The sequence below is a fragment of the Pseudovibrio sp. Ad13 genome, assembly GCF_001623225.1.
In the GTDB taxonomy this organism is placed as follows: Bacteria; Pseudomonadota; Alphaproteobacteria; order Rhizobiales; family Stappiaceae; genus Pseudovibrio.
Genome location: NZ_LMCC01000005.1, coordinates 230,687 through 460,163, shown reverse-complemented (window position 1 = coordinate 460,163; position 229,477 = coordinate 230,687). Strand labels below are relative to the sequence as shown.

Annotated in this window: 211 protein-coding genes and 2 riboswitches (2 of these 213 cut by a window edge); of the genes, 102 read left to right on the top strand and 109 right to left on the bottom strand. The window is 52.0% G+C overall.

Annotation, left to right across the window (positions count from 1 at the left end):
- From pstB to PsAD13_RS08880, 5 genes are all read right to left on the bottom strand, one after another.
- Positions 1–723 carry the 5' portion of a phosphate ABC transporter ATP-binding protein PstB gene (gene pstB, locus PsAD13_RS08900; protein WP_063295624.1) on the bottom strand. Its footprint begins 81 nt before the window's first position, so the window shows 723 of its 804 coding nt (coding positions 1–723); the start codon lies at positions 721–723; its stop codon lies off the left edge, out of view.
- Positions 724–775: 52 nt separating this feature from the next.
- Complete coding sequence (gene pstA / locus PsAD13_RS08895; protein WP_063306599.1) at positions 776–2,623, bottom strand: phosphate ABC transporter permease PstA; 1,848 nt, start codon at positions 2,621–2,623, stop codon at positions 776–778.
- Complete coding sequence (pstC, locus tag PsAD13_RS08890) at positions 2,616–4,004, bottom strand: phosphate ABC transporter permease subunit PstC (RefSeq protein ID WP_063317904.1); 1,389 nt, start codon at positions 4,002–4,004, stop codon at positions 2,616–2,618. Before pstC ends, pstA begins: the two co-directional genes overlap by 8 nt.
- A gap of 89 nt (positions 4,005–4,093) precedes the next feature.
- Positions 4,094–5,113 carry a PstS family phosphate ABC transporter substrate-binding protein gene (locus PsAD13_RS08885; protein ID WP_057464914.1) on the bottom strand — a complete coding sequence of 340 codons (1,020 nt, stop codon included), beginning with the start codon at positions 5,111–5,113 and terminating at the stop codon, positions 4,094–4,096.
- Positions 5,114–5,278: 165 nt separating this feature from the next.
- The gene (locus tag PsAD13_RS08880) at positions 5,279–6,646 is read right to left on the bottom strand and encodes an ATP-binding protein (RefSeq protein WP_063317903.1); all 1,368 of its coding nucleotides are present in this window, start codon (positions 6,644–6,646) and stop codon (positions 5,279–5,281) included.
- Positions 6,647–7,133: 487 nt separating this feature from the next.
- Between PsAD13_RS08880 and PsAD13_RS08875 the strand changes: the two genes are divergently transcribed.
- Positions 7,134–7,715, top strand: coding sequence for a tetratricopeptide repeat protein (locus PsAD13_RS08875; RefSeq protein ID WP_057464912.1), 582 nt, complete (start codon positions 7,134–7,136; stop codon positions 7,713–7,715).
- Positions 7,716–7,739: 24 nt separating this feature from the next.
- Here PsAD13_RS08875 and PsAD13_RS08870 read toward each other — a convergent pair whose 3' ends face one another.
- The 10 genes from PsAD13_RS08870 to PsAD13_RS08820 all read right to left on the bottom strand — a co-directional run bounded on the left by PsAD13_RS08870 (position 7,740) and on the right by PsAD13_RS08820 (position 17,812).
- A complete protein-coding gene (locus PsAD13_RS08870; protein ID WP_063317902.1) occupies positions 7,740–8,456 on the bottom strand; it encodes a hypothetical protein in 717 nt (238 codons plus the stop codon).
- Positions 8,457–8,516: 60 nt separating this feature from the next.
- A complete protein-coding gene (locus tag PsAD13_RS08865) occupies positions 8,517–9,005 on the bottom strand; it encodes an SRPBCC family protein (RefSeq protein ID WP_063317901.1) in 489 nt (162 codons plus the stop codon).
- Between the two features lie 18 nt (positions 9,006–9,023).
- Complete coding sequence (locus tag PsAD13_RS08860) at positions 9,024–9,863, bottom strand: ABC transporter permease (protein ID WP_063287293.1); 840 nt, start codon at positions 9,861–9,863, stop codon at positions 9,024–9,026.
- Positions 9,860–11,146, bottom strand: coding sequence for an ABC transporter permease subunit (locus tag PsAD13_RS28295; protein WP_063317900.1), 1,287 nt, complete (start codon positions 11,144–11,146; stop codon positions 9,860–9,862). Before PsAD13_RS28295 ends, PsAD13_RS08860 begins: the two co-directional genes overlap by 4 nt.
- A complete protein-coding gene (locus PsAD13_RS08850) occupies positions 11,139–12,224 on the bottom strand; it encodes an ABC transporter ATP-binding protein (RefSeq protein WP_057464909.1) in 1,086 nt (361 codons plus the stop codon). Before PsAD13_RS08850 ends, PsAD13_RS28295 begins: the two co-directional genes overlap by 8 nt.
- A gap of 177 nt (positions 12,225–12,401) precedes the next feature.
- Positions 12,402–13,529, bottom strand: a complete 1,128-nt coding sequence (locus PsAD13_RS08840) for an extracellular solute-binding protein (RefSeq protein WP_063317898.1) — start codon at positions 13,527–13,529, stop codon at positions 12,402–12,404.
- A gap of 302 nt (positions 13,530–13,831) precedes the next feature.
- Positions 13,832–14,773 (bottom strand): metal ABC transporter permease, encoded by a 942-nt coding sequence (locus tag PsAD13_RS08835; protein WP_063317897.1) that lies wholly within the window; start codon positions 14,771–14,773, stop codon positions 13,832–13,834.
- Positions 14,773–16,008 (bottom strand): metal ABC transporter permease, encoded by a 1,236-nt coding sequence (locus PsAD13_RS08830; protein ID WP_063295582.1) that lies wholly within the window; start codon positions 16,006–16,008, stop codon positions 14,773–14,775. Before PsAD13_RS08830 ends, PsAD13_RS08835 begins: the two co-directional genes overlap by 1 nt.
- A gap of 9 nt (positions 16,009–16,017) precedes the next feature.
- Positions 16,018–16,842: a metal ABC transporter ATP-binding protein gene (locus tag PsAD13_RS08825; RefSeq protein ID WP_063317896.1), complete on the bottom strand. Its 825-nt coding sequence runs from the start codon at positions 16,840–16,842 to the stop codon at positions 16,018–16,020.
- Between the two features lies 1 nt (position 16,843).
- Complete coding sequence (locus tag PsAD13_RS08820) at positions 16,844–17,812, bottom strand: zinc ABC transporter substrate-binding protein (RefSeq protein WP_057464903.1); 969 nt, start codon at positions 17,810–17,812, stop codon at positions 16,844–16,846.
- Positions 17,813–18,152: 340 nt separating this feature from the next.
- On the opposite strand from PsAD13_RS08820, the gene PsAD13_RS08815 reads away from it, so the two are divergent.
- Together PsAD13_RS08815 and PsAD13_RS08810 are read left to right on the top strand one after the other, a co-directional pair.
- Positions 18,153–19,070 (top strand): MBL fold metallo-hydrolase, encoded by a 918-nt coding sequence (locus tag PsAD13_RS08815; RefSeq protein ID WP_063317895.1) that lies wholly within the window; start codon positions 18,153–18,155, stop codon positions 19,068–19,070.
- A gap of 62 nt (positions 19,071–19,132) precedes the next feature.
- On the top strand, positions 19,133–20,326 hold the full coding sequence (locus PsAD13_RS08810; RefSeq protein ID WP_063317894.1) for a MalY/PatB family protein: 1,194 nt from the start codon (positions 19,133–19,135) through the stop codon (positions 20,324–20,326).
- A 308-nt stretch (positions 20,327–20,634) separates the two neighbouring features.
- Here PsAD13_RS08810 and PsAD13_RS08805 read toward each other — a convergent pair whose 3' ends face one another.
- Complete coding sequence (locus PsAD13_RS08805; RefSeq protein ID WP_063317893.1) at positions 20,635–21,570, bottom strand: DUF1499 domain-containing protein; 936 nt, start codon at positions 21,568–21,570, stop codon at positions 20,635–20,637.
- Between the two features lie 192 nt (positions 21,571–21,762).
- Positions 21,763–22,488: an HAD family hydrolase gene (locus tag PsAD13_RS08800; protein ID WP_208981735.1), complete on the bottom strand. Its 726-nt coding sequence runs from the start codon at positions 22,486–22,488 to the stop codon at positions 21,763–21,765.
- Positions 22,489–23,056: 568 nt separating this feature from the next.
- On the opposite strand from PsAD13_RS08800, the gene PsAD13_RS27775 reads away from it, so the two are divergent.
- Positions 23,057–23,227 (top strand): hypothetical protein, encoded by a 171-nt coding sequence (locus PsAD13_RS27775; protein ID WP_167550269.1) that lies wholly within the window; start codon positions 23,057–23,059, stop codon positions 23,225–23,227.
- Between the two features lie 368 nt (positions 23,228–23,595).
- On the opposite strand, the gene pdxH is transcribed toward PsAD13_RS27775, so the two are convergent.
- Positions 23,596–24,213, bottom strand: a complete 618-nt coding sequence (gene pdxH, locus PsAD13_RS08795; RefSeq protein WP_193757733.1) for a pyridoxamine 5'-phosphate oxidase — start codon at positions 24,211–24,213, stop codon at positions 23,596–23,598.
- A gap of 108 nt (positions 24,214–24,321) precedes the next feature.
- Between pdxH and PsAD13_RS08790 the strand changes: the two genes are divergently transcribed.
- Positions 24,322–24,810, top strand: coding sequence for an RT0821/Lpp0805 family surface protein (locus PsAD13_RS08790; protein WP_063317892.1), 489 nt, complete (start codon positions 24,322–24,324; stop codon positions 24,808–24,810).
- A 170-nt stretch (positions 24,811–24,980) separates the two neighbouring features.
- On the top strand, positions 24,981–25,970 hold the full coding sequence (locus tag PsAD13_RS08785; protein ID WP_063302392.1) for a J domain-containing protein: 990 nt from the start codon (positions 24,981–24,983) through the stop codon (positions 25,968–25,970).
- Between the two features lie 88 nt (positions 25,971–26,058).
- Here the strand turns inward: PsAD13_RS08785 and PsAD13_RS08780 are convergent, their stop codons facing one another.
- The 3 genes from PsAD13_RS08780 to PsAD13_RS08770 form a co-directional block, all read right to left on the bottom strand.
- Positions 26,059–26,925: an NAD(P)-dependent oxidoreductase gene (locus PsAD13_RS08780; protein ID WP_057464897.1), complete on the bottom strand. Its 867-nt coding sequence runs from the start codon at positions 26,923–26,925 to the stop codon at positions 26,059–26,061.
- A gap of 55 nt (positions 26,926–26,980) precedes the next feature.
- Positions 26,981–27,718 carry a crotonase/enoyl-CoA hydratase family protein gene (locus tag PsAD13_RS08775; protein ID WP_057464896.1) on the bottom strand — a complete coding sequence of 246 codons (738 nt, stop codon included), beginning with the start codon at positions 27,716–27,718 and terminating at the stop codon, positions 26,981–26,983.
- A gap of 71 nt (positions 27,719–27,789) precedes the next feature.
- Positions 27,790–29,568, bottom strand: coding sequence for an acyl-CoA dehydrogenase (locus tag PsAD13_RS08770; RefSeq protein ID WP_063317891.1), 1,779 nt, complete (start codon positions 29,566–29,568; stop codon positions 27,790–27,792).
- 321 nt (positions 29,569–29,889) lie between these two features.
- Between PsAD13_RS08770 and PsAD13_RS08765 the strand changes: the two genes are divergently transcribed.
- From PsAD13_RS08765 to PsAD13_RS08725, 10 genes are all read left to right on the top strand, one after another.
- The gene (locus PsAD13_RS08765) at positions 29,890–30,879 is read left to right on the top strand and encodes an L-threonylcarbamoyladenylate synthase (RefSeq protein WP_063317890.1); all 990 of its coding nucleotides are present in this window, start codon (positions 29,890–29,892) and stop codon (positions 30,877–30,879) included.
- Positions 30,880–31,522: 643 nt separating this feature from the next.
- Positions 31,523–32,443: a histone deacetylase family protein gene (locus tag PsAD13_RS08760; protein ID WP_057465023.1), complete on the top strand. Its 921-nt coding sequence runs from the start codon at positions 31,523–31,525 to the stop codon at positions 32,441–32,443.
- 40 nt (positions 32,444–32,483) lie between these two features.
- A complete protein-coding gene (locus PsAD13_RS08755; protein WP_057465022.1) occupies positions 32,484–32,735 on the top strand; it encodes an exodeoxyribonuclease VII small subunit in 252 nt (83 codons plus the stop codon).
- Between the two features lie 779 nt (positions 32,736–33,514).
- On the top strand, positions 33,515–35,416 hold the full coding sequence (dxs, locus tag PsAD13_RS08750; RefSeq protein WP_063317889.1) for a 1-deoxy-D-xylulose-5-phosphate synthase: 1,902 nt from the start codon (positions 33,515–33,517) through the stop codon (positions 35,414–35,416).
- Positions 35,417–35,544: 128 nt separating this feature from the next.
- Complete coding sequence (locus PsAD13_RS08745) at positions 35,545–36,930, top strand: MFS transporter (protein WP_057465021.1); 1,386 nt, start codon at positions 35,545–35,547, stop codon at positions 36,928–36,930.
- A gap of 38 nt (positions 36,931–36,968) precedes the next feature.
- Positions 36,969–37,382: a hypothetical protein gene (locus PsAD13_RS08740; RefSeq protein ID WP_063302377.1), complete on the top strand. Its 414-nt coding sequence runs from the start codon at positions 36,969–36,971 to the stop codon at positions 37,380–37,382.
- A gap of 85 nt (positions 37,383–37,467) precedes the next feature.
- Positions 37,468–37,941 (top strand): copper chaperone PCu(A)C, encoded by a 474-nt coding sequence (locus tag PsAD13_RS08735; RefSeq protein ID WP_208980483.1) that lies wholly within the window; start codon positions 37,468–37,470, stop codon positions 37,939–37,941.
- A 29-nt stretch (positions 37,942–37,970) separates the two neighbouring features.
- Entirely contained in the window at positions 37,971–38,576 is a 606-nt protein-coding gene (locus tag PsAD13_RS08730) for an SCO family protein (protein ID WP_063302379.1), read from the top strand.
- A 47-nt stretch (positions 38,577–38,623) separates the two neighbouring features.
- Entirely contained in the window at positions 38,624–38,770 is a 147-nt protein-coding gene (locus PsAD13_RS27770; RefSeq protein ID WP_164845264.1) for a hypothetical protein, read from the top strand.
- A 33-nt stretch (positions 38,771–38,803) separates the two neighbouring features.
- On the top strand, positions 38,804–39,538 hold the full coding sequence (locus tag PsAD13_RS08725; protein WP_063317888.1) for a TlyA family RNA methyltransferase: 735 nt from the start codon (positions 38,804–38,806) through the stop codon (positions 39,536–39,538).
- 60 nt (positions 39,539–39,598) lie between these two features.
- On the opposite strand, the gene PsAD13_RS08720 is transcribed toward PsAD13_RS08725, so the two are convergent.
- Positions 39,599–41,665, bottom strand: a complete 2,067-nt coding sequence (locus PsAD13_RS08720; protein ID WP_063317887.1) for a methyl-accepting chemotaxis protein — start codon at positions 41,663–41,665, stop codon at positions 39,599–39,601.
- Positions 41,666–42,021: 356 nt separating this feature from the next.
- Between PsAD13_RS08720 and PsAD13_RS08715 the strand changes: the two genes are divergently transcribed.
- The 3 genes from PsAD13_RS08715 (at position 42,022) to PsAD13_RS08705 (ending at position 44,107) form a co-directional block, all read left to right on the top strand.
- Complete coding sequence (locus tag PsAD13_RS08715; protein ID WP_063317886.1) at positions 42,022–43,287, top strand: class I SAM-dependent RNA methyltransferase; 1,266 nt, start codon at positions 42,022–42,024, stop codon at positions 43,285–43,287.
- 140 nt (positions 43,288–43,427) lie between these two features.
- Positions 43,428–43,763 carry a hypothetical protein gene (locus tag PsAD13_RS08710; RefSeq protein ID WP_208860097.1) on the top strand — a complete coding sequence of 112 codons (336 nt, stop codon included), beginning with the start codon at positions 43,428–43,430 and terminating at the stop codon, positions 43,761–43,763.
- 53 nt (positions 43,764–43,816) lie between these two features.
- On the top strand, positions 43,817–44,107 hold the full coding sequence (locus tag PsAD13_RS08705) for a DUF1330 domain-containing protein (RefSeq protein ID WP_063299128.1): 291 nt from the start codon (positions 43,817–43,819) through the stop codon (positions 44,105–44,107).
- A gap of 21 nt (positions 44,108–44,128) precedes the next feature.
- On the opposite strand, the gene PsAD13_RS08700 is transcribed toward PsAD13_RS08705, so the two are convergent.
- The 8 genes from PsAD13_RS08700 to fabI form a co-directional block, all read right to left on the bottom strand.
- On the bottom strand, positions 44,129–44,866 hold the full coding sequence (locus tag PsAD13_RS08700) for a class I SAM-dependent methyltransferase (protein WP_057464889.1): 738 nt from the start codon (positions 44,864–44,866) through the stop codon (positions 44,129–44,131).
- Positions 44,867–45,021: 155 nt separating this feature from the next.
- Positions 45,022–45,570, bottom strand: a complete 549-nt coding sequence (locus PsAD13_RS08695) for a hypothetical protein (RefSeq protein ID WP_208986500.1) — start codon at positions 45,568–45,570, stop codon at positions 45,022–45,024.
- Positions 45,571–45,609: 39 nt separating this feature from the next.
- Positions 45,610–46,929: a 3,4-dihydroxy-2-butanone-4-phosphate synthase gene (ribB, locus tag PsAD13_RS08690; RefSeq protein ID WP_057464887.1), complete on the bottom strand. Its 1,320-nt coding sequence runs from the start codon at positions 46,927–46,929 to the stop codon at positions 45,610–45,612.
- A gap of 949 nt (positions 46,930–47,878) precedes the next feature.
- Positions 47,879–48,586 carry an HAD family phosphatase gene (locus tag PsAD13_RS08685; protein WP_208986499.1) on the bottom strand — a complete coding sequence of 236 codons (708 nt, stop codon included), beginning with the start codon at positions 48,584–48,586 and terminating at the stop codon, positions 47,879–47,881.
- 611 nt (positions 48,587–49,197) lie between these two features.
- Positions 49,198–50,289, bottom strand: coding sequence for a chorismate synthase (gene aroC, locus PsAD13_RS08675; protein ID WP_057464885.1), 1,092 nt, complete (start codon positions 50,287–50,289; stop codon positions 49,198–49,200).
- 355 nt (positions 50,290–50,644) lie between these two features.
- Positions 50,645–51,964, bottom strand: coding sequence for a hypothetical protein (locus tag PsAD13_RS08670; RefSeq protein WP_063317885.1), 1,320 nt, complete (start codon positions 51,962–51,964; stop codon positions 50,645–50,647).
- A gap of 352 nt (positions 51,965–52,316) precedes the next feature.
- Entirely contained in the window at positions 52,317–52,943 is a 627-nt protein-coding gene (locus PsAD13_RS08665; protein ID WP_057464883.1) for a histidine phosphatase family protein, read from the bottom strand.
- A gap of 197 nt (positions 52,944–53,140) precedes the next feature.
- Positions 53,141–53,953, bottom strand: coding sequence for an enoyl-ACP reductase FabI (gene fabI, locus PsAD13_RS08660; protein ID WP_063293787.1), 813 nt, complete (start codon positions 53,951–53,953; stop codon positions 53,141–53,143).
- A 174-nt stretch (positions 53,954–54,127) separates the two neighbouring features.
- Between fabI and PsAD13_RS08655 the strand changes: the two genes are divergently transcribed.
- Positions 54,128–55,540, top strand: a complete 1,413-nt coding sequence (locus PsAD13_RS08655) for an FAD-binding oxidoreductase (protein ID WP_063317884.1) — start codon at positions 54,128–54,130, stop codon at positions 55,538–55,540.
- 3 nt (positions 55,541–55,543) lie between these two features.
- Here PsAD13_RS08655 and fabG read toward each other — a convergent pair whose 3' ends face one another.
- On the bottom strand, positions 55,544–56,317 hold the full coding sequence (gene fabG / locus PsAD13_RS08650) for a 3-oxoacyl-ACP reductase FabG (protein WP_063317883.1): 774 nt from the start codon (positions 56,315–56,317) through the stop codon (positions 55,544–55,546).
- A 51-nt stretch (positions 56,318–56,368) separates the two neighbouring features.
- Entirely contained in the window at positions 56,369–57,136 is a 768-nt protein-coding gene (locus PsAD13_RS08645) for an SOS response-associated peptidase (RefSeq protein ID WP_063293784.1), read from the bottom strand.
- Positions 57,137–57,222: 86 nt separating this feature from the next.
- On the opposite strand from PsAD13_RS08645, the gene PsAD13_RS08640 reads away from it, so the two are divergent.
- The 4 genes from PsAD13_RS08640 (at position 57,223) to PsAD13_RS08625 (ending at position 59,393) form a co-directional block, all read left to right on the top strand.
- Positions 57,223–57,732, top strand: coding sequence for a hypothetical protein (locus PsAD13_RS08640; RefSeq protein WP_057464878.1), 510 nt, complete (start codon positions 57,223–57,225; stop codon positions 57,730–57,732).
- On the top strand, positions 57,729–58,142 hold the full coding sequence (locus tag PsAD13_RS08635; protein WP_063317882.1) for an NUDIX domain-containing protein: 414 nt from the start codon (positions 57,729–57,731) through the stop codon (positions 58,140–58,142). The genes PsAD13_RS08640 and PsAD13_RS08635 overlap by 4 nt, the downstream gene beginning before the upstream one ends.
- Before the next feature lie 232 nt (positions 58,143–58,374).
- Positions 58,375–58,854, top strand: coding sequence for a TIGR02301 family protein (locus PsAD13_RS08630; protein ID WP_057464876.1), 480 nt, complete (start codon positions 58,375–58,377; stop codon positions 58,852–58,854).
- 263 nt (positions 58,855–59,117) lie between these two features.
- The gene (locus PsAD13_RS08625; protein ID WP_014284380.1) at positions 59,118–59,393 is read left to right on the top strand and encodes a hypothetical protein; all 276 of its coding nucleotides are present in this window, start codon (positions 59,118–59,120) and stop codon (positions 59,391–59,393) included.
- Positions 59,394–59,509: 116 nt separating this feature from the next.
- Here the strand turns inward: PsAD13_RS08625 and PsAD13_RS08620 are convergent, their stop codons facing one another.
- Complete coding sequence (locus PsAD13_RS08620; RefSeq protein ID WP_208980490.1) at positions 59,510–60,142, bottom strand: LysE family transporter; 633 nt, start codon at positions 60,140–60,142, stop codon at positions 59,510–59,512.
- 170 nt (positions 60,143–60,312) lie between these two features.
- Between PsAD13_RS08620 and PsAD13_RS08615 the strand changes: the two genes are divergently transcribed.
- Positions 60,313–60,978, top strand: a complete 666-nt coding sequence (locus PsAD13_RS08615) for a hypothetical protein (protein ID WP_208981731.1) — start codon at positions 60,313–60,315, stop codon at positions 60,976–60,978.
- A 64-nt stretch (positions 60,979–61,042) separates the two neighbouring features.
- Here the strand turns inward: PsAD13_RS08615 and PsAD13_RS08610 are convergent, their stop codons facing one another.
- Complete coding sequence (locus tag PsAD13_RS08610) at positions 61,043–61,783, bottom strand: class I SAM-dependent methyltransferase (RefSeq protein ID WP_057464874.1); 741 nt, start codon at positions 61,781–61,783, stop codon at positions 61,043–61,045.
- Positions 61,784–61,811: 28 nt separating this feature from the next.
- Positions 61,812–63,074, bottom strand: a complete 1,263-nt coding sequence (locus tag PsAD13_RS08605; protein ID WP_063317881.1) for a DUF3419 family protein — start codon at positions 63,072–63,074, stop codon at positions 61,812–61,814.
- 322 nt (positions 63,075–63,396) lie between these two features.
- Here PsAD13_RS08605 and PsAD13_RS08600 point away from each other — a divergent pair, with 322 nt between their 5' ends.
- From PsAD13_RS08600 to PsAD13_RS08580, 5 genes are all read left to right on the top strand, one after another.
- On the top strand, positions 63,397–64,239 hold the full coding sequence (locus tag PsAD13_RS08600; RefSeq protein WP_063317880.1) for a folate-binding protein YgfZ: 843 nt from the start codon (positions 63,397–63,399) through the stop codon (positions 64,237–64,239).
- A gap of 150 nt (positions 64,240–64,389) precedes the next feature.
- Positions 64,390–65,031 (top strand): HD family hydrolase, encoded by a 642-nt coding sequence (locus tag PsAD13_RS08595; protein WP_063317879.1) that lies wholly within the window; start codon positions 64,390–64,392, stop codon positions 65,029–65,031.
- Positions 65,031–65,555 (top strand): hypothetical protein, encoded by a 525-nt coding sequence (locus PsAD13_RS08590; protein ID WP_063317878.1) that lies wholly within the window; start codon positions 65,031–65,033, stop codon positions 65,553–65,555. The genes PsAD13_RS08595 and PsAD13_RS08590 overlap by 1 nt, the downstream gene beginning before the upstream one ends.
- Before the next feature lie 20 nt (positions 65,556–65,575).
- Entirely contained in the window at positions 65,576–66,601 is a 1,026-nt protein-coding gene (locus PsAD13_RS08585; RefSeq protein WP_084403603.1) for an NAD regulator, read from the top strand.
- 508 nt (positions 66,602–67,109) lie between these two features.
- Positions 67,110–68,267: a cell wall hydrolase gene (locus PsAD13_RS08580; RefSeq protein WP_063317877.1), complete on the top strand. Its 1,158-nt coding sequence runs from the start codon at positions 67,110–67,112 to the stop codon at positions 68,265–68,267.
- A gap of 114 nt (positions 68,268–68,381) precedes the next feature.
- Here the strand turns inward: PsAD13_RS08580 and PsAD13_RS08575 are convergent, their stop codons facing one another.
- Together PsAD13_RS08575 and PsAD13_RS08570 are read right to left on the bottom strand one after the other, a co-directional pair.
- Positions 68,382–69,401, bottom strand: a complete 1,020-nt coding sequence (locus tag PsAD13_RS08575; RefSeq protein ID WP_063317876.1) for an MDR family oxidoreductase — start codon at positions 69,399–69,401, stop codon at positions 68,382–68,384.
- Between the two features lie 107 nt (positions 69,402–69,508).
- The gene (locus tag PsAD13_RS08570; protein ID WP_063317875.1) at positions 69,509–70,771 is read right to left on the bottom strand and encodes an MFS transporter; all 1,263 of its coding nucleotides are present in this window, start codon (positions 70,769–70,771) and stop codon (positions 69,509–69,511) included.
- A gap of 318 nt (positions 70,772–71,089) precedes the next feature.
- Between PsAD13_RS08570 and PsAD13_RS08565 the strand changes: the two genes are divergently transcribed.
- The 4 genes from PsAD13_RS08565 (at position 71,090) to nadC (ending at position 75,822) form a co-directional block, all read left to right on the top strand.
- Positions 71,090–71,782: a hypothetical protein gene (locus PsAD13_RS08565; RefSeq protein ID WP_063317874.1), complete on the top strand. Its 693-nt coding sequence runs from the start codon at positions 71,090–71,092 to the stop codon at positions 71,780–71,782.
- 313 nt (positions 71,783–72,095) lie between these two features.
- A complete protein-coding gene (gene nadA, locus PsAD13_RS08560; RefSeq protein WP_063317873.1) occupies positions 72,096–73,217 on the top strand; it encodes a quinolinate synthase NadA in 1,122 nt (373 codons plus the stop codon).
- Between the two features lie 107 nt (positions 73,218–73,324).
- The gene (locus PsAD13_RS08555; RefSeq protein ID WP_063317872.1) at positions 73,325–74,959 is read left to right on the top strand and encodes an L-aspartate oxidase; all 1,635 of its coding nucleotides are present in this window, start codon (positions 73,325–73,327) and stop codon (positions 74,957–74,959) included.
- Entirely contained in the window at positions 74,956–75,822 is an 867-nt protein-coding gene (gene nadC, locus PsAD13_RS08550) for a carboxylating nicotinate-nucleotide diphosphorylase (protein WP_063306576.1), read from the top strand. Before PsAD13_RS08555 ends, nadC begins: the two co-directional genes overlap by 4 nt.
- A 504-nt stretch (positions 75,823–76,326) precedes the next feature.
- On the opposite strand, the gene PsAD13_RS08540 is transcribed toward nadC, so the two are convergent.
- The gene (locus PsAD13_RS08540; RefSeq protein ID WP_063317871.1) at positions 76,327–78,006 is read right to left on the bottom strand and encodes an electron transfer flavoprotein-ubiquinone oxidoreductase; all 1,680 of its coding nucleotides are present in this window, start codon (positions 78,004–78,006) and stop codon (positions 76,327–76,329) included.
- Positions 78,007–78,396: 390 nt separating this feature from the next.
- Between PsAD13_RS08540 and PsAD13_RS08535 the strand changes: the two genes are divergently transcribed.
- The 3 genes from PsAD13_RS08535 (at position 78,397) to PsAD13_RS08525 (ending at position 80,727) form a co-directional block, all read left to right on the top strand.
- Entirely contained in the window at positions 78,397–79,398 is a 1,002-nt protein-coding gene (locus PsAD13_RS08535) for a uracil-DNA glycosylase (RefSeq protein WP_208986497.1), read from the top strand.
- A 195-nt stretch (positions 79,399–79,593) separates the two neighbouring features.
- Complete coding sequence (locus PsAD13_RS08530; protein ID WP_063293850.1) at positions 79,594–80,454, top strand: S49 family peptidase; 861 nt, start codon at positions 79,594–79,596, stop codon at positions 80,452–80,454.
- A 72-nt stretch (positions 80,455–80,526) separates the two neighbouring features.
- Positions 80,527–80,727 carry a hypothetical protein gene (locus tag PsAD13_RS08525; RefSeq protein ID WP_208860103.1) on the top strand — a complete coding sequence of 67 codons (201 nt, stop codon included), beginning with the start codon at positions 80,527–80,529 and terminating at the stop codon, positions 80,725–80,727.
- An 86-nt stretch (positions 80,728–80,813) separates the two neighbouring features.
- Here PsAD13_RS08525 and PsAD13_RS08520 read toward each other — a convergent pair whose 3' ends face one another.
- On the bottom strand, positions 80,814–82,439 hold the full coding sequence (locus PsAD13_RS08520; RefSeq protein ID WP_063317869.1) for an FAD-binding protein: 1,626 nt from the start codon (positions 82,437–82,439) through the stop codon (positions 80,814–80,816).
- A gap of 291 nt (positions 82,440–82,730) precedes the next feature.
- On the opposite strand from PsAD13_RS08520, the gene PsAD13_RS08515 reads away from it, so the two are divergent.
- The 3 genes from PsAD13_RS08515 (at position 82,731) to glyS (ending at position 88,656) form a co-directional block, all read left to right on the top strand.
- Complete coding sequence (locus PsAD13_RS08515; protein ID WP_063317868.1) at positions 82,731–83,687, top strand: glycine--tRNA ligase subunit alpha; 957 nt, start codon at positions 82,731–82,733, stop codon at positions 83,685–83,687.
- Between the two features lie 249 nt (positions 83,688–83,936).
- The gene (locus PsAD13_RS08510) at positions 83,937–86,213 is read left to right on the top strand and encodes a glycoside hydrolase family 3 C-terminal domain-containing protein (protein WP_063317867.1); all 2,277 of its coding nucleotides are present in this window, start codon (positions 83,937–83,939) and stop codon (positions 86,211–86,213) included.
- A gap of 205 nt (positions 86,214–86,418) precedes the next feature.
- The gene (glyS, locus tag PsAD13_RS08505; protein WP_063317866.1) at positions 86,419–88,656 is read left to right on the top strand and encodes a glycine--tRNA ligase subunit beta; all 2,238 of its coding nucleotides are present in this window, start codon (positions 86,419–86,421) and stop codon (positions 88,654–88,656) included.
- A 62-nt stretch (positions 88,657–88,718) separates the two neighbouring features.
- On the opposite strand, the gene PsAD13_RS08500 is transcribed toward glyS, so the two are convergent.
- Positions 88,719–89,630, bottom strand: coding sequence for a LysR substrate-binding domain-containing protein (locus tag PsAD13_RS08500; RefSeq protein WP_063317865.1), 912 nt, complete (start codon positions 89,628–89,630; stop codon positions 88,719–88,721).
- Between the two features lie 108 nt (positions 89,631–89,738).
- Between PsAD13_RS08500 and PsAD13_RS27765 the strand changes: the two genes are divergently transcribed.
- Positions 89,739–89,909, top strand: coding sequence for a hypothetical protein (locus tag PsAD13_RS27765; RefSeq protein ID WP_162531840.1), 171 nt, complete (start codon positions 89,739–89,741; stop codon positions 89,907–89,909).
- Positions 89,910–89,933: 24 nt separating this feature from the next.
- On the opposite strand, the gene PsAD13_RS08495 is transcribed toward PsAD13_RS27765, so the two are convergent.
- The 4 genes from PsAD13_RS08495 to PsAD13_RS08480 all read right to left on the bottom strand — a co-directional run bounded on the left by PsAD13_RS08495 (position 89,934) and on the right by PsAD13_RS08480 (position 94,289).
- Positions 89,934–90,428, bottom strand: a complete 495-nt coding sequence (locus PsAD13_RS08495) for an Mpo1-like protein (protein ID WP_057464857.1) — start codon at positions 90,426–90,428, stop codon at positions 89,934–89,936.
- A 120-nt stretch (positions 90,429–90,548) separates the two neighbouring features.
- Positions 90,549–92,873, bottom strand: coding sequence for an NADP-dependent malic enzyme (locus PsAD13_RS08490; RefSeq protein WP_063302413.1), 2,325 nt, complete (start codon positions 92,871–92,873; stop codon positions 90,549–90,551).
- A gap of 118 nt (positions 92,874–92,991) precedes the next feature.
- Positions 92,992–93,672 (bottom strand): ceramidase domain-containing protein, encoded by a 681-nt coding sequence (locus PsAD13_RS08485; RefSeq protein WP_063317864.1) that lies wholly within the window; start codon positions 93,670–93,672, stop codon positions 92,992–92,994.
- Between the two features lie 23 nt (positions 93,673–93,695).
- Positions 93,696–94,289 carry a glycosyltransferase gene (locus PsAD13_RS08480; protein WP_063317863.1) on the bottom strand — a complete coding sequence of 198 codons (594 nt, stop codon included), beginning with the start codon at positions 94,287–94,289 and terminating at the stop codon, positions 93,696–93,698.
- Between the two features lie 185 nt (positions 94,290–94,474).
- Here PsAD13_RS08480 and PsAD13_RS08475 point away from each other — a divergent pair, with 185 nt between their 5' ends.
- Both PsAD13_RS08475 and PsAD13_RS08470 read left to right on the top strand, forming a co-directional pair.
- Entirely contained in the window at positions 94,475–95,530 is a 1,056-nt protein-coding gene (locus PsAD13_RS08475) for a PA0069 family radical SAM protein (RefSeq protein WP_244275131.1), read from the top strand.
- A gap of 53 nt (positions 95,531–95,583) precedes the next feature.
- Positions 95,584–96,240, top strand: a complete 657-nt coding sequence (locus PsAD13_RS08470) for a ribonuclease HII (RefSeq protein WP_063317861.1) — start codon at positions 95,584–95,586, stop codon at positions 96,238–96,240.
- A 93-nt stretch (positions 96,241–96,333) separates the two neighbouring features.
- On the opposite strand, the gene PsAD13_RS08465 is transcribed toward PsAD13_RS08470, so the two are convergent.
- The gene (locus tag PsAD13_RS08465; protein ID WP_063317860.1) at positions 96,334–96,624 is read right to left on the bottom strand and encodes a GNAT family N-acetyltransferase; all 291 of its coding nucleotides are present in this window, start codon (positions 96,622–96,624) and stop codon (positions 96,334–96,336) included.
- A gap of 510 nt (positions 96,625–97,134) precedes the next feature.
- On the opposite strand from PsAD13_RS08465, the gene PsAD13_RS08460 reads away from it, so the two are divergent.
- Positions 97,135–98,121, top strand: a complete 987-nt coding sequence (locus tag PsAD13_RS08460; RefSeq protein WP_063317859.1) for a hypothetical protein — start codon at positions 97,135–97,137, stop codon at positions 98,119–98,121.
- Positions 98,122–98,221: 100 nt separating this feature from the next.
- On the opposite strand, the gene PsAD13_RS08455 is transcribed toward PsAD13_RS08460, so the two are convergent.
- From PsAD13_RS08455 to PsAD13_RS08425, 7 genes are all read right to left on the bottom strand, one after another.
- Positions 98,222–98,707 (bottom strand): ATP F0F1 synthase subunit B, encoded by a 486-nt coding sequence (locus PsAD13_RS08455; protein WP_057462886.1) that lies wholly within the window; start codon positions 98,705–98,707, stop codon positions 98,222–98,224.
- A gap of 11 nt (positions 98,708–98,718) precedes the next feature.
- On the bottom strand, positions 98,719–99,270 hold the full coding sequence (locus tag PsAD13_RS08450) for a F0F1 ATP synthase subunit B (RefSeq protein ID WP_063302419.1): 552 nt from the start codon (positions 99,268–99,270) through the stop codon (positions 98,719–98,721).
- 100 nt (positions 99,271–99,370) lie between these two features.
- On the bottom strand, positions 99,371–99,598 hold the full coding sequence (locus PsAD13_RS08445) for a F0F1 ATP synthase subunit C (RefSeq protein WP_063295525.1): 228 nt from the start codon (positions 99,596–99,598) through the stop codon (positions 99,371–99,373).
- 74 nt (positions 99,599–99,672) lie between these two features.
- Positions 99,673–100,440: a F0F1 ATP synthase subunit A gene (locus PsAD13_RS08440; RefSeq protein WP_057462888.1), complete on the bottom strand. Its 768-nt coding sequence runs from the start codon at positions 100,438–100,440 to the stop codon at positions 99,673–99,675.
- A gap of 52 nt (positions 100,441–100,492) precedes the next feature.
- Complete coding sequence (locus PsAD13_RS08435; RefSeq protein ID WP_108817844.1) at positions 100,493–100,867, bottom strand: AtpZ/AtpI family protein; 375 nt, start codon at positions 100,865–100,867, stop codon at positions 100,493–100,495.
- Positions 100,868–101,063: 196 nt separating this feature from the next.
- On the bottom strand, positions 101,064–104,522 hold the full coding sequence (gene smc, locus PsAD13_RS08430) for a chromosome segregation protein SMC (RefSeq protein WP_063317858.1): 3,459 nt from the start codon (positions 104,520–104,522) through the stop codon (positions 101,064–101,066).
- A 93-nt stretch (positions 104,523–104,615) separates the two neighbouring features.
- Positions 104,616–105,257, bottom strand: a complete 642-nt coding sequence (locus tag PsAD13_RS08425; RefSeq protein WP_057462890.1) for a DsbA family protein — start codon at positions 105,255–105,257, stop codon at positions 104,616–104,618.
- A 509-nt stretch (positions 105,258–105,766) separates the two neighbouring features.
- On the opposite strand from PsAD13_RS08425, the gene PsAD13_RS08420 reads away from it, so the two are divergent.
- A complete protein-coding gene (locus PsAD13_RS08420; protein WP_152986677.1) occupies positions 105,767–106,258 on the top strand; it encodes a hypothetical protein in 492 nt (163 codons plus the stop codon).
- Positions 106,259–106,293: 35 nt separating this feature from the next.
- Here the strand turns inward: PsAD13_RS08420 and PsAD13_RS08415 are convergent, their stop codons facing one another.
- Positions 106,294–106,830, bottom strand: a complete 537-nt coding sequence (locus tag PsAD13_RS08415) for a DciA family protein (protein WP_082826820.1) — start codon at positions 106,828–106,830, stop codon at positions 106,294–106,296.
- Between the two features lie 137 nt (positions 106,831–106,967).
- On the opposite strand from PsAD13_RS08415, the gene mutY reads away from it, so the two are divergent.
- The gene (mutY, locus tag PsAD13_RS08410; protein WP_063317857.1) at positions 106,968–108,020 is read left to right on the top strand and encodes an A/G-specific adenine glycosylase; all 1,053 of its coding nucleotides are present in this window, start codon (positions 106,968–106,970) and stop codon (positions 108,018–108,020) included.
- A gap of 63 nt (positions 108,021–108,083) precedes the next feature.
- Here the strand turns inward: mutY and PsAD13_RS08405 are convergent, their stop codons facing one another.
- Entirely contained in the window at positions 108,084–109,562 is a 1,479-nt protein-coding gene (locus PsAD13_RS08405; protein WP_063293848.1) for an AMP nucleosidase, read from the bottom strand.
- A 304-nt stretch (positions 109,563–109,866) separates the two neighbouring features.
- On the opposite strand from PsAD13_RS08405, the gene PsAD13_RS08400 reads away from it, so the two are divergent.
- From PsAD13_RS08400 to PsAD13_RS08390, 3 genes are all read left to right on the top strand, one after another.
- On the top strand, positions 109,867–111,087 hold the full coding sequence (locus PsAD13_RS08400) for a glycerophosphodiester phosphodiesterase family protein (RefSeq protein WP_063317856.1): 1,221 nt from the start codon (positions 109,867–109,869) through the stop codon (positions 111,085–111,087).
- 424 nt (positions 111,088–111,511) lie between these two features.
- Positions 111,512–112,609 carry a site-specific DNA-methyltransferase gene (locus PsAD13_RS08395; protein WP_063298826.1) on the top strand — a complete coding sequence of 366 codons (1,098 nt, stop codon included), beginning with the start codon at positions 111,512–111,514 and terminating at the stop codon, positions 112,607–112,609.
- Positions 112,610–112,813: 204 nt separating this feature from the next.
- The gene (locus PsAD13_RS08390; RefSeq protein WP_153040862.1) at positions 112,814–113,584 is read left to right on the top strand and encodes a hypothetical protein; all 771 of its coding nucleotides are present in this window, start codon (positions 112,814–112,816) and stop codon (positions 113,582–113,584) included.
- A gap of 82 nt (positions 113,585–113,666) precedes the next feature.
- Here PsAD13_RS08390 and tyrS read toward each other — a convergent pair whose 3' ends face one another.
- Complete coding sequence (gene tyrS, locus PsAD13_RS08385) at positions 113,667–114,938, bottom strand: tyrosine--tRNA ligase (RefSeq protein WP_063317854.1); 1,272 nt, start codon at positions 114,936–114,938, stop codon at positions 113,667–113,669.
- Positions 114,939–115,171: 233 nt separating this feature from the next.
- Positions 115,172–115,870: an HAD family hydrolase gene (locus tag PsAD13_RS08380; protein WP_063317853.1), complete on the bottom strand. Its 699-nt coding sequence runs from the start codon at positions 115,868–115,870 to the stop codon at positions 115,172–115,174.
- Between the two features lie 211 nt (positions 115,871–116,081).
- On the opposite strand from PsAD13_RS08380, the gene PsAD13_RS08375 reads away from it, so the two are divergent.
- Positions 116,082–117,011, top strand: coding sequence for an alpha-1,2-fucosyltransferase (locus PsAD13_RS08375; protein ID WP_063317852.1), 930 nt, complete (start codon positions 116,082–116,084; stop codon positions 117,009–117,011).
- Positions 117,012–117,033: 22 nt separating this feature from the next.
- Here PsAD13_RS08375 and PsAD13_RS08370 read toward each other — a convergent pair whose 3' ends face one another.
- The 6 genes from PsAD13_RS08370 to PsAD13_RS08345 form a co-directional block, all read right to left on the bottom strand.
- The gene (locus PsAD13_RS08370; protein WP_063317851.1) at positions 117,034–118,218 is read right to left on the bottom strand and encodes a glycosyltransferase family 61 protein; all 1,185 of its coding nucleotides are present in this window, start codon (positions 118,216–118,218) and stop codon (positions 117,034–117,036) included.
- Between the two features lie 188 nt (positions 118,219–118,406).
- Complete coding sequence (gene gcvPB, locus PsAD13_RS08365; RefSeq protein ID WP_063317850.1) at positions 118,407–119,996, bottom strand: aminomethyl-transferring glycine dehydrogenase subunit GcvPB; 1,590 nt, start codon at positions 119,994–119,996, stop codon at positions 118,407–118,409.
- Positions 119,993–121,342: an aminomethyl-transferring glycine dehydrogenase subunit GcvPA gene (gcvPA, locus tag PsAD13_RS08360; protein WP_063317849.1), complete on the bottom strand. Its 1,350-nt coding sequence runs from the start codon at positions 121,340–121,342 to the stop codon at positions 119,993–119,995. The genes gcvPB and gcvPA overlap by 4 nt, the downstream gene beginning before the upstream one ends.
- A 167-nt stretch (positions 121,343–121,509) precedes the next feature.
- Entirely contained in the window at positions 121,510–121,881 is a 372-nt protein-coding gene (gcvH, locus tag PsAD13_RS08355) for a glycine cleavage system protein GcvH (RefSeq protein ID WP_057462902.1), read from the bottom strand.
- Positions 121,882–121,950: 69 nt separating this feature from the next.
- Positions 121,951–123,093 (bottom strand): glycine cleavage system aminomethyltransferase GcvT, encoded by a 1,143-nt coding sequence (gene gcvT, locus PsAD13_RS08350; RefSeq protein ID WP_063317848.1) that lies wholly within the window; start codon positions 123,091–123,093, stop codon positions 121,951–121,953.
- A gap of 199 nt (positions 123,094–123,292) precedes the next feature.
- A riboswitch (glycine riboswitch) is annotated at positions 123,293–123,387 on the bottom strand.
- 120 nt (positions 123,388–123,507) lie between these two features.
- Positions 123,508–124,095, bottom strand: coding sequence for a hypothetical protein (locus tag PsAD13_RS08345; RefSeq protein ID WP_063317966.1), 588 nt, complete (start codon positions 124,093–124,095; stop codon positions 123,508–123,510).
- A 153-nt stretch (positions 124,096–124,248) separates the two neighbouring features.
- Between PsAD13_RS08345 and ispH the strand changes: the two genes are divergently transcribed.
- The 5 genes from ispH to PsAD13_RS27255 all read left to right on the top strand — a co-directional run bounded on the left by ispH (position 124,249) and on the right by PsAD13_RS27255 (position 128,219).
- Complete coding sequence (gene ispH / locus PsAD13_RS08340) at positions 124,249–125,301, top strand: 4-hydroxy-3-methylbut-2-enyl diphosphate reductase (RefSeq protein ID WP_063287217.1); 1,053 nt, start codon at positions 124,249–124,251, stop codon at positions 125,299–125,301.
- Positions 125,302–125,303: 2 nt separating this feature from the next.
- Positions 125,304–126,269, top strand: a complete 966-nt coding sequence (locus PsAD13_RS08335; protein WP_063317847.1) for a homoserine kinase — start codon at positions 125,304–125,306, stop codon at positions 126,267–126,269.
- Complete coding sequence (rnhA, locus tag PsAD13_RS08330) at positions 126,266–126,718, top strand: ribonuclease HI (protein WP_057462906.1); 453 nt, start codon at positions 126,266–126,268, stop codon at positions 126,716–126,718. The genes PsAD13_RS08335 and rnhA overlap by 4 nt, the downstream gene beginning before the upstream one ends.
- A gap of 23 nt (positions 126,719–126,741) precedes the next feature.
- Positions 126,742–127,671 carry a YegS/Rv2252/BmrU family lipid kinase gene (locus PsAD13_RS08325; RefSeq protein ID WP_063287215.1) on the top strand — a complete coding sequence of 310 codons (930 nt, stop codon included), beginning with the start codon at positions 126,742–126,744 and terminating at the stop codon, positions 127,669–127,671.
- A gap of 263 nt (positions 127,672–127,934) precedes the next feature.
- On the top strand, positions 127,935–128,219 hold the full coding sequence (locus PsAD13_RS27255) for a PilZ domain-containing protein (RefSeq protein ID WP_082830975.1): 285 nt from the start codon (positions 127,935–127,937) through the stop codon (positions 128,217–128,219).
- A gap of 23 nt (positions 128,220–128,242) precedes the next feature.
- Here PsAD13_RS27255 and PsAD13_RS08315 read toward each other — a convergent pair whose 3' ends face one another.
- From PsAD13_RS08315 to PsAD13_RS08290, 6 genes are all read right to left on the bottom strand, one after another.
- Positions 128,243–129,301, bottom strand: coding sequence for a D-alanyl-D-alanine carboxypeptidase family protein (locus PsAD13_RS08315; RefSeq protein ID WP_063317845.1), 1,059 nt, complete (start codon positions 129,299–129,301; stop codon positions 128,243–128,245).
- Between the two features lie 199 nt (positions 129,302–129,500).
- Complete coding sequence (locus tag PsAD13_RS08310; RefSeq protein ID WP_063287212.1) at positions 129,501–132,389, bottom strand: EAL domain-containing protein; 2,889 nt, start codon at positions 132,387–132,389, stop codon at positions 129,501–129,503.
- A 102-nt stretch (positions 132,390–132,491) separates the two neighbouring features.
- Entirely contained in the window at positions 132,492–133,139 is a 648-nt protein-coding gene (locus PsAD13_RS08305) for a GNAT family protein (protein ID WP_063287211.1), read from the bottom strand.
- Positions 133,140–133,203: 64 nt separating this feature from the next.
- The gene (locus PsAD13_RS08300) at positions 133,204–134,475 is read right to left on the bottom strand and encodes a pitrilysin family protein (RefSeq protein WP_063293739.1); all 1,272 of its coding nucleotides are present in this window, start codon (positions 134,473–134,475) and stop codon (positions 133,204–133,206) included.
- Positions 134,475–135,881, bottom strand: coding sequence for a threonine synthase (thrC, locus tag PsAD13_RS08295; RefSeq protein ID WP_063317844.1), 1,407 nt, complete (start codon positions 135,879–135,881; stop codon positions 134,475–134,477). The genes PsAD13_RS08300 and thrC overlap by 1 nt, the downstream gene beginning before the upstream one ends.
- Before the next feature lie 190 nt (positions 135,882–136,071).
- Positions 136,072–136,665: a YqgE/AlgH family protein gene (locus tag PsAD13_RS08290; protein ID WP_063293737.1), complete on the bottom strand. Its 594-nt coding sequence runs from the start codon at positions 136,663–136,665 to the stop codon at positions 136,072–136,074.
- 192 nt (positions 136,666–136,857) lie between these two features.
- On the opposite strand from PsAD13_RS08290, the gene PsAD13_RS08285 reads away from it, so the two are divergent.
- Both PsAD13_RS08285 and PsAD13_RS08280 read left to right on the top strand, forming a co-directional pair.
- Positions 136,858–137,715, top strand: coding sequence for a protein-disulfide reductase DsbD domain-containing protein (locus PsAD13_RS08285; RefSeq protein WP_063317843.1), 858 nt, complete (start codon positions 136,858–136,860; stop codon positions 137,713–137,715).
- 140 nt (positions 137,716–137,855) lie between these two features.
- Entirely contained in the window at positions 137,856–138,341 is a 486-nt protein-coding gene (locus tag PsAD13_RS08280) for a peroxiredoxin (protein WP_057462915.1), read from the top strand.
- Between the two features lie 52 nt (positions 138,342–138,393).
- Here the strand turns inward: PsAD13_RS08280 and PsAD13_RS08275 are convergent, their stop codons facing one another.
- The 8 genes from PsAD13_RS08275 to coxB form a co-directional block, all read right to left on the bottom strand.
- Entirely contained in the window at positions 138,394–139,482 is a 1,089-nt protein-coding gene (locus PsAD13_RS08275) for an SURF1 family protein (RefSeq protein ID WP_063317842.1), read from the bottom strand.
- Entirely contained in the window at positions 139,472–139,867 is a 396-nt protein-coding gene (locus tag PsAD13_RS08270) for a DUF983 domain-containing protein (protein ID WP_208986496.1), read from the bottom strand. The genes PsAD13_RS08275 and PsAD13_RS08270 overlap by 11 nt, the downstream gene beginning before the upstream one ends.
- Before the next feature lie 143 nt (positions 139,868–140,010).
- The gene (locus PsAD13_RS08265; RefSeq protein WP_063293734.1) at positions 140,011–140,889 is read right to left on the bottom strand and encodes a cytochrome c oxidase subunit 3; all 879 of its coding nucleotides are present in this window, start codon (positions 140,887–140,889) and stop codon (positions 140,011–140,013) included.
- A 58-nt stretch (positions 140,890–140,947) separates the two neighbouring features.
- Positions 140,948–141,571 carry a cytochrome c oxidase assembly protein gene (locus PsAD13_RS08260; RefSeq protein ID WP_063287205.1) on the bottom strand — a complete coding sequence of 208 codons (624 nt, stop codon included), beginning with the start codon at positions 141,569–141,571 and terminating at the stop codon, positions 140,948–140,950.
- Positions 141,572–141,580: 9 nt separating this feature from the next.
- On the bottom strand, positions 141,581–141,736 hold the full coding sequence (locus PsAD13_RS27760) for a hypothetical protein (RefSeq protein WP_193757736.1): 156 nt from the start codon (positions 141,734–141,736) through the stop codon (positions 141,581–141,583).
- Between the two features lie 23 nt (positions 141,737–141,759).
- Positions 141,760–142,692: a heme o synthase gene (locus PsAD13_RS08255; protein WP_063287204.1), complete on the bottom strand. Its 933-nt coding sequence runs from the start codon at positions 142,690–142,692 to the stop codon at positions 141,760–141,762.
- 141 nt (positions 142,693–142,833) lie between these two features.
- The gene (gene ctaD, locus PsAD13_RS08250; RefSeq protein ID WP_057462276.1) at positions 142,834–144,426 is read right to left on the bottom strand and encodes a cytochrome c oxidase subunit I; all 1,593 of its coding nucleotides are present in this window, start codon (positions 144,424–144,426) and stop codon (positions 142,834–142,836) included.
- 82 nt (positions 144,427–144,508) lie between these two features.
- Positions 144,509–145,441, bottom strand: coding sequence for a cytochrome c oxidase subunit II (gene coxB / locus PsAD13_RS08245; protein ID WP_063302436.1), 933 nt, complete (start codon positions 145,439–145,441; stop codon positions 144,509–144,511).
- A 549-nt stretch (positions 145,442–145,990) separates the two neighbouring features.
- On the opposite strand from coxB, the gene PsAD13_RS08240 reads away from it, so the two are divergent.
- Positions 145,991–146,518, top strand: a complete 528-nt coding sequence (locus PsAD13_RS08240; RefSeq protein ID WP_057462274.1) for an invasion associated locus B family protein — start codon at positions 145,991–145,993, stop codon at positions 146,516–146,518.
- 104 nt (positions 146,519–146,622) lie between these two features.
- On the opposite strand, the gene PsAD13_RS28570 is transcribed toward PsAD13_RS08240, so the two are convergent.
- Both PsAD13_RS28570 and PsAD13_RS28565 read right to left on the bottom strand, forming a co-directional pair.
- Complete coding sequence (locus PsAD13_RS28570) at positions 146,623–146,760, bottom strand: hypothetical protein (protein WP_343228955.1); 138 nt, start codon at positions 146,758–146,760, stop codon at positions 146,623–146,625.
- Between the two features lie 220 nt (positions 146,761–146,980).
- Positions 146,981–147,166 carry a DinB family protein gene (locus PsAD13_RS28565; protein WP_343228954.1) on the bottom strand — a complete coding sequence of 62 codons (186 nt, stop codon included), beginning with the start codon at positions 147,164–147,166 and terminating at the stop codon, positions 146,981–146,983.
- Between the two features lie 202 nt (positions 147,167–147,368).
- Between PsAD13_RS28565 and PsAD13_RS08230 the strand changes: the two genes are divergently transcribed.
- The 3 genes from PsAD13_RS08230 (at position 147,369) to tldD (ending at position 150,128) form a co-directional block, all read left to right on the top strand.
- Entirely contained in the window at positions 147,369–147,986 is a 618-nt protein-coding gene (locus PsAD13_RS08230; protein ID WP_208980500.1) for a LysE family translocator, read from the top strand.
- Positions 147,983–148,588 (top strand): LysE family translocator, encoded by a 606-nt coding sequence (locus tag PsAD13_RS08225; protein WP_208986495.1) that lies wholly within the window; start codon positions 147,983–147,985, stop codon positions 148,586–148,588. Before PsAD13_RS08230 ends, PsAD13_RS08225 begins: the two co-directional genes overlap by 4 nt.
- Positions 148,589–148,703: 115 nt before the next feature.
- Entirely contained in the window at positions 148,704–150,128 is a 1,425-nt protein-coding gene (gene tldD / locus PsAD13_RS08220; RefSeq protein ID WP_063293732.1) for a metalloprotease TldD, read from the top strand.
- 66 nt (positions 150,129–150,194) lie between these two features.
- Here the strand turns inward: tldD and PsAD13_RS08215 are convergent, their stop codons facing one another.
- Positions 150,195–150,944 carry a transglutaminase family protein gene (locus PsAD13_RS08215; RefSeq protein WP_063293731.1) on the bottom strand — a complete coding sequence of 250 codons (750 nt, stop codon included), beginning with the start codon at positions 150,942–150,944 and terminating at the stop codon, positions 150,195–150,197.
- A gap of 217 nt (positions 150,945–151,161) precedes the next feature.
- Between PsAD13_RS08215 and PsAD13_RS08210 the strand changes: the two genes are divergently transcribed.
- From PsAD13_RS08210 to PsAD13_RS08190, 5 genes are all read left to right on the top strand, one after another.
- Positions 151,162–153,066, top strand: coding sequence for a monovalent cation:proton antiporter-2 (CPA2) family protein (locus PsAD13_RS08210; RefSeq protein ID WP_063293845.1), 1,905 nt, complete (start codon positions 151,162–151,164; stop codon positions 153,064–153,066).
- A gap of 114 nt (positions 153,067–153,180) precedes the next feature.
- Positions 153,181–154,959 (top strand): monovalent cation:proton antiporter-2 (CPA2) family protein, encoded by a 1,779-nt coding sequence (locus PsAD13_RS08205; protein WP_063317841.1) that lies wholly within the window; start codon positions 153,181–153,183, stop codon positions 154,957–154,959.
- 146 nt (positions 154,960–155,105) lie between these two features.
- The gene (locus PsAD13_RS08200; protein WP_057462269.1) at positions 155,106–155,528 is read left to right on the top strand and encodes a helix-turn-helix domain-containing protein; all 423 of its coding nucleotides are present in this window, start codon (positions 155,106–155,108) and stop codon (positions 155,526–155,528) included.
- A gap of 6 nt (positions 155,529–155,534) precedes the next feature.
- Positions 155,535–156,899, top strand: coding sequence for an MATE family efflux transporter (locus PsAD13_RS08195; RefSeq protein WP_063317840.1), 1,365 nt, complete (start codon positions 155,535–155,537; stop codon positions 156,897–156,899).
- A 104-nt stretch (positions 156,900–157,003) separates the two neighbouring features.
- Positions 157,004–157,225 (top strand): DUF2093 domain-containing protein, encoded by a 222-nt coding sequence (locus PsAD13_RS08190; RefSeq protein ID WP_093517470.1) that lies wholly within the window; start codon positions 157,004–157,006, stop codon positions 157,223–157,225.
- Here PsAD13_RS08190 and lpxK read toward each other — a convergent pair.
- The 6 genes from lpxK to PsAD13_RS08160 are packed head-to-tail and all read right to left on the bottom strand — an operon-like array spanning position 157,222 to position 162,714.
- On the bottom strand, positions 157,222–158,235 hold the full coding sequence (gene lpxK / locus PsAD13_RS08185) for a tetraacyldisaccharide 4'-kinase (RefSeq protein WP_063309880.1): 1,014 nt from the start codon (positions 158,233–158,235) through the stop codon (positions 157,222–157,224). The genes PsAD13_RS08190 and lpxK overlap by 4 nt on opposite strands.
- A gap of 3 nt (positions 158,236–158,238) precedes the next feature.
- Positions 158,239–159,528 carry a 3-deoxy-D-manno-octulosonic acid transferase gene (locus tag PsAD13_RS08180; RefSeq protein WP_063309879.1) on the bottom strand — a complete coding sequence of 430 codons (1,290 nt, stop codon included), beginning with the start codon at positions 159,526–159,528 and terminating at the stop codon, positions 158,239–158,241.
- A 24-nt stretch (positions 159,529–159,552) separates the two neighbouring features.
- Positions 159,553–160,248, bottom strand: coding sequence for a lysophospholipid acyltransferase family protein (locus PsAD13_RS08175; protein WP_057462264.1), 696 nt, complete (start codon positions 160,246–160,248; stop codon positions 159,553–159,555).
- Between the two features lie 48 nt (positions 160,249–160,296).
- Positions 160,297–160,539 (bottom strand): DUF4170 domain-containing protein, encoded by a 243-nt coding sequence (locus PsAD13_RS08170; RefSeq protein ID WP_057462263.1) that lies wholly within the window; start codon positions 160,537–160,539, stop codon positions 160,297–160,299.
- 50 nt (positions 160,540–160,589) lie between these two features.
- On the bottom strand, positions 160,590–161,384 hold the full coding sequence (locus PsAD13_RS08165) for a 3'(2'),5'-bisphosphate nucleotidase CysQ (RefSeq protein WP_063295492.1): 795 nt from the start codon (positions 161,382–161,384) through the stop codon (positions 160,590–160,592).
- Complete coding sequence (locus PsAD13_RS08160; protein ID WP_063317839.1) at positions 161,371–162,714, bottom strand: TldD/PmbA family protein; 1,344 nt, start codon at positions 162,712–162,714, stop codon at positions 161,371–161,373. The genes PsAD13_RS08165 and PsAD13_RS08160 overlap by 14 nt, the downstream gene beginning before the upstream one ends.
- 317 nt (positions 162,715–163,031) lie before the next feature.
- Here PsAD13_RS08160 and PsAD13_RS08155 point away from each other — a divergent pair, with 317 nt between their 5' ends.
- Complete coding sequence (locus PsAD13_RS08155) at positions 163,032–163,631, top strand: DUF6101 family protein (RefSeq protein WP_057462260.1); 600 nt, start codon at positions 163,032–163,034, stop codon at positions 163,629–163,631.
- Positions 163,632–163,636: 5 nt separating this feature from the next.
- Here PsAD13_RS08155 and ubiA read toward each other — a convergent pair whose 3' ends face one another.
- Both ubiA and PsAD13_RS08145 read right to left on the bottom strand, forming a co-directional pair.
- Entirely contained in the window at positions 163,637–164,581 is a 945-nt protein-coding gene (gene ubiA / locus PsAD13_RS08150) for a 4-hydroxybenzoate octaprenyltransferase (protein ID WP_063317838.1), read from the bottom strand.
- Between the two features lie 71 nt (positions 164,582–164,652).
- Complete coding sequence (locus PsAD13_RS08145; RefSeq protein WP_063317837.1) at positions 164,653–165,141, bottom strand: hypothetical protein; 489 nt, start codon at positions 165,139–165,141, stop codon at positions 164,653–164,655.
- A gap of 120 nt (positions 165,142–165,261) precedes the next feature.
- Between PsAD13_RS08145 and purD the strand changes: the two genes are divergently transcribed.
- On the top strand, positions 165,262–166,542 hold the full coding sequence (purD, locus tag PsAD13_RS08140) for a phosphoribosylamine--glycine ligase (protein ID WP_063317836.1): 1,281 nt from the start codon (positions 165,262–165,264) through the stop codon (positions 166,540–166,542).
- Between the two features lie 322 nt (positions 166,543–166,864).
- On the opposite strand, the gene PsAD13_RS08135 is transcribed toward purD, so the two are convergent.
- The gene (locus PsAD13_RS08135; RefSeq protein WP_208981725.1) at positions 166,865–167,632 is read right to left on the bottom strand and encodes a LuxR family transcriptional regulator; all 768 of its coding nucleotides are present in this window, start codon (positions 167,630–167,632) and stop codon (positions 166,865–166,867) included.
- Positions 167,633–167,847: 215 nt separating this feature from the next.
- Between PsAD13_RS08135 and PsAD13_RS08130 the strand changes: the two genes are divergently transcribed.
- From PsAD13_RS08130 to PsAD13_RS08120, 3 genes are read left to right on the top strand one after another with little or no spacing between them, the layout of a single operon-like run.
- Entirely contained in the window at positions 167,848–168,693 is an 846-nt protein-coding gene (locus PsAD13_RS08130) for a patatin-like phospholipase family protein (RefSeq protein WP_063317835.1), read from the top strand.
- 30 nt (positions 168,694–168,723) lie between these two features.
- The gene (fdhD, locus tag PsAD13_RS08125; RefSeq protein WP_063317964.1) at positions 168,724–169,476 is read left to right on the top strand and encodes a formate dehydrogenase accessory sulfurtransferase FdhD; all 753 of its coding nucleotides are present in this window, start codon (positions 168,724–168,726) and stop codon (positions 169,474–169,476) included.
- A 46-nt stretch (positions 169,477–169,522) separates the two neighbouring features.
- Positions 169,523–171,817 carry an FdhF/YdeP family oxidoreductase gene (locus tag PsAD13_RS08120; protein WP_063317834.1) on the top strand — a complete coding sequence of 765 codons (2,295 nt, stop codon included), beginning with the start codon at positions 169,523–169,525 and terminating at the stop codon, positions 171,815–171,817.
- A gap of 201 nt (positions 171,818–172,018) precedes the next feature.
- On the opposite strand, the gene PsAD13_RS08115 is transcribed toward PsAD13_RS08120, so the two are convergent.
- Complete coding sequence (locus PsAD13_RS08115; RefSeq protein ID WP_063287185.1) at positions 172,019–172,411, bottom strand: DUF2147 domain-containing protein; 393 nt, start codon at positions 172,409–172,411, stop codon at positions 172,019–172,021.
- Between the two features lie 137 nt (positions 172,412–172,548).
- On the bottom strand, positions 172,549–173,988 hold the full coding sequence (locus PsAD13_RS08110; RefSeq protein ID WP_063317833.1) for an aldehyde dehydrogenase family protein: 1,440 nt from the start codon (positions 173,986–173,988) through the stop codon (positions 172,549–172,551).
- Between the two features lie 143 nt (positions 173,989–174,131).
- Here PsAD13_RS08110 and PsAD13_RS08105 point away from each other — a divergent pair, with 143 nt between their 5' ends.
- Together PsAD13_RS08105 and PsAD13_RS08100 are read left to right on the top strand one after the other, a co-directional pair.
- Positions 174,132–174,716 carry a methyltransferase domain-containing protein gene (locus PsAD13_RS08105; protein WP_063287183.1) on the top strand — a complete coding sequence of 195 codons (585 nt, stop codon included), beginning with the start codon at positions 174,132–174,134 and terminating at the stop codon, positions 174,714–174,716.
- A gap of 92 nt (positions 174,717–174,808) precedes the next feature.
- Positions 174,809–175,462: a TetR family transcriptional regulator gene (locus PsAD13_RS08100; protein ID WP_063317832.1), complete on the top strand. Its 654-nt coding sequence runs from the start codon at positions 174,809–174,811 to the stop codon at positions 175,460–175,462.
- 320 nt (positions 175,463–175,782) lie between these two features.
- On the opposite strand, the gene PsAD13_RS08095 is transcribed toward PsAD13_RS08100, so the two are convergent.
- Positions 175,783–176,217: a transcriptional repressor gene (locus PsAD13_RS08095; protein ID WP_084404670.1), complete on the bottom strand. Its 435-nt coding sequence runs from the start codon at positions 176,215–176,217 to the stop codon at positions 175,783–175,785.
- Positions 176,218–176,726: 509 nt separating this feature from the next.
- Here PsAD13_RS08095 and PsAD13_RS08090 point away from each other — a divergent pair.
- Complete coding sequence (locus tag PsAD13_RS08090) at positions 176,727–177,119, top strand: DUF302 domain-containing protein (protein WP_063287180.1); 393 nt, start codon at positions 176,727–176,729, stop codon at positions 177,117–177,119.
- 560 nt (positions 177,120–177,679) lie between these two features.
- Positions 177,680–178,123, top strand: a complete 444-nt coding sequence (locus PsAD13_RS08085) for a VOC family protein (protein WP_063287179.1) — start codon at positions 177,680–177,682, stop codon at positions 178,121–178,123.
- 59 nt (positions 178,124–178,182) lie between these two features.
- Here PsAD13_RS08085 and PsAD13_RS08080 read toward each other — a convergent pair whose 3' ends face one another.
- The 3 genes from PsAD13_RS08080 to PsAD13_RS08070 form a co-directional block, all read right to left on the bottom strand.
- The gene (locus PsAD13_RS08080) at positions 178,183–179,292 is read right to left on the bottom strand and encodes a PLP-dependent cysteine synthase family protein (protein WP_082596673.1); all 1,110 of its coding nucleotides are present in this window, start codon (positions 179,290–179,292) and stop codon (positions 178,183–178,185) included.
- Positions 179,293–179,503: 211 nt separating this feature from the next.
- Positions 179,504–180,133: an NAAT family transporter gene (locus PsAD13_RS08075; protein ID WP_063293716.1), complete on the bottom strand. Its 630-nt coding sequence runs from the start codon at positions 180,131–180,133 to the stop codon at positions 179,504–179,506.
- A 128-nt stretch (positions 180,134–180,261) separates the two neighbouring features.
- The gene (locus PsAD13_RS08070; protein ID WP_063317830.1) at positions 180,262–181,011 is read right to left on the bottom strand and encodes an AraC family transcriptional regulator; all 750 of its coding nucleotides are present in this window, start codon (positions 181,009–181,011) and stop codon (positions 180,262–180,264) included.
- Positions 181,012–181,219: 208 nt separating this feature from the next.
- Here PsAD13_RS08070 and PsAD13_RS08065 point away from each other — a divergent pair, with 208 nt between their 5' ends.
- On the top strand, positions 181,220–182,110 hold the full coding sequence (locus tag PsAD13_RS08065; protein ID WP_063317829.1) for an EamA family transporter: 891 nt from the start codon (positions 181,220–181,222) through the stop codon (positions 182,108–182,110).
- Positions 182,111–182,132: 22 nt separating this feature from the next.
- Here PsAD13_RS08065 and PsAD13_RS08060 read toward each other — a convergent pair whose 3' ends face one another.
- On the bottom strand, positions 182,133–183,554 hold the full coding sequence (locus PsAD13_RS08060) for a tetratricopeptide repeat protein (protein WP_084404669.1): 1,422 nt from the start codon (positions 183,552–183,554) through the stop codon (positions 182,133–182,135).
- Positions 183,555–183,619: 65 nt separating this feature from the next.
- Positions 183,620–184,051 (bottom strand): nucleoside deaminase, encoded by a 432-nt coding sequence (locus PsAD13_RS08055; protein WP_063298790.1) that lies wholly within the window; start codon positions 184,049–184,051, stop codon positions 183,620–183,622.
- A gap of 510 nt (positions 184,052–184,561) precedes the next feature.
- Between PsAD13_RS08055 and PsAD13_RS08050 the strand changes: the two genes are divergently transcribed.
- From PsAD13_RS08050 to PsAD13_RS08040, 3 genes are all read left to right on the top strand, one after another.
- A complete protein-coding gene (locus tag PsAD13_RS08050) occupies positions 184,562–186,748 on the top strand; it encodes a pseudouridine synthase (RefSeq protein ID WP_063317827.1) in 2,187 nt (728 codons plus the stop codon).
- A complete protein-coding gene (gene rsmD, locus PsAD13_RS08045) occupies positions 186,745–187,305 on the top strand; it encodes a 16S rRNA (guanine(966)-N(2))-methyltransferase RsmD (protein ID WP_063293714.1) in 561 nt (186 codons plus the stop codon). Before PsAD13_RS08050 ends, rsmD begins: the two co-directional genes overlap by 4 nt.
- 835 nt (positions 187,306–188,140) lie before the next feature.
- A complete protein-coding gene (locus PsAD13_RS08040; protein WP_063287172.1) occupies positions 188,141–189,442 on the top strand; it encodes a porin in 1,302 nt (433 codons plus the stop codon).
- 99 nt (positions 189,443–189,541) lie between these two features.
- On the opposite strand, the gene mutL is transcribed toward PsAD13_RS08040, so the two are convergent.
- Positions 189,542–191,497, bottom strand: a complete 1,956-nt coding sequence (gene mutL, locus PsAD13_RS08035) for a DNA mismatch repair endonuclease MutL (protein WP_063317826.1) — start codon at positions 191,495–191,497, stop codon at positions 189,542–189,544.
- Between the two features lie 202 nt (positions 191,498–191,699).
- Between mutL and PsAD13_RS08030 the strand changes: the two genes are divergently transcribed.
- On the top strand, positions 191,700–192,554 hold the full coding sequence (locus PsAD13_RS08030) for a TIGR01459 family HAD-type hydrolase (RefSeq protein WP_063317825.1): 855 nt from the start codon (positions 191,700–191,702) through the stop codon (positions 192,552–192,554).
- A 94-nt stretch (positions 192,555–192,648) separates the two neighbouring features.
- Here PsAD13_RS08030 and PsAD13_RS08025 read toward each other — a convergent pair whose 3' ends face one another.
- Positions 192,649–193,323 carry a protein phosphatase CheZ gene (locus PsAD13_RS08025; protein WP_063317824.1) on the bottom strand — a complete coding sequence of 225 codons (675 nt, stop codon included), beginning with the start codon at positions 193,321–193,323 and terminating at the stop codon, positions 192,649–192,651.
- A 174-nt stretch (positions 193,324–193,497) separates the two neighbouring features.
- A complete protein-coding gene (locus tag PsAD13_RS08020) occupies positions 193,498–193,881 on the bottom strand; it encodes a response regulator (RefSeq protein WP_057464072.1) in 384 nt (127 codons plus the stop codon).
- 280 nt (positions 193,882–194,161) lie between these two features.
- On the opposite strand from PsAD13_RS08020, the gene PsAD13_RS08015 reads away from it, so the two are divergent.
- The 9 genes from PsAD13_RS08015 to PsAD13_RS07975 all read left to right on the top strand — a co-directional run bounded on the left by PsAD13_RS08015 (position 194,162) and on the right by PsAD13_RS07975 (position 205,653).
- Positions 194,162–194,608 (top strand): MaoC family dehydratase, encoded by a 447-nt coding sequence (locus PsAD13_RS08015; RefSeq protein WP_057464057.1) that lies wholly within the window; start codon positions 194,162–194,164, stop codon positions 194,606–194,608.
- Between the two features lie 234 nt (positions 194,609–194,842).
- A complete protein-coding gene (locus PsAD13_RS08010) occupies positions 194,843–195,844 on the top strand; it encodes a bifunctional riboflavin kinase/FAD synthetase (RefSeq protein ID WP_063317823.1) in 1,002 nt (333 codons plus the stop codon).
- Positions 195,845–195,869: 25 nt separating this feature from the next.
- Positions 195,870–196,808 carry a DMT family transporter gene (locus PsAD13_RS08005; RefSeq protein ID WP_063317822.1) on the top strand — a complete coding sequence of 313 codons (939 nt, stop codon included), beginning with the start codon at positions 195,870–195,872 and terminating at the stop codon, positions 196,806–196,808.
- 162 nt (positions 196,809–196,970) lie between these two features.
- Entirely contained in the window at positions 196,971–197,945 is a 975-nt protein-coding gene (locus PsAD13_RS08000; protein WP_057464059.1) for a DMT family transporter, read from the top strand.
- Between the two features lie 339 nt (positions 197,946–198,284).
- The gene (gene ileS, locus PsAD13_RS07995; protein ID WP_063317821.1) at positions 198,285–201,218 is read left to right on the top strand and encodes an isoleucine--tRNA ligase; all 2,934 of its coding nucleotides are present in this window, start codon (positions 198,285–198,287) and stop codon (positions 201,216–201,218) included.
- A 27-nt stretch (positions 201,219–201,245) separates the two neighbouring features.
- Positions 201,246–201,752, top strand: a complete 507-nt coding sequence (gene lspA / locus PsAD13_RS07990; RefSeq protein WP_057464062.1) for a signal peptidase II — start codon at positions 201,246–201,248, stop codon at positions 201,750–201,752.
- Positions 201,753–201,950: 198 nt separating this feature from the next.
- The gene (locus PsAD13_RS07985) at positions 201,951–202,688 is read left to right on the top strand and encodes a hypothetical protein (protein WP_208980502.1); all 738 of its coding nucleotides are present in this window, start codon (positions 201,951–201,953) and stop codon (positions 202,686–202,688) included.
- A 186-nt stretch (positions 202,689–202,874) separates the two neighbouring features.
- A complete protein-coding gene (locus PsAD13_RS07980; protein WP_063287163.1) occupies positions 202,875–204,284 on the top strand; it encodes a pitrilysin family protein in 1,410 nt (469 codons plus the stop codon).
- A 13-nt stretch (positions 204,285–204,297) separates the two neighbouring features.
- Complete coding sequence (locus PsAD13_RS07975; protein ID WP_063317820.1) at positions 204,298–205,653, top strand: pitrilysin family protein; 1,356 nt, start codon at positions 204,298–204,300, stop codon at positions 205,651–205,653.
- Between the two features lie 43 nt (positions 205,654–205,696).
- Here the strand turns inward: PsAD13_RS07975 and PsAD13_RS07970 are convergent, their stop codons facing one another.
- Positions 205,697–207,139, bottom strand: coding sequence for an EAL domain-containing protein (locus PsAD13_RS07970; RefSeq protein ID WP_063293708.1), 1,443 nt, complete (start codon positions 207,137–207,139; stop codon positions 205,697–205,699).
- Between the two features lie 395 nt (positions 207,140–207,534).
- Between PsAD13_RS07970 and PsAD13_RS07965 the strand changes: the two genes are divergently transcribed.
- The 6 genes from PsAD13_RS07965 to PsAD13_RS07940 all read left to right on the top strand — a co-directional run bounded on the left by PsAD13_RS07965 (position 207,535) and on the right by PsAD13_RS07940 (position 213,549).
- Entirely contained in the window at positions 207,535–208,986 is a 1,452-nt protein-coding gene (locus PsAD13_RS07965) for a sigma-54 dependent transcriptional regulator (RefSeq protein ID WP_063317819.1), read from the top strand.
- A gap of 174 nt (positions 208,987–209,160) precedes the next feature.
- Positions 209,161–209,736: a hypothetical protein gene (locus PsAD13_RS07960; RefSeq protein ID WP_063317818.1), complete on the top strand. Its 576-nt coding sequence runs from the start codon at positions 209,161–209,163 to the stop codon at positions 209,734–209,736.
- Positions 209,737–210,216: 480 nt separating this feature from the next.
- Positions 210,217–210,504: a co-chaperone GroES gene (groES, locus tag PsAD13_RS07955; RefSeq protein ID WP_057464068.1), complete on the top strand. Its 288-nt coding sequence runs from the start codon at positions 210,217–210,219 to the stop codon at positions 210,502–210,504.
- 64 nt (positions 210,505–210,568) lie between these two features.
- Positions 210,569–212,221: a chaperonin GroEL gene (gene groL / locus PsAD13_RS07950; protein WP_063317817.1), complete on the top strand. Its 1,653-nt coding sequence runs from the start codon at positions 210,569–210,571 to the stop codon at positions 212,219–212,221.
- Positions 212,222–212,315: 94 nt separating this feature from the next.
- The gene (locus tag PsAD13_RS07945) at positions 212,316–212,762 is read left to right on the top strand and encodes a DUF4268 domain-containing protein (RefSeq protein WP_057464070.1); all 447 of its coding nucleotides are present in this window, start codon (positions 212,316–212,318) and stop codon (positions 212,760–212,762) included.
- Positions 212,763–212,886: 124 nt separating this feature from the next.
- Positions 212,887–213,549: an NAD(P)H-binding protein gene (locus tag PsAD13_RS07940; protein ID WP_063317816.1), complete on the top strand. Its 663-nt coding sequence runs from the start codon at positions 212,887–212,889 to the stop codon at positions 213,547–213,549.
- A 519-nt stretch (positions 213,550–214,068) separates the two neighbouring features.
- Here the strand turns inward: PsAD13_RS07940 and PsAD13_RS07935 are convergent.
- On the bottom strand, positions 214,069–215,457 hold the full coding sequence (locus PsAD13_RS07935; protein ID WP_057463844.1) for a sugar porter family MFS transporter: 1,389 nt from the start codon (positions 215,455–215,457) through the stop codon (positions 214,069–214,071).
- Between the two features lie 296 nt (positions 215,458–215,753).
- Here PsAD13_RS07935 and PsAD13_RS07930 point away from each other — a divergent pair, with 296 nt between their 5' ends.
- Both PsAD13_RS07930 and msrA read left to right on the top strand, forming a co-directional pair.
- A complete protein-coding gene (locus PsAD13_RS07930) occupies positions 215,754–216,221 on the top strand; it encodes a GNAT family N-acetyltransferase (RefSeq protein WP_063317815.1) in 468 nt (155 codons plus the stop codon).
- A gap of 118 nt (positions 216,222–216,339) precedes the next feature.
- Complete coding sequence (gene msrA / locus PsAD13_RS07925; protein ID WP_063317814.1) at positions 216,340–216,969, top strand: peptide-methionine (S)-S-oxide reductase MsrA; 630 nt, start codon at positions 216,340–216,342, stop codon at positions 216,967–216,969.
- An 85-nt stretch (positions 216,970–217,054) separates the two neighbouring features.
- Here msrA and PsAD13_RS07920 read toward each other — a convergent pair whose 3' ends face one another.
- Positions 217,055–218,296 carry a PQQ-dependent sugar dehydrogenase gene (locus tag PsAD13_RS07920; RefSeq protein ID WP_063317813.1) on the bottom strand — a complete coding sequence of 414 codons (1,242 nt, stop codon included), beginning with the start codon at positions 218,294–218,296 and terminating at the stop codon, positions 217,055–217,057.
- Between the two features lie 287 nt (positions 218,297–218,583).
- Positions 218,584–218,714: riboswitch (SAM-I-IV-variant riboswitch) on the top strand.
- Between the two features lie 47 nt (positions 218,715–218,761).
- Here PsAD13_RS07920 and PsAD13_RS07915 point away from each other — a divergent pair.
- Entirely contained in the window at positions 218,762–219,142 is a 381-nt protein-coding gene (locus PsAD13_RS07915; RefSeq protein ID WP_208980504.1) for a hypothetical protein, read from the top strand.
- 29 nt (positions 219,143–219,171) lie between these two features.
- On the opposite strand, the gene PsAD13_RS07910 is transcribed toward PsAD13_RS07915, so the two are convergent.
- The 7 genes from PsAD13_RS07910 to PsAD13_RS07880 all read right to left on the bottom strand — a co-directional run bounded on the left by PsAD13_RS07910 (position 219,172) and on the right by PsAD13_RS07880 (position 225,163).
- Positions 219,172–219,621: a group III truncated hemoglobin gene (locus tag PsAD13_RS07910; RefSeq protein ID WP_244275124.1), complete on the bottom strand. Its 450-nt coding sequence runs from the start codon at positions 219,619–219,621 to the stop codon at positions 219,172–219,174.
- A 32-nt stretch (positions 219,622–219,653) separates the two neighbouring features.
- Positions 219,654–220,082 (bottom strand): acyl-CoA thioesterase, encoded by a 429-nt coding sequence (locus tag PsAD13_RS07905; protein ID WP_057463735.1) that lies wholly within the window; start codon positions 220,080–220,082, stop codon positions 219,654–219,656.
- A gap of 59 nt (positions 220,083–220,141) precedes the next feature.
- Entirely contained in the window at positions 220,142–220,555 is a 414-nt protein-coding gene (locus tag PsAD13_RS07900; protein ID WP_063317811.1) for a group III truncated hemoglobin, read from the bottom strand.
- Between the two features lie 80 nt (positions 220,556–220,635).
- Positions 220,636–221,325, bottom strand: a complete 690-nt coding sequence (locus PsAD13_RS07895; protein WP_008552228.1) for a Crp/Fnr family transcriptional regulator — start codon at positions 221,323–221,325, stop codon at positions 220,636–220,638.
- Positions 221,326–221,544: 219 nt separating this feature from the next.
- Positions 221,545–222,342, bottom strand: a complete 798-nt coding sequence (locus PsAD13_RS07890; RefSeq protein WP_208981724.1) for a ChbG/HpnK family deacetylase — start codon at positions 222,340–222,342, stop codon at positions 221,545–221,547.
- An 81-nt stretch (positions 222,343–222,423) separates the two neighbouring features.
- Positions 222,424–223,929, bottom strand: coding sequence for a glycosyltransferase family 39 protein (locus PsAD13_RS07885; RefSeq protein ID WP_063317810.1), 1,506 nt, complete (start codon positions 223,927–223,929; stop codon positions 222,424–222,426).
- An 85-nt stretch (positions 223,930–224,014) separates the two neighbouring features.
- Complete coding sequence (locus PsAD13_RS07880; RefSeq protein ID WP_063287149.1) at positions 224,015–225,163, bottom strand: glycosyltransferase family 2 protein; 1,149 nt, start codon at positions 225,161–225,163, stop codon at positions 224,015–224,017.
- Between the two features lie 260 nt (positions 225,164–225,423).
- Between PsAD13_RS07880 and hisS the strand changes: the two genes are divergently transcribed.
- The 4 genes from hisS to PsAD13_RS07860 form a co-directional block, all read left to right on the top strand.
- Positions 225,424–226,944, top strand: a complete 1,521-nt coding sequence (gene hisS, locus PsAD13_RS07875) for a histidine--tRNA ligase (protein WP_063317809.1) — start codon at positions 225,424–225,426, stop codon at positions 226,942–226,944.
- A 1-nt stretch (position 226,945) separates the two neighbouring features.
- Positions 226,946–228,067, top strand: a complete 1,122-nt coding sequence (locus PsAD13_RS07870) for an ATP phosphoribosyltransferase regulatory subunit (RefSeq protein WP_084404668.1) — start codon at positions 226,946–226,948, stop codon at positions 228,065–228,067.
- Positions 228,067–229,032, top strand: a complete 966-nt coding sequence (gene hisG, locus PsAD13_RS07865; protein WP_063317808.1) for an ATP phosphoribosyltransferase — start codon at positions 228,067–228,069, stop codon at positions 229,030–229,032. The genes PsAD13_RS07870 and hisG overlap by 1 nt, the downstream gene beginning before the upstream one ends.
- Before the next feature lie 257 nt (positions 229,033–229,289).
- Positions 229,290–229,477: the beginning of a calcium-binding protein gene (locus PsAD13_RS07860; RefSeq protein ID WP_063317807.1), read on the top strand. Its footprint extends 4,357 nt past the window's final position; the window shows 188 of its 4,545 coding nt (coding positions 1–188); its start codon is at positions 229,290–229,292; the stop codon falls past the right edge of the window.

The window sequence follows — 229,477 nt, the reverse complement described above, 5'->3', positions numbered from 1 at the left end:
CACCAGATTGCCCAGATGGAAGAACGCGGTGCGCTGGGATACACGTGCGGCCTGCTGCATGGAGTGGGTTACGATAACGATGGTGTAGTTCTGGCGTAGTTCGTCCATCAGCTCTTCCACTTTCGCGGTGGCAATCGGATCGAGTGCAGAACACGGCTCATCCATCAGGATCACTTCCGGAGACACAGCGATTGCGCGCGCGATGCACAAACGCTGCTGCTGACCACCGGAAAGGCCTGTGCCCGGCTCGTCCAGACGGTCTTTCACTTCTTCAAACAAACCTGCACGCTGCAGGGAACTTGCGACGATATCTTCCAGATCCGACTTGCCTTGTGCCAGACCGTGGATGCGTGGGCCGTAAGCCACGTTCTCAAAGATTGATTTCGGGAACGGGTTTGGCTTCTGGAACACCATGCCAACACGTGCCCGCAGTTCCACCACATCAATGCGCGGGTCGTAGACATCGTCGTTGTCCAGGAGAATGTCGCCTTGCACGCGGCAGATATCGATGGTGTCGTTCATGCGGTTCAGGCAGCGCAGGAAGGTGGATTTTCCGCAACCGGACGGGCCGATCAGCGCGGTCACCTGATTTTTGCGGACATCCAGATCGACACCATGAAGGGCCTGTTTGTTGCCGTAAAACACTTTTACATCGCGGCCACGCATCTTGAGTGTTTCGCCTTCAGCTGAAATGGCTGGAGGGGCGCTCATCATTGTATTCATTGCACTCTCGGTGTCTGTGGTCATTTCCAATGCCATGATCTTGCCTTTCAAATCACCAGCGGCGCTCAAAACGTTTACGAAGGACGATTGCGATTGCATTCATCGAGATCAGGAAGCCGAGCAGCACCATGATCGCGGCAGAGGTTTTCTGCTGGAAGGCAGGTTCCGGGAAGTCTGCCCACATGAAGATCTGCACTGGCAGCACGGTAGAGGGATCAACCGGGCTTGCCGGGATGTCTACAATGAAGGCCACCATACCGATCATGAGAAGTGGTGCGGTCTCACCCAGGGCCTGCGCCATGCCGATGATGGTTCCGGTCAGGATGCCCGGCATTGCCAGTGGCAGCACATGATGGAACACAGCCTGCAAGCGGGACGCCCCGACGCCGAGTGCGGCTTCGCGGATGCTTGGTGGCACGGCCTGAAGCGCTGCACGGGAGGCGATGATGATGGTTGGCAGGGTCATGAGCGCCAGCACCATACCGCCGACGACCGGCGCCGATCTCGGCAGACCGAAGACGTTGAGGAACACCGCCAGACCAAGCAAACCAAACACAATGGACGGCACGGCAGCCAAGTTGTTGATGTTCACCTCAATCAGATGTGTCCAGCGGTTCTTTGGTGCGAACTCTTCCAGATAGATTGCAGCGGACACACCAATTGGGAACGAGAGGGACAGTGTGACGAGCATGGTCCAGAAGGAACCAACGGCTGCGCCCCAAATGCCTGCCATCTCCGGTTCACGGCTTGCGCCGGACTTGAAGAAGATAGAGTTCCACTCGTTTGCAACTGTGCCTTTGGAGACCAGATAGTCGGTGTAGGCGATCTCTTTATCTGAGAATTTGCGGAAAGATTCTGGCGTTTCCAGCTCTTCAATGCCCCACTGGCCAGCAGGCACGGCAGCATCCGTAGACAGCGGAATAAAGGCTGTTCCGGTGACGCTGGTCGGTGTTACCTTTTCTGCTTTAATGGTTCCGCCGTTCACCTCTACGAAGAAGCTTGGCATGTTGGCGTTGAGTGTGCCGCCCGTGCCAATGTTGGCAAGATGGCCATGCAGAGTAACCAGCTCAGCTTTTTGTTTCTCCAGAGCGCTCATGATCTTGACCAGAGCAGCTTTGTTACCTTCAACCTCAGAGGTCAGGCGCTGTGCAACAAGAGGATCTTTCTCGTTGGCCAAGCGGGTCTCCAAGCCTGCGATCTTGGTTTTCACGCTGATTTCTGATCGGCCACGCGCTTCGATCTTGCCTGTCAGCAGTTCGATTTCACGATCATAATAGGTCTTCAACGCCGCAAGGATCTGCTCAAACTCAGGCTTCTGCGCACTGATGGTCACCTGACCGTCCGTGCCGGAAACTGTTGCTGCGCTTGAGGTGGCGATCTCGGTTTTCTTTGTGATCAGGCCCTTGACATAAAGATCGGCAAAATCAGAGAGCGGGATCGCAACCGGGCCAGTCTCACCCAGCATGGATGGATCGGCTATTGCTTGCTTTTGCAGCGTGACATTGGCACCGGAGGACACCAGAGAATAGAGCACACGGCGGTTTTTCCGGTCAGAAGCGAATGGCAATTCAGCCTTCAGTCCGTCGCGAATGATCTTGTTGTAGCTTGCGCCCGCCGGATTGGCAGGATCGACCTTTTCTGCGCTCAGATTGAGCGGTACACTTACGTAGTTGTAAGTGAAGGCAGGCAAGCCTGAGCCGACAATTGTGAAGAGCAACAGAACCAGAAATGTTGCGGCCAGTGCGATGGCACCCATGCCGTAAGCCTTGAAGCGCGCTTCCATGCTGTAGCGCTTTTTCAGGCGCTTGCGAGCTTCGTCTGTCGTATGGACGCCGGAAGGAATGCCTTTGACACGCCCGCCAATGGCAGAACCGGCAATGTCCTGAGCGATATCAATCATACTGTTCCCTATATTTCTTCACGACGCGCAGAGCGAAGATGTTCAGAGCAAGTGTGATGCAGAAGAGGAGAAGACCAAGTGCAAATGCAGCGAGTGTTTTCGCGCTGTCGAATTCCTGGTCACCGACCAGCAAGGTGACGATTTGCACGGTCACGGTTGTTACAGCCTCCAGCGGGTTTGCCGTTATGTTTGCGGCAAGCCCTGCAGCCATCACCACGATCATGGTTTCACCAATGGCGCGGGAGATGGCGAGGATCAGAGCGGACACGATGCCCGGAAGAGCGGCTGGCAGAACAACCCGGCGGATTGTTTCCGACTTGGTGGCACCAAGACCGGCAGAGCCATCGCGCAGTGACTGCGGCACCGCGTTGATCACGTCATCAGAAAGGGAGGAGACGAACGGAATGATCATAATGCCCATGACAAGCCCAGCGGCCAGTGCAGATTCTGAACTGACTGACAGGCCGATGCTTTCGCCCCAGCCACGGATAAAGGGTGCCACAGTCAACGCCGCGAAGAAGCCGTAGACCACGGTTGGAATACCAGCCAGAATTTCCAGAACCGGCTTTGCAATGGCGCGCACTGGCGTGCTTGCATAATCGGAGAGGTAAATTGCGGAGAGCAGACCAACAGGTGCGGCCACGAAAATAGCAATTGCCGTGATCAGCATGGTGCCAACCAGAAGCGGGATTGCACCGAAGATTTCAGTATTGGCTTCGCCGTGCTCAGCCCCTGCCCCTTCAAAGGCGCTTTGCGGGCTCCAGTGAGTTCCGAAGACGAAGTCCAGAATTGGGATCTGGCGGAAGAACATCAAGCTTTCGAAGATAAGCGAGAGAACGATGCCGATGGTGGTGAAGATCGCAACAGCGGAGCACAAGATCAGCAACCCCATGACGGTGCGCTCTACAAAATGACGGGCTCGCATCGCCGGTGCGATGGTGCGATTGCCGTACCACAGACCACCAGCAACCAAGGCGATGATCAGTGCTGTTTTCAGAAAAAGGGAAGTTTGCGCGAGCGAGCTGAACACTTCTGCCGCCTGCTCTTTGCCAGCATCTGAGAAGGCCACAATGCCGCCGAATGCGATGGCGCGCGCGTCCCGCAGAAATGCCTGAAGTTCTGCTTTGGACAGCCCTTCGACAATCTCGGCCTTTGCACTGATAACCATTGTATCAAGCAAGCGCGGCTCAACGACTGCCCATGCAATCAAAAGGACAAATGCTGGAAGAGCGGCCAGAATGGCCAAGTATCCACCATGGTAGCTTGGACGGGAATGCAGTGCAGAGAGCTGATGACCAGCAACCTGCATCGCCCGGAAACGCCCGTAGACATTCGCGGTTACGAAGACCAGTAGAAGAAGGGCAGCGTAAGTCCAGAACATTTGTTGTTTCGCCTTATCTGGCTTTAATTTTTGGAGGATGCAGGAAAGCGGTCAGCTGGACATGCTGACCGCTTTCTTAGCGTTTGCAATTAGAATGCAAGTGGTGTCAGCGCTGATGCAGATTTAGAAACTGCTGCACGGTCAGCTGCTGGCATCGGGATCAGACCTTTGTCAGCCAGGTAACCTTCGTCACCCCAAGTGTCTTCATTGGTGAACTCACCAAGGTATTCAGCGATACCTGGGATTACGCCAACGTGCTCTTTCTTGATGTAGAAGTACAAGGAGCGGGACACTGGGTAGTCGCCTGCAGCAATTGCATCAAATGTTGGAGCAACGCCTGCAATGTTTGCGCCCTGGATCTTGTCAGCGTTCTGATCAAGGAAGGAGAAACCGAAGATGCCGAGTGCATTCGGGTTCGCATCCAGTTTCTGAACGATCAAGTTGTCGTTTTCACCAGCTTCGATGTACGCGCCGTCTTCACGGACTTCGTGACACGCTTTTTTCTTCAGACCGAGGTCAGCAGCACCTGGCACCATTTTACAACCGCCCTGCATTGCCAGCTCAGCAAATGCGTCACGGGTACCGGATGTTGGTGGAGGGCCAAGCACTTCGATCTTCGAGTTAGGAAGGGAAGGATCGATGTCTGCCCAGGTCTGGTATGGGTTTGCAACCAGTTTGCCGTCCACTGGAACTTCTTTCGCAAGCGCGAGGAAGATCTGAGCCAGTGTCAGGTCCAGCTGAGTGCCAGCCTTGGAGTTCGCAAGAACGATGCCGTCGAAACCGACAGTAACTTCTACTGGGGTTACGCCAGCTTCATTACACTTCACCAGCTCCTTGCCTTTCATGCGGCGGGAAGCATTGGTGATGTCAGGAGTGTTTTCGCCAACGCCTTCACAGAAGAGCTTGATGCCGCCACCTGAACCAGTGGATTCAACAACTGGTGTTTTGAAGTTTGTCTTCTGACCAAACTGCTCAGCTACAGCTGTTGCAAATGGGAAAACAGTGGAAGAACCAACGATCTGAATCTGATCACGAGCCTGTGCGGAACCAGCAGCAATGGTACCTGCGAGAGCGAGCGCTGCAACGCTTGCGAATGCCTTGATTTTCACCTGAAGTCTCCTGGGAGTCTTGGTTTTAAAAAACTGTTTAACTACGTTCACCTCACAGCACCCCGGCTGCGAGCTGGCTGTAACCTAGCGTTTGGCTGTGATGGTTATATGAACGTTGCGTATCAGTTTTATGACATTGCAAGTATTTGAATTTATTATATTATTTTAATCGATATCATTTTCATCATAAATAACAGCACCGGGTATGAACACGCGGAAGCAGGCGCCTTCATCTAGTTTGCTCTCAATTTCCAGGCGAGCCCTGTGCCTTGTCAGAATGTGTTTTACGATGGCCAGACCGAGACCTGTCCCCTTCATCTGACGGGAGGTGACAACGTCAACCCGATAGAAACGCTCGGTTAACCGCGGCAGGTGCTCAGGATCAATACCCGGACCGAAGTCGCGGACCTCTGCAATCCAATGTGGTGTCTCAGTAGAATCAGGGTCCAGACGGCATGTGACATCGACTCGCCCCCCGCTGGAACCGTATTTCAATGCGTTTTCGATGAGATTGCTGAAGACCTGAACGAGTTCGTCCTTCTCACCGCGAATCTCGGCAGGTTCCTCAGGTACATTCACATTCACCTCAACTCCCGATTCTTTCGCGACCGGGAGCAAAGTTTCTACAGAATGACGCATGATCAGGCTGAGATCCACGAGGGTTTCCGGCTGAACGTGCACCTTCATCTCAATGCGGGACAGGGACAGCAGGTCGTCAATGAGGCGGCGCATGCGCTCTGCCTGATCCAGCATAATGCCGAGGAACTGGTCCTGTGCCTTCGGGTCGCCCTTGGCTGGGCCCTGCAAGGTCTCAATGAAGCCTGTCAGAGACGCCAGCGGGGTGCGCAGCTCGTGGGAGGCGTTGGCGACAAAGTCGGCCCGCATACGCTCCAGGCGGCGGGCTTCGGTCAGATCGCGAATGACAACGAGAATGAGACCCGGGCGTCCGCGGGGGACGGCGAGGTTTCCGCTGGAGACGGACCAGAGCGGCGCGATGTGCGCTTCCAGCCAGAGTTCCATCGGCACCTTCTCGGTCCAGTCGATGACTTCTGTAGAGCCGCCATTGGAGACACGGTCCAGCGCTTCCAGCAGCGATGGCGCGCGGATGCGGAAGGATAGAGGATCGCCAACTGCAATGGTGCCGAAGCGGCGCTGTGCAGCGAGGTTCACGTATTGGGTGGTGCCGCGATAATCGACGACAAAGCACGGGTCTGGCAGGGCGTTGACGGCGGACTTCATGCCGCGGTCGACGATCTCGCTGGCTTCCTTGCGGCTGACACCGCTTGGTGCTTTGACCTTGGTGCGGCTTTTCATACCGCCGCCGATGACCAGAACAAAAATGAGGGCGTATGCGAAGAACGAGGCCCAGACGGGTACGTCGAAGGCTATGGAGAAGAGAGCAAAAATGCCGGCAGATGCCAGAAGGATCCAGCGCACATCAACGGGTTTGCGATAAACCGCACGCCGGTTGAGACCTAATCTCAACGGCTCCTGATTGGCCTGCTTTTCTTCCTTGTCGGTATCCAGGGACATACGTGCCACTCTCTAAACGCCGCTGTGCGTTTACGTTGTTTTTCTTTCAAGACTGGCCGAGAATTTAACAGGGCCAGCATGACATTCTCGCGACGGCGGCACCTCATTTCTTCAGTTTTCCCAACTGGAGATTGTCAAAGACGTAGCGAAACCAAGGATCTTAGAGGGCCTGCGCCCAAGGGCAAACGATGTTTATCCGCTGAGATCGTATCGACGAGTTGCTGCGGTTATATATTTAGCAGGTTTAACAAATCAAGCAGAAGAGAAGCTGAGGAATAATAATTAATCGGCAAACCTTCATTTGCGGCAGTGCAGACGTCATGCAACCATCATGTTTAGCGTTTAGTGCTCAATTGAAGTGCAGTGTCCTCCCTCTCTTACCTTTGGTAATTGTATTTAAATGGCCTGCGTCTTTAAATAGGTCTTGCGAGCGGTGTTCGGCATCTATGATTGGACCGCTTTTGTAGGGTGTAACGAAGGGCGAACGATGGAAGAGATTCTCGAAAAGCTGGAAGCTGCGATTGCACGGAAGGATTGGGCGATAGCGGAAAAGTACATTCTTCTCATGCTGGAGGAGGATGAGACCAACCCGAGCCTTTGGTACAACCTTGGCCTTGTACGCCGCCGTGCGGGCAACAATGTGCAGGCTCTTGAGAATTTCGAGAAGACACTGGACCTCAACCCACAACACAAAGGCGCGATGTTTGAACGGGCTGCGGCTTGTCTGGACATGGAGGATTTCACCGCAGCGCTCAATGACTTTGCCGAGTTCACCGCCGCCTACCCTGATGATAGCGATGGATTGCTGAACCTTGCCCGCATCGCGCTGCACATGGAGGTTCCGGACCTGGCCCTGCAAGCCTTCCAAAAGCGGGCTGAGTTGGAAAACGATGCTGAGAACGTTCTTGGCGCGGCAGAAGCCATGCAGATGCAGGGCAATAATGAGGGCATCGACATGTTGCGCCGGTTGTTTGCCAACAATCCGCCTGTTCGGCCTGAATTGCTGAAAATTATGAGCCAAGGATCATTCGGGCGCGTGCCGTTGAACTCTAAGGCAATACTTCCTTAGAGTAGCCTTTCCCTCACCTGCCTTCTAAGCCTCAACGGAGCGCTTGGCACGGACAGATTTGCGGTAGTGACCCGGTTCTGCCTGCAGTTTACCTTGTGTGTCCAGATGGGTTTCGAACTCAGCTTCATCCATCGGAGCACAATCTAACTCCAACGCCTCACGCTTAAATGGGAAGGCCTGCGCTATCGGCGTGCCTGCTTTTAGCGTGCCTTCGAACTTTGGGTCTTTCCAAAGCGCTGGAAAATGAACAAAGCCACCTTTGAAGCGGTCACAATCCACCACTCCGGCCAGTGTCCTGAACGGCAGTTCTTCGCGGTTAAGCGGATGAGTGAAGAGCAGCGAGATGCCTTCAGGGGCTTCGATACTCCAGAAGTTGTTGAGCTTGATGATGAAATCGCCCGGGTTCGTGCCCAGCGGTGCACCGGTTGCCTGTTCTGGCACATGCAGGCCGATGGGTGATCGGGTTTGTTGTGCTTTTGGTGAGACGGGCTTCGGCCAGTGCCATGAGAACTCGCCGTCTTTCATCGTCACATCACAGGGCAACTTGAATAGGATACCCGTTGAAAAGCCATCAATGATCGGCGGGCAGTGCTTAAGCGTGCGTACCTGTTCGCTGCCCAGCAACTCGCTTTCGACCGTTGACGGGATGTCTTTCAACCAGTCGGGCAAAGCTGCCTTTGCTTCTACAGGCTCTGGGATATGTCCATGTAGTTCTGGCAGGCAACGAAACTTGAGCTTCATGAAGGCTCCTAAATGCGTCTCTTAATCTGAAATCCAGCGCCCACTTCTCAGTGATACGCCTTAGATTTTCACGATGGCAGTTTTCAGCTTGTTCAGGCAGTAGGCCCACCCGGCGCTGGAGTTCATGGCACGCAGGTATTCCCGCCAGCCGTCTCCGTAGCGCTCGAAATGACTATGCACCAGTTTGAGCTGCGTTCCACCCTCAACATCTGAAAACTGAATTGTGACGATACCAGCTTTTTGCGGGTCTTCAATCAGCAGACGTTTGGGCGAGATCTGCCAGGCAAGGACAATCTTGCTGCCCTCCTCCAGCTCCTGAATGGTGCCCCAATGCAGGCGCCTGCCGTCTTCCACATCTTCAAAACACGAACCGCCCACCAGTGGCTCGATGCCGAGTACACCCTCAGGTGCAAACCTGTACTCTGCGGGCCACCAGGCGTCGATTTTCTCCAGAAAGCACGCATAGGCGCTTTGAGTTGATGCAGGCAGAATCACCTCTGCCTTGCATAGTGAAAATTGCTCCAAGACGCCCGTTTCGCCTGATGTCATCGCATCCCCCAATTACACTCAACCGCGTCCCTTCCTACGGCGAGCCATCACGTAGACTGTAGCAGCAATTATCGTAATTGCTACAAAGAGAACACCGATGACATTGATGACAGGGGATATGCCAAACCGCATGCGCGCCCCAATCTCCGTGACCAGTGTCCAGCTTGGGCCAATGGCAAAGAAGGTGGTGTTGTAGTTCTCAATAGACTGCAGGAACGAGATTGCAGCAGCTGTGAGAATGGTCGGCATGAGGAATGGCAGTGTGATCTTGCGGAACACAAAGAACGAGGAGGCTCCCAGATCCAACGCCGCTTCTTCCTGCACGATATCCTGCCGTTGCAGGCGTGCCATGAACATGAGCATGCAGTAGGAGGCGATGAAGCTGGACTGCGCAATAGTTGCGGTCAGCAGGCCACCTTCCACCCCGAAGGCATCCCGCCAGAAGATGAGCGTGGTTGCCCCCAGCACGATGCCCGGTGTGAGCATAGGCGACACCAGCACGGTGTAGAGGAATGTGGTGGCTTGGGATTGCAGGCGTGTGAGCAATAAAGCCCCAGCCAATCCAAGTGGGATTGAGATGACGATGACGCCCAGCGCGATAATCAGCGAATGCCATAACCCGTCTATGAAACGCTGATCCTCTGGCAGTGCACGAAACCAGTCCAGCGTGAAGCCTTGCCAGTCGATGACAGAGGGGGTTGGTGATGCGTTAAAGGCTGCAATCACCATGAAGATCATGGGCAGGAACATGTAGGCGAAGAAGATCACCAGATAGCCATTGAGGATGGTGGCGGCCCAATCAATAGGAGATTTCACCTGTTCTTTCATGGCGCCGCTTTCAAGTGTTGTTGTTGTCATTTCGCGATGTCCCGAATGCCGACGCGGAAGACCCACATGTTGAACAGAATGAAGACGATACAGGCCACTAGCAATGCCAGCGAATAGGCGGCGCCCTGATTCCAGCTGTCTGCCTCAAAGAAACGGCGATAAATCACCTGAGAGAACCAGTCGGGGTGCAGGCCACGGCCCACAGCACTTGGAACGGCGATGGAACCCGCAGAGAGCATGAAGGTCATGATCGCGCCAACGGCAATACCGGGTTTGGCATGCGGGAGAACCACCCGCCAGTGAATACGCCATGTGGACGCGCCCAGATCCTTTGCCGCTTCGATCTGGTTTTTGTCGAGCGTATCAACCGTGTTGTAAATTGGGAAAACCATGAAGAGCACGTAGGCGTAGACCATTACGGTGAACACGGCGCCATTGGAGGCAACAAAGCGGAAGCCTTCGCCAGCTTCCATGTTGATGATGCCCAGCAGGTCCAGCAGACCGTTGAGCACGCCTTGCTTTTCCAGGATCATGATCCACGAGAAGATGCGCAGCAGCTCGTTGATTGCGTAGGGGATCAGCAGGCCAAGCATCAGGATTGCGAGCTTGTTGCGGTTCGTGGTCATCGCAACGGCGTAGGCCACTGGATAGCACAGTGCAAACGCCAGAATGGTCACACAGAGCGCATAGATGATGGTGGCAAGGAAGATTTGGAAATGCACAGAACTCATCATGGTGAAGTTCTTGAGCGAATAAGAGGTGTCCAAGCCGACAGCGTCTGTCGTGGATTTCTCAGTTATTTCCAGCGCAGCAATCTGGGTTTCTAGTTCACCCTTTTGCGCTAGTAACGGTGCTTCTTCGGCCTCAATTTCAGCAAGACTGCGGCTTACCGCGCTTGTGTTGCCTGCTGATGGTGCGCCAAACGGGTTCAGGCCTGATGTATCGTTTGCTTCTGGTACTGACGGCGTTCCGAATGGATTGAGGCCGGAGGTATCATCAGAGGGTGACGGTGTACCAAACGGATTGAGTGCGGAGGCACTGTCTTGCTGGGGAACAGTGGACGTGCCAGCGATCAGGTCTTCTTTTTCGGCCTGAAGCTCTACCAGTCTGGTGTTGATCTGGAACACGTCTTCATAGGCGCGGTCAATTTCCAGCGCCAGCGTTGCTGCCGCTCCGCCCCTGTCTTCATAGGTGAAGGCGCGGTCGATCATGGACATTTGTGGCAGCACAATCAGCACCACAATCCAGATCGCAGCCAGACCTATAAAGAGTGTGGTCAGGCCTTTGCCGTAACTCTTGATCAGACTATTCACTGGCCAGCTCTCCCGGACGCATCACAACGGCATCTTGCGCAGCAAACCAGAGTTTCTGGTCTGCACCCAGAGGCTGATGGGTCTGCTCAACATTGGTCACATGGATTGCAACAGGCTGGTCCCCTGCCCGCATATGGAGGTTCACAAAAGGGCCTTCCATGTCGCGGCGCTCCAGAATTGCGGAGAGGCCGTTTTGCTGGCCCTGCTTTTCTTCTAGGGTCATTCGCTCAGGACGCACGAAGAGGATGGCCTCCTCTCCTTCATTCAAGCCGTGTGCGTTCTGGCCAAAGAGCTTGCCTTGCGATGTTTCCAGAATTGCGAAGTCACCTTCTTTGCCAATGACTTTGCCTTTGAAGATGTTCTGCTCACCCACAAAGCTTGCCACAAATGGCGTTTTGGGGTGCGCGTAAATCTCGTCAGAGGTGGCGACCTGTTCCACCACGCCTTTGTTCATGACCGCAACACGGTCTGACATGGTCAGTGCTTCACCCTGATCGTGCGTGATGTAGATGAAGGTTACACCCGTTTTGCGCTGCAGGTCTTTCAGTTCAGCGCGCATGTGCTGGCGAAGTTTAAGATCAAGTGCGGAGAGCGGCTCATCGAGCAGGAGCACAGAGGGCTCAACTGCAAGGGCGCGGGCGATGGCAACGCGCTGGCGCTGTCCGCCTGATAATGCTGTTGGCAGTTTGTCGCCCTGACCATCCAGCGCGACCAGAGACAAAAGCTCCTGCGCCTTTTCCAGCCGGGTCTTTTTTGCGATGCCGCGTGCTTCAAGACCGAAGGCAATGTTGTCTCGCACGCTCATGAGCGGAAATAACGCAAGGTTCTGAAAGATCAGAGCGGTTGGTCTGGCATTTGCACGGATGCCGGACATGTCTTTTTCGCCGATCACGACACGGCCTTGTGAGGGAGTAAGAAAGCCGGAGATCATGCGCAAAATGGTTGTTTTGCCACAACCAGACGGGCCGAGGATGGAGAAAAACTCACCAGCGTTGATCTTAAGGTCAGTGGGCTGGACGGCGACGAAATCGCCAAATTTCATGGAGAGGTTTTCAAGAATTACATCATTGCCGTGCATGAAGTGCCTATTGCTTCGCTTCAATCTCTTAAAGATTGGAAATTCAGAGGTTTTCTGCGTGCCTGACATTTTGACCAGTGCACAGTCCGTGCTCGCAAGGTGCGCAGTTTTGCTGCTGCATTTCTTAGGAGCGGATGTGCAAAGCGCGGCTGATGCCGCGCTTTGCTTTCAACGCCCTTAAGCGTTGGTGATCTTGTCAACATATTCCTGACGCAGCGGAGCGAACCACGGCGTATCTGCCGGGTACCACCACAGGTTCGCCAGCGTGTCGTTGTTGTAGATTTCCAGGAACTGCTTCTTGTAGGTTTCGCCTGCATGGTTTGCAGCGCCAACAACAGCGGAGTTGTAACCGGTGTTTGAGCTGAACATGCCTGCCATTTCCGGATCAAGCATCGCATTGATGAAGGCGTAGGCTTGTTCTGTGTTGGCTGCACCGCTTGGAATGCCCATGGAATCCATCCAGGTCATGCCACCCTCTTTTGGCATGCGGTACTTCCATTTTGCATCTTCACGGCTGAGCAGCAGACCGGTTGTGTCCCATGTCTGACCGATAGACGCGCCAGCCTGTTTGAAGGCGTTTGTTGCTTCGGTTGCGTTGTTCCAGAACGCAGCAATATTTTCTTTGCGCTCAATGATGAACTTGGCCACTTCATCCCAAACGCGGCGGGCGTCTTCCTCGGTCTTGTAAACATCGAGCATACGATCAGATTTCACTTTGCCGATTGCATCGAGGTATAGGCCAGTGCCGATCAGAGCGGACTTCTGACGGAAGGCAGCCTTGCCTTTTGCTTCCGGTGCCCAGAGGGAGCCGAAGGAAACTTCGTCGTTTGACAACGGGAATACGGAGCTGTCGAAGGTGATTGCCTCTGTGCCCCAGTCGAATGGCAGCAGCATACGCTTGCCACGGTAGGTGCCGCCCAGCTTCACGCTGTCGCGCAGCATGGAAGGCACAACAGCATCAACCTTGAGCTTGCTCTCATCAAGAGGTGCCAGCAGGTCATCCGGGTAGTAATTAGCACCGTTGGTGATGGACGGGAAGATCACGTCAAAGCCCTTGCCGCCAGCTGCTTTCAGCTTCTGCTCAGCTTCATCGTTGGAACCAAAGGTGGACAGGTTGATCTTGATGCCTGTGTCACCTTCAAACTTCTTGATCATGTTGTCCTGAACGTAATCGCCCCATGCGAACACATTCACCTGACCAGAAGATGCCAGCGCATCAGAGGCCTTCAAAATTGCAGGAGCGGCAATCGCAGCAGCGGAGGCTGCGGCAGTGCCTTTTATAACCGAACGACGAGAGATAGACATTTACGGACCCTCAAGAGACAAAGAATTCTTAATAGCAACCGAGGCGCGATACTTAGATTCGGCGCCCCTCCGGTTCCATCACCTAGGCAGCTAACTGCAACCTGTGACAGACCCATGACAATTTACGTATATTAACTTATGGAGCGTAGCTCATTATTAGCGGGCTAGGCAATATTGTATTTATATTTCTATAGGTTGACCTGAAAACTCTAGGTAATTTCAATCTGTTATTTATTTGGCAAACTAAAAAGGGAGCACCTTTTCAGGTACTCCCTTTCAATTGTCGCAGCCTACAGGCTCTATCAGACGCTTGCGTGCGCTCTTTGCCGGCGACGCCGCATAACGACGCCATACTGCGGAGCAAACAACATGGCAAGCACCTGCTGCAGACCAGCGACAACCGCAATCATACCGGCTGCGGACACGGAGAATTCATAGCCAAGCAAGCCCGGACCGAACGCTGCCAGCAAGTAGCCAAACAGGCCAGCGGACAGGGATGCGATGCCAGAGATGAAGAGCTGAACTTTCAGGTTATCTGTCAGCATGCGAGCCGTTGCTGCCGGGCAGATAAACATAGCAATCACAAGGATTGACCCCACAGCTGTAAATGCAGCAACAGCAGCGATTGCCACCATGACAATGAGTGAAAGGCCAAGCCATTTAGGCGAAAAGCCCAGGCTTGCAGAGAGCAACGGGTCAAAGCTGGAGATCTTCAACTCTTTGAAGAACAGCACGATAAACACGATCACCAGCATGTTAACAACAAACAGCTGCTTGATGCTTTCCGGCAAGGTCATGAGCACCTGCCAGTTCCACAGGTCTGAGAGGGAATAGGCATCCAGCCAGATTGCACTTTCCAGATTGCCGTAGAGCGCGTGTTCCACATCCAGATGGACGCCAGCGGTTCCGGTTTGCTCCAGAATGACTACACCTGCTGCGAACATGGTGGTGAACACCACGCCCATGGCTGCCCCCGGCTCCACATTGCCGATACGCCGGATAAGTTCAATCAAGAGGACTGCGAAGATTGCTGCTCCCCCTGCTCCGAGCATCATGGCCCAGGAGCTGGTCTCATGGGTGAACAGGAAACCGATCACGATACCTGGCAGAACCACGTGGGAGATTGCATCGCCCATGAGTGCTTGCTTGCGCAGAACGAGGAAGTTGCCGAGAAGACCGCAGGCGAGTGCTGCCAGAGATCCGAGCAGGATGCTTGGGAGGTCAAATTGCAGGAAAATATCCATTAGACTGCTCCTCCTCTGCTTGTTTCACCACCACGCACAACATGCGGGCTTAGTTCCTGTTCCAACACTCTGACTGTATCAGCCGGCAAAACTTCTCCGATTGGCTTCAGAGACCAGTCTGCCAGTGCATGGGATTCTTCTGGGTGCATTTCGCGGTAGAGGTTCCAGAGCTTCTGGTCCCGCTCAATGAGGCGAGCTTCAGACTGGCCTTTGACCGTTGGTTGACCGTCACCGCCCATGAAACCACCACGACGGAGGATGGAGCGGGTGAGAGGTTCCAGCACTGGTTCATCGTGTGCGATGGCAAGCAAACCCTGACGCAAGTGCACGATGCGTTGGAAACGATAGTGCTTGAGCGCTGCTGCCAGAATGCCTCTGACAGGCGAGATAAGCAGGGAAACTACAAAGAAACTGAAGAGCACCAGCACGATCAAACCGCCTGTTGGCATGTTTGGTGCACTGGCTGAGAGAGCAGCTCCAATGTAGCTTCCCGAGGCGCCAATACCTGCGGCAATGGCAACCAACACCGGCACGCGGTCTGTCCAGAAACGGGCAGCCACAGGTGGGATGATTGCCAAAGCAATAATGAGAACGAGGCCGACTGTTTTAAGGCCGATCACCACAATGCCCAGCAAAAGCAGAAGCAGTGTGCGGTCCAGCCAACGCACGTTGTAGCCACAGGCTGCTGCAAAGCTTTCATCAAAGCACAGCAGTGAGAATTCTTTCATGCGCAGCACAACGGCAAGGCCAACGAGAGCTGCTGCCACTGAGATGGTCAGCGCTTCAGACTTGAGCATGCCGGAGGTTGCACCAAGCAGGAAGCCTTCCAGACCCGCCTGCCCTGCAATGGACATGGACTGGATGATCGTTAGCAGTACCATACCCACGGCGAAGAAGGTGGAGAGTACGGTGCCGATGGCGGCATCTTCTGTGAGGCGGGTGTGGGTTTTGATCCAATCCACAGCCAGAACGCCGATACCAGCAGACAAGGCCGCGCCAAACAGGAGCACTGGCAGGGAGCGACCAGAGTCAAAGTAAACCTGTGCGATGATGAAGGCGAGCGCGACGCCGGGAAGTGTTGCGTGACTGACGGCGTCCGAGATCAGTGTCCGCTTTCTGAGCAAAACAAAGACACCGATGGCACCACTGGCCGCCCCCAGAAGGGCTGCGCCAATGCAAACCAGCGCTGTGTTGTAGCCTGCAGACAAAGTAAGGGCGGCAAAGAACTGTTCCATGACGTTGCCTTACGCGTTTGAGGCTTCAGAGAGACCATCCAGCTGGGTGCTGGCAAGGCGTCCGCCATACGCTTTTTGCAGGTTCTCGGCGGTGAAGGTTGTTTCCACCGGGCCGTCTGCCACGTGCTGCCCATTGAGCAGCAGGATGTGGGAGTAGTAATCACGCACGGTTTCAAGATCGTGGTGCACCACAAGAACGGTCTTGCCATCTGCTACCAGTTGGCGGAGCACGGCCACGATTGCTTTTTCTGTCGCAGCATCCACACCGGCGAACGGTTCGTCCATGAGATAGACTTCAGAATCCTGCGCCAAAGCTCTTGCAAGGAACACACGCTGTTGCTGGCCACCGGAGAGCTGACCGATCTGTCTGTTTGCAAAATCCTGCATGCCAACAGACTTCAGGCAGTCCATCGCCTTTTGGCGGTGTTTACGGGATGGCCAGCGGAACCAACCGATTTGGCCGTAAAGGCCCATCAACACAACATCGATGGCGGTTGCCGGAAAATCCCAATCTACGGCAGAACGCTGCGGAACGTAGGCGATGCGCTTCAGTGACTTTTCGATTGGCGCACCAAACACTTTGGTGTCGCCGGAGAGTTTCGGGATCAGGCCAAGAGCTGCTTTCAGGAATGTGGACTTGCCAGCGCCATTGGGGCCGATGATGGCTGTCAGGCATCCCTTTGGAGCTGAGTACGACACGCCCCAAAGCACAGGTTTGTGGTGGTAAGCGACCGTCATGCCCTGCACGGTGAACGGCAGGTCCTGCGGGTTCACAGTTTTTGAGCTGTCGGTGTCATGCAACAAGTGCAGACCGGAGGAACTTCTATCATGCATCTTAGTGACCTGCTCCAAGTTTACCCTGCATACCCTGAGCAGGTGCTTCTCCACCCAGAGCGCGTGTAATCGAGGTCATGTTGTGGTCGATCATACCGATATACGTTCCTTCATAGGTATTGGACTGGCCCATCGCATCTGAGAAGAGCTCGCCGCCGACCTCGACCTTGTGGCCTTTGGCTGCGGCACCTTCGACCAGCGCACGTATGTTTCGCTCTGATACTGACGATTCAACAAACACTGCTGTGACTTTGCGGTCGACGAGAAGGTCAACCAATGTCTCAATCCGCTGCAAACCAGCTTCTGAGTTAGTGGAGATGCCCTGAATGCCAACCACTTCCAGATTGAAGTCGCGGCCAAGGTAGGTGAACGCATCATGCGCGGTTACAAGAACACGGCGCTCCTGAGGTACCGTCTGGAGGATCTTATCGCCATAATTTGCGAGCTCTTGCACCTGCGCCAGATAGGCTGCTGCGTTGTCGCGATAGTCCTGCTCATTTTCAGGGTCCATGGAGACGAAGGCTTCGGTCACACCATTGATCGCGCCTTGCCAAAGGGTCGGGCTCATCCAGACGTGAGGGTCATAGCGACCAGCGTATGCGGTTGAACCTTCCAGCTTGGCAGAGTCGATGGTTTCACCGATGAAAAAGACAGGCTTACGTTTTTGAAGCTTCAGCAGCAGATCTTCCATCTGCGCTTCCAGAAACAAACCGTTTGCGAAAATCGCATCTGCGCGGCCCATCTTCACCACGTCAGAGCGGGTCTGGCGGTAGGAGTGTGGATCAATACCTGTTCCCATCAGCGCTTCCACAGTGACGTTGTCACCGCCAACGGCACGCACAGCGTCAGCAACCATGCCCACTGTGGCAACCGCATTGATCGGAGCCTTTGCAAGTGCCGCTGACAGGCTGGAAAAGCCTGCGAGAACCATCACTGTCACTGCAAACACAGCAGCTTTGAAGTAGCGCATAAAATCCAACTTTCTAAAACGACTAGAGCAAACTTTCCGGCTCTTCATCTTTCGCAGTTCTCCGACCCAGCCACTTTGTTCCTGGCCAATATCTTCGCCCTGAGCTCTTTAAATAAAGATACCATCAGAATTTCTGCGGGCATCCTGTTTCTTCCTGCAGTCTAGTTGCAACTCATTCTTAATTGCAATATAAAAATGAAAGTTTCTGAAAATTGGTATCTTGCCCCCTCTTTGATGAACTGTGGGACGTGAGCAGAAAGTCGACCATCAATCAGGCCTAGTTGCCATTGCCTCTTATTTGCCAAAGGCTTATTTATAAGAGCAATGGGAGAGACCTGACATGAGCAAGATGGACTTCAATCGCGAATTTGATGCACGACACGGTGAGCTTGTTGCGATCACCAATGAGCTGTCGCGCGTAACCTGCAATAACCCGAGTGCCCTAACGTTTGCAGGAACTAACACTTTCCTTGTTGGTAAAAACGAGGTTGTTATCATCGATCCGGGCCCGATGGATCTGGAGCATCTGGATGCTTTGATGAAGGCCATTGATGGCCGACCCGTGAAGGCCATTCTCGTCAGCCATACCCATGTGGATCACTCTCCACTTGCCGGCCCTTTGAAGGAAAAAACGGGTGCTCCTGTGATGGGGTGCGGGCCTCACAAACGAGCAGTTTCATTTGCTGATATGGCCGAAACGCCCATGGATGCGAGCTCTCAGAAGGACTTTGCGCCCGACGACGAGCTGGAAGATGGCGCCAAAATCTCTGTTGATGGTGTGACAATTGAAGTGGTTGCGACGCCGGGACACACAGAGAATCACCTGTCTTTCGCCCTTCCTGAGCAAGGTGTGATGCTGCCCGGTGATCACGTGATGGCCTGGTCTACAACCATTGTGGCACCACCAGACGGGTCCATGAACGCTTATATGAAGTCGCTGGACAAGCTCATGGCGCGCAGTGAAACCCGCTATTTCCCGTCCCATGGCGGCGAGGTAAACAACCCGAAGGTCTTTCTCCCCCAGCTGAAGCAGCATCGTCAGATGCGCTCCGATGCTATTCTTGAGCGTTTGCGTGCGGGGGATGATGAGGTCATGACCATGGTGAAAGCCATTTACACAGACGTGGACCCAAAGCTGCATGGGGCAGCGGCGCTCAATGTTCTTGCACAACTGGATGATCTCATCGCTCAAGGGGTTGTCATGTGCGATGCGAAGGTTACACTCTCCGCAAAATTCACGTTGCGTGAGCTGACATAGCTCAGCTTACACACTGTCAGGACACCCCAGAGAAACCGATCTCTCCAACACTTAGAGACGTAATGACCAGTATTTTTGACCAGAAGATCGATCGCAGAAACACTCATTCTCTTAAATGGGATGAGATGGAAAGTCGCTATGGCATCAGTCCTGATGACGGTTTGCCGATGTGGGTTGCAGATATGGATTTCCGCCCCCCACAAGCCGTGAACGACATGGTTGCCCGTGCTGCAGAGCACGGCATTAACGGCTATTACGGCAATGATGCGCCTTACAAAGAGGCTGTCATTTCCTGGATGAAGCGTCGTCATCAGTTCGATGTCTCTCCAGACTGGATCACAACAGTGCCGGGTGTTGTGGCTGGTTACTCCATGGCTATTCAGGCGTTTTCTGAGGAAGGTGATGGCGTCCTGGTGTTCTCACCAGTTTACCACGCGTTTGGCCGTGCCGTTCGCGACAACAACCGCCGCCTTGTAGAAAGCCAGCTGATTGAGCGCGATGGCGCTTATTACATGGACTTCGACAATCTGGCTGATCAGGTTGATGAACGCACCAAGATCCTGTTGCTGTGCAGCCCTCACAACCCGGGTGGCCGTGTTTGGACTGCAGAGGAACTGACCCGCATTTGCGAGTTCTGCCTTGAGCACAACATCTTGATCATCTCTGATGAGATCCACCACGATCTCATTCTGGATGGCTCCAAGCATGTGGTCACCTCGACCTTGTCTGAGGCGATTGCAGAGCGGACGATTACATTTACATCTGCCTCCAAGACCTTCAATCTGGCCGGTTTTGCGACAGCTGCGTGCATCATCAGCAACAAAGAGCTGCGTGATCAAATCCGCAAGGTCTTTACTGCTTGTGGAGTTCACGCCACCCCGCTCGGTTCACAAGCCACAACTGAGGCTTACAACCATGGTGATGAGTGGCTCACTGAGGCTTGCGATTACATTGCGGCTAATCAAGAGCTGCTGATTGAGGGGCTGGAAGCTGCTATCCCCGGCGCTAAAGTGATGCGCATGGCGAGCACCTACTTGCAGTGGGTCGATTTTAAAAATGTTGACCTGCCGTTTGATGAGATCGTTGCTCGAATCCAGAAGCAGGCGAAGGTCGCCGTCAACATCGGCAGCACGTTTGGAAAAGGTGGAGAAACGTTCCTGCGGTTCAATCTGGCCTGTCCAAAATCGACTGTCGAAGAGGCTATCAAACGTTTGGAAGGTGTTTTTACAGATCTTCGCATCCAAACAAATGCTTGATTTCAAAGATATATTTTGAGTTATCAAAGATACGCCCATTTCTGGGCGTATTTTTTTGTGAGGTCGTGACAATTATCACACACATATGCTATTAAATGAGTCATATTGAATTTATAGAGTTCAACGGCTTCCCCGGCTTCAGAACTCTCAGAGTTTCGCGATAGCCTTAAAGCGGTACTCGTTGTTCACGCAAGCTTTCATAACCAGTGCTTCCCCGGCGCTGGTTATGTCGTTTCTGGGCCTGCTTTTATCTCCGGATCATACTCCACACCAAACTGGTAGCAGCTCCTTTGACAGGTGCAGGCAGTTTACTGTGCAGGCTTTTGTGAGGGAATTGGCGCGGTCCCACGCTCTTTCAACATGGATGCAATTGAAGGTGGCAGTTCTAGCGGAGCTTCCAGCAGTGGCACGCTCTCTGAGATTTTTATCCGAGGCGGCTCTTCGGCCTCGTCCTGCAGGACCAGCTCTTGCTCTTCAACCCGGGCTGTGATGCCGTAGTTTTGCAAGAGCACCTTATCCAGACTTGCCAGAAACCCTCTTATACGGCGGGCATTAGTGCCAAAATCATGGCTGCCGAAACGGGACGCAGAGCGGATATCCAAAAGTGTACCTACTCTATCGGGCTGGATGCGAATAGCGACATCATCCTTCAAAGAGAAGTATGGCATGCGTGCTTCCATGAGCAGGTAGGTGGGCTCATCCGGGAAACCCGCGGGCAACTCGTAAATCACTTTCCACCCCATGCTGGAGGCGACGCTGGAAACAGCGTTGTGCAGCTCAGGAGGAGGCAGGCGGAACCGGCGTGGGACGATGTCTGGATAGCTGGCCTTTTGCATGAGCTGCTTGTCCTGCCCGATTTCATCATCAATACGATCTCCTGCAATCAGCGCAGGCGGCTCATCCATATCTGTTGAGACATCATTGAGTGGCGGGGACAGGTAGAGTCCCAGTGTGGCGATGAAAAGCGGGGCGAGGACGATGGCACCATAAAACGTGCCCAGAAAGCTGTTGCCAAACCCTTTGCCGCCGTTGTTCCACAGATCAACCACGGCCATGGCGGCCAGCACAATGGCAGCAGCCCCCATGAAAAAGCCGATCACGAAGAGAACGAGCAGCACCTCTGTGTTGAACAACTCGAAGTAATGGCCAGCAACGGAGAGAATAAGAAACGGAATCGCAATTGCGCCGATACGACGACTGCGCAAGGCAGTGCGGGAATGTCTTGAGGGCAATTGCAGGGTCATTCTATCCCACTCTCTTCAATCTGCAGCTCAGAGTTCAACGTAACCATTCGGCATGAAGGTTACAGCTCTTTACTTTACGATACCAGATACTAGCAGTTCAGAATTACCGAGGGTTGAATACTGCTATTATTTTCGCGCAGATTTTGAGAGAGGGAGTTGCGGCGGATGAACCGCCGCATTCGGGAGGCAATATTAAGCAGCAGCGCCCTCAGCTGCTGTCTTCAGACCAACCAGATCGATAAGATCGGTCAGGCTGTCGAGCAGGTGATCACAGTGGTCCTTCAGCTCTTCAGCGGTCAAAGCGCCGGTTGTTACGGCGACCCGCACCATGCCTGCGTTTTGGGCTGCATGCATGTCGTGAAGGCTGTCACCCACCATGGCGATGTGCCGAGGCTCGATACCTGTGTGCTCTGCAAATCCAAAAAGCTGGCCCGGTTCTGGTTTTTCACCATGTCCGCTGTCGTAGCCCACAACGAAGGTGAAGTAGTCGAAAATGCCAAGGCGCTTCAGCTGCGCAACGGCGCTTGCTTCTGTGCCATTTGTCGCCAGACCGATCGGCAAACCAGCCGCAGCCAGAGCCTTGATTGATGATGCTGTATCATCAAATGCTGCAACACAGTCTGCAGCATGGTCCAGAATAAGGTCTTCAATACGATCCAGAAACGCGCGGTTGAACTCAACACCAAGATGATTGGCCCATGGCTCGCTGTAACCGCTTGGTGGATTAGTCAGAATTGGGCTACCCGGTTGGCAGGCACAGCTGGCGTAATCAAACTTCACGAGATGGCCTAGCTCAGTGGCCAGTTTCAGATTTCCATCTGCCAGATCCATCAGAACATGTTGGAGCACCGTGCCCCATGTCCTATTGAAATCAATGAGAGTTCCATCGCGATCAAACAGTACGGCGCGCACGTTCATTGTCATTTTCCTTCAGCGCATTTGACGGCTTATATGGGAGACCGTCTTCGGGCGATTACCCGAGCAGAATAGTTCTTATGCAAGCGGCTCAATCTACGCACTTATACAGAGTATTACGAGCACCAATCACTATGAGCGATGCTAATCAATCGGCCACAAGCTTCCTGGCACACTAAATACACAGTTTTTTGTCAGTTTCGCAGTCTGGGAAATCGCGGCCAAATGTCACTCAAAATAGCCTGATACATTAATGGTTTAGTCGCGATAATTTTAACTAGCTCACAACCTGATATCCTATCCTTTTGTATAATAATAATAATTTCCAGAAAGGCCGCTGAGCAATTAGTTAACGTCATGTTTCATGCATTCAAATTGCTGAGTTTATTGGGAAATTCCCCCCTCGAAATTAGATTGGCTTTTTTAGTTTTTTTGGCGCTAACATATTCATGCCCGATTTGAGTATCACTCCTGCATATGAGCTGACGCTTATATCGGGTTATCCGGCTACTCATTCTGGATAAGCATCACGATTTCTGCAACACAACTTGTCCCAAGGGGACGGACTAAAATGGCCTTCGGAACGACTGAGCAACAAAAGAAAAACGCTAAACCTGATCTGGACAAACTTTATCGTCCAGTGGGCATTCAGGCTGTCAATGCTGCGAACTGCTGTAACGGCAAGCAGAAAGAGGCATATCAGCCTAAGGTTCAGGAAGAATATCCTCTTCCGACGGACTGATGCGTCAGGGCTACAAATCAGAGATTCCAGCTTGTTTTTCAAGAACCGAATTGCTTGATTATGTATTCCAATCACATTGATGACTACTTCAATGCGTAAGCCACGCCTTATTAGGGCATGGCTTTACAGAGACTTGATGGCCTAAACGGGCATCTGGTTATCTGAGCAAAAAAGGCGACCCGCAGGATTGCGAGCCGCCTTATTTCTTGCCGAGCCTGTAGAAGCATCAACCGTTATGTCTTCTGCATGACGATCCCACGGCCCTGCCCCATATCTAATTTTGCTTTCAATAGCGGCTCATGTTCTAGCGCTGATAAATGACCAGGCGCACCATGTTTGTGATGCGCTCTGCCTTCATCTGAAATGCATTATGGATACAGGCGTACCTTATCCCACTGGTCTTCTGCACTGTCTCTTTTGAAGACAAATCTGTCATGCAGGCGGAAGGCACGATCGTGCCAGAATTCGATTTCCAATGGTTGCAAAATGCAACCGCTCCAATACCCAGGACGCGGAATATCACCAACAGCATATTTAGCAGCGTATTTGGCAACTTCTTTTTCAAGCGCGAAGCGGCTTTCCAATGGGCGGGATTGTTTGGACGCCCACGCACCAATGCGGCTTTTTCGTGGCCGTGAGTTGTAGTATTCGTCAGCCTGGTCTTCAGTTACGTGGATAACATTGCCACGTACCCGGACTTGCCTTCGCAAGCTTTTCCAGTGAAAACACAAAGCAACCTTAGGGTGAGCAAGAATTTCGCGGCCTTTTGTGCTTTCAAAGTTTGTATAAAACACAAAACCCTGTGGACTGTAACCTTTAAGGAGTAACATCCGTACATTGGGCATGCCATTCTCATCTACAGTCGCAACTGACATGGCATTAGGATCATTGGGCTCGCTCTTTTCTGCAAGCGCAAGCCATTCACCAAATAGTTGAAAAGGAACCTCTACGCTTTCAGAGTAACTATTTGTAAACTTTTCTTCCAGATTTTGGATGTCACCATTCATAGTTAATAGTCCCTTTAGGATCCTCACACTGTGGATGAACCGGAATTCGTTAAAACAACGGATTCAACCTGAGGCTCTAGTAGTAATATGGCAGTTTTGTATAGCAAGAAAACCCATTTACGCCAGTCGTGTTTTGTCTCGGCTGCGCTCTTGCTGACACTTCCTGCCTGCACTCAAATGTCCATATCTGTGAACAACAGTGAGTATCAAGAACCTCTGAACCTGACAGAGGCAGTTGATACCAAGCAAAAGGTCGCGGATAGCGAGATTCATCGCACCGACCGTACGGTTATTACGAATACCATTGAGGAAGCTCTGAACGAGAGCGGGCAAACCAAGCACCGGTTTGCACCTATGGCCTGGACCAATCCTGTCAGCGGCAATAGCGGCACAATCACCTCTCTCATGTCTGTTGATAAAACAGAAAGCATTGCGGGTTGTACCGATTTTGTGACCAGCGCGAACACTGTTGGCGGCATCAGAGCCTATCAGGGGCGCAGCTGCCCGGATACCAATCGTAAAATGAAGATTGTCCAGCTTGCTCCGTTCCAAACCGATGCAACAGTCACTGAATAACTCTTCCTCGCTTCAGTTTCGCAAATGCGACGTGGCCTACTAGATTAAAACCACAGAAATACTCACGTCTGATTAGCTAAGTTCGGCTACGGCTGCTTGCGCCCCATCGAACTCAAGGTTATGTAATGGGTGAGTTATAAACTGCCCTTATTTCAATTTGATGGATGACGATGAGAGATCCCTATTCTGTTCTTGGTGTTAGCAAAAATGCCAGTGAGGCAGAGATCAAGAAAGCGTTTCGCAAACTGGCCAAACAGTTCCACCCAGACCAGAATGCAGACAATCCAAAGGCTAAGGAGCGCTTCTCTGAAGCGAACCAAGCCTATGAAATTTTGGGCGACAAAGATAAGCGCGGACAGTTTGATCGCGGTGAGATAGACGCGGATGGCAAACCCAAGTTTTATGGCGGCCCGGGTGGCGGCGGTGGCTTCGAAGGTTTCCGGAATTCAGGGCGTCGTGGTGGTTTCCGGTTTGAGCAGGGCTTTGGCGAAGGCCACGGCGGTGCCGGCGGCCCTCAGGATGCTGGCGGTTTTGACGATATCCTCAATGATATTCTTGGTGGCTTTGGCGGCGGCAAACGCCGCAGCGCAGGCGGTGGAGAATCTCATTTCCATGCTGGCCCTACCAAGGGAGCTGATGCCAACCTCATTGCGCGGGTGACACTTGAAGACCTTGCCCACCATGGCAAGGTTCAGGTGAAACTGCCAAGCGGCAAGACTGTGAATGTAAAAATTCCGGCTGGCACGCAGAGCGGCGACAAGATCCGCCTGAAAGGGCAAGGTTTTGCTTCTGCCAAGAGTGGTCAGGCTGGGGATGCGCTGGTGGAAGTTCGCATTTCTACACACAAGCTCTTCAAAGTGGATGGAGAGGATGTTCGTGTTGATGTCCCCCTCACCCTTTATGAAGCCGTTCTTGGTGGCAAAGTACGCATTCCAACTCTCAGCGGTGCGGTTAACCTGACAATTCCTGCCAACACCAGCAGCGGAAAGACCATGCGCCTGAAAGGCAAGGGTCTGCCGAAGAAAGAAGGTGGCCATGGCGATCTTCTTGTTGGGCTTGAGATTGTCCTGCCAGAACAGACAGATGAAGAACTTGAAAATCTGATGCGCGTCTGGAAAGAAGTTAAGCCGTATTCGGCACGCGGCCCAGAGTTCGACTGATCATTGCCAATGAGAAAGGCGGGTTACCCCGCCTTTTATTTTGCTACGCTTTGAATTTCTCAGAAGCAGAGTGCCACAACAATCAGAGCTAAGCTTCGATTGCAGCCAGACTGACTGGCGCTACGCTGTCATCTGGAACAAAGAAATCTGGTTGCAGATTCACTTTCGGATTCACGCGGTACTTGTCAAAATCGGTCATACCGTTTTCCGCCAGCAATGTATCATCAATGAAGAAGTTGCCAGTGGTGTCTGCTGCCGGTTTTGTGAAGATCAGATGCGCCGCATCTGCCAGAATGTCTGGCGTCCGGCTTGCCTGAACCATCATATCGCCGCCAAGCAGATTCTGAACAGCAGCCGTGGCAATGGTCGTGCGCGGCCAAAGAGCGTTTACAGCAATCTTCTTAGAGCGCAGTTCTCCGGCAAGTCCCAGTACAACAAGGCTCATGCCGTACTTGGCAATGGAGTACGGTGTATGGTTCTTAAACCACTTCTCCTGCATATCCAGCGGCGGAGAAAGCATCATGATATGCGGGTTTTCTGCTTCTTTCAGATACGGGATTGCCAGCTTAGAGCAGAGTAAGGTGCCACGCGTGTTGATCTGATGCATGAGGTCAAAGCGCTTCATGTCGATTTTCTGAACCGGTGTCAGGTTGATCGCACTGGCATTGTTGACCACAATATCGATGCCACCGAACTTTTCAGCAGCCGCCTTCATTGCATTCTCAACGCTCTCTTCGCTTCGCACATCAACCACGAGCGGGAGCGCCTGACCTCCGGCATCCTCAATCTCTTTGGCTGCTGTGTAGATCGTTCCTTCCAGCTTAGGATGCGGTTCTGCCGTTTTTGCAGCGATCACAATGTTCGCACCATCTTGTGCTGCCCGCTTACCAATCGCGAGGCCAATTCCACGAGATGCACCGGTAATGAACAGTGTTTTACCCTTCAGACTTCCCATGTTTCCCCCAAATTCCTGAATTGAGATGCGGTGCTGAACACCGCATCTGAACGAGTTAAGCTTTGCTCATGAACTTCATGAAGGCTTCGCGGGCCTCATCAGACTTGAGCAGTTCAGCAAAGAGGCCGATTTCTTCAAAAATGCGCTTTTCAAGCGGCTCACGCTTGCCACGCAGCAGCTCTCTGGAAATGCGCAGGGCGTTTTGAGGCTTGGATGCAACCTTCTGCGCGATCGCAAGCACACGGTCTTCCAGCTCATCAGGAGAGACCACGTGATTGACGAAGCCTGCTTCCTTTGCCATTTCGGCCGTGAAGCTCTCACCCAGAGCCAGCAGTTCGAACGCCTTGTGGTAGCCCATTGTCTCTGGGCCGATCAGCGTTGAGCCCGCTTCAGGAATGATGCCAAGATCGGTGAACGGCGTTTTGAAGAGCGCGTTTTCTGTCGCAAACACCATGTCGAAGTGGAACAACATGGTGGTGCCCACGCCGATCGCAGGACCATCAATGCCTGCGATTACAGGTCTGGATGGCTCATGAAGTGCGCCGAGGAATTTGCCAACTCCGCCAGCTTCCAGGCCTTCGCCTGACATTGCTGCCTTGAGGAAATCTGCGATGTCGTTGCCTGCGGTGAATACGCCTGGGCGGCCAAGCATGACATGGCAGCGGATGCTTTCGTCTTCTGTCTTCAACGCATCTGCCATATCCATGTACATGGCCTGTGTCAGTGCGTTTTTCTTTTCTACGCGGTCCATGCGGATGATCTGGACTGCGCCGTCCCGTTCAATACTGATCATGTGTCCCTCCCAAACTGATTGGTGAGGCCTGTTCAGCCTCACCTTTTAAATACGGTTGACTGCCTCTTGGATCAGGCAAGTTCAGCAGCGTCGAATGCAAGGATTGCTTCAGCTGCGCGTGTTACGTCGTCTTTCAGCGGTGCGCTCTCACCCAGAACAGTTTCCGCAAAGCTGCGCGCCATCAGGTAGCGTGGCTTCTTCAACGTCTCTGGTGCATCCCTGGATGCCAGAGCACCTTTTGCCAGTAAGCCAGCGCCCAGAGTGATGCCTGCCAAACGCAGATATGGTGTCGCACCTGCAAGCGCTTCCGGGATTTTCCCGTCAGCCTGTGCGCTCAACATCCATTCGGTGGCGGTTTCCAGATCAGCAACAGCTGCATCCAGCTTGGCACCAAGATCACCCAGTTCACCGGTGTTGTCTGCGTTTACACTTGCAGCGATCTCTTTGATCTCAGCGATGAGGCTGCGGACCTGATCACCACCAGACATTGGCAGCTTGCGCATCACCAGATCGATGGACTGAATGCCGTTGGTGCCTTCATAGATCGGAGCGATGCGCGCATCACGCAGATGTTGGGCTGCGCCGGTTTCTTCAATGAAGCCCATGCCGCCGTGGATCTGGATACCAAGAGAGGCCACATCGACACCAAAGTCGGTGGAGAGGGCTTTTGCAATTGGTGTGAGCAAGCCAGCACGCTCTGACCAGAACTTCTTCTGATCTGCATCCGGCGCGACTTTCGCCATATCCAGTGCATGTGCGCAGGCGTAACAGATTGCACGGGCAACCTGCGTCTGAGACTTCATGGAGAGAAGTGTACGCTTAATATCCGGATGAACTGCGATCGGATCCATACCATCGGCCTTAGATCCGATACCGCGGCCCTGCTTGCGATCCAGTGAGAACGCCAGAGACTCCTGGAAGGCACGCTCTGCGATGCCGAGACCCTGCACACCCACTGCAAGGCGGGCGTTGTTCATCATGGTGAACATGCAGGCGAGGCCTCTATTTTCTTCGCCAATGAGCCAACCGATTGCACCGCCCTTATCGCCAAAAGACATAGTGCAGGTTGGAGAGCCGTGGATACCGAGCTTGTGCTCCACACCAGCTACGGTCACGTCGTTCTTCTCGCCAAGGCTGCCATCGTCATTGACGAAATACTTTGGCACTGCAAACAGTGAGATGCCACGTGTTCCAGCAGGCGCGTCCGGCAAGCGAGCCAGCACCAGATGGATCACGTTGTCTGTCATGTCATGGTCACCATAAGTGATGAAGATCTTCTGGCCAGAGATTTTGTAGGACCCGTCTCCCACAGGCTCTGCTTTGGCACGCAGAGCGTTCAGGTCTGAGCCAGCCTGTGGCTCAGTCAGGTTCATTGTGCCTGTCCACTCGCCGCTAATGAGTTTTTCGAGGTACTTTGCTTTGAGTTCCGGGGAGCCGTGTTTCTCGATAGCCTCTACAGCGCCTGTGGTGAGTGTTGGGCACAAGGTAAAAGCCATGCTGCCCGCATTCCACATTTCGAACACGGCGACGTGGAGCATGTTTGGAAGGCCCTGCCCTCCATACTCCGGATCACCTGTCAGCGCGCTCCAGCCGCCCTGACGCCAACTGGTGTAAGCCTCTTTCCAGCCCGGTGAGGTTTTGACGCTTCCATCGATCAATTGTGCCGGATTTTCATCTCCAACCCTATTGAGAGGCGCGATCTCTTCCTCGGCAAACTTTGCGGCCTCACCCAGGATAGCTTCGATCAAATCATCCGAAAGCTCTTCCTGTCCCGGCTGCGCCTGAAGCTGTCCTAAACCTGCTACTTCTTTCAGCGTGAATACAATTTCACTCAGTGGTGCACGATACATTTTGTTTTCCTCCCCTTCTAAGGCCGCCTGCCTTCCATATAGGGCCAGCAAACCGTCTTAGAGATGTATTTATGCGTAGTCCGCGCCGACAGCTGGCGGTCACTCCTCGGAAATACGCGTATATTTGCGCATACTCTCATCCGAAAACCAACGCTCACGTCTCGGGAATACGCTATAGCGACTTGACGAATTGGCTTTTGCCCATCAAAAGGCCGCTACAGAATTTTTCCTGTTTGGGACAGTAGTGTGATTAACCTATACGTCAAGCATCCCTTAGAGGCAGGTAGCCCCCTACATTCGTCTTAGTAAGAAAGAAAAGGTATGAAACTCTGGCGCTTACACCCATCTGACACCCAGTTGGAAGACACGCAAATTTTTCAGGATATTTGCGATGCGCTGAGCGATGGGAAACTCGTCGCGATACCTACTGAGACGGTATATGGATTGGCTGCAGATGCAACCAATGGCAAAGCCTGTGCGAGTATATATGAGGCGAAAGGGCGTCCAAGTTTCAACCCCTTAATTTCTCATATAGACAGTCTGGAAGCAGCACAAACCCACGCTTTTTTTGATGACCGTGCTCTCAAACTGGCCGAAGCCTTCTGGCCGGGGCCGTTGACTCTTGTGTTGCCGAAGCGGCCAACCAGCCCGGTCTCTGATCTTGCTGTGGCGGGTCTTGAGACAATCGCACTTCGGGTGCCTCGCTCCGATGTGATGCGGGCATTGTGCAAGCATACCGGGCGCCCGCTGGCGGCACCTTCGGCCAACCTTTCCGGGCGGATCAGCGGCACGACTGCAGAAGATGTTATCAACGATCTTAAAGATCACTTGTCTTACCTCATCGATTCCGGGGCGACCTCTGTAGGTGTTGAATCAACAATCGTCTCGCTTGTGGGGGAACGCCCAACACTTCTGCGACCGGGTGGTCTGGCCCGTGAAGACATTGAAGCTGTGCTTGGTGAAACACTTGTGCGTGCGGGAACAGACGACAGCGCCCCAATGGCACCCGGGATGCTGACATCCCACTACGCTCCCAACTCCCACATTCGCCTGAATGCAGAGGATGTGGCGGAAGGGGAAGCGTTGATTACCTTTGGTGCTAATCTGCCCAAAGGCTCCGATAAAGCTGCCAAGCTGGTTCCTCTCAGCGACTCAGAAGATCTGACCGAGGCTGCTGCACGCTTGTTTACTGCATTGCGTCAGGCCGACCTTGGAGAAAACGGAAAAATTGCAGTCATGCCAATCCCTCATCATGGACTGGGGGAAGCTATTAATGACCGGCTTGCCCGTGCTGCTGCTCCCCGCGATTAAACGCTGTTCAGAACGCCGAAAACAGACCGCGCTTTGCCTTCTTCTTTGCATTTACCCAAGATCTCTCTGCCGCAACCCGTTGAGAGCACAGGATAACTACCCCTGAATACTTTGGGCTTATTGTAGAATTCCTTGTATTTATGCAACACCTAAAGAATAGGTGTTAACCTTTTCTCTTTCCGCTCAGTATGAATTCAAGGAGTGGGGGAATAATCAGCGTGCAAATTTAAATAATTAGCCCAATATTACAGTCATGTATTTCTTAGAGATGCAGCGGACCTCCCCCACGAGCAACACAGATTGCTCGCACCTTTAATCCGGGGTTGCGTGTTATACACGCACTCCGGATTTTTCTTGTCTTACTCACGGGACAGCTGGGCATTCCACGCAGGCATAACCACTGAGATTTATCGGCACCTCATCCCAATTACCGAGATAAACTGGAGGGGTGTACAATTGACAGACTGCTCGGCAATGTGGACTTGTATATGTAATTCGCCCAATTTTTCACAGGATTGGATTTAGGTGCCATCACACTAGAGTAAGTGTGCTCACTTCACGCTCCAACTTCGCTACTGGAACGAGCTCTAAAATTGGCTGTGTACCTGACTTCATTTTTAACGGGTTCAATATCTTGAGTACTTTGCTGCTGCACCATCAGGCTTTTTTAAATCATCTTACTCCGCTTGGTCATCCAGAACGTCCCGACCGTTTGCGGGCTATTGATCGTATGCTTGAGAACGAAAGGTTCTTCATGCTGGATCGCGATATTGCGCCATTCGGAACGTTTCAGGATATTGCCCGGGTTCACAGCTCTGACTACATCAACTCCATCCACAACATGAATCCTGAAGAGGGGCTCATCGATTTTGCGCCAGACACCAATCTGTCTCCGGGCAGCTGGGAGGCGGCGATGCGAGCTGTGGGCGGCTCAACACGCTGTGTGGATGAGGTGATGAGTAAACGCGTTTCCAACGCTTTTGCGGCATGCCGGCCTCCAGGACACCATGCGGAGTCAGCTCTTACCTCTGGTTTTTGCCTGTTTAACAATGCGGCAATTGCAGCCCGCTATGCACAGGACGTTTATGGGCTTGAGCGTGTGGCGATCATGGATTTTGACGTTCACCACGGAAACGGCACTCAGGAAATCTTCTGGAACGACCCAACAGTGATGTACACCTCCACTCACCAAATGCCGCTGTTTCCGGGCACCGGTGCCGTGAATGAAACGGGTGAGCACAACAACATTGTCAACGCCCCACTCACGGCAGGCGATGATGGAACTCAGTTCCGCGAGGCCCTTGATTACGCGATTTTGCCGCGTATCCGTGAATTCTCACCGGATCTGATTATTATCTCCGCGGGCTTTGATGCTCATGAACGTGATCCACTTGGCGGCCTGCGCCTCACAGAGCTGGACTTTGCGTGGGCGACCCGCAAACTCATCGAAATTGCGGATGATTGCTGTCAGGGACGTGTCGTTTCGCTTTTAGAAGGTGGGTATGATCTGGAAGGTCTTGCGCGATCTGCCGCCGCTCATGTAATGACATTGATGGATTACTAATTGGGAGTGCACCTACTCCCGACTGAGCGAGGACAGTTTGGTGACAGAAGAAGCAGCCGGTTCCATTGAAAACCTTTCCTTTGAGCAAGCATTAGCTGAGCTGGAAACCATTGTTCGCAATCTGGAGCAAGGCAACGTGCCTCTGGAAAAGAGCATTGAGCTTTATGCTCGGGGAGAAGCCTTGCGTGAAAAGTGCGATGGCTTGCTCAAAGCTGCTGAAGAGAAGGTAGAAAAAATCCAGATGAACACATCTGGAAACGCAGTTGGCACAGAAGCACTGGACGAGCAATAAATTCAGCCAATATGGAATAGAAATTCTAGTTCTAAACACAATAACTAGAATTCTCTCTCTAGTACACGCGTTCATTTTTTCAACAGACCCCGCCATGAGCGGGGTTTTTGTTTGCGCCTGATTCAACAGGAACACTGTTTTACTTAAATGATAAAAATTTCGTGATAATTTATTATTTAGCCTACTAAATAAAATTGGACAAAAACTATTGAGCACATAACACACCTGTTATTCTAGTGAGCCGATAAGTTTTAATTGGAACAATACTTAACCGGAGATATTTCACAGAATATTATTTCAAGACAGAGAATACAAAGCACTGGATAGATCGTATAACCGACCGGACGGTCTAGTTTAAATCGACAAGTATTCTTCATTTATCGCCGGATATTGGTATAGGCAAAAAAAAGGGGGCTACGAAAACCGTAGCCCCAAGTCGATCACTGTGCACGTGGCCCCATCGACCACACATTCGACATAGGACGTTTCGTCGCAGATTGCATCACCCCATGGGGTGACAAAAGCGCAATTAATACTAGCAAATGAAAAAAAATACGTTCTCATCCCCTATTGACACAGGTTTTGAAGAGGCATCCCTACAAAAGGACCTAGCATAAACGATCAATTATTCATGACAGGCAATTGCACAGAGGGCAGGCTTGCTATAATCGTGGTCAATTACGGAAGACAGTCGTTTCGGCCATAATTTAGAACATATGCCATGGTCGGGTCGTTCTGTGTTAAGCTGCCAAATAGTCAAAAGACTTAAGAAGACCCTGATGTCCCTGCTAGATCAAATTCAAAACCCATCTGATCTCAAAAAGGTCCCCGAGGACCGCCTTCGACAAGTTGCTGAAGAGCTTCGAGAGGAGATGGTTGATGCTGTTTCTGTTACAGGAGGGCATTTAGGAGCTGGATTAGGTGTTGTTGAACTCACCGTTGCGCTCCACCATGTCTTCGACACGCCCAAAGATCGGTTGATCTGGGATGTAGGACACCAGTGTTACCCGCACAAAATTCTGACTGACCGCAAAGAGCGTATTCGCACACTGCGTCAGGATGGCGGCCTGAGCGGCTTCACCAAGCGCTCTGAGAGTGATTACGACCCATTTGGTGCCGGACACTCTTCCACTTCTATTTCAGCTGGCCTTGGCATGGCTGTGGCCCGCGACCTTGCCGGTGGCGATAACAATGTGATCGCTGTGATTGGTGATGGCGCGATGTCCGCTGGCATGGCTTATGAAGCCATGAACAATGCGGGCGCGCTGAACTCCCGCCTGATCGTTATTTTGAACGACAATGACATGTCGATCGCTCCACCTGTTGGTGCCCTTTCCGCGAGCCTCGCGCGTCTTGTTTCTGGCAAGACTTATAAGGGCTTCCGCGAGGCAGCTAAGCAAGTCGCAAGTGCATTGCCAAAACCACTGCAGGAAAAAGCAGCGCAGGCAGAAGAGTTTGCCCGCAGCTTCTTTACCGGCGGTACTTTGTTTGAAGAACTTGGCTTCTACTATGTTGGCCCCGTTGATGGGCACAATCTGGATCACCTTTTGCCTGTCCTGAAAAACGTTCGGGACGCTAAAGAAGGTCCAATCCTCGTTCATGTGGTGACCCAAAAGGGTAAAGGCTATCTGCCTGCTGAGAACGCCAGCAACAAGTATCACGCTGTTGCCAAGTTTGATGTTGTGACAGGTGAACAGTCCAAGCCGAAACCGAATGCACCTGCCTACACTCGCGTTTTTGCCAATGCGTTGATTGAAGAAGCAAACAAAGACGAGAAGATCGTTGGCATCACAGCCGCGATGCCGGACGGAACTGGTCTGGATGTGTTTGAAAAAGTTCACCCAACCCGCATGTTCGATGTGGGTATTGCTGAACAGCATGCTGTGACATTCGCCGCTGGTCTTGCCTCTGAGGGCTTCAAGCCGTTCTGTGCAATTTACTCGACCTTCCTTCAGCGTGGCTACGATCAGCTTGTCCACGATGTTGCGATCCAGAAACTGCCTGTACGCTTCCCGATTGATCGCGCTGGTCTCGTTGGCGCGGATGGTGCGACTCACGCAGGTTCATTTGATACTGCGTTCCTCTCTTGCTTGCCGGGCATGGTTGTTATGTCACCGGGTGATGAAGCAGAGCTGGTCCATATGGTTTCCACCGCTGCTGCTTATGATGAAGGTCCAATTGCCTTCCGTTACCCGCGTGGTGAAGGCATTGGCATTGATCTGCCGGAAGTTGGCATGCCTTTGGAGATCGGCAAAGGCCGCATCGTTAAAGAAGGTTCCCGCGTTGCTCTGGTTTCACTGGGTGGCCGCTTGCAGGAAGCCTTGAGGGCTGCTGATACGCTTGATGCGGCCGGTCTTTCAACAACAGTTGCCGACGCACGCTTTGCCAAACCGCTTGATACAGAGATGATCGGGCGCCTTGCCAAAGAACACGATGTGCTGATCACTATCGAAGAAGGCTCTATTGGCGGCTTCGGAAGCCAGGTGCTTCAGTTCCTCTCTGACAACGGCTTGCTTGATGGCTCTCTTAAAGTTCGCAGTATGATCCTGCCGGACGTTTTCCAAGACCATGCAAAGCCAGAGACGATGTACAAAGATGCCGGACTAGACGCATCAGGGATTGTGCGACGTGTCTTTGAAACCCTTGGTAAAGCAGAGGATTTGCCGTTAAGGCTGGTGTAGAACATTGTATTTGTGTTCATAACTCATCAAAAAATTAAATGAGGGGCAGCTTTCGCTGCTCTCCTTATTTTCTTTTTGCATATGATATGTAGTGTGAACTCAGTTTTACATCGTTGGCTGGTGCGCGCATGATACTGCTGCTTGCAACCTTTGCGTCCTTGATGCTGTCCACCGCCCTGATTCTTGCAGGGCATGGACTTTCTTCGACGCTTATCCCCCTCAAAGCTGATTTGGCCGGATTTGGAGACCTCCAGATTGGTCTGATCTCGTCCAGTTTTTACATTGGCTTTGTGATTGGGTGTCTGTTTGGTCCGTTTCTCATTCTACGGGCCGGTCATATCCGTGCATTTGCTGCACTGGTTTCTTTGATGTCTGGCGCCGCGCTGCTCCACCCTATTCTGGTGGACCCTTTGGCGTGGGCACTTTTCCGCATCATTACTGGTGTGTGTTTTGCTGGCATCGTTTTGGTTGTCGAAAGCTGGTTGAATGACCGGGCAACTAATGAGAACCGTGGCACAGTCATGTCGCTTTACATCATCTGCTACCTGGGTGCGACCATGGGTGGCCAGCTGATGATTGTTGGCTTTGACGTAAGTACCTTTGTGCCATTTGCAATTGCGTCCATTTTTGTCAGCGTTGCCGTGGTTCCTGTTGTGCTCACCAAAGCAGTACAGCCAGCTCCTATTACACTGGTGCGCTTCCGCCCAATCAACCTCTATCAGACCTCTGCTGTGGCTCTGATTGGTTGTTTGCTGATTGGTCTTGCCAACAGCTCCATGTGGGCGCTGGCTCCGCTTTATGCCAAGCAGATCGGCTATAGCACCAACGAGGCGGCGTATTTTGCAGCAGCCATCGTTTTGGGTGGTGCGATTACGCAGTGGCCGATTGGTCGTCTGTCTGACCGTGTAGACCGTCGTATCATTATTTTGCTCCTGGGCTTTGCCGCGGCAGCGGCGGCACTAGTGCTCTTTACGCTTGAGAGCGGAAACTTCTGGACCACATTCACCGTATTCCTGATCCTCGGCATGGCCAGTCAGCCAACATACGCGATTGTTGCTGCCCACGCCTTCGATTATGTGGAAGCAGAAGACTACGTCGAGACATCTTCCGGTGTTCTGATGTCGAACGGAATCGGGTCGATGATTGGACCGACCGTTGCAGCAGGCCTGATGTTCAGTATCGGCCCTGAAGGGCTATTCATATGGGTGGCACTTGTTGAAGTAGCTCTTGCCCTTTTCGTTGTCAGCCGCCTGGTTATTCGCCCTGCGGACGAGGATCTGGAGAAGACAGACTTCGAATACGGTGCAACATCCAACATGGGTGCCGTGCTTACACCTGATCCGCTAGATATCGAAGATCCTTACGTTATTCCGCCTGAAGAGTTCCCTGCCTACGAGCAGGATGAGGGCATGGCCTCAGAAGAAGTGGGTGATTTGCCAAATCGCAATGATGAGGATGAGAATCCGCCTACAACTGATGAGACTCAGGATAATTCCAGATTCCCTTCTGGCTGAGTGTAGACACACTCAGCGGAAGCAACTAAGAAAGACTCATGGTCAAGCCGAGTAATACATTACATGTACTCAGAAGCGAGCGGCATCCGCTCGTTTTGCTTGCTGGCGTTGCGATGCTGGCCCGAGTACTGTTGCTTGTCCTGAGTTTTTCCGGTGCAGCTGCTGATCCTTCGGTTGCTGCGCTCATGCAATTGTGCGCCCCTTCAGGCGGTTCGCAGATTGCAAAGATTGAAGGCTCCACGCATACCGAAAATCCGCTGGGAATAGGCTGCGATTGCACGTTCATGTGCCCGCATACGTCCAAACAGGCGACTTATTTTTCGATAGAGCCCGAGAACTGGCAGTGTCCTACCCTCGTGGTTGCTGGTTCTCTCTCCCTTGATAGCGCTCTCGTAATTGACAGAAGCCTCCGTGGTCATAATTTCCTCATCCGGGCTCCTCCAGTCGCCTAGGTTTTCCCTTGATCAACAAAACCTGATTTGACTGATCTCTTCTGCCTGAGTTTACAGGTAGGGAGCTATTCCTTGGATGACTATTATGAAAACACGTGCTCTTCTTGTTGCAGCAGCTCTTGTTGCATTCACCGGTTCTGCTGCTCTTGCGGACAGCATACAACACGGTGAACTGACCATTAAAGATGCCTGGACACGCGCTACTCCACCAAAAGCAAAAGGTGGCGGGGCCTTCGTTTCCATCACCAACAATGGCAGCGAAGATGCGCGCCTGACAGGTGCAGTTTCCGGCTATGCCAAGCGCACTGAAATTCACGAAATGGCTGTGAACGATGGCATCATGAAAATGCGCAAGCTGGACGATGGCGTAGTTATTCCTGCTGGCGAGACACTTGAGTTGAAGCCTGGCAGCTACCACGTCATGTTCATGGGCCTGAACCAAGCATTCAAAATGGGCGAAGAGCTCAAAGTTACGCTGGAATTCGAAAAAGCCGGTCCAGTTGAAGTAACATTCCCAGTTATGAAAATGGGTGCAAAATCCGGCAAAATGCACCACTAACCAATTGAACTGTGCACGGGTGGATTAAGATGAACGTTGCGAAAACAATTCGATATGGAGCGTGGGCTGCAGTCGCATTGCTCGTTGCCGCAGTTTCTGCTGTAACAGTAATGAAGTTTGTGAAAGAGGATGTCCCGCAGGCTGCTACTGTGCAGATCGGTGGCCCGTTTGAGCTGGTTGATGGCAAGGGACAAATCTTTACAGACAAGAACCTTGATGGCAAACCAACTCTGATGTTCTTCGGCTTCACATACTGTCCTGATGTGTGCCCAACAACCCTCTCTGATATGCAGGGATGGATTGATAATCTGGGTCCGAAGGCAGATGATCTGAACTTCGTTTTCGTCAGCGTTGATCCTGAACGCGATACACCAGACGTTATTGCGGATTATGTTGCTGCGTTTGGGTCTCACGTCGTTCCACTGACTGGCTCCGTCGACCAGGTTAAAAAAGTCGTTAAAGACTACCGCGTTTATGCGAGAAAAGTACCATTGGAAGACGGTGATTACACCATGGACCACACCGCAGCGGTTTACATGCTGAATGGTGACTTGGATTTCGTGGGAACCATCAGCTATCAGGAACCTGAAGAAACAGCGCTTCCAAAAATCAGAAAGTTGCTTGGTAGCTCATAAAAGTTTAGGGTGTCTGGGAATTCAGGCACCCTTTTTTGGATGAAGATATGAAAGATCATGCAGCTCTCTATGCTGGCACAGCTGCCGTTGGACTTCTGCTGATCGCAGCCACCGCATTCCTTTGGATGCGCTATGGCAATTTGCTTTTCTCAGACAAACTGTTAAATGCACTGGCTGGTTGCTTCGGCCTTTAGGCTAAGCTTTTAATCATCCCAGTCAGGTGACATATGCGGCTTGATCAATTCCTCGTCGAACATGGCTATTTTGAAACGCGTGCCCGTGCTCGTGATGCAATCTTGCGAAACACGGTCGTTATAGATGGTACGCCTGCAAAGAAGCCTTCGCAGAAGATCTCAGGCAAGCCCGACGTCTCTATCGATGATCCGGCCTCTGACTATGTATCCCGCGCCGCTTTGAAGCTCATCAAAGGCCTGGAGCATTTTGAGCTCGACCCTGCTGGTAAGGTTTGCCTCGATATTGGCGCCTCGACAGGAGGCTTCACGCAGGTTCTGCTGGAGCATGATGCTCAGATCGTTCATGCCATTGATGTTGGGCATGATCAGCTGGCAGATAAGATCTCCAACAACCCACGCGTTGTCCGTAAAGACGGCCTGAATGCCCGTGAGCTGACGCTTGAGCATCTTGAAAGCCAGCACCCGGAGTTTCTAGTTTCCGACGTGAGCTTTATCTCTCTGAAGCTTGCCCTCCCACCAGCTCTTGAGCTGGCTGCTGATGGTGCCTTAGGGGTCTTCCTCGTCAAGCCACAGTTTGAAGCAGGGCGTGAGCGGATTGGGAAAGGTGGTCTTGTTGCACCAGAGATTGCGGAACAGATCTCTGTAGAACTGCAAGAGTGGATGAATGCACAGCCGGGCTGGTCCGTGCTTTGCATCACCTCCTCCCCGATCAAGGGTGGAGATGGAAATGCAGAGTACCTGATGGCCTGCCAAAAGAAGCCATTATAGTTTTCATGAAACCCTTCTCCCGAGGCATAGAGGTCTCGGGAAAAGGTGTTCCTGTGTGCTTTATGCACGCAACTGAGACACGAAGCCTTCCACGCGGTCTTTGAGCTCATCTGCCAGATCCGTGAGATCCACAGACGCCTTTTTCACACTCAAAGCAGAGTTGCTGGTGTCTTCAGCCGCTTTGCCAATGTCATTCACGCTGGCAAAAACTTCCTTGGTCCCATTCGATGCAAGTTCAGCGCTGCGGGCAATTTCACTGGTTGCCACGCCCTGCTCTTCAACTGCAGCAGCAATGTTGGAGGCTACTTCATCAAGTTCGCTGATGGTTTTGGAAATGCCCGCAATCTCATCAACAGCACCTTGCGTTGCTTCCTGAACGCCGCTGATCTGTTCGGCGATGCTTTGGGTTGCCCGCCCTGTTTGATTGGCCAGATCCTTCACTTCATTGGCAACAACGGCAAACCCTTTGCCAGATTCCCCAGCTCGGGCCGCTTCAATGGTGGCATTCAAGGCGAGAAGGTTGGTCTGATCGGCAATCGCATTGATGATGTCAATCACTTCGCCAATTTTCAGCACAGCCTCGGAAAGACCACGCACGGTGATGTTGGTTTGTTCAGACTTAGAGACAGCCACCGCAACCGTTCTTGAGGCCAGGTCGACCTGCATCCCAATTTCGCGAATGGATGCTGTCAGCTCCTCCGCAGCAGAACTCACGGTTTGTACGTTAACAGAGGTCGCCTCAGCTGCATTTGCCCCCGCCTGGGCACGCGACTGTGCTCTTGAGGCAGCTGGCTCCAGTATCTCTGCATGTGACTTCATGCCTGTGGCAGCGGATGAAACAGTTTGAACAACACTGCCTACGCTCTTTTCAAAATCAGAGACAATCTTGGTCCGCGTTGCCTTTTCAGCGGCTATGCGTTTGTTTTCCTGCTCTTTTTTGTCTGCCTCCATCTCCTTGACTTTGATGGCGTTGTCTTTGAACACGCCCACAGCTGTGATCATGTCAGAGATCTCATCTTTCTGGCGGCGCTCCGAGATATCAACCTGCAGATTTCCTGATGCCAACTCACCCATAACCCGGGTCAGAGAAGAAATTGGCTTGCTCAACGAACTGGCAAATATCCATGCGCCCAGAGCTGCAAGGAGCGCGAGTACAACGCCCAAGACAGAGACAAGTGAGAACATCTGATTGGACGCCTCAAGGATTTTACTGCGTGGGATGGTGATGACCAGCAGCCATGGCTCTTCGGTTTTGGCAATACTGATTGGAACGCCCACTTGCAACATTTCAACATTACCGACTTCCGTGTTGGGTAGAATGCGCGTTTTTCCAGAGGTTAACGGCTCAAGAATTGCTTTTGAAAAACCCGCTGTACCAGCAGCTTTGGACACAAGCAGACTGTCTGGATTGGAAACAATTATTCCGGAAGAGCTGATCAGCGTGAGGTAGCCTTCCTCGTAGGGATGCATTCCATTCAGTCGCTCTTGAATGTCAGAAAGAGCAATATCGACACCAGCAACACCGTCTCTGGCGCCAAAGCCATCTACCGGCACAACAAGAGAAGTGATCAGGGTATCGACGCCGCCAACAGAATAGATGTACGGCTCAAGGATGATCTCATCGCCACTTCTTTGAGCAAGCAAGTAGTAGTCACCTGCTCCATCCTTTTCATAATCGACGAGTGCTTCCCGGCCTATCTGTCCACCTGAGCGGAACCAATATGGGATAAACCGTCCGGTCTGATCATGAAACGGCTTGTTGGCCCAGTCCTGATCCTTGCCATCAAACGCATCAGGTTCCCAAGCGGCCCAGCTGCCAATCAGCTGTTCGTTGCTCTGAAGGACACCTTTGAGGATCTCAGCTGAAGCTGCGCGATTGGCGTCTCCGCTTTTTCTGAGTGCGTCCAATGCATTGGCTGTATTGCGCGCAACAGCAAAAGATTGATCCAGTTCAGCTTTAACGACGGCTGCACTTTCCTTGGCAATTTCGTTTGAGAGCCTGATTGCTTGTTCTTCGATAACTCCTGCCCCAATGAACAAGACAGACCCCGATGAGGCAACCATCGACACCAGTGCAATCACGACAACCCAAAATGTCAATTTCCCTTTTAATTTTAAAGACGGCATTGAAAACTCCTACAGAACATCGCCGATTTTTTTGGGAAAGTTGCAGCCATAGAATGTATCACCATACGCATGCAACCCGCATATTCCGTTGGGAAATCGATCAAATAGACAAACAAAAAGTTTATTTCAGAGAACATTTTAAATAGATCGGCAAAATCTATTCAGAAACTCAGTATAAAGTGTCGCACAGCACACCTATACAGTAATTTTCCACATTACCTTTGCGTCACAAACGATGGCTTCCCCTAGATCAAATCGAAGACTAAACATCGCTGCTCAATCACGCTCCAACGGAATGCCAAACTTCGCGACATCAAGCATTGCATGTATCGGACCAGCGCTGTAAACGCAGTGCCATGTCTAAGAAGCCTGAAGCCACTGTAGAAACCCTCCGTATTGCACGCCTTGCCCATAAGGGTGATGGTGTTGCTGAGACCGATGCCGGACACATCTTTGTTCCCTATACACTTGAGGGCGAGCTTGTCAGCGCCCAGGTGCAAGGCGCTCGTGCGGAACTTAACCAGATCATTGAGCCAAGCCCGCATCGCATCGCGTCCGTGTGCAAGCATTTCAGCACATGTGGTGGCTGCTCTTTGCAGCATATGGATGAGGCTTCCTACAAGAACTTCAAGCGGCAACAAGTGATTGACGCGCTGGCCTCCCGTGGCATTGAAACGCCAGTGGAAGATGTTGTGGTTTGCGGCAAGGGCAGTCGTCGCCGTGCTGTGTTTGCAGCTGTAAAAGCAGGCCATAAAGTGCTGTTTGGCTATCACACAGCTAAATCCAACCGTCTTGTCGACATTGAAGAATGCCCTGTGATTGCGCCTGAGCTCATGAAAGCTGTACCGGGACTACGCAAGCTTGCTGGCGAAATTCTGCCGCGTAAGGGCGAATTGAAGTTCACCGTGACGACAACACAGAGCGGCCTTGATGTTGCTATTGGTGGGTTGGGTAAAAACAAAGACAAACATTACCTTGAACTGTCACAGGGTGCTGTTGAGAATGACTTTGCACGCCTGACTGTTGATGGTGAGACAATTATTGAGATCCGTCCTCCTTTACTGGACATGAGCGGCGTCGCTGTTCCAATCCCGTCCGGTGGCTTTATTCAGGCAGCCTTGAGCGCCGAAAAAAACATGGGCGATCTTCTTTCAGAGGGTTTGAGCAGCTGCAAGCGTGTAGCTGATCTGTTCTGCGGTGCGGGCACGCTGACCTTCAATATCGGACAGTTTGCCAATGTGCATGCGGTGGAAGGCGAAGCAACGTCACTGAAAGCGCTTGATCTTGGATTGCGCCGTGCCAAGGGCCTTAAGAAAGTCACTACTGAACGCCGGGATCTGTTCCGCCGACCAATTGTTGCTAAAGAGCTTGATAACTTTGGCAAGGGTTTTGATGGTGTGGTGTTTGATCCGCCGCGTGCTGGTGCTCTTGCCCAAGCGCAGGAGCTTGCAAAATCTCCAGTCAAGAAGATCGTTGCGGTTTCCTGTAGCCCAGCTAGTTTTGCTCGTGACATTCGAGAGTTGCTGGACGGTGGCTATCAGATCAAACGCGTTGTGCCGATTGACCAGTTTCTCTATTCCCCTCATGTTGAAGTGGTTGCTCTGCTGGAACGCGGCGCATAAGCGGTGATTATGCAGGCGGCAAGTTGCGAGTAATTTGCCGCCTTCCCTGAACTTTCGATATTTGCCCTAAGTTTGAAAGCCCGTGTTACGGAAGCTTCACGCCCCTTGTGTATACTTAACCAAGTTTGTGACGCGCACAGGTGGTCGAGCCATTGATCAAGGGCCTTTCAGTTTTTGCCGCTATCATTTGCATCGTGCTGGGCCTGCTCACGGTCTGGACCCCTATTCCAACGGGCGTTCCGCTGTTGGCGCTGGGGACAGTGCTGCTGATTGCCACAAGCCGCAGGTTTGCAAAATTCGTACGGCGGCACAGGAAAAACTTCACCTGGCTCAATCAGGCTCTGCATTGGATTGAAGTACGATCCAGTGGTCGTTTCAAGAAGATCATCCGCCGGACCCGCCCACGTTATTTCAAGCGGCAAAGAGGCAAAGGGCAGCCTTCCCCTAAAGATAACGGCACTAAGTCTGCCGCGTAATTTCCCAAGACAACCAAATCAGGTAGGCTCTTTTCCAATTACAGGAGAAGTATATGCCAGCTTACGTCATTGTTGATACAAAAATTGAAGATCCCATCGCCTATGAGGATTACAAGGCCCAGGCTCGCCCGATTGCTGAGAGCTTCGGCGGCATCTACAGGGCACGTGGCGGTGATATGGATGTGGTTGAGAGTGATTTATGGACACCACACCGTCTCGTCATCGTGGAGTTTCCAAGCATGGAAAAGGCGCAGGCGTTTTTGAACTGTCCGGAGTATGCCCCTGTTGCCAAAATCCGTCATGGTGCTGCTAAGTGTAGCCTGACGATTATTGATGGGGTGTAAGTTCTGGGAGCCTGAGGAGCGTTAAGTGCTCAGGCCACCGCTGACGATAATAAAAGGTGCAGCATCATTCAGGTTGAGTGCTGACCAGTCTCCATAGGAAGCTGTTGCGCGCAGGCCAACGGCTTCCAACAGGTCGCGGATATGATCGCGATGTACGAAGCGGCGCATATTGTTTCTGGAGTAGTGCTGACCGTCGCTGTCGTAGTGGGTTTGCATGGACACGAGACCGTTTTTGTCTGGCCCTGCTGTATCCTGCCACAGCGACACTCTTTGCCCTTCAACTGAGCGTACCAAAAGCGGTTTGCCTTTCTGGCCCCACTTCTCCCATGGCCGTGCCTTCGGATTTTCCATGCCGAATGCGAATTTGCCATTTGGTTTGAGGTGAGCAGCGATGGTTTGCAGGACGAGGATCTGGTCCGTGTTGGTTGCGAAGGCCTGGAAAGCATTGCCGGTTATAATGATGCGGTCGAACTTCTGATTGAGATGCACCGTACGGGCATCTGCCTCCAACCACGTTACCGTCTCTGATCGTTTAACAGCTTGTGCAATTTTCTTCGGATTTCGGTCAACACCAACAGTGTTTATACCTTGTCTGGAAAGTGCGTTGGACAGCGCACCTGTGCCGCATGCAATTTGCAAAACGCTTCCACCCGGTGTGCAAGCGAAGTTGAAAAGATAGTCATCATCTGCCCCCCAATCCTTATCCAGACTGGTAAAGCTGCATGTGTTTCCCTTTGTCTCCGTGCGGTTCAGCTGCATGATAATTGCCTTCCGGGTGCTGTCCTTCCTAATAAAAGTTAGGTTAAGAGTGTTAACGTCTTGTAACAGGATAAGCGGATTTGCGGCCAAACAAAGAATTCTGAGGTATTTAATCTGCCCAATGATTGTTTATAGATCAGTGTTGCAGAGAAACATCATTGCCCCCGCCAGAACTGTCTAGTTCTTTGCAACAGGATCTCAGGGTCACACGCAAGGAGATGTAAATCCACTTCAAGTACTGGTGCGTTCGACTTGGCTTGCTTCAAGCGCCAGTTCTTTCTCATAGCCCGTCGCGGCATAGACTGGGGCTCTCGCTTTGCGAGGCAGTCATCAATCGGGCCTTTGAGTTTGATGTGCAGCTGGTTGAATTCCATGGTGCGGACAGCTGTTTTGTAAAGGGAAAGCTCAGCAATTGCTGACCAACGCAGGACGCCAAGCCTTTCCAGATAGAGCCCGGTCTCATTGGCTGCAATTTGAGGGCGTTTATCGACGAAAGGGTAGTGCCAGTGAACGCTGAGAAAAACGGGTAGTGATGCCAATGCAGGGATCAGTGAACCGCTTACAATGCCCGTACCAAGAAGAGCTGCCCCGAGCAGCAGGCTGCCGTAGACAACGGGCTCGCCCGTCCCTTTTCGATAGCCAAGTGTGAATGGTTCAGCCGAGCTCTGCTCTTCCTGCCATGGATCAAGATCAAACTGAGACATGCCCCCGCCACTTTCCATATTGCGTCGGGGGCCTGTTGATTAGTCCGCCGGAGTTTCTGTTGCTTCAACTTTCAAGCCGAAGCCTTCAAGGCCAACATAGTGGCGCTCACGCGATGCAATAACCCGGATAGAGTTGGCTCCCAGATCTTTCAGGATCTGCGCACCGAGACCAACTTCGCGCCAGTCCTCAGACCGGCCTTGAGCGGAATCGTGCTGCTCATGCTCAGCAGCTTCCAGATTATCACGATGACGGTTGGACTTGCTTGCAACGCCTACCGCACCTTCACGCAGGTAAACAATAATGCCTCGGCCTCGTTCCGCAAAGTCTTCCATGATTGCTTCCAGAGGTTTGGTTTGCCCAAACACATCATCCAGAACGTTTTCCAGATGGAGCCTGACCGGAATATCCTGACCATCACGCACGTCGCCGTAAACCAGCGCCAAGTGGCCAACATTGTCGAACGGAGTAGAATACACGATGGCACGTGCTTTGCCTGCGGTGGTCTCGACATCGAACTCGTCGATACGACTCACAAGGTTTTCATGACGCTGACGCCATGCAATGAGATCCGCGACAGAAACCATTTTCAGGTTATGCTCACGGGCGAAGTCTTCAACCTGCTCACCGCGCTTTACAGTACCATCGTCATTCACCAACTCACTGATGACGCCAACTTCCGGCAGGCCAGTCAGCTTACACAGGTCTACCGCTGCTTCTGTGTGACCGGAGCGCATGAGGACGCCGCCCTCTTTTGCGACCAATGGGAAGATGTGGCCCGGACGGACGAAATCAGCTGCGCCAGCATTTGGATTGGCAAGGCCACGAACTGTTGCACAGCGCTGCTCAGCTGAAATGCCTGTTGTCAGGCCTGGCGCATAGTCAACGGAGACGGTGAACGCAGTTGCCAGTGGAGCGTCGTTGTTGGCGACCATCGGCTCAAGGTGCAGGCGCTTTGCTTCTTTGAGCGTCATCGGAGCACAGACGATCCCAGAGGTGTGGCGAATGATGAATGCCATTTGCTCAGGGGTGATCATGTTGGCTGCTACGATGAGATCGCCTTCGTTTTCGCGATCATCATCATCAGTTACAACAACCATCTCGCCGTTTTCGAAGGCGCGCAGGGCTTCGGCTACTCTTGTTTGAGACACGACGTACTCCTTGTTTTCTTTTAGTCCGAGAAAATCGTTGGGGGTCACCTGATGGCCCGTCGCTTCAGCGATTTTCTGGGCCATTTCTCGAGAAATCCATGCGCTTGGGTCGTTGCACAGAGCCGTTACAGATGCAGGAGACAAACCAGCGCGGCGTGCAAAGGCACTCCTGCTTTCACCAGCGTCTTCTAACCATTCAGTCAAGCGCATAATCCTAGCCCCTTGGCCTTGCAATTTTCAGTGACACTGAAATTGCGCTTTTGAACTCGGAAATCAAGGGGCAAATCGAAAAAAGCTTACCGCTTTCTACCTAGGTCGTATCTGTGGGTGACCTTGAGGTGAATAAACGGTTTGCGGCTTTGTGCGAACACGCTCGATTGCATGCATTGGGCCTGCCCCGAGTTCGCAAACTGATCAAAGAAGCACCAACAGCACCACATGACCTCTCATGCAGTGGTGAGCTAGGGTTCCCGGAAGTCGGGATGAGCAAGGCGGCAGGCAATACCTGCGCTGTTTGTTAAGTTAGTTTCTTCGGCATTGGCTACACGCCTTGCCCAGGCTTTTTATAATGAACAACGTCGCCTCTTTTGCCTATAAGGCACGATAGCCGGTTTCCCGGAAAGACAATGGCTTATCCAGACACGTTTCCATGCCCAAACAGTTCCTCCGTCTTTGATAGATACTGTTGCAAAAGCAGGTTTTACTGCCGGTGCTCTTGTATCTATCACCGCGTGATACCCTATAGTCCTGGGCCCTTCCCCTCAAACCATGCGGTCACGTTTGAAGTTCGGTTCACCGGACCACTGAAAGGTGCGTTACGTCTTCCAACAGCCCAACCCAGCCTACGACAAACTGACGGTCGCTCCGCCAGCAGCCCGTTACGTAGGCATGCGCTTAGTATGGGCATGGTTTTGAACCAGGGGGATAAGTTTTTTGGAATGCATCCAGAGCTTGAAGGCAGGCCAATGTAAAAAAACGCCTCATCCAACAGAAGCGCGCTCCTGTTGGATAAAAATAAAATATCACTCTGAGGACTGGTGCGTTTTGGACACTTCCTCCGGCAAACATGACCTTGCTCATATTAGTTTGTGCAATTACCAGCAAAGCCCCTTTTTTGGGGGGTGATACTTTATTTTCATTCCGCAAACCCGGGGCGGGTTCACAGATGGCAATGCCGCTCAGAGTGTTCGACGCTGGACCGCAATTGCGAAAGCAAGCAATCAAGGTCCTGAACGACAGAAACGCCCAGACATCGGGTTTCCTCCGTTAGCTTCAATAGGTCTGGCACCATGACCGTGACCATGCCTGCGGCGGTAGCCGCGCGGATACCGGTATGGGAATCCTCTAAAGCAAGGCATTGTGAAGGACGGCCACCCACTGCGGCAGCAGCCTTTATGAAAGTCTCAGGATGCGGCTTGCCGAATTCGACATCCGTTCGGGTTACGACAGCATCAACTCGATCAAGGATGCCCGCTTTTTCCAGATGATCCAGAGCCAGCGCCCGAGGAGTGGAGGTGGCTACGGCCCTCGGAATGTTAAACTCCTTCAACCAATCAAGTATTTCGCCCGCCCCCTGACGCAATGGAATACTCGTCGCGCACAAGGCGCGAAACCGATCTCGACATTTTTCATGGTATGTATCAATCGCAAATTCATCACCGAAGTGTGCCTTCAGCTTCGCGTCCCCTACTTCTTTGGGAGTGCCGATCAAGCTGAGATGAAGAATATCATGCATGTTATGACCAAGGTCCTCGCATGCGCCAAAGATAGCCGACCGATAAAGCCTTTCTGTGTCTAGCAACAACCCATCCATATCAAATATTACAGCGTCCAACGGAATAGGAAACATCCACGGCTCCTTCGTCATCTAGGCATTTTCGGTTAGAACTTCATTTCACAGTGGAGCAGTAATCTACCCCCGTGCAATTGCCAGGGGAAGCCGCCATCGAATGTCTCAGGCCATTTTGTTTTCGTCGCTCTCCATGTCTTCCAGAGCTTGAACGTCACGAAGGCACGCTTTGGCGAAGTAAACTACGGCCAGCGTGACTACTACAATCAATGAGTGAGTATTCGATGCTCGTCAAAGCGTTGTGTTTAGGCGGCATAAAGAAGGTCTTCAAACAGGAAAATCTGAGGGCAGCGTATCTCAACTGTTGGATGAGCCACTCTGAGCGCTAGTGCGTTTTGGACACTTCGTCCGGCAACCATGGCCTTGCTCGTGTTAGTCTGCGCGATTACCAGCAAAAGCCTCCCCCTCTTTTTTGGGGGAGGTGATACTTTATTTTCATCCCACAGCTTCCCTTTCAAACAACAAAAAAGGCGCTGGTTTTACCAGCGCCTTTTCAATAAGAATGAAATCAGAGGTTGAGCGGCCTCATAGAGCACGTCGCGTTCATTTACATTCACGCACCGTGCTCTAACACCTTTATTGGAGCGAATTCTTGTCGTTTGATTGCATCCAATCAAACGGAACACGCTCTAGCGTTCCCCGCACTGACCTCTGTCACGCAGGACATGGTCTGCCAGAACACAGGCCATCATGGCTTCTCCAACAGGGACTGCGCGGATGCCAACGCATGGGTCGTGACGACCTTTGGTCATTACATCCACCTCTTCCCCGCTGCGGGTGATGGATTTGCGTGGTGTCAGGATGGAAGAGGTTGGCTTTACAGCAAAGCGCACGACTACCGGCGCACCGGAAGAAATGCCGCCCAGCACGCCGCCTGCCTGATTGGACAGGAAGTCGGGCTTGCCATCTTCGCCCATACGCATTTCGTCGGCGTTTTCTTCACCAGTCAAACATGCAGCTTCAAAACCATTACCGATTTCAACACCTTTCACGGCGTTGATGGACATCATCGCTGATGCGAGGTCCTGATCAAGCTTGCCGTAAAGCGGGGCACCGAGACCCACTGGTACATGTTCTGCGACCACTTCAATCACGGCACCAATTGAAGAGCCTTCCTTGCGGATGCCATCGAGGTATTCTTCGAAGAACTTGGCTGCTTCTGCATCCGGGCAGAAGAACGGGTTGTTGCCCACCTCGTTCCAATCCCAGTTGTCGCGATTGATCTTATGCGGGCCCATCTGGACCAGAGCACCGCGGATCAGGATGTTTGGAATGACTTTGCGCGCCAAACCACCAGCGGCTACACGGGATGCTGTCTCGCGCGCTGATGAGCGACCACCACCGCGATAATCACGAATGCCATACTTGGCATCGTAGGCGTAATCTGCGTGGCCCGGACGGTAGCGTTCTTTGATTTCGGAGTAATCCTTTGAGCGCTGGTCAGTGTTCTCGATCATCAGAGAGATGGGCGTGCCGGTCGTACGTTGTACGCCGTCTTCATCCACCATCACGCCAGAGAGAATTTTGACCTGATCCGGTTCGCGGCGCTGGGTCGTAAACTTGTTTTGCCCCGGCTTGCGCTGGTCCAGATACACCTGAATCTCTTCTGCTGTGATTGGAAGCAGAGGCGGACAACCATCGACAACGCAGCCAAGCGCTGGTCCGTGGCTTTCGCCCCATGTTGTTACGCGAAACAGATGACCAAAGGTGTTGTGGGACATGTTCTAGCAGTTCACTTTTAGAGCATGAGCACGCCCTGTCCGGCTGACTCTCTTCAATCAAACGGAACGCGCTCTGAGAATTCTAGTGGTTTTAGGTGGGTTCACGCGAGAGGTCAATTGAGAGCCTTGCAGCACTTGCGTAATTTTCCCGAATGAACAAACTGGATTTAGGCTTGTTCCCAGATTCAGGACTGTAAATGGGGGATCTCAAGGCGTGAAAAGCGCATTCAGGCACCGCTATTTTAATGTGTAAGCTCAAATTCATACAAAAAGCCCGAGCAACGTGGTGGTCACGTCCCCAGACTTTTCTCATTCATTCAAACTTATCATAGAGAACGTTGGTCTTGGATAAACCTTAGGCGCCGTGTTCCTGAATAAGTCTTTTTGCAACCAGATCATGATCGAGCCACAGAGCCGGGCCTTCTGGCTGGCTGGCTTCGCCAAACATAAGCATGCCAGTTGCTGCAACAACATGCTGGCTGAGCTCATCGCTGACCAGAACGTTGCGCTCTTTATGCAGGTCTACGATTTCCTGCGAGGTGCCAACAGTCTTGTCTACCTGCTCCGCTGAGTTTGGCATTGGCCAAGCTTCGAAGTTGTAGAACGGCTGCATTGCCTCACTGGTCTGGTAGTCGGATACCTTTTGCAGAACCTCTTCCAGAGACGCTTCCGGCTTGAGCATGCCCTCGCACTTTTGCCAGAGTGCATCCACCCATGCGCCGCCGCCTTCTTTCTTGAAGGCTTGCAGCAGTGGCAGGAGAGACAGCTCGATGCCGGCAAACACGTCTGAAGAGTTGGTGCGGATTTCAGGGCAGTTGAACACTGTTGCCTTCACGCCGTCTTTCCACGCGTCTTCAGCAAACTTCTCCAGAGCCATTTTAGCGTAGCCCTGCGTGTAGTTTGTGTAAGTCTGCCAGCGATACTCATCTTCGATCAGAATGCGGGTGCCGTGATAGCCATATGCGGTGTAGCGCACTTCGCCGCCAGCTGCTTCCACGCGGTCGCGGAGCGTCTTACTGGCTTCCAACAGGTAACCAAAGCTGTTTGCGGTGACTTCCTCGAAGTTTTTAAGGATCAGCTTGCCCAGATCACTCTCGATAAGAGACTGAGATGGCATGTAGCGTGCACCGCGGCCTTTGTAGATGCGGTTCGCGATTGCCATAAACACTTTTGCACGCGGAATACCGCCTGCCATTGTGTGGGCGAAGAAGACGTTCTTACCCGCTGGGATCATGGTATCCAGCTGGTCCATGACCTGAGAAAGAGCGCCTTTAAAACGGTTGGAGCCAAGACCGCGGCAGATCTCAACATGATCCCAGTCGAGCTTGTGGTCCTGCCAGTCTTTAATGGTCATTTCGTTGACCAGATCAGTCGGCGTTGCTGTGCCTTCCGGTGCGTCCAGTTCAAAACCCGCACGCAGAGGTACGTTGATGATTTTGCCGCCCAGATTGGCTTCTGCTTCAGTGAGCTCTTCTGGTGTCAGTGCGCGTGGCTTGTTGTTTTCATCGGGACGACCGACGGTAATGCCGATCACAGTCATCCCGGCTGCCTTTGCCTGATCGATCAAGCCAGTCGCATATCCGCGACCAAAAAGTTCGCCAAAGAGTACGAAGACATCGCCCTCTCCAAAAACGGTATTGCTGCTGATTGCCTTGAGTGGTCGAGACGTCTTCATCAAGATCTTCCAAAAAGTTTAAGAGTGTCGAGATTTCATAGGTGAGCGTTCTGCTCTTGTTGCCTAAAAATAACGAGTTACAACTGATTTAGGTAGCCTGTTTAGCTGGTCTTTATGCAGATTGTAGCAAAGCACTCCAAAATGTCGTGGACTGCCTTTGCTGTAGTATTCACTTTATGTGTCACAGTTTATCGCTGACGCAAAAACCTGATCAATTTAACGACCAGGAAATGCGTTGTAAGCCCCCAATCTTAAAGGCTTGGTACAGCGCTGGACGTGAGAGCACGCATTTTGGTGCACCCATTAATCAGAATGAACCTGCGTGTCTGCGAGTTCTTTTAGACAGCGAGCTTTAGATCCACGCCTCAGAACCGTCCCGCCAGAGAAGGAACTGGTCTTGTGGCGTCTCCAGATCCGGGATTTCAGCTGGTGCATATCCGCAGAGCAATCCGCGCAGTACCCGCATGACCACACCGTGTGCAACGATGATCATCGGATCCTTTTGCTCTGACATCCAATCGAAGATGCGATCAGAGACCATTTTGTAGCTCTCCCCTTCGGGATGCACATAGCCCCATTTATCTTCGCGCCGCATGCGAACCACTTCAGGACGTTCAACCATCATTTCAGGAACCGTCATTCCCTCTACATTGCCGAATGTAATTTCACGAAGGCGTTCGTCGACTTTGTAGTCGTATGGGTCGAGCCCCATTTCCTTGCGCAGAATTTCCATGGTTTCCCGCGCGCGGATCATCGGTGAGCTGACAAAGATGAAATCATCTGCGGTCTTGCCAAGGTCTGGGAGGAAGTCCTTCATCACCATACCGTTGCGCCGGGCCTGCTTGCGACCGGTGTCGTTGAGCGGAATATCCTGACCGCCCTGCATACGCCCTTCCAGGTTCCAATCTGTTTGTCCGTGACGGACATACAGAAGCGGAGTTGGTGTGGTTTTCGCAAGGGGCATCAACGAGCCAGTCATTCCATGAGCCTTCTTCGTAAGATTAGTCGGCAACCGTTTTGTAGCGGCTTCTTACGAGGTACATGTGTCATTCCTCGTTAGAAAACAACAGTTATGCACACATTCTTGATTTAAGTCATATGTACCTTTACCAGCCTTTCAAGCGCAAAAAAGGCGCCCAAGAAGCGCCTTTTCTCAAACCTGATTGCTGAAGCAATTTAGACGACGGAGATATCCGGCGCGTCTACTGCCTTCATGCCAACCACATGGTAGCCGCTGTCAACGTGGTGAGTTTCACCGGTGACAGAACGGGACAGGTTGGATGTGAGGTAGAGAGCGGAGTTTCCAACATCATTGATGGTTACGGTTTCACGCAGTGGTGCGTTGTACTCGTTCCATTTGAGGATGTAACGGAAATCGCCGATACCAGCTGCTGCCAATGTTTTGATCGGACCTGCAGAAATCGCGTTCACGCGGATTTTCTTAGGACCAAGATCAACTGCGAGGTACTTGACGCTTGCTTCCAATGCAGCCTTTGCAACGCCCATGACGTTGTAGTTTGGCATGACCTTCTCTGCACCGTAGTAGGTGAGAGTTACAATGGAACCACCTTCAGTCATCAGCTTTTCTGCACGGCGGGCAACGGATGCCAGCGAGTAGCAGGAAATCTGCATTGTCTTTGCAAAGTTGTCTGCGCTGGTATCCAGATAACGGCCAGTCAGTTCTTCTTTGTCAGAGAAAGCGATCGCATGAATGACGAAGTCGATCTTGCCCCATTTTTGCTCCAGAACTTCAAATGCTGCATCAATGCTTGCTTCGTTCGTAACGTCACAATCACCTACAACAAGTGCATCGAGCTTTTCTGCTAATGGTTCAACACGCTTCTTCAGCGCTTCACCCTGATAGGTGAGTGCGATTTCAGCTCCGGCATCGTGTAGTGCTGTTGCAATACCCCAAGCGATGGACCGATTGTTGGCCAGTCCCATGATGAGACCACGTTTGCCGGCCATCAATCCTTGCGCTTCTGCCATGTTTTTCTCCTGAGTGAATATCACTTAATCTAGTGAACAGCCCCAAAATGCTATGGCACACTGTTCATTTGGCTTCAAGCCGTCGAAAAAAGTCCAATCAGACATGGACGTGTTCTTGCGCTCCCATTATCTGATAGTTAGAGCCAGATCAACTTCCAACACTGCGACGGAAACATGACTATTCCAAATTTGGTGAACGCGTTTCAAAAGATCATTGGGGACGCAAATGTGCTTGTCAGCGACCATGACAAGGCCCCATTTCTTGTTGAGTGGAGGGACAAATTTCGAGGCGCCACTCCCATGGTGCTGCGGCCCAGTTCCACATCAGAGGTTGCAGAGTGCGTGAAGCTTGCGGCTCAGCACGGTCTCACTGTGGTTCCACAGGGTGGCAACACGGGTTTGGTTGGGGGGCAAATCCCCAATCCAGACGGTAGCGAAATCGTGCTATCCCTTTCTAGATTAAATAAAATTCGCCACATCGACCCTGAAGGTTATACGATGGTAGCAGATGCAGGCGTCACGTTGCAGGCTGTTCATGATGCGGCTGAAAAGCATGATCGATTGTTCCCTTTGACGCTCGCCTCACAAGGTTCCTGTGAGATTGGTGGCAACATTGCAACCAACGCCGGAGGCACTGCCGTCCTGTCCTATGGGAACACGCGAGATCTTGTTCTCGGGCTCGAAGTTGTGCTCGCAAATGGTGAGGTCTGGGAAGGGCTTCGGACCCTGCGCAAAGACAATACCGGTTACGATTTGAAACAATTATTTATCGGCTCAGAGGGCACTTTGGGGATCATTACAGGTGCCAGCCTCAAATTATACCCAGCTCCGGCGTCAGTAGAGGTAGCTCTGGTCGCGCTAGATTCGCCTGCTAAGGCACTTTCACTGTTTTCATTGGCAAAAAGTCACGCCGGGAACATGCTTACCGGATTTGAGTTGATGCCACAGAGCGGCATGCAGTTCGTTTGTGAGCATATGGAACAGTCACGCTATCCGTTCGAAGAGCAGCATCCATGGTATGTGCTCATCGAGATCTCGGCGGGTACAAAAGACATCGACATTGTCAGCCTGACAGAGACCATCTTTACCGAGGCTTTTGAGGCTGATCTGCTGCGTGACGGATTGCTGGCGCAGAGCAAAGCGCAGGCTGCTGACTTCTGGCGGTTGCGGCATGGGCTTTCTGAGGCACAGAAATATGAGGGCGGATCCATCAAGCACGATGTCTCTGTGCCTGTTGCAAAGGTTCCCGAGTTTCTGGAAGAAGCGATCGCCGCTGTTAAAGAGGCTGTGCCGGGATGTCGTCCGGTTCCGTTTGGCCATATGGGCGACGGCAATATCCATTTTAACATCACCCAGCCTAAGGATGCCGATAAAGCCGAGTATCTTGCGAAATGGGATGATGTGAACCGTGTCGTGCATGGGATTGTTGCCAGTTACAACGGCTCAATCTCTGCAGAGCATGGCATCGGCATTTTGAAGCGTGATTTGCTGGCAGAGGTAAAGAGCGCCACAGAGATGAACATGATGCGCTCTGTTAAAAAGGCTCTCGACCCGACGAACATGTTCAATCCGGGCCGCGTTCTCTAGACATTACTGCTCAGGTGCTTCCAGTCCCTCCGGGAGCACCTGTCCTCCATCAACGACAATCTGCTGTCCGGTGATGTAGCCTGCCTCTTCGCTGGCGAGGAAGAGCACAGCACTTGCCACGTCTTGTGGCGCACCCAATCGGCCAAGCGGAATCGTTTGCCCCATCTTCTTCAGATACTCATCACCGAGATCATCCAGCGCTTCTGTCCTGATATTACCGGGCAGAACCGAGTTCACTGTGATCTTGTGCGGGGCCAACTCCAAGGCAGCTGTTCGCATGAGGCCCAGTTGCCCCGCTTTGGAGGCTGCATAATGAGACCAGCCGGCATCCCCTGTAATCGGACCTGTAATTGACGAGGTAAAGATAATCCGCCCGTGCCCTGCTTGTTTCATATGCGGGAGGGCTGCCTTTACGCAGTAGAAGGAGGAGCGCAAGTTTGTATCAAGCACATGATCCCATTGCTCGGGCTCCGTCTCCTCAATCGTCTGCTTGGGGAAAATGCCTGCGTTGGCGCATATAATATCCAGCCCGTTTTCTTCTGCTGTCTCATCGACCATGGCCTTTACCGCTTGCCATTGGGTGACATCACATTGAAGGAATTGCCCTGCCCCGCCAGCCAGTGCGATTTCCTCTACAGCGTTGGCGCCAGCTTCTTCTCCGCGCGCTGCAATGGTGACAAAGGCTCCAGCACGGGCAAAAGCCAGTGAGATGCCCAAGCCGATCCCCTGGGAACCACCCGTCACAATGACAGATTTACCTTTAAGCGACGCCAACATCGTTGATCCCTCATAGTCTCATGGTGTTGGCCTGAGTATGTTGTGCAGAGGCTAAAACAAGTCTAACTGCCCGTTGTTTCTTGAAGAGCCGCCTGCAACCTTCTTTTGAGGTTTTGGCTTGGCAGGTGTTTTGACTGGCTCAGGAGGAACTGGAATGACCTCCCGTTCCCACAAGGACGGGTCATCATTGGCGACGCTGTTCACCCGCGTTGAAACAGGCGTGGTGATTAACAGTCCCTCATCTGCAGGTTGTAAGAGCTTTATAGCGTCTCGAGCCATGATTGTGCCGTTGCTCAACCAGTCGTCAAAATGCTCCGGCGCGATGATTGCGGGCATCCGGTGGTGAACCGGTTTCACCGTCATATTCGACTCGACGGTGATTACAGCAGCGGTATCAATGTCTCCGCCATCAGGATGGGAATAAGTTTCCCACAGGCCAGCGAAGGCCAGAAGGCGTCCATCCGCTGGAGCAATCCAATAGGGCTGCTTTGCCGCACCTTTGCGTTGCCACTCGTAAAAACCGTTTGCAGGTATCAAGCATCTACGGTGGCGCACCGCTGCACGAAACGAGGGTTTCTCCTCCAAAGTTTCGGCTCTGGCATTGAGCAAAAGCGTGAAACTTGCTGGGTCTTTGACCCATGACGGGACCAGGCCCCATCGAGCTAACCCAAAGTGGCGCCCACCATTTTCGTGTTTTACGAGTGCAATTGGCTGAGTCGGTGCTATGTTGTATCTCGGTGGAAAATTTGGCTGTTCGATATAATCAAACAACGCTTTGACTTCTTCCGGAGACGCTGACAGGCTATATCTACCACACATGCAGATTACTCTGTTCGCATTTTAGTAAAATTGCAACCAATCGAGAGATAGGTTCCGCGCGACAGATAGGAAGCTGGGAGGCTGCAATGGATATGTACTGCGATAAAATCGGCGTAGGAGAACTTTCTCCTGAGCTTTTGACGCATGCAAACATCAATCCATCCACGGGCCTTGCAACTGACTATCTTAATCATTTCAATGAGGTTGTTATGCTTCTTGAAATGCTTCCTGATATTCCCGATTGCGCAGAAGATGTTCTGGCCTGGGAACCAGCTGACTATATCACACATTTCAGTGCCTCTAAATTCTCAGCAAAAGAATTGGCTATCCGTGCATACGGAGCTGTTGATTTGCCGCTGCGGAATGCTCTGGAGAAGTGTATTGGCGAAGTTGATCAGGAAGTTATCTCCTTACAAAAAATGCTAGGCTCCGCTGAAGTAACAGGTGAACTGCTGCAAATCGTTCAGGATAAAGCCGTTACCGTCATCAGGCCCCTGCTTTCGCAAGCCGGGTCAATCATCCATGGACATCTGCCGGATGAGACAATCAGCACTGAGGAAAGCACGCAAGCGGACGTTGACGCCCTGTTCTCATGAGCAAAAAAAATATTCCGGAATACATTGAGGCAACCAGCGTTGCCTGTGTGCAGAACGAAAAAGTTCTGCTCGTAAAACGAGCCCAGTCGCCCTCCAAAGGCCTCTGGAGTTTTCCTGGCGGCAAGGTTCTTCCCAGTGAAAACCTTAAGGATGCCGCACAAAGAGAGTTTAAAGAAGAAACATCTTTGTGCGCCTCAGACCTGAAGGAATGGACGGTGTCCTACCCTTCTGCGGAAGACTGCAAGGAGCAATATCGCATCCATGTCTTTCGCTGTACGCAGGTCAAGGGTGAGGAAGAAGCACGCTCTGATGCTGCTGAACTGGGCTGGTACACTTGGGAAGAGGCTATGAACCTGCCTCTCGCGCCCGGCATGCAACAGCACATTCTAAATCTTCTAAGATGTAGTTAGAGCAGAACCTGTGCATTTACATTGACGCCTCAAGCTCTGACTTCTTAATTTTTACGCGTGTTCTTATCCGAAAACCGGAACTACTTTTTTAGAATACACGCAAGCACCAGTCCTGCAGCCTGCTGTGCAACAAGGGAAAACCGGAAATCCCCAAGGTTCCATAGTGGACAGAGTGCCGGGAGACGGCCATCCTTACAGAATCTGAAGCAACCAGCATGCTGTGGGATGTAGCTTGACTGACATTGCAAGACTTAAAGCTTGGACACGTAATTTTGCGAAACCTGCCTGGCCGACAGGCCGGGGGATTTGCCTTGGTCTGATGCTTTTGAGTGTTGCGGCGGCCCCTGCTGCATTTGCTCAGAGTTCCCCGCAATCTCCGGGTCAACCTGTACAGCCAGAGTTGAAAGAACCTCCCTACGAGCAACAGCTTATTCGCCTCTCAGAAATACTTGGCGCGCTCCATTATTTACGCCCGCTTTGCGGTCATGATGAAGCAGATGAATGGCGTCAGCGCATGTACTCCTTGCTGGGTGCAGAAGTGCAGAACGAGCTGAGACGCCGGCGTCTTGTTGAGCGGTTTAATCAGAGCTATCGGGGGTTCGCATCGGTCTATCAAACCTGCACTCCGGCGGCTGTTGAAGCCTCTCGCAGATTCGCCGATGAAGGTGTAATTATCACCCAAGAAGTAACGGGCAAGTACAGCCGCGATTGATAGAAAAGCCGGTTGCAACCGTTTTCCACAGACAATTATTGCGTGTTTTTTGGATAACTCGGCTTCGCCACAAATATTAACCATAACTTACAGAAGCTCTGGACGAGTTTACCAAAACATCAGTGAGTCGGTTGTTCCTGCCGTTTTGCGTGTTAACTTCCGTTTAACAGATAAGGCATGCGACGCTTCATTTGTTTTCGTTTGCCCGTTACATGTAACGGCAAATAACAAGAAGCAGCACATAGAGGGACATGAGAGCCAGCATGATCAAGGACGACGCTATCGCCGGCGAATTCACAGAAGAGATCGATGCATCTGATGCAGACATCCGCCGACTGGCTCTAAGCTTCATTCAGGAAGCTTGGGAGGATGGTCTTTCCCACGGCATCGACAGTACAGCTCTTGCGCATGCAGCGCTGTTCTCAGCAATGATGGATCTGGTTTCTCTTTATGGAGAAGAAGCTGTTTCCAAATTTGCACAGGAATTGCCACAGCGCGTTGAGCGCGGTGACTACTCTTTGGAACGTCGTCTACACTAATTTCAGCACTGCTGTTTTTCAAAGAGCCCCGATTGATCGGGGCTTTTTTGATTCCGGCCCGGAGTGTTAAAGCGATTTCTTGTCGTTTGTTTGAATCCAACCAAACGGAACTCGCTCTAGAAAATCAAATCACTTGCAACCTTGGCAAGGATGAGCGCTGCAAAGAGCAGTAGGATAATGCCTGCCCCATGGTTGATGGTGGAAAGCCAGTTGTCATTCATGCGATTTCGCAGCTTGGACACAAGCGCTGACAGGCAAGCCCACCATAAAAGTGCGCCACTCAATACGCCCAGCACGAGTGCCAGAGCGCCGACATAGTCCCCCTTCTCGGGCGCATGCTCTCCCAGTGAGCCGAAAATAGCGATAAAGCCAAGAATTGCTCCTGGATTGGTCACGGTCATGGCAAACGAGACAATCATCCCACGCCAAATTGTTGGACCACCATCGCTGCCACCCTTTAAATGAGGGTGAGACCGGAACACGACGATGCCGAAGATGATCAGAAGAAACCCGCCTATCGTCTGGATATAGAACTCATGGCGTTCAACGAACTCCGATATTGCCGTCACACCAAAGGCAGCAGCGGTTGCAAATACGCCATCGGCCAGAACTGCCCCGAAGCCTGCGATGAGGCCCGGAAGGAAGCCGTAGTGCACTGCCCTCCTAATCGCCAACACGTTTACAGGGCCAATCGGAGCAGACGTTACGAGCCCGATAATCATGCCTGTAATGAAGAGTTCAATATTCAACGCTTTAATCCATACTTCCCAACTGCGCAGAAGACCTGTCAGATCTTCCTATAAATTTTCTAAAGGCTCTCTAGCTTGTGCATAGGTTAGGGTCCGTTTCTTCCTTGATTCCCAACAAGCCCTTAAACTAAGGGCAAAGCACGCGCCTCTTATCCGTTTCGGAGCACTTCATGTATTTTCGCCTACTCATCATAGGGTTACTTTGCACTACAGCTCCGGCTATGGCTGCAACACAGGCAATCAAGACCGAAACGATTCGCATCCAACGCCCCAAGGCTGAACAATTTCCTCTGCTTGATGAAGGTTTCAACAGAGATACCAGCAGTGAAGATGCGCTGGACAGTGAGTTTGCAGAGGAACCTCCGCTGCCAAAGCTGGACGTCTTTTATGACGATACAGAATTGCCGGAGGCTGTCAGAGCAACCCGGGCGACGCTGATCAAGATTGCTCGCAGCGGCAATGTTGCTGCGTTGGCGCCTTTGTTTGCCAAGCAGGAGCAACCGCCGGAACTTTCGTTCACACCTGTGCGCGATCCGGTCAGCTTTTTGAAAGACAGCTCTGGTGATGGTGAAGGGCACGAGATCCTTGCGATCCTACTGGATATTGTGACAGCCGGATATTTGCGGCTCAATGAGGGAACGGAAGAAGAGACCTACATCTGGCCTTACTTTGCCCGCTACCCTTTGCATGATCTGACGCCTTCGCAGAAGGTTGAGATGTACCAGATCGTCACTGCAGCCGATTACTTTGAGATGCTGGATTATGGCGCATGGACCTTCTATCGCCTTGGCATTTCCAAGGATGGGGATGTGCGGAGCTTTATTGCCGGAGACTAAGTTGTCTTCAATGACCGATTGATGAAAGCCCATCAGATGCTCTGGTGGGCTTTTCTTTGCTCAGTTACCCCGCCTTGCGGATTTCGCGGTGGCTTTCGTTTTCCGCTTTCAGCAGGTCCATCTGCTCAGGCTTTTCCATGAAGCGGGTGTAAAAGCTGCTGTCGAGTTCCGCGTAGTAGGCATAACCACGGTACAGAGGCAGGAACCGCAGTTTGGCTCTGTTGTCGTCGGCCAGCCCTTTCATGACTTCGTGAAAGTTCTCACGCGGTAAAACATGGAACCTGCCGAGCCACTTTTTGAGCATCAGCTTGAACAGGCCGGGCAGTTTTTCCTGCTGACCAAAATCAACAACAGACAACTGACCGCCTTTTGCCAGAAGCTTTGTGCCGTTGCGCAGAGCGTCTTCCCATGGTGGGATCATTGAGACGCAGTAGGACAGGAAGACACGGTCGAAGGTGTCGATGCCGAATTTCTCGAACGGATCAAAGCTCGTTGCATCGCCCTGAGCCAGATGAATCCGGTGAGACAGGTCCGCTTTGTGAATGTTGGCTTCTGCTGTCTTCAGCATTTCTGCTGAGATATCGACGCCAAAGAACTGGCAGGTTGGGTAAGCCCTTGCTGCCTCAATCAGATTGCGACCAGTGCCGCAGCCGAGCTCCAGCACTGTGCTGCCGCGCGGTGCTGCCAAATGTTTGATCAAATGATCCCGGCCAAGAAGGTAATGCTTTCTGGTCAGATCATAAAAATGCCGTTGGTTCTTATAGATTTTATCCATCAGTGAGGCTGAGGACTTTACATTCGCCATTTCACTTCCCTCACATACTTATTCTTGTTCAGTTATAGATGTAGAGGTGGAAACCACCGTAGATGGAGGAGCGGTCCAGCTTGTTGAGGCGTACACTTTCAGCCGCCTCATAGGTCCACTGCCCCAGTATTTCGTTATTGATCCGCCCCGGCAGAATGCTTGGCTCGCCAGCCGTTCTGAAGATGACGCGCGCTCCTTGTCGTGCCGTTCGGGATATTCCTGCCCATAGATCGTTCAGCTGCCTGTCTGTCATCCAGTCCTGCGCATCCAGCAGGACGTAGGCATCAAGGCTGTTTGCATCCTGATTATCCAGATGCTCTGTGAAAGACCGATTAACAACGCGCACATGAGAGGCTCTTTTCCGAATTTCCGGGAAGTGTTGCGGCTTCAGATAGGGCGGCAAAGGGCCGGAAAGACCGGTTCCACTGTGTGTTTGAGAGGGCGCGTATCCGCGAGTGAAAGCTTGCCAGGCGAAGTAGTTGTCTTCCATTGGAAAGTCGCAGGCCAGCTTTTCCAGGCGCTGTTTGAGAACGCCTGCCATGTTGCCACCGCCTTCTGCGGCGAGGCTTTCATATTGTGCCGGGGGGATGCCGAGGCCGTAGAGCGACATCTTTTTGGAGGTTGCCCAGCGGATCAGGCGTTTATCGAACAGCGGTGCCAGAACCTTGTCGAAATATGATCGCTGTTCGTTCAGGTCGCGTGCATCTGCCATTTTGCGCAGGTCAACGCCGTAGATTTTTGCAAGGAAGTGACCAAGACCGATGAAGTAGCCGAGCATTCCGTGGTGGTAGAGGTCTCGTGAGAACAGGGTGATGCGCTTGCGGCCCCACGCCGTCATGTCGCGCCCTTCCCAGTAGGCCATGGTTTCCGTGTCAATGGCAGGCTTCAGATACTTCTCATAGGCGGCAATATTGGCTTGTTCATCAGCCTCACCGAAGAACCGATAGAACGTCTCATAATCGGGGAACTCTTCCAGCGCGGTCAATTTCAGGCGATTCAAAGCCACATGCGCGCGGTTGAGATCGACCGCCGTAATCTCTTGCGGGTTTGCGGTGAGATAAGACATGACATTGCAGCCACCAGAGGCAATTGTCACCATTTTGGAATCTGGCTTGAGTTGCAGTGCCTGCATATCCACCTCTGGATCCTCCCAGATCTGCGGATAAACCAGCCCTTTAAATGCGAAGGTGAACAGGCGCTCCAGCACGCCTTCCATGGAGATCAGTTTTGAACGATGTACTGCACGATCCAAACGTTTCTTTGACTGCCTGATAGTTGATGTCACGTGCATCTCCAGAATCAAGAACTGAAATCAATCGAGAGAAAGAGTTAGTTCACGCACACGACAGTTTTGCGACGTCGAAACATTGATTGTAATTGCAGAAAGATCTTGAAAACGCGGCAATACTGGAATGTTCTGATAAACAACTCAGTGCACTTACATTTCTATTTACCTGCCTCATATTTTGCGATTTTCCTACCACATGCAGGTGTCAGGCCGCAGGCGAGGAGTTCCCTCGTCACCCACAGAAACTATTCTTTTTCCGTGGTGTGCGCATAGCTGATGGGTTATGAAACACTCTTGTTGTTTTATTCATTGGAAGGACGGACCCATGGCATCACAACGTACCATTCTCACTTCGCGTCGACTCGTGAAGGTTTTTGGCGAAGATGCCAAGGAGTTTCTGCAAAATCTCGTCAGCTGTGACATCAGCGAGATTAGTGCGACATCCAGCGCATTTGGTGCTCTTCTTACGCCTCAAGGAAAGATCCTCTGGGACTTCATTGTGTTTGCAGATGAGAGCACGGGTGGCTTCCTGATTGATGTGAGCGCTGATGAACTTGATGCGTTTGCCAAGCGTCTTGGTTTTTACAAGCTTCGCGCCAAGGTGACTGTGGAACCTGCAGATGAGACCATGCATGTGATCGCAGAACGGGGAGATGATTTGCCAGCGGATAAACCGCGCGATCCTCGCCATGCTGACATGGGTGTTCGTTATGTTTCCTCTGGCGAAGTTGCAGAGACAGCGTCAGAAGCTGACTATCATGCGCATCGCATCAAACTTGGCATTCCGCAGAGTGGGTTGGACTTTCAGCTGGCAGACGTGTTTCCGCATGATACGGACATGGACAGCCTCAATGGAGTGGCTTTCTCCAAAGGCTGTTTTATCGGGCAGGAAGTTGTTTCCCGCATGAAGCACCGCGGAACCGCTCGCAAGCGCATCATCAAAGTTTGCGCTGAAAGTGTGCTGCCTGCCGCTGGCAGTGATGTTCTGGCTGGAGAGAAGAGCGTTGGAACATTGGGGTCTTCGCAGGATACCGATGGGCTCGCCCTGCTGAGACTGGACCGTGTGAAAACTGCGATGGATGCAGGTGTGTCGCTGACATGTGATGGTGTTCCCCTCACCCCTTCCATTCAAGAATGGGCAAGTTTCAACTGGCCTTCATCTGATTAAGAGATACAGCTAAAGCAGTTCGCATTTAAGATGGAACACATGAACTGCTTTAGTCTTTGTTTTGCGTATCTTTATCCGAAAACCAGTTTCCACTTTTCGGAGATACACTGTAGACATCACCCTAACTTTGACGACTGGCTTGATTGACTAATGTGTGCAGAGCTTTCCTCATCTTCCCCCCGTGCCTGGCAGCGGATGCTTTCTGGCAGACGACTTAATCTTCTTGATCCGTCTCCGTTGGATGTGGAGCTCTCTGATATAGCGCACGGCCTTGCGCGTGTTGCACGGTGGAATGGGCAGACAATTGGCGATCATGCTTTCTCTGTTGCCCAGCACTGTGTGGTGGTGGAAGAGATTGCGCTGATGCTCAAGCCTGATCTTGATATTCAATGGCGTATGGCAGTCTTGCTGCATGACGCGCCTGAGTATGTGATCGGAGATATGATCTCCCCTTTCAAGAACGTGATGGGTGGCACCTACAAGGCCGTTGAAGCGCGGCTGCACCATGCCATTCACAGGGCGTTCAACCTGCCCCCCGACTTGCCAGTCAGCATTGCCAAGCTTGCCAAGAAGGCTGACATTATCAGTGCCTATCTGGAAGCAATCCATCTGGCGGGCTTTAGCAAGGACGAAGCAGACAAGATTTTCGGAAAGCCTGCAAAGGTTACTGCGGAGCAACTGGATGCCTTGGCAGCAAGCATTGAGCCGCTGCCAACCAAAGATGCGCAAGAGGTCTTTCTGGCCCGGTTTGCTGAGCTTGATGACGCTCGCAAAAGAGTTGGAGGCCGCTGATGCTGCATGTCTGTCCACTTTCCAAGCTGGAAGACACGTTGACCTCAGCAAGGCCTAGCCATGTGCTTTCTCTCGTTTCTCCGGGAACAGAGGTGATCTTGCCTTCTGAGACAAAGCCTGCTCACCATCTGGTGCTGGAGTTCAACGACATTCCTGAAGCACGTGAAGGTCTGCTTGCTCCCAATGCGATGCATATAGAGCAACTGCTGGATTTTTCCCGTGATGCTGCACGCAACGGCTCTTTACTGGTGCATTGCTGGGCCGGTGTCAGCCGGTCGACAGCTGCTGCCTACATCATTGCCTGTGCGATTATGCCGGATACAGATGAACGTGCGCTGGCCCAACATTTGCGCAAGGTTTCTCCTGTAGCCACACCCAATCCGCTGCTTATCTCTTTGGCAGACACTCTTTTGCAGCGAAATGGGCGCATGATACAATCAATCATCGAGCTTGGTCGTGGTGCAGAGACTTTTGAGGGCAACCTGTTCTCGCTTGATCCTGCCGCACTTGTTGAACTGGCATGACGGATACGGAGCAAACATTGATGAGCAATGCAGTGGAAACAGGAAATGCAGCCCAACGCGGTGCTGACATGGAGCCTGTCCAGCTTGGCATTGGTCTGAGTGCTGTCATTGTTTCCGTAAAAGACAAAGTGCCCTTTGTGCTGACTGTGCCGCAAAAAGTGCCTGACGAGTTGTCTGGCCTGCCCTCCGGCCCGTTTGACCCACGCGTACACCGCACCTTTGAGCTGGGTTTGCGTGCGTTTGTTGAAGAACAGACCGCTCTTCATATTGGCCATGTGGAACAGCTTTACACCTTTGGTGACCGCGACAGATATTCTCTGGCGCGGATTGGTGAGCCGCATATGGTTTCTGTCGGCTATCTGGCATTGACGCGTCAGACACCAGAATCTGAGCGGCTGCTTGCCAGACAAGGTGCTCGCTGGCGTCCCTGGTATGACTTTTTTCCCTGGGAAGACTGGCGTGGCGGTCAGCCGAAGATGCTGGAAGAGATTATTCATCCCAGCATGGAGACCTTCAGCAAGGCCCCGGATGACGATGCCAAGACCTACCATGAGTTGAGCCGGAAAGATCGTTATCAGCTCGCCTTTGGTGTGGGCTCCTTGAAATGGGATGAGGAACGCGTTCTGGACCGTTACGAGTTGCTTTATGGCTCCGGTCTTATGCGTGAGGCCTTGCGCGATAAGCAGCCAACTGCGCTGGAACGCAGCACCTTGCCAGACCTTGGCGAGGGCCTTGCCCATGATCACCGCCGTATACTGGCAACGGCACTTTCCCGGTTGCGGGCAAAACTGAAGTATCGGCCCGTTGTCTTCGAACTGATGCCACCTGAGTTTACCCTGACCGATCTGCAGCAGACGGTAGAGGCGATTTCTGGCCGGCATATTCACAAACAGAACTTCCGCCGTCTGGTGGAAACGGGACAGCTGGTTGAGCAGACGGGCAGAACTTCAACCGCGACGGGCGGGCGTCCTGCAGCCCTTTATCGGTTCAGAAGAGACATTTTGAAAGAGCGCCCGGCCCCGGGATTGCGCGTTAGCTTGCTCTGATTCACATTTTAGCCTTAAGTGACGTAAGGTTATCTACAATTTTTTTGAGTTTTTTCTCGGCAAAAATTCATAGGAAAAACGGAGTTGTGGATTTAGCAGGGAGCCTTATGGTTAATCTTGTTAAGATTTTGATTGTGTTGATATCCTACAGCCACACCAAGATATCACAGGTGTCATTTTCTGCATGAAGCCTTTTGTTTCCTATGATTTTTGGCCAACTGAAAAATCCACCCAGACATGAAATAGCCCTAGTTTTTTGGTGAGTACCGTCCCTGCATATTAACCATATGCTGGCTGTCAGCGGCGTGAACTGTGGCAGAATAACTGGGGTTTTGGCGGGCTTAACTTTATATCAAGGTTAAAAGCGAAAAATGCACTCATCCGGAAAAGTGACGGGCGGGAGTGTTTTATCGGGCTTCTTCATCCTGTCGATCTCAGAGTTTGGGGTTCCCTTTTCAGGGAGTGAGAGACGCTGAGTTTTTGGGCGTTGATTTGGAGTAGATTGCGTATGTCGGGCCATGGGATGAAGAAGAATGCAGGACGCCGTGCTGTCCTCATGTACTTTAAGTACCCTATTCTAGCTGCAGGGCTTGCAGTTGGAACCTTTGCTGCATCTCCAGTAGCGTTGCAGGATATTCCGGCACTGACCGGGAACCTCGACGAGGAAACGCCGCGATGGATGCAATCTGTCTCCGCACGGGATAGCCAGAAATTTGCAAAGTACTTCGTAGCTCCTGAGAAGAAAACTCCACAGCGCCATGCGGTGAACCGCACCGGCAAGAGTGACATGCTCGTCACTACTCTGCCGAGCCGTGTTGTGGCTTTCATTCAAAATGCAGGCAAACCGAAGAGTTCCGACCGATTTGTTTCCCAGCTGCCGCAAATGGCGTTCAATGGCCATTATGGTGGGGATGCACTGGCCGGTCTTGCCGACAACAATGGGCAGGCCGACACGTCTCCACTCGGCAAGTCGGCACGCCGTGCAGCACTGGCAGCTCGCAAGCAAATTGCGCAGAAGACAGTTAAGCCAGCGACCCTTTCCATCGCCAAGCAAAACGAAATTGCTTTGGCAACTGCTTATGCTCCAGCCACACCGCAAACCAACAAAGCACCGTTTGATGCGCTGTTGAGCAAGCCTAAAGTTTCGATTACGCCTTCCGGCAAGCCAACTCTTTCAGACAAAGAGCTGGCCTCTACTTCAGAGACCAATCCGCACTGGTGGTACATGCGCCAGTTGCCGAGCTCTGTGAGAAAATCCAAGAAGGAAATGCGCTGTCTGGCTGAGGCGATCTATTTTGAAGCACGCAGTGAACCGCGTGACGGGCAGATTGCTGTTGCGCAGGTTGTTCTCAACCGTCTGAAGAACCCAGCTTATCCGAACACGGTGTGCGGTGTGGTTTATCAGAACAAAGGCATGAAGAACGCCTGCCAGTTCTCGTTTGCTTGTGATGGCATTCCAGAGCGCGTGACTGAGGCTGGTCCCTGGGCCAAAGCGAAGAAGATCGCGCAGCAGATTGTAAAGGGTGAGGTCAGCATTCCAGCTGTTGATGCCTCCACTCATTACCATGCAACTTATGTTCGCCCGAACTGGGCACCGACCATGCAGCGTAAGAAGCGCATTGGTAAGCACATCTTCTACAAGACCTACCGAGGTGGCTGGAGCTAATCCACGACCTCATATGTGAGAAGAATTTGGTGGCCTGACCGCTCCAATTTTAAACCCCGCACCGGCGACTGCTGATGCGGGGTTTCTTTTTGTCTAAACCTGCTTGTTGTAGCGTTACTCGACTTCCACGATGGTACGACCGCGTACTTGCCCTTTGAGCAGCTTTGCAGCGCGTTCTTCAACATCTGCCAGCTTTATGGTCTCAGACAGAGTGTCCAGCTTGGCAAGATCGAGATCCTGCACCAGTCGGCGGTAAGCCTGCTCACGCAGGGCCATAGGCGCCATAACGGAATCCACGCCGAGCAGAGCTACACCGCGCAGAATGAACGGCATGACAGATGCTGGCAGGTCCATGCCCTGCGCCAGACCACACGCAGCAACAGCACCGCCGTAGTTGGTCTGTGCCAGCAGGTTTGCAAGTGTATGACTGCCCGCGACATCAACCGCCCCAGCCCAGCGTTCCTTGCCGAACGGTTTGCCTTTTTCGACCAGCTCAGCCCGATCAAGCACTTCTGTTGCACCGAGGCTCTTGAGGAAGTCAGCTTCCTCGGTGCGCCCTGTGAAGGCGATAGTCTCGAAGCCGAGTTTGGACAGCAGGCTGATGGCAACGGACCCAACACCACCAGATGCGCCGGAGACTGCGATTGGTCCGTGGGCCGGTGTCAGGCCATATTTTTCCAGCGCCATAACGCAGAGCATGGCTGTGTAACCTGCGGTGCCAATGGCAGCTGCGCGGGCGGCAGAGATTTCTTCCGGGCGATGCAGAAGGCACTCGGACTTCAAGCGGGCGACTTGCGCGTAGGCACCGGTGTGGACTTCACCAACACCATAGCCGTTGAGGAGGACCTGATCGCCCGGTTTGAAGCGGTCGCTTTCGCTGGTGAGCACTTCGCCAACGACGTCGATGCCCGGCACCATCGGGAACTTGCGGGTGATGCCCGGTGCGCCTGCGAGGGCCATCCCATCTTTGTAGTTGATGGTGGTGTGCGTGACTTTGACTGTCACGTCTCCTGCAGAGAGCTGATCAACACTGACTTTGTTCCACTTGGCAGGCAGTGGCTTGCGGCCGCTTTCATCTGCTTCAATCCAGAGGGCATCAAACTCGCTCATAGCCAATCCTTCTCGCCAATTCATGTTGCATGAAAGCTGGCAGAAGGAGGGCCATAAGGCAAGAAAATAACGCTAGGCAATATTCCGGTGTAACACACTGACAAACCTAGCTAGTTCACCCAATAGGCGTCTTACGCAGGCTTGGCGACCAGACGCCCTGCAGTGGCGGACTGTTCGCGGATTGGCCAGTGCACGATGGCTGCGAAAATGCCGAGTGCGATTCCGAGCCACCAGATAGCATCGTAGTTTCCGCTGCGCTCATAGAGCACACCGCCCAGATATACTCCCAGGAAAGATCCGATCTGGTGAGAGAAGAACACGATGCCGAACAGCGTTCCCATATAACGTGGGCCGAACATGACAGCGACAAGCCCTGACGTTGGCGGGACGGTGGAGAGCCACAGGATGCCCATGGTGGCTGCGAAGATCAGTGTCGACATCTCTGAGATTGGTAGTGTGATGTAAAGCGTGATGGCGATGGCACGGGCAATATAGATGAATGACAGCAAGTATTGTTTCGGAACGCGTGACCCCAACACACCGGAGGACATGGAGCCAACAATGTTGAACAGGCCGATCAAAGCCAGCGCCCATGCACCGACGGAAACGTCAAAACCCTGATCCACGATGAAGGTCGGCATGTGCACGGTGATGAACGCCACGTGGAAACCACAGACGAAGAAGCCGAAGACCAGCAGGATGTAATCTCTGGTTTTGAAGGCCAGACTCAATGTTTGAGAAAGGGTCATGCTGTCCTGCGGGTTGGCAGAGTTGCCAGCAGCTGGAGCTGCGGAACGACCGCGCAGGATATAAGCGAACAGGGGTACTATGGCGACGACAGCAGCCATATAGATCAGCGCGCTGGACCAGCCATAGTTTTCGATCAGGCCCAGGCCCAGCGGTGCAAAGAGAAACTGGCCGAAAGAGCTGGCAGCTGTGCCCATACCAAAGGCGATGCCGTGGTATTGGGGCTGAACAGACCGCGCGAAGGCAGCCAAAACAAGCGAGAAGGATGTGAAGGCGACACCCAGACCGATCAAAACACCTGCGGAGACCTGCAGTAAGAGTGGCGTGTCTGACAGGCTCATAAGATAGAGGCCGATAGCGTAGATGATCGCGCCGAGTACCAGAGTTCTCCCTGTGCCGAATTTATCTGCCATCATCCCAGCGAAAGGTTGTGCAGCACCCCAAACGAGGTTTTGAAGTGCCAGCGCAAAGGCAAACACATCCCTGCCCCAGCCAAACTCTGAGGACATAGGCGTCAGGAACAATCCAAGGGTTGCCCGTGGTCCAAACGAGAGAATGCCGATGATACATCCGCTGATGATTATAAGCGGGACGTTGGGGCCGCGCCGGACAGAGGATTGGTTCTCGACCTGGGTCGCTTGAGACATGCAATTTCCTTTCCTGCATCCGGCAGAGAGTTTCGGCCAGACGCTGGACCAATGGTGTCCGTTTTTCGCTGAGCAGCGGGGAATAATCAGGTTTAATCTAATTTTCCGTTCTGCAATAATTGAAATTACTTAGGTCATCCATCAGCAATTGGAATGAGTCTTTATCCCTAAGGCATTTTGCTGGAAAACTTTCTCTGATCAAATGCAGGCATATGTGAGAATACTAATATATTTCAAAATGCTAGCGAAACTGGCGGAGTCGCTTGACTTTGATTTGGGTCCTGACCTAATTCCCCCGTCAACATTTAGGGGCCGACCATGACCTACTCATTTTCTTTCGGAAAAACACTCGCTGCAGGCCTGCTTGCCTTTGCTGTAAGCGCACCTTTGGCAGCTTCTGCGCAGGACGATGTGCAGAGCCAAGCTGAGCTGACTGCACGCATTGAAAAGCATGCACCTGCCAAAGAGCTTTACATCAAGGACCGCCCAATCCTCGGCTGGAAGATTACTGGCGACACACTGGCAGACCTGCCAGAAGCGATCCGTGGCCCGTTGGGTTCTGTAGATTCCACCAGCTACGATGATGCTTACATCGCCAAGAACGTTGGTTCTGTGGTTGCGTTGCAAATGAGCAAGACCGGCCCTGATTTTTACATAATTGGCAAAGAGACGTTCACCTCCAAGTACGAGATGGTTGGTCTGGAAGAAGTCGCTGCCAAAAACACCCGCCTTGTAAAGCGTTTGGATATGGCTCCGGAAGTTCTTGCGCTGTTTAATGCAAAAGACGCAGGCCTGACGGGAGCACTGAAGACCGTTCCCGTTGAGATGGTTCGCATGTCTGCCATCGGTTATGCCCCAGCTGCTGAAGTGATCATTCAATCTCCATGGGGCACACAGACCAAGCCTGCTGATCAGGATGGCTTCCTCGTGTTCGACAGCGGTGAAAACCAATACTACATGGTCAATCAGGGCGCTGATGGTAACCCATCCAGCTATGTCCCGGCCAGGTAAGAGCCCTTTTCTGCTCTCAAGTAATGTGAGCCCGGCGTTTCCTCTGATTAAGCGGAAATGTCGGGCTTTTCTCATTTGTACCCTGCAAATTTAGGAAATTAAGTGATTACTCAGTAAGGCTAAATCGAGCTTAAACGCAGCAATCATATGCATCCGGCAAAAGAATAGGTTGTCGACGCGAGGGAAGAGGTCTATAAAAACTCAAAATGAGCATAAGGGGTGGCACCGGCATTGTGGCCGTGTTTTTTTATAGACCCCTTATACTCACATTGAGTATAATCCGGTTCCAGGCCGGCAGAATAAGGGATAGCGCATGTCCGCCACGACTACATTCGCTGAAGCAGACAGCCTTGCTGTCAATGACATTACTGCCGGCATTGAGAGTGCTGCTGTTCAAGCTGGCGCACCAGCGCCCAAACAGTATGCCCCTTTGGAGCGTCCAGACCTTGCCTACACGCCTGAGATCGCAGAAGCGACAGCTGAGGCCTATGAGAAGGTAAAGGACTTCATTCCTGCGATTGAATGGGCTGCTCTTGCTCCGTTGATTTTTGCGATCAACAAAGTGAAGAAAGAGCGCGACGCCGTTATTCTGGCGCACAATTATATGACCCCGGATATCTTCCACGGCGTGGCTGATATTGTTGGCGACAGCCTGCAGCTGGCGAAAGAAGCTGCAAAGACTGAATCTCAGGTTATCGTTCAGTGCGGTGTGCACTTCATGGCTGAGACCTCCAAAATCCTGTCTCCGGAAAAAACCGTTTTGATCCCCGATATGGATGCAGGTTGCTCCCTTGCAGAATCCATCACAGGTGCAGATGTACGAAAGCTGCGTGAAGCCAATCCGGGCGTTCCGATCATCACATATGTAAACACCTCCGCCGATGTGAAGGCTGAGTGCGATATTTGCTGCACCTCTTCCAACGCAGTTCAGGTTGTTGAAGCCATGGGCACTGACAAGGTGCTGCTGATCCCTGATCAGTACCTTGCAGCCAACGTGAACAACCAGACTGATGTTGATGTGTTGACCTATGCCGGCTCATGCGAAGTGCATGAGCGCTTTACGGCGGAAGAGCTGCGCGACTACCGTGCCATTGACCCTGATGTGAAGATCATTGCGCACCCTGAGTGCCCGCCGGAAGTTGTTGCAGAAGCTGACTTTGCTGGTTCAACATCTCATATGATTGACTGGGTGAAGGACAACAGCCCTGAGAAGGTGATGATGATCACCGAGTGCTCCATGGCGGACAATGTTGCCTCCTCTACACCTGGTGTGAACTACATTCGCCCTTGCAACCTGTGCCCGCACATGAAGCGCATCACCCTCACCAAAATTTTGGACTGTTTGCTCGATATGTCTGGTGAAGTGATTGTTGATGAAAGTGTGGCGGATCGCGCTCGTGCCTCCGTAGAACGCATGATCAACTTGAAGAACTAGAGGCTTTCGTGTAGCTGGCATATTGAAAAGTCTTCAGTGCACCCTGCTGCCTTTAACGGCAGCGGGCCTTTTAGATCAGGTCCCCATAGTCTGGAATAATCTCTGAAATGTCTCAGTTCGGTTCTTCTCTCGCCCCTGCTGTTGCTCTGAACGGCGTGGATGATGTTGTTATCTTAGGTGGTGGCCTTGCTGGCCTGTTTTGCGCGCTCAAGCTTGCGCCGCGGCCAGTGACCATTGTGACCAACGCGCCCATTGGCGGTGGCACCTCTTCTGCATGGGCACAAGGCGGCATTGCTGCTGCTGTGGCCGAGGGTGATCACCACTCCGCCCACACGCAGGATACGCTGACGGCAGGTGACGGCATTTGCGAAGAAGCCATTGTTGAAGGCATGACCCGTGAAGCGTCTGACCGCATTCACGATCTGCTGGGCTATGGCGTACCCTTTGACAAAGACCTTGCTGGCAAGCTCGCTCTTTCCCGCGAAGCTGCCCACTCCAGCCACCGTGTTGTGCGTGTGCGTGGAGACATGGCTGGTGAAGCCATTATGCAGGCGCTTGTTGATGCGGCCTACAAGACGCCATCTATCCGCATCATCGAAGGGTACATTGGCTGTCAGCTGATCGCAGAAGGCCGGTATGTCACCGGTATTACTGCGCGTCGCCGTGGTGGGACGCAGCGCATTACCATTCCTGCAAAAGCTGTTGTGCTGGCCTCCGGTGGTGTTGGCCATCTTTATTCAACAACCACCAATCCAGGTGAAGCAAACGGACATGGCCTTGCGATGGCTGCCCGTGCAGGTGCGCTGGTTTCTGATGCCGAGTTTGTTCAATTCCACCCAACAGCTCTCAATGTTGAGCAGGACCCAGCCCCGCTTGCAAGTGAAGCAATCCGCGGTGATGGTGCGATCCTCATCAACAATGACGGTCACCGCTTTATGGATGGCATCCATCCTGATCTTGAGCTGGCCCCTCGTGATATTGTTGCGCGCGCGATCCATACAGAACTTGCGGCTGGCCGTGGTGCTTTCCTTGATTGCCGAGAAGCCATTGGGGCAAGCTTCCCTGAGCACTTTACCCGCGTTTATGCAGCCTGCGAGAAGGCTGGTATTGATCCGATCAATGGCCTGATCCCTGTTGCTCCGGCAGCGCATTATCACATGGGTGGTGTGCTGACCGATGCTTCTGGCCGGACCTCTGTCGACAACCTTTGGGCAGCTGGTGAAGTTGCGGCGACAGGGGCACATGGTGCCAACCGTCTGGCATCCAACTCTTTGCTTGAAGCTGTTGTGTTTGCAGGTCGCATTGCAGAAGACATTCAGGCCCTCATGCCGCATCACCGCGTGCATCATTGGGCTGAAATCGATGATGTTGATGATCAGGCCTCCACACGCAATCCGCAGGAACGTGCAGTCGTTTCCATGGTTCGTTCTGCCATGTCCCGCCATGTTGGTGTGGTTCGTGATGCAGAAGGGCTGACAAAGACGCTTGCACGGTTGCAGAACGCTGAGACGCTGTGCCGCCGCGACTCCATTCTCAACATGGTGATTGCAGCCAAGCTGATTACAGGGTCTGCTCTGCTTCGCGAAGAAAGCCGTGGCGGTCATTTCCGTTCTGACTTCCCGCAGAAGGCGGAGGCTGCCAAGCGCTCCTTTGTGAAGCTTGCACAAATTGAGAAGCTGGCAAACGAGGCTGCTGCCAGCGATGTTGGCCAGCAGGCTGTTGAAGAGGAAGATATGCTATGAGCCGTCCGTCTTCATTGCCCGAGCTTTCGTTGATCATGGTCGATGATGCCGTCAAAGCTGCTTTGCTTGAGGACTTTGGCCGCGCAGGTGACATAACCTCACAAGCGACTATTCCGGCTGATGCTGTTGCCACGGGTGTGATTGCGGCTCGTAAGGATGGCGTGCTGGCTGGCATTGATCTGGCTCTTTCCGCATTTCGTCAGGTTGATCCTACTCTCGATGTTACCGTGCTGGCGCAGGACGGGGATAAATTGGAGCCGGGTACCATCATCGCCCGCATTCACGGTCCCGCTCGTGCACTGCTGGAAGCGGAGCGTGTGGCCCTGAACTTTTTGAGCCATCTTTCAGGCATTGCGAGCGCTACGAACGCATTTCAACGCAAAATTTCACATACCAACGCAAAAGTGGTTTGCACCCGAAAAACCACTCCGGGACTGCGTAGTTTCGAGAAGTATGCGGTTCGCTGTGGCGGCGGTATGAACCACCGGTTTGGTCTGGATGATGCGATCCTGATTAAGGACAACCACATCGCCGTTGCAGGTGGTGTTGTCCCCGCGATTGAAAGCGCCCGCGCTTTTGCCGGACACCTTGTGCGCATTGAGGTTGAGGTGGATACACTCGATCAGCTGAAGGAAGCCCTCACAGCCAAACCTGATGTGGTGATGCTGGACAATATGGGGCCTGATCTTTTGAGGCAGGCGGTTGAGATCAACAAGGATCAAGCCGTACTGGAAGCCTCTGGCACGATTACGCTTTCGACCATTCAGGCGATTGCGGAAGCTGGCGTTGATATCATCTCCTCCGGCTGGATCACGCACTCAGCTCCTATTCTGGATCTTGGGCTCGATATTGAGATCGACTAGACGTTAGAGCGTTTGGCCTCTACAAAGTCAACTGCTCACTAGAGGCCCAACGTTTGCGATAAAAAACCGACCAAACAAGATTATTGCTGCGCATATTGCGAGATTAACTGCAGCTTTATTGGTGGCAGTATTCTTAATATTCAAATGATAGCAAATCTTATCCGTAAAAAACTGAAGAAAATTATATAACTTATTATCTTCTTCTTTCTTTTTAGAAATATTCTGAATATTCGCACCAAATGAGCACATAAAATAAAAGAATATAGCCATTAAAATGCTCACTACATAGAGAACAATGTAATTCATAATTTCTCTGCTTTGCTCTAGGCATTCTCACATCAGCGACAAAAGAAAAGGCACTTCTTATCAAGAAATATCCATCTTAGTCTCTCTTACGAGCTTAATGCTAATCATCAAGATAGGATTTTCTTCTACCTATTCACCATTAAAAATGGCCCGATCTGATGACCGGGCCTTTTTCTTGTTCTGATCTTATCCAACACCTTACATGTTTGGATAGTTCGGTCCGCCTGTGCCTTCCGGAACGGTCCAGGTTATGTTGCCGTTCGGGTCTTTGATGTCACAGGTCTTACAGTGAACGCAGTTTTGAGCGTTGATCTGGAAGCGGGGTGGTTCGCCGTTTTCTTCTACCCACTCATACACACCAGCGGGACAATAACGGTTCGACGGACCAGCGTAGACATCGTGCTCGGAAAGCTTCTGCAAAGTCTCGTCGCGCAGCTTCAGATGGATCGGCTGGTCTTCCTCGTGGTTGGTGTTGGAGAGGAAGACAGAGGACAGCTTGTCGAAGGAGATCTTCCCGTCTGGTTTCGGGTAATTGATCTTCTTGCATTCCTTCGCCGGCTTCAGGCTCGCAGCATCGGTTTTGCCGTGCTTCATGGTGCCGAAGAAAGAGAAGCCCATCAGCTCATTGGTCCACATGTCGAGGCCACCGAAGACCATGCCCAGCAAGCTGCCGAACTTGGTCTGCAATGGTTTTACATTGCGTACCTTCCAGAGATCCTTGCCGATTTCGGAATTGCGCCATGCGCCGTCGAACTGGTCCAACTCTTCGTGTGCTTCACCACGGCCCAGCGAGTCAACGACCATATCTGCAGCCAGAATGCCGGAGAGAACAGCGTTGTGAGAGCCTTTGATGCGCGGCACGTTGACGAAGCCAGCGGAACACCCGATGAGAAGTCCACCTGGGAAAGACAGCTTCGGTACGGACTGATATCCCCCTTCGGAGATGGCACGTGCACCGTACGAAATGCGTTTACCGCCTTCAAAGACGTCCTTTACACCCGCATGAGTTTTGAAACGCTGGAATTCGTCGAATGGAGAGATATACGGGTTCTGGTAGTTGAGGTTTACAACAAACCCAACCGCAACCTGATTGTCTTCCAGATGGTAGAGGAAAGACCCGCCCTGGGTTTTACCGTCCAGCGGCCAACCCATGGAGTGCTGAACCAGACCCGGTTTATGCTTGGATGGATCTACTTCCCACAACTCTTTGATACCAATACCGAATTTCGGATGGTCACTGTCGCGATCAAGGTCAAACTTGTCTACCAACGTCTTTGCAAGCGAGCCACGGACACCTTCGGCGATCAACGTGTACTTGCCGAGCAGCGCCATACCACGCATGTAGCCGTCTTTGTGAGACCCATCACGCGCAACGCCCATATCACCCGTTGCAACGCCGATCACCTTGCCGGAATCGTCGTAAAGCACTTCAGCTGCTGCGAAGCCTGGATAGATTTCCACGCCGAGCGCTTCTGCTCTTTCTGCGAGCCAGCGACAGACATTGCCCAGAGACACAATGTAATTGCCGTGGTTGCTCATGAGCTTCGGCATCAGGAAGTTTGGCAGACGAAGGGAACCTGCAGGGCCGAGCAGATTGAAATGGTCTGCTGTGACAGGTGTCTTGATCGGAGCACTCTCGTCTTCACGCCAGTTAGGGATCAGGCGATCAATGCCAATTGGATCAATCACGGCACCAGACAGAATATGAGCGCCAACTTCAGAGCCCTTTTCGAGCACGACGACGGAGATTTCCTCTCCCTTCTCCGCAGCCTGCTGCTTAATCCGGATTGCCGCTGATAGACCTGCAGGACCACCGCCTACAATCACAACGTCGAATTCCATGGATTCGCGCTCTGCCAGAGTTTCCCCTTCAGACATATTATTCTCCCTCTACACTTTATCCACTTCATTTCGCGTCAAATGATGTGGCAGCGCATTATTTTCCAGCACCTCAAGTGTCAAAACTTTATTTAGTCTCTGTGTAATTGAGCGGATACTATAGCGCAATGCGTTTTAAGGTGCATTCCGTCAGGTACCCCATCAAAAAATCTATCTACACCTTAAGGAATTATTGTAATTTCCCCAAGTTAACGTGAACCACTTTACACTGTTCCCCATTGAGTTAGCCCATTCTCGTTTTTCTATTGGACAGTTGCGCTTTCATAATGAATATAGGGCGGACTGGGCTGCTGCCCATCCATGGTGCATTGCAAAAGAGTTATTCCCTTTCGCCTGTGCCGACCTGTGTGCCACAACTAGTAAATGGCTATGTCTGAAGTTCCTGTCGCAAATGCCGCCGAGCTGGAGGCTTATCTGGAGTTTTTAAGCGCCGTCGGCGTCGACTGTGCGTTGGAAGATGCTCCAGTGGACCGCTTTGCGCAAACTCAGAGCCAGATGGAAAAGCAGGTGCAGAGCCGCCCTGCTCCGCAGCAGAACATCGCTCCAGTCAGCTCGTTCAGCCCACCAGAGCCAGCGCCATCACAGTCCAAAAACCTCAGTGTTTCACCTGCTGAAATGGCACGTAACCTGCGCGAGAATGGCGTCTCCGCAGATGCCAAGCAGGAAGCGAAGAAGATTCTGGAGCGGCAACGCGCTGCCAAGGAAGCAGCTATTACGACGTCTACACCAACTGCGGTGACAGACGCGAATGCTGTTATTCCGAATGCGGAAACAGTTGGTTCGGCCAGAACTGCCGCAGGTTCGGCGCAGTCACTTGATGAGCTACGGAAAATCCTTGCAGGGTTTGAGGGCTGTAATCTGCGACTGACAGCAAAGAACCTTGTGTTTGGGGATGGAAGTTCCAAAGCACGCATCATGTTTGTTGGGGAAGCTCCAGGACGCGAAGAGGACATTCAGGGCGTGCCATTCGTGGGGCGTTCGGGTCATCTGCTGGACCGGATGTTGAAAGCTGCCGGACTTGACCGGTCAATGGTTTACATTGCCAACGTGGTTCCATGGCGTCCACCGGGAAACCGTACCCCTACTCCGCATGAAACGGAAATTTGCCGTCCGTTCATTCAGCGGCAGATTGAGCTGGTTGATCCGGAGATTGTTGTTTTCCTCGGGGCGGCCTCTGCCAAGACGCTCAGCGGTGCCCGTGACGGTATTCGCAAGCTGCGTGGGAAATGGCTGAGCTATGGCGGCGAGGGTACTCAGCGCAAGGCGATCGCGACTTATCACCCTGCTTATCTTCTGCGCAGTCCTGCTGAGAAAAGATATGCCTGGCGAGACATGCTCCAGATTCGTGCCGAGCTTGAAACAACCGAGTAATCCCCACTGTTTTGATGAGGCTCTCTGAGTTCTCAAGGTGTAGATTTGTTATGAGGATCACACTGTTGCGTTTTATTGCGTAAATTGCCATTTCTTTTGGCAAAAGCTCTTCTCTCCTGATGATTGCTGCCTATATTGGATGAAGTTGGTTACCCCAACGACATACAAGTTATCGACGCAAAGGAGAATTTTGAGTTGTTGAACAAGCTGCGCAGCTACCTTCCGGGCAAATTGGGCAAAGTAAGACCTATCGTACCCGTCGTCCGTTTGCATGGTGCTATTGGTGCTGCATCTCCATTGAAATCAGGTTTGAACCTGAGCAGTGTTGAAGACGCGCTAGAAATAGCTTTCAGCTTTAAAGAAGCTCCGGCTGTTGCCTTGTCCATCAACTCACCTGGCGGTTCGCCGGTTCAATCTCATCTCATCTTCAAACGCATTCGTCAGCTGGCTGATGAAAACAACAAGCAAATTCTTGTTTTTGTAGAAGATGTTGCTGCATCTGGCGGCTACATGATTGCACTGGCTGGTGATGACATCATTGTTGATCCGTCCTCTATTGTTGGATCCATCGGTGTCGTATCTGCCGGGTTTGGCTTTACAGAGCTTCTGGAGAAAACCGGCGTCCAGCGCCGTGTTTATGCCAGCGGAGACAAGAAGGTCACGCTGGACCCGTTCTCACCGGAAGTTAAAGAGGACATTGAGCACCTCAAAACATTGCAGCACGAAATCCATGAGATGTTCATCGACATGGTGAAGAGCCGCCGCGGTGACGTGCTGAGCGATGACGAAAACCTATTTTCCGGCTTGTTTTGGACTGGAGCCAAAGCGCGTGATCTGGGCCTCGTAGATGGTCTGGGCGATCTTCACTCCACGATCCATGAACGGTACGGCAAAGAAACCAAAGTGAAATTTGTTGGCACCAAAAAGCGCTTTCTTAGCCGCTTTATTCCCGGTGCGAACCTTCAGGGAGGTCTGAATGAGGCTGCTGGCACATTGCCTGCTGCTACACTTGCTACCCTGGAAGAAAAAAGCCTTTGGGCAAAGTTTGGTCTTTAAGCAATCTCCATAGGATTGCCTAAATTGCCAGAAATAACAATGCTTCACATAAGTGATGGAAGGAAAATGCAGATGACTGAGGTATTAGGAACTGTTGCTTTGATTGCAGGTGGATATGCTCTTTACAAAGCCGTAAAGAAAGAAATTTCCAATATGGCATTCAAGAAACAGCCTGCCTATGCAACTGCTCGCAAGCGTCCGGTTGACCCAGCATATACGCGTCTGGTTGAAGATCCGGCCACTGGCAAATACCGCCCTGTAAGCAACTACTAAGAGCCCTGCTCTAGTCTTTGACTGACAGGTGCCCGCATGACGTTTGGTCTGCGGGCCTGGTGACGTGGTAATGTTGCACGTATTCCTTATTTAACAGGAATAGACTGCGCGCTAGCAAACCAGTTTTGCGGATTCCAGTTTGATTTTATTGCCCGCAGGTTTCGATCTGCCGGACCTGTATCGTAATTTTCCAGAAAATAGAGATACATGGCATGATCTATGCCGGGTGAGTTCTCCCCATTTACTCCCAAACATGAATCTGGATAGTTGAAATAACAACCGTCAACAATGTCGTCTGGATCGCTTCGTGGATCAGGGAATCCGCCATACTTGGCGTAAACGTCAGTATACATTTCGTTGATCCAGCCAACATGGGCTTTCTCAAGCTGCTTGTTATCCTGTCCAATTGCCGCATCATTGTCCCAATAGGTTTGGTATTGCAGTTTCATGATTGAGCTGCGTTGTGCGATTGGCGTTGTTGTGCTGGAGACCTGATTTATAGCACAGCCGTAACTGTCAATCTGGCACAGGCTCTGGCTCATATCGCTCAATGACACTCCATCCGGGACCTTCTGCAGATGCTCATGAAGCGCGGCGACCATGTCGTCAGTGAAGCCTTTCTTCATGTAAGCTGATTTGTATTTTCCAAACTGATTTGGACCGGAACCATTTGTGTTTTGAACACCTTCCAGAAACGTGAAACGGCGAAGCTGGGCCGTTGCACTCACAGGACTGATAGCCTTTGCAGTGCCGTGCCATGGATGCCCGTTTATGGGGCCCGGCTCGGTTGATAGTCTTGTTATCTCGCCCAGTGTTTTCTTCTGGTCTTTGATCCTGTCATTCAAATAGGCCTCATACTCCTGTCCTTGAACCCCGAGTGATGGGGCATCAAAATAATAGGATGCGAAAACCATTTTCCCAGCAGCAAGATGGTTCGCATGGAATATGCCAAAGCTGGGCCACTTGGATTTGTCGCCGTCCTGCCCTTCCTGTGAGAACTGGGTGAAGTTGTCCAATAGTTGCTTGAGGACAGGTTCTGTGATGAGCAGGTTTCCATTTTCATCCTGCCAATCAAATGAAAACGCGGTGGTGTAAAGATATTGCGGTGCTTTCGGAGTGTCCTGGAAATAGTAGCGGGTGATAATGCCGAAGTTTCCTCCACCACCGCCACAGATCGCCCAGAACAGATCCGGGTGGTTCACAGGAGAAACTTTCTCATAGAGTTCAGGCGTTGGAGCCCCTTGAGGCATGATCACCACGTCCACTGCAGACAGGTAATCAACGGTCAATCCAAATGCGCGGGAAAAGAGACCATACCCTCCGCCAGTGATGTGCCCGCCTAGTCCAACTGAATAGCAGCTGCCCGCTGGCAATGTGGTATCAAACATGTTGTTTAACATGCGATACATATCCCAGTTTCCAAAGCCGACATCGATGTAATACCCGTAGTTTGGATCACTGCCCACACCACATAGCCCGGTCAGATCGATGATGTATTTTGTGCCCGCATTGTAGACGAAGTTCTCATAGCAGTGGCGACCACAGGTAATTTGCAGTTCGCCTGCCTTTGCTCCTGACGCAATCACCTCTCTCCAAGCGGCTGTTACTTCTGCAGCTGAGGCAGGGGCGTAGACGCGTTTCAGACTTGGCGCATACCAGCGGCGGTCAAATCCTTGACGATCACTCAGAACAGGCAGGCGGGACATCACCATCGGTACGCTCTCCAGCTTTTATGCAGACTACAATGACCCTGCCACTAAATAAGCTTTTTCCCGGGCTCAATATCCTTGATATTGTGGGGTATGGGCCTGCGCCGAAACACAGCTGCGTTTCCGGAAATGAGCATGAGAAGAGTAATCCGCCTTACTCCCCGTCTTTTTCACAAAATATCTTTGATTTTTCAGGAATGCTTGACCTTCCCTGTTTGACGTGGCACCTGTGCCTCAACTTGGATTTTGCGCCGTTTCGGTGCAGTACATTTTGGATTTTCAGGAAACACTCCCATGTCTAGTGAAGCCGTTCCGGCACATATGCAGCCAACCAAGTCCTTTCAGGGTCTCCTCATGACTCTCCAGAGATTCTGGGCCGATCAGGGCTGCGTTATTGTGCAGCCATATGACATGGAAGTCGGCGCGGGCACTTCCCATCCATCAACAACACTGCGTTCGCTTGGACCTCGTCCATGGAAAGTGGCGTATGTGCAGCCATCTCGCCGTCCTACCGATGGTCGCTATGGCGAAAATCCAATGCGCTTGCAGCACTACTATCAGTTTCAGGTTATGCTGAAGCCTTCTCCTGCGAACCTTCAGGAGCTATATCTGGCTTCCTTGCGTGCAATCGGCATTGATACAGAAATCCATGACATTCGCTTCGTTGAGGATGACTGGGAGAACCCGACACTTGGCGCATGGGGCCTTGGTTGGGAATGCTGGTGTGACGGCATGGAAGTTTCTCAGTTCACATACTTCCAACAAGTAGCTGGTTTTGAATGTAAGCCAGTTGCTGGTGAGTTGACTTATGGTCTTGAGCGCATTGCCATGTATGTTCAGGGTGTCGACAATGTTTACGACCTGAACTTCAATGGCCTTGAAGGCGACGAGAAGGTTACTTATGGCGATGTGTTCTTGCAGGCCGAGCAGGAATATTCCCGTCATAACTTCGAGCATTCCGACACTGAAATGCTGTTCCGCCACTTTGCGGATCATGAGCGCGAGTGTAAGCGTCTGCTGGCAGCAAGCGCAGAAGCGATGGAGAAAGCTGGCGATAGCCTGCAGAAGGTTGTTATGCCTGCTTATGACCAGGCGCTTAAATGCTCCCACGTGTTCAACCTGCTTGATGCGCGCGGTGTCATTTCCGTAACCGAGCGGCAGAGTTATATTCTGCGTGTGCGTGAACTTTCCAAAGCTTGTGGTGCAGCCTTCCTGCAGACCGAAGCTGGTGGTGTGGGCTACAAAGGCTAGTCACAGCCTACATGATGCTTTTTAAGTGCCGGGGCAGAAATGCCTCGGCATTTTTTGTTGTTACTCGCTCTGCACTTCGACTCCTTGAAAGATGCCTGCTGATAATCAGTAGGTTTTCAGGACTGCAATCAAACGGATATTTTCAGAAGCGATATCCTGTTTGATTTGCAAATCACTCCCCCGTTGCCAGCTGCCTGCGTATCTATGCGCTGATCCAAATTGGGGTGCATTCGCGGAGTTCTCTGTTCCATGACTGTCGAAAGTACCGAAGCGCACGAAGATGGCACTGCAGCAGCCTCTTCCATCCCTCCACCTGAGATGACTGCTCAACCTTCATCCACGCAAAACCTGAGTGATGAGCAGATCGCCAGAGCGATTGTTTCGCGGTTGAGCCGTGATGACAAACTGGCCATGCGAGACGGTGATCAGGCCTTCTGGCCGGGCGTTCGGGACATGATGAAGAGCGGCTCTCAATCCAGTCCGTGGGCAGCGGGGGCGTTACCAGAGCATCACTTGCCAGGTGTTCATTACACAGAAGGCTCACGCGGGATCGTGCTGAAGGGTGCCACAACGTTTCCTACAGTGATTGCAAGAGCGGCAACCTTTGACCCTGAGTTGGAAGAACGGATTGGCGCAATAATTGGATATGAGATGCGCGCCTTTGGTGGCACGTTGTTTGGGGGCGTGCCACTTAACCTGATGCGCCATCCGGCATGGGGACGAGCACAGGAATCCTATGGTGAAGACAGCTTCCTGATCGGTGCAATGGGCTCAGCCCTCGTTCGCGGTGTTCAACAACATGGCATGGCATGCATCAAAAACTTTGCTCTGGCATCCATGGAACACTCCAAGCTTTCCCTCAATGTTACAGTGGGACAGCGAGCACTCTATGAGGTGTATCTTCCTCACTTCAGGAAGGCGGTTGAGGCAGGTGCAGCGGCTGTTATGACGTCCTACAGTTCCATCAATGGCGAGCTTTGCGGACACAACAAAGAGCTTCTCACCCAACTGCTGAAAACAGATTGGGGGTTTAAGGGGTTTGTGCTGAGTGACTTCCTGTTCGGCATACGCAATGCGAGGGAGGCTGCTCTTGCCGGCATGGATCTGGAGATGCCGTTCCAACTGCACTTTCACCAGCACCTGTCGGAACTGATTGATGATGGAGAGATCTCCGAGGCAGCATTGGATGACGCCTGTTACAGGCTTATTTTGCAACAGCTCCGAGTGCTGCGGAAAGGCCATTACGAGAAGACCCGCGTTGGCTGCGCTGAATTTAGATCTGTTGCGCAGGAGGCCGCTGAGAAGTCGACTGTGCTCCTGAAGAACGAAGGTGGATTTCTACCTCTTAAGGACATTCAAAGTATTGGTGTTATTGGGCGTTTGGCGAGTGTGGCTAATACAGGCGACAAAGGAACGAGTGATACACAGCCGACACATATAACCACGCCGCTCGCAGGCCTTCGTTCCTACTACAAACACAAGATCGACATCTGGCAGGACAGAGGCCAGAACATCAATCGCGCCCTCCAGATCGCAAAACGAGCGGATGCCGTTGTGCTGGTGGTCGGGAATGACCACAGCTGTGAAGGTGAATGGGTCTCCGCTGATCTGGCAGCACGCTTTCATGAGGTTCTTCCTCAACCTCGGAACCGCGAAGAAGCGAAGATTGCCTCTCAATTTTTACGCGCATTTGGTGGTGGAGGTTCTGCGGGCAAACCTCAAGAGTCCGGAGGAGTTGAAGACGGTTATGGTTCCGGCGACAGGCAGAGCCTTCGTCTGCCTCCGCACGATGTTGAATTGATTAAGCAGGTCTGTGCGGCAAATTCCAACTGTGTCGTGGTTGTTATGGGTGGCGGCACTATTTTGATGAACGAATGGCAAGATAAACCTGCTGCCATCTTGCTGCATTGGTATCCAGGTATGGAGGGAGGAACTGCACTTGCCCGAATTCTATCCGGCGAAGTCTCCCCCAGTGGCAAGCTGCCGTTTGTCATCCCAAGGCGAGAGAGTGACCTGCCTGACTTTGATCGCAATGCGCGTAAAGTGATCTATGACCTTTGGCATGGATACAGAAAACTGGACAAAGATGATGTCACACCGGCGTATCCTTTCGGGTTTGGTCTGAGCTACTCTCAATTCCATTATTCGGAACTTGTTGTTACACCTCCTGATGAGCTCCTTACTGGTAGCATTGAGGTTCAGTTCTCCATCGCCAATATCGGGCAAGTTGAGGCGGAAGAAGTTTCGCAAGTATATATTGCCCCTAAAGGATCCGCAGTAGAACGCGCTAAACAGGAGCTGAAGGGCTTCCAGCGTCTTCGTATTCCAGCAGGTGAAAGCAGGCAGGTGACTGTCTCCATCCCGATTGAGGAGCTTGCGATATTTGATAGTGAACGCAACCAGATGGTGGTTGAACGCATCGTCTACAATGTGGTCGTGGGCAGCTCCAGTCAGGATCCCAACAGCCTGCGACTGGAGCTCAACCTGTTTGGCGAACTCAATGAAACTACTGAGGAACCTGCGTAGACGGGCTTAGATTATCTCAGCACCACAAAGTCTGATGCAATGCAGCTGTTCACACCCCTGTTGATTGGTTGTGCCCGGCTGATGTTTTTTGCTCAATTACGGTTCCGCGCTGCCTATTGGGGGTGACAATGCCCTTGAGTATTGCTAGGCACTATCCACCTTAGAAATTCGCGATTGATTGACCAGTTAAAGGCGTCGTTCACCAATGCCAGATCTTCTCCTCGAACTCTTTAGCGAGGAAATTCCTGCCCGCATGCAGCGTCGTGCGGCTGAGGATTTGAAATCCCTCCTGACCAATGCTCTTGTTGATGCAGGTGTAACCTATGAAGGCGCGAAGGCTTATGCCACTCCACGCCGCCTGACCCTGCACATTGCTGGATTGCTTGCAGGCTCCAAAGCAACCCGTGAAGAGCGGAAGGGCCCGCGCGTTGGCTCGCCTGAGAAAGCATTGGCCGGATTCCTGCGTGGCGCAGGCCTTTCTTCTATTGACGACGCTGAGATTCAAAATGACCCGAAAAAGGGTGATTTTTACGTCGCTGTTATCGAAAAGCCAGGCCGCAAGACCGAGGATATTGTTGCTGACGTGATGCCAGACATCATTCGCAACTTCCCTTGGCCGAAATCTCAGCGCTGGGGTTCTGGCAGCTTGCGTTGGGTTCGCCCGCTGCATTCAATCGTTTGTACCTTTGGCCCAGAGACTGAAGAGCCAGAAGTTATTCCGTTTGAAGTTGATGGCATCAAATCAGGTCAGACCACTTATGGTCACCGCTTTATGGCACCTCAGGCAATCGAAGTGCGCCGCTTGGAAGACTATATGTCCAAGCTGGAAGCTGCCAAGGTTGTGCTTGATGCGGACCGCCGCAAAGACATCATCGATGTAGATGCGAAAAACGCGGCTATGGCGCTTGGTCTTGAACTGGTTGAAGATGCTGGCCTTCTTGACGAAGTATCCGGCCTCAACGAGTGGCCGACCGTGCTTATCGGTTCCTATGACGAGAGCTTCCTTCAGCTGCCTGACGAAGTCATTCAGCTCACCATTAAGGTGAACCAGAAGAACTTCGTGCTGAGCGATCCAGCCACATCTCGCCTCTCCAACAAGTTTGCATTGACTACGAATATCGTTGCAAAAGATGGTGGTACCAAGATCATTGCTGGTAACGAAAAGGTTGTTTCTGCACGCCTTGCCGACGCAAAATTCTTCTGGGAAACGGACCTGAAAACCAAGCTGGACAGCAACGTCTCCAAGCTGCAGGACATCGTGTTCCACGAGAAGCTGGGCACTGTGGCTGCCCGTGTTGATCGCCTTGAGCGTCTTGCTGCGGAAATCGCTCCACTTGTTGGTGCTGATATCGAGCAGACTAAGCGTGCTGCACGTCTTGCGAAAGCTGACCTCGTTTCTGCAATGGTTTTCGAGTTCCCTGAGCTGCAAGGCCTGATGGGTCGCTACTATGCAGAAGCACAGGGCGAAGATGCTGCTGTTTCTCAGGCGATTGAAGATCACTACAAGCCAGCTGGCGCGTCTGATGATGTACCAGTATCACCTGTTTCCATCGCTGTTGCTTTGGCAGACAAGCTGGACATTCTTGCTGGCTTCTGGGCAATCGACGAGAAACCAACCGGATCCAAAGATCCGTTTGCGCTGCGCCGTGCTGCTTTGGGTGTTATTCGCCTTGTGTTGGAAAACGACCTGCGCCTGCCACTGCGTGATGTTCTGGTTCAGAGCCTGCGCCGCAACCTTGCAGACATTGCAGCTGCACGCGGTGAAAGTGCACTGTCCGATCTTCCATTCATCGGCAAAGGCAAAACCGGCGAAGGCGTTGTTAAAGACATCTTCTCCATGGTTTCCAAAGCGGCTGACGTGGTGCTGGCAAACGTTTCCGACAAGATCCCTGAGACCTCTCTGGAATCAGGTCTGATGGATGATCTGCTCAGCTTCTTTGCAGACCGCATGAAGGTGGTTCTGAAAGACAAAGGCGTGCGTCATGATCTGGTTGACGCGGTTCTGGCTCGTGGTGGTCAGGATGATATCAATCTGATCGTGAAGCAGGCAGAAGCTCTTGCTGGATTGCTGGGCAGCGAAGACGGCGTCAACCTGCTGGCAGGTTACAAGCGTGCCGCGAACATTCTGCGTGCGGAAGAGAAGAAGGACGGCAAGGCCTTTACAGGCAAGCCTGATGCTGCTCTGCTGGAAGAACAGGCAGAAAAAGACTTGGCAGCTGCGCTGGATAGCGTTCTGGTTGAAATCAAGCCGCTGCTTGATGCTGCTGACTTCTCCGCTGCAATGGCTGCTCTTGCCAAACTGCGCGGTCCTGTTGACGGCTTCTTTGACGACATCCACGTGAATGCTGAAAAACCGGAGGTTCGCGAGAACCGTCTGAAGATCCTGTCAGAAATTCGTGCAGCTGTTCATCAGGTCGCTGATTTCTCAAAGATCGCTGGCTAAGCTGACACCATAAGACATTTTAAAGCCCGGAACTCTGCTGAGTTACCGGGCTTTTTATTTGATTAGACTTTGACAGCTTTTTCGTACTCAACCGCCGTTTGTGCGATTTCTTCTTTCAGCCAATCCCGCAGCTTGCGAACACTGGGGCTGCGCAAGGCCCCTTCCCTGCAGATGAACCAGTAGGATCGTCCTGTTGAACAGCGGTGACCGAACGGGATCTTCAACTGACCTTGCTTCACAGCATTGGCGACCAGCGTATCCCAGCCCAAGAACACGCCGTGACCAGCAATTGCAGCGTCCATGCAGAGCGATGCATTGGAGAAGCCATGACCTCTTGGAAGCTGGCTTTCTTTGAGACCAAACGGGGCCAGCCAGTCGCTCCAACGGTAATAGGAGTTATAGTCGCGGATGATCACTTCATTCAGAAGAACCCGTGGCTCTTTGAGGCGCTCTGCGATCTCAGGAGAGCAGACCGGATAGATGAAGTGCTCACACAAGCGCTCTGAGTAAACATCATCAGGCGCTCGTTTATGGACGCGGACACAGGCGTCTACGTCGGAGTGATTGAGGTTTACCAACTGGTCGTTGGCATCCAGCCTGAGATTGATGTCCGGATTGGCTTTCATGAAGCTACTCAAGCGCCAGACCAGCCATTTCTCAGCCAACAGCGGAGCTACAGATAGAAAGAGGCTTTCTTCTCTATCCCGGTCTGCCAATGCGACAGCCTCTGAGATTTGCTTGAGGCCTGATGTGAGCTCGTGACAAATCTCGGCGCCAAGGCTGGTCAGCTTCAATCCGCCTGTCTCTCGAGTGAACAGCGGGCGGCCCAACTGATGCTCGGTTTTGTGCAGTTGCTGGCTAACGGCGCCGGACGTAATGCCCAACTCTTCAGCCGCATTTTTCAGGGAGCCCAAGCGCCCGACGGCTTCAACAACGCGAAGGCCAGCGAGGCTGACTTGATTGAGATTTTTCATCGAGGACAGTTCCGAGCAGTAAATCTAAACCGGGGTTTAGTTATTCCAGATAGCACTTGCAATGCAATTGACGCATTGTCGCTCCATCAAATCACAAAGGAAATGACAATGAAAAATCTTTTTAAAGATCTGTTGCGCGGAAAATCTCCCCGAAAGACCAAAGCAGCTGCAGGCTCAAAGCCTTATTGTGCTGACCCACTTTCACACCCTGCTCTTCAGCGGATGGATACGCGCGAAATTGGTGATGTTTACATCAACCCAGAAAAAACGCTGCCTTAAGAGCAGCGTTTTTTATTTTGTCCCTCAATACGGGATGCCAATCTTTTTAAAAATGAAATGCATGAGCCAGGCAGGTCCAACCAACAGGAACTGCAGATCTTTAAAGAAAGACGGCTTTTTCCCCTCAATATGATGGCCGATAAACTGGCCGACCCAAGCAATCACAAACACTGCCAATGCTGTCTGCCAGAGTGGGATGCCAAGCCCAAACTGCTGATAAGTCATGTTAATCCAGATCATCAATGCTGAGAAAACGGCCATGCCGATTGCCAGCGTGATGGACAATGACAGGTAGTAGATGATCGATAGCCCCAGCCCGATCGTGCACCAGTTCAGCCACGGTGAGATGTTCGACAACCCGATCGGTGTTGGAACAGACCACAGCAGTGCGGTTACCGTCCAGAAAATGACCGGCACACAGATCCAGTGAATGGCTTTGTTTTTGTGATTTTGGTGGCTTTCGCCGTACTCGCCCAGCAGGCGATCAATGCGACGCCCGGTTGCTTCTGAAAAGCTCATACTACCCTCCCCGTAATATCAAGCGGTATCAATGCAATCAGCATGCCGTAAGGGGAAGGTATTTTCAAGCTGACAAAACTTCGGCGGGCATATTAACCAGTGCCCGCCGAAGGAGTTGTTTTAGCTATGTGGTGCCAGGCAAACGCCTGCATTTTGCTTACGACATTGTGCATCAACAGCTGAAAGTGCTGTCATATTTACGATGCCGCGTGAGGTCACGGATGGCGTGATGATGTGAGCGGTTTTCTTCGCACCCAGCAAAATTGGACCAACATGAAGCGCGTCTGTCATTGCTTTGATGAGGTTCAATGCGATGTTGGAGGCATCCAGAGTTGGGAACACCAGCAGGTTCGCAGGACCGGAGATATGCGCATCTGGCATGTAACGTTTCAGGATTTCCGGCTTCAACGCAGCATCACCATGCATTTCACCTTCAGCTTCCAGCTCTGGCAGCTGTTTCCAAACCATCTGCAGGGCTTCCCGCATCTTGTTGGAGGTTTCTGACGGACGGGAGCCGAAGTTGGAGTGGGACAGCAGCGCAACACGCGGTGTGATACCAAAGCGCTTGATCTGCTCAGACGCCAGATGTGTGATCTCTGCGATCTCTTCAGCGGATGGACACTCAGTGACATAAGTATCTGCAAGGAAGTACGCACCGCTGGAGTTGATCAGCAGTGAGAGTGTTGAGAAATCCGTTACACCTTCGGAACAACCAATGATGTTGTTGATGTCACGCAGATGCTTGTCAAAGCGGCCTTCGAGGCCTGTGATCAGCGCATCAGCTTCTTCTCTATGCAACGCCAGAGCACCAATGACAGTGGAGTTTGTACGCACCATCGTTCTGGCAGCTTCCGGCGTTACGCCTTTACGGCCAACCAGTTGTACCAGTGTATCAACATAGGAACGGTAGCGTGGATCGTCTTCCGGGTTCACAAACTCAAAATCTGTGCCCGGACGGATACGCAGGCCGAAGCGCTCACAACGGTTTTCCAGAACCTGCGGACGACCAATGAGGATTGGTGTCGCGAGGCCTTCTTCCAGCACCACCTGAGCGGCTCGCAGCACGCGTTCGTCTTCACCATCAGCATAGATAACGCGCTGCTTATCTGCCTTTGCCTGCGCGATGATTGGCTTCATCACCATACCGGAGCGGAACACGAAGCGGTTCAGCTTATCCATGTAGGCGTCGAAGTCTTCGATCGGGCGGGTTGCAACGCCAGTTTCCATGGCAGCTTTTGCAACAGCAGGGGCAATGCGCAGGATCAGGCGGTTATCGAACGGGGATGGAATGAGGTAGTTCGGGCCGAATGTGTGGGTGACACCGCCGTAGGCTTTGGCCACCACATCGGTTGGTTCTTCCCGTGCCAGAGCGGCAATTGCCTCAACAGCAGCCAGCTTCATTTCCTCGTTGATGGCCGTTGCGCCAACGTCCAGAGCACCGCGGAAGATGTATGGGAAGCAGAGGACGTTATTCACCTGGTTCGGGTAATCCGAACGGCCTGTACACATGACCACATCGTCACGAACAGCCAGTGCATCTTCAGGCATAATTTCCGGGTTCGGGTTGGCAAGGCCCATCACCAGAGGACGTTTTGCCATCTTGGCGACCATCTCTGGCTTCAGCACGCCAGCTGCGGACAGGCCGATGAAGACGTCAGCGCCTTCGATGATATCATCCAGCGTGCGCTTGTCGGTTTTCTGCGCAAATACGGATTTCCATTCATCCATAAGGGCTTCGCGGCCCTCATAAACAACACCCTCGATGTCAGAAACCCAGATGTTCTCGCGCTTTACACCGGAGGACACCAGCAGGTTAAGGCAAGCCAACGCTGCGGCGCCCGCGCCGGAAGCGACGACTTTAATCTCATCCAGCTTTTTGCCGGAGAGCTCCATGCCATTGCGCACCGCAGCTGACACGATGATCGCGGTACCGTGCTGATCATCATGGAAAACCGGGATATTCATTCTTTCACGCAGGCGTTTCTCGATCTGGAAACACTCTGGCGCTTTAATGTCTTCCAGGTTGATGCCGCCGAAGGTTGGCTCCAAAACGCCAACTGCATCAACGAACTTATCAACGTTGGTCTCGTCGACTTCGATGTCGAATACATCAATGCCAGCGAACTTTTTGAAGAGGACAGCCTTACCTTCCATCACCGGCTTGGATGCCAGAGGACCAATCGCGCCTAAACCCAGAACCGCGGTACCATTGGAGATGACACCAACAAGGTTTTGACGTGCGGTATAGTCAGCCGCTTTTGACTCATCCTTATGGATTGCCAAACACGGAGCAGCCACACCCGGAGAATAGGCAAGCGCCAAATCTCGCTGGTTTCCCAATGGCTTAGTTGCCTGAATTTCCAATTTACCCGCGCGCGGATACTCATGGTAAAAGAGCGCTTGTTCATCGAGTTCGCCGGAGGTAGGGCGTTTTTTGTCCGTCATCGTCTATTCTTGCCTGACCGAGTGAATGAGCGGCTCGCCACCGGGAATCACTATGACTTCCGGTTCAGATGTCGCAGTTTTGCAAAACCTAGACCATCGCCTAGGATTTTGCAGTATCTCAATACGTCTTAAAGCGTATAAATGCGCGAATTAGAATAAGCAAAACAATTGCATTCAAAATATGCCACAAGGAATGTGTTCCAACTGGCAAAATCGAGCAAATTGGTTCGTCCAAAATCCGGAAACTCATAGAAAGTGCGAAGACCACGCCTGCGGCCAACAAAGCGTTGGATGTTTGCCTGTTTTTGCTGCGGGTCAGGCCTGCAAAAAGCAGGATTGCGAGGAGTGCTGGGAAGTAGCCAGCGGTGGATCCGAGTATCCCCTCAAACAGCCTTGGGCCAAATGCCATTGCCCCAAAGAACAGCAGCGTTGCACCCAGTGATATCAAGAGGTTGGCACCCATATATCGACGCGTGACAAGGTAGAAGTAAACCAGCATGAAGATCGCAATCGGGATGACATCAGCCAGCATAGACCAGAAGGTTGCGAAGGTGTGGAACAGGAACGACCCGATCCCAATTATGGTCAGCAGAGCGATGAGAACCAAAGCTGCGTTATCTTGTGTGTTGGTTTGCGTTGAATGCGTTTTTTTTTCGCTGCTGTGTGCGTTCAACCAGATTTGAAGGGCAATCAGCGCGGCAATGATAAAAGCAGCGTTGCTCACTGCATTGAGTGGCTCAGACCAGAATGCAGCGGAGGTGCGCTCGCAGTATTGGTTCAGGTGTCGATTCCAATCCATGAGCCCTCCAAGCTGGTACCGCGTTATTTCGTCGTATTTTGAAAGATCACTGTACCGTTCAACCAATGGACCCGACTAGCCCTCAAAACCTTCTGGAACTGAGCCTGCCGGTTCATTCCTGACGCGTTCGCCAGAGCTTGTTGCAGGTGGTCTTTGTGGATCAGCATGGGGAGCTGGTGGCATGATGCTTTCAGCAAGCGATGCCTGAGGGTGATAAGTTTCTGCTTGAGTTGTGCCACAGTGCCGAATTCCTCTGTGCGGCTGGGAAACACAGCAACCAGATTCTGCTCAGTTCCGACCCGCTCCGCGCGCTCTATGAAGGATGCGGCTTCTGCCTGCCAGCCCGCTTGCAGAATAGCGCCGGGTTGGATGAGCAAAACCCAGTTGGAACGGGTGCACCGTTTGAGCCCTTCTGCCATAGCAGAGCCAGATCTCGCAGTGGTGCCAACGAAATCCGCACCGCTGGCATCTGCCACGATCTCTGTCCCATCAGATGAGCCTTCGTCGGTGATAATGACTTCTTTCAGGATGCCTTCTGCAGAAGCCGGGACCAGAGCGGACAGGGTGAGCACCAGCCGGTGCTCGCTGTTATAGGTGGGAATAAGTGCGCTAATCATTCCAACAGCTTACAGTGATTTGCCTTAGCTTTGGAAAGTAAAGGCTTGCAAATCCAGATATTTTGAGCAATGTTCCACTTATGTTCTCATAAGAAGATGAAAGTGCATGCCCCATGTCAACTGCACAAAATCACAGGGCCGAAACTGAGGCCGCTGATCCTTTGGGATCTTCGCTTCCGGTCAACATGACAGGTCGGGGCCGTGCGGCACATTACAACAAGGCTGGCCGGTTTGAGGCGGAAAGCCGGGAACTGATGGATGACGGCTGGGGAACAATTGATGAACTTCCGCCGATCAAGACAGAAGTGCAGATTGAAACTGCACGGCATGTGATCACCAAGAACAGCTCTCCTGACCTGCCTTTTGATCGCTCGATCAATCCGTATCGGGGCTGTGAGCATGGCTGCATCTACTGCTTTGCGCGGCCAACCCATGCGTATATGGGCCTGTCGCCAGGGCTGGATTTTGAAAGCCGCTTGTTTGCCAAGCCCAATGCAGCACAGGTGCTGGAGCGGGAGCTGGGTGCATCCTCTTATCAACCCAAACCCATTGCGATTGGCACCAACACTGATCCCTATCAGCCGATTGAACGCACGCACAAAATCATGCGCGATGTTCTGGAGGTTTTGAACAAGACGGGCCATCCGGTGACCATTGTCACCAAGTCAGCGCTGGTCATGCGGGATATCGATATTCTTAGCGAAATGGCAGAGCGTAATCTAGCAAAGGTGGCAATTTCTGTGACCACGCTGGACCGGAAAATCGCGCGGAGCCTTGAACCGCGCGCGTCTACGCCACCTCGCCGTTTGCAAGCGATCAAGGCACTGTCTGATGCGGGTATTCCAACCGCTGTGCTGGCAGCTCCGATCATTCCCGGACTGACGGATCATGAACTTGAAAGCATTCTTGAGGTTTGTAAGGAGCATGGCGCAACAGAGGCCAGTTACATTTTGCTGCGCCTTCCTCGCGAGGTTTCTGAACTCTTCAAGGAATGGCTTTTGCGGGAGGCTCCGGGCAGTTACCGGCGTGTGCTGAGCCTTTTGCGTTCCATGCGTGATGGAAAAGACTATGACGCTCAGTGGACGCAGCGCTTCAAGGGTAAAGGTCCTTACGCTGACCAGCTGGCAAAGCGCTTTCAGCTGGCGTGTAAGAGCAAGGGTTTATCCTCGCGTTCACTAAAGCTGTCCTGTGACCATTTCATCAAGCCAACTTGCGGCGGTGTGCAGCTTTCATTGCTGTAGACGAGGCGTGTTTTGATGCTTGAAAGCTGCTGGGCTGCATGGCAATGAGGGGCATGTCGTATTTTGCAAACTCCCTCTTTGATATCGCCTTTCCGGATGCGCCTGACCTGCGCTTTGAGCGCTCTGTTGAGCAAGACCTGCAAGGGCGGTTTGCCGGTATTGATGAAGCCGGGCGCGGGCCATGGGCTGGCCCTGTGGTGGTTGCTGCGGCCAGCCTTGACTACGACAACCTGCCAGAGGGATTGAACGATTCCAAGAAGTTGACCGAGGCCAAGCGCGAGGAGCTCTTTGAGCAGATCCTTGAGATGGCTGATGTGAGTGTGTGCGTGCAAAGTGCGCAGACCGTTGACCGGATTAACATTCGCGAAGCAACCTTGCAGGGCATGCGCACCTGCGCCCGCTCGCTCAGCGTTCCGGTGAAACGGTTCTTCATTGATGGCAAGGATGTGCCACATCACCTGCCGCAGGAAGGGCAAGCACTGATCAAGGGTGATGGCCGCTGCCTCGCTATCTCAGCTGCTTCTATCGTTGCCAAGGTGACCCGTGACCGCCTGATGGTGAAAATGGACAAGCATTTCCCGGAGTACGGCTTTGCCAAACACAAAGGCTACGGCACCAAACAGCATCAGGAAGCACTGGCAGCACACGGCGTAACCCCGCTCCACCGCTGTTCCTTCCGACCTATTCGGGAGATGATTGAGGGAAGCTAGTAGAACATCCTCTTAGTCAGCAGCTAAACGGCCAAACAAGTGAACATCGCACCGCTGTTTGCCAAGGACTATCTTCCCTCGCTGAGTGCCTTCCTATGAGAAGCCTGCTTTTTCGAGAACTCTATTTGATGCCGGGTTTCCCGTAACCGTCCAGGCTTCAAGCCGATAAAGGCTCATCTGGTGATGGCTATGTTCGGTTACAGCAATGAGTGCCTTAGTCATAAAACCTTTGTTCCAATGCTGGGAGCCGAGCTCATAGCCAATTTCTGCAATGGGTGCTCGTTTATCTATTGAATTTAAGCGTATGCAGCCAAGAACCTCATCATTCGAGTGATCCCGCATCATCCAGCAAAATCCTTTGCCTTGTTCACCAATGCGTTCCATTCAAGCGACAAAACCCTTTGCTCGCTTTTCAGTTTTAGTTCTAGGAAAGTCTGAGTACTCTGAGGTTTCCGGCGCCATAAAAATCGGCAGGTATGCTTCTAGATCTTTATACTGAACTGGAGATAAATCCAGACGAGAAGTGATCATTTTTTGTGTCATGCCCCCCATACTTAAACAATATTATAATGCTGACATTGCCTCTGATCGTCAAAGAATGAACCAGCGACAGGTAACCTCAACACGATCGTAAATCTGGAAGAAAGACACCATCTTCTTTATAGGGCTGATGCTCAAACCATTCATGACCTACATCTCCCGAAAGTTGTAGCCCTTTGCAAATCTTCCTTCTTTAAACGCTTACTCCCCGACTTTTCCAACGCTCTCGCATTATAACGCAGAGTTGAATGACCTTGCGGCACTTACTCGCCTTTGAGTGCATTTTGGCACAACCCAGAGGCGTAACAACTCACATCATGGCGGCATTGCAACTTTAAATTCAGGAGCATTGAAATGCCAGCTATCACAGGTGCCGTGCGGAACGAGACCCTCCCAGTCCAACCACAGGCGGTTCAAAACACTGCCAAGCCTGCTGATCTGCAAGAGACGTACAAGGAACGTCATCTTGGAGATCTTGGTATCAACGTAAAATACAATCCTGCTATTCCGGAGCGGCAAGTGGATTCCAGTCTTGCTGCGGTCTCTGTGCATCGCATGGTGAATGACAAACTCGGAATGACGACAAACGCGCTTCACAACGTCGTGGAGGGCGGCAAAGATGCAGTGTTGTCTGCTAAAGCCCCGTTCCTAACCAGCGCCTCACCAGCTCAGGAAACAGCTGGTACACACAAGTCAGTTACTGCCTCCCCTGCTGATATCGCGAATTTGCCTGATGGGTCATATCTGCAAACGCAGGGTAGATGGCTAGATGCTTCAACCGTACAGGTTCCTGCACCCGGAAACGTGTTTGGCGCAAGCGGACTGTTTGCCTCCGCTGAGACAAGCCTCGACATTCCTCTTGTGACGCCAATCAGTCCTAATCGGGATGACATAGCGGCGGCCTTTGGGGTCAAAATCTTCGATGAAGGACAGACAGTCCCGCTGAAGTTTGATGGCAATCTGAATGCTGTTGAGTATGAGTTTGGCAAGGCCTATCCGCAGTACCGGCTGGATGTGGCGAATGGTTTCTTTATTGAGACGCACGACTTCCCGCATGTGTTCATGCCAGCTTCTGAACAGAGTGAGATTGTGATCACTGTAGGGACGCAGCTTGAAGAAGATCAGTTTGCTCTCACCAACTTCCTTGTTCCACATGGCAGCGGTATTCTGGTGCCCGGGAACACCATACACGCTGATGCGTTCAGCTCAGGCAGCATCATTGCGTTGTTGACGCACTGCACAGAGGCGGATGTTGTTTTGATGCACCAGCCGGATGACAGCCCATTGCCAATTAAAATCGACATCTCAGAACGGTTGGGACTTGCTGAATGGCATGTCTAGTTTGTTATCAGGACGCTGAAGCCAAGTAATGTTTAGACAAAGAAAAAGGCTCCCGAAATTCGGGAGCCTTTTTTGATATTCTTGTCAGAAATTCTGAGGATCAATTCAGGTTTTCAGAAACCTGTTTGATGCTCTGCTTGAGCACTTTATCCTGAATTTCTTCTTTGGCAGTGCTGGAAGCGACGATGGTTTCAGCTGCCTGAACTGCAACATCTGCAGCACGGGAGCGAACCTGTGCAATCGCATTTGCTTCAGCCTGAGCGATTTTCGCTTCGGCTGCTTTGGTGCGACGTGCAATCATCTCTTCGAGAGCTGCCTTGGCTTCTTCAGCCAGACGATCAGCTTCAACTTTTGCGTCAGCAACGATCTGATCTGCTTCCGCTTCAGCCTCTTTACGCTTGCGCTGGTACTCGGCCATCAGAGCCTGAGCTTCTTCACGCAGCTTACGGGCGCCTTCAAGCTCTTGCTTGATGTTGTCCGCTTGCTGGTCAAGCATTGCACCAACCTTGCCAGGTACTTTCAGGTACCACAGCAGGGCAAAGAAGAGGATGAGACCAACGAGTGCCCAAAGGCTTGCATCGAACATTCTGTCACCCCTTACTTAAGTGCAGCATCAACGGCTTTGGCAACTTCAGCTTTCGCTGGAGCACGGCCACCGATAAGTGCCTTTACAAGCTCGCCTGTTGTCTCGGCGGCGATTTCGCCAACATGAGACAGGCTTTCAGCTGTGATCTTGGAAATGCTCTGTTCAGATTCGGAAAGCTTAGCTGCCAGCTGCTCTTCAGCCGCTGCGCGGGCGCTTTCTGTCTCTGCTTTCACCTTAGAACGTGCATCATGAGCCATGGTAGTGGCTTTTTTGCGCGCTTCAGCTAGAGCACTTTCGTAGGATGCAATGGCTTCATCTGTCTCTTGCTTGAGACGGGATGCTTCTGCCATATCACCTGCGATGCGATCGCGACGATCTTCAAGGATACCGCCGATGCGTGGGAGGACCACTTTCGACATTACCCAGTAGAAAACGCCGAAGGAAAGAACCAACCACAACAGCTGAGACGGGTAAGTCGTGCTGTCGAACGGAGGAAAGCTACCGCCCTCCTCTACAATGCCAACTTCGGCAGTTGTATTCAGGTTGCCTTGAGTATTCGACATCAACTTCTCCGTGAACGCTCTTCGTAACGCTTTATGATTTTAGAGACGGTCCCTACCATGAGGAACCGTCATCATAAAACGCTCTAATCGTTATCGTCGATTATACTGCGAACAGCAGCAGAAGTGCGACGAGAAGGGAGAAGATGCCGAGAGCTTCGGTCACAGCAAAGCCGAGGATGAGGCGGCCAAACTGTCCATCTGCTGCAGATGGGTTGCGCAGTGCGCCGGCAAGGAAGCTGCCGAAGATGTTTCCAAGACCGAGAGCTGCACCACCCATACCAAGGCAGGCGATACCGGCACCAATGTATTTTGCTGCTTCTGCATCCATGACAAGTGCTCCTAAACTAGCAATAGCGTCTATGACTTTGTTTTTGGGTTTGAAACCCGGATTCTACACGTTACTTAGTGGCTCGGATGGAGCGCATCTGCAAGATACATGCAGGTAAGAACGGTAAAGACGTAGGCCTGAAGGAATGCCACGAGGAACTCAAGAGCCGTGATGGCAACTGTGAGTATCAGAGGCAGGATCGCAGATGCGATGCCAACTGCACCGAAGCCGGTGAGCATGACAACAAAACCTGCAAAAACCTTCAGAGTGATGTGACCAGCAAGCATGTTTGCGAACAAACGAACGGACAGGCTAACTGGACGTGAAAGGAAAGAGATAACTTCAATCGTGGACACCAGAGGAATAACCCCAACTGGAACGCCACTTGGGACGAACAGCTTAAGGAAGCCTGCGCCGTGCTTGAAGAAACCGTAGATCGTTACAGTGCCAATCACGAGAATTGCGAGTGCAAATGTCACGATGATCTGACTTGTAACGGTGAAGAAGTATGGGAACATCCCGAGCATGTTTGCAACGAATACGAACATGAACAGGGAGAAGACGAGCGGGAAGAACCGCATTCCGTCATTGCCTGCTGATCCTCGCAATGTGGCAGCAACAAACTCGTAGGACATTTCCGCCATGAGTTGAGCGCGGCTTGGGACCAGACCACGTCTGTTGGTAGACAGAACGAGGAACAAGGTCGCTACAGCGACGGTGACAACCATGAACAAGGAAGCGTTGGTAAAGGAGAAATCAACACCGCCAATCTCCACAGGAAAGATCTTGGAGATATGAAACTGGTGGATCGGATCGATCGCGTTGCCTGAATTTCCAGCCACAGGTAGTACCCCTGAAGTGCCAATTTACGAGCGCAAGAGCGCGATGAATTAGTTAGTCCTGCTTCTTGCCGGAATTCATCCGTCTTTCAGGACCGGCGACTTTGCCCGCCTCCCGAAGGACGTTTAATATTCCCGCAACAAAGCCAAGCATAAGGAGAATTATCATCCCCCACGGCTTGGTCCCGATCCAGCTATCCGCCATCCAGCCGAGTGCCCCCCCGACAAAGATAGCGGCAATAAACTCGGAAGACATCTTCCAAGCCTGTGACAAGCCTGACATCGCGCTGGTCTTGTTCGGTTCCTCTTTAGCAGAGGCTTCGTCCAAGCGTGTATCCAACGTTTTGCCGAGCTTTTCTAGCCGCTCAGACAGGTGACGATCAGTTTCTTTCATGTCTTTTTCACTCTGCTTATTCTCATCGGGAGACATGTTCATTCTTCCTAGATACCGGCAGATAGTTCAAAGACATGGATGCCCCTGAAAGTCGGGGGCACCATAATGCTCGTGATCTGCACTGTCAAGGTTAGAGCTACTTAAGCTAAATAACTGATATCTATAGAGTTTCCAGAGTTTCTAACAGAGAATACGTATAAAGGATACTTTCAAGGCCGTATTGTACCCTATTTTAGGCCGGTTCGGTGAATCGTTCAGCCGTCTCAAGATCTACTGAAACGAGCTGGGAGACCCCTCTTTCAGCCATGGTTACACCGAACAATCTGGACATGCGCGCCATGGTAATCGGGTTGTGCGTGATGACGGTGAAACGCGTTGCCGTGTTCTGCGCCATATCCTCCAGCAAAGCACAATAACGCTCAACATTGGCATCGTCCAACGGAGCGTCAACCTCGTCCAGAACACAGATTGGGGCAGGATTTGTAAGGAAAACTGCGAATATGAGCGCCATGGCGGTGAGAGCCTGCTCTCCCCCTGAAAGCAGTGTCATGGTCTGGGGCTTCTTGCCCGGAGGGCGTGCAAAGATCTCCAAACCAGCATCGAGAGGGTCTTCCGCATCCACCAGTTTCAGCTCTGCCGTTCCACCGCCGAACAAGTGTGTGAATAAACGCTTGAAGTGGTCGTTGACCTGATCAAAAGAGCTCAAGAGACGCTCTCGCGCTTCCTTGTTCAGGTTCATGATTCCTGTGCGCAACTTCCTGATGGCCTCAATCAGGTCGTCTCTTTCGGTGATCAGCGTGTCTCGCTGCTCCGTAATTTCCTGCATTTCCTCATCGGCACGCAGGTTTACGCCTCCCAGACGTTCCCGCTCAGCCTTCAAACGATCAAGCTTGCGTTCGGCACCTTCGGCATCCGGCAAAGGCGCATCTGGTGACAGGCCGGCCATCTCATGCAGACGAGAGACATTGACTTCCAGCACCTCATCCACGCGGCGTTCAATTTCCAGGCGGCGCTCTTTGGCTGCTTCAAGGCGCTCTTCGGCACGGACCTTGCGCTCGCGAGCACCAGATAAGCCTTCCATGGCTTCACGGGCCTTCTGGTCGGCGATCAGCTGGCGCTTTTCACCTTCCGCGAGTTTGTCATCAGCTGCCTTGCGTGCACTCTCTGCAGATGTGAGGCCATTCATCAGGTCCTGACGTTTGAGCTCGATCTCCTCCGGGCTCGCCAACAGGATGAGACGCTCTTCTGCGGCATCATCACGACGCTGGCGCAGGACGGAGATTTGCTTGTCTGCGTTTTGCACGCGCTGAACCCAATTCTGTCTGTCGCGTTCAATGGTTTCAAGGCGCCGCGCACGCAGCTCCCCCTCCCGCTTCAGCGCATCGGTGGCCCCTTTGGCCTCCGCCAGTTTGCTACGACAGGCGGAAACATCTTTGGACGCGCTTTCCAGCTCAGCTGTTACGCCTGCAATATCCGGCAGCTCTTCCAGAGCGCTCTCGGCTTCTTCGAGCGAAATTGCAGTCTCTTCATAATCTTCATTTGCGCGGCGGAGCTGTTCTTCAAGCGTTGTTTTACGCACCGACAATTCTGTTAAGGCGCGCTCAGCAGTCGCGAGCTCTTCCCGCAAGGCGACAATGCGAGATTGCTCCAGGCGCAGTTTTTGACGCATGTCCTGTTCAGCAACTTCTGCCTGACGCCTGTGCTCGGTCGCGGTTTCCAGCGCTTCGTTCTTTTCTTCCACCAGATCCCTCGTCTGTTCGACGAGGTCTTCCAGTTCCGCCAAGCGGTTTCGTTGTGCGAGACGTTGTGCAGCTGGTGTTGGTGCATCTGCTGCGATGATCAAACCATCCCAGCGCCACAGATCCCCTTGCTTGCTGACCAATCGCTGGCCAACTTTCAGCTCTTTGCGCAAAGCTGAGCCGTGTTCAGCCTCAATCAGCCCAACCTGAGCGAGACGGCGGGCCAGCTCATTGGGCGCCTGCACATATTCGGAAAGTGGTGTTGCGCCTGCTGGAAGGGCTGGATCACTGCCCGCCCCCGCATTCAGGCTCCAACGGACCGGCGCATCTTCTTCCATTGCAGCATCAAGGTCTTCGCCCAAGGCGGCACCCAGCGCTGTTTCCAAACCCGGGTTTACGCTCATGCGGTCTACAGCGGGTGTCCAGTCTCCACTTTGGCCAGCAGAAAGGACGGCCTGCAGTGTCTTGGCTTCGGTCTCATATCTGGAAAGAGCTGAATGCGCTTCATTCAATGGAGTGCGACAGTTGTTTTCCGTTTCGCGTGCCGTTGCCAGTGTCTCTTCCGCTTCGACTGCGGTTTCTTCTGCTTCTGCCAGTTCTTCCAGAGCCATTTCCAGCTCTTCGCGCTTATCGCTTGGGCCACTGGCCGCTTTAATATCTGCCTCAACAGCTTCAAGCTGGCCTTTGAAGCGGTCTGCTTCTTCTTTAAAGCGGGCGCTCTTCTGGCGAATGCCTGAGATCTGATTGTCGAGCTGGGTGTGCTTGGCGAGGAGGCTGGCGTGATCCTGTGTGATCCGCGAGTGTTTCATCTCGCTGGCATCGAGATTGTCTTCCGCGATCAACACCAGTTCTTCGGCTTCAGCCGCACGCTCGTCCAAAGTCTCGGCAGCTTCGAGGAGTTCTTGTTTTTCCTCTTCCAGCTCTTCCAGATGACTGGTGTTTTCGCTGGCAAGTTGGGCTTCACGCTCGATATCCTGCTCCATCTGAGCAAGACGCGCCTGAAGGTCCATTAGCTTTTCTCTGATCCGGCGGTCTTCTGACTCAAGATCGTTTTTCGCGATAATCAGATGCTGGAGCGCAGCAGCAGCGCCACCTGCGGCTTCTCTGAGCTTTGGAATTTCATGGGCAGCGAGTGCCTGCTCTTTCGCCGTGGACGCCTGCAGGCCTGCGATGTCTCGCATTCCGATTTCAGCATCCGCATATTGCTTGCGGGCAGCGTCCAGCGCGGATGTTGCTTCCTGCCAGCGCAGATACAGGATCGTCGCTTCGGCCTTGCGAATTTCTGAGGAGAGGTTGCGGTAGCGGGTGGCTTGTCTTGCCTGCCGCTTCAGGCCGTCGAGTTGCCCTTCAATTTGAACAACCACATCCTCCAGTCGCTCCAGATTGGTTTCAGCAGCCCGCAGACGGATTTCTGCTTCTTTCCGGCGGCTGTGCAAACCAGAGATGCCTGCGGCTTCTTCCAGGATCTTTCTACGCGATGTTGGTTTGGACGAAATCAGCTCGCCGATTTGCCCCTGTCGCACCATTGCCGGCGAGCGTGCACCAGTGGAGGCGTCGGCAAACAGCAGCTGTACGTCTCTTGCACGAGCGTCTTTGCCGTTGATCTTATAGACAGAGCCAGCTTCGCGCTCGATACGGCGGGTGACTTCCAGCGTGTCACTGTCGTTATATCCAGTGGGGGCTGTTCGATCTTGGTTGTCGAGAAAGAGCGTTACTTCGGCTGTGTTACGCGCCGGGCGGTTAAGGCTGCCCGAGAAAATTACATCATCCATTCCAGAGGCGCGCATGTTCTTATAGGAGCTCTCTCCCATAACCCAGCGCAGCGCTTCTACAAGATTGGACTTTCCGCAGCCATTGGGCCCGACAACGCCTGTCAGGCCGTCTTCAATGACAAACTCCATAGGCTCAACAAAGGATTTGAACCCAAGGACACGGAGGCGCTGAAACTTCATGGAGCGCCCCCTACTCTTACAACAGGGTGTAAGCGATCATACGCGCATAGATCTGCGAGCAGGAGATTCAGCCCTGAGGGCTGCCCGCTTATCTTACAGATTCTTATCCACGTACTTGCTGAACTCCTCAAGAGAGAGTGCTCCGCTTACTTTTTCACCGTTGATAAAGAAGGTCGGTGTTGAATCTACACCCAGCGTGTCTGAGCCGTAGTCACGAACTTCGGTTACTCCGTCTAGTATTTCCTGATTCGTCAAGCAAGCCTTTACAGCTTCTTCAGTGAAACCGAGTTGCTTGCCCATATTCAACAGGGCGCTGTATGGATCATTGGTGAATGCCCAGCTGCGCTGCTGTTCGAACATCAGAGACATAATGTCGAAGTATTTGTCTTCCGGTGCACAGCGCGCAAGCATAAAGCCAGCTGCGGCGACTGTATCCAGCGGGAATTCACGGAAGATGAAACGCACTTTGCCGGTGTCGATGTATTTCTTCTTCAGCTCTTTATATGTGGTGTTATGGAAGTTGGCGCAGTGACCACATGTCAAAGAGGCATATTCAATGACAGTGACAGGAGCGTCTGCCTGGCCGATAACCTTATCACCCAACGGGCCAACCTTATTCAGGTCTGCCTCGGAATAGGTCTGTGCAGAGGCAACAGTTGGCATAGCGGCAAAGGCAAGAGAAGCGGCTGTAAGAGCACTGGTGCGCTCAAGAAACTTACGGCGAGAGAGTGTCACGTTTTTCTATCCCAAGTTAAAATGTGTTGCCCTGTTGGCTGACCCGGCGCGTTTATCGCCATAAAGACAGCCAGCATCTGGTCTGGAGTATAACCACTCCAACCCAAGAGCCATTGATCACAAACTGGTGAACATCCGCAGAATACAGCCATGCCCACAGCTCGCTTTCCAGCAACAATTGGTTTTCAGGAAACTATGGCAAATACTTGTCGGATGCTACCGAATATCCTGAGTAGTCATATTAAATTTTGGTAAGGCAGCTGGATTGACGCATACGTTAGGCGAGAAAACGATTTTCTTCGTTTAAAACAAAGGGGTTCTGCCATTTCGCGGTAAACGGGCAGAGAGCGTTCCAAGATATTCACTATGATTAAACTTGCACTGCTAATACATACCCACAGAATTTATGCATGGAAAACAACAATAATTTCTCGTGTTGTTTTGTTTTTGCCTCATTAATGAGTTATTAAATATTTATAGAACTCTCTAACAAGATATACGGATACATTATGAAGCGCTTGACTACCTTAATGCTTCTCAGCACACCACTGATTGCCTGCCAAGCCTCTGTATCTGAAGATTTCGTCGAAGCTATACCTACAACTACTCAAGAAACGACGATTGAAACGACTGCTATACCTGCAACATCCAATACAATTTATACAGGCACGGCAGATTTGGGCGCACTTACCTCTACGAACTGGGTCGTCAGCGAGGGCAGCGGAAACAGCTCAGCTCCTTGCCGGGTTCAGTTTAGCAAGACCCCGTCAGGCGCTGCTGTTGTGACACCAGCTGTGACCAGCAGTTTTCCAAACGGGCATGCAGCAACAAGTGGCTGCACCAATGAAGAGCTGAGCAGCGTGACGGCATGGGCGGTGAATGGTGATACCATTGAGCTGCGGAATGCGCAGGAAACAACGACAGCCTATCTTTTGATGGAGCGCCCTGACCTTTTGCTGGGATATACCGCAAAGGGGCATGATCTGGTGGTCAGCCAGTAATCACTCATTCAGAACTGCGGGTCTTTAAGGATGGATCAGGAGTTGCTTGCAGGTGTGCGGGCAATGAGGTTCTTGCCGAGCTTTTCCAGCGCATTCTTCAACCGCTCATCAGAGACTGACGCAACCTTCTGCTCGATGCGGCGGTTCTCAATTTCTGACAGCTCACGAAGTGGTTTTGGTGTGATCTTTTTGGTTCTGAGCGCCGGACGCTGCACAACCTTGATGCGGCCAACCGCATTCCAGCCTAAAAAGGCGTTTATCCGATCTCGCAGTTGTGGAGCTTCATGCGTGAAGAACAAAGCAGTGGAGCCATCCGCATGAACAAGAAGTGTTGCAGGTTCTGCAACCGGCTCTCCTTCAGAGCTTTTGGCTCTTGGCCAAACAAGCCTACCGGGCTGTACTTTTCCGTGATACTTCTTGCCGACAAGTTCTGGCCAGGCGGTGAGAAGGTCGGCACTGGCAAATCCGCGCTTGCGCGCGACAGGGTGCATGGTCTTACCAATCAGCTCGTTTAGCTGATGGCTTGATCTCCTGGAAACCCGATTTTGCGCAGTTGCTTTCATCGTCTTCATCACGCCATTAGATTAAGGCACATATATGACCATTGCTTTATATTAGTCTTAATTCAGTCCCGTTTTCCGCGGTACCATGAATTACCAAGGGAACCCCAATTATTTAGGGATCAAAACCAAGGTTAACCCACAAAACCATGCAAGATAATCTAGTTGTTCTTTACTGGTATGACAGAAATTCTCGCCAACTGCCATGGCGAACAGCTCCTGCTGATATACTTTCCGGTGTAAAACCAGACCCTTACCATGTCTGGCTCTCAGAAATCATGCTTCAGCAGACTACTGTTGCGGCAGTGAAAAACTACTTCAATCTCTTCATAAAGACATGGCCAACACTTGCTGATATGGCCAATGCGGAGGAAGAAGACATCCTAAAAGCGTGGGCTGGGCTTGGTTATTATTCCCGTGCAAGAAATCTGTATAAGTGTGCAAAATTTGTCCAATTGCATCACAATGGGCGTTTTCCTGAGGATGAAGAGCGGCTTTTGAAGCTCCCGGGCATTGGTCCTTACACGGCTGCTGCAATCTCCACGATAGCCTTTGGGCGCCATGCTGCTGTGGTTGATAGCAATGTGGAGAGGGTTCTGTCCCGCCGCCATGCATTGCTGACAGAGCTCCCTGCTCTAAAAGCTGAAGTGAAGCCCTTGATGGCTGAAGTGACGCCGCATGATCGCCCCGGCGATTTTGCGCAGGCCATCATGGACCTTGGCGCCACAATCTGTACACCGAAGTCTCCGGCCTGTGGCATCTGTCCATGGATGGATGTTTGTGAGGGTCGCAAGCAAGGCATTGCTGACACGCTGCCACGCAAAGCCCCCAAGAAGGTGAAACCGACACGACGCGGTATGGCCTTTCTGCTCAGCGATGCACGTGGCCGCATTCTTTTGCGCAAACGCGAAGATAAAGGACTGCTTGCTGGCATGAGTGAGCCCATCACCACGCATTGGGCGGATGATGCAGCGATGGAAGACCTCTCACATGCTCCAATCACTGCGGATTGGGTGCGTACGCCGAAGGACGTGAAGCACACCTTCACGCACTTCCATCTAGAAATGAGCGTCTGGCAGGCACAGGCACCGGCGCATTATGATGAACCTGACGGGTATTGGTGGTCAGCACCAGATGAGCTTGAGGGAGAAGCCCTGCCAACAGTGATGATGAAAGCACTGAAGGCTGGCGGCGTGATCTAAGTGCGCAGCAAAAAGCCGGGTCTGAGCCCGGCTTTTCTTGTTTCTACAAATGCTGATTGGTGCTTATTGGAATGCTGTTTCCATGAAGCTGCGGAGTTTGCGAGAGTGGAGCCGTTCCAACGGCATTTCCCTCAAGACCTCCATGGTCTTCACACCAATTTCCAAATGCTGGTTCACTTGTGTCCGGTAGAAGTCTGTCGCCATGCCGGGCAGCTTCAGCTCACCATGCAGCGGCTTGTCTGATACGCAGAGCAAGGTTCCATAGGGAACGCGGAAGCGGAAACCGTTGGCAGCGATGGTTGCGGATTCCATATCCAGCGCGATCGCACGGGACTGGGAGAAACGCTGCACCGGCTCGCGGTGGTCGCGCAGTTCCCAGTTGCGGTTATCGATGGAGGCTACGGTTCCTGTGCGCATGACCCGCTTCAGATCATAGCCGCTGTAACCAGTGGTCTTTTCAACGGCATCTTCCAGCGCGACCTGTACTTCTGCCAGAGGCGGGATTGGAACCCATGTTGGCAGATCAGCATCCAGCACCTTGTCTTCACGTACGTAACCATGAGCCAGTACATAATCGCCAAGCTGCTGGCTGCTTCTGAGCCCAGCGCAGTGGCCGAGCATCAACCAGGCATGTGGGCGAAGCACTGCAATGTGGTCGGTGATGGTTTTTGCATTGGACGGGCCAACACCGATGTTCACCATGGTGATGCCGGAGTTGTCCTCCCGCAGCAGGTGATAGGCTGGCATTTGTGGCAGGCGCGGCGGGGCCACACCTTCGCGCGGCTCTTTATCACCTGCGTAGGTGATGAGATTGCCCGGCTCGACAAAGGCCACATATCCGCTCTCCGGATCATTGATCAGCTCTTTTGCCATCTGCGCAAAGCCATCAATGTAGAACTGATAGTTTGTGAAGAGCACGAAGTTCTGGAAATAGCGCGGCGCGGTTGCGGTGTAGTGCTGCAAGCGATGCAGAGAATAATCCACGCGCGGAGCCGTAAACGGCGCAAGCGGCTCAAAGCCATCTTTTGAACGGTAGGTGCCATTGGAGATGGCATCATCCATGACGGCAAGATCCGGCACATCAAACACATCACGCAACGGGCGCTCTTCGCTGGATGGCAAAGCGCCTTCCACGTGTGCGCCATCATAAAAGGCAAAGTGCAGCGGGATCGGCTGATCACTTTCAGCGATCACCACTTCAAGACCGTGGTTTTTGATCAGGAGATCAATCTGATGTTCCAGGTAGTTCTTAAAAAGATCTGGCCGGGTGACTGTGGTTTTGTATTTGCCAGGCCTTGCCACAAAGCCATAGGACAGGCGCGTATCAACGCGGATGTGGCTGGAAACTTCAAATCGCAGTTCCGGGTAAAATGCTCTGACCCTGGTTTCCGACATGCTGCCCTGTGCAGCCTCTTTAAAATTCTCACGTAGAAAGTCAGTCGCCCGATCAAACAGATAGATCAGGTGCGCAACAGCTTCACTGGCATCTTTAAAGGATTGTGGGGGAATTGTCTCAGGCGTACGGATGGAACGGCTTTCCATCACAACGTCGCTATCGGATATAGTCGACACGTTCGGTTTCTCCTCTTTCGTGTCACTATATATCTGAGGGATGTTTACGACAGGGTCAAGACAAACTGCGGACAAATATGGTTTATTTTTTAGTGAGTGAGGATATTTTCACGCAGCGTCAGTTTCATCTCTGCACACAGAATTGAGATTCATAGCTACATATTTACCCTTATCTCCTTCAGTTTATTCTGTAAAACTATCCCGAAAATTGCATGGGCGAGTTCTAGAGGCACTTTGCAGGACTACGCTTCAGATGATCGGGAGGGATCTTTTTATGCACTTTGTTCGTACTGCTGCGCTTGGTTTGGTGGCTGGCACCTGCCTTACTGTGAGCGCACAAGCTGCCCAGTTGGGGCCACGGCCTGCTTTTCTCGTTGAGCAGATGCAAGAGAGCCCGTTGAAGGATAAGTTGCGCGCCTGCATCGGCAATCCTGCAAAGGCTTCCAGTTTCACGATCGGGCACCGTGGGGCTCCCCTGCAGTTTCCTGAGCATACGTTAGAGTCTTATCAAGCCGCGGCTGTGATGGGTGCGGGGGTGCAGGAATGCGATGTTACCTTCACCAAAGATAAGGAGCTGGTCTGCCGTCATTCTCAAAATGATCTGGCGACAACAACAAATATCCTCGCGACTGATCTGGCCAGCACGTGTGTTGCTCCGTTTACTGCTGCTGCCAATGGCGAGAAAGCAGCTGCAGAATGCAGAACCTCTGAGATCACATTGGCGGAGTTCCAAGGTCTCACTGGCAAAATGGACGCCTCAAATCCAGCTGCAACAACGGTTGAGGACTTCCTGAAAGGCACAGCTGACTGGCGCACGGACCTTTATGCGGCAGCTGGTGCTGGTGGCACTTTGATGACCCATGCTCAGTCCATTGAGCTCTTCAAAGAACAGGGCGTTAAGTTTACGCCGGAGTTGAAGCGCCCGAGCGTAAAAATGCCGTTTGACGGGTTCACTCAGGAAGATTTCGCTCAGAAGCTAATTGAAGAGTATAAAACAGCAGGTGTTCCGGCATCTGACGTTTATCCGCAGTCCTTCTTTTTGGATGATGTGCTGTACTGGATCAAGAATGAGCCTGAGTTTGGAAAGCAGGCCGTGTTCCTTGATGGTCGGTTCCGTATGCAGGGCTTTGACGCATCTGATCCAACCAGCTTCAAGCCGTCCATGGCTGAGCTGAAAAAGATGGGCGTGAACTATATCTCCCCTCCTCTTTGGATGCTTGTCACTCTGGATGACGGGAAGATCGTGCCATCGGCTTATGCAAAGGCTGCGAATGAGGCTGGCATCAAGATCTTTACCTGGACGCTGGAGCGCTCCGGCCTGCTCTCTCACAACAAAGGCGGCTGGTATTATCGCAGCATCAATGATGCAATCACCAGCGAAGGCAGCGTTTATGAGCTGCTGGATGTGCTGGCACAGGATGTGAAAGTGAGCGGTGTGTTTTCTGACTGGCCAGCGACCGTCACGTTCTACGCCAACTGCATGGGGATTGAGTAAGCCCCTCTCCTGCACTGATTTGCAATTTGGAAGCGCGCCTTACATGGCGCGCTTTTTTTTGCGCTGTCCGCAGCGTAAGCCTTGCCATACTCGTTAACCGATTTACCCGCTGTCCCCGCAGTGCGTTTACCTTGTTCTTTTTAGCCAGCAAAAAAGCTTGACTCTCAAAAAAATATTTAGGGTCTCTATTTTCGCCATTTTAACTCCTCATAAACCTCTACCCCAAGGGAATCCGCGGTCGAATATTAATGGGAGTTAACTTCGAGACGAATATTCGAATCTGTAAATAAAGCGTTGATTCTAAAAGAATAAAAGATATCCACTATTAACCTCTGGTTTACCATAGTGGGTAACCATAGCACTCATGAATTGCGTGAGGTGTTGCGTCGCAATGAGAGTACAGCGTAAAGAAGGGGTGTCCTTGATGGCACCCCACATTTCCACCAAGCCAGACTGGCTTGATACAATTATTAAGGGCGACTGTGTTGAGGCTTTGAACAAGCTTCCTGACAACAGCGTGGATGTGGTTTTCGCCGATCCCCCTTATAACCTACAGCTGGGCGGAGATCTGCACAGGCCTGATCATTCGAAGGTAGATGCCTGCGATGATCACTGGGATCAGTTCTCCAGCTTTAAAGCTTATGATGAGTTCACTCGTGCTTGGCTGCAAGCGGTTCGCCGCGTGTTAAAGCCAAACGGGTCCATCTGGGTTATTGGCTCTTATCACAACATTTTCCGCGTTGGTGCGGTGATGCAGGACCTTGGGTTCTGGATCAACAATGATGTGGTTTGGCTGAAAACAAACCCGATGCCGAACTTCCGTGGCAAACGTTTTACTAATGCTCATGAGACGCTCATCTGGGCCTGCCCTTCACAAGAGAGCAAGCCGACCTTTAACTACGATGCGATGAAGACGTTTAACGACGATCTTCAGATGCGGTCTGACTGGGTGCTACCTATCTGCACTGGTCATGAACGCCTGAAGGACGACAACGGCGACAAAGTGCATCCAACTCAGAAGCCGGAGAGCCTGCTTTACCGCGTGCTGCTCTCCACTTCAAACCAGGGCGATGTGGTCCTTGATCCATTCTTTGGCACAGGCACCACTGGTGCTGTTGCCAAGAAGCTTGGCCGCCACTTTGTGGGATGTGAGCGTGAAGACTCTTACATTAAAGCCGCTTCCGAACGGATTGACCGGGTTACACCTGCCAACGATGATTTTCTGGCGATGACACAAGGCAAACGCTCCCTTCCACGGGTTCCGTTTGGCAATTTGTTGGAGACAGGATTATTGACACCGGGCGCGGAACTGACCGATGCCCGTGGACGCTTCAAGGCTACGGTTCGCGCCGATGGTTCCTTGATCTGCGGCGAGCATTCAGGATCCATCCATAAGGTGGGTGCGCTCGTTCAGGGTCAGCAAGCCTGTAATGGCTGGACCTTCTGGCACATTAAACGTGGCAAGGCTCTTGAGCCGGTTGACGCCCTTCGGGAAGTCGTCCGCTCGCAAATGCCTAAGTAGCGTCTTACACAGTTCGTGTGGCGACCTCGCCCCACGGTTTACAGGGTTTGTCCCTGCTTCATATCCATATGACTTGGCCCCTGCCTTTCTAGGCGGGGGCTTTTTTATGGTTTGGTAAGGATAACGGCGACTTCCATCTCCCAAAAGCTTCACGAAACGTAGGGCACACCAGTCTTGTTTTTTGTAAAACAAGGAGAGAACACTGTGACTCAACCAGTTCCAATAACATTCATCAAGAAAGTCAATATGGTTTTTGGCTCCGTCGATACCACTCAACACTATCGACTTGCAGAAGACCAAATTCCGAGCTGCTATTATATGACCGATGAAGGCTCATTTGCGCGATTTCGTCCGCTTCACATAGGCGGGTTTGCCATAGAACAAAGTCCGACACATGTAGTGGGGATGTATGCTGGTGTTTGGGATGACGCACTCACCTTTGCTCAGAACCAACAGCAAAACAACAACATTAAATTTCATTTATTAGGATCGACGAAACGCGACATACTCGATCAGGTGGACAGGCTACATAGCCCAAATAAGATCTCGACGAACGAGATTCAGCGAAAGAACAACCAAATCCCTGGAATTCTCGACAATCGGCTTTACTATATAAATGATGGACCTCTGCATGGAATATTCTTCCAACAAGTGCAAGCGGGTCATCCATACCAGCCTATGCATGTGGTTGATGCTCCTCTTGAAACAGAACAAGCTCATAGAGGGCATGTTTTTATGAAAAATATATATCTTCGAAAATATTACGAGAGCACCCTACCCGACTTGATTTCGAAGCTTGAACTATGTGGTGTCGCACCACAAACTCTGCCAACTGTTCCGAACTTTGCGCAGATTGATACGGCCCCAAAACAGCCGCTCGTTTCCAATGAAGAATACTTCCCTGAGAACGCATTTGGTAACTCACGTCCCAATCAATCTGCATTCATTCAAGCATGCATCAGAAGGTTCCAATAGGCACACACCCCTCTCACAACTCCAAGTTGAGTAGCTGAGTGTGGCGGAAAGTGGCCAGACCCAAGCTGGCCACTATTTTCGATTACACGAACTCCACCAATGCCTTACGACGCTTGCCAACCGCTAGGGTCAGCCTTTCACCCGGTTTCAGGTCGCCTTCTGAAATCATCCGGGTTTCTTCCAGAACTATGGATGTGTTGAGGCGGACGGCGCCGCCGCGGATGAGGCGGCGGGCTTCGCTGTTGGTGGTGGCGAAGCCGGTTTTTACCAGCAGGTCCAGGAGACCGAGTGGTTTGGCGAGGAGGGAGAGAGGTAGCTCGTGGGTTGGCTGAGAGAGGTCTTCCTGACCGCTGAACAGAGCTTCTCCCTGCTGGAGAGCAGCTTCTGCTGCGGCCAGACCGTGGACGATTCCGGTGACTTGTGTTGCCAGGATCTTCTTGGCCTCATTCAGCTCCTGCCCTTGTAAGGAAGACAGGCGGTCAATTTCGCCCAGTGGCAGATCAGTGAAGAGTTTCAGTAGCCGAGGTACATCAGCATCATCCGCATTGCGCCAGAATTGCCAGAAGCCGAAGCTGGAGAGGCGGGATGGGTTGAGCCACACAGCGCCTTCTGCGGTTTTGCCCATTTTGCTGCCCGAGGCTGTTGTCAGCAGTGGCAATGTGAAGCCGAAGAGCTGGCTGCCTGAACGGCGACCAAGATCTACACCATTGACGATGTTGCCCCATTGATCAGAACCGCCAATCTGCAATGTGCAGTCGAAGCGCTGGTTGAGCTCAACGAAGTCAACGGCTTGCAGCATCATGTAGCAGAACTCGAGCACGGAAAGTGGTTGTTGTGCCTCAAGGCGGGAGCGGACGCTGTCGAAGGTCATCATGCGGTTGACGGTGAAGTGCGTGCCGAAATCTCGCAGGAACTCAAGGAAGCGGAACTCGTCCAACCACTCAGCGTTGTTGACGATTTGGCCCTGCCCTTCAGACAAGTCGAAGAGACGTTCTACGGTTGCGCGAATACCTGCGAGATTGTGGGAAATCTGGGCATCATCCAGCAGCGGACGGCTTTCACTGCGGAAGCTTGGATCACCAACGCGCGTGGTACCGCCGCCCACCAACAGGATTGGTTTGTGTCCGGTTTTCTGCAGCCAACGCATGGCCATTAATGGCAGCAGGTGGCCGACATGCAGGCTGTCAGCGGTTGCATCAAATCCAGCGTATGCTGTGATGGGGCCTGCTTGGAGTTTTTCGTCCAGCGCTTCTAAATCCGTGCATTGATGCAGGAAACCGCGATCGATCAGCAGTTGAAGGGCTTCAGATTTTGGGCGGAAGCAGCGGGTGGTGTCTACAACAGTATGTTTCATAATGCTCTCCTTCGCCGCGCAGGAGAGCTAAAACACGAAAGCCGCCTACGCGGCGGCTTTTGGTTCTGACCTCAATTTTACATGAGTTTATAGGAACGCGGCCGCCGATATGTCGGGCGCATAATAATAAACTGCAGAAATGATGGTCAGGTTCTTGTTCATGCCCAAGTGTATGACCGCAACGGCACTGCCCTGTCAAGAAAGTTTTGGCAGTTTGTGCTGCTCGGCGCTCCTCAAGCTGTACTTTTGAGCATATTCAGCTTTTTGATGAGATTGGCTAACTCTTTCATATCATTAAAGATTGCCATTGGGTTTTGCTGTTCAAGACGGCTGTGTAAATCTGCATTGCCGTGGGAGGCTCCGGTGAAGCCGAGGGCGGTCATGCCTGCTGCCCGGGCGGCTTGCAAGCCGAGGTGACTGTCTTCAACAACCACGCATTTTTCGGGAGCGACGCCCATCTCGCTTGCTGCTTTCAGGAACACATCTGGCGCTGGCTTGCCCTTTTCAACCAGATCAGCCGAGAAATATTTATTCTCAAACCGATCATATAGATTTGTGAGCTTGAGGGTATGTTCCAGACGGTCCATGGAACTGCCAGAGGCGATGCACATTTGCAAATTCGGGAATGAGTTGTCCAACTCATGCAATGCTTCATGGATGCCAGTGATTGGCTTGAGATACTGCTCAAAGGCTGCCTTTAGCGCCTCATCCTGATTTACGAGCGCCTCATGGTGGCGAATGTTGACGCCAATTTCCGCTTCAACCTGGCTGAATACTTCTGCAGATGACACACCGCAGAAGCGGGCAATCATTTCTTCCGTGCTGATCGGGTATCCAGCTTTGGTGAAGCCTTCGGCCTCTACCTGACAGCCAATCCACTCGCTATCAATCAAACAGCCGTCGCAATCCCAAATGAGTAAATCGTAGTTCATAAGCAAATCCAGTTGGTTATATCAGGCGCAGTGTTGTCAGCAAGCATGGCATTTTCATGATACCGCAGGAGCACATTACAACTTATCCTCGCAGACCTAGCACAGTTTCAGCTCGAGCTAGGAGATTTACTCCCAAAAACCTAGTAGTGAGCCTTTGCCAAAGCTCCGGTAGGCTGAGGGGTAAACACGCTGATTTGTGTACGGGGGACGTATGTCAGTTGCTTCTCAGGTGCGAAAGTCTGGTGCTGCGCGACGGCGCAAGCTCAAACCAACATTGATTGTCCGTATCCGCGGCGGCATTGGCAATCAACTTTTTCAGTATGCTTTCGGGCGGAAAATCGCGCTTGAAACGGGGATGAAACTTCGTTTCGACCACAGTGAGTACGCGCAGTATTTCAACCGCTCCTATTGCCTCAACCTTTTCAAAACGCAGGGTTTATCTGCCACTGAATCTGAAATGTCGGCAGTGCTTTGGCCAGCGCAGGCCTTTGGGCAAACCGTCAAGATATGCCGCAAGTTCTATCCCTTCTATCAGCGCCGCTACATGCGCGAGGACGAGTTGCTGCGAGATGGAGATACGCCCGTATTCAAGCAAAGCGCTTATCTGGACGGGTATTGGCAAAAGTGGGAGATGCCATTCTCCATCATGGAGCAATTGCGAGAAGAGATCACGCTCAAGAAACCAATGGTGCTTGAGCGGCTGAAACTGCTGCAACGGATTAACTCCGGGCCCTCCGTTGCCTTGCATGTGCGCTATGGCGATTATAGTCAGGCGCACAATCTACAGAATTTTGGACTGTGCTCTGCTGGCTATTACAAGGGCGCGATGGATTTCCTCTCAGAGCGCATTCCCGGCCTGACCTTCTATGTCTTCTCTGACAGTCCTGAACGAGCGCGTGAGGTGGTTCCGCAGCAAGACAATGTGTTTTTTGCGGATCCGATGCAGGATGGAAAAGACTATGAAGATCTGATGGTTATGTCATCTTGCGATCACATCGTCACCGCCAACAGCACCTTCAGCTGGTGGGCTGCTTTCTTAAACGGGCATGAAGAGAAACACGTGATAGCGCCGCTTAAGTGGTTCAAGAACCCCAATCTGGATGACAGTTTGATTGTTCCGCCGCACTGGCAGCGATTATAGTGTCTGCAATGTCCAAGTCGGTTTAAGCGAGTTCCAAAGCATCAACTTCGTGCAGGATCTGTCCGATTGCGTTTTGAGACAGAGAGAAGTGTTGGTGCGCCCCGCTCTTTTCTCCAATAACCGGCGCGTATCTTAGCCCTCGCACATGCGCGAGCCATGCATAAGCGCTCTGGACGTAATCTGCGGGGAAGATCTCAATCAGCTTGCCGCCTGCTTGTGTGAACAGCAGGTTTGTCAGGCCTGCGCCGTGGGTTCCAACGATGATCCTGGCGTTGTTGAAGAGTTCTACCTGCTCTTTGTGGCTTAGTTTGCCGGGAATGACGCTTTGAAAACCCCGTGCCTCCAACTGCTCTTTGAGTGACTTCTCGTTCACTATTCGGCGTGTTTTTGCATCATCCCGCGCGATATAGAGCCTTGTGGCTGGCGTCTTGTGCATATCAAGCTGGTATGCAGCCAGATAATGCGTTGCGACCATAGATGCTGCCTGCTCGCTGGCTGGGACTCTGTATTCGCAGTTCATTGCCGGCGTGCAGTGAAACAACGTTTTGCAATGGATGCGTTCGTTCGCTTTGCACTCTTCCAGGCTGAGAAGAGGCGTCTCCTGAGCCAAATGCTCGTAAAACTCTTTCTGAAACTCTGGGAGATTTTCCCGAAGCAGTATTTTCAGCGGGAATGTCAGCGGCCCCAGTTGCTCTAGCAGAAACAGAAGCGGGAAGGCCACATCGCACAAGAAGTGGTAGTAGTGGCGATGACCAGCGGCCATGCCCAGCATGTTGATGGCTGCAGTCTGGATCGTCCTGTCCTTTAACCGCGCAAACCGCATGGTGTTGGGCGCTGCAGCTTCTATCTGTCGATGCTGCGCCTTTAAGACAGTTGCTCCGGTGCTGCCGAGGACCAGTGTATCAACGAGCTTAAACATCCTGAGCTGCGTGTGACCGGCGGGGGTGATTGGCAAAGGATAGCGGCTTTGCTCCAATGCGCCGTGTTCTTCAAAAAACGCCTGCACCTCTTGAGGCAGCGCACGAGAGCTGCGCTCATCAACGGTTTGCAAGTGTTCATTTGGTGCGAGCCTTGGGTTTGCATTGTCTGGAAAGAAGTTGTTTCGATCACCGATGGTCGGGAAGGTTCTGGCAAGGGTTGATTGCACCCGGAACCGAAGTTGCCGACTTGTTGGCAGCCAGCTGCGCCATTTAGGTGCCTTACGCATCCCCCACCTCACCCGTTTTATCTGCTAAGCACGAATGACCGTATACCGGGCAGGACAACGCCAGTATCCGCATATTCTGATCAATCAATATCCATGGGCATCGGTATGGGCATGGATTGGGCCGCACAGAAAAAAGCCCGGCGTCTTTTTCAAGAGCCGGGCTATAAGTTTTTACAGAAGGCTCGTTGTTACGCGAGTTCTGGTTCCACCTTGGTTGGTTCTGGAGCCACCCATTTTAGGATTGGTTTACGCGCAGCCGCTGTTTCATCCAGACGACGGCGCGGAGCCAGGAACGGAGCACCTTCGAAGCGGTCTTTTTCGCCTGCTTTTGCACTCATCACCAGATCGCGCATGGTTGCGACGAACAGGTCCAGAGAAGCGCGGCTTTCGCTTTCGGTTGGTTCGATCAACATTGCACCACTTACGACCAGTGGGAAGTACATGGTCATTGGGTGGTAGCCTTCGTCGATCATCGCTTTTGCGAAGTCGAGTGTGGAAACACCAGTGTCATTCAGGAAGCTGTCATCAAACAGAACTTCGTGCATGCATGGCTTTACACCGAATGGCAGGGTCATCAGGTCCTGCAGGCCAACGCGGACGTAGTTGGCGTTCAACACAGCATCTTCAGATGCCTGCTTGAGGCCATCAGAGCCGTGAGACTGCATGTAAGACAGCGCGCGTACATACATGCCCATCTGACCGAAGAATGCGGTCATACGGCCAAATGGCTGTTCACCGTCCTTCAACTGATCGGTTGTCTCAACAATTTCCAGCTCATCGCCATTTTTGCGGATGAATGGAAGCGGTGCGTATGGTGCCAGACGATCAGACAGAACAACCGGACCAGAACCTGGGCCACCACCGCCGTGCGGTGTGGAGAAGGTTTTGTGCAAGTTGATGTGCATGGCGTCGATGCCAAGATCACCCGGTTTTGCCTTACCAACAATCGCGTTGAAGTTTGCGCCATCGCAGTAGAAGTAGCCACCAGCTTCATGGATTGCATTTGCAATCTCAATCACTTCTGGCTCAAACAGACCACAGGTGTTCGGGTTGGTGAGCATAAGCGCTGCCACCTGACCTGCGTGGGCTTCGATCTTTTCGATCACAGCTTCCACGGCCACTGTGCCGTCTTCACGTGCCGGGATGGACACAACCTTGTAGCCAACCAGTGCAGCGGTTGCCGGGTTGGTGCCGTGAGCACTTTCGGGAACCAGAACGATGGAGCGTTCTTCACCTTTGGCTGCAATTGCGTGCTTGATAGACATCATACCGCACTGCTCACCGTGAGCACCAGCTTTCGGGCTCATGGCCACAGCGTTGGTACCGGTAAGTTCCATCAGCCAGTCAGCCAGCTCAGAGATCAGCTCGAAAGCACCCGGAACTGTGGAAATTGGCTGCAGTGGGTGAATGTCAGCAAAGCCCGGCAGACGCGCCATCTTCTCATTAAGACGCGGGTTATGCTTCATGGTGCAGGAACCCAGTGGGTACAGGCCTGAATCAATCGCATAGTTGTTGCGGGACATGCGGACGTAGTGGCGCATGGTTTCTGGCTCGGACAGAGCTGGAAGCTCTGCCGGCTCAGAACGCATGTGGTTGCCGAGGCGTGGAACGAAGTCCATTGGCTCGTCAAGGTCTACACCACAGTTGTCCATGTGGCCGATCTCAAAGATGAGCGGCTCTTCCATGTCCAATGCTTTGTTGCCCGTAAAGGTCTGGTGCGGCATTGGGGGGCCAGCTTCACCAGCACGTGTTGGACGTCCCTGATGGTTCATAGTCATGCCAGCACCTCCTTCAGAGCCTGCGCGTAGGCTGCACGGTCCTCATCGGTGTTCACTTCTGTGCTTGCAACAACGATCAGGTTGTCGATATCACCACCGGATTTGTCCAGACGGCAAACAGGAACACCGCCCAAAACGCCCTTTGCAGCAAGAGCTTCAATCACGTCATGTGCATTCTTTGGCGTGCGAATTGTGAACTCGTTGAAGTACGCGGAGTTCAGCACTTCAACACCCTCAACCGCAGAAAGAGCATTTGCCAGTGCAACTGCGCTCATGTGGTTGATGCGGGCAAGGCGTGCGAGGCCTTTGCCGCCCAACAAGGTCATGTGGATGGTGAACGCCAAGGAACACAGACCGGAGTTGGTGCAGATGTTGGAGGTCGCTTTGTCACGACGGATGTGCTGCTCACGGGTGGAGAGGGTCAACACGAAACCGCGCTTGCCTTCTGCATCCGTTGTTTCACCACAAACACGACCCGGCATATTGCGGATGTACTTCTGGCGGGTTGCAAACAGACCAACGTAAGGGCCACCGAAGGTGAGCGGGTTACCGATGGACTGGCCTTCGCCAACCACGATGTCCGCGCCCTGAGCACCTGGGCTTTCCAGAAGGCCGAGGGAAACAACTTCAGTGAACACTGCGATCAACAGAGCTTTGTGCTTGTGCGCTTTTTCTGCAATCGGCTTCAGATCGATCAGCTGACCGTAGAAGGACGGAGACTGAACCACCACACAGGAGGTTTCGTCGTCGATCTGTGCCAGAATATCTTCTGTACCAGTTGGGTCTGCCGGGAGGGCCGCAACAGATGCACCAGGCAGTTTTGCAGAAACACCTTCGACCACTTCGCGGTACTGCGGATGCAGGCCACCGGAAAGAACCGCTTTTTTCTTGCGGGTTACACGGTGCGCCATCAACACAGCTTCAGCTGTGCCGGTAGATCCATCGTACATGGACGCGTTGGCGACTTCCATTCCGGTCAGGTTTGCCACCTGTGTCTGGAACTCGAAGAGTGCCTGAAGCGTGCCCTGTGTGATTTCTGGCTGATACGGGGTGTAGCTTGTCAGAAATTCAGAACGCTGGATCAGATGATCAACCGTTGCTGGCACGTGGTGTTTGTACGCCCCTGCCCCAACGAAGAACGGTAGAGATCCGGCACTGACATTCTTGTTCGCCATTGCGCTGAGCTGGCGCTCAACTTGCATTTCGGTCTTGCGACGCGGCAAGGTTGTCAGTTCTTCAAGGCGAACGGCCTCTGGGATATCGGCAAACAGCTCATCGATTGAGTCTACGCCGATACGCGCCAGCATGTCGGCGCGGTCGTTGTCTGAAAGCGGAAGATACCGCATGTTCTCTCTCCATCAGATTGTCTGATGCACATTGCAGCAAAAGCGAACAGGGCTTCTGCCATTTCCTGCCATGCGGCTGTCGTGCATGGCAGGTGATGAACGGCTTTTGGCTTATTGCGTATTCTTATTCCGAAAACCGGTCGGGTTTTTCGGGAGTACGCTTTGCCTTAAAGCGTTTCTACAAATGCTTTGTAGTCAGCTTCGCTCATCAGGGCTTCTAGCTGTGCAGCATTCCCGAGCTTCATTTTGAAGAACCATGCAGCGCCTTCTGGGTCTTCATTCACTTTTGCAGGCTCATCAACGAGCAGTTCGTTGCCTTCAACGATCTCACCATCGAGCGGCGCATATACTTCAGATGCAGCTTTCACGGATTCCACAACAGCAACTTCATCGTCCTGATCGACGGTTTTGCCGTTTTCTGGCAGCTCGACGAACACAACATCGCCCAGCTGGCTCTGTGCGAACTCAGTGATACCGACGGTTACTACGTCTCCCTCAACCTTCAGCCACTCGTGGTCTTTTGTGAAATATGTGCTCATTTAAGCGTTCCCTACACTGTCGTTTGTCGATTGAAATGTGATTGGGGCAGCCCGCTGCCCTCACCGGAATTATTTTGGTTTGCGGTAGTAGCGCTGCGCTACAAACGGCATCTCAGCAACCTTGGCAGGAAGCGCGCGGCCACGGACCACAAGCTCTAATTCTGTGCCAATTTCTGCCAGATTGGACGGGACATAGCCCATCGCAACTGGTGCGCCGAGAGTTGGCCCATAACCGCCAGATGTGACGCGGCCAATAATTTCTTCTGTACCCGGGACGCGGATTTCCGCGCCTTCACGTGCTGGTGCACGGCCTTCAAGCAGCAAGCCTATACGGAGATTTTCGGTGCCTTCAGCCAGCTGTTTCAGCACACGTTCACCACCTGGGAAATCACCTGCTTCTTTGCGGCGCTTCTGCATGCAGAAGGTGATATTGCCTTCAACAGGTGTGGTGTTTTCGTCGATGTCGTGACCATAAAGGCAAAGACCTGCTTCAAGACGCAGGCTGTCACGAGCGCCAAGCCCGATGGATTCAACGCGCTCATCTGCGAGCAGCGCTTTTGCAACTGCTTCAGCAGCGCCAGCCGGAATGGAAATCTCATAGCCATCTTCGCCAGTGTACCCTGAGCGGGAGGCGATAACGGAGATGCCGTCAAATTCCAGAGGACGCGCTTCCATGAAGCCCATTTCTGCAGCTTCTGGTGCGTGCAGCGCCATCACTTCAGCAGCTTTTGGACCTTGGATTGCGATCAATGCGCGATCTTCAACGATCTCAAGCTTTACGTTTTCTGGAAGGGCTGCTGCGATAATTTTATAGTCGTTGTCTTTACATGCAGCATTTACGACGAGCATGAGGCGACCATCATCTTCGCTCGCCAGAGGGCGAGAGACCATGAGGTCATCAATGATGCAGCCGTTGTCGTTGAGCAGAACGGTGTAACGCTGTTTGCCCGGCTTCAGTTCCTTCATGTTGGAAGGAACAAGTGTTTCCAGAGCAGCAGCAGTGGTTGCGTGATCTGGGCCTACGAGCCAAGCCTGCCCCATGTGAGACACATCAAAGAGGCCTGCGCTTTCACGTGTGAAGAGATGTTCTTTCATCACGCCAAGCGGGAACTGCACTGGCATATCATAACCAGCGAACGGCACCATTTTAGCGCCAAGCTCTACATGAAGATCGAAAAGCGGTGTTTTTAGCAGGTCTGCAGCTTCAGCCATATGGTCCCCTCAGACAGTGGCGTACACATCAACGACCATTCCAAAGTCGCGGAATGATCGAGTACGCCCCCTCTGTCTCGAGAACCTGAGAGATTTCCCACGCTGGCAGCTACAAAAACCAGAATGGTTACTCCTTCGGTGAGAGCCTTAACATGCGATCCAGCAGGATTGCGTGCTCGGCACTGCTTTCCAGAGTGTTGCTTACTGTGCGGTCCTTTTGCCTGAGAGTTTCCGGGGCGGTTGCTCCTTCGGCGATAACCCAATGGGTGGCTTATTCTCTCCCGCACAGCTCTATCACGCGCCAGCCCTCCTCAGACCGGCGAATGTATTCCCCCTGAATGACTGCAACGTGTCATTCAAGAAGGCTGGCGCGACACTATGACGCCAAGCTGTAATCACTTACTAACCTATTTTTTACTTTTCGTCGAATCCAAAGACAACATTTTGTCCCGGTTCATTCGGAAGGATAATATTTTCTTCCACAAATGCCCATGTTGCAGACGGCGATCCGGCCCCTAAAGTGACAGGAACGCTGAAGAGTTTGGAGTAGATTGTTTTTTCTCCGCCATCCACACCTTGTGTGACTGCTACACGCACAGGAAGCAAAATTTCGCCGCCTTTCCAGGTTGGACCGGGTGTAATGTTGCCAGCGATGCCTAATTTCATCGCGGAATTCTGACCGGACTTTTTACAAGTACGCGCCCAATCCCTGATGATGGCCTGATAGCTCAGATTCTCAGGCGTCTTTTCTTTTCCGCGCGGGTACACCGTCAGGATGGTTGTTCCTGAAAGCTCCTGCAAAGCGGGGCATAAGGCTGGCGCCTGAAGAACGGACAGATCAAAGGTCTTCTCAGTTGCAGGCGGGTTTGCAGAGGATGCTTCCAGCTCGTTGTCCGATGACATAAAGCTACCGCAACCTGCCAGTGAAGCACCAAGTGCTGCCAGAAGAATTGCCCGGCCTGTGTTTTTGAGCAGTGATTTTGCCAATAAATTGCCCACCATACGAATCCCAAATTTACCTGCAGTTTTTGTTTCTATATCAGCCACAAACGCAAATGGCGAGATACATCAGGCACCTGAAACACAGTAGAGGAAGCTGACAGGCTGAATATTGGAGAAAATCAGCCCTTGATGCCCGATTAAAAACTCTTTTTCTTGACAGAGGCAGTCAACATCCTTCAATTGCTCAAAGTCAAAACTCAGGAATACATCATGCAGGTTACGCCGACCACAAAGGCACCGATCAAAATTCTTCTTTGCGCTCCACGTGGCTTTTGTGCCGGTGTTGATCGCGCGATCCAGATCGTCGACCTCGCTCTCGAGAAATACGGTGCCCCTGTTTATGTGCGCCACGAGATCGTTCACAATAAGTATGTGGTTGAATCTCTGCGCAACAAAGGTGCTGTTTTTGTTGAGGAATTAGATGAGATCCCGGTAGACGACCGTCCCGTTATTTTTTCTGCGCACGGTGTGCCGAAATCTGTGCCAGAGGCTGCGCGACTGCGTAATCTGTTCTTCCTTGATGCCACCTGTCCGCTGGTTTCCAAGGTGCACAAAGAAGCTATTTTGCATGACAGGCGTGAGCGCGAAATTCTGCTGATCGGTCATAAAGGCCATCCGGAAGTTGTTGGCACCATGGGTCAGCTGCCGCGTGGACGTGTTTCTCTTATTGAGACAGCAGAGGATGCCCGCCAGTTTAAACCGAAGACCGACCGGCAATTGGCGTGGATTTCTCAGACGACTCTTTCTGTTGATGACACAGAAGAGATTGTCAAAATTCTTGAAGAACGCTTCCCGACCATTGCGAAGCCTCACAAGGATGACATCTGTTACGCAACAACCAATCGCCAGCATGCTGTGAAGGAAATTGCACCTAAGTGCGATGCGATGATTGTTGTTGGTGCACCAAACTCCTCCAACTCCAAGCGCCTACGCGAAGTTGGTGAGAGAGCAGGTTGTGACAAGGCTTTCCTCATTCAGCGAGCCTCCGAGATCTTCTGGGATGATTTTGAAGGTGCGAAAACAATCGGTATCACCGCCGGTGCGTCTGCCCCTGAAATCCTTGTTGAAGAAATTGTTGAATCCTTCCGTGAGCATTATGATGTGACACTGGAAACCGTTACAACTGCTGAAGAAGACATTTCATTCAATCTACCGAAAGAGTTACGGACCGCTGCCGCGCCTAGCGGAACAAGTCCGGCTGAATAGTTATGGCTGTATATACCGATGTTTCCGATGAAGAGCTGGGCGCTTTCATCGACCGTTTCAACATTGGCAATTTGCTCTCTTACAAGGGCATTGCTGAAGGTGTCGAGAACTCCAACTATCTGGTTCATACGGAGACGGGTTATTACATCCTGACGCTCTACGAAAAACGCGTTAATCCTGATGATTTGCCGTTTTTTCTGGGGCTGATGCAGCATCTTGCCAATAATGGCCTGAACTGCCCTACTCCGCTTATTGACCGTGATGGTCAGATGCTTGGCGAGCTTGCGGGACGTCCTGCGGCCATGGTTACATTCCTTGATGGTATGTGGGTTCGTAAGCCTCAACTGGTGCATTGTGCAGAGCTGGGCAAAGGCATGGCGCGGATGCATCTGGCAGGCGCTGACTTTGAGATCAAACGACCAAACTCTCTGAGTGTTGATGGTTGGGCACCTTTACTGGATGCCAGCCGCGAGCGTGCGCATGAAGTGAAGGTTGGCCTTGCAGAAGAGCTGACTGCAGAACTGGATGAGCTACAGGCACTGTGGCCGAAAGAACTGCCAAACGGTGTTATTCATGCTGACCTATTCCCGGACAATGTGTTTTATCTGGGCAAAGAACTTTCCGGTCTGATCGACTTCTACTTTGCTTGTAATGATGCCTTCGCCTATGACGTGGCGATCTGCATCAATGCCTGGTGCTTTGAGCCGGATGGCATGTTCAACGTCACGAAAGCGCGGGCATTGCTGGAAGGTTATCGCAGTGTGCGCCCGTTCAGCGAGCTTGAATTCGACAACCTGCCTTTGTTGTGTCGTGGTGCAGCGCTGCGCTTCCTGCTGACCCGTCTTTACGACTGGCTGTCGGTGCCGGAAGGTGCGCTTGTTGTTCCGAAAGATCCACTTGAATACCTGCACAAACTCAGGTTCCATCGTAGCGTATCCAATGCGAGTGCATACGGGCTGGATAAATGACCGATACCAAACGTGTTGAGACATGGACTGATGGAGCTTGCTCCGGCAACCCGGGACCTGGCGGCTGGGGCGTGCTGCTGCGCTTTGGCGAGCATGAAAAAGAATTATGCGGCGGCGAGCCTGATACGACCAACAATCGCATGGAGTTGATGGCAGCCATTCAGGCTCTTGATTCCCTGAAGCGCTCTTGTGCCGTCGATCTTTATACCGACAGTTCCTATGTGAAAAACGGCATTACGCAGTGGATGCATAACTGGAAGCGCAAGGGCTGGCGGACTGCTTCCAACTCACCCGTTAAGAACGCTGATCTATGGCAACTGCTTGATACGGCAGCACAACGGCACGATGTTGCATGGCACTGGATCAAAGGTCATGCCGGGCACGAAGAAAACGAACGTGCTGATGAGCTTGCCCGCAAGGGTATGAAACCCTTTCAGAAATCCAAGTAAGTCGGGAAGGCAAGGTCAGGTTTATGGAAAACCAGCTTCCCCACTCTCGGCCGGAAGAGGCGAAAAAGAAATCACGCAAAGCCAAGCGTGTGCTTATTCTTGCCAATCCGACTGCGACATCTTTCCGTTTTCAAAACATCACAGAGATTGTGCAGTGCCTTGAAGACGCCGGGATGAAGGTGGAGCTGAAACTCACCAGCCGTGCAAGCGAGATTGCTGAGACTTGCACGGACCCTGACCTAAGCACGGATATTCTGGCTGTTGCTGGTGGGGATGCCTCTGTGAGTGAGGCTGCTTCTGCTTTGTTGGGGCGCGGAATGAAACCGCATCTGGCGATTATTCCGTTGGGCACCGCAAATGTGCTTGCTCATGAGCTGGGTGTACCGAGTACGCCGCAAGAGATTGCCAAGACGATCATCGCAGGCAAGACGAAGAAACTGCACAATGGTTTTGCCAATGGACGCCCGTTCTTCCTATCCACGTCAACCGGCTTTGATGCAGAAGTGGTGCATGTTGTACCACTACGTCTGAAGCGACGTTACGGTCGGTTTGCTTATCTCTTCATTGCCGCCCAACTGGCATTTTCGCGCCGCAAAGGCAGCTTTAAAGTGCGGGCAGACGATGAAGAGCTGCAGTGCGCTATGGCCTTGATCACCAATGGCCGCTACTACGCTGGTAAACACCTCGTGGTGCCTGATGCGTCCATTCTGGAGAAGAAACTGCATCTACTGGTCTTTAAAGAGGACGGGGTGTGGGCGCTCTTCAAATACGCATGCCGCTTACTTACTGGCAGCGTCGCAAAATCCCGTAATGTTGAGTGCAAGGCAATCAGAACTGCCCGCATAGATGCCTATCGCGCAGCGGCAGTGCAAATCGACGGAGAGCCATTTGGCGGCACACCGCTTGAGGTTTCTGTTGGCGACTGTGAATTGACGATTATTTCTGGAAAATAGAACAGCCCTTCCCTTTCACAATCCACTTGATGGTTACAGCCTCAAATTTACGTAGTGCTTCCCGCAGGTTACAGTCAACCTGTACGCTCAACATATTTAGAGCCGAATTTTCTCATTTTCCTTCATGATATGAATAGCTTAGGCTGAGACGATAGGCCGCTCGCACGTTAACATCTGCGCAATATATAATTGATAATGCGTATATCAGTTTTCCAAACTAATGATTCTAGTTATCGTATATTGATGTAAGGGCCGGCGGTCTCATGATACCTCGTCCGAAACTTTTAGAAATAGAAAACCGGGACTACAAACGGCATGCCTGTCATTGGCCCGCTGTTCTGCTTACGGATAATTTCAACCGATCCTGCGTGATTGAAGACATCAGCAACGGTGGTTGTCGGCTGCTGATCAATACCGGAAAGCTCGTGTCCGGTGACACGGTGAAAATTCAGGTGCCAGCCCGCAAACTTTCCTTCAGCGGCAAGGTCGTCTGGCTGCATTGCGAAGAAGCCGGTATCAAATTCACTTCCAAGCCTGCCAAACTCTGACATGTGGCAGGCATCGCTGCCGGTTACTTCGGCTTTGGATAGGGTAGCGGCCCGCCAAAACCCACAGCAGCCTTCCAAGTGCGGATGCTATGGCTTTTGTGCTTCACCGCCGCCTTCAGGTAACTCTTGTTTCTGCCGATCCCCATCGGATAGCGCTTGTTTTGCTGCGCCTCATAGGCTGCACTTTGGCTGCTACACACCCGTTTACGCATATTTTCGGGCTGACGTTGGAGGTCGTTTGCAATTTCATTCAGCTGCAGACCATTGGGGGGCAGTTCACCAGTCATTGCCTCAGTCAGGAGTTTAGCTGCTCTTTCGCTGCGCTCCCGCCCCGTCGTCGCGCCAAGAACGACAGCCATAAAGCGTTGCCCACCACGATCTGTAAGTGCAACGATATTACGGCCAGATGAACAGACAAAACCTGTCTTCATGCCAACTGTGCCCGGCAGTCGTGTCAGCAACTCATTGTAAGATTTGATTTCGGCACCATCAATGAGCACTTTTGATGTGGCGAACACGTCCCGGTATTGAGGGAAGCGCAGATAAACTTCGCTCGCCAAAATGGCCAGATCACGTGCGGATGTTTGCTGAGCGGGTTCGAACAAGCCGTTGGCGTTAACAAAATGGCTTGCGGTCATTCCAAGACGTTGCGCGGTGGCATTCATGCGCTGAGCGAATGCATCTTCACTCCCCGCAACACTTTCAGCCAGTGCCACTGCGACATCATTGGCTGATCCAACGAGCACTGCATAAAGCGCATCCTGCAGTGTCATAATACTTCCAACCTTCAGGCCGGACTTCAATGAGTCCTGCCTCATCGCCCAAGGCGACATCACCACTGACGTTTCAAGGTCGACTTCTCTGTTGGCAAGAGCCTCAAAGGTTACGAGTGCGGTCATCAACTTGGTTGTTGAAGCGGGATACCATGGATTGCCGGCATCCTCAGCGTACAGGACTTTTTGAGTGTCGAGGTTCAACACCAGCGATGGCGTGGCACTTGCCGGTGTTAGGGTACTGGATGTAACCAGAAACAAGCCCAAAGCGACGTGTAATTTTCGACACGCATTACCAAAACAAAACATGCAGCTAATAATCTCAGATAGGGAAAAGAGAGCCCGAACAGATGCTCTTAGAAAATTGCCTCGAGTATGTCACCGCAGGAGTTATTCAGTGGAAACTTAGCGGAGATAGATCAATTTTTCTCCAGCACCGCTGCAAAGGCCACATGGCTACAATTTTCCATTGCATCCATGCAGAGCCTTTCTAACTTACCTGCTCGTATCAGCTTTGGTTGTTGCGGCCCTGCTGGGCGAACTGCTCTTTGAGCATGCGGCCTGCTTCAGCAGCACGCATTGGCTGGCCAAAGTGGAAGCCCTGCACGTATTCGCAGCCAAGCTGGAACAGCTCCAGTGCATCTGACTCAGTCTCAGCGCCTTCCGCAACCACTTCCATACCAAGGTCATGCCCCAGCGCTACGATGGTACGCAGGATGACCGGACGAGCGCTTTGGCCGTTAGGTCGGACGAAGGACTGATCGATCTTGATGGTGTCGAACTGGAAGCGCTGGAGGTAGCTCAGGGATGAATAGCCTGTACCGAAATCATCCAGAGACAGACCAGCCCCCAGACCTTTCAGACGTTCAAGAACCTGCACGGAGAATTCCGGATTCTGCATGACCAGAGATTCAGTCAGCTCCAGTTTCAAAGAGCCCGGTGTCAGCGCTGTGCGTGCCAGAACTGCTTTCACATCGTTAATGAGGTCCGGCTTCAACAGCTGGCGAGAAGAGATGTTGACGGAGACAAACAGCGGTAGTGCATGTTTGAACTCGCGCTGCCATTGTGCAAGCTGACGAGCGCCTTTCTCCATCACACGCAGGCCAAGCTCGTTGATCAGGCCGCTTTGTTCAGCAACCGGAATGAACTCGGATGGTGGGATCAGGCCGCGGCTTGGATGTTCCCAGCGCGCCAATGCTTCGAAGCCCGCTGTCGTCTTGTCAGACAGACGAACGATTGGCTGGAAGAAAACCTTGATCTCGTCTTTTTCAAGGGCAGAACGTAGATCATTGTCCAACGCGAGCGTGTTGCTTGCCACTGGCTTCAGCGTTGGGCGGAAGATCTCAATGCGATCACCGCCGAGGCGTTTGGCGTGGTTGAGTGCAATCTCCGCGTCGCGCATCAGGTCAGTAGCCTTTTCAGGCCCGCCATCAAAGATGGAGGCGCCGATGGATGCTGTCAGGAACACTTCCTGATCACCGAAGGTGACTGGTGTGCGCAGAGATTTGCGTAGCTCATCTGCAAAGGACGCGATGCGTGTTGCGTCCTGCTCGGAGATCATCAGCACTGCGAAGGTATCTGCTGAAATGCGAGACAGAGAGTCCTGCGGTTTGATCAGACGAGAGAGACGGCGTGCAGCGGTGAGCAGCATGGAATCGCCAGCTGTCTGACCTATGCTGTCGTTGACTTGCTTGAAGCGGTCGAGATCAATCAGGATAACAGTCGGGTTGCCATTGCCTTCTGCTCTGGAACGAGCGAGCGCAGCAACAAGGCGGTCCATAAACAGTTCGCGGTTTGGCAGGCCGGTCAGGTTGTCGTGCACGGCATCGTGCATCAAACGCTCTTCAGCGGTTTTCTGAGAGGTGATGTCGAGCAGCGTACCAACGCAGCGGATCACTTCACCATCAGAGCCGAGCACTGGACGGGCACGCATTTTGAACCAGCGATAATGACCATCTTCGCCACGGAGGCGGAACGCCTGATTAACGCGGCCACGGCGGTGGTCAATCACAGCGTCCAATGTGCCACGGAACAGGTCGCGATCTTGCGGGTGCAGAATTTCGAGCCAGAGGCGGGCTGGCCCATCCAGAAGACCTGGCTTGATGCCCAGAGCTTCTTCCAGCCCACCGCTGGTGTGGATTTTGTCGCGGTCGACGTCCCAGTCCCAGATGATGTCGCCGGAGCCTGTCAGAGCCAGAGCCCGGCGTTCGACATCGCTCATCACACTGTGGGAGAGACCAGACCCCGCAAAGGCGTGCTGCATGACGGTAAAACCGAGCAGCAGAACGAAGAGAACAAGACCACCTGCCAGCGCTGGCTGCACCAGATCACTTTGCAACATGCCTGTCGTTGCCATCCACGCAGCGAACAGCCATGCGAGGAACAAGAACCATGTCGGCAGCAGCATAATCGCGCGTTCGAACCCGCGAACGGTGAGCATCAGGATGACACCGAAGCCAGCGATTGCCACACCACCCATCAGAATACGAGAGATGCCTGCAGCAATGGTTGGATCCCAAAGCGCCAAGCCAAACAAGCTGAGCACAGTGATGAACAAGCCGATTGCAAGGTGCGTATAATGGATGTGCCAGCGGCTGAGGCCGAGATAGGCGTAAAGGAAGACCACAAGCGCGGCTGTGAGACTGATTTCCGCCACCGCTCGATAGAGCTGATCATCCCCCAGCGTTCGCCCGAAGACGAGATTCCAAAAGCCGAAGTCGATACATAAATAAACAAGAACAGCCCACGCCAGAGCTGCAGTTGCCGGGAAGAGAACAGTTCCCTTCACCACAAACAAGATAGTGAGGAACAGCGCCAAGAGGCCAGCAATACCAAGTACGATACCGCGGTAAAGCGTGTAAGCGTTGATGTTGTCTTTGTAAGCTTCTGGCTTCCAGAGGCGGAGTTCCGGTAGGCTTGGGGTGTTGACCTCCGCGATGAAGGTCACATTCGCACCCGGATCTAGCGTGATACGGTAAATATCTGCTTCTGTGCTGCGCTCGCGAATTGGTGGGATGCCCTGACTAGGCGTCAGAGATACGATGCGGCGCTGACCAAGGTCCGGCACCAATACACCGCCGCCAGTCATCTTGTAGTAAGGTGCAACAAGCAGGCGGTCGATCTGCTCCTCCCCCGGATTGGAGAGCGCGAACACAGCCCAAGAGCTGGCAGTATCGTCAATGGAACGCACTTCGATGCGTCTGACGATGCCATCTGAGTCTGGAGCGGTGGAAACCTGAATGCTTTTGCTGGTGTTGGGATAGATATCGACAGAGCTGGTCAGATCGAGCGCATCAACGTCCTTGGGGACGACAATCGCCTCCAAAGCCAAGGCTTGTGACGCAACCACAATGAGCAGGAGAGCGCTTAACAGAACAGCCTGAATAACGTTCTGCATGCGCTGACAATAAGTCCCTGACACCGGCTTCTCCACGATAACGAAAAATTAACTGAATTCCTTGCCAAGATCATTACATCGTCAAGGCGCCAGTTTCATGGTTCAAGCATGTGTTACAGGCAATTTATCCCCATCTGCCTCTGATTGTGGCAGGACTTTGGCTGGTATAGGCGCAGAATCCCGGATTTTGCCAAACAAAATATGGTCTTGCCACATTCCGTTTATGAATAAATACGAGGGTGCAAAGCCCAGTTCAGAGAATCCAACCTTCATTAAGAGCGCTCTGGAGACCTCATTTGAAGGCAAGCAGGCTGCTTCGATGCGGTGCAAGTGTAAATCATTGAAGCAGAAACAACAGACGCGCTGAACGGCCTCTTTCATAAAGCCATTGCCGGCAAAGGAAGCTCCCATCCAGTACCCAAGCGAGGTTGCCTGTGCGACACCACGACGGACGTTGGAAAGGTTCAAACCACCTATCAACTCGTCGGTATCCCGGTTGAACAGAAAAAACGGGTAGTGAGAGCCTTCGCGGATGTTGCGATTGTAACGCCGGATGCGTTTTCGGAAGGCAGCTTTTGTCAGATCATCTGCCGGCCACGTGGGTTCCCACGGCTGCAGGAAGGCTCTGCTTTGAGCTCGCAGATCAGACCACTGCGCGAAATCCGCCATGGATGGCGCACGTAAATACAGTCGGCCTGTGGTCAACGTCGCAAGAGATTGGGGAGATGTGCTTGTTTTGAAAAATGACACAGCTTCTCTCCCCTCTTAATCAGAGCTCCATTATGCAAAAAGCATTACCTGAATTGCAATAGGCTTATGCTTTGATCCCTGCCAAACGCTCTTTTAGCTCAGCATAATTTAGCATAGGCGCCTTTGGTCCAACCTTCACATATGTAGGGTTGTCAGAGGCAAACAGCCTTTCTGCCAAGATCTGCACACGGTCAGCGGACACAACATTGAGGCGGCGTTCCAGTTCTTCCAGCGCGACGGGATGACCGTAGATCATCACCTGACGGGCGATCTGGCCTGCACGTGCTGCTGGGCTTTCCAATGCCATCAGCAATCCGGATCGCAGCTGCGCTTTGGCGCGGGACACTTCCTTTTCAGTCACGCCCTTGGCAATTTCTTTCAGCTGTTCCACCAGCACTTCGGTCAGTTCTGCGGCATCTTCCGGTCCGGTTGCGGCATGAACACCAAAGAAGCCGGTATCCGCGAACGCCCAATGGAACGCGTAGACAGAATAGCATAGACCGCGCTTTTCGCGCACTTCCTGGAAGAGGCGCGATGACATGCCGCCGCCGAGGATCGAGGCAAGCACCTGCACAGCATAGTAGTCTTCATGTTCGTATGGCAGGCCTTCGAAACCAAGGATGACCTGCAATTCCTGCAGTTCACGCTCAATGGAGCCTTCACCGCCGACATACTGCGCTACATAGTCTTCATCCGGCGCTGCGTTCGACAGCTTTGAGAAGCTGGCTTCAGCCAATTCTACGAGCGCTTCATGATCGACTGCACCAGCAGCAGCAAGCACCATATCGGATGCTGTGTACTTGCGCGCGACATACTGACGGATGGCATCCGCAGAAAAGCCGGTGACAGTTTCAGGCGTACCAAGAATTGGACGACCGAGTGGCTGGTCCGGCCATGCGGTTTCCAGAAGCACATCAAATACCTGATCATCAGGCATGTCTTGTGCTGCGCCAATTTCTTGAAGGATTACGTGCTTTTCGCGAGCAAGCTCTTCAGGGTCAATGATGGAATCCTGAAGGATGTCGGAGAGAATATCCAAACCCAAAGGTGCATCATCTGCCAAGGTGCGCACATAGTAATTTGTATGCTCAACACTTGTGGAGGCATTCATCTCGCCGCCAACGGCTTCGATTTCCTCTGCAATTTCGCGGGCATTGCGCTTGCTGGTGCCCTTGAATGCCATGTGCTCCAGAAGGTGGGTGATGCCGTTTTCATGCTCGCCTTCAGAGCGAGATCCAGCTTTCACCCATACCCCAAGAGCTGTTGTCTTGAGGTATTCCATTTGATCAGTAACTACAGTCAGGCCATTTTCTAATTTTGTTAGTTTGACCGCCATTAAACGCCTGCTTTCACGGCACGTGCATTGCCTTCAACGAATTTCGCAATTTCCTGCGCATCTGCTGGCAGAACGGAAAACTTCTCTTCACGTTCCATCAGGTCAGCAAGATGAGCTGGCAGGTCAGGATGAATACCTGATGCACTTTCCACTGCCGCTGGGAATTTTGCCGGGTGTGCTGTCGACAGCACGATCATCGGGGTAACACCATCATTGTGCTCTTTGGAAACATGAATTGCGACCGCAGTGTGCGGGTCAAGCAGATAACCACTTTCCTTAAGAGTATCAGTGATGGTCTGAGCTGTTTCTTCTTCGCTTGCGCGGCCTGCTGAGAACTTCTCTTTGATAAAACCTAGGGCTTTTTCCGAGAGAGTGAAGCCACCGGACTGTTTGAGACTGTCCATCTGAGCTTTAACAGTTGCACTGTCTTCGCCATTTGCAGCAAACAGCAGACGCTCGAAGTTGGACGACACCTGAATGTCCATGGACGGTGCGGTGGTCGCCACAACACCGCGCATTTCATAGCGGCCTGTGTCCAGAGTACGGGCCAGAATATCGTTGGTGTTGGTCGCGATCACCAGCTTCTCAATTGGCAGCCCCATCTGAGCTGCCACATAGCCTGCAAACACGTCACCAAAGTTGCCAGTCGGCACTGTGAAGGACACTTTGCGATGTGGAGCACCCAGAGACACTGCAGAGGTGAAGTAATACACCACCTGAGCCACAATGCGTGCCCAGTTGATGGAGTTTACACCAGACAGGCCCACGCGCTCGCGGAAGGAGAAGTCATTGAAGAGGTCTTTCAGGATGCCCTGACAATCATCAAAGTTGCCTTTGACTGCGAGGGCATGAATATTGTCTTCCTTGGAGGTGGTCATCTGGCGCTGTTGAACAGGAGAGACACGCCCTTCAGGGAACAGAATGAAGACATCTGTGCGCTCGCGGCCACGGAATGCTTCAATTGCAGCACCGCCCGTGTCGCCTGAAGTGGCGCCAACGATGGTGGCGCGGGCACCTTTTTGAGTGAGCACATAATCCATCAATCGGCCGAGCAGCTGCATTGCAACATCTTTGAACGCTAGGGTCGGGCCGTGGAAGAGTTCCAGTACGTAGGTGTTGGGAGCAGTTTGGACGAGCGGCGTGACAGCCTTATGCGAGAAACTGGCATAGGCTTCGTCGATCATTTTTTTCAGGTCGTCATGCGGAATGGAGTCGCCAACGAATGGGGCGATGACCTTGAGAGCGACTTCGCTGTAAGGCTTTCCAGCAAATCCTGAAATTTCCTCAGTAGATAATTGCGGGAACTCTTTTGGTAGATACAAACCGCCGTCGCGTGCCAACCCCGTGAGCAGCACCTCAGAAAAGTTGAGTTCTGGTGCATCGCCGCGCGTACTTACATATCTCACCGTTACATCCCTTCTCGCTCAACCTGAATCAGGGCATTTTAGTGCCATACCCCATTGGTATTTCTCAGGTTTTTAGCTGGAATCTGTAATTAGATTCCCAAAACTGTCGCATTTGCGTTTCAAGTGCGCACAGGGAAATAGCAGAAATTGTAGGAAGTTGCACGGCGAAATCTCGTTTAGGCACGTAAGATCATGCGTGGCCAATGTCGCTGGACAACATCCCGGGATCAATACCAAGAATATCAAGCGCGTTGTGCCACTTCTGATCGCCCTCTCCCTCAAAGATCAATGAGGGATCTGTTTGACACGTCAGCCAACCATTTGCCTGTAACTCCGTTTCAAGCTGTCCGGGTGCCCAGCCAGCATAACCCAATGCCAACAATGACTTCTTAGGGCCTTTGCCTGCTGCGATGGCGCGCAAAACTTCGACCGTTGCGGTTAGGACAACGCCGTCTTCAATCTTGAGGCTCGTCTCCTCCAGAAAATAGTCGTCTGAATGAAGGACAAAACCGCGACCGGCATCAACTGGCCCGCCGCGATAGACTTTGCGTTCAGAAATATCGATTGCCAGCGGATCATCATTTTCGTCTTCGACGATATTCAGTTGACCCAAAAGTTGCCCAAATGTGATGTTAGGGGCCGGCTGATTGAGCACAATCCCCATCGCTCCCTCTTCGGAGTGAGCACACACGTAGATGACGGAATGGGCAAAACGGCCATCCTCCATAGTGGGCATGGCAATGAGATATTGTCCGTCAATGTAACCCGGTTTTTCACCAGACATGTTGGGGGCGCTCTCCTCATGCTTCAAACGGATTGCCTCAGTTCAGTGTAGAGGCAATTATATTATAGGTACTCACGGATTTTTCCGGTGATCAATGATCAGTGGAAAAAAGGTGAGATTGTTCACGGATCATTGATTGTCTGAGAGGCAATCTTAATGGGAATTTGAAAAGGGACCGTTTAAATAGACTCTATGATTTCTAGATTCTTCAAATCGACCCTCATCGCTGCTGCGGTGCTCTCCGCCTCTGTTTCAAGCGCCTTGTCATCAAGTGTGTCTGAATGGGTTATTGTTCAAGGCGGTGCAGTTCGCCTTTTACGTGCGAGCGAGCCTAACACCGATGGCCTCTATCGCGGCGGGATTGAATTTCGCCTTGAAGAAGGCTGGCACACATACTGGAGATATCCAGGTGAAGCCGGTATTCCGACAGAAGCTAGCTTTGTTAATTCAGTCAATATAGCTAGCGCGGAGCTGATGTTCCCTGCGCCGAAGGCTTACTCTGACGGATTTTCCACATCTCTGATCTATTCAGACAAGGTGGTGCTGCCTTTGCTAATTAAGCGCATGGATGACGGACGCCCGGCCATTTTGAATGCAAATCTGACCTTTGGCATCTGCAAAGACATTTGTATCCCAGGACAAGCCGAGGTCTCTCTCGTCTTTCCTGCGGCCACGATGAAAGATGATGTTGCTGACAAACTGGTCAATGATGCCTTTGCGCAAGTTCCAATCACGCAAGGCGACATGCCGAGCTTGTTTCCAGAGATAAAAATCACAGGAGAAGGCAAGGACCGCACTGTAAACATCAGCGCGAAAGTCTCCTCCAAGGACAAATCGCCGGAGCTCTTCATTGAAGGGCCTGTAGGTTCTTATCATGGAGTGCCCAAGCTGGCCTCTGTGAAAAAAGGTAGGGCGCACTGGACTATGTCCTATATTGGACTGCCAGAAGATGTGAGCGACATTGAGCTCCGCCTTACACTGGTGACCAAGGATGGTGCTTTTGAGGAAACGCAAAGTGTTTCAGTTCCTCAGGCCAGCGCTTCGAAATAAGCTTGTTTACGGGCTTTAGTTGTATTTGCGAAATAGATAGCTCGCAGCTACAACTGAAGCCCGTTTCTTTTTAGATGCAGACCTCTGATTGAGATGTCTGTTATGTTGTGATCAGCAAAAGCAAATTGGGGGAACTTTCCATGGTCATTCAAGTAGGCGAAAAACTGCCAAGCGTTACATTCAAAACCATGAGTGCAGACGGGCCAGTGGATGCGACCAGTGAAGAGCTGTTTGCCGGCAAAACCGTAGTTCTGTTCGCAGTTCCTGGCGCTTTCACGCCAACCTGCCACCTGAACCACCTGCCGGGTTTCATCGACAATGCAGAAGCTATCAAGGCAAAAGGCGTTGAAACAATTGCTGTTGTTTCCGTGAACGACGCGTTTGTCATGGGGGCCTGGGCCCGTGACACGCGCGCTGATGACAAGATCCTCTTCCTCGCTGATGGCAGCGCTGATTTCACCAAGGCAGTTGGCCTTGAGCTTGACGCAAGCGCCTTTGGAATGGGCATCCGATCCAAGCGCTATTCCATGATCGTGAAAGATGGTGTGCTGGCTTCTCTGAATATTGAAGAAGCTCCGGGAGAAGCAACGATCTCCTCTGCTGAGAACATTCTTTCTCAGCTATAAAGCAAGTTGTCCAAGAACGTTTAAGGGGAGCCATGCTCCCCTTTTTTGTAGTCTATCGCTGAAATTTATTTCGCTTGCGCCGTGCCGCGTCAGATATCATGCGGAAGCGATCAGCCTTCCGTTTTTCCTCTTCCGCATCAAAATCATCGTCGTCTTCATCATCATCATCATCTTCATTCTCAGAAGAGACCTTGCCTCGATCCAGCCATGCCTTGATCAGGAAGGCAAAGTAGACGCCGACCAGAGTGAGCGCCAGACCTGCCCATGTGAAGGCATACTGCAGGTGATTGTTCGAGAACGTCATACGGGTCTCACCTGCTTGCGGCAGATCACCAGCAACGCTCACGGTCTCCTGAAGGTCAATCGTGTAGGGCGCGGTCTGGTCCGGCAGCAATCCCATAGCTTCAGCCATCGCCTTTGGCTCGCGCACATACCACACATTGGTCTTCTGGTTTGGTTCTGCGGAGAACATGCTCGCCACCTCGGCTCTGCGAGCAAGGCCGGTGATGGTTATTTGCCCACGCGGTGGAGCGGAGCCCAAACGTGTGCTGAACTCTTTGCGATCAATTGGAACAAAGCCGCGGTTGACCAAAACGTTCCAGCCGTCATTCGTGATGAAGGGTGCGTAGACAAAATACCCCTGCCCGCCCAGTGGGCCTTTCGGCTTGGTCAGGGTATCAAAGTAGTACAGCTCGCCGATAATAAACTGGCCGGACAGCTCAACAGGCATATAGTCAATTTCATCACTCGACATATCCTCCCAGGTTGCCGGGCCGGGCGCAGCAACAGCAGGTTCAGTCGCCCGCACTTCAGCGCGCGCAATCAACGCCACCTTTTCATCCAGACGATTGAACTGCCACAAGCTCAGATTGGCAAGAATAGCTAGCCCAACTGCAGCACACAGGTGCAAGATCCAGTAGCGCTTGAGAAATGCAACTAACCCAGGCTTTGCGACTGCTTCCTCAGCATCAGTGTCGTCATGTTCCATTTGATCATCTGTCACGGTGTTATCTTTGTTTTTTCTCGTGTTGCGATGAGTGTGTTCAGGAACCGGCTCAGGTTCCTCATGCCAGGCGACATCGTTTTTTCGCGCAGGCTTTGAATCAGATGAAGCATCGCCAATCTCCCTTTCAGCGATCATCAAGCTTTCCTTCCGCTGCATTGTTCTTGTACTGCAATGCAATCAACAGGCCTTTGAGTATGCGCAGAAGTGTCACACTCAACACCACAGTCACGGGTGCCCAGATAATCAAATGCAGCCAGAGTGGAGGTTCGTACGCAAACTCAACGAACAAAACACCACCAACAAGAATAAATCCCAGAATGAGAATGACAAAGACTGCAGGTCCGTCTCCAGAATCTGCAAAGTCATAGGAAAGACCGCATCTGGAACAGGACACACGCAGGTTTAGCAGGCCCTGAAACAATGGCCCTTCCCCGCACTGTGGACATTTTCCGCGAAAACCAGCTGAAAATGGATTGGCAGGAAGGCCAAGATAAGCCTTTGTCTTCTTCCTCTCACTCATGCGAAGCCTCGGATACACAGGTGACTTTGAACGCTGGCAAGGCACCTAGGTCATATACATATAGAAAAGGCGGCTTGCGCCGCCCTTATCTTTTTTCATTTTTCGTCTGAATTCCAGACCCACTCTTGGCTAATGCCGCGAGCTTAGCCGCCCCAGATGTAAACGGATGCAAACAGGAACAGCCAAACCACATCCACAAAGTGCCAGTACCAGGCTGCTGCCTCGAAGCCGAAGTGCTTGGTGGTGGAGAAGTGGCCTGCCAGTGCACGGAACAAACACACAGCGAGGAAGATGGTGCCCACGATCACGTGGAAGCCATGGAACCCTGTCGCCATGAAGAAGGTTGCGCCATAGATGTTCTCGGAGAAGCCGAAGGCTGCATGAGAGTATTCGTAGGCCTGACAGATGGTGAAGATCACACCCAGAACGACAGTCGCGATCAGACCCCATTTCAGGCCATCACGGTCCCCATGAACCAGCGCGTGGTGTGCCCAGGTTACTGTTGTACCAGACAGAAGCAAGATCAATGTGTTCAACAGCGGCAGGTGCCACGGATCGAAGGTTTCGATGCCTTGTGGCGGCCAAACACCACCAGTGTGCTCTACACGGCCAAACTGCGCGGCTTCACCCGCGAACAGGGATGCATCAAAGAAGGCCCAGAACCATGCAACGAAGAACATAACTTCGGACAGGATGAACAGCAGCATGCCGTAGCGCAGGTGCAAGGATACAACGCGTGTATGGTGCCCTTCGCGAGATTCCTTAACCGTGTCACGCCACCACATAAACATGGTGTAAAGAACGATACCAAGACCAATTGCAAACAGGCCCCAACCGTTCAGCGTAAAGCCAACGGTTGTTTCGCCATCAGCGTTGCTCAGAAATGAGAAGCTTACGCCGCCCTCACTCATGCGCATGAATACAATCGCGCCGATTGCCATAACCAGCGCCCCAACTGACCCAACAAATGGCCATGGGCTTGGCTCGATAATGTGATAATCGTGGTTTTTAACACCAGCCATATCTTTCTCCCCATTTCAAAAAAGGTCGCTTCTGCAAAAGGCAGATCCGTCTCGCAACCTAAAGCTTGTCAGTGGCCGCGTCGCTTGGAGAAGCCACTGCAGCTGTTTCTTCCTCGCCGTCTTTCGGCAATTCAAAGAATGTGTAGGACAAGGTGATTTCCTTGATATTCTTCAGGCTCTCGTCCTTGTCCAGTTCCGGATCGATGAAAAACACGACCGGCATATCGATCGATTCTCCTGCTTCAAGCGGTTGCTCGGTAAAGCAGAAGCAATCAATTTTGTTGAAGTAGCCCCCGACTTCGAAAGGCGCCACGTTAAACGTGGAAGTCCCGGTAGAAACCTGCTGCGCGAGGCTTTGGGCCTCGTACATGATCTCGGTCATCTGACCCAGCTTCACACGGACTTTCTTTTGTTTTGGTTTGAAATCCCAATCCAGACCCGGAGCGACGTTGGCGTCAAAGCTCACGATGATCTCACGATCAAGGATCGTATCGGATGCCTCTTCTGCTCGCTGTGTGGTGCCGCCATAGCCCGTCACTTGACAGAAGAGCTGATAAAGCGGGACAGCTGCAAAGGACAAACCAACCATTCCAAAGAACACGCCCCCGCAAATCACAGCGACGGTAGCGTTGCTGCGGTTTACTTTGGCTTGTTCTGCTGTTTTTGGTTTTTGATCAGTCATTTGCGTCTCTTACAGTGGACGATCCATGATGCCCGGACCGAGCTTCACGATGGTGATCACATAAAACATAGCAACAAGAACGCCGAGTGTGACTGCAAGAGCCACTGAACGTCCGCGGCGGGTCTTGACTTGCTCTTCAGAAAGAACTGCTTTTTGCTTGCTCATTTTCTTCTCTTTCCAGTTATGCGTTAGACCAGACCAATCATGTTCTCAGCGAGCAACCCAGCAAAAATCAGCATGAGATAGAACAAAGAGAACTTGAAGAGAGACATTGCTGTTTTCTTGGCTGCATCACCCTCGCGCACTCTCCAGACACGGATTGCATAACCGAGGAACACCAAGCCAAGGATGGCTGAACCAACACCATAAAACACCGAGGCAAAGCCTAGGAAGTACGGTGCCATGCCAACTGGTAGCAACAGCAAAGAATACAAAACGATTTGGTGACGGGTCGCGGTTTCGCCTGCGACGACCGGCAACATTGGGACGCCAGCAGCCTGATAGTCGCCGTTTTTAACCAGCGCCAAGGCCCAGAAGTGTGGAGGTGTCCAGGTGAAGGTGATCATGAACAGTGCGATGCTGACCAGCGTTACGTCACCTGTAACAGCTGCCCAGCCGACCATTGGCGGAAGCGCGCCAGCTGCACCTCCGATAACGATGTTTTGCGGCGTGCTGCGCTTGAGCCACATTGTGTAGATGACCACGTAAAAGAAGATCGTGAACGCCAGCAGACCAGCGGCCATCCAGTTTGCCACCAGACCGAGGGTCAGAACAGAACCGAAGGACAGAACCATGCCAAAAGCAAAGGCTTCCTGACGTGTGATTTTGCCTGCCGGGATCGGGCGCTTTTTAGTGCGGGACATGACAGCATCAATGTCTGCATCCCACCACATGTTCAGCGCACCAGATGCACCACCACCAATGGCGATGCAAAGAATAGAAATGAAGCTGAGGACCGGGTGCTGATTACCCGGAGCCATGACCAGACCAACAGCTGCTGTGAACACAACAAGAGACATTACCCGCGGCTTGAGCAGCGCGATGTAATCAGAAACGCTTCCACGACCACCAAGATCGGTTGCGTCCTCGTGAAGTCCTTGTGTCTGTTCCAGCATTGTCATGCCTGTACCTCTGTCGCGATATTGAAACCTGTGCCGTTTTTCAGCGTTCTAGACTTCATCCCCGGAACATTGGAGCACTTCCGGGCTTGTGCTTTACCTAGAACCGAGGGCGCTGACACGCCCCCGGCAATTTCGGTGCAGTTACTTGATCTTTGGAAGGATCTCGAACTGGTGGAATGGAGGAGGTGAAGACAGGGTCCATTCCAGAGTAGTTGCGCCTTTGCCCCATGGGTTATCGCCAGCCACACGCTTCTTGATGAATGCGTCAAGGACACACCACAAGAAGATGAGCACTGCAAAACCAGTGAGGTAGGAACCGTAGGAGGAAACCATATTCCAGCCAGCGTATGCATCCGGATAGTCGGCATAACGGCGTGGCATACCAGCAAGACCAAGGAAGTGCTGCGGGAAGAACACGAGGTTCACACCGATGAACATAAGCGCAAAGTGCAGGTTGCCGAGGAACTCGGAGTACATGTAACCGGAGATCTTAGGGAACCAGTAGTACCAGGCTGCAAAGATCGCGAACACAGCGCCCAGAGACAGAACGTAGTGGAAGTGAGCCACAACGTAGTAGGTGTCATGTAGCGCGCGGTCGAGACCTGCGTTTGCCAGCTGAACACCGGTTACACCGCCAACGGTGAACAGGAACACAAAGCCAATCGCCCAGATCATTGGCGTGCGGAACTCGATGGAACCGCCCCACATGGTCGCAATCCATGAGAAGATCTTGATGCCGGTTGGCACTGCAATCACCATGGTGGCGAACAGGAAGTACGCCTGCGTGTCTGCGGACAGACCAACGGTGAACATGTGGTGCGCCCAAACGACAAACCCAACAACACCAATCGCAACCATCGCGTAGGCCATGCCGATATAACCGAACACAGGCTTGTGCGAGAAGGTGGAGATGATGTGGGAGATGATGCCGAATGCAGGCAAGATCAGAATGTACACTTCAGGGTGACCGAAGAACCAGAACAAGTGCTGGAACAGAATTGGGTCACCGCCACCGGCAGCTGTGAAGAAGGTGGTGTCGAAGTTACGGTCTGTCAGCAACATGGTGATCGCGCCAGCCAGAACAGGCAGAGAGATCAACAGCAGGAAGACTGTTACCAGCACGGACCATACGAACAGCGGCATCTTGTGCATGGTCATGCCAGGCGCGCGCATATTGAAGATGGTGGTGATGAAGTTGATGGCACCCAGAATGGAAGATGCACCGGCAACGTGTAGCGCCAGAATTGCAAAGTCCATTGCAGGACCAGGAGATGCCGATGTCGACAACGGCGGATAGATAGTCCACCCTCCGCCAACACCATACTCACCTGCCGCTCCAGGAACAAATAGAGACAACAACAGAAGAATGAATGCTGGTGGCAGAAGCCAGAAGGAAATGTTGTTCATACGTGGGAACGCCATATCAGGCGCACCGATCATGATCGGAACAAAGTAGTTCGCGAAACCACCGATAAGCGCTGGCATAACCATGAAGAAGATCATGATCAGCGCGTGCGCAGTAGTGAATACGTTGAACATTCCAGCATTTGGAAAATATTGCATTCCGGGATCTTGAAGTTCCATCCGCATTGCGATGGACAGAAGACCGCCGATGATACCAGCCATGATCGCGAAGATCAGGTAAAGGATACCGATATCCTTGTGGTTGGTGGAGTAGACCCACCGCACCCATCCAGTTGGATGGTCATGTGCATGCGTTTCAGACGCAGACATACTTGTGCTCCCTCGTAAAGTTCTTGCTCGTATGCGCTGCAGCCCTTGACGCGCGCATACTCGGCTCAATCAGTGGCCCCGCTTAACGGGACACAACCTTCACGTCGGTGGCTGCGGTGGCAGCAACCTTCTTCTCATCAGCAATCAGATTTGCGAGGAGTGTGTTTGCTTCGTCGATGTCCGAGCGAGCAGCTTCGGCCCAGGCCTGATACTGTTCTTTGGTCACAACCTGTACGGCGATTGGCATGAATGCATGACGTGTTCCGCACAGCTCCGAACACTGACCGTAGAACATGCCGGTGTTATCAGCACGGAACCAGGTTTCGTTCAGTCGAAAAGGCACTGCATCAATTTTGATACCAAATGCAGGAACTGCAAAGGAGTGTATCACATCCCCAGCGGTCACCTGAACGCGTACTGTTGTGTCGACCGGGACAACAATGTTGTAGTCGGCAGCCAAGAGACGTGGTTCATTTGGTTTAAGAGCTTCGCGAGATTGATTATAGTTATCTTTTGCCAATTCAGAAGCATCTTCAAGCATATAAGCATCGAATGAGACATCTTCCATGCCTTCATCCGCATACTCATAACCCCAATACCACTGGTAACCAGTTGCCTTGATGGTCATTTCGTATTCAGGGATATCAAGCTGTTTGAAGAGCAAACGGAAAGACGGAACTGAGATCATCACCAGAATGAGGATTGGGACAACCGTCCAAACAACCTCGATCATAGTGTTGTGTGAAGTGCGAGATGGCGTTGGGTTCGCCTTCTTGCGGAACCTGATGATCACAACAAGCAGCAGGAGTGCTACGAAAACCGTCACGCCGGCCATAATGATCAGGGTAAAATCGTTAAACCAGCGAATGTCTTCCATCACTGTCGTCGCCGCAGGCTGCATGCCCATCTGCCACGGCGTTGGCTGTGCTGCATTGGCTGCACCTGCCATAAAACCCGTCAATCCGATTGCCATAGTTGCGGCAATGGTTGCCAGGTGATGCTTCAAGAGCTTCATCACGTCTTGCGCTCCCTGTCCCTCTTAAATGCCGCCGAAACGGCAATCCTCTTCTTGTCCACACATGTGGGGTGCCCACTTTGGCCCGTCCGACCAGTCCTCACACCTGCGTGAATATCTGCGACATAATAACCCAATAAGGGTTTCTACGCGATTCCCCTAAGGTTATAGCGACTATAAGTCGCAGTATCATTTGACTTGAATCAATGAGTTGGACAAAAAACATAAGAAATCCGCAGATGCAATTGGATTTTGAACGATCTCCGCTGTTTTCACCTAATTACTTTTCCCTATATCGAAAATCGATCATTTCTATCCATGCGTCCAATTTCACTCACTAAATCGTCACTTTATCGGCAAAAAGGAACGTTACCTCGGCGTGAACAATGTGAGTCGGATCCCTCCTTCCTCGTCAGTTAAGTGGACAGCCAAGAATGCCAGTTTGCGCTTTGACGTCAGGAGCGGTATTCCAATATTTTAGGGAAACACCCCACGCTGGCTGGCTGGGGAGACAGACACTGCACAGCCGGTGAACTGGAGGAAGGTTTTTTGAAGCAGTTTTTACGCACGCTGACTCTATCAGTTGCGGTGACAGTGGCGGGTGCCGCCGGATTTTCCGGAGCTGGTCATGCTCAACAAGCGCTTGGCGAACTCAAAGGCGAGTTTGGTGATTGGCAGCAGCGTTGCGCCAAATCCCCAGGTTCTAACGTCGAGCAGTGTGCTCTTATTCAAAGTGTGACAGATTCTGCACGTGATACTGTAGGCCTGACAGCTATTATTCTTAAGACGGCTGACCAGCAAGCGACCGTTTTGCGCATTCTCGCTCCACTTGGCGTTTTGCTACCGATGCAACTTGGTCTGAATGTAGATGGTAAAGATGTTGGCCGGATGCCATTCATCCGCTGTCTGCCTGCCCCAAGCGGTTGCGTTTCTGAAGCGATGCTGGAAAAGGATCTGATCGACAAGCTCACAACTGGTCAGACTGCAACTTTCATCATCTTTGAGACACCAGAAGAAGGTATCGGTATTCCGATCTCACTGGTTGGTCTGAAAGAAGCAATCGCGGCTCTACCTTAAGTGTAAGTGCTTGCCCTCGAATGTAATCTGAAAGCCGAGATGATGAAAATCGCCTCGGCTTTTGTCTTTTCAGGCGCGAGGAAAGACCCTGCCTAACTATCTGGTCACCCACGATCTGGCCAGATGTCTGTCTCACAGAACCCGAGTGCGGCGAAGTCATCCTTACGGGCCTGCTGCTCCATCTCATTGCTGAGAAAGAACTCATCGAGCTGAGGTGGTGCGACTGAAGTTCCGCTCAACATGGCATGCACTTGCCCGCGATGGTGTGTCTGATGTTGGAAGAGATGCAGAAGAAGCCTGTCTGCTCACTCACTCAGAGGCTTGTCATCTCTCAGCACATGTATTTTGGAGAGGTCAGCGAGGCCCATTGAACCTATGTGCGCAATTAACTTCTGATCTGAGTTTCTTTGAGCCTCGAAGAGAGGTGGCAATTGCTCAAAAGGGTACTCAGGATCAAATGCATTAATCCAGAGCGCTGATATAGAACCAGTCCACTGTGAGGATGTGATTCAGTGTCATCAGGATTGAAGGGAAAAAACTTGTCCGTTTTGCAGCTAGCTCGTCTTCAGAGAGCTTCTTGCAACTGGAAAGTAGCCGATAATTCGCCCAAGCGTTGTTTTTGGCCTGCGCTTGAAAATATTGAAGCACTGTTATTTCCGTCACTTAAAAATTTGAGATCAGTCTCTGCAGTTTTCAAAGAGACCTCTTAGTTTTCCTAAAATGAGGCACGCAAAGCAAAGGGTTTTTGCACTTTAAATCCGGTGTGCTGTTTTCTATGCGAGCACATTCTGTTTGATTGCGGCAGCGTCAGCCTCCTGATGCAAACAGACCGGACCTTTGCAGGTGATCCGTGCCCATAGCAATGCATGTCTATATTGCGTTTGTTGTCACCACATTGATTATCATGTCGGTGCCTGACGCCAGTAAAATGTTGATCCTTTCCAGATCCGCATCCGGAGGAACTTTTGCTGGTCTCTTTACACTCATTGGCGTTAAAGCAGCAGAAGCTATTCAGGTGGTGCTGGTTTCCTTTGGGCTTTCCTGGCTCATTGTCAGTTATCCCTATGTCTTTGAGACTGTGACTGTTTTGGGGGCGGCTTATCTGATTTATCTCGGCCTTCGAAGATGGAGAGCTGCTAGCCGCAGGATTGCAGAGCCCACCAGCCAGGGCTCTGACTTTCTGACAGGTTTCATGATCAGCATTGCCAATCCCAAAACTCTCATTTTTCTCGCAGCTCTTTTCCCTCATTTTCTCAACCACGCTCACCCTGTAGATGCCCAGTTTGTCGTTTTGGGTACAACTTTTCTTTTGATCGCGACCTGCCTGGATCTACCGCTTGTGGTGGGCGGCGGACTGGTTGAGCGGCTGTTTCGATCTCCACGTGTTGAAGGTGTGCTGAAGCGGTTCAACAGTGGTGTTTTGCTCACTGCCGGAGTTTTCCTTATGGGACTGTTGGTTTTCAGATGATGAATTTCAGCCTTTACCTCGGATTTATTGTTGCAACATTCATCTTACTGGCTATCCCCGGGCCTAACGTGATGATGATACTGGCTAAATCCACTCGCGAAGGCACTTCAGCGGGCCTGATTGTCATGGCTGGCATGACAATCGCACAAGCTGTCCAGATCATTGCTGTTGTGCTTGGCCTTTCCTGGGTGGTGCACACCTACCCTGATGCCTTTGAGGTTATTCAGCTTGGAGGAGCGGCCTATTTAATCTACCTGGGCATCTCTAGCTGGTTGCGTGCGGGCCGGCATGACAGGGTAGTGAGCGGAAGCCATATGCATTTGAAAGTTGGCTTCTTTGTTGGCCTTTCAAATCCAAAATCACTGCTGTTCATGGCGGCATTTTTCCCGCAGTTTATTGACAAGGCTTATCCAGCAGATCCGCAGCTGACGGTGATGGGTGTGACTTATCTTGTGATGGCGATTTTAATTGATGGACTGATCGCCGTTCTTGGCGGGTATTCCCGCAACTGGCTGTCTGCTCCTTCCGCAAGATTCAGGCTCGATAGGGTTTCTGGCGCCGTTCTGGTGTGTGCCGGATTGGTGCTCGCTTTCCTGCATTGACCCTCAAATACTTGGGAGCGATGGCCTTCCCGCCTCCTTTATTGAATAGTAAGCCTTGAAAGTGCACGGATTGTTCGCCACAACAGAGCAAATCCTTTATTTCGGAGTTTTACCCATGAGCGATAAACCTATTGATCTTCTCCAGACCTCAGGACTGGACGAGGAGACAGCGCGCCAGATTACTGCGGCAGCGCTGAAAGGCGCTGATGATGGGGAACTTTATCTGGAATACAGCCAGAACGAAGGGCTTGTGTTCGACAATGGACGCCTGAAGTCCTCCACGTTCAGCACCGGTCAGGGATTTGGCCTGCGCGCTGTCGTGGGTGAAGCTTCTGGTTATGCCCATTCCGACGATATTTCCGAGGCTGCTTTGAAACGCGCGGCTGATGCAGTTGCTTCTGTGCAAAGCGGACATTCCGGTACCTATGCAGCACCTCCAGCTCGTACCAATCAGAAGCTCTACACGGATGAAAACCCGATTGGCAGCCCAAGCTTTGCTGAAAAAGTACAGCTGCTGCAGGAAATTGACGCGTATGCCCGTGCGAAAGACCCGCGAGTACAGCAGGTAACTGTTTCGCTGGCAGGCAGCTGGAAGACAGTGGACATCCTGCGAGCTGATGGTCACCGTATTCGTGATGTACGCCCGCTTGTGCGCCTCAACGTTTCGATTGTGGCTGGTGACGGCGACAAGCAGGAGACTGGCTCTTTTGGCTCTGGTGGCCGCGAAGGGTTTGGTGAGTTTGTTGCTGAGACAAGCTGGCAGCATGCTGTTGAAGAAGCTCTGCGTCAGGCTCTGGTCAATCTGGAGGCAATCCCAGCCCCTGCTGGTACGTTTGACGTGGTGCTTGGCAACGGCTGGCCGGGCATTTTGCTGCACGAAGCAGTTGGGCATGGCCTTGAAGGTGACTTCAACCGCAAGAAAACATCGGCGTTTGCAGGCTTGATGGGACAGCAGGTTGCCGCAAAAGGTGTGACCATTGTTGATGACGGTACAATCTCCAAGCGTCGCGGCTCTCTCTCTGTTGATGATGAAGGTACGCCGACTGGCCGAACCACGCTCATTGAGGATGGTGTTCTTGTTGGATACATGCAGGACCGTCAGAACGCACGCCTGATGGGTGTTGAGCCAACTGGTAATGGTCGCCGTGAATCCTTCTCACACCAGCCCCTGCCACGCATGACCAATACCATCATGGAGAATGGCGATCAGGATCCCAAAGAGATCATCGAAAGCCTAGAAGACGGCATTTATGCAGTTTCCTTTGGTGGTGGTCAGGTTGATATCACCTCTGGCAAGTTCGTGTTCTCCTGCACTGAAGCCTACCGTGTCCAGAACGGAAAGATTGGCGCTCCAGTGAAAGGTGCGATGTTGATCGGGAACGGTCCAGATGCGCTCAAACGGGTGTCAATGATTGGCAACGACATGAAGCTGGATCCAGGTATCGGAACTTGCGGCAAAGCCGGTCAAGGCGTGCCAGTGGGTGTTGGACAGCCAACCATGCGCATCAACGAGATGACGATTGGTGGCACTGCGACCTGATTGGTTCAGACAGGTTCTATGAGTTTGAAGGGGCAGAGATGCCCCTTTTTCATTGCGATAACGCTTCTAATCCCGCAAAGGAATTGCAGGCACTTTACCAGCACGAATGCGATTGGTTCTCCAGTTCATCACGTGACGGATGCCGTTTTCATAAAGCACCTTCATCATTGGCGAAAACGCCTGCATGTGTTCAGTGTAGAAATCATCCGGGCTGGTATAGGTTCCGAAGTCATTGTTAATACCGGTTTTCTGGATGTAAGTGTCCTGCCCCCGCCAATTGACCTGAGGCGCGCTGAGGCAGTTGGTGCCAACGCCGTAGCCACAAAGGGATTGTCTGCTTGGGGCAAACTTCTGCTGAAGAGCAGAGAGAAACGCATCGTCCAGAATAAAGCCCTCCAGATTAATCCAGCGGTCCTCAAGATAGATCTCCACCCAGGAATGCAAAATGTTGTCCGGGGCGATCTGGTAGGCCAGTTCGGGCACTACTCCGCGCTGTAGTTCTTTATGGATCGTGAAGCCGTGCAGACGACAGGGAACTCCAACGGCTCTCATCAATGCCATGAGAAGTGTACCTTTGGTGTTGCACTGCCCTATTCCATCAGCCAACACCTGACTTGCCGGAATATTGTCTGCTTTATTGTAACCAAACAGGATTTCATTGCGGACGAAATCGTAGACTGCTCCAGCACGATCAAAGGGAGATAGATCCTTCCATTTCCTTTGATCAACGAGCTGCCGGATTGTTGGCGCACTAAAGTTGAGTAGTGGGGTTTCCTTGAGCAGGATGTTTAAGTGAGTGTTTGGTTTGTCTAGCATTTTGCGCCTCCAATCGAGAATGAGTCGACTGTAAAGGCTCTAGTCACTGTAGGTTCAAGCGTTAATTCGCATCTATTTAAACTACAACCAGAGAGCTCAAACTGGCACTTCGTTAAGGATGCTGAAGATTTACCTCAGCTTGTCTGTATTGCATTCAAACCGAATTTACGCTGGGTCTGTAGCTTCTTTCAAAAATAATAATGAGCCGCCCCCTTTCATGATCACACTCCACCAACTGGATTTTGTGACAGACATCATGCTGTTTCTAAGCATGGCGATTCTGGTGGTGCCGTTTGCCAAGCTGATCCGGGTTGGAACCATCGTCGGCTATTTGATAGCGGGCGTTATTTTAGGACCGTGGGGGATTGGGCAGTATCTTGGCAGTCCCTTTAGCGCTCCTGATGAGCTGCGGCCCATTGGTGAGCTTGGCGTGGTCATGCTGCTGTTTTTGATCGGGCTTGAGCTGAATCCTGGCCGTCTTTGGTCTTTGCGTAAGGAGATTTTTGGCTCAGGGTCAGCTCAAGTAGGGTTTTCCGCGCTTCTTATTGGGCTTGCTATCTATTTTGCGGGACTGACCTGGCAAAAATCTCTCATTATTGGCCTTTCGCTCGCGCTTTCATCAACGGCTCTTTCCTTGCGTATTTTGCAAGACCGCGGTGATCGCACGACGCCGATGGGGCAAACATCTATCGCAATCTTGCTGTTTCAGGACATGATGATTGTTCCCATTCTCGCGCTGATGGCGATTGTGGCGCCTGTTCCTATCGATACGGGCCAACGGCCAGGTTGGGAGACGGCGCTGATTATGGCTTCGACCGTGCTTCTGTTGGTTGCTGTTGGCCGCTATCTGCTCACCCCATTGTTTCGGCTGTTTGCCCGTATTGGTGCTCGCGAGATGATGACAGCCTCTGCATTGCTCACAGTACTTGGCGCAGCAACGCTGATGAAAGCGGTGGGTCTTTCGAGTGCATTGGGCGCGTTTATTGCGGGTGTGATGCTGGCAGAAAGTTCTTTCCGGCATGAGCTTGAGGCTGATCTGGAGCCTTTTCGCGGCTTGTTGCTCGGGTTCTTCTTCATCACGGTCGGCATGTCTATTGACCTCAACTTTGTCTATCAGAACTGGGTGGTGGTGCTTGCCTGCAGTTTTGGTTTGATGGTCGTGAAGTGTCTGAGCATTTTTTCTGTCACCCGCCTGTCTGGCCACACACCAGAAAACAGTTTGCAGATTGGTGGTTTGCTGGCTCAAGCTGGAGAGTTTGGGTTTGTCATCTTCTCAGCATCTGTCGCCGTTGATTTGCTGAACCCGCATCAGAGCAGCCTGCTCTCCGCAATCATCTCTTTCACCATGGCGTTTACTCTGCTGAGCGTTTGGCTCTCGCAATGGTTTGGCGTGAAGCTGAGGCCTGAGCCCGTGAAACCGGATATACCCAATACAGAGGGAGGCCGCACCAATGTGCTGGTGATAGGATTTGGGCGTTTTGGACAACTGGCTTCCCAGATGTTGATTGCGCAGGGCTCAACCGTGACGGTTCTGGATACAGACGCACAGCATATCCGGGAGGCCTCTCGGTTTGGCTACCGGATTTACTACGGAGATGGGCGACGACTGAATGTTTTGCGGGTAGCAGGGGCGGAAAATGCCAGCGTGATTGCGGTTTGTACCGAACGGGCCGAAACAACGAGCCAGATTGTACGCATGACGAAAACACAGTTCCCACTCGCCAAAATTTTTGCCCGCGCCCACGATCGTCGTCACGCTATTCAACTTGTGACAGCGGGCGCAGACTATCAGCTGCGTGAGACCCTGGAGTCGGCTTTACAGTTCGGGCGGGAAATACTGGAGGAGTTGGGCGAGGATGAAGACCGCACCTATGAAATTCTTGCGGATGTGCGGCGCAGAGATGCTGAGCTTTTGGCATTGCAGCAGGTGGGTGGCCTGTATGCGGGTTACAAGCAATTCAAGCTGCCCGATGTGCCAGTGAAACCTTTGATCAAACCGAAATCAGAATCAACTGCCCTGAACGAACCAGCACGCCGCCTTGCGGAGGCCGAAAAGAAGGCAGAGAAGGAACAATCAGAGAATTCTGAAAAAACTTCACCACACAAGCCATCTTCAGACTAGCTTTATACGGAAAACTACATTTTCTCTTAGATAGAATTAAGGTATTCCCCTCAAAATCGACTGAAATCAGAAATGTCTGTTTTAATAGTTTGAATTCCGCTTTTTAGGATGCCAATGGCAGAAGCTCACGTCCCCCCGTTCTTTATCGAAACCATTGTGGTTCTTTCCGCTGCAGTTATCGCTGTGCCCATCACCAAACGGCTTGGCCTTGGTGCTGTGGTCGGTTTCCTCGCAGCAGGGATGGCGATTGGCCCCTATGGCATCGGCTTCTTCAATGAGCCTGAGCGTATACTGGGCTTCGCTGAGCTTGGGGTTGTTCTGCTGTTGTTTGTAATTGGGCTGGAATTGGAGCCTGCCCGATTATGGACCATGCGGCGAGACATATTCGGGCTTGGGACAGCGCAGGTTGTAATCTCGGGTTTGATACTGACTTTAGGCGCTATGGTGTTTGGCCTGTCCTGGCAGGTTGCCCTGATCGCCGGGCTTGGTCTTGCTTTGTCATCCACGGCCTTTGCCTTGCAAATGCTGCAGGAGCGCGGACACCTGAGCACCAAGTATGGCCAACGGGCCTTCGGCATCTTGCTGCTGCAGGACATGGCTATTGTGCCTCTGCTTGCCATGGTCAGCATTCTGGCCCCTGCTGAAGCGGATGTGGAAGAAGCTTCCATTGCCATGCAGGTGATCACGGTTGTCGCAGCTGTTGGCTTTGTGATCTTTGCGGGCCGCTTCCTACTTTCTCCCCTCTTCAAGCTTTTAACGGCTTCAGGCGCTCGTGAGTTGATGATTGCTGCAGCACTGCTGGTTGCTCTGGGCAGTGCAGGTTTGATGAGCCTTGTTGGCCTCTCCATGGCATTGGGGGCTTTTCTCTCTGGTGTGATGCTGGCAGAATCTAGTTACCGACATACGCTGGAAGCGGATATTGAGCCTTTCCGCACAATGCTCATGGGTTTGTTCTTCATGACTGTGGGGATGGCGCTCGAACTTGATCTGGTTGTCGCAAACTGGCAGCGTGTCGTTTCTGCGGTCGTGTTGCTGATGCTCACCAAGGGTGTTCTTCTCTGGGGTCTGTCGCGTTTGTTTGGCTCTTCCAACTCTGATGCTCTGCGCGTGGCAGTCACTCTGCCACAAGGCGGGGAGTTTGCCTTTGTGCTGTTTTCAACGGCGACTGCCGCGGCAATCTTGCCAGAGGAATCTGCGAATATCCTCAGCGCTATTGTTATTTTGACGATGCTGCTCACACCACTTGGTGCGGTAGGTCTGGATTTTGTTGCTGAGCGGATGAAGAAGCATGGCGACACGACCAATAAAATCGAGACCTTTGAGGATGCATGCCCGAGCGTATTGATTGTCGGATTTGGGCGGTTTGGTATGATGGTTGCGCAGATGCTGACTTCTGAAGGAATTTCCGTTACAGCTCTCGACAACAAGCCGGATCGGATCAACTATGCTCGCCAATATGGCTACAGGGTTTATTACGGGGATGCGACGCGGCCCGACGTGCTCAAGGCAGCTGGAGGCGAGAATGCAACCTTGATTGCTCTTTGCATTGAGGATGACCGCGTCATGAAGCAGGCAATTTTGCAGATCAGATCCGCGTTCCCCAATGCAGCCCTTTATTGCCGTGCCACGGACCGGGCTCATGCACTTGATCTCACCCGTCTTGGCGTTGACTATCAAATCCGTGAGACTTTTGAGTCCAGTCTGACCTTTGGTCGGAAAGCGCTTGAGTTTCTTGGTTTGCCGGCAGACCGTATTGACGAAGTCGAAGATGATGTTCGCAAACGAGACGATGAACGCCTGACAATGCAGCTTGCCGGTGGTGATCTTGCTGGCTCTGACAAGTTGCACCAGCGCACGCCACGCGATGAAAGCAAATCAGAAAAACCTGACTGATTAAATCAAGTTATCAGAGCACTGCTCTTGACGCTGGTTGATTTGAAGCACATTTATTGCGTGGGCGTGGTGCGCTCTCATTTCAACATTTCGTGATCTGCGGCACTGCTTTCTCGCAGAGACCACATTAATCCGTATGGTTCGATATGGCTGGTGAATACTCAATCGGTGATCTTGCGAAGAAGGCTGGCGTTAAAGTCCAGACTATTCGTTTTTACGAGCAAAAAAAGCTACTTCCGGAACCTCCGCGCACTGAGGGCGGTCAGCGTCGTTATGGCGAAGACCACCTGAACCGACTTTCTTTCATCCGTCATGGCCGTGATCTCGGTTTCTCTTTGGAAATGATCGAGAGCCTTATGCTGCTTAAGGAACACCCGGAGGATGACTGCGAGGGCGCAGACGAGATTGCACGGGCTCACCTGACTGAGGTGGAAGACAAGATTATTCGTCTCCAAAGCCTACAAACCGAGCTGAAGAAGATGCTGAAACACTGTTCCAGCGGAAAGATACACGATTGCAGGGTCATTGAGGCCCTCTCTTGCGATTGCTATCAGCATCGCCAAAAGTGAGTTTTTATGTCCAGACCAACTTCATCCGGCACACGGGATGCAAAATTCACCTATGGCTCGACCATGCGCCATGTGCTGGTCATGACATCCACCGGCTCAGTCGGATTAATTGCTATTTTTCTCGTTGATTTTGCAAACCTTTTTTACATTGCACAGTTGGGTATTGAAGAACTTGCGGCGGCAATTGGCTATGCCGGAACCATCATGTTTTTCAACTCTGCAATTGGCATTGGACTTTCCATTGCCGCCAGTGCTTCCGTTGCCCGGCGTATCGGGCAAGGTGATGTGAAAGGCGCACACCGCCTTGTGAGCATGTCGCTTATAATATCAACATTGATATCACTCGCTGTCGTGGCTGGTAGTCTGGCGTTTCTGGATGATCTGGCGATGTTGCTCGGGGCGTCTGGGCGTACGCTCGATTTTACGTTGCTCTTCCTTTACATCGTCGTGCCTTCCATGCCGTTCCTTGTTGGTGCGATGGTACTTTCTGCACTGTTGAGATCCGTGGGCGATGCACGTGGCGCGATGTTTGTGACCTTATCCAGCGGCTTTGTGACAGCCATTTTAGATCCGATCCTCATTTTCGGGTTTGATATGGGCATAACTGGTGCTGCAATCGCTTCTGTTGTTTCTCGCCTGGTGATGGTTGGTGTTGGCCTTTATATCCTGATCATCAAGCACAACATGCTCGGCAAGCCTGAGATTTCGAAAACTGTCAGCGATACGGTCGATCTGTTCAAAGTGGCGACGCCAGCCATGTTGACCAACATCGCAACACCAGCAGGTAATGCCTGGATTATTGCGGAAATGGCTCAGTTTGGCGATGGAGCAGTTGCAGGTTTCGCGATTGTTGGCCGGATTATTCCTGTTGCATTCGGTGCGTTGTTCGCTCTTTCCGGTGCAGTTGGTCCCATTATTGGCCAGAATTTTGGAGCCCTGGAATTCGATCGGCTTAGCAAGGTTGTGAAGGATTCTCTTTTGCTGATCGTGGTTTATACGCTGTCAGCCTGGGGTTTGCTGTTTGTGTTGCAGGAGCCATTGGTGCAGTTCTTCAATGCTGAGGGTGACAGCGCATCGCTAGTCTTCTTCTTCTGCACATTTGCGGCAGCTGGTTTCCTATTCAATGCTGCTTTGTTTGTCACCAATGCAGTGTTCAACAATCTGGGTTTCCCAATCTACTCCATGCTGTTCAACTGGGGCAGAGCAACTCTTGGGACTATCCCGTTCACCATTGCCGGTGCGTACTTCTATCAAGCAAACGGTGTTCTGGCAGGACAAGCCATCGGCGGTGTTGTTTTCGCCTTTCTGGCCCAATATGTTTGCTGGCGAACGATTGAGAAAATCCGCAAGGAAAAACTAGCAGCTGCATAAATGCTGCCAGATTTATTTGCATAAGATGCATGTTCTTACCGCTGGCCTTTTTAGGGTTTGAGCGGTAAGAAAGGAAAAACGCAACAACTCTGGATGCTGAAATAATGAACCGTTTTGAACAGCCACGCGTTCCAACAGAAGCACGTATCCAATATCTGGATGGTGATTATCAGGTGAAAGCACCCGGTAACTTTGTGAAGTGTGCGATCACTGGCAAAACGATCATGCTTGAAGAACTCAAGTACTGGAGTGTATCTCGCCAGGAAGCGTACATTGATGCAGATGCTGCCCTTAAAGCCTATGAGAGCAACGGCCTACAAGCCTAAGGCTTTTCGCAGTCCAACACAGGTTTCAGGCGCTCAATGAGGGCGTCTGGATCAGCGATTTTCATCTCCACTTCCAACACACTTGCCACGCTTGCAAGCCGCGCAATAGATTGCTCTTCGCGGCCATCCAAACGCACGTAATCTTTTGTGGTCGTGATTGGCAGCAAGTCCTGCGCTTCAGCTTCACGCAGTATCAGGCGCGCGTCGTCTTTCGTGAAGTAATGATGATCCGGGAAGGACATGGTCTCAACGACCTCAGCTCCCGCCTCCCGCAGGCTGGCATATAGCTTTTCAGGGCGGCCAATTCCCGCGAATGCAAGCACGCGCTCCCCGTCTAAGGCATCTGCGGACACAGGACGGATTGCGGCGTGCATCAAATCGATCCCAGCTTGCTGTGCCGCCATCTGCTGATCGATACTCGCATCGCCCTCACCCACAACCATCAGCAGGCCAACCCGCTGCAGCTGTTTCTTGAACGGCATTCTCAATGGACCCGCCGGAATACATCTAGCATTGCCAATACCGGTCTTCGCATCCAGAAGAACGATGGAGAAGTCCTTATGCAAAGACGGGTTCTGGAATCCATCATCCATAATGATGACAGAAATATCCTGCTCTTCCAAAAGCTTGGCACCAGCTGTGCGATCAGCAGAGATCACTGTTGGGCCACGGCGTGCCAATAGCATCGCTTCATCGCCGACTTCTGCGGCGGCATATTTTGACGGCTCTACGAGCAGCGGTCCTTTAATCGAACCTCCGTAGCCACGCAGAAGAAAGCCGGGTTTGTGGCCAGCCTCTTTCAACAGAGCATTCAACGCCAGCGCAAATGGTGTTTTACCGGTTCCGCCTGCTGTAAAGTTGCCAATGCAAATGACAGGTTGACGGGCTTTGTATCTGGGATTGTACCTGAAACGACGTGTCGCCATGTAGCCGTAGAGCGCACCCAAAGGGCTCAAGAGTTTGGCTTGCCAGGTTCCGTTTTTCGTCCACCAAAAGTCAGGAGCATTCATCGTCTACTCCTTCCCTGCTGCTCGTTGCTTCACTGGCAGATACTGCTGCAGCTCAAGTTGGGTCGCTGCCAGAGCGCCCCGTCCAGATTCAACCAGCGTTTTTGCTGTGTCAGCACGCTTTTGAACATCCGCAGGATTGTGAAGCAGGTTTTCGATCTGATCGGCCAACTCACTGGTGTTGTGTACCAGAAGAACGCCTTCTTCCTTTGAGAAGTGGCGATAGATCCATGCGAAATTCTGAGTGTGCACACCAGATAAGATCGCGCAGCCGATCTGCGCAGGCTCAAGGAGGTTATGTCCACCGATTGGCCTCAGAGAACCACCCATAAACACGATTGGAGCAACACGGTAGAACAAGCCTAGCTCTCCGAGTGTGTCAGCTATATAGATATCGGTCGCATTGGTAATGGCTTCGCCCCGAGAGCGCTGAGTGCACACAAGGCCCATCTGCTCCAGCTCTTCGCGAATTTCCTGTGCCCGGACCGGATGCCTTGGAACGATAATCGTCAGCAAGCGATCAAACTTGTGCTTGAGCTCTTGATGGGCCTTGGCAACTTCAACTTCTTCTTCTGGGTGCGTGCTGGCTGCAAGCCATCGTGGGCGACCTTCGAGCTGATCTTTGAAGTCAGCGAGTTCTACCGGATCACACTCAGGAATATTGCCGTCAAACTTGATATTGCCCGTAGGTCTGACGCGGATTGCTCCCAGTTGCTTGAACCTGGCCGCATCATCATCTGACTGGGCGAGCACGCAATCAACGGTTCCAAAGACTGAATAGGCAAAGGAGGGAACACGGTTCCAATTTGAAAAGGAGCCTTCTGACATGCGTCCATTGACGATGATCAGTGGGATTTGCCGCTTTTCCAACTCATGGAATGTTGCCGGCCAGATTTCTGATTCAACTGTGATTGCCAGACAAGGTGACCAGTGGTTCAGAAATCTCTTGATGTTGCCGCGCGTATCGTAAGGAACAAACTGATGGATCACGCCCTCTGGCGCAGAGGCTTCAACCACCTGCGCAGATGTCAGTGTCGCTGTTGTGAGCAGTACTTTGGAACCACCGTCAACGACTTGCTTTGCAAGCGGCAGGACGGCATTGGCCTCCCCTACACTTGCTGCATGGATCCAGATCAGGTTGCCAGATGGCCGCTCTTTCGAGGCGACACCAAACCGTTCCCCTTTGCGGTTCTGATCTTCTTTGCCCTGGCGGGCGCGCAATTTATACAAGCCAACAAGGAGCGGCGCGGCCAGACGGCCAAGACCTTGATAGACTCTGAAGATCACTGAACTCATGGGACCCAGTTCTGCCAGTGTTTGTTATTTGCCTGATTTGGCGATGGCGTAAGCTTTGTCAGTTATTTCGTTCATGCTGTTTTCCAGACGCTGACGAATTTCCTCGACCTGTTCATCGCTTGCATCAGCCGGCACCGGAATAGGTTTACCAAAGCATAACCCAATATGGCTGAACGGCAAATTGATGGATGCCTTATCCCAAGTATCAAGGTCATAATGGCGGCTGGTTGCCATTGCTACGGGCAGGATTGGCCGACCGGAGTGCTTGGCCAGCTGTACGATGCCTTTGCCTGCCTTACGCGCAGGACCTTTGGGCACGTCCGCTGTCATGGAGACTGTGGCGCCTGCTTTGAGCACGCGCACAGCTTCAATAAAACCGCGCATGCCTCCACGTTTTTTGATTTGACTGGAGCGCTGCGCACCAGCGGCCCGGATTGTACCGAGTCCCAGTTTTGATGCGCAAACCGCTTGCATTTCGCCGTCAGCACTGCGGGAAATCATAACCCTAATGTCCCAGTGCTTTGGACAAGCAAAGGGTAGCATGAAATGCTGACCGTGCCACATGGACGCGATGAATGGTGCACCCTCCTCATGTTCCTCATAAACCTCTGGAGGATCAATGGTGAGTTTACTGCTCTTGTAGACAAAGAGCAGATAATACGCCATGGCAGTGCCCGCTAGCTTCATGACAAGCGGGTGTTTGCCTAGTTTTTTCAACATTTCACAAGCCCATTTGAGTTCGGGCAGAATTCCCGGGAGGCGCAGTACTTACTTGGTTTCTGCGCCCGGATCAAGCAGACGGTGCATGTGTACAATAAAGTAACGCATCAATGCGTTATCAACGGTACCTTGCGCCTTTGCTTTCCACGCGACGTGTGCCTCAGCGTAGTTCGGGTAGATGCCTACAATGTCCAGATCCTTAAGGTCCTTAAAGCGAACATTGCTGATATCTTCTAATTCACCACCAAACACGAGGTGAAGTAGCTGTTGGTTTTCTTCTTGAGCACTCATAGTGTTCGCTCACCTTCTTCACAGAGAGTCCGACCGGAAACCGATAAGGATTAATCCTCTACGGATATTCCCTGAAGCCTTTTAAACAATTTGGCAGAAGATGCCACTAGTCCGGGGTGATTTGTTCTAGTTTTATTGTAGTAGAGGGTCGATCCAGACAAGTCTACTAACTGGCCCCCAGCCTCACTGATGATTAAATCCGCTGCGGCAAGGTCCCAATCGCGGGCTCTTGCACGCGCCAGACCTGCATCCAATTTCCCACAGGCAACCAGTGCAAAACGGTAGGCAAGTGAGCCTAGATAAGGACTGAACCGAATCTGCTCACTCTTTACGCCTTCTTTTTCAAGGAAGCTGACCGGGCCTGCGATGTAGGCGCCGGTGACGGACGGACGGTCTGAAACCGCAATCTTTTCCTGATTGAGATAGCTGCCTCCTCCCTCTACGGAGGTGTAAAGCTCATCACGCACCGGGCAAAAAATCACGCCAGCTGTGGGGCGACCATTTTTGACCACTGCCAGCGACAGGCACCACTCATCACGTCCATTCAAAAACGCACGAGTTCCATCAATCGGGTCGATGATAAACACTGTCTCATAGTCTTTACGGACCAGATCGTCTTCAGTTTCTTCCGAGAGCCAGCCATAGTCGGGGCGTGCTTCGCGCAATTTAGATGCCAGAAACTGATCAACTTCGATGTCAGCGACAGATACAGGCGAGTCGCCTTCTTTGGTCCAGTTTTTTGGTGAGTTCCCAAAATAAGAAAGGGCGATCTTGCCGCCCTCCAGAGCTGCTGAAACCAGCAGCTCTAAATCTTCCTGCACGCTATATTTGTTAGCTTCCGGCAATCGTCAGTCCTTCGATAACCACTGTTGGCGTGGCCACTGCATATCGTTCGTCCAGATCAGATGCCGGTGTCAGGTTCAGGAACATATCCTTGAGGTTGCCTGCGATGGTGATTTCGCTCACTGGATAGGCGATTTCGCCATTTTCGACCCAGTAGCCTGAGGCTCCTCGGGAGTAGTCACCTGTTACACCGTTTGCACCGTGACCAATCAAATCCGTTACCAGCAAACCTTCGCCGATATCTCTTAAGATTTCTTCTGGTGTTTTCTCACCCGCCTGAAGCGTCAGATTGGTTGCGCTTGGAGAGGTGGAGGATCCGGAACGACGTGCACGGCCATTTGAGGTCAGGCCAAGCTCACGCGCTGCGTATCCGTCAAGGAACCAATGGCCCAGAATACCATCTTCAATCATGTTGAGGTATTCAGCACCGGTGCCTTCCGCATCAAACGGAGCTGTGCCACCACCGCGCGCCTTAAACGGGTCATCGGAGATGGTGATGCCTTTCCCGAAGACCTGCTGGCCCATTTTATCTTTCAGGAAGCTGGTGCCGCGGGCGATTGAGGCTCCGTTGATCGCGCCTGCAAAGTGACCAAGCAGGGAGCGCGCTGTGCGTGGTTCATAAACCACTGGCGCCTTGCGAGTTTCCAGCTGACGTGGATTGAGGCGGCACACGGTGCGCTCTGCTGCAAACCGGCCAACTTCTTCCGCAGACATCAGATCATCCCAATAGGTGCGGGAATCGAACTCGTAATCACGCTCCATGCCGGTGCCTTCACCAGCAATGGCAGTCATGGAGAAGCCTGAACGAGAGCGTTGATAGGCACCAACGAAGCCATGGCTTGTGGCAAGTACGATGCCGGAAAGTCCCCAACTTGCGCCAGCACCGCCTGATTTGGAAACACCTTCAACAGCAAGAGCCGCAGCTTCTGCGTCGAGCGCGGTTCTGGTCAGCTCCTCAGCATTCACCTCACGCGGATCTATCAGGTCCAGTTGCGGGATGTCTTTCAGGAGACGCTCAGGTTCAGCAAGCCCAGCGTATGGATCTTCCGGCGTGACCTTTGCCATTTCAACGGCACGGGCTGCAAGCTCAGCAGGGTCGTCACTCGCATTGGATGAAATGCTGGCAACCTGCTTGCCGACAAATACGCGGAGTGTGACGTCGTTGCCTTCTGCGCGGTCGGTGTTTTCAACCTTGCCTTCGCGCACGGAAACAGACAATGACATGCCCGTAACTGCGATTGCGTCTGCTGCATCGGCGCCGGCTGCTTTTGCAGCTTCCACCAAGCTCACTGCCTGCTCTTCAAGCTTAGAATTGGCAATTGCGTCAGACATTCGCATGGACCTCCTGTTTTCTTGCTCTTCGTGTTTAGGGCGTGCCTGTCTCAAGAGCAAGCACACCTGCCAATAATCGCGGGGCTGTACGCAGAAATTGCAGCGGCTTGCTGGGCATGACTTTGCACATAGGTGAGCCCATTTAAAGGTAGTTAGAATTTTAGCAAGTTCGGAAGAGGTTCGCTAAGCCTCTTTAAAATCAGAGTTTTTTAACCATTCGAGTTAAGGACTTACGCAGATTCTACCCTGTAATTTTCCTCTAGTTTGAAAAGAAGATGAATTGAAACCTCTACACCTGTGGAGGGAGGGGCAGTTCCGTGATCAACTACAAATCGCAGTTTTTGGGCCTTGCGAGCAACGACAACCACATTAATCGTGTGAGTGTATCGCTGCCGTTTCGCATGCAGGCGGACCTTCCTGATGATCTTCTTGAAACACCGGGTGTTAACAGATCCGATATTCGCATTGACCCGGACAAGGTGCTTATTCGCCGTGAGATGGGTGGGCTTCCGCTTACCTTAACGGTTCCGCTTGGGTCTTACTCTGGTGTTGGAGCGAGAGCGACAGTCAGCGAGATCAGCGATGAGCTGGAGTATCAGGTCATTTTGCTGCATCGCGATCATGCTTTGAGCATTCCGCTTTATACCAGCACAGATATGGAGCTGACAGCGGATTATTGGGAAGCCTGGTCAGATGTTTTGGCACTGCCGCTTCTCATGATCGACAGCGATGGCACCTCCAAACTGGCACGTCTTGGGCTTAACACATGCTCCAAAGGTGAGGCACTGCCACGCAGAAAGCTTCGAGCGTTGACTGGACGACGTCCGCGTTTTCTTGTTGGCCGCGAAACAGGCAAGCCAACACGGCTGCAGAAGATATTTGCCAGCTCCCGCCGTTTCACATCTTTACGGCGCTGAAACTCTTAAAGGTAATAGGCTGCAAGTCCGTCCAGCACCAATCCAATAAACAAGATCAGTCCGAAGGTAGAATTGGACTTAAAGAGCTGAAGACACTGGTCGCCATCATCAATGTCCAACACGCGGATCTGGTTCAGCAAATGCAATGTACCAAGCGCCAATCCGGCAAATGCAAGCGGGCCACTGCCTGCTGCAATGAAGGCTCCTGCAAACAGAACAACTGTTGCACCATAAAGAATGACCAGAGCCTGACGGGTTTTTTCGCCAAACAATCGCGCTGTTGAGCGCACGCCGACCAAAGCGTCGTCCTCTTTATCCTGATGGGCGTAGATGGTGTCGTAGCCGATTGTCCAGAGGATACCCCCGCAATACAGCAGCACCGGAGCCAATGAAAGACTGCCAAATACTGCGGCCCACCCCATCAATGCCCCCCAAGAGAACGCCAGACCAAGCACGAACTGTGGCCAGTCGGTGATGCGTTTCATGAATGGGTAGGCAGCAACGATTGCCAGAGAGGATATGCCCAGGACGATGGTGAAGGTGTTGAACTGCAGCAGTACGACCAAACCGGCGAGCGCTTGCAGTGCCATAAAGATTTTGGCTTGTTTGCTGGAGACCTGACCTGAGGGGATTGGACGCGAACGTGTACGTTCGACCTTATCGTCAATATCCTTGTCAACGATATCGTTGTAAGTGCAGCCTGCACCACGCATTGCCACTGCGCCGATAAACATCAGCACGGCGTACCAGATGTTTGGGATGGCAGATCCTGCTGCATTGGATGCAAGGGCCAGAGACCACAAACACGGCCACATAAGCAGATACCAGCCGATTGGCCGCTCCCACCTGGCAAGACGAGCAAAGGGGCGAAGGCCTGGCGGCAAGCGCGTATCAACCCAATGACGCTTTACTGCATCTGCAACTGGACCAGTGTCTTTGGTATTGAACATTGCCACCTCACCGTCATGTCTGGAGCTTATCTGCGTTCGTTTCCCTTCACACAGCAAGTTCCAAGTTCGCTTTAAAAGCTGAGAGGAAATTCCTCTTCGTAGTGAATTGTCTTTTCCAACAGATCAACACTTTGCGTCAAGAAGCCAAATTCCTCGAAGAACTGTTTTCTGGTCTTTCGCTCCGGTCTCTTCAGCGAAACTTCCATCTTAACGACCGACTTTTGTGCCAGATCATCCTCCAGTGCCTGCAGTACAGGCGGTAACAGCCGCTCAATCCCTTCCATTGGAGCGAGCGCCACCTGCTCTATGAACCCGACTTTGCCACCGGCCCGGACACTGTATCGGTAGCTTACAAGCACAAACCCGAGGCTTTTTCCAGTGCTCCTGACCAACCATGCCTGCCCTGCACTTGGGTCAACCAGCAACCTGCGGGCGGTTTCTTCCAGTGAACGAACCGGCTCTGAAAGGGTGTCTTGCTCTCCCCATTTTGCCAGCAGCTCGAAGAATTCATTCATAAACAGTGGTGTAACCAGCAACAGTTCGACTGATGGACGGGGCATTTTGGTCTCTCCAGAGCTGTTGTTCGTTTACTGTGAGCCATACTCATGCTACAGGCTGCATCACATCCTAGACGCACAACTGGGGAACCTGTTCCCTTCTTATTTTCAGGGTCTACTTCAATGAATATTCTGCTGATTGGTTCTGGCGGGCGTGAACATGCGCTGGCATGGTCTCTGGCGAAATCTCCGGTGCTAAACGAACTGTTTGTTGCCCCGGGCAATGCAGGCATCGAGCAATTTGCCAAGTGTATTGCACTGGACCCGACTGATCATCGCAGTGTTATCGAGTTCTGCCGCCTCCACGACATCAATTTTGTTGTAATTGGCCCGGAAGCTCCACTGGTTGATGGCCTGTCTGACAGTCTTACTCATGCTGGTTTGCGTGTGTTTGGTCCTTCTTCTGCTGCTGCTCAGCTGGAAGGGTCTAAAGGCTTCACCAAGGACATGTGCTCCCGCGCAAATGTACCAACCGCTGCGTATGGCCGGTTTGATAATGCCGAGGCTGCTAAGTCCTACATTCGTGAGCAAGGCGCTCCGATCGTGGTGAAGGCAGATGGCCTTGCTGCAGGTAAGGGCGTCATCATGGCCATGAACGAGCAGGAAGCACTCGATGCAATCGACAGCTGCTTTGACGGTGCTTTCGGTGCTGCTGGCGCGGAAGTGGTTGTTGAAGAATTCCTTGAAGGCGAAGAAGCCAGCTTCTTTGTTCTCTCAGACGGTAAGAATGCTCTCCCGCTGGCGACAGCACAGGATCACAAACGGGCATTCGATGGTGATGAAGGCCCGAATACTGGCGGTATGGGTGCTTACTCCCCTGCCCCAGTGATGACCGAGGAGATGATGGACCGGGTGATGAGAGAGATCATCCACCCAACCATTGCAGACATGAAAGCGCAGGGTTGCCCGTTCAAAGGCGTGCTTTATGCGGGTCTGATGATCACCAAGGACGGCCCGAAGCTGATTGAGTATAACGTGCGCTTTGGCGATCCGGAATGTCAGGTTCTGATGATGCGCCTGAAGACTGATCTGCTGCCGATTCTGCTTGGTTGCGCTGAAGGGACATTGGATCTGGTGGATGCGGAATGGCATACAGATCCAGCGATCACTGTTGTGATGGCGACCAAGGGCTATCCGGGTTCCTATGAGAAGTTGAGCGAGATTAAAGGCCTGACTGAGGCTGCTGCTGACCCGGATGTGGAGATTTTCCATGCCGGCACTGTTTCTACTGATGACAAACTGCTGTCCAATGGCGGGCGTGTTCTGAACATCACAGCGCGGGCGGCGACTGTGTCTCAAGCGCGTGAAAAAGCATATGCGGCTGTTGAGAAGATCGACTGGCCGGGCGGGTTCTACCGCAAAGATATCGGCTGGCGTGCTGTTGAGCGTGAGCAGCAGGACTGATCCAGTCTTTTGCAGGACTAGACACTTTTACAAAGGGCGGCTTTTCGAGCCGCTCTTTTTTTTGTGCCGAATGAATTTAATTGTCAAAAAAAATCCTCCGAAGCGAACTTCGGAGGAGTTATATTTATCTACACTTTCAGTCGGACAACGACAGCCTGTGCCCAACCAACAGATCAAATTGATAAACTACCACAAACAACTGCACGAGGCGAAAAGTTGCCATGCAGGAGCTAAAGTGCAACCTCTAGCAATTTTGATTATGCATAAATGCACAACTCATAACAATGGGGGATTTTCCCTGATGCCTTAAAGTTGCAAAGGACTAGGGCGAAAGCAACTGAAAGGTCATAGCGCGAGCAACGGCATGCGTCCGGTTCGTCACTCGCAGCTTTTTGCAGGCCCGTTTGATGTGATGTTCTACGGTTTTCTCTGAGAGATTCAGGATGTGGGCGATCTCTTTATTTGCCCTCCCTGCCGTCAACCACAGCAGACATTCATGTTCTCTCGGTGTGAACCCGAAGAACTCACTCAGGGTTTCAGGTTCTTGCGCGTAGGTATGGAAAAGTTGCACCGCACCTTTCAGGATCGGGTACTTTGCCGTCATCTGTGCATCAAAGCCGAGCTGTGTCCGTTCACAAGAAGCAAAGCTGGCACCACCGACCAAATGCTTGTTGGAGCAATCCACCGGAATGGTCACCCCGAACTTCAGGCCTGCTGAGCGGACATCATGGAAGAAGCCTTCATCAATCTTTCCGGTTGGCCTGACGGTGTAATCGGTCCAAAGCTGATCGGCTTTCTTGCCGCTGAGCAGATGATCCATACCAGGGTCTTTGAAGTAGTAATGATGGCTGTTGTAATGATCGACCCAGTCATCTGCGTGATTGGACAGGCAAATCGGTTGCCGGTCTTCTACACGGCCTTCGATTTTGGGCACGATGATGTAGGCACCTTTTTCAAAGCCCAGTCTTTCAGCAAAACTGGTAAGCTCTTCCCAGCGGCTTTGCAGGGACGAACAGTTCCATAGATCTTGAGAAAACTGCAGTAGATTTCGATCAAAGCCTGCCGGATAACCCATGGAATAGTTCATCATTTACACCGCAAGATTGGAGCCTTGCTTCATATCAACCAGCCAAGTTGTGCGCTTAACTGCCACCAAATCAATTGATATGTTTGCCCCAGTGCCCATCTATTGTTTATCTATGTTCGTCATTCATGATTATCACGTTATTTCTCTCGGTTTTCAATTGGAAAGCAAGCGAGAGCACCTATATTTTTAATGAGAGTTATTAAAGGATCAGGCTTTCAATGAGCACTCCCAAGATTGGCCTTGCCCTTGGTGGCGGAGGCGCCCGTGGTCTCTCCCATATCCCGGTTTTGCAAGCTCTTGATGACATGGGCATCACACCTCATGCCATTACTGGCACATCCATCGGCGCTTTGATTGGTGCAGGATATGCAGGTGGCGTGAGTGGAGACGCGCTTGAGGCATATACTCTTGAAACACTTGGCGAGTGGAAGAAGGTGCTCAGCAAGCTGGTTGAGGTGAGCATGCCAAAACGCTTTGCAGACCTGCTTGGTGGTAAGTCCAGCATTGGTCAGTTTGATTCCAAACGTGTGCTGGAAGTCTTTGTGGGGGATGTGCTCAAAAACGACTTCTCCGAGCTTTCCATTCCGTTTCAAGCCATTGCCGCGGATTACTACAAGGCAGAGGAAGTGCGTTTTTCAGAGGGTAATCTGGTGGATGCTGTCTCAGCCAGTATCGCTATTCCGTTTGTCTTCAGGCCTGTGCACCTAAACGATACGGTGCTCATTGATGGCGGCGTTGTTAACCCGCTGCCTTTTGATGTGCTGCCCAGCGATTGTGACATCGTGATTGCAGTGGATGTTGTGGGTACACCCAAACGAGATGAAAAACGCGGGTTTCCCAGTGCAACGGAAAGCGTGTTTGGCGCGACCCAGATCCTAATGCGGACCATTTCTCAGGAAAAATTGAAAATACGGGCACCTGATCTTTCGATCTTCCCAAACATTAAGCAATATCAAGTGCTTGATTTTTTAAAGGCGCGAGAAATATTGGAGGATAGCGCCGGGCTTCGTGATGAGGTAAAGGTTGAGCTTGACCAAAAGATCGAGAACTACCTAATCTCTTGATAAGAAGAATAGAAAGAAGTGGAGTCTGGGTTGTCTATTCTGGACCCTGAGTGGCAAACGCCGATTGCTGAAAGCAGAAAACTTCCTCCAGAAGTCCCCATTGCGGTGACATTGAATGGAGAAGGCTTTGCTGTGTTTATGGCCACGCCCAGAGATCTCGAAGACTTTGCTGTTGGCTTTGCCATCAGCGAGTCGATCGTCTCCTCCATTAATGATGTGCACTCGATCAACCTCAATGAGCATGGCGAGGAAGGCATTAGCGTCAATCTGGATATAGACGATGAGCTGTTCTTCACCGCTTTGAAGCGCAAGCGTCTGCTGACAGGAACGTCTGGCTGTGGCCTGTGCGGGCTTGATAGCATTCGTGCGGCCTTACGTGCCCTCACCCCGCTTGCCCAGCAACCTGCTCCCAAAACCGCGAGCATTGGGGCCATGTTTGAAGCGATGCAATCCAAGCAAACGCTCAATGGCATTTATGGCGGTGGTTTGCATGCAGCTGCGGTGTGTTGTGGTGATAAGATACTGGCTGTGCGCGAAGATATTGGCCGACACAACGCCATGGACAAAGCTCTTGGGGCTGGCGTGCGCAGCGGCAAACCCGTTGATCTGGTCATCACAACGAGCCGGTGCAGCTCTGATCTGGTGCAAAAAGCAGTCAGCGCCCGCGTGGGGACACTTGCAGTCATGGCGACGCCCAGCGATCTGGCTGTCAAGTTAGCACAAGAGAATTGTTTAAATCTATTTAGTTGCAACCGTGGATACAGCTTCACACGCTACAGCTAGCGACTCATCAAGTTCGTGGGCGTTCTAAGAGCCTGAGGAGTCCGGCGTGTCCGACACTATTATTGCAAAGAAATCAACAGCTCCCGCTGGTGGCTGGGGTGCCGTGTGGAGCTGTGGTCAGGCTCTGTTGCAAAACACGTCGCTTACTTCAGGAATCCAGACAGTTTTAAAAACAAACCAGCCTGACGGTTTTATTGGCCCTGGCTGTGCATGGGTTGACCCTGAAAAGACCTCGCCCATCGAATTTTGTGAAAACGGCGTTAAAGCTGTTGCTGCCGAGATGACGGATAAGAGGATCACAGACTCCTTTTTTCAGGAATACACGGTTTCTGAATTGCAGACCTTCTCCGACATTGATCTTGAGGATCAAGGCCGTCTGACAGCTCCGCTGCGCTACAACAGAATAACTGACCGCTATAACGAAATCAGTTGGGCTGAGGCCTTCAAGGAAATTGGTGCAGAACTGCGGGGCATCAAAGACCCCAAAGAAGTCGTGTTTTACACCTCCGGACACGCAAGTAACGAAGCTGCCTTTCTCTATCAGCTGTTCGGGCGTGTTTATGGCTCCACAAACTTCCCGTCCAGCTCCAATATGTGCCATGAAGCCAGTGGTATTGCGCTTGAAGAAGCGATCGGCAGCGGGCTGGCCACGGTTCGTCTGGAAGACTTCTCCAAAGCTGATGCCATCTTTGTTTTTGGCCACAATCCGGGCTCGACTGACCCGCGGATGTTGCCGGTGTTACGTGCAGCCACGCAACGCGGCGCACATGTGGTCTCCTTTAACCCGCTCAAAGAGCGCGGACTGGAACGCTACGCAGACCCCAAGAACCAACTGGAGATGATGCGGTTTGGTTCCGCACCTGTAGCGAGCCATTTCTTCACCCCGAAGCTGGGCGGTGACATGGCGGCTGTGCGCGGCATGGTGAAGACCATTCTGGCATGGGACTATGAGCGGATACTCACCCATAGCCATGTTGACCGGGTGTTTATTGAAGAGAATTGTAACGGGTTTGAGAGCTATGAAAAAGCGCTTGAACTGACGCCTTGGAAAGAGATTGAGGACCAGTCTGGCCTCTCCCGCGACGAGATTGAAAGAGCAGCTGCGATTTATGTGCAGGCAGATCGCCCGATCATTACGTGGGGCACAGGGATCAGCCAGCACAAACACTCTGTTGCAACAATCCGCGAGATGATGAACCTGCTGTTTATTCGCGGAAACGTTGGCAAGCGTGGGGCTGGAGCTTGCCCTATGCCGGGCCATGCGAACACGCAGGGTATTCGCCGTATGGGCATTACCTCTGACCCTTCTGAGGAATTTCTGACCTCTTTGCAGCAAGCCTTTGAGTTTGAACCGCCGATGGATGCCGGTGTTGATGCTGTTGAGTCCATCAAGATGATGGATGAGGGCAAGCTGCGGGTCTTCATGAGCCTTGGAGGCAACTTTACCCGCTCTGCGCCGGACACAAACCTGACAGAGGAAGCGATACGCAAATGCCGCCTGACGGTGAGCATTGCAACCAAACTGAACCGCAGCCACCTGATGACAGGCGCCCTCTCCTATATTCTGCCTAGTTTGGGCCGCACCGAGTATGATGACCAGCGTTCAGGTGAGCAGATGGTCACCGTGGAGGATTCACTCTCCAGAATCCATGGATCTGCTGGAGTAAATCCGCCAGCCTCTGATCTTTTGATGTCAGAACCTGCGATTATTGCCGGACTGGCCAGAGCAACCCTTGGCACCAAGGTGGTCAACTGGACGCATTACATCGAAAACTACGATCGCATTCGGGAAAAGATTGAGGAAGTGCTGCCCGAGTTTGCTGGGTTTAACGGCCAGGTGCGCACCCCGGGCGGTTTTTATCTGAGTAATCCGATTGCCGACCGAAGATGGGCAACAAAATCCGGCAAAGCGGAGTTTTCCGGCTACTCCCTTCCCCTTGCGACTTCGGCACAGCAAACTGCTAGAGCCCCCAAGCTCACGTTTACCTTGCAGAGTCTTCGATCCAACGATCAGTTCAACACCACCGTTTACACACTCAACGACCGTTACCGAGGTATCTCTGGCGGGCGCAAAGTGGTGTTCATGAACCCAATCGACATGCGACGGGCGGGTGTTTCCAAGGGTGAAAAAGTTGATATCGGAACGGTGAGCGAAGATGGACGCAATCGGCGTGTCCTCGATTTTCAGGTGGTGCCCTACGACATGCCACAGGGCTGCATTGCCTCTTACTTCCCGGAGGTGAATGTCCTTGTACCCGTTTACTCCGTAGGCGACCAATCCGGCACCCCAACGAGCAAGGCTATTCCGGTGTCACTGTCTAAATCTCGTCGTCGGGGGTGATTTTTCTGTTTTGACTGTCAGAGTTTGTTGAACTGCCTATCGTAGATGATGGCTTTGACAATCTGCGCATGCGTCTTTGTCATGGCGTTTCGTAGGAGGAATGAGCGCAATGTGCTCTTCACACCATTCCCCCTACAAGCTTGCCATTGCTTGAATAAGTTAGGCAGTCGCAAGTTTTGAGGTGGAGATGCAATCTCCAAACTACTCAGTTCGGTTCCATTTTTGACCTGCGCAAATGAACATCACGCAGCCCGACACTTTTAGCTGGCTCCCAAGCATGTCCATTTTCCCGTTATAGGTCTTGCCATCAAAAACACGCCAGAATTTTCCATCACGATATTTACCGCCTGGCTTGGGGGTCATATCCCAAAGAATTGTCTTGCCGATATTGCCGTCATTTACTGGTGTCCCATCTTCTTCGAAAAGCCGCAAAAGCGTTCCACACATCTTGTCGCCACATTGCTCGATTTTGACATGGCTGTATCGGCCTTCATCCAGCCCGGTTTCCCAAACGCCGATTGCCGGATCTGCTGCTAAAGCTATGCTTGACGACATGGTGAGCGCTATCACACTAGAGAGCATGAGAGTTTTCATGTGTGTATTCCCTTTCAAATTTTAGGTTTTAAAGTGCTGCTGATCGCGAACCTGCGCTTAGGCAAGGGACAACCCGAGTGGCCTGCCCAATCTCCGAGGTAACTATTCTTGGCTTGAAAATTTAAGCTTTGAGAGCTTCAAGAAGTCTCAGTCAGGCCAACTCTGGAGAGAAGCATTTTTCGGGCTCGGCTCCCTGAGAGGGGCGGCAAGAAGTTGGTCGAGAACCGTCTGACTACCCCTTGCTCGAACACACTTTTGGGATTGGAGAAAGCCTTGAAACCAACCTTCCCTCCCTTGTAACGGCCCATGCCACTGTTCCCGACGCCGCCAAAGCCCATGGTGTGCGAACCGGCATGGATAAGGAAGTCATTAACCGTCACACCGCCAGCGCTTGTTTCAGATAAGATCCGATCAATGCTCGCACGGTCATCGCCATGAATGTAGAGGGCCAGAGGTTTCTCTTTGCTATTGATAATCGCAAGGGCATCCCCCAGTGTCCTGTAGCTAAGAACTGGCAAGATAGGGCCGAAGATCTCTTCCTTTGATAGCATCAGATCAGGCTTGGGGTTGGCCACAAGCGTTAGAGGAAATTTTCGACTCTCGAGATCAGGCAGAGCTTCTCCTTCAGGGATAATCTCACGAATACGAACACCGCTTTCCCGCGCCTCTTCAATGTAAGAGTTCAACCGCTTAAAAGATGCCTCTCCGACGACAGCGGTATACTGCGGATTTTCCAGTATTGTCGGATAGATAGAGTGGGCCTCTTCTTCCAACAAGTTCAGAAATGTTTCGAACTGAGCTTCGGGCACCAGTGCATAGTCTCCAGCTATGCAAACTTGCCCACCGTTCATAAGGCGCGTTTTTACTGTTTTGCGCGCGACAGAACGCAAATCAGCATCTTCCATAACCAGCACTGGAGATTTGCCACCAAGTTCCAAAAGGACTGGTGTCAGGTTCTTGGCTGCCGCTGCCATGATGTGACGAGCTGTTGTTGCCCCGCCGGTGAAGACCAGCTTATCCCACGGCAATGATGAGAAGAACTTTGCCAAGTCAACATCACCGGTAACGACAGCAATTTCAGATGGATCAAAGTATTTTGCCATGAGCCTCGTCATCAAAGCTCCGGTTTCAGGCATGACTTCCGGGAAACGCATCATGACCGTGTTGCCAGCAGCAATGGCGTCGATAGCCGGGTCAAAGGCCAGTGTAATTGGTGCATTGAAGGGAGATATGACCCCAACCACGCCCAAAGGCTCATGGAGGATGTAGGAGCGTTGACCCAAGAGGCGCATGAACCCGTCTGATTGGCGTTCCGGTTTCATCCAGGCTTTCAAGTTTTTGCGAACGATTTTGACATTTTCAAGCGGTGAATAGACGTCCCCCATGAACGCCACATCAGGATCACGAGTACCGAAATCGGCCTGCAACGCCTGCACCATTGCCGGATAATTTTCGCGGAACAGAGACTCGATACGCCCCAACCGGTCCATTCGCGTTTCAAATGAAACTGACTTCGATGAGGCATAGTTTCTTTTTTGCAAGTCAAAGACCTGCTGAACCTGCTCAATTTTATTCATCGGTTGCACCTGACCCTCTTTAATTCCGCCGGAAGTCGTTCTTTATTGACTAGTAAAGACTGATAGTCTCTTATATAAAAGACCAACGGTTCTTTTCAAGTCAATTATTTTCTCCTGAAATGCCTAGATTGAGGAATGAAGGTATGTCTCAAACATTCAAACAGAAGTCTGATTGTGTGTTGTTTTCGGAAAACTGGTTGGAAGCTCCCCTGCGCACAGGAGCGGTATTGCCAAGCTCTTCGGAGTTAGCCAGAGCTATGGTCTTTGCCTCTGCCATCAAACCTGGTGCCCGGGTACTTGAAATTGGTCCCGGCACAGGCTGCGTCACGCGTGCGCTGTTGAATGCAGGTGTTGAAGAAAAAGATTTAACGCTGATTGAGTTGTCGAAATCATTTACTGAAGGGTTATCCAGGGACTTCCCAGCAGCTATTTTGTTGCAACAGGATGCTTACCAGACACTCAAAAATCTTTCTCATGGGAAGACGCAATTTGACGCCGTTGTTTCAAGCCTGCCTCAATTTGTTTACCCGAAAGAAAAACGCGAACAGTTTCGTGATCATTGCCTTGAAGTTCTCAAGCCAGGTGGACGATTAGTGCAGTTTACCTATTCAACAATCTCACCTATTCCAAAGCGAAAAGGTGTTCAGGCCATCAGGTCACGACGTGTCTGGAAAAATATCCCTCCTGCAGTCGTATGGGCCTATCAACCCACTTATGCTGCACCCTAAGCTACTTTTTTGAATGATTGATGGGGTAAGAGCTACATCCCATCAAGGCTTGGGTTAGATTTGGCGATAAAGGCGAGCTATTCGGAGAAACCATGGACTTCAAGCGCGCACGCAAGGATGAGCAGAAAGCTGCTCGACGCGAAAACATCCTCAAAATGGCGAAGGAACTATGCTCTCAAAAGGGCGTGATGAATTGGTCGCTCAACGAACTCGGCAAACACGCAGCGGTAAACAAATCTAATCTTTATCGCTATTTTGGGAGCCGCGAAGAAATCCTTATGACCTTGATGCATGAGGAAATGTGCTTGTTTGTAGATAATTTTCAAAACAATGTTTCTCAACGAACCGTCTCGATTGAGGACCTTAGCAAAATTATAACTGATCAATATTGTGAGCAGCCATTTTTGTGCGAACTACTTTGTATTTCCGCATCATTTTTGGAACACAACACTCATTTGGAAGCCATCAAAAAGATCAAGCTGCAAGGCTTGGGGCTTTATGAAAGAGTTGCGACCAAAATTGCAGAGGCAATGAATGGTAGTAGCAAGGAAGACGGCCAGAAAATTGCATTCACATCCGCCCTGCTGGTTTCAGGTCTGTGGCCAATGGCCAGTCCATCAAACCCAATAAGAGAGCTTTCTCAGTTTGAAGGCCTTGAATGGCTCAACCTCTCATTTCGAGATGAGCTATTTGACGCGATCTACACATACATCATCGGACTACAAGCAAAGAAAAGAAGACTGTAGGAAAAACACTCAAAAGCGCGAGAAAGTTGATATCGGAACGGTGAGCGAAGACGACGGCATTCGGCGTGCCCTCGCTTTTCAGATGATGCTCTACGACATGCCACAGGGCTGCATCGCCTCATACTTCCCGGAGGTGAATGTCCTAGTACCCGCTTACTCCGTAGGCAACCAATCCGCGCCCCCAACGAGTAAGGCTATTCCGGTGTCGCTGTCTAAATCACGCAGGCCTCCTGATCTCATTGTTTTGGGGAAGTATGAGATGTGGGATGGTAAACTGATTTCGTTCCGAAAACGCTACCCGCCACTTACGTTTGTCAGCATCAGCTTTTATTTTGGGGTGCCAGATGCACAACAACGTCGATACTCGTCACCTCGTAACCTTCTGGGGGATCAGCAAACTTTGCGAGTGACAACTTCTGATCAGGGCAATCCATAATACGGTTTTCAGCGGGAACATAGAAATGGCGATGATCGCCAATATCGGTGTCATACCACACTTTATCAGTAGAGACTGCAATGCGCCGGATGAGATTGTGCTGCTCAAAATCGCGCAGTGCATTATAGATTGTGGCAAGCGACAGGTGCTTGCCGTCTGCGAGAAGTTCTGCAAACAGCATGGCAGCATCTAGATGCCGATGCCCTCCCGAAAACAAATGCTTGGCAATGAGGCACCTTTGCTTCGTCAAACGCAGACCAGCATTTCGAAATTTAGTAGGTAAGTCGATTGAGGTGTCTAGAGTTGTATTTATCGACATAAGATGCCTTCCCTGATGGTATGCGCAAAGCCGGGCTTATTCTGTCTTCAGCAGTCAAAATCTTCGACCTGAGTTATTACAGATAAATTTATTGCAAATGAGAAGCATTCGCAACTAAAAATCAAAACCCTAAATATACGAGGGGAAACGAGACACGACGGGTCATGACCCATCTTTTGAGTAACTCCACCTGAGATCGAGGCAACTCATTTAAGCGACGCTGCAGCGCGAATAAAGTTTAGTCGGAGGTTGTGAGCCTTACTCCGCAGTTATCATCCGCGAAGACACGATCATGTGAACATATTTTATATGTAGTCAGAATATTTCCATAGTTAAATAATTAAACTCCGGTAGAGGAAAATTCTATTTCTTCAATTTGGAGTTTATATTGGGCTTCTGTTGTATTTAACTTTATGTCCCCCAAATCGAATTAGTTTCACAAGAAGGATAGTGATTTGCGTAGTTTGTTTCTGGCTTCAGCTCTGATACTTGGGAGTTTTTATCCCGCCATGGCTCAAGATATTATCAAGGTCGACACCAATAAAGCAGTGCAAGAGACTATGGATGCGCTGGAGGCTACTGCTAGAAAGGCGGGGGCAACAATCTTTGCTCGTGTTGATCATGCTGCGGGAGCCGAAAAAGTAGGCATGTCCATTCCAGCGAACCAGTTGCTGATTTTCGGTAATCCGGTTCTTGGTACCCCTGCGATGGAGATCGACCCGCGGGCAGGCCTGTACCTGCCACTTAAAGTGCAGGTCTATGAGGATTCCGAGGGGCAGGTCTGGTTGGCTTACGAAGATCCGAAAGAAACAATGAAGGATCTGGATAATGTCGATAAGTCCCCGGTAATCGAAAAAATGCGCGGTGTTTTGGCGAAGCTGACCTCCAGGGCTGCCAAATAGTCGAGTTCGACAACTGATGAAGACATTCAGTCTATTCCAGGGTCTATAAAACGACCCTGGATATGTAAAAATGGCCATCTACGTCGAACCTATAGGTGCTTGTTCACACAGCGACTGCTGATAGCGAACACAATCAGAACCAACTGGTGTTTCTCCAAAGCATACTGGCAAGAACCAGCTCCAGCTTACCCGAACTAAGCCTGCTTGTAGTTTAGGATGTCAGTACCACCTCCCCTAATCATCTTCTTAAAGGATGTTCAGATGACGCTCTCCGCTGTCGCAAATGAGGACGGAGCCTCTCTGATCGCATTCCATCATCTCTTTGACCGATGCCAGAGGTCCATAAAGATTTGCATCTGTTGAGCCGCCGCACTTGCGCAGGATTACACTTTTCAACCATCACGACAATTCCAAGGACCGCACCCCCTCTTCCTTCAAAAGAGGGAACATGCTTGGGACCGTGGCACTATCAAAGTTCTCGGGTCAAAAGAGGTGATGTTGACAATTGCCATTATGTACATAAAGTATAGTTACTATATTTAAGTCATAAAGGGAAAACTATGTCGTTTAATTCGCTGCAGAATACAGTCACGATCATGCGCAGGCTCGCACTGGCCTTTGTTGTCTCTTTGGCATTCACGAGTATTGTCTCGGCAGAACCGTTCCAAGAGGTGACTATTGGTGTCCCGGTGCCTTCTCTGGAAGAAGCAGAGGTGTGGTATGCCAAGTTTCTTGGTCCTGATACCGAAGTGATCAGACCAGTCCCCGGTGTCGTGGAGTTCAAGGTTGCACCGGGTGTTTGGCTTCAGGTCTTCGAGGCAGATGACGCGCAATCAACTGGCGCCATTGTCCGTTTCCTGGTGGACGATATGGCAACTTCGCAGCAAGCACGATCTGAAGTGAACATCGACACTGGTGAAGCAGTCGAAATACCAGAGGTCGTTACATATTCGGAGTTTGCCGATCCTTCTGGCAATGCTTTAGGATTCTATGATCTGCCTTGATGGTGCAGCAAGTACGCTGGTGACGTTGGTACCGGCGTACTTTCCAGAGTTAAACCACTTTAGATTCCGTCGATTTCAGCGAAGTCTATGAGTTTGTGCATGTAGGGTAAGAGGTCCAGATTTTTACTGGCCACCCAGTTGTCGTCGTAAAGAGTGTCCAGATAACGCTCTCCGCTATCGCAGATGAGGGTGACGATGGAGCCTTCCTGATCGTTTTCCATCATCTCCTTGGCCAATGCGAGCGCACCATAAAGGTTTGTGCCTGTTGAGCCGCCGCATTTGCGTAGAATAACCCCTTCCAGCCATCTGATTGTCGCGATACTCGCTGCGTCCGGGATATCGATCATTCTGTCAATTACATCCGGCATGAAGGAAGGTTCTACTCTTGGTCTGCCGATTCCCTCAATCAGTGAGGGTTTGTTCCTGACGATGCTTTTGTCTCTGTTTCTATAGTACTCATGAAACACGGAATTCTCGGGATCTACGACACAAAGCTGTGTTTTGGGGTAATCCTGCGTGTGTAGCCGGATGTATCGGCCAATGGTGGCTGTTGTCCCGCCTGTTCCGGCACTCATGACAATCCATTTGGGTGCGGGGAAGCGTTCCAGCTCCATTTGGGAGAACAGACTCTGGGCTATGTTGTTGTTGCCGCGCCAATCTGTAGCCCGCTCCGCATAGGTAAACTGGTCCACGTAATGGCCGCCCAGTCCTTTTGCCAATCGCGCCGCTTCCTTGTAGATCTGATAGGGCTCCACCAGATGCACCTCACCGCCCAGCGCTTCGATTTCCCTAATCTTTCCCGTCGCCGTGGCTTTGGGAGCGATTGCGACGAAGGGATTTCCGATCAGCCGCGCAAAATACGCTTCTGAGATCGCCGTTGATCCTGAGGAGGATTCTACGATTGGTGTCCCTTCCCTGATCCAGCCATTACAGATGCCGTATAAGAAGAGCGAGCGTGCCAGCCTGTGCTTGAGGCTTCCGCTTGGGTGGGTGCTTTCGTCTTTCAGGTAAAGATCAATCCCTGCCTTGGTGAGTTTGGGAATGTTCAGCTTGATGAGGTGTGTGTCAGCCGAGCGGTTGTAATCCGCCTCAATGTTCTGGATCGCCTGCAGCGCCCATGCTCTGCTAGAGGGGTTTCTGTGGTTGGTATGGCTGTTGAACTCCAGCATGAAAACACCTGACTTGCCGTTGCTTCAGCGCGCCCTGCTCGCAGCGTGCTTCTTTGAGGCAAGTATAGCTGGCGCTTGGATCGCAGCATGCGCGGATCGCTGCTGTACAAAACAGAGAGTAAAGCCGCTGGTGAAAATGAGAGGGTTTTGAACGAGCAAGGCCCACCGTAGCGAGCCTTGCATGCTTTGCTTAGAGAGAAGCGATATTGCCTCAGCTTGCCAGTGCCGGGATCATACCTATAACGCCTTCAGCGAGCATGCCCATGGCGATTGCGGCGAGCACCATGCCCATGAGGCGGGTTACGACACCCATACCCGACTCGCCGAGCTTGTTTGCAATGGGTTTTGAAACTGAGAACAAGAGACCGGTGAACAGCGCAAGCCCAACCGCTGCGATGGATAGATCAATCTTGGCCCAGATTCCAGAATGACGCTCAGCGGCGACAATGGCTGTTGCAATAGCGCCTGGTCCGGCAACGATTGGAATGGCAAGTGGGACGACGGCGATGTGGTTCTGCTCTGCTGCGGAGGCTGCTTCCTGCGGGGTTTGGCGGTGGCTGTTGTCACTGCGCAGCATGGAGAGGGCGATCAGCAGGACAATCACGCCGCCAGCAGCGCGTAGTTCATGGACGGTTATGCCGAAGAACTTGAGAAGAATGCCACCCGTCCAGGTGACAGTGAGGAGCGTCAGGGCGATTGCCCCTGCGCAGGTCCACGCGATGCGCCGTGCGGTGGCGGCATCTCTGTCGGCGGTCATACCCGCGAAAACACCCGTGTTTCCAATGGGGTTCATCATGGAGAAAAGCGCAGCAATGTAGGTGATCAGAGCCGTTTCAGTCATTATATGCTTTCTGTTGTTCGCTTTGCACGTAGGGGGATATTGAACAAAGCATGCAACATACTGATCGCCGTAACAGCATACAACTTAAAGGATTTTAATAGTCGCAGGATCTTGTAATCGAGGGAGTGCTAGCTGTGGCTGGCTTTGGAGGGCCAGTATTGGGCTCTGTATTGTGAGGGTGTCAGGCCGAAGTGCTTTTTGAAGATGTTGGTGAAGGATGAGGCGTTTTCATAGCCAATCTGGAAGGCGATGGTTGCGATGGATTGGTCTGTTGATCTGAGCAGGGTCAGAGCTTTGTCCAGACGCATCTCCAGTTGGAGTTGTTTTGGGGATTTGCCGTAGGAGGCTTTGAGTTTCTTTTGCAGGCTGCTGACTGAATAGCCGCCCTCTTTCGCGATATCCGAGATCTTGGTGTGTGTGGGCAGCTGCTCTTTTACGCTCTGTAGTCGCTGTGTGATTGCGTTTTGATCTATGAAATCTGTGGTTCGGCCTGTTGCCAGTTCAAGGGCTGTGTTCAGGATGGAGGCAGCGCCGTTTGCGTCTACTTCAAACGTATCTGTGAGCGAGGCGACGAAGTTGAGGTACTTTAGTGCGAGTGGTGAGAGTTCCTGATGGCAGTCGTTTGCGTGCCGGAAGAACTGAGAGATGGCTGCTCTGTCGCTGACGTCGATGATCAGGAAGCGGCTGCCGGAAGTTGTTTCGCTGTCATGCAGGGTTTCTGGCGCTATGAGGCCGACGGAACCGACTGTCAGTTGCTTGAAGTGGCCGCCAATTTCAATCTGCATTTCGCCCTGTAACGGAACAACAGCCTGCGCGAATGCGTGGTGATGTCCGAGTTCCAGCCGGTCATATTCACGGATGACAGCTTGATAGGGCATGACTTCGTTCCAGATCTCCACTATTGGTCCAAAAACTTGTTTAAGAGGACTGCTGGCTTAGGGATACCGCGGTCTTTCGAAAATCTCAAAAAGAAAATCTATTTCCTGTTTTGCCTAATTCTAATATGCAGGAAATGAGGCAGGATCTGGTCGGTCTCGTTGGAACCTCCAGCGATGTGATGGCCTCAGTCTTCAAGCGGAATTTTAAATGTTACAGAACCAAACAGCTGGCAAGGTCAGCGCTGCGACTTCCATCGGGAGTATCTCCATTGTTTTATGGGGCACGCTTGCTGTGCTGACCAAACTGACCGGTGATCAGTTTCCGCCGTTCCAGCTGCTGGCCATGACATTTACGGTGGCGACGCTCACACTCTCCGGCAAGCTGTTGACGGGAAAGGCTGATGTGCGTTCTGCCTTCAAGTTGCCTCTGTCCGGCTGGTTGCTTGGTGTTGGCGGATTGTTTGGGTTCCATGCGCTGTACTTTGTTGCTTTGCAGAATGCGCCTGCTGTTGAGGCCGGACTGATTGCCTACATCTGGCCGTTGCTCATCGTGTTGTTCTCTGCCCTGTTGCCGGGAGAAACCATTACAAGATGGCATGTTGGCGGAGCTCTTGTTGCGCTGGCTGGGTATTGGGTTTTGCTTGGCTGGGACAGTTCTGCAGGCAATCTGCAGTGGGAGTACGTTGTTGGCTATGTGGCGGCGGCGGGTTGTGCGTTGATCTGGTCCAGCTATTCCGTTTTGAGCCGACTGATCAAGACCACCTCTTCCGATGCGGTGATCGGCTATTGTGCTTTAACTGCCGTACTTGGCTGGCTCGCTCATTTCCTCTGGGAGACCACAGCTGTCCCTCAGGATCTTACACAAATCATCGCCGTGATTGGTTTGGGTCTGGGGCCCGTGGGCATCGCCTTTTACACGTGGGATTTTGGCGTGAAGCACGGCAACGTGCAGCTGCTCGGCGTCCTCGCTTACGGTGCACCTTTGATCTCGACGCTTCTGCTGATCGCGTTTGGAGAAGGCACCCTTGCCGCTAACATCGTAATCGCAGCACTGGCGATTGCAGGCGGGTCCTTGATCGCGGCGAAGAGAGTGGCTTAGGAGTAACAGTGAGGCAGAAGCCTCACTGATTTTTCATCTTGGCGAGGAACTCTGAAGCTTCTTGCTTCGCTTCGTTACGTTCCTGCAATGAAAGGTGTTGCTCAATTTTGTTCATATTTTGCACAGCCACATCGTCTCCACCAGATGCCGCAATTGAGAGCCAAACGTATGCCCGCTTGAAGTCCTGTCGACCGCCCTCACCTCTAGCGTACATCGTGCCCAGATTATTTTGTGCCTTTTCGTTGCCCCACTTCGCCGCAAGAGACAATAGTATTTTTGCGACTGCCTCACTTTGAGGGACTCCATCTCCTTTTGAAAATAAGCTTCCCAAATTGAATAGTGCTTGGTCGTGACCCTGATTAGCGGCAAGAAGGTACCATCCAACTGCTTTAAAGTGGTCCTTAGGCACACCGTCGCCTGCATCATACAGTAGTCCAAGGTAATACTGTGCATCTACATATCCCTGATCTGCTGAGAGACGAAACAAGTTCATTGCTTCAGAATAGTCTGTTGGTACACCGTCGCCAGATAGATAGTTTAGTCCCAGAACAAACTGAGCATTTGCGTTGCCCTGTGCAACAGCAAGGCGCAACCATTTTAGTGCTTCAGTAAAACTTTGTTGTACCCCCTTGCCTCTGTGGTACATACTACCAAGTAAAAATTGGGCTTCTGGATGTCCGTTATCGGCGGCTCTGCGGTGCCACTTTGCTGCTTCGACAGAACTTTGCGGTACACCTTTCCCCTTGTAGTACATAATGCCTAGCCGTAGTTGAGCATCTGCATTTCCCTGATCTGCAGCTAGATGAAGCCACTTCAGCGCCTTAGCATAGTCCTTCTGCATTGCTCGGCCATCTACATACATCCAGCCAAGCCGTGCTTGAGCGTCTGGATGTCCGTTATCAGCCGCTCGGCGGTACCATTTTGCTGCTTCTACCTTATCTTCACGGACGCCCCTACCGTAATCGAACAGCAATCCAAGATCGTACTGTGCACGGGAATTGCCCTGCTCCGCTGCCTTGAGCCACCACTCTCTTGCAGCCTTCAAATCCTTCAAAGCACCTTGCCCTTGGTAGTACAAAAGTCCCAAGTTGTATTGCGCATAAGAGTTCCCGGAGATCGCTGCTAAACGATACCATTCAATAGCTCTCACGAAATCTTGTGAAACTCCATAGCCATATTCATACATTACCCCTAAACCAAATTGTGCTTCTGCATTTCCCTGTTCTTCTGCCAGACGAAACCATTTCAGCGCCTTAACATAGTCCTTTTGCACTTCGCGCCCATGTACATACATCCCGGCAAGCTCTACTTGGGCACCAACATCCCCCCCCCTTGCCAATGCCAGCGTAGCTTCAAAATCGTGCGCAAAAACGAAAGAAGAATGGAGGCATACAAGGGAAAAGAGCCACGCCTGCATTGTGATTTTCAGGTAACGGAAATGCATAATTCAAATTCTCTAAGCTTCCAGTAATGGTTCAGAACATATCTCAGTTCATGGGTAGTCTTCACTCAATCCCGCTTCCCCTGGAAGAACGTTTTGAGCATGGCGGCTGAATCTGTTTCGGCCAGGCCGGAGTAGACGTCGGGGGTGTGGTGGCAGGTTGGGGAGGAGTAGAAGCGGACGCCGTGGTCTACGCCGCCGCCTTTGGCATCCCCTGCTCCATAATAGAGCCTGCGGATGCGAGCGAAGGAGATGGCCGCAGCACACATTGGGCATGGTTCCAACGTCACGTAGAGATCGCAGCCTTCCAACCGCTGGGAGCTGAGCTGCTTTCCGGCTTCGCGAATGGCCAGCACTTCTGCGTGGGCGGTGGGGTCATTCAGCTCCAATGTGCGGTTGCCCGCAGAGGATAAGACACTTCCATCTTTTACAACAACACAGCCAATGGGGACTTCGCCGCGCATTTCTGCTGCGCGCGCTTCCTCCAATGCCAGATCCATAAAAGTAGAGTTCAATGTGGGCGTCTTCATGGGGGCCAAGCTAGTGCGTATTGCTAAAAAGTGGAAGCAGGTTTTGGATAAAGACACGCAAAAACAAGAGATAAAGCGGTTTAACAAGCGCCAGACCTATGCAAAGCGCAAATGTTCAGATCACTCAAGCTGTCATCATTTATGAAAGTGTCAGGTGAGTCTGAGCCAACAAAATCAGAAAAAAATTCGAGAGTCTGCTTTTGCCCCTTTGCCAACTGGCGCCTCTTAGGTTATGACCGGAGCAGAGCACGCCCGCGTTTTGAATGCATCCACGCGTCGCGCTCCGTTTTCTTTTTATGAGTGAATTCTTATCGTCTGATTCTCTGTAATCAAACGGAACGCGCTCTAACGACATTCGAATATTGTGTGGCATCTGGCAGACTGCTGGGCAGCCAAGGCGGTGACGCCTATGCGAGCTCATCCAGTGTATCTGATCAGAGTGTAGAAAGTTAAAGGCCCCGGTTCGCCGGGCAAGAGCCAATGAAAAACAGCGGTAAAAAACCATCTAGCTCCCCCCGCAAATCTGGCGAGCAGACCAAAAAATCCTCCGGCGACAAAAAACCAAAACAGACAGTCACCGTTGCAGGCGAACGTATTGCCAAGGCAATGGCACGTGCTGGTCTGTGCTCTCGCCGTGATGCAGAAACATGGATTGAAGCTGGCCGTGTCAGCGTCAACGGCACCGTGCTGGAAACACCAGCTTTTACCGTTACCCAAAAAGACAAGGTTGTCGTTGATGGCAAACCTCTGCCAACCCGTGAGCGGACGCGCCTTTGGCTGTTCCACAAACCACGTGGCACGGTAACCACGAATAAAGACCCTGAGGGTCGTAAAACTGTTTTTGACATCCTGCCTGCTGACATGCCACGCGTTGTGACTGTTGGCCGTCTCGACATCAACACCGAAGGTCTGCTGCTGCTGACCAATGACGGTGGCCTTTCCCGCGTGATTGAATTGCCTGCAACTGGCTGGCTGCGCCGCTACCGCGTGCGCGCCTACGGCAAGGTGACTCAAGAGCAGCTGGATGCCCTGAAAGACGGTGTTGCCATTGACGGTGTTCTTTATGGCGCTATTGAAGCGACACTGGACACTGAAAAAGGCGACAACGTTTGGCTGACCATTGGCCTGCGTGAAGGCAAGAACCGCGAAGTTAAGCGGATTCTTGAGCATCTTGACCTTTCCGTGAACCGCCTGATCCGCATTTCCTTTGGTCCGTTCCAGCTGGGCGACCTTGGTGACAGTGAACTGCAGGAAATCCGTGGCCGTGTGCTTCAAGACCAGCTGGGCGAACGCCTTGTTACTGAAGCTGACCTGGACTTTGACGCCCCTATCGTCAACCAGATGGATACCCGGACCAGCAAACAAGCCGAACTGAAGAAGAGAAAGAAATCTTCCGGTGGTGCCGGTGGTGGCTGGATCAGCGCAAAAGATGCTGCTGCTGTTCTTGCTAAGAACAAGAGTAAGCCACTGCGCCATGGCAGCGACCAGAAAGATAGTGGTGGTGAACGCTCTGAGCAGAACCCGTTTGGTGACCGTAAGCGCGTTGGTGTGAAACCAACCTTTGGTGACCGCAAGCCTTCTGAAGACCGTGGTGAGCGTAAATCCTTTGGCGACCGTGATCGCGGTGAACGCAAGTCATTTGGTGATCGTGATCGTGACCGTGGCGACCGCAAGTCATTTGGCGATCGTGACCGTGGCGATCGCAAGCCATTTGGTGATCGTGACCGCGGCGACCGCAAATCATTCGGCGATCGTGACCGTCAGGCTGGACCTTCCCGCTTTGGCAGCAACGAGCGTGGTGGTTACATCAAGCCGCGCCGCGTGTTCAGCGCAGACGGCAGCGTAGATACATACACTCCAAGTTTTGATGAGGATGAAGGCAGAACCGCTGCGAAGCGTAAGCCGGAAGAGCGTCGTTTTGGCACCCGCACCAAGCGTGGTGACTTCGATTTGGCTCATGGCGGCACAAAACGTTCAGCTGAGGCCGACGCTCCAAAACGTGACGGTGGTCGCGGTGGTGACTTTAACCCTGCAGACAATGCGCGTTATTCTGGCGATACCGGTCCAACACCGGGTGAGCGCCGCTTCTCCAACCGTCGCTCCCGCGATGATGCGCCTTCTGATGAAAAGCGTGGTGGTTTCAATAAGGGACCACGTGGCGATAAGCGCGAAGGCGGTCGTGATGGTGGTCGCGACGGCGAAAAGCGTGGCTTTAGCAAAGGCCCTCGCGAAGGTGGCCGTGATGGCGGTAAGCCTGGCTTCAGCAAAGGCCCTCGCGAAGGTGGCCGTGATGGCGAAAAGCGCGGCTTTAGCAAAGGCCCTCGCGAAGGTGGCCGTGATGGCGGTAAGCCTGGCTTCAGCAAAGGTCCTCGCGAAGGTGGCCGTGATGGCGGTAAGCCAAGCTTTAGCAAAGGCCCACGTGAAGGTGGTCGTGATGGCGGTAAGCCTAGCTTCAGCAAAGGTCCTCGTGAAGGTGGCCGTGATGGTGGCAAGCCAAGCTTCAGCAAAGGCCCTCGTGAAGGTGGCCGTGATGGCGGTAAGCCGAGCTTTAGCAAAGGACCACGTGGCGGCGGCAAGAGCTTTGGCGGCGATAAAGCGCGTGGTGGTCGCCCAGGTGGTGATCGCTCTGGCGCGCCTCGTGGAAACAAAGGCGGCAGAAAATCGTGAGAATTGTTGCTGGACGCTTTCGGGGAACTGCTCTCGCTACGCCCAAGACACAAAACACACGGCCTACCAGTGACCGGATGAGAGAGACCATTTTTAATGTGCTCGCTCATTCCTATGACAATCCGGTTCAGGACGCACGCGTTCTGGACCTGTTTGCAGGGACCGGCGCTCTTGGTCTGGAAGCGATGAGCCGTGGCGGCAAGTACTGCGTCTTTGTTGAAGAGGCCGTTGAGCCGCGTGGTCTGATCCGCCGGAATGTGGAGACCACCGGACTGATGGGCGCCACAAAGATCTTGCGACGTGATGCAACATCTTTAGGGGAAGCGGGAACCATTGCTCCGTTCGACCTGGTATTTCTGGATCCACCTTACCGCAACGAGCTCGGCGAGAAGGCTTTGTCCAGTGCCGTAGCTGGTGGCTGGCTCAATAAAGGCTCTCTTTGCATCTGGGAAGAAGATGCAAGCGTTTCTCCAGTGATCCCTGACGGGTTTGAAGGGCTGGATGTGCGCCATGCGGGCGACAGTCAGATCCTCATTCTCAGGTATCTCGGCGTGTAGCCCAGAGCGACCCTATATATAAAGAGTAGAAGAAGGCCTTTCCGATGTGGTTTCGGGAAGGCCTTTTTTGTTGCCCTCCCCCTCTGTGTGCTGGATAGAGGACCGCCGTGATGTGTGAGTGCGCTCAATGATAGCGCAGGTGAGCAAGGACTGTGAGCAGAGGCGAGCTTGGGGTCTTCAGCCAAACTGATTGAAGCGGGTCGTTGCTGCCCGGCGTTCTGAGGTGATGGCACCGTGTTGTGGCGGCGGGGTTGGTCCGGTGTGGGTGGGTTGGAGGATGCATTGGCCCCCTGCCTCCTGAAAAACAGAGATTTTCGGGATTGAGGTTCACAGTTCGCATAGCAGCGCGTCAGTCCTCAAAAGAACGCAAACCTCCCCAAAACAACGCAAAATTCGAATACTTGTAAATACTATCACTATACTTATCATGGAGCATCACAGTTCCCTGATACGGACTTCATTTGTGTCTATGATTCGAATGACGCAGCTTGCATAGGAAAAGGGCTCGCAAATCTGCGTAATTATTTTTTAACTAACAATAACAATAGCTTAATTCGGAGATAAGCTCCCCTGAAATGCGTTTGTTACATCTACCTAGTTTGGGATAAAAGCGTTGCAGGAATGAAACAGCGGTTTCGATTAGCTTGATAACTCTAGGTTATTTTTAGAGTTATTATTGCATCCATAAGCATGTGCTGGCATCAATTGCTGCAGGGAATTCGCGTACACAACAATAAAATTAGTTTTGCTTAGGTAGCATTTGGGCCACCTTAAGTAGTTTCGTCAATTAACCTTGTTTGAGGAGTGGGTTTCTACCCGATTTAGGAGTCGAATTATGCGCCACTTTACAACTAGCGCCGCAGCAGCGCTTATGATGAGTGCCACTCCGGTCCTTGCAGCCGATCTTCCCGTTGCACCGGAGCCCGTAGAATATGTCCAGATTTGTGACGCCTACGGTACTGGATATTTTTATATTCCAGGCACTGATACCTGTTTGAGAATTCGCGGTCGTGTTCGTGCAGAATACCGTTTCAACAACTTTGGGGCGGCCCCAAGCGACTGGTCTGAGCGGACAAGAAATTCAACATCCACTCGTGCACGTGGCTACCTCCGCATGGACGCCCGAACTCAAACAGAATACGGCTTGCTTCGTGCTTACATTGATTTGTTCGGAACAGTCGACACACCTGGCTTTATTCAGGATGACAGCTCTGTTCCTAACGTGAACAACCCAGTCGGCTCTTTTGGGGTTGAACAGGACAACACTGTTATGACGCTTGATTATGCGTTCGTACAGTTTGGCGGTATGACCATCGGTCGTGCACAGTCCTTCTATGACTTCTGGACCGGTTATGCCTACGGTGCGATCACCACCGTTGCGTATTCTGACCAAAACCTCTGGCTTGCTGGTTATACCTTCGATTTGGGTAACGGCTTGTCCACCAGCTGGTCTGTGGAAGACAGAACAGCTCGCCAGCAGAACCTCTTTACTGGTGAATATCTTGACTCAACCGGATTTAACCAAGGCTACGGCGGCATGCGCTTCCCTGACCTTGTTGCTAACATCCGACTTGATCAGGGTTGGGGTTCCGCACAGATCATGGGTGCTCTAACTGAGATCCGTTATCTTGAATCTTATCCTTCTGGCTTACTCGGCTGGGCCGTCGGTGGTGGTTTTGAATTTGACCTACCATTCTTCACTAGCACGCTCTCCGGCTTCCAGGGTGTTGTTCAGGCAACCTTCTCACAGGGTGCGCTTGGTTACGTAAACAGTGACTGGCAGAACGTAGTCTGGGATGCGACCTCACTTACAGATGGTGAAGATGGAATTGCAACCGGTTGGTCCATCGCATGGGGTTTCCAAGCTGACTTCTCTCCTGAGTGGAACGCAGCAATTCAGGCTTCTTTTGCTAACGCTCGCTCCAAGTTCCTTTGGAACCAAAACCAGTGGGATGTTGTCGGTAAGGTTGGCTGGACACCAGTTAGCGGCTTCGAAATCGGTACTGAAGTTGCCTATCGAAACGTAGCGAATGGGAACCTTTACCCCGATAACTCTACCAACGGCGGTAACCCAACTCGCCCACTCGGCCAACAGGATATCATCTCAGTCCTGCTCCGTGTTCAACGGGACTTCTGAGGCCACATGTCAGAACCCATCGATTACCTAGTGTAATCGAGAATACGAACTGGAAGAGGCGGATCATTGATCCGCCTCTTCTGGTTTTAGTCGTATAAATTAGTGGCGACCAAACAGGCGTTCGATATCGGAGAGCTTCAGCTCAATCCATGTTGGTCTGCCGTGATTGCATTGTCCTGACTTTGGCGTTGCTTCCATATCGCGAAGTAGATTGTCCATCTCTTCAGGACGCATTCTTCGCCCTGCTCTGATTGATCCATGACATGCCATTGTTGCAGCCACCAGATCCAGCTTCTCTCTGATGCGGGTTGAGCTGTCGAACTCCGAAAAATCGTCGGCAAGATCCTGCACAAGCGCTTTGATGTTAAGGCGTTTGAGCATGGATGGAGTTTCTCGCACTGCAATTGCCCCAGGGCCGAAGCGCTCCATAACAAGGCCAACTTCTTCAAGCTCTGGCGCACGCTCTTCCAGTCGTGCGACGTCCTCTTCAGGGAGATCGACAATTTCCGGGATGAGGAGCATCTGCCGAGACACATCGCGCTTCGACAAGTCCTCTTTCAGCTGTTCATAGACAAGCCGCTCATGGGCTGCGTGCTGATCTACGATGACCAACCCGTCTTTGGTTTGCGACACGATGTAAGTTTCGTGGATTTGCGCTCTGGCGGCACCAAGCGGGAAGTTTTCTCTGTCTTCCGGTAACTGATGTCCGTGGGCTCGCGAGTCTGCGGATGGCGCGTCGACCAGTTGGTAGGCCTGTGCGCCCTGCTCGTTCGCTGGCAACTGCGACTGATCCATTGGTGCTGAATATGGTGCATTGGCTTCCATCAAACCCAACTGCATTTCGCTGGATCCAACATCCGGGATATCTGCAGCACTCCACACACCTGCCGCACTCTCTTCCGGTCGATAAGAAGATTGTTGCCATGAGTAGTTTTGAGGGGCTTCTCTATTGCCTTGCTGCGTATGCATAGACTCACCAGAATGAACATTGAAGCCTGCGCTTTGTCCCATTGGGCGGATGGCGTTGATTGCAGATTGGGTGTTTGCAGTGGATGCCCTGAAGCCAGACTGAACGAAGGCATTCTTCAGTGCACCGATCATCAATCCACGAACCAGCTGACCATCTCGGAAGCGTACGTCTGCCTTTGCTGGATGTACGTTTACATCCACTTGGTGAGGGTCAAGATCAATGTTGAGCACTACAATCGGGTGGCGATCACGAGATAGCACGTCTGAGTATGCTGCCTTCAGGGAGCCTAAGAGCAACTTATCTCTTACCGGACGGCCATTAACGAAGAAAAACTGATGCTGTGAGTTGGCGCGGTGGAAGGTCGGCAGGCCTGCATATCCGTACAGATGAACCCCTTCCCTCAGCGCCTCAATCTCCATAGCGTTCTTTGTAAACTCTGCGCCCAGTATTTGTCCGATCCGGGCGAGATCCGCATCATCTCCAGTGCAAGCTGGCAGTTCCAGCTGCCGGCGGTCTGATCCAGAGAGGGTGAACCTGACAGTTGGGTTTGCAAGAGCGATGCGCTTGATGATTTCCGTGATCGCGGTTGCTTCAGCACGGTCGGACTTCAGGAACTTCAGACGGGCGGGCACAGAGAAGAAGATATCTTTCACTTCTACGCGTGTTCCGGAGTTCAATGCAGCTGGTTCAATATCATTGTCCTGGCCGCCTTCAACTTCGATTTTCCAGGCGTGAGGTTCCGAGGCATGGCGTGTGGTTATTTCCAGACGTGAGATCGCGCCAATGGATGGCAGCGCTTCTCCGCGAAAACCCATAGTCCGGATGTCCATGAGATCATCTTCAGGCAGTTTGGATGTGCAATGGCGGCGGACGGCGAGCTGAAGGTCTTCCTTCGTCATGCCTGCACCATTGTCTGTGATGCGCAGCAGGCTTTTACCACCGGTCGCGGTGACGATCTCGATGCGCGTAGCACCAGCATCAACTGCGTTTTCAACCAGCTCCTTGACGACACTTGCAGGCCGCTCAATCACTTCACCAGCGGCAATTCTGTTAATTGTCGTATCGCTAAGTTGTCTTACCGCCATAACCGCTCCGTCTCAAAGATTGTTCTGCATATACATGGCGCATCCAAATCATATTTGTGACAGAGATTTGCGCTCAGTATCAATGCAAGATGAGCAGTGATTATATCTACTTGTCGTCGTCACCTGCTCAGGCTATGAGGATTTGGCTCAACTCTACTCTTTTTTCAAGAGCGTATCCAAGTTTCCTCCAAGAGAACATCATATGAAGCAGCAATCCCCCATCACTGGCGTCAGCCAGATTGCAGATCAGTTCAACGGCATTCTATGTGATGTCTGGGGTGTTTTACATAATGGCGTGAGTGCTTTTCCGGCAGCAATTGAAGCTCTTGAGACCTATAAGACGCATTGTGGCAAGCCTGTTGTTTTGATTACCAACGCACCGCGCCCGTCTCATGAGATTGAACAGCATCTTCGCAGTTTGGGTGTTCCGCAAACCTGCTATGACTCAATTGTCTCGTCAGGTGATGTTGTTCAGGCTGATCTGCGAGCCATAGATCACGCAAAAGTCTATCATATTGGCCCCAAAAAGAATCATAGCCTGTTTCATGGTGCAAGTATTGACTTTGTGGAGCCGAATGCTGCGGACATTATCGTCTGTTCAGGTTTGAACGACAGGCGCGTCGAAGAGCCTGAGGATTATCGTTCTCATTTTGAAGAGTTATTGAAGCTGGACCTGCCGCTCATCTGCGCTAATCCAGACATTGTCGCTGAACAAGGCGACAAGTTGGTCTGGTGTGGAGGTGCACTCGCAAAGCTTTATGAGGAGATGGGTGGCCGCGTCATCATTACGGGCAAGCCTTTTCATCCGATCTACGATATGGCGCGGGCAGAGTTGAATGTGTACGCAGGCAGAGCGCTTGAAAAAACTGAAATTCTGGCAATTGGTGACGGTTTACCGACTGATATCAAAGGTGCAAATGCCCAGGGCATCAACGCGTTGTTTTTGACGGAAGGTATTCATGCAATGGATCTGACAGGGGATGCCGAAGCCGTTGAAAACATGCTTAAGGCAGAAGGCCTGCATGCGCACAGTTTTATGGGGCGCCTGAGTTGGTAAAACTAAAGCAGTTTGCACCATTTCAGGTCAACAAACTGCTTTTAGATTTCTTGTTGGTGGGCAGTGCCCACTGACAAATTGATCGCAAGTAAAATCAGGCGAACAGCTTGTCGATATCGTCCTGCTGCACATCACCGAGCATAGCATCAATCTCATCCTGAGAGACGCCTTCACCCTTGTGCTGCGGGCCATGGAGGATCAGCTCACGCTTGCGGCGCTCTTCATCCGTTTCTTCGCCGCCTTGTTCGTTATTAGCTTCTTGTTCAAGGCGTAAACGTTCGACGAAGTTGGAAACACGCTCATCAATCGTATTCAGGGTGCTGACAACTTTAGAAATGCGTTGTCCAGTAATATCCTGAAACGCGCAGGCCTGAAAAATCTCCATAACCTGATTGTTGACGGTGTCCTGATAGGTCTGAGTGTCCTCAGGATCAGCTGCCATGATGGCTTCAGCTGCTTCCATGATTGAATGTGTTGCTTCCTCTGTTGAAGAAACAATAGCATCCAGCTCCCGACCAGCGTCAGGGATATGATTATCTCTCATATCTGCGACACGAAGCTTACTGATTTCGGCTTTCATCCGCGCAATTTCCGCGCCGATTTCTGCCAGTTCCATGGTCACTGCAGGTTGGATGTGTTCAATGATATCCCCCATTGAACCTGTCATAACCTCTGCAAGGTCCATCACATCAGTTAGTGTGACTTCGCTAGATTTCTCACGGCTTTCTTCTAGAAAATCGATGAGTTGCTGAATATCAATTTTGGTCAAAACACTCTTCCCTTTGCCTGTGTAGGGAACGTCTCCTCCAGCAGGCAAAATCGCCTGCCGGGTTAGAGCTCTACCCGACCTTGTAACCGGTCAGTTGGGTGCACAGAAGGGTAGGGGCGCTACCGTTATCGCGTCCTCACCCCAGCCCCTATTCTTCAGTTGTGCGCAAACAATTTACTCAGCGAAAACCGCTTCGATTTTGCCTTTAAGAGTTTGCGCATTAAACGGCTTAACGATGTAGTTGTTAACCCCTGCCTTTTTAGCAGCGATCACATTTTCCGTTTTAGACTCAGCCGTCACCATAATGAATGGCGTCTTACTAAGAGCAGCATCCTGCCTGACCTGCTTGAGCAGTTCATAGCCAGTCATAGGTTCCATGTTCCAATCCGAGATCACCAGGCCGTAACGGCGCTGCTTCATTTTCTCGTAGGCCTCAGTGCCATCAGCCGCATCATCGATGTCCGCAAAGCCAAGTTGCTTCAACAAGTTCCGAATGATTCGAATCATGGTCTTATAATCATCGACAACCAGAATTGGCATCTGAAGATCAAGGGCCATGTACAACTCCATATTCTCAAGAGGCTGTCGTTGCCTCTCTGCTATACTCACGGCGACCACGACATTGTTCGGTCACACTGGACGCAGGTGTCCTTCCAAATAAAAGGGGTCCCCACCAATTCAACTTCGCGAAATTAACCGCCCTACGTTATAGTTAGGTTAATTTCTCCAATACGATTTCAATAATGCTAAAAGCCTAATTGTTTTTTAGAGGTCCGCTTACTAGCGTTTCCGCGCGTTTTACCGGCAATATTGCCTGTGGTTAATTCGAGGAAACACTATGCTCAGCCTTCGTCCACTCGCTTATGAAGACCTTTCAGTCGGCATGACCGAAGTTTTCGTAAAGCACGTCAGCTCTCAAGACATCGTAGGATTCGCAGAGGTTTCCGGTGACAGAAACCCAATCCATTTGTCGGAGCATTTTGCAGCGAAGACCCCTTTCAAAACTCGTATTGCGCACGGTCTTTACACTGCGAGCCTTATCTCAGCCGTACTTGGAACGCGATTACCGGGTCCAGGTGCAATTTATTTGTCTCAATCTTTAAATTTTCGCGCGCCTGTGTATATCGGCGACGATATTGAGGTGCGCGTGAGCGTTGCAGAGCTGATCGACAAAGGCAATCGCGCCCGGTTGGATTGCCAGTGCCTGGTCGAAGGCAAGGTGGTTTTGGAGGGAGAAGCGATGGTCAAAGTCCCTGCCCGCGCTGACATGGATATTCCGCTTTAAGCTGAAATTCCTGCACAGGACTTAAAGTTTCTTGTGTCCGGCCCGGCAAACTCCATCTCAAGAGCTTGACGGGGCGGACTTCTCACGGCACCGTCTCGCAAAATTCCAGATGTTTGGAGTATGCTGCGCTCTACGCATTCGCGCGTCAGACTCTGAAACTCTCTATTCACGCGTATTTTAATCCGAAAACCGGAGCCACTTTTCGGTAATACGCTCAAGCGGGAAGTACAGTTCATGGGTGAGCCGATCAAACAGGCGCATTCTTTTCAGCATATTACCGACCTTGCGCAGTTTCCCGACAAACTGCGCGGCGGCGTTGTTGCTATTGGGAATTTTGATGGTGTTCATCGCGGACATCGGGCTGTCCTTGATTTAGCGCGTGATGAAGCTGCAAAGCGTGGTGTTCCGGCCCTCGCCATGACTTTTGAACCACACCCACGCACCTTTTTCCGGCCTGATCAGCCTGTTTTTCGTTTGACGCCTTCACATGTCAAAGCAGAGATCTTTGAAGCGGAACATCTGGATGGCGTGATCGAACTGCCCTTTACAAAAGAGTTTGGCGGTATGGCCGCTGAAGATTTTGTGAAGGACATTCTGGTTGGGCGCCTTGGCATTTCCCAGAGCATCACTGGCTATGACTTCCACTTTGGGAAGGGGCGTCAAGGAACACCTGAGTTTCTTGAGCAAGCTGGTGAAGCCCATGGATTTGCCGTGACCATCGTTGGCGCAGAAGGTGACGAAGGGGGAGAGATCATCTCTTCCAGCCGTATTCGTGCCGCTCTTGCTGAAGGCGAATTGGCAGTGGCGAACGGCTTGCTTGGATATCGTTATTTTGTTGAAGCGACCGTTCAACACGGCGAGAAGCGTGGCCGCGAGTTGGGATACCCAACTGCGAACCTGAAGCTTGCCGATAATTGCGAGCTGAAAGAAGGCGTTTATGCCGTTCAGATCAAAATTGACGGCATGATGCATGATGGTGTGGCCAGTTTTGGTCGTCGTCCAACATTTGATGATGGCGCACCGCTGCTTGAAGTGCATGTGTTTGACTTCACTGGTGACCTATATGAAAAGCCAGTCACAGTCTGCTTCGTCGGATTTATCCGTGCCGAACTTAAATTTGACGGTATTGAAGCCTTAATTAGCCAGATGGATCAGGATAGCGCTGAGGCACGGGCGATGATTGCCTCCATGCGACCGCTCTCTCATCTGGACCAAATGCTCAATGCCGACGGGTAGTTCACCCCCTTTAGAAAGATAGTTCATGACATCAGCGGCTACGAGAGCTGGCACTGCCAGCTCTGATAATGTGTTGCATGGCGTGCTGCTGATGATGTGCGGGCTGCTCATTCTATCGAGCACCGATGGCGTGGTGAAATACCTCTCAGAGTTTTTCTCTCCTTTGACGGTCGCGTTCTTCCGCTTTGCCGTGCAGCTCGTCATAATTCTGGCGATTGCCACTTTTCAAAAACGGAGCTGGTTCAGTCTTTTGAAAGAGACAACCCTGCCCTTGTTTTGCCGTGGCTTGCTGCTTGCGGTGGGCTCGGTGTTCATTGTGTTTGGGTTGAAGTACTTGCCATTGACAGATGCGACGGCAATTTTCTTTGTGCAGCCGGTTATTCTTGTTGTTTTGTCCTCAGTCTTTCTGAAGGAGAGAGTTGGTCCAAAACGTTGGCTGGCGGTATTGATTGGGTTTGCTGGTGTGCTTGTGATCATGCGCCCCGGCACTGGCGTTTTCCAACCGGCGAGCCTTCTCGTTTTAGCGGCTGCCTTTACATTTGCTTGCTATCTGATGCTGACACGCAAGCTCTCCGGGCAATCCTCTCAGCTCGCCATACAGTTCGCGACTGGCTTTGCTGGCAGTCTCTTTATTTTGCCGATCATCATTTATGCTTGGCTGACTGGTTTTGGTGGAGATCTGGTGATTGTCAATCAGGAGGCCAACTTTACTCTGCCAACAATCCTGTTGTTCTGTCTTGGTGCCACTGGCCTGATCGCGCATGTTTTGCTGGTCAAAGCCTTTGAGAGAGCACCGGCGTCCGTGTTGGCTCCAATCAATTACGTTGAGATTTTCTCCGCAACTACAATCGGTTACCTGGTCTTCAATGAAATCCCAGACGAGTTTGTCTGGGTTGGCGTTGGTATGCTCATCTGCAGCGGACTGATACTTGCAAATGCAGAAAGAAAACCCTCTCCCTCATAATATTGAGGGGCGGAACAGATACTCTTTAGATAACTGCACTGAATAGCCCGCTACCGGCACTTTCTTTTGGTTGCGCAAAGGAATAGCTGGTGCGTCAATATAGGCCCTTACCCTCTGCGCTGGCTTTGATATGTCAGCGTATCCCCATTATCCGAGAGCAACATGACAACAACAACCGCCTCGACAGATAGTCATACCTCCAATGCCGGGCTACATGGCATTCTGTTTATGGTCGCCGGAATGTCTCTGGCCCCCCTGATGGATGGCACAGCCAAGTATCTCAGTGCGTTCATTTCGCCGGTTGAGGTATCGCTTGGCCGCTTCCTGTGTCAGGCGATTATTGTTCTCGTGATTGCGGGTTTCATGGGCCGTTCGTTCGGCTCTTTGATGAAAGAGGTCAACCGTATTCAGCTGGTGCGCGGTGCTTGTCTCGCAATTTGCTCAATCTTCTTCTTCACCTCTCTTAAGTACATGCCTTTGGCGGATGCGATTGCGATTTTCTTTGTGCAGCCGATGATCCTGACTGTACTTTCGGCTGTTGTTTTGAAGGAAAAAGTAGGTGTGCGCCGTTGGGCAGCTGTTGTGGTTGGCATGATCGGGGCTCTGATCATTATCCGTCCAGGGTCGAGCGCGTTGGGTTGGCCATCTCTGTTGCCCCTTGCTGCCGCGACCTCCTTTGCAGTTTATCTTGTTCTGACACGCAAACTGGCAGGGAGTGCCTCTTTGCTTGGCATTCAGTTTGCGACAGGTGTTGCTGGTGTTTTGACGCTGACACCGCTTGTTATCATCGCAAGCCTGCTTGGGTTTGAAGCTGCTGCATGGACGACACCAGACCTCACTCACCTGCCGCTGTTCGTGTTGATGGGCATTATCTCGTTTGCCTCACACGGGTGTATCGTGCTTGCGTTTGACCGAGCCCCTGCCTCCGTTCTTGCACCGCTCAGCTATACAGAGATCATCAGTGCAACGATTGTGGGCTTCGTGCTGTTTGGGGACATTCCGGACATGTTTGTCTGGCTGGGTGTGGCTTTGATCTCAGGTGGCGGGCTTTACATTGCACACCGTGAACGGACAGCTGCGAAGCGTCAGGCGGAGAGCGAAGAGCTTGTCGACAGTTCACCCAAGCGCCATTACTGACTTCAGCGTGGCAGCTCCAGTCTTCAGGAAAAATGTCCTTGGTCTTGAGAATATTGAGCTTTGTTGTTAGAGGCTCTTTATTCCTAGGATAAGCGCTGCTAAAAGCACTCATTATGTTAGCCGAGTTTGAAGATAACAGGACTACTCCTTTGACCTTACTCAAGGTGTGCCAATTTCGAATTATTGGCCCGGCCTTCAGTTGAGACGCCCGCTGGCGCCCTGAAGTACCGGGAGACCTCCAACCGTCACAGAGACGGCGGGATTTTCAAACTTGCGCAAATTCCTGCGCTTTACCAAATGCCTATGGGCAAACAAATGCCCACATAAGCGGACTGCCAAATGACCGATACACCGAGCCGCGATTATTCGGACACGCTCAACCTGCCTAAAACTGATTTCCCAATGCGGGCAGGCCTTCCAAAGAATGAACCTAAGATCCTCGCCAAATGGTTGGACAAGGACCTTTACAAGGTGATGCGCGATCAATCTGCGGGTCGCCCTAAGTTCATCCTGCATGATGGCCCTCCTTATGCGAACGGCAACATCCATATTGGTCATGCGCTGAACAAGACCCTGAAGGACATCATCAATCGCTCCATGCAGATGCAGGGCTTTGATGCGAACTACGTTCCTGGCTGGGATTGTCATGGTCTGCCGATCGAATGGAAGATCGAAGAGCAGTATCGCAAAAAAGGCAAAAACAAAGACGCTGTGCCGATCAACGAATTCCGTAAGGAATGCCGTGAGTTTGCGGACAAGTGGATCGATGTTCAGCGCGAAGAATTCAAGCGCCTTGGTATTGAAGCAGACTGGGACAACCCATATCTGACCATGCGCTACGACAGTGAAGCTGTGATTGCGAAAGAACTGATGAAGTTCGCAACATCCGGCCAGTTGTATCGTGGCTCCAAGCCTGTGATGTGGTCCATCGTTGAGAAGACTGCTCTTGCTGAAGCAGAAGTGGAGTATGAAGACCATATCTCCCACACCATCTGGGTAACCTTCCCGATTGTGTCCGGCAATGAAGCGCTGATCGGCAAGAAAGTGGTTATCTGGACAACCACTCCATGGACCATCCCTGCTAACCGCGCGATCTCGTTCTCTAACGACATCAGCTATGGCATCTACAAGGTGACTGAAGCTGCTGAAGACAACTGGGCGAAGGTTGGCGAAGAGTTCATTATTGCTGACAAGCTTGCTGAGTCTGTTTTTGAAGCCTCCCGCGTTGATGCCTATGAGCGTGTTTCCGATGTTGATGTGAGCACAATCGAATACTGCGCGCATCCGCTGCGTGGTGCTGAAGGCGCTGGCGACTACTTCGACTTCAACGTGCCGATGCTTGCCGGTGAGCACGTCACCGATGATGCTGGTACTGGCTTCGTGCACACCGCTCCTGGTCATGGTCAGGAAGATTTCCAGATGTTCCTGGACAACCGGGAAGCCTTTGCAAAAGCGGGCACTGAGCAGGTTCCGATGACCGTTCAGCCGGATGGTTCCTACTATCCGCATGTGCCGCTGTTTGAAGGCAAGTACATTCTTGACCGTAAGGGCAAAGAAGGCTCCACCAACAAAGCTGTTATCGAAAAGCTGACAGAAGTTGGCGGTCTGATGGCTCGTGGGCGTGTGAAGCACTCCTACCCACACTCCTGGCGCTCTAAAGCACCGCTGATCTTCCGTAACACGCCGCAGTGGTTTGTTTACATGGACAAGGAACTTTCCGAGGAAGCCAAAGGTGACACTCTGCGTGCTCGCGCGCTGAAGGCGATCTCCGAGACACGTTTTGTGCCAGCAACCGGTCAGAACCGTCTGAATGCCATGATCGAAGCCCGCCCTGACTGGGTTCTTTCCCGTCAGCGCGCATGGGGCGTGCCGATCACCGTGCTTGTGAACAAGGAAACTGGTGAAGTTTTGAAGGACGAAGCGGTCAACGCACGTATCTTTGAAGCTTTCCAGAATGAAGGTGCAGATGCATGGTTTGAGGAAGGCGCAACTCAGCGCTTCCTTGGCGATGCATATGATGCTGAGAACTTCGAGAAAGTCGAGGACATCCTCGACGTATGGTTCGATTCCGGTTCAACACACGCTTTCTGCATGGAACGCCGTGAAGACCTGAACCCGAACCGTAAAGGTTTGGGTGGTGACGATTACGTTCTGTACCTTGAGGGTACCGATCAGCACCGTGGCTGGTTCCACTCTTCCCTGCTGGAAAGCTGTGGTACTCGCGGTCATGCACCATATGACGCTGTTCTCACCCACGGGTTCACCATGGATGAGCAAGGCCGCAAGATGTCCAAGTCTTTGGGCAACACGGTTGCGCCTCAGGACGTCATCAAGCAGTACGGCGCGGACATTCTGCGTTTGTGGGTTGGTTCTGTCGATTATGCTGAAGACCAGCGTATCGGCCCTGAGATCATCAAGACCAACGTTGATGCCTACCGCAAGATGCGTAACACTCTGCGCTTCATGCTTGGGTCTCTTGGTCACTATGACGGCGAAGAGATTGCTCTTGCTGACATGAATGAGCTTGAGCTGTTGATGCTACACCGTCTGGCCGAGCTGGATGTGCTGGTTCGTGATGCCTATCAGGCGTTCGACAGCAAGCGCGTGTTCTCTGCTCTGTTCAACTTCATGACTGTTGAGTTGTCCGCGTTCTACTTCGATATCCGCAAGGATGCGCTGTATTGCGATGCTCCGTCTTCCACAAAGCGCAAAGCCTCTCTTTATGTGATTGAGCAGCTGTTCCGTCATCTGACCATGTGGCTGGCACCAATCCTGCCATTCACCATGGAAGAGAGCTGGATCTATCGTTATGGTGAAGCGACAACTTCTGTGCACCTGCAGCAGTTCCCTGCTGTTTCTTCTGCGTGGAGAAACGATGAGCTGGCAGCGAAGTGGGAGAAGGTTCGTACGGTGCGCCGTGTGATCACTGGTGCATTGGAAATCGAACGCCGTGAAAAGCGGATCGGCTCTTCTTTGGAAGCACATCCAACCGTTTACATTTCAGATGCAGAGCTGATGGCTGCTCTGGACGGGCTGGACGCTGCAGAAATCGCGATCACATCCCAGCTGAACCTGTCCTCCGACAGCGCTCCGGAAGGTGCGTTCACGTTGGAAGACACTGCTGGTGTTGGCGTTGTGCCGGGTCTTGCTGAGGGCAACAAGTGTGCCCGCTCCTGGAAGATCCTGCCAGAAGTTGGTGCAGACGCTGAGTATCCTGAGCTGACACTGCGCGATGCCGATGCAATGCGCGAGCTGGATAGCGCGACTGTTTAAGCGAACGATGTGACGAGGGAATTGACCTTGAAGAAACTGAAGTTTTGGGGACATCACAGTTCCCTCGTCCTCCTCCTTGCCATAGCTGGTCTGGTTGTTGATCAGATTGCCAAGTTCTGGGCTGTCGCTCATTTCTCAGGTGGCGGTATTCCTACAATCCCGGTTGGCCCTTTTCTGGATCTGGTTCTGGTCTGGAACAAAGGCGTTTCCTACGGATTTTTCCAGCAAACGACAGAGCTTGGCCGCTGGGGACTGGCAGCCTTTACGGTTGTTGCCTCAGTTTTCATCTGGTTCTGGAGTGCGCGCGCAAGTAACCGGCTGGAAGGTTTCTGCCTCGGGCTGGTTCTCTCCGGCGCCCTGAGCAATGGTTTTGACCGCCTCTATTATGGCAAAGTCGTCGATTACCTCTATTTCCATGTTGGGGAATTTTCCTGGTACGTCTTCAATCTTGCCGATGCATGGATTGTTATTGGCGCTGCTGGTTTGCTGCTCGACACCTTATTTATTGGCAAAAATAAGGATAGCCGGCCCTAAAACTGCCTAATTCTCAATTATATGTGGGGAATATCGGGTGCTTCTGGGCATAACTACACACTTAGGGCCTTCATGGTTTCGTGATTCCTGTTTTAAGGTGGCATCACTGGATTATGAGGACTACAGATTTCGCAGGCTGTCATTTGACCCGTGATGCCTGTCAAACGCCGTTTTGATGGTGATCGGGAAACAAGGGTAATGAAATTGCAAAGCCGTAGCAAAAAATTCGTTGTTCGGGCCACTTTTGTTTGCGGGCTCTCTCTCGCACTATCCGCCTGTATGACAGGTAATGGTGACTTCGATGATGGCACTGAAACCACCGATTTGAGTTTGATGACTGGTGTCTTGAGCGCCGTTGGTCTTGAGTCTCAGAAGAACACTGACATCAAGTACAAAGAGCGTGCTCCGCTTGTTATGCCGACACAGGCTGGCAACCTTCCGCAGCCAGATTCCCGCAAGCTTTCTGAAGTCGCTAGCAACTGGCCGGTTGACCGCTCCAAGGAAGAACTTGAAGAGATCCGCGCGTTCTACAAGGTAGAGCCAGGTGAGCCTTTGAGCATTGAGCAAATGCGCGGTCACCCTGCGCTGAAAAAGGCTGCAGCTCGTCCTCGCGATTTCGCAGCTGAGAAACGTCAGCAGCAGCTTCTTGATGGTGACAAACTGAGCCCGACTGAACTTGCAGCTCTTGGCAGGCAGTATCAGGACGCTAAAAAACAGCTTGGTGGCAAGGATGTGGAAGCACCGATTTGCGCACCTGGCGATCCAAGTTGTACGCCGACACGCAAATACCTGACCGAGCCTCCAGTGGCTTACTCCACTCCTGTTGCAGGCGTTGCTTTTGCGACCCCGGAAGTGGACGAAAGCGAAGAAGTTCGCAAAAAGCGTGAAGCAGCAGCAATTGAAGACGGCGCTCGTATCGACATGAGCAAGCAGTAAGAACTTCTCTAACAGAGAGTTCAAGTCTTACTGAAAGCCTGAATAAACTATGAAGCAAGCGCGACAATGTTCGCGCTTTTTTCATTATAGCTGCAATAGATTACGAATAATTCACGAGGAGATTAACCACAATCACGGTATAGGTAGGACAGCTGTGTCCTGCTCATTTTAAAGGGAGCCCCCTACGTGACTGGTCGATCTCTCGCGCTTAAAGCCCTCGCTTTGAGTCTGGTTGTTTTCGCAAGCCCAGTATTGCCCGTGGCTGCGGATACGACAGGGAAAGCTTCAATCGAAGACTTTTCAAAAATACACATCGGCGGAACCGATGTTTCCCAAACCACTCTCGACAACGGTCTTCAGGTAGTTGTCATCCCTGACCGACGCGCGCCGATTGTGACCCACATGGTGTGGTACCGCGTTGGTGGAGCAGATGAAAAACCCGGTAAATCCGGCATCGCGCATTTTCTTGAACATCTCATGTTCAAAGGAACCAAGAATACACCAGAGGGTGAGTTCTCCAAAAAGGTTGCTCAGGTAGGTGGCCAGGAAAACGCCTTCACCTCTCAAGACTACACGGCCTATTATCAGCAGGTTGCCAAAGAGCATCTGGAAATGGTGATGGGCTATGAGGCTGATCGCATGTCCAACCTGATCCTGACTGAAAAGCAGGTTGATCCGGAACGGGATGTGGTGCTCGAAGAGCGTTCCCAACGCGTGGACCGCAGTCCTGCGGCCAGACTATCTGAGACATTCGATCAAGTCCTGTTTCCGAACAGCCCCTACGGTATTCCGGTGATTGGCTGGAAAAACGAAATTCAGGCGCTGAACAAAGACGATGCTATCGCCTTTTACGACAAGTACTACACACCAAACAACGCAATCCTGATTGTCGCCGGTGATGTGACTTCAGAAGACGTTCTGGCCCTCGCCAAGAAGACCTATGGCAAGGTTGAGCAACGTGCAGACCCGGGTCCACGTGATCGTCCGCATGTCCAGATCGTGCCAGGTAATCGCGAAGTCAGCCTGCAGAGTGATCAGGTTGCGCAGCCAAGCCTGCAACATGGCTGGATCGTACCAAGCTCAACCACTGCTGAGCCGAGTGACTCTGAAGCTCTTGAAGTGCTTTCAGACATTTTAGGTGGCGGTGCTAACAGCCGGCTTTATAAAGCACTGGTGATCGAAGGCGAAGTCGCAACCAGTGCTGGAGCCTGGTACCAGTCTACCGCTTTGGATGACACCCGCTTCATTCTTTACACCTCTCCCAAAGATGGTGTTGAGCTTGAGGAACTGGAGAAGCGTGCTCTGGCAATCGTGAATGATGTTCTTGAGAACGGTGTGACGGCTGAAGAAGTGGAACGTTCTAAACGCTCTATGCTGGCCTCTGCCATTTACGCGCAAGACAAGCAAGACGTGCTGGCGCGCATCTTTGGGACAGCTCTGACCACAGGCGGTTCTGTTGAGAAGGTTCAGACCTGGCCAGCTCGCATTGCCAAGGTGACACCTGAACAGGTTCAGGCAGTTGCACAGAAGTACCTTAGTGAAACCAGTGTGGCGAGCTATCTGATGCCTGCTGCAAAACCTGAAAATGCAGAGTGAGAGGGGACGCTCGATGAAAGCTAAAGTTCTTATGGCAGCTTCTGCCTCCGCTTCCCGCATGACGGCAAGTTTGTTTGCGTTGCTGGCCTTATCATTCCTGTTCGTCGCTACCTTTGTGCAGAACAGCCAGGCTATTGAGATCCAAGAGGTTAAAAGCCCCGGAGGGATCACGGCATGGTTGGTAGAAGACTACACTGTTCCAATCATCGCACTGAACTTTGCATTTGCAGGTGGTAGCTCTCAGGATTCAGATGCCAAGCTGGGTGTGACCAACCTACTGAGCACCATGCTTGATGAAGGGGCTGGTGATCTGGATTCCCAAGCCTTTCAGGGACGTCTTGAAGATCTGACTATGAGTCTGTCCTTCAGTTCTGGCCGCGACTTCTTCTATGGGTCTTTCCAGAGCTTGCAGGCCAATAAAGATCACACCTTCGAGATGCTTCGTCTAGCTGTGAACGAGCCACGTTTTGATAATGACCCGCTTGAGCGGATGAAAGCACAGACGATCTCTGGCATTCGTCGTAGCCTGAAGCGTCCTGATGCTCTGGCTGGTTTGAATTTGTCTAAGACCATCTTCCCGGATCACCCTTATGGCCGCCCAAGCCGAGGAACAGAGGATACGGTTGCCAAGCTGACTTCTGATGATCTGAAAACACAGCGCGCAAAGATCTTTGCAAAGGACTCTTTGAAGATCGGCGTTGTGGGAGCCATTAGTGCTGATGAGCTGGCCAGCGTTTTGGACAAAGTCTTTGCTAATCTGCCTGAAAACGGTGATCTGGTTGCCATTCCCAATGTGGAGCCTGTGACAGACAAAGCTGTTCACGTTGACTTTGAGAGCCCACAGACTTCCATTCAGTTCGCTCTGCCGGGTTATGAACGTCATGATCCGAAGTTCATGTCTGCCTTCGTGATGAACCACATTCTGGGTGGTGGCTCATTTTCTTCATGGCTCTATGACGAAATCCGCGAGCAGCGTGGTCTGGCTTACTCCGTTGGCTCTTATCTGGTTCCTTACAAGCACGCAGCGCTGTTGATGGGGTCCACAGGTACACGCTCGGACAAAGCTGGTGAAGCGATTGATATCATCAAGAAGCAGATGGTGCGTATGGCGCAGACTGGGCCTACTCCGGCAGAACTTGAAGAAGCGAAGTCCTATCTGACTGGCAACTACGCTCTCAACTTTGACAGCTCCGGCAGCATTGCCCGTCAGCTGACAGGCATTCAGACCCAAGAGCTGGGCATTGATTACATCGACAAGCGTAATGAGATGGTTGAAGCGGTGACACTGGAAGGTGTTCGTGAGGTTGCTCAGGACATGTTTGATGGCATTGAGCCAACCTTTGTTACGGTTGGCAAACCGCTGAACTAACTCTTATTCAAAGCATAAAAACAAGCAGGCGAGTTGATGAAAATCAGCTCGCCTCTTTCTTTAGTGACCGCGGATTTGGCGCGCCTTGCAGAACGTCTGCACGGACAGGACGCGGCGGTGAGAACAGGAAGCCCTGCGCACAGCGGATGTCCATTTCCAGAAGCTCCAGCACAGCACCTTCGCTCTCCACGTGATCCACGATCAGCTCAATGCCATAGCGTTGCAGCAAACTGCCAAAATCAGCCGGATGGATGTTGCTTTTGGCCAGATCATCTTCATGCAACAACAGGCGTGATGCATGCAGCTTTGCAAAGCGGAAGCCGCGATCAGCCAGAGCGCGGAAATCCATGCGCAGATCGGTGATGCGGTCTACAGAGAACCGGAAGCCCAGCTCAGCCAGTGCAGCGAGGCTCTCATACTCAATCGCGCTCATGACAGCGACATCAGCTTGTGAGAATTCGAAGATCAACAGATCTGAGTATGTGTCGTTGGCACGCACGAACTCCAGAAAGCCCGGGAAGAAGTTTTCATCCATAAGCGTGCTTGGAGACAGGTTACAGAACAAGCCTGCTTCTCTGTTGCGGGTTGCCAGACGCTTCAGGATCTGAAGGGAACGGAACAACAAAATATTGTCGATCGCAGGCATTTGGCCGGTGCGGTCCGCCTCCTGAAGGAACTCGATTGGCTCCAGTGTGTCGCCATTGGCTTTGCGCAGACGCGTCAGGGCTTCGTAATAGCGAACACGGCGCTGTGGCAATGTCACGATTGGCTGGAGGTAGAGGTCCACCCTGCCCGCTTCGATGCTTGCACGAATTTCTTCGGCAAGAGCGGCATTGGGGTGATGCATGCGTGGAGCTGCCGGGCGCTTCATCTCTGGTGCGCGCGTCTCAGCAAACGGTTCCTGCACCGCACCCATCGGTTGACTTGCAGCCATTGGTTGGCCTGCTGCGCTCGCAAATGCAGCAGCTGCCTGACTGGCCAGATCAACAGATGGTTCTCTCACCGCTGCCTGCGGAGCGGCCAGGCGCTGAGCTGGTTGAGGCTGAAGCTGTGCCTGCTTGGTGCGCTGGTCCTCGATGGCAATGCCCTGATCCTCGATCCGGGTTTCCATGTCGGCCATGGCTTCGGCCATCTGCTTCACCAGAGAACCGATTACCTCCACTTCAGCAAACAGCGGGTCGATCTCTTCCCGTGTGCGACGCGGAATGTTGTGCTCGACGCCAGTTAGGCGGCCTTCGAGGTTTCCGACATCATCATCGATGACTGCAATCCGCTCTTCTAAGCGATTGACAGCGTCAGATACCGCGGATTTTTCCTGAGAGCGGGTCAACATGAAATGGATGAAGATCATGGTGCACATCGCCGTGAAGGCAACGGTGATAGCCTCGCCAACCGGACGCGCAAAAAGGTAGACCATCACAGTGCCACAAGAGGCCGCAATGGCTGAAATAGAAAACAAAATGGAAATGTTCGCCAAGCGCGTCATATCCTCAAGAGTACCTGTTGGTCCGAATCACAAAATACATACCTGAATTTTGCCGCATTTACTGAGGTCGTTCGAACCCTATACCCATTATATTTCTAGGGAAAACCCGTGTTGTCCCCGCAAGAATGACAATAGAGCTACATATATCATCAGCGCATACGATTTTCGTCACAATCCCGAGCTGAACTTCGGCGCGCGATTCTGGGGCGCGCGATTCTGGCGAACAATGATATTTATCGGGTAAGAAAGTTGCTCGAAGCGTTCTGCGTGAAAGAAATTAACTGCATAATGCAATCAACCTCGAAAACGAAAAGGGTTTGTTTACCCTGTTTGCACAAACTCAGGGTGTCGAATGATTTTCGACCTGATGTATTGATTTTTGAGGTTGCCTGCCAATGGGATCCCCCAAAGCTACCAATAGGTTTTTGAACGCCTGTGTCGTCGACACTAATCGTGCAGAGGCTCGTAAAACCAGTAGTGCTTTGTCGAAGCATGTTACCAGCGGACAACCTGCGCATGTTCTTGCGAGCAAAGAACATGCTGTCGCCTTTTTGCGACATACCCCAATCAATATCGTTATTGTCGATCTTGAATGCATCGGCGGGGAAGCCGAGCTTTCCGAGATTGTCGCTGCTGCGCCGCGCGCTGTTATGATTGCGGTCAGTGCCAAGGGGTCTGTGAGCCGTGCCATGAATGCCATGCGCAATGGTGCCCATGACTTTTTGACCAAACCTTACACAAGCGAAATGCTTTTGGAGAAACTTGAAGCACATCTGGGTGTCTTCAAGAGAGCGGCACCCTCTCCTTCCCTTTCAGCCGCGACTGGCTCTGAGGCGATTGTCTCCAGCGACACGTCTGGAACAGCTGCTCAGTTTGAAGGGTTTGTTGGTGCTTCCAACCGCATGCAAAGCGTTTATGCGCAGATCAACCGGATGGCGACATCCAGCGCACCAGCCTTCATTACCGGAGAATCAGGTACAGGTAAGGAACTGTGTGCACAGGCGCTGCATGCCAGATCAGCACGCAAAGGCGGGCCTTTTGTCGCAATCAACTGTGGAGCGATTCCGGCCAATCTGATGGAGTCCGAGATCTTCGGTCATGCACGCGGTGCCTTTACCGGAGCAGATGAAGCCAGAGCTGGTGCAGCAGAGCTTGCCGATGGGGGAACTTTGTTCCTTGATGAGATCGGTGAAATGGAACTCTGCCTGCAGAGCAAGCTTTTGCGTTTCCTTCAGACCGGCTCCATTCAACGGGTTGGAGAGCATAAACCACGCTCGCTGGATCTGCGCGTTATTTGCGCAACCAACAGAGACCCGAAAACAGAGATCACTGCTGGTCGTTTCCGTGAAGACCTGTTCTATCGTCTCCACGTGCTGCCGATCCGTCTGCCCGCTCTTCGTGAGCGCCGCGAGGACATACCGTCCCTCGCTCAAACATTCCTGAAGAAGTATGCCGCAGAAGAAAATCGCAGATTTCAGCGTTTTTCGACCTACGCAGAGGCTCTTTTGTTGCAGCACAGCTGGCCGGGTAATGTGCGCGAACTGGAGAATGTCATTCGCCAGCTTGTGGTCATGAATGACGGTGATGAAGTCACTGAACTCATGCTCTCTCCTTTACTGCGTGACCAGGCTGTTCCTGTTCTTTCTGAGATTGCCTTCAGCACAAGCGAACCGATGCCTTCCATGGGGCGATCAATCGAACCGCTGTGGTTTCAGGAAAAGCAGATTATCGAGACCACGCTTGAAACTTTTGACGGCAACATTGCCCTTGCAGCTGCCGCTTTGGAAATCAGCCCCTCGACCATCTACCGGAAGAAGCAATCCTGGGCTGAACGGGCCAGTGCCTGATCAAATGCGTGGTAATTGCTTAACCATCGCATGAGGAATGTCTTCGTGACGCATATCTAAGCTGCCTCAACAAATGGGGCAGTATTGTCTCCCTTAGATTTAAGAGCTATACCACCGCCAAGAATCAGGTGAGTGCCGCAGATATTGTGTTCTGCTGGCTCTAGGGGGCTAACAATGCCATTTACAGTGAGAGGGATGTCAGCTTACGCAAAAGCTGCAGCCTGTTCTATTTTTGCGGTTGCTTTGTTGGGTGGCGCTGCATCTGCTGAAGACAAGAGTGCGCCGAGCGCTGGCTTTAAAGCTGCTCAGGACGCCTACACCATTGCCTGGCAACAGCAGCCACTCGCTTTTACGGCAGCAAAATTCATCGCACTACCAGCTGAGAGTTATGGGGCTTATACACCTCTGGAGACGGCAGAGTTCCAGAGCGGTGATCCATTGACCGTTTATGCTGAGCCTGTTGGCTTCTCTTACAAAGAGATGGGCAGCACATATGCGATTGATCTGAGCGTTGATTTTGAACTGCGCAACACCACTGGTCAGGTGCTTGCTTCTCAGGACGGGTTTACCGCCTTGCACTCCGCAAGCTTCAACCAAATCCGCGAGTATCAGACGTCTTTGAGCTTCAACCTTAAAGGGCTGCAAGCTGGAGACTATGTGCTGAAGGTGCAGTTTAACGACGAGAACTCGGAAAAGTCCGGCAGCTTTGAGCTTCCGTTTTCCATGAAGGACGCGCCTCTTCAGAATTAGAGCATGTTGCGTTCATATGCATTCACGCACCAAGCTCTAACTCTTTAATTTTGCGCGTATTCTTATCCAAAAACCGGAACCACTTTTCGGGAACACGCTCTAAGACCTGAAAGCTTCCTGTTAAAGTTCAAAAGCTGGCTTTAATCTTAAAGCCGGCTTTTCTTTTGCGCTGATTCCGGAAATTCCCGTGCAGGCAGCACAGACAGTCCATTCGTCTAGGGTGAGTTGAGACTGTTCCCAAATTGCCCCCAATTTCTCGCAGTATTCCTATATTTTTTGCGCTCCAAAATATTTTTTTGCTGCTCTCTCCTTGACTATACCAGAGGGTGAAACTACATCATTTCACGGTTGTTAGCACTCTGCCTTTGGGAGTGCTAATCACTGTGGGCCCGCAAGGTTTCACCCACTCTCAAAGTTTTTAACCTTCGCGTCCGGGCGTTGCCTAAAAGGGGCGCTCGCGTATGAGAGGAAGAGCCAATTATGAAGTTTCGTCCGCTACACGACCGTGTTGTCGTTCGCCGCATTGAGTCTGAAGAAAAAACAGCTGGTGGCATCATCATTCCTGACACTGCAAAAGAAAAGCCACAGGAAGGCGAAGTTATCGCTGTTGGCGCTGGCGCACGTAAGGACAACGGTGAGCTGATCGCTATCGACGTTAAAGCTGGTGACCGTGTTCTGTTCGGCAAATGGTCCGGTACTGAAGTTAAGATCGACGGCGAAGACCTGCTGATCATGAAGGAATCCGACATCATGGGTATCCTGGCTTAATTCCAAGCCATTGTTGAGACCCTACGATCCCTTCTCTTATTCAAGAATTAAGTGAGACAAAACCATGGCTGCTAAAGAAGTCAAATTCGGCTCCGATGCCCGCGATAAGATGCTTAAAGGCGTCGACATCCTTGCAAACGCTGTAAAAGTTACCCTCGGCCCTAAAGGTCGTAACGTTGTTCTGGATAAAGCATTCGGCGCACCACGCATCACCAAAGACGGTGTTTCTGTTGCGAAGGAAATCGAACTTGAAGACAAGTTCGAAAACATGGGCGCACAGATGGTGCGTGAAGTTGCTTCCAAAACCAACGACATTGCTGGTGACGGTACAACAACTGCGACAGTTCTGGCGCAGGCTATCGTTAAAGAAGGTGCAAAGTTCGTTGCTGCTGGCATGAACCCAATGGACCTGAAGCGCGGCGTTGACATGGCAACTGCTGCTGCTGTTGCAGACCTGACTTCCCGTTCCAAGTCTATCTCTTCTACTGACGAAGTTGCACAGGTTGGCACTATCTCCGCTAACGGTGACACTCAGATCGGTGAAGACATTGCTGAAGCAATGCAGCGCGTTGGCAACGAAGGTGTTATCACCGTTGAAGAAGCTAAGTCTCTTGAGACAGAGCTTGAAGTTGTTGAAGGTATGCAGTTCGACCGCGGTTACCTTTCTCCATACTTCGTCACCAACGCTGAGAAGATGATTGCAGACCTGGAAAAGCCACTCATTCTCCTGCACGAGAAAAAGCTTTCCAACCTGCAGCCAATGCTTCCAATCCTTGAAAGCGCTGTTCAGTCTTCCCGCCCACTCATCATCATCGCTGAAGATGTTGAAGGTGAAGCACTGGCAACTCTCGTAGTGAACAAACTGCGTGGTGGCCTGAAGATTGCTGCTGTTAAAGCTCCTGGCTTCGGTGACCGTCGTAAAGCAATGCTTGAAGACATCGCTATCCTGACCGGTGGTACCGTGATCTCCGACGATCTCGGCATCAAGCTGGAAAACGTGACTGTTGACATGCTCGGCACTGCTGACAAAGTGAACATCACCAAGGAAACCACCACCATTGTTGATGGTGCTGGCGAAAAAGCTGACATCGAAGCACGCGTTTCCCAGATCAAAGCTCAGATCGAAGAAACTTCTTCTGACTACGACCGCGAGAAGCTGCAGGAACGTCTTGCTAAGCTTGCTGGCGGTGTTGCAGTTATCCGCGTTGGCGGTGCAACCGAAGTAGAAGTTAAAGAGAAAAAAGACCGCATCGACGATGCCCTGAACGCAACACGCGCTGCTGTTGAAGAAGGTATCGTACCAGGTGGTGGTTGTGCTCTTCTTCGTGCAAAAGCTGCTGTTGAGAAAGTATCTTCCGAGAACGTTGACATTGAAGCTGGTATCAAGATCGTTCTGCGCGCTCTTGAAGCTCCACTTCGCCAGATCGCTGAAAACTCCGGCGTTGAAGGTTCCATCGTTGCTGGCAAGATCCAGGACAACATTGCGGATGAGACCTTCGGCTTCAATGCTCAGACCGAAGAATACGTCAACATGATTGAAGCTGGCATCATCGATCCAACTAAGGTTGTTCGTACTGCTCTTCAGGATGCTGCATCTGTAGCTGGTCTGCTGATCACTACTGAGGCAATGGTTGCTGAACTGCCTAAGAAAGACTCCGGCCCAGCAATGCCTCCTATGGACGGCGGCATGGGCGGCATGGGCGGCATGGGCTTCTAAGCCAAGCCAACCAACGCTTAAACGAATTAGGGCATCCTTCGGGGTGCCCTTTTTTGCATTGTCACAAACAGCTTCAGCTAGGAAAAAACAACTCATGAGTGAACTAAAACAAAAACATCATGATATTTGGCAAGCAGTCAAAGACCAGATGTCTGACACTAAACTGCCGATTAAACTGAGAAATAATGTTCCTGACGGAAGTTACTACGACATCAAATTTGGCATACCGAACGCCTATCTGAGTCTCCATTACCTGGATGAAGAAAACTGCGCGAAAGTTATGATCAACTTTCGGAATGAGCCCGGCGAGGCCTACTTCAAAGAACTGCTACGCCAAAAAGAACATGTAGAGACAGAGATCGGTGCATCACTTGATTGGGACCCTGCTGAACATGCTCGATATTGCAGCATCGTGTTATGGAAGAGAGATGTTGATCTTGGCACCAACACGACAATGCCAGAGCTTGCGGACTGGTATGTAACCTGGCTCGGAAACTTCCATATGGCACTCTTCCCGCTGCTCTCTGCCATTCCCAAATAGCAATCGAAATGAAAGCACCTGAAATGGTGCTCTTATTTTTTGCATTAGGCTTCAATTTGCTCGAGTTTTAAACTCTCACCCTGATCTACCAATCTGCTTTGGCTGATAATCGGAGAAATTTCCTATGAAAAATCGTGTGGCGATGGTCTTTGGTGCAACTGGGCTGATTGGTTCTGAGGTGGTTCGGCTGCTGCTTGCCAGTGAGGCGTATGACGAGGTTCATGCAGTTGTGCGCAAAGATCCAGCGATTGAAGATGATAAGCTTCGTTTGCATCTGACCGATTTCAGCGATCTTTCCAGCCTTCAACTGCCAATGAACGTGACGGATGTGTTCTGCTGTCTGGGGACCACGCTGAAGGCAGCCGGCTCAAAAGAAGCGTTTTACGCGATTGACTTCCAGCTTGCCTACGACCTTACACGGTTGGCACGTGAAGCAGGTGCTGAGCAGTTTCTCATGGTTTCTTCGATTGGTGCAGCAGCGGGCAGTTCCAACTCCTATCTGAAGGTCAAAGGGGAGCTTGAAGAGGCCGTTCGCACGCTCGCTTTCCCTTCAACAAAAGTGTTCCGACCCTCTTTGTTGCTGGGTGAGCGTCAGGAGCAACGCTTTGCTGAGGGGCTTGCCGCGTCGGTGCTGCCACGGCTTTCGTTTCTCTTTAAAGGCCCTTTGCGCAAATATCGTCCAATTGAGGGGGCCGCAGTTGCACGCGCACTTGTTGCCGCTGCGCTTGAAGGCGGGAATGGTTTCAGCATTCTGCAAGGCGACGAGATTGCCAAGAGGGCTGGCTGAGCAGAATCTTATCCCCCTCGCCCAAATCACCCGCCATACTAATCCTATGTCCACGTACACGGGCAGCTGGCGGAGCGTCCGTCAGTGTGGCGTGGGCTGGGCGGGGCTACCGGGAGACATAACGCATCCTCCGGCGGGTCCGTTGAAACACCCCTTGAAAGTCTTTAGTGCAGGGACCAAGCGGAAGCTGGTCACCCGATGGGCGTCTACACTGGCAGCTGCAGCTGTCAGGGACAAGTCAAACTGTCCTATACAGCAACTGCCCTAACTGTGAGATTCGAAGCAAAGCCTTGTGTTTTGTGAGGCCTTACAATGGTGGGTAGGCACCTGCTCCCAATGCCTTTCGGTGGAGACCTTGTTTCATACAAAAACGCCCGGGCAAGGCGACAGCCAATGCCGAAGAAACCAACTTATATACAATGCGCAGGTATTGCCTGCTCGCCTTGCCCCTCCCGTTTCTCGGGATTTTAGCTTCACCACTGCATGAGAAGTCATGCGGTGCTTTTGGTGCTTGCGGTTTTACTCGCCAGCAACTGGCCTCTCAGCTGTCTTGCTGTCCCCTTTGTGGAACAGCTCATAGATATCCTCCAGAGAGACACCTTTGGTCTCTGGTGCGCGGCGGATGGCGTAGACGGTTCCGATGCAACAGCATATGGCGAAGAACAGGAAGATCTCGGTGATCGTGAAGAGCTGGTTCAATTTGGGGAAACCGAACACAACGAGGAATGTGAAGACCCAGTTGACGGTTACTGCTACGACCATGCCTTTGGCCCTCAGGTAATTGGGGAACACCTCTGACATGTAGACCCATGGCAGCGGCCCCATGGAGAGGGAATAGGAGATCACGTATAGGCAAAGACCAGAGACGGACAAAGCCGTGCCAATCCCGTCCCCCATGAGGAAACCTCCCACAATCAGGAACTGGGAGAGTGCGCAGGCTGGCAATCCGTAGACCATCAGAGGCCTGCGGCCAACGCGATCAATAAGGAGCAAACTGGCAGCTGCGGCCAGAGCAAGTGCTGCACCAAGACCGACCGTTGCAGACAAGCGGCTTGCCTCCTCAGAAAAGCCCAGGTCGCCGAAAAGCTCCGGTGCGTAGAGGATGACGGCATTGATGCCGCTGAGCTGCTGAAACAGGAAGGTGAAGACACAGAAACTGGTGATAGGCCGGTTTCGTGGATTGATGAGGTCCAGCCAGCCTCCCTTTTGGTCTGCGACTTCGGCGAGGTCTTGTTCAATCCGCTTCACATTGCCTTTGACCCACGCCTCAGATCGGGTTGGTTCGATCTTTTCAAAGACGGCCTCAGCCTCTGCTGAGCGCTTTGCCATGACGAGCCAGCGCGGGCTTTCGGGGGCACTCCAGATTCCAAAAAGCAGAAACGCTGCAGGGATCGCGGAAAGGAGGAACATGAACTGCCAACGATTGATGGCTTCTGCGCTGTAGCCGAGATCAAGCGTGATCAGATTGGAGAGGTAGCCAATCAAGACACCAAAGGAGATCATGAACTGAAACGCGCCAAGCATACGGCCTCTGATCTTGCGCGGCGCAATTTCGGAGACATATTGGGGGCCAGCCATTGAGGACAGGCCAATCCCCATTCCGATGAGAGAGCGGGCGAATGTGAGAATGAAAAGGTCTTGTGCAACACTGGATAAGACAGCTCCGGTGATAAAGAACAGGGCTGCGATGATGACCGTTGACCGTCTGCCAAATCTGTCGCTGAGATAGGCGCTCAGGTAGGCTCCGATCAAACCGCCGATGGACAAGGATGCGACCAGAAGCCCTCCCCAATACGCAGAGAATTCAAACTCTGCTTTGATGGGCTCATAAGCGCCGGCGATGACGCCTTCGTTGTAGCCATAGAGCAAACCACAGAGTACGGCGATACATGCCAGGAGGATAATCATGCGCATTCCCTTTAAAGACCAAGGGAAAGTATAGGCGGAGGTCTCTAACCAACCGGAGGACACACAGCCCTGAATTGAGCTGTTTTTCGCAAGACCCCAATAACGTTTGATCATATGCGGGAAAGAAAACCTAGATCGTTTCAGTGTCGCTATGATGATCCAGCGGCTTAAAACCGCACCTGTTAGAAATTATAGCATTGAGCTTTTCGCGGCCTTTGCCTTCAATTAAGCTTCCCGTCGCATGATCAGCGCAAGGCCTTCCCAAGCGCTTCAACCTTTGGCAACCAGGACTTACCATGATTGTTCTTCAGGATTTCCCCGCTGCTCGTTTTGATGAGTTTCAGATCATTTCCGTCTCTGAATACGCTCAGGACCTGATGGATAATCGCAGAATGGAGGAACAGGCCGCACTGAAGAAAGCCGAGGAAGGCTTGTCAAAGGCCTTTCCAGAGGGAAAAAGCAACAAACACAATAAGCTGCTGAGCATCGTCAACAAGACGAAGGCTGGCGAAGTGGAAGTTGGTTTTCTCTGGTACTCCCTTCAGGATGATGCATCTGCCTTCATCATGGATTTTCTGGTCTACTCAGAACACCGTGGCAAGGGGTATGCCTCCAAAGCTCTTGAGGCGTTGAAGGCGATATTCAAGAAAGACGGTCTGACACGTATTGGACTGCGTGTTGCCCCCGACAATCACGGCGCCATACGCACCTATTACAAGGCTGGTTTTAACGTGACCGGTTGGAATATGTCCTGCGAGGTTTGAGACGCGAACCATGCTCTCGCTGATTGACGTTTTGTTGAAGTGACTTCATTTCCGTTGTGGGCTGGTGGCTGCTAGGGTTTTGGAAATTCCAATGCATGACCTGATTTAAGGATCTGAGATGATTGCACGCAAAGCTGCAAAAGCCGTTGCCGTTCTTCCCTTGCTTTATGCTGTGAGCCAGCCCGCACAGGCTGCTGAGACCGAAACCGCGATTTTTGCTGGTGGTTGCTTCTGGTGTATCGAGTCCGACTTTGACAAGATCGAGGGCGTCCTTGAGACCACATCTGGATACACGGGTGGCCGCAGTGCAAACCCGACCTACAAGCAGGTTTCTGCTGGTGGCACAGGTCATATTGAAGCGTTGGAAGTGAAGTTTGATCCGGCCAAGGTGTCTTATGAAGAGCTGCTGACAGCCTTCTGGCATTCCGTTGATCCAACTGATGCTGGTGGTCAGTTTTGTGATCGTGGTGAGAGCTATCAGACAACCATCTTTGCGACCTCTCCTGCGCAGCTGAAGGCTGCAAAAGCCTCCAAGAAAGCGCTTGGAAAGTCAGGTGAAGTGAACCGCCCGATTGTAACACCGATCCGCACTGCAGCTCCGTTCTATGATGCAGAAGATTATCATCAGAACTACTATGAGAAAAACCCGATCCGCTACAAGTTCTACCGCTATCGCTGTGGTCGTGATCAGCGCGTCAAGCAGGTCTGGGGTCCAAATGCTTACAAAGGTATCCCCGGCGAGCACTAAGGGCTTAGTATAGAACTTAAGAAGACCAGAGGCACTGCTCTGGTCTTTTGCTTTTAGGTGTGTTGTCGCAGGTCAGAGGATATCCCTAGTCTTCGTAGTACATGCGATAGATCCCTCCGGCAGAGTCATCAGAGATCAACAAGGACCCATCGCCAAGCTCGACCACGTCTACCGGACGGCCCAGATAATCGCCGCTTGCATCAATCCAGCCTGTTGCGACAATACTTGGGGCGCCAGCTTCTTCTTTCTCGTTGATGGGCACAAACACCACACGTGCGCCAATTGGCACTGAGCGGTCCCATGAGCCGTGCTGCGCGATGAAGACACCGCCCTTGTATTCTTCAGGGAACATATCGCCCTGATAGAACGTCATGCCCAAACTTGCGGCATGGGCATCCAGTTCGACTTCCGGACTCACCACGCCACTTGGAACAGGCTCATCAATGTAGTGCGGGGTACGGACCGTTCCGCCGCCATACCAAGGGAAGCCGTAGTTCTTGCCCGGCTCGGTGGCCTTGTTCAGCTCTTCAGGCGGGATGTCATCTCCCATGCCGTCCACCTGATTGTCGGTAAACCAGAGATTGCCGGAGTTTGGATGGAACTCCAGGCCCACGGAGTTTCTGATCCCGGTCGCGTAGACCTGACGGTCCATACCATCTACGGTGATGGAAATAATGCCGCCGATGCCGAGGCTGTCATAGAGTTTCAGCTTCATCTTGGGCGGGACGTTGTAAGGCTGGCCAAGAGAGATGTAGATGCGGTCATCCGGACCCTGATCACACACGCGGGAGGAGTGATTATAGCTTTCTTCAGAGGGAGGGATAAGCATGCCCTTGCCGACCAGCACCTTCACTGCTGGCTTGCCCTGCTCTTTGTTTTCCAATGCGTTCGGAAAACTCAGAACACGGTTTTGCTCAGCAAGGACTAATGAGCCATCTTTTGTGAAGCACACACCATTTGGGATAATGAAGGATTGATCTGGAGCGAACTGGCGAACTTCTGCAGCTTTCTTGCCCTCTTCATCCGGAGTAACGACCCAGACTCTGTCCGTGGTCGTTCCTACAAAGACAGTTTTGCCATCAGGCGCGACGGCCATATGGCGGGCATCTGGCACGGCTGCATAAGGTTCGATGTGGAAGCCTTTGGGCATGACCACAACTTCAGTGTTGCGAGCCAGAGTTTTCTGCTCTTCAGAGACCTGCTCCACAAACTCTGTTTTGACACCATCGACCATTTTGGTGGTCGTTGCTGCCAGAGAAGTGGTTAGCAGCAAGGCGTAGGCGCACCCTGTCAGGACTCCAAAGAGAACGGGCTTTGTGGTGCACATCGTTTTTTCCTTCCTGAAGCGCTTAGAAATTTGACTGAGAAAATTTATCGGAATATTTGAAATGCTCTGCCTTTTTGAGCCGCCACTATGCGCTCATTCAAAGTCTGAGGAGAATACTCAGATATGACGGGAATTCGGTTTATAGAACCACAAAAATTGAAGATATTCACTTAGCGGAAGTTGCGTTTTGTGGTGCTAGAATACGACACAACGTAAGTTTGAAAGTGTGGACAAAGAACAAAGGAAAGGTGCCCACTTGCAATTGCCTCATTTTCGTGCCAAATCCTACGCATCATCAAGAGAAGGGCTGGCGCCCTCGCCAACCTGCCTAACCGGGCAAGGTGGTCTCCGCCAAAAGGGATGTGGTTTCGAAGTGAGGACGCTGTCTTCATCATTCGTAACAACCAAGCGGTAGTTTCAATGGATTTTGCGCCAGTCCTCCTCGGGAAACCGATGGAGGATTTAATGTTTGATATTGCTGGTCAGCCACAGTCTGCATGGCAATCGTATGTATCTGAATATGTGCCTCAATCTTTGAGGGAAGCCGTCGCACACCTTGCCGACGAGTTTACTGCTGCCTATTTGCTGGATTGCCTGATTTTAGAAAAAGGGCTGCGCAGTCGGCTGCTTTCCAACTCCACACGCCAGCCGAATACGCCGCTGACCACCGACGAGCGCTCCGACAGGTTTGCTGTGCTGCTTCGGCTTTGGGCAGAAGGCTGTCACACGGTTGTTGACGAGCGCTTGTTTGCGGATACTGCACGTCGTCGTCCTGAAGAACTGGAAGCCTTGCGTGAGTACTTCAGGCAAAACGCACTGCGCTCGAAAAAGAAATTCCCGAGCTAGTTAAGCTGCACTAAAATAAGAACTGATTTTTAAGCTGCGCGGCTGCCGAATTTTACGGGAGGTGTAGCAAATGGGTCTGCGAACATTGCAAGCCACAGACTCTGTGCGATGCGCTGTGCAGTTGCCAGAAGAAGCGGTGCGGCTTCTGCTGAGAAAATCGCATAGACTTCGTCTTCAAACAGGTCCATCCACTCATGGAAATTCTCAGTGGTGACCCCTTGAATCCTCGCGTGAGCGGGAACCGGCTTGCCTTTATACGATCCAGTTTTTAGCAGAACAGACGCCCAAAAGTGCTTCATCTTATGTAGATGCGGACCCCAGTCCTCACCCATCTCTCTCAGGAAGATCGGCCCAAGCGTTTCGTGCTGGCGGACCTTGCCGTAAAAACTCTCAACCAGATGATTGATCTGGGCAGGTGTGATGGAAGGATCAAGCGGTGTCCGTTCACGCGCTGACATAACGGGAATTTTTGATGACACTGCTTGTTTCCTATTCCTGGTCCGCGATCCGCTTAAGCCTTGTTGTATTTAGCACGTTGCTCTTCAGAGATCACAATCGGTTTGCCGTCATCGTCAACAGCAACAAAGGTGAACTGAGCATTCGTCACCTTCTCGCGATAGCCAAAGCGGTGGCGCAAAGCCCAGGCCTCAATGGCAAGCGTTACAGAGGTTCTGCCAACACGGAGCACGTTGGAGTAGACACACATTACATCGCCCACTTTAACAGGGCGGATAAAGGTCATGCTGTCGATCGCAACAGTCACAACGCGCTCCATGGCGCACTGGCTTGCTGCAATACCGGCGGCAATATCCATTTGAGAGACAACCCAACCGCCGAAGATATCGCCAGAAGCATTGGTGTCTGCCGGCATCGCCATTGTGCGCGTGGTCAGTTCACCAATTGGCTGCTCTTCTTCGACAGCGTCTCTTGTATCATTCATAGTTCTAAAGCTCCGTAGATCCACCAGAGGAAATGCTATGCATGGCGAAGCTCAACTACTCAAGCAGGGATCATCGCCATATGGAAGCAATCAACAACCTGGGTCGCACATTTCTTGGTGTTGGGCCGAGCGGTTTCAGCAACGCATTCATCTACTGCATTCTCGAATAATTTCAACCAGCTGGCAATATCATCGCTGCATACCTGCTTTGCAGCACCACGATACTTGCCAAGTGGACGGCCAGAATAGCTTCTATCTTTCATGAGAGCGGAGCACCAGAATCGCACGGCCTGAGCTTCGTAATCCTCCCAGTCGCACTTCATGCTATTTTGGTAGACTGATGCCAGCTCGCCATTGTGACGGAGTTTTTCTGAATGACTGGCAACCAAAGCACGCACTTGAGAATGCGTCAGGTCAGGATGGATTGGTGTGCACTCGTCCTGCGGGCGAATGTCAAAATGCTGATAGGTCATCTCGGTGTTTCAGGAGCCTTGTAGGGACAAGACCCATGCCCTTCTTGTTACTTCGGGTCACTTTTACTCAAATACCGAGTTTAAAGCTCTGCGGCAGCTCGTAGCACCTCCGGCTTTTCGAGGCAGTAATATCCAGAGAGGCGGCTGATAACACCTTCTCTCTTCCAGACATTGAGGACGCGGCTGACGTTCTCCCGAGCACCACCAGCCATATTGGCGATTTCAGCCTGAGAGATCTTATAGTGAACAAGGATTTTGTTGCTGTCGACTTTTTTGCCAAATGTTTCAGAGAGTTGCAGCAGTGTCTGCGCAACCCGGCCATTGAGTGGCAAGAAGGACCGTGCAGCGAGTGCATCATTTGAACGACGCAGGCGAGTCGCTACGATCTGCAGCATGTGACGGTAAACAGCGGGGTTTTCATCGGCGTAGCGATAAAATGCAGCTTTGGAGATAAATGCAAGCTGGCTCGGCTTGAGTGCCGTAACGGTAGCGGAACGCTCACTGCCGTCAAGCAAAGCAATTTCACCTACCAGAGAGCCCTGGCCGAGAACTGCGAGCAGCTGCTCACTGCCATCCAACGAGACGACGGAGACTTTCATGCTGCCTTCGATGATTGCGTAACAACCATTGCCCGGATCTCCGGCCTTGAAGAGAACTGCGCCGGATTTCAATGACATAGGCTGAGCTATCTCAGAGAGACCGTGTGCGTGTTCCTCAGCCAAACCCGACAGTGAAAAGCTGTTTTGAAGGAGTTCTTTGAACTTTGTCATCTTGCCACAAGATCCTGACGCGCCGTAGATTCAGTTTTTTAGTTTAAGCTGCATCAATATAATTGATGATTTTAATTAGGTCTATCATGCGGCCATTTTGTGACCGGAGTCACAGAGATGTTCTTTAGTTTTAGGCAAATTGGGGGTGTTCATAAATACCCCAACGTTTATGGCAAATTCAAAAGGAACGATCTCTTCAACCGCAGGAAGAGATCGTTCTTAGAACAAGAAGATATCTTTTTCCATCAAAAGAAACGGAAATTCCTCACTTATCAGGAACTTCAGCTGGTTCTCACGGGATGAGCTCTGGCGTACGTTTTTCTTTTTGACGGGTTGGGCCTGCTCTTCAGGATAGGATGGCCGACATAGGACCATCGCCGAATCCTGTGCCTCATTGATTCCGTGCCAAAAGAAGTCTCTCAGATCCGTATCCTCATCAGCCATTGGCAGATCTGGACCTGAGAATATAGTTTCCAATCCGGCTTTGGTGGCGCGCTTTGAAATGGAATTGCTCGATCGACTAACACCAGCAGGCAGTACCAGCGCAGGCTCTCGTCCTGTCATCATGCTGAGCACCGTGATGAGCGCTGAATGCACGGCAGGATGCTTTGCGAGGTTTCCCTGAATGGCAACAAATGCTGGCGGACGGGCATAGACCTCTTCGAACAGATCCACCTGTGCGGCGATCTCAGCGGCGATCGCCTCTTCCGGCAGCATCTTCATGGGGCTGCGCATTGCATACCACCACGGCGCGGGGAACGTCTCTCCGAATACGGTCCGGCCAAAATCGGTGAGTGGCCCGGCGGGCTTTGTCAGTGTGACTGTCAGACCGACCATGGTTTCATGTTCGGCCCAGGCAACCACGTCACGCAGCTGATAGAACTCCCTCGACCACATCTTGCCAGTGACAACACAGCCTACGGCAGAGAGCCGGCCTGCGATGATTAGATCGCAGATCGCCCGGTCAACTCCATAGCTTTGCCCAAATTCGAGACTCGTCAAGAGGATGCGCTTCATCGCGCGGATCTCCCAATCCAAAAGGTTCAGGAGTACATTTAACAAAGCCTGCAAATTTAACGCAACGGAATCTCAGCTGTTTCAGTTGGATTTCAGGGGCTGTTTCGGGTCTGACAATCGGTAGACCCGTACATTTTCAATAGCTGTTTTTCCGAATAATCCCTTATTCTCTCGGGGGATGGTCTTCAGCAGCTCAACCTGATTGAAGTTGGCTTTCAGCTTTTGAGAGCGGTCTCTTCTTTCCTCGGTGACGTACAGCATGTCACTATTTTCAGGATTTTGGAGATTATCGGGAATCATTGCATAGCGCATTCGCTCAGGAATTCCGTAGACTTTGAGGTCTGTCTTCTTGAGCGCATTCGACATTTGGCCCGTCAAACCATAGCTGGTTGTGCCAATCCAATTGATGTCATTTGCGTCTGCCAACTCGGTCAGTTCATCGCCAATATCTTGCCAGCCGCGCATCTGATGCGTTGGATCTTTACGGCCCAGAGATGTGTTGAGCGGGGTGTAGGCGTGGATATAGACCACCCCAGCGACAACGACACCCAGGCCGACTGCAGTCGGGGCAAGCACCTTGAACCAGCGACCAACATTGGCAGGCGGATAAGCTGCTGCAATACCAGCGAACATGGCCAGTGTTGGATACATCGGAGCTGGCCAGTTGCCCTGAACACGCGAATGGAGTGAATGGAAGGTCAGATAGATCAGGAACGGCAGGACCGTCAGAACCAGCAGACTGGCCGTGTTGTCTTGCTTTATCATTTTGCGGATGACACGCCACGCACCAACCATCGCAATGATGAAGACGAGCGGGTTCAGCAGGCCTGCAACAGCGCCGATGAACTCGCCAATGTATTTGACGGAGTACCCTTCTGGTACAGAACGCCCAAACTGCTTTACAAAAGAAATCCACTCATGCTGCGAGTTCCAGTAAAGTACAGGAGAGAAGATCGCGATTGCCAGTGCTCCGCCGAGCCACAACTGCCAGGACAGGAAGTATCTGCGGTTCTCCGGCACCCACACCAGCCAGAGAATAATCCCGACCCCCAGGAACAACACGGAGTATTTTGAAAGAAGGCCTAATCCTGCGAAGATACCAGCGAGAATCCACCAGTTCGCATTTTTAGAAACCGTCAGCTCTGCCATGGCCCATAAAGCCAGACCCCAGAAGAAAACAGAGGGAGCATCAGGTGTGGCTAACAAAGAGCCGACACCAATCAGCAAACTTGCGTTGAAGAACAGAACTGTCCAGCCCGCGACGTGGGTATCATATAGGATTTTTGCAGTTCGCCAGAGCGCAAGGGAGCCGATTGCAGCAGACAGGATACTGATAAAGCGAACGCCAAGTGCTGTATCACCGAACAAGGACTGACCAAGCCAGATCCAATAGGCAACCATTGGCGGGTGGTCATAGTAGCCCAATGCCGGATAAAGCCCCCATAAACGGTAGTAGGCTTCATCCTCAACCAGATCGACATTCGTGCCAGTTGCCAGCCGCGCCAAAGACAGCACGGCGACAATCAGAATCAGATTGGTCGGGCGCAACCAAAAGCTTAGCGGCTTTCCCGCGGGATTGTCCTGCATTTAAATGCTTTCCTCAAAGTGCTTTAACTTTGGTTTCCTGCGTTTCTTCCTGTGAAAAGCTTCTCTCACTATTAGAAGAAACGCTTTAGCCTTTGCGCCATGTCAGAGCGTTGGAAACAACGTAGTTCCAAACCGCGCCCATAACAGCGCCTGCAGCACCAGCAAACCACCAGATTGGTTTGTTCGTGTAGATCAACTCTGCCACACCAACGTTTGCCAAAATACCAAAGCTACAGATCACATAGAATGTGAGCAGACCTTTGATCCACGCAAGCCCTGTCAAACGACGGTCGCGATAGGTCAGGCGGTTGTTGAGGAAAAAGTTCGAGGACATGGCCACAAAGGTTGCAACCAACTGAGAGAGGCCAAATGGCATGCCGAAGGCGGCAAGGAAGATCTTCAATGCGATGAGGTGAACGATGACACCTGTTCCACCGACCATGGAGTACATAAGAAAGCGAACTGAAATCTTATCATCGAAGATTTTGGAAACCAGCAAACCAAGGTAATCCATGGTCACCAGCGTATCGAGCTTACTTTCACCATGCTGGCGCTCACGAAAAACGAAAGGCAGTTCTTTCACACGCAGAGCGCCTTTTCCGCTGGCGACAATATCGAGCATGATCTTGAAGCCTTGGGACGACAAACGCGGAGCCAGCTCAACGAACCTGTCACGACGCAGCATGAAGAAGCCGCTCATCGGGTCGGACAGTTCCACTTTAAGAAATTTACGTGCCAGATTGTTGGCAAGATTGGAGCCCCATGCACGAATTGAGGACAAACCCGTCCCAACATCCCCACCTTCCACATGGCGGGAGGCAACGCAGATGTCGTAGCTTTCAGAACGAAGTGCTTCGAGCATCTTGGGCAACAGGCTCTCATCGTGCTGAAGGTCAGCATCCATCACAGCCACAAATTTAGAGCTGGAGGCCAGCATGCCTTCAATGCATGCGCCGGACAAACCACGACGGCCAATACGCTGAACAATGCGAACACGCGGGTCTTGCTGCGCAATGTCAGCAGTGACTTTAGAGGTTCCATCTGGAGAATTATCATCAACAACAATAACTTCCCAAGCTACACCAGCGAGCGCTTTATCCAGCAGCTCAACCACGATTGGAACGTTTTTGCTTTCGTTATAAGTCGGCAATACAACGGTTAACTCTGCCGGACCTGTAACGCGACCTTCGGATTTGCTGATTTCAGTTGGTTCGTAGTTGGTGTTTGACACCATGATTTCTCCAGTGTGCAGACCTTCCTTTGTATGCGTAAGGGAATGGTCCTTCCATTTTTTGGGGCGACCTTAGCTTCTCTTGACGCTATTGCAAGTATTGATTGGGAAATTTGCGCCGGATTGCACCCGCTTCGCGCCTTGCCCTCCCCTGCTCAATGGGCTAGGAGACAGACAACAGCATGCTTCCCTTAGTGCGTTCTGGGGACTTATTGCGGGAAGCGTTTGCAACAACCCTTTTATTTCATGGATGAGACGGCCTCATGGCAAAAAAGAAAAGTGCCAAGCTCAAAGCTCGTTTACCGCGTGGATTTGTAGATCGCGGTCCAGCTGAACTGCAGGCGATGGAGCAGATGCTCTCCGTTATCAAGCAGACTTATGAGCTTTACGGCTTTGAGCCCGTGGAAACTCCAATGTTCGAGTACACTGATGCTCTTGGCAAGTTCTTGCCAGATCAGGACCGTCCGAACGCTGGTGTATTTTCGCTACAAGATGATGACGAGCAATGGATGAGCCTGCGGTACGACCTGACCGCGCCCCTCGCCCGTCATGTGGCCGAGAATTTCGAAAGCCTGCCAAAGCCGTACCGCAGCTACCGCGCTGGTTATGTATTCCGCAACGAAAAGCCTGGACCGGGTCGTTTCCGCCAGTTCATGCAGTTTGATGCGGATACGATTGGTGCGCCTTCTGTCTCTGCTGATGCTGAAATCTGCATGATGGCGTCCGACACGATGGAGCGCCTCGGCATTGCTCGTGGTGACTACGTGATCCGCGTGAACAACCGCAAGGTTTTGGACGGTGTGATGGAAGTGATCGGCCTTTCCGGTGACGAACACGCTGAAACCCGTCTGACCGTTCTACGTGCTGTCGATAAACTGGATCGTCTTGGTGTTGAAGGCGTGAAGCTGCTTTTGGGTAAAGGCCGTAAAGATGCTTCCGGCGACTTTACTAAGGGTGCTGGTCTTGGCGAAGCGGAAGCGGAAAAGGTTCTTGCCTTTGTGGAAGCTGGTGGCGAGACCACCGACCAGACCATCGAGAACCTTCGCGGTTTGATCGCAGACAGCAAAACTGGTGCGGAAGGCGTTGAAGAACTGGCAACCATGGGCAAGCTGTTTGATGCAGCTGGCTACACCGATGGCCGTGTTCTCATTGACCCATCTGTTGTGCGCGGTCTGGAATACTACACTGGCCCTGTTTATGAAGCTGAGCTGACCTTTGAAGTGAAAGACGAAAAAGGCCGCCCTGTGCGTTTTGGCTCTGTTGGTGGTGGCGGGCGTTACGACGGCCTCGTTTCCCGCTTCATGAGCCAGCCTGTACCTTCTACCGGCTTCTCTGTTGGTGTTTCCCGTCTGATGTCAGCACTCACAATGCTCGGCAAGCTTGGGCAGGAAGAAGTTGCAGGCCCAGTGGTTGTATGTGTGATGGACAAGGACGTTGACTCCCTTGCACATTACCAAGCCATGGTTCAGGAGCTTCGCACTGCTGGTATCCGCTCAGAAATGTATCAAGGCAACCCAAAGCAGTTTGGCAAGCAGCTGCAATATGCAGACAAACGCAATTCACCTTGTGCCATCATTCAGGGCTCTCAGGAGCGTGAAGAAGGCGAAATTCAAATCAAAGATCTCATTGAAGGAAAACGCCTTTCTGCTGAGATTGAAGATAACAAAACCTGGCGTGAGAGCCGTCCTGCACAGTTTGCTGTGAAACGGGATGATCTTGTTGCAGAAGTGAAAAAGCTTCTGGCCGCACAGGAAGACGATCGCAAAAACCAAAGCGAGAACTAATATGACATTGGGGGATAACCGCAGCTTGGCTTTGGGCCAGCTTTTTCGGGATGCAGGTTATGAAGAGGCAACCCCGCCAATCTTACAGCCAGCCGATATCTTTTTAGATCTGGCTGGTGAAGATCTCCGGCGGCGCCTTATCCTGACGACAGGGGAAGATGGACAAGAGCTTTGCTTGCGTCCTGATTTTACTATTCCGATTGCCCGACATTATCTGGAAACAGGTATCGCGGGTCGTACTGCGGCATTCTCCTATGTTGGGCAAGTTTTCCGACATCGACCTGGGCAACTGGGTGAAACCATGCAGGCTGGTGTGGAATCCATTGGCCGGTCGGACGAGAGTCAGGCCGATGCGGACATGCTGGCGCTGGCGCTTGATGCTTGTGCCAGCCTTGGTTTGTCCTCGCCCCGCATTCGTGTGGGCGATGAGGGATTGTTCACGGCTGTGCTGCAAGCGCTTGATATTCCAACGGTTTGGCAGCGTCGTCTGCGGGATGTGTTTGGTGAGCGTGATCGGCTGGATCAGGTTATCCAACGCATGGGCGGGGCTGAGGCCAAGCCGGATGCCAAGCTGGGCTTTTTGGCAGCGCTTGAAGGGCGTGACCCGGAAGCGGCGGTGGCCGTTGTTGAGGATGTGCTTTCGCTTGCGGGCATATCTGCTGTTGGCGGGCGCACGGCGCATGAGATTGCTGAGCGGTTCATGGAGCAGGCAGCGCTTTCTGCTGGCTCTGGCGTGGACAAGGATGTGATTTCGCGATTGAGCGAGTATCTCAACGTGTCTGGTCCTCCACCTGCGAAAGCGGTTGAGACCTTGCATGGGTTCGCCAAAGAGACCGGGCTTAATCTGGATGCTTCCATTGAGCGACTAGCGAAGCGTACCGACCTGATGGCAGCGCGTGGCATTGACATTTCAAAGCTGGAGTACTCCGGTGATTTTGGTCGCCGTCTTGATTACTACACCGACTTTGTCTTTGAAATTCATCATGAATCCAGTGAACATCTGGGACAGGTGATTGGTGGTGGCCGCTACAACAAACTGGTGGAACGTCTTGGTGCGCCAAGTACTGTGCCTGCTGTCGGTTTTACAATCTGGCTGGATCGCGCTTTTGAGGGAGCAAGCTGATGGGCTCTAATCTTATTCTTGCGATACCGTCCAAAGGCCGCCTTCAGGAAATGACCCACGCGTTCTTCGCGCGGGCTGGTTTGAAGGTGAAGCGTCCGGGTGGTGATCGCAATTACCGTGGAACCTTAAAGGGGGTGGATGGCGTTGAGATCGCTTTCCTTTCGGCCTCTGAGATCGCACGTGAGATTGCGGCTGGTACGGTTCACTTCGGAATCACCGGAACGGATCTGGTCAACGAGAACATCGATCGCCCCGAGGAAAAGACGCATATCATCACCGCTCTTGGCTTTGGCCATGCAGACGTTGTGATTGCGGTTCCAACGGCGTGGATTGATGTGTCCACCATGTCCGATCTTGCTGATGTTGCTTCTGATTTTCGTGCGCGGCATGGTCGCCGCCTGCGTATTGCGACTAAGTATGTGAACCATACTCGGCAGTTCTTCGCGGAAAAAGGCATCGCGGATTACCGCATTGTTGAGAGTGCTGGAGCAACTGAAGGAGCACCTGCTGCAGGTTCTGCTGAGCTGGTGGTTGATATCACTTCAACTGGTTCTACTCTGAAAGCCAACAATCTGAAGATCCCCGAGGATGGTGTGATCGCCAGGTCTCAGGCGCACTTGGTGGCATCCAGAACAGCCAACTGGGATGAGAGTGCTTTGCAGGCTGCCCGGTTGATGTTGGACCGCATTACAGCGCAGGATAACGCTCACAATTTCAAAGAGATGCGTACTGTTGTCGCAAACCCTGCAAAGGTGCAGGAGAAGGTTGCTGCTCTTGGCTGTGTTGCCCCGTTTGGCATTGAAGGTTCTTCTTTAGTCCTGCATTGCCCTGCTGCCAAAGTGCCTGAATGTGCAGACATACTGCGCGAAGAAGGAGCACAAATGGTGACTGTGACGCCGCTGGAGTATGTGTTCCACACAGCAAACCCGCTGTTTGAGCCTCTGGCACAAAAAGTCGCAGGCTAACACCTAAACCACTGAGAAATATTTTTGAACGCACCTCTGACCGGGGTGCGTTTTTTATTGCGTTGATTTGCGTTACTTGTGAGATTTCTGCGTGTTTATGTATCTATGACATACCTGCAGTAACTTCAAAATACTTATCCATCTAATTTATGTAAATTTGGCGATTTCTCTGAGTCACCTAGGCACAACCTTAAAGTGCATCTCTTATATGTGCTAAATGCACATATTTAAATATTTATGAAATTCGAGGAAAACAGATGGCTGCAGATAAAATGCCTCTTGAAGGCGATAACAGCTACGGTTTCAAGCGTGGAATAGGCATCGACTATTTTGGAGGAGCGCCTGGAATCACTACCATTCGTTTTGATGGTGACCTCACACTAAGCGATTTCAAGATCCGCCTCGAAGGTGGCGATCTGGTATTCTATCTGATCGACCCGGCTAA

Excerpts from the sequence above, each read along its gene's own strand:
- pstA (WP_063306599.1), bottom strand. The coding sequence starts at position 2,623 with ATGATTGATATCGCTCAGGACATTGCCGGTTCTGCCATTGGCGGGCGT.
- pstC (WP_063317904.1), bottom strand. The coding sequence starts at position 4,004 with ATGTTCTGGACTTACGCTGCCCTTCTTCTACTGGTCTTCGTAACCGCG.
- PsAD13_RS08880 (WP_063317903.1), bottom strand. The coding sequence starts at position 6,646 with ATGTCCCTGGATACCGACAAGGAAGAAAAGCAGGCCAATCAGGAGCCG.
- PsAD13_RS08875 (WP_057464912.1), top strand. The coding sequence starts at position 7,134 with ATGGAAGAGATTCTCGAAAAGCTGGAAGCTGCGATTGCACGGAAGGAT.
- PsAD13_RS08870 (WP_063317902.1), bottom strand. The coding sequence starts at position 8,456 with ATGAAGCTCAAGTTTCGTTGCCTGCCAGAACTACATGGACATATCCCA.
- PsAD13_RS08865 (WP_063317901.1), bottom strand. The coding sequence starts at position 9,005 with ATGACATCAGGCGAAACGGGCGTCTTGGAGCAATTTTCACTATGCAAG.
- PsAD13_RS08860 (WP_063287293.1), bottom strand. The coding sequence starts at position 9,863 with ATGACAACAACAACACTTGAAAGCGGCGCCATGAAAGAACAGGTGAAA.
- PsAD13_RS08850 (WP_057464909.1), bottom strand. The coding sequence starts at position 12,224 with ATGCACGGCAATGATGTAATTCTTGAAAACCTCTCCATGAAATTTGGC.
- PsAD13_RS08840 (WP_063317898.1), bottom strand. The coding sequence starts at position 13,529 with ATGTCTATCTCTCGTCGTTCGGTTATAAAAGGCACTGCCGCAGCCTCC.
- PsAD13_RS08835 (WP_063317897.1), bottom strand. The coding sequence starts at position 14,773 with ATGGATATTTTCCTGCAATTTGACCTCCCAAGCATCCTGCTCGGATCT.
- PsAD13_RS08830 (WP_063295582.1), bottom strand. The coding sequence starts at position 16,008 with ATGGAACAGTTCTTTGCCGCCCTTACTTTGTCTGCAGGCTACAACACA.
- PsAD13_RS08825 (WP_063317896.1), bottom strand. The coding sequence starts at position 16,842 with ATGCATGATAGAAGTTCCTCCGGTCTGCACTTGTTGCATGACACCGAC.
- PsAD13_RS08820 (WP_057464903.1), bottom strand. The coding sequence starts at position 17,812 with ATGCGCTACTTCAAAGCTGCTGTGTTTGCAGTGACAGTGATGGTTCTC.
- PsAD13_RS08815 (WP_063317895.1), top strand. The coding sequence starts at position 18,153 with ATGAGCAAGATGGACTTCAATCGCGAATTTGATGCACGACACGGTGAG.
- PsAD13_RS08810 (WP_063317894.1), top strand. The coding sequence starts at position 19,133 with ATGACCAGTATTTTTGACCAGAAGATCGATCGCAGAAACACTCATTCT.
- PsAD13_RS08805 (WP_063317893.1), bottom strand. The coding sequence starts at position 21,570 with ATGACCCTGCAATTGCCCTCAAGACATTCCCGCACTGCCTTGCGCAGT.
- PsAD13_RS08800 (WP_208981735.1), bottom strand. The coding sequence starts at position 22,488 with ATGAACGTGCGCGCCGTACTGTTTGATCGCGATGGAACTCTCATTGAT.
- PsAD13_RS27775 (WP_167550269.1), top strand. The coding sequence starts at position 23,057 with ATGGCCTTCGGAACGACTGAGCAACAAAAGAAAAACGCTAAACCTGAT.
- PsAD13_RS08790 (WP_063317892.1), top strand. The coding sequence starts at position 24,322 with ATGGCAGTTTTGTATAGCAAGAAAACCCATTTACGCCAGTCGTGTTTT.
- PsAD13_RS08785 (WP_063302392.1), top strand. The coding sequence starts at position 24,981 with ATGAGAGATCCCTATTCTGTTCTTGGTGTTAGCAAAAATGCCAGTGAG.
- PsAD13_RS08780 (WP_057464897.1), bottom strand. The coding sequence starts at position 26,925 with ATGGGAAGTCTGAAGGGTAAAACACTGTTCATTACCGGTGCATCTCGT.
- PsAD13_RS08775 (WP_057464896.1), bottom strand. The coding sequence starts at position 27,718 with ATGATCAGTATTGAACGGGACGGCGCAGTCCAGATCATCCGCATGGAC.
- PsAD13_RS08770 (WP_063317891.1), bottom strand. The coding sequence starts at position 29,568 with ATGTATCGTGCACCACTGAGTGAAATTGTATTCACGCTGAAAGAAGTA.
- PsAD13_RS08765 (WP_063317890.1), top strand. The coding sequence starts at position 29,890 with ATGAAACTCTGGCGCTTACACCCATCTGACACCCAGTTGGAAGACACG.
- dxs (WP_063317889.1), top strand. The coding sequence starts at position 33,515 with ATGTCCCTGCTAGATCAAATTCAAAACCCATCTGATCTCAAAAAGGTC.
- PsAD13_RS08745 (WP_057465021.1), top strand. The coding sequence starts at position 35,545 with ATGATACTGCTGCTTGCAACCTTTGCGTCCTTGATGCTGTCCACCGCC.
- PsAD13_RS08740 (WP_063302377.1), top strand. The coding sequence starts at position 36,969 with ATGGTCAAGCCGAGTAATACATTACATGTACTCAGAAGCGAGCGGCAT.
- PsAD13_RS08735 (WP_208980483.1), top strand. The coding sequence starts at position 37,468 with ATGAAAACACGTGCTCTTCTTGTTGCAGCAGCTCTTGTTGCATTCACC.
- PsAD13_RS08730 (WP_063302379.1), top strand. The coding sequence starts at position 37,971 with ATGAACGTTGCGAAAACAATTCGATATGGAGCGTGGGCTGCAGTCGCA.
- PsAD13_RS27770 (WP_164845264.1), top strand. The coding sequence starts at position 38,624 with ATGAAAGATCATGCAGCTCTCTATGCTGGCACAGCTGCCGTTGGACTT.
- PsAD13_RS08725 (WP_063317888.1), top strand. The coding sequence starts at position 38,804 with ATGCGGCTTGATCAATTCCTCGTCGAACATGGCTATTTTGAAACGCGT.
- PsAD13_RS08720 (WP_063317887.1), bottom strand. The coding sequence starts at position 41,665 with ATGCCGTCTTTAAAATTAAAAGGGAAATTGACATTTTGGGTTGTCGTG.
- PsAD13_RS08715 (WP_063317886.1), top strand. The coding sequence starts at position 42,022 with ATGTCTAAGAAGCCTGAAGCCACTGTAGAAACCCTCCGTATTGCACGC.
- PsAD13_RS08705 (WP_063299128.1), top strand. The coding sequence starts at position 43,817 with ATGCCAGCTTACGTCATTGTTGATACAAAAATTGAAGATCCCATCGCC.
- PsAD13_RS08700 (WP_057464889.1), bottom strand. The coding sequence starts at position 44,866 with ATGCAGCTGAACCGCACGGAGACAAAGGGAAACACATGCAGCTTTACC.
- PsAD13_RS08695 (WP_208986500.1), bottom strand. The coding sequence starts at position 45,570 with ATGTCTCAGTTTGATCTTGATCCATGGCAGGAAGAGCAGAGCTCGGCT.
- ribB (WP_057464887.1), bottom strand. The coding sequence starts at position 46,929 with ATGCGCTTGACTGAATGGTTAGAAGACGCTGGTGAAAGCAGGAGTGCC.
- PsAD13_RS08685 (WP_208986499.1), bottom strand. The coding sequence starts at position 48,586 with ATGACGAAGGAGCCGTGGATGTTTCCTATTCCGTTGGACGCTGTAATA.
- aroC (WP_057464885.1), bottom strand. The coding sequence starts at position 50,289 with ATGTCCCACAACACCTTTGGTCATCTGTTTCGCGTAACAACATGGGGC.
- PsAD13_RS08670 (WP_063317885.1), bottom strand. The coding sequence starts at position 51,964 with ATGAAGACGTCTCGACCACTCAAGGCAATCAGCAGCAATACCGTTTTT.
- PsAD13_RS08665 (WP_057464883.1), bottom strand. The coding sequence starts at position 52,943 with ATGACTGGCTCGTTGATGCCCCTTGCGAAAACCACACCAACTCCGCTT.
- fabI (WP_063293787.1), bottom strand. The coding sequence starts at position 53,953 with ATGGCAGAAGCGCAAGGATTGATGGCCGGCAAACGTGGTCTCATCATG.
- PsAD13_RS08655 (WP_063317884.1), top strand. The coding sequence starts at position 54,128 with ATGACTATTCCAAATTTGGTGAACGCGTTTCAAAAGATCATTGGGGAC.
- fabG (WP_063317883.1), bottom strand. The coding sequence starts at position 56,317 with ATGTTGGCGTCGCTTAAAGGTAAATCTGTCATTGTGACGGGTGGTTCC.
- PsAD13_RS08645 (WP_063293784.1), bottom strand. The coding sequence starts at position 57,136 with ATGTGTGGTAGATATAGCCTGTCAGCGTCTCCGGAAGAAGTCAAAGCG.
- PsAD13_RS08640 (WP_057464878.1), top strand. The coding sequence starts at position 57,223 with ATGGATATGTACTGCGATAAAATCGGCGTAGGAGAACTTTCTCCTGAG.
- PsAD13_RS08635 (WP_063317882.1), top strand. The coding sequence starts at position 57,729 with ATGAGCAAAAAAAATATTCCGGAATACATTGAGGCAACCAGCGTTGCC.
- PsAD13_RS08625 (WP_014284380.1), top strand. The coding sequence starts at position 59,118 with ATGATCAAGGACGACGCTATCGCCGGCGAATTCACAGAAGAGATCGAT.
- PsAD13_RS08615 (WP_208981731.1), top strand. The coding sequence starts at position 60,313 with ATGTATTTTCGCCTACTCATCATAGGGTTACTTTGCACTACAGCTCCG.
- PsAD13_RS08610 (WP_057464874.1), bottom strand. The coding sequence starts at position 61,783 with ATGGCGAATGTAAAGTCCTCAGCCTCACTGATGGATAAAATCTATAAG.
- PsAD13_RS08605 (WP_063317881.1), bottom strand. The coding sequence starts at position 63,074 with ATGCACGTGACATCAACTATCAGGCAGTCAAAGAAACGTTTGGATCGT.
- PsAD13_RS08600 (WP_063317880.1), top strand. The coding sequence starts at position 63,397 with ATGGCATCACAACGTACCATTCTCACTTCGCGTCGACTCGTGAAGGTT.
- PsAD13_RS08595 (WP_063317879.1), top strand. The coding sequence starts at position 64,390 with ATGTGTGCAGAGCTTTCCTCATCTTCCCCCCGTGCCTGGCAGCGGATG.
- PsAD13_RS08590 (WP_063317878.1), top strand. The coding sequence starts at position 65,031 with ATGCTGCATGTCTGTCCACTTTCCAAGCTGGAAGACACGTTGACCTCA.
- PsAD13_RS08585 (WP_084403603.1), top strand. The coding sequence starts at position 65,576 with ATGAGCAATGCAGTGGAAACAGGAAATGCAGCCCAACGCGGTGCTGAC.
- PsAD13_RS08580 (WP_063317877.1), top strand. The coding sequence starts at position 67,110 with ATGTCGGGCCATGGGATGAAGAAGAATGCAGGACGCCGTGCTGTCCTC.
- PsAD13_RS08575 (WP_063317876.1), bottom strand. The coding sequence starts at position 69,401 with ATGAATTGGCGAGAAGGATTGGCTATGAGCGAGTTTGATGCCCTCTGG.
- PsAD13_RS08570 (WP_063317875.1), bottom strand. The coding sequence starts at position 70,771 with ATGTCTCAAGCGACCCAGGTCGAGAACCAATCCTCTGTCCGGCGCGGC.
- PsAD13_RS08565 (WP_063317874.1), top strand. The coding sequence starts at position 71,090 with ATGACCTACTCATTTTCTTTCGGAAAAACACTCGCTGCAGGCCTGCTT.
- nadA (WP_063317873.1), top strand. The coding sequence starts at position 72,096 with ATGTCCGCCACGACTACATTCGCTGAAGCAGACAGCCTTGCTGTCAAT.
- PsAD13_RS08555 (WP_063317872.1), top strand. The coding sequence starts at position 73,325 with ATGTCTCAGTTCGGTTCTTCTCTCGCCCCTGCTGTTGCTCTGAACGGC.
- nadC (WP_063306576.1), top strand. The coding sequence starts at position 74,956 with ATGAGCCGTCCGTCTTCATTGCCCGAGCTTTCGTTGATCATGGTCGAT.
- PsAD13_RS08540 (WP_063317871.1), bottom strand. The coding sequence starts at position 78,006 with ATGTCTGAAGGGGAAACTCTGGCAGAGCGCGAATCCATGGAATTCGAC.
- PsAD13_RS08535 (WP_208986497.1), top strand. The coding sequence starts at position 78,397 with ATGTCTGAAGTTCCTGTCGCAAATGCCGCCGAGCTGGAGGCTTATCTG.
- PsAD13_RS08525 (WP_208860103.1), top strand. The coding sequence starts at position 80,527 with ATGACTGAGGTATTAGGAACTGTTGCTTTGATTGCAGGTGGATATGCT.
- PsAD13_RS08520 (WP_063317869.1), bottom strand. The coding sequence starts at position 82,439 with ATGGTGATGTCCCGCCTGCCTGTTCTGAGTGATCGTCAAGGATTTGAC.
- PsAD13_RS08515 (WP_063317868.1), top strand. The coding sequence starts at position 82,731 with ATGTCTAGTGAAGCCGTTCCGGCACATATGCAGCCAACCAAGTCCTTT.
- PsAD13_RS08510 (WP_063317867.1), top strand. The coding sequence starts at position 83,937 with ATGACTGTCGAAAGTACCGAAGCGCACGAAGATGGCACTGCAGCAGCC.
- glyS (WP_063317866.1), top strand. The coding sequence starts at position 86,419 with ATGCCAGATCTTCTCCTCGAACTCTTTAGCGAGGAAATTCCTGCCCGC.
- PsAD13_RS08500 (WP_063317865.1), bottom strand. The coding sequence starts at position 89,630 with ATGAAAAATCTCAATCAAGTCAGCCTCGCTGGCCTTCGCGTTGTTGAA.
- PsAD13_RS27765 (WP_162531840.1), top strand. The coding sequence starts at position 89,739 with ATGAAAAATCTTTTTAAAGATCTGTTGCGCGGAAAATCTCCCCGAAAG.
- PsAD13_RS08495 (WP_057464857.1), bottom strand. The coding sequence starts at position 90,428 with ATGAGCTTTTCAGAAGCAACCGGGCGTCGCATTGATCGCCTGCTGGGC.
- PsAD13_RS08490 (WP_063302413.1), bottom strand. The coding sequence starts at position 92,873 with ATGACGGACAAAAAACGCCCTACCTCCGGCGAACTCGATGAACAAGCG.
- PsAD13_RS08485 (WP_063317864.1), bottom strand. The coding sequence starts at position 93,672 with ATGGATTGGAATCGACACCTGAACCAATACTGCGAGCGCACCTCCGCT.
- PsAD13_RS08480 (WP_063317863.1), bottom strand. The coding sequence starts at position 94,289 with ATGATTAGCGCACTTATTCCCACCTATAACAGCGAGCACCGGCTGGTG.
- PsAD13_RS08475 (WP_244275131.1), top strand. The coding sequence starts at position 94,475 with ATGACAGGTCGGGGCCGTGCGGCACATTACAACAAGGCTGGCCGGTTT.
- PsAD13_RS08470 (WP_063317861.1), top strand. The coding sequence starts at position 95,584 with ATGTCGTATTTTGCAAACTCCCTCTTTGATATCGCCTTTCCGGATGCG.
- PsAD13_RS08465 (WP_063317860.1), bottom strand. The coding sequence starts at position 96,624 with ATGGAACGCATTGGTGAACAAGGCAAAGGATTTTGCTGGATGATGCGG.
- PsAD13_RS08460 (WP_063317859.1), top strand. The coding sequence starts at position 97,135 with ATGCCAGCTATCACAGGTGCCGTGCGGAACGAGACCCTCCCAGTCCAA.
- PsAD13_RS08455 (WP_057462886.1), bottom strand. The coding sequence starts at position 98,707 with ATGTTCGATGCAAGCCTTTGGGCACTCGTTGGTCTCATCCTCTTCTTT.
- PsAD13_RS08450 (WP_063302419.1), bottom strand. The coding sequence starts at position 99,270 with ATGTCGAATACTCAAGGCAACCTGAATACAACTGCCGAAGTTGGCATT.
- PsAD13_RS08445 (WP_063295525.1), bottom strand. The coding sequence starts at position 99,598 with ATGGATGCAGAAGCAGCAAAATACATTGGTGCCGGTATCGCCTGCCTT.
- PsAD13_RS08435 (WP_108817844.1), bottom strand. The coding sequence starts at position 100,867 with ATGTCTCCCGATGAGAATAAGCAGAGTGAAAAAGACATGAAAGAAACT.
- smc (WP_063317858.1), bottom strand. The coding sequence starts at position 104,522 with ATGAAGTTTCAGCGCCTCCGTGTCCTTGGGTTCAAATCCTTTGTTGAG.
- PsAD13_RS08420 (WP_152986677.1), top strand. The coding sequence starts at position 105,767 with ATGAAGCGCTTGACTACCTTAATGCTTCTCAGCACACCACTGATTGCC.
- PsAD13_RS08415 (WP_082826820.1), bottom strand. The coding sequence starts at position 106,830 with ATGAAGACGATGAAAGCAACTGCGCAAAATCGGGTTTCCAGGAGATCA.
- mutY (WP_063317857.1), top strand. The coding sequence starts at position 106,968 with ATGCAAGATAATCTAGTTGTTCTTTACTGGTATGACAGAAATTCTCGC.
- PsAD13_RS08405 (WP_063293848.1), bottom strand. The coding sequence starts at position 109,562 with ATGGAAAGCCGTTCCATCCGTACGCCTGAGACAATTCCCCCACAATCC.
- PsAD13_RS08400 (WP_063317856.1), top strand. The coding sequence starts at position 109,867 with ATGCACTTTGTTCGTACTGCTGCGCTTGGTTTGGTGGCTGGCACCTGC.
- PsAD13_RS08395 (WP_063298826.1), top strand. The coding sequence starts at position 111,512 with ATGGCACCCCACATTTCCACCAAGCCAGACTGGCTTGATACAATTATT.
- tyrS (WP_063317854.1), bottom strand. The coding sequence starts at position 114,938 with ATGAAACATACTGTTGTAGACACCACCCGCTGCTTCCGCCCAAAATCT.
- PsAD13_RS08380 (WP_063317853.1), bottom strand. The coding sequence starts at position 115,870 with ATGAACTACGATTTACTCATTTGGGATTGCGACGGCTGTTTGATTGAT.
- PsAD13_RS08375 (WP_063317852.1), top strand. The coding sequence starts at position 116,082 with ATGTCAGTTGCTTCTCAGGTGCGAAAGTCTGGTGCTGCGCGACGGCGC.
- PsAD13_RS08370 (WP_063317851.1), bottom strand. The coding sequence starts at position 118,218 with ATGCGTAAGGCACCTAAATGGCGCAGCTGGCTGCCAACAAGTCGGCAA.
- gcvPB (WP_063317850.1), bottom strand. The coding sequence starts at position 119,996 with ATGACTATGAACCATCAGGGACGTCCAACACGTGCTGGTGAAGCTGGC.
- gcvPA (WP_063317849.1), bottom strand. The coding sequence starts at position 121,342 with ATGCGGTATCTTCCGCTTTCAGACAACGACCGCGCCGACATGCTGGCG.
- gcvH (WP_057462902.1), bottom strand. The coding sequence starts at position 121,881 with ATGAGCACATATTTCACAAAAGACCACGAGTGGCTGAAGGTTGAGGGA.
- gcvT (WP_063317848.1), bottom strand. The coding sequence starts at position 123,093 with ATGGCTGAAGCTGCAGACCTGCTAAAAACACCGCTTTTCGATCTTCAT.
- PsAD13_RS08345 (WP_063317966.1), bottom strand. The coding sequence starts at position 124,095 with ATGGTGGGCAATTTATTGGCAAAATCACTGCTCAAAAACACAGGCCGG.
- PsAD13_RS08335 (WP_063317847.1), top strand. The coding sequence starts at position 125,304 with ATGGCTGTATATACCGATGTTTCCGATGAAGAGCTGGGCGCTTTCATC.
- rnhA (WP_057462906.1), top strand. The coding sequence starts at position 126,266 with ATGACCGATACCAAACGTGTTGAGACATGGACTGATGGAGCTTGCTCC.
- PsAD13_RS08325 (WP_063287215.1), top strand. The coding sequence starts at position 126,742 with ATGGAAAACCAGCTTCCCCACTCTCGGCCGGAAGAGGCGAAAAAGAAA.
- PsAD13_RS27255 (WP_082830975.1), top strand. The coding sequence starts at position 127,935 with ATGATACCTCGTCCGAAACTTTTAGAAATAGAAAACCGGGACTACAAA.
- PsAD13_RS08315 (WP_063317845.1), bottom strand. The coding sequence starts at position 129,301 with ATGTTTTGTTTTGGTAATGCGTGTCGAAAATTACACGTCGCTTTGGGC.
- PsAD13_RS08310 (WP_063287212.1), bottom strand. The coding sequence starts at position 132,389 with ATGCAGAACGTTATTCAGGCTGTTCTGTTAAGCGCTCTCCTGCTCATT.
- PsAD13_RS08300 (WP_063293739.1), bottom strand. The coding sequence starts at position 134,475 with ATGGCGGTCAAACTAACAAAATTAGAAAATGGCCTGACTGTAGTTACT.
- PsAD13_RS08290 (WP_063293737.1), bottom strand. The coding sequence starts at position 136,665 with ATGTCTGGTGAAAAACCGGGTTACATTGACGGACAATATCTCATTGCC.
- PsAD13_RS08285 (WP_063317843.1), top strand. The coding sequence starts at position 136,858 with ATGATTTCTAGATTCTTCAAATCGACCCTCATCGCTGCTGCGGTGCTC.
- PsAD13_RS08280 (WP_057462915.1), top strand. The coding sequence starts at position 137,856 with ATGGTCATTCAAGTAGGCGAAAAACTGCCAAGCGTTACATTCAAAACC.
- PsAD13_RS08275 (WP_063317842.1), bottom strand. The coding sequence starts at position 139,482 with ATGATCGCTGAAAGGGAGATTGGCGATGCTTCATCTGATTCAAAGCCT.
- PsAD13_RS08270 (WP_208986496.1), bottom strand. The coding sequence starts at position 139,867 with ATGAGTGAGAGGAAGAAGACAAAGGCTTATCTTGGCCTTCCTGCCAAT.
- PsAD13_RS08265 (WP_063293734.1), bottom strand. The coding sequence starts at position 140,889 with ATGGCTGGTGTTAAAAACCACGATTATCACATTATCGAGCCAAGCCCA.
- PsAD13_RS08260 (WP_063287205.1), bottom strand. The coding sequence starts at position 141,571 with ATGACTGATCAAAAACCAAAAACAGCAGAACAAGCCAAAGTAAACCGC.
- PsAD13_RS27760 (WP_193757736.1), bottom strand. The coding sequence starts at position 141,736 with ATGAGCAAGCAAAAAGCAGTTCTTTCTGAAGAGCAAGTCAAGACCCGC.
- PsAD13_RS08255 (WP_063287204.1), bottom strand. The coding sequence starts at position 142,692 with ATGACAATGCTGGAACAGACACAAGGACTTCACGAGGACGCAACCGAT.
- ctaD (WP_057462276.1), bottom strand. The coding sequence starts at position 144,426 with ATGTCTGCGTCTGAAACGCATGCACATGACCATCCAACTGGATGGGTG.
- coxB (WP_063302436.1), bottom strand. The coding sequence starts at position 145,441 with ATGAAGCTCTTGAAGCATCACCTGGCAACCATTGCCGCAACTATGGCA.
- PsAD13_RS28570 (WP_343228955.1), bottom strand. The coding sequence starts at position 146,760 with ATGTTGAGCGGAACTTCAGTCGCACCACCTCAGCTCGATGAGTTCTTT.
- PsAD13_RS08225 (WP_208986495.1), top strand. The coding sequence starts at position 147,983 with ATGATGAATTTCAGCCTTTACCTCGGATTTATTGTTGCAACATTCATC.
- tldD (WP_063293732.1), top strand. The coding sequence starts at position 148,704 with ATGAGCGATAAACCTATTGATCTTCTCCAGACCTCAGGACTGGACGAG.
- PsAD13_RS08215 (WP_063293731.1), bottom strand. The coding sequence starts at position 150,944 with ATGCTAGACAAACCAAACACTCACTTAAACATCCTGCTCAAGGAAACC.
- PsAD13_RS08210 (WP_063293845.1), top strand. The coding sequence starts at position 151,162 with ATGATCACACTCCACCAACTGGATTTTGTGACAGACATCATGCTGTTT.
- PsAD13_RS08205 (WP_063317841.1), top strand. The coding sequence starts at position 153,181 with ATGGCAGAAGCTCACGTCCCCCCGTTCTTTATCGAAACCATTGTGGTT.
- PsAD13_RS08200 (WP_057462269.1), top strand. The coding sequence starts at position 155,106 with ATGGCTGGTGAATACTCAATCGGTGATCTTGCGAAGAAGGCTGGCGTT.
- PsAD13_RS08195 (WP_063317840.1), top strand. The coding sequence starts at position 155,535 with ATGTCCAGACCAACTTCATCCGGCACACGGGATGCAAAATTCACCTAT.
- PsAD13_RS08190 (WP_093517470.1), top strand. The coding sequence starts at position 157,004 with ATGAACCGTTTTGAACAGCCACGCGTTCCAACAGAAGCACGTATCCAA.
- lpxK (WP_063309880.1), bottom strand. The coding sequence starts at position 158,235 with ATGAATGCTCCTGACTTTTGGTGGACGAAAAACGGAACCTGGCAAGCC.
- PsAD13_RS08180 (WP_063309879.1), bottom strand. The coding sequence starts at position 159,528 with ATGAGTTCAGTGATCTTCAGAGTCTATCAAGGTCTTGGCCGTCTGGCC.
- PsAD13_RS08175 (WP_057462264.1), bottom strand. The coding sequence starts at position 160,248 with ATGTTGAAAAAACTAGGCAAACACCCGCTTGTCATGAAGCTAGCGGGC.
- PsAD13_RS08170 (WP_057462263.1), bottom strand. The coding sequence starts at position 160,539 with ATGAGTGCTCAAGAAGAAAACCAACAGCTACTTCACCTCGTGTTTGGT.
- PsAD13_RS08160 (WP_063317839.1), bottom strand. The coding sequence starts at position 162,714 with ATGTCTGACGCAATTGCCAATTCTAAGCTTGAAGAGCAGGCAGTGAGC.
- ubiA (WP_063317838.1), bottom strand. The coding sequence starts at position 164,581 with ATGTTCAATACCAAAGACACTGGTCCAGTTGCAGATGCAGTAAAGCGT.
- PsAD13_RS08145 (WP_063317837.1), bottom strand. The coding sequence starts at position 165,141 with ATGCCCCGTCCATCAGTCGAACTGTTGCTGGTTACACCACTGTTTATG.
- purD (WP_063317836.1), top strand. The coding sequence starts at position 165,262 with ATGAATATTCTGCTGATTGGTTCTGGCGGGCGTGAACATGCGCTGGCA.
- PsAD13_RS08135 (WP_208981725.1), bottom strand. The coding sequence starts at position 167,632 with ATGATGAACTATTCCATGGGTTATCCGGCAGGCTTTGATCGAAATCTA.
- PsAD13_RS08130 (WP_063317835.1), top strand. The coding sequence starts at position 167,848 with ATGAGCACTCCCAAGATTGGCCTTGCCCTTGGTGGCGGAGGCGCCCGT.
- PsAD13_RS08115 (WP_063287185.1), bottom strand. The coding sequence starts at position 172,411 with ATGAAAACTCTCATGCTCTCTAGTGTGATAGCGCTCACCATGTCGTCA.
- PsAD13_RS08110 (WP_063317833.1), bottom strand. The coding sequence starts at position 173,988 with ATGAATAAAATTGAGCAGGTTCAGCAGGTCTTTGACTTGCAAAAAAGA.
- PsAD13_RS08105 (WP_063287183.1), top strand. The coding sequence starts at position 174,132 with ATGTCTCAAACATTCAAACAGAAGTCTGATTGTGTGTTGTTTTCGGAA.
- PsAD13_RS08100 (WP_063317832.1), top strand. The coding sequence starts at position 174,809 with ATGGACTTCAAGCGCGCACGCAAGGATGAGCAGAAAGCTGCTCGACGC.
- PsAD13_RS08095 (WP_084404670.1), bottom strand. The coding sequence starts at position 176,217 with ATGTCGATAAATACAACTCTAGACACCTCAATCGACTTACCTACTAAA.
- PsAD13_RS08090 (WP_063287180.1), top strand. The coding sequence starts at position 176,727 with ATGGCTCAAGATATTATCAAGGTCGACACCAATAAAGCAGTGCAAGAG.
- PsAD13_RS08085 (WP_063287179.1), top strand. The coding sequence starts at position 177,680 with ATGTCGTTTAATTCGCTGCAGAATACAGTCACGATCATGCGCAGGCTC.
- PsAD13_RS08080 (WP_082596673.1), bottom strand. The coding sequence starts at position 179,292 with ATGCTGGAGTTCAACAGCCATACCAACCACAGAAACCCCTCTAGCAGA.
- PsAD13_RS08075 (WP_063293716.1), bottom strand. The coding sequence starts at position 180,133 with ATGACTGAAACGGCTCTGATCACCTACATTGCTGCGCTTTTCTCCATG.
- PsAD13_RS08070 (WP_063317830.1), bottom strand. The coding sequence starts at position 181,011 with ATGCCCTATCAAGCTGTCATCCGTGAATATGACCGGCTGGAACTCGGA.
- PsAD13_RS08065 (WP_063317829.1), top strand. The coding sequence starts at position 181,220 with ATGTTACAGAACCAAACAGCTGGCAAGGTCAGCGCTGCGACTTCCATC.
- PsAD13_RS08060 (WP_084404669.1), bottom strand. The coding sequence starts at position 183,554 with ATGCATTTCCGTTACCTGAAAATCACAATGCAGGCGTGGCTCTTTTCC.
- PsAD13_RS08055 (WP_063298790.1), bottom strand. The coding sequence starts at position 184,051 with ATGGATCTGGCATTGGAGGAAGCGCGCGCAGCAGAAATGCGCGGCGAA.
- PsAD13_RS08050 (WP_063317827.1), top strand. The coding sequence starts at position 184,562 with ATGAAAAACAGCGGTAAAAAACCATCTAGCTCCCCCCGCAAATCTGGC.
- PsAD13_RS08040 (WP_063287172.1), top strand. The coding sequence starts at position 188,141 with ATGCGCCACTTTACAACTAGCGCCGCAGCAGCGCTTATGATGAGTGCC.
- mutL (WP_063317826.1), bottom strand. The coding sequence starts at position 191,497 with ATGGCGGTAAGACAACTTAGCGATACGACAATTAACAGAATTGCCGCT.
- PsAD13_RS08030 (WP_063317825.1), top strand. The coding sequence starts at position 191,700 with ATGAAGCAGCAATCCCCCATCACTGGCGTCAGCCAGATTGCAGATCAG.
- PsAD13_RS08020 (WP_057464072.1), bottom strand. The coding sequence starts at position 193,881 with ATGGCCCTTGATCTTCAGATGCCAATTCTGGTTGTCGATGATTATAAG.
- PsAD13_RS08015 (WP_057464057.1), top strand. The coding sequence starts at position 194,162 with ATGCTCAGCCTTCGTCCACTCGCTTATGAAGACCTTTCAGTCGGCATG.
- PsAD13_RS08010 (WP_063317823.1), top strand. The coding sequence starts at position 194,843 with ATGGGTGAGCCGATCAAACAGGCGCATTCTTTTCAGCATATTACCGAC.
- PsAD13_RS08005 (WP_063317822.1), top strand. The coding sequence starts at position 195,870 with ATGACATCAGCGGCTACGAGAGCTGGCACTGCCAGCTCTGATAATGTG.
- PsAD13_RS08000 (WP_057464059.1), top strand. The coding sequence starts at position 196,971 with ATGACAACAACAACCGCCTCGACAGATAGTCATACCTCCAATGCCGGG.
- ileS (WP_063317821.1), top strand. The coding sequence starts at position 198,285 with ATGACCGATACACCGAGCCGCGATTATTCGGACACGCTCAACCTGCCT.
- PsAD13_RS07985 (WP_208980502.1), top strand. The coding sequence starts at position 201,951 with ATGAAATTGCAAAGCCGTAGCAAAAAATTCGTTGTTCGGGCCACTTTT.
- PsAD13_RS07975 (WP_063317820.1), top strand. The coding sequence starts at position 204,298 with ATGAAAGCTAAAGTTCTTATGGCAGCTTCTGCCTCCGCTTCCCGCATG.
- PsAD13_RS07970 (WP_063293708.1), bottom strand. The coding sequence starts at position 207,139 with ATGACGCGCTTGGCGAACATTTCCATTTTGTTTTCTATTTCAGCCATT.
- PsAD13_RS07965 (WP_063317819.1), top strand. The coding sequence starts at position 207,535 with ATGGGATCCCCCAAAGCTACCAATAGGTTTTTGAACGCCTGTGTCGTC.
- PsAD13_RS07960 (WP_063317818.1), top strand. The coding sequence starts at position 209,161 with ATGCCATTTACAGTGAGAGGGATGTCAGCTTACGCAAAAGCTGCAGCC.
- groES (WP_057464068.1), top strand. The coding sequence starts at position 210,217 with ATGAAGTTTCGTCCGCTACACGACCGTGTTGTCGTTCGCCGCATTGAG.
- groL (WP_063317817.1), top strand. The coding sequence starts at position 210,569 with ATGGCTGCTAAAGAAGTCAAATTCGGCTCCGATGCCCGCGATAAGATG.
- PsAD13_RS07945 (WP_057464070.1), top strand. The coding sequence starts at position 212,316 with ATGAGTGAACTAAAACAAAAACATCATGATATTTGGCAAGCAGTCAAA.
- PsAD13_RS07940 (WP_063317816.1), top strand. The coding sequence starts at position 212,887 with ATGAAAAATCGTGTGGCGATGGTCTTTGGTGCAACTGGGCTGATTGGT.
- PsAD13_RS07935 (WP_057463844.1), bottom strand. The coding sequence starts at position 215,457 with ATGATTATCCTCCTGGCATGTATCGCCGTACTCTGTGGTTTGCTCTAT.
- PsAD13_RS07930 (WP_063317815.1), top strand. The coding sequence starts at position 215,754 with ATGATTGTTCTTCAGGATTTCCCCGCTGCTCGTTTTGATGAGTTTCAG.
- msrA (WP_063317814.1), top strand. The coding sequence starts at position 216,340 with ATGATTGCACGCAAAGCTGCAAAAGCCGTTGCCGTTCTTCCCTTGCTT.
- PsAD13_RS07920 (WP_063317813.1), bottom strand. The coding sequence starts at position 218,296 with ATGTGCACCACAAAGCCCGTTCTCTTTGGAGTCCTGACAGGGTGCGCC.
- PsAD13_RS07915 (WP_208980504.1), top strand. The coding sequence starts at position 218,762 with ATGTTTGATATTGCTGGTCAGCCACAGTCTGCATGGCAATCGTATGTA.
- PsAD13_RS07905 (WP_057463735.1), bottom strand. The coding sequence starts at position 220,082 with ATGAATGATACAAGAGACGCTGTCGAAGAAGAGCAGCCAATTGGTGAA.
- PsAD13_RS07900 (WP_063317811.1), bottom strand. The coding sequence starts at position 220,555 with ATGACCTATCAGCATTTTGACATTCGCCCGCAGGACGAGTGCACACCA.
- PsAD13_RS07895 (WP_008552228.1), bottom strand. The coding sequence starts at position 221,325 with ATGACAAAGTTCAAAGAACTCCTTCAAAACAGCTTTTCACTGTCGGGT.
- PsAD13_RS07890 (WP_208981724.1), bottom strand. The coding sequence starts at position 222,342 with ATGAAGCGCATCCTCTTGACGAGTCTCGAATTTGGGCAAAGCTATGGA.
- PsAD13_RS07885 (WP_063317810.1), bottom strand. The coding sequence starts at position 223,929 with ATGCAGGACAATCCCGCGGGAAAGCCGCTAAGCTTTTGGTTGCGCCCG.
- PsAD13_RS07880 (WP_063287149.1), bottom strand. The coding sequence starts at position 225,163 with ATGGTGTCAAACACCAACTACGAACCAACTGAAATCAGCAAATCCGAA.
- hisS (WP_063317809.1), top strand. The coding sequence starts at position 225,424 with ATGGCAAAAAAGAAAAGTGCCAAGCTCAAAGCTCGTTTACCGCGTGGA.
- PsAD13_RS07870 (WP_084404668.1), top strand. The coding sequence starts at position 226,946 with ATGACATTGGGGGATAACCGCAGCTTGGCTTTGGGCCAGCTTTTTCGG.
- hisG (WP_063317808.1), top strand. The coding sequence starts at position 228,067 with ATGGGCTCTAATCTTATTCTTGCGATACCGTCCAAAGGCCGCCTTCAG.